Source organism: Kribbella sandramycini (genome assembly GCF_013131805.1).
Taxonomy (GTDB): Bacteria; Actinomycetota; Actinomycetes; order Propionibacteriales; family Kribbellaceae; genus Kribbella; species Kribbella sandramycini.
On sequence record NZ_JABJRC010000006.1, the window covers coordinates 1 to 230686 of the forward strand.

The window sequence follows — 230686 nt, forward strand, 5'->3', positions numbered from 1 at the left end:
TCGGCACAGCATCTCGCCGCACTGGTACGAAGGTGACGATGCTCCGCATCGACCCCTCCGCCCCAGCGCACCGAGCTACCGCACCGAGCACCTCCTCGCTACGGCGTGGAGTTCACCGACAGGCTCTCAGGGGAGGAGCCGTCATGGAACCGAAGGTGGTCTACGAGACGGAGCGGGTCCGCGTCCGGGACTGGACGCCCGCGGACGGCGACCGCGTGTTCGACATCTACCGGCGCTGGGAGGTGTCGCGCTGGCTCGGCGCGGACCCGAAGGTGATGGCCGACCGGGACGCCGCGACCCGCGTCATCACCCGCTGGAACGAGCGCAACCAGGACCCGCTGTACGGCGTCTGGGCCGTGCACGAGCGGGCGACGGACAGCGTGGCCGGGACGGTGCTCCTCGTCCCGCTGCCCGAGCCGTCCGACGGGACGGCGTCCGCCGGCGAGGTGGAGGTCGGCTGGCACTTCCACCCGGACGCGTGGGGGCGCGGCCTGGCGACCGAGGCCGCCCGGGGCGCCATCGAGCACGGCTTCAAGGCGGGGCTGGAGCGGATCTACGCCGTCGTCCGCCCCGACAACGCCGCCTCGCTGGCCGTCTGCCGGCGGCTCGGCATGCGCTCGGTGGGCCGGACCAGCCGCTGGTACGACGCCGAACTGGAGGCCTTCCTGATCTGAATTGGGGCGGAGCGGTCCTGGCCGCGTAGTCTTGACGCCCGTGGCACTCACCATCGGAATCGTCGGGCTCCCCAACGCGGGCAAGTCCACGCTCTTCAACGCGCTGACCAAGAACAACGTGCTCGCCGCGAACTACCCGTTCGCGACGATCGAGCCGAACGTCGGGGTCGTCGGCGTCCCGGATGCCCGGCTGGAGAAGCTGGCCGCGCTCTACAACTCCGCCAAGGTGATCCCGGCCACGGTGCAGTTCGTCGACATCGCGGGCATCGTCCGCGGCGCGTCGGAGGGTGAGGGCCTGGGCAACAAGTTCCTCAGCCACATCCGCGAGTCGGACGCGATCTGCCAGGTCACCCGCGTCTTCCGCGACGACGACGTCACCCACGTCGACGGCAAGGTCTCCCCGGCCGACGACATCTCCACCATCCAGACCGAGCTGATCCTCGCCGACCTGCAGACGGTCGAGAAGGCGATCCCGCGGCTGGAGAAGGAGATGCGCCTCAAGAAAGAGGCCGCGGTCACCCTCGAAGCCGTCCGCGCCGCCCAGAAGCACCTCGAGGCCGGCACCCCCATCATCGCCACCGACGTCGACCGCGACGCCATCCGCGAACTGATGCTGATGACCGCCAAGCCCTACCTGTTCGTCTTCAACTGCGACGCCGACGAACTCGCCGACGAGCCCCTGAAACAGCAGATGCGCGAGCTGGTCGCCCCCGCCGAGGCCATCTTCCTCGACGCCAAGTTCGAAGCCGAGCTCGTCGAACTCGGCGACGAGGCCGAAGCCCTCGAAATGCTCAAGGAAATGGGCATCGACGAGCCCGGCCTCGACGTCCTCGCCCGCGTCGGCTTCGACACCCTGGGCCTCCAGACCTACCTCACCGCCGGCCCCAAAGAAGCCCGCGCCTGGACCATCAAACGCGGCGCCACCGCCCCCGAAGCCGCCGGCGTCATCCACACCGACTTCCAGCGCGGCTTCATCAAGGCCGAAATCGTCTCCTACCAAGACCTCCTCGACGCCGGCTCCCTGGTCACCGCCCGCTCCGCCGGCAAAGTCCGCATGGAAGGCAAGGACTACACCATGCAAGACGGCGACGTAGTCGAATTCCGCTTCAACGTCTGACCGGCCGCCTCCGGCGCCAAAGGACACGGCCTCCGGCCGCGCAGTTCTTTCGGCGCCTCCGTCGCAGCCTCGCGACGCGAGTTGTCACCGAAGCTCGGCGAGGCGCCGACGGAAGCCTCGGCCCTGGGCTCAATCCCCTGAGTGGACACACCTTGGGCTCGTCGACGACTCAGTACGCGTCGTCGTACACCGAGCTGTGGACGAGACCGGTGATGAAGGCGGCGAAACTGGGGGCGAGCCGGGTGATCCGGTAGTCGAACTCCTGGTCGACGTGGACGACGCTTGGCTCGCCTGGGGAGCGGTAGTCGAGGGCGATCATGTCGTGGCCGGCGGACGGGCAGTCCGCGAAGTAGACGCCGATGTCGGGGTAGCCCCACTCCGTGACCCAGAAGGTGCTCCCGAAGGTGCCGCACAAGCTCTCGTCCGCCGTTCGGCCGATGGCCGCGATCGACGTGACTTCTACGTGGTCGTCGGCCCATGAGGTGCGGGACTCCGTCGGGTGTGCCGATCGCGCCAAGTGTCCGCCGTTGTGCTGTCGGGCCAGCTCGACGTACGCCGCCGGCAACCGCAGGCCCAACTCGGCCTCGACGGAGGCCACCAGCGCGTCGTCCGCCGGCGGCTCGAACGGCCGCTCGTCTCCGAAAACCTCGATCATCTGCACAGTTTCAGCCCTACTTCTTGAGGGCTGTCAGGAGTTGGGGTTCGGTTTGGCTCAGGTGTTTTTGGAGGAGTTGGTCTCGGTGGGCGGGGGTGTCGGGGCCTTTGGCTTGGTCGGTGTAGAGGGCGATGACTTTGGGGAGGCCGTGGGTTGTGGCCAGGTGTTCGATGATGAGCCAGCTGACGCCGTAGGACTCGTCGCCGTAGTCGCCGTGGAAGGTGCCGTCGATGGGGAGGACGGTGAGTTCGGGGATGACGGTTCTGCGGAGTTCGGCGCGTTTCTTGGCGGGGCGGTCGTCGCCTTCTTGTTCGGCGAGGCGCCTTTCGACGTACTCGGCCAGGCCTTCGACCATCCAGGTGGGGGCGGCGTTGCCGAGGGGCGCCATGACTACGTGGGTGAACTCGTGGGCGAGTAGGAGGCGGCCGGCGGTTTTGCGTTCGGTGGGGTTGATGACGACGCGGCTGCCGACGACTTCGAGGATCGTCTCGTCGGCCTTGCTGGGGGCGAGGTTGGGGGTGGCTACTGCGCCGGCCGGGTGGCCGCCGGTCTGCCACTCCGGGGACATGGACCGTTTGTCGGCCAGGGCGACCACGAGGATGCCGGACTGCGCTCGCCGGGTCGCCGCGCGGACGGCGGGCAGGGCGGCCGCAGCCTCGTTCGCCAGCCGCACCCCGTTGGCGCGCTCCTGCGATGGGACGACGATCAGCAGGCCAGGACGCCGGACGACCTCGATCGGGCCGAGGTCCCACGGCTCGCGGTACGTTCCCCGGTCAGCCTCCTGCGCGAGATCGTCGTCCGACACCAGCACGACCTGCCCGCCACGCTCGGCGAACGTGTAACCGAGCGGGGTAGCACGCGCGGCCGCGTCAATGCCGGTGAGCTGGATGAGCATCCGCACCCGGAACGCCTGCGCTCCCTGCCCGCTCTCCGGCTTCTCCTCCGCGACGTACTCCGTCTCCCGCTGAAAGCCCACCTGCCGGACGCCGAGCTTCTGCAGGTTCGCGAACACCTGGCGCTGGCGCGCGACCAGTTTCGCGTTCGCGGGATCGACGGTCTTCAGGAACTCGGTCTCCTGCCCACCCACGATCGCGGCCGACCGGGCTTTCAGGAGCGCATCCACCTGCGGCACCATCCGCTCCTCAGGCGGAACGGACGCCGACGCCGTCGCTGAGCTCGATGGACTCGCCGCCGGAGCCCCCGCCTGCGAACACCCCGCCAACAGGCCCGCCCCTGCGACCAGAGCCACGATCCACTTTCCTCGGTACATCTGGCACCCTTCCAACCCCCGGATGCTCCGAAGCATAAGGGCGGAGCTACGGTGCGAGGCGGCGCAGGTCGCTCAGAGCGGTCTCCGACGTGGCGCGGGCATGTGCCAGCCGGCGGACGCCGCCGCGGAGCTTGTGCCGGCTCCACCAGGCGGTGACGCCGGAGAGCGGTAGCAGGTTCAGCTCGTCGAGCGCCTCGAGCAGGGCCTGCGCGAACCGCTCCGAGGCCTCGATCATCCGGATGTCGGCCTGCACCAGGTTCAGCTCGACTTGGGACAACCGCCGCGACCGCAACAACCGATCCGCCAACGGATCCGCCTCGTCCAGCATCCTGTGGATCAACACCAGCTCACCCTCGACCACCGCCCGCGTCGAGTCCAAGAACGCCAAATGCTCCCGAACCCCCACCCAACCCCCTCAATCCGCCATGTCCTCCGAAGCTAGCCGGACAACGCGAACCTCGGAGCCCGCTGACCTGAACCGGTCACCTCCGGGCAGACGAACGGGTAGAGGTAGACCGAGGCGGCCTGTCCAGGCGGGGCAGCACCTCCCCAGGGCCCGGATGACTGGACCAATACCCGTTCGTCGGTCCGGTGTCGTCGGCCTTACGTTTGGCGGATGGTGGCGAAGTGGAGCGGCTGTCGTCAGCGGTGGTGGGCCGGGCGGCGGTGGAGCGGCTACGACGGGCTCGTGCGCCGGTTCCTGCCTGCTGCCTGGCCGTGGCAGCGATACCTGAACGAGGAACATCAGGACGAAGACGAGCCCGAGGTCTGGACCTACGTCTGGGCGTGCTCCGGTCTGACCACGGTCGAGCTGGACCGGCTCCTACTCGCGGTCGCCGATGACGAGATCGGGCCCGTGGTCGTCGTCGGGCCCGAGGCCGACTGGATCTATGCGCCGTACGACGGCGGCGCTGACGTGATCGCCGCCGATGCCGACCGGCGTGAAGCGCTGCGGGAGCGGTTCGCGGCCTGGCTGTCGCCGCACCCGATCGGGCTGTAGGACCGGTCGGTGGACGGTGGTTGTGAGCGCTGCGCCGATATACGGGTGCAACGTCGTGAGGGGATGGGTACCGTGCTGGGGCATGGCTGACGACTTGTTTGCGGTTCCGCGGCTGGCTGCGTTGTACGACGTGCTGGAGGAGGCGCGGCCGGATCTCGATCACTACGTCGCGATGGTTGCCGAGTTCGGTGCCGAACGGGTGCTGGATGTCGGCTGTGGGACAGGTGAGCTGGCTTGTCTGCTGGCCGGGCGGGGGGTCGAGGTGGTCGGTGTCGATCCCGCTGCGGCTTCGCTGGAGGTTGCTAAGGGCAAGCAGTATGCCGATCGCGTGCATTGGGTGCATGGCGATGCGACGGCGCTGCCGCCGATGGAGGTCGATCTGGCGGTGATGACCGGGAATGTCGCGCAGGTCTTCCTGACCGAGGAGGACTGGTCGGCGACGGTGAGCGGTATTCGGCAGGCGCTCAGGCCGGGTGGGCGGTTCGTGTTCGAGACGAGAGACCCGGCGCGGCGAGCCTGGGAGGACTGGGCGAACTGGTCACGCGAGACGACCTACCGGGAGCTCAACCTGCCATCCGGGGAGACGGTGGCGAACTGGGGTGAGCTGACCCAGGTCGACCTGCCGTACGTCAGCTTCCGCGGCACGTACGTGTTCAGCTCCGACGACGCCGTACTGACGTCGGACTCGACACTCTGGTTCCGGGAGCGCGACGAGGTGACGCTGGACGGTTTCACCGTCGACGAGGTGCGCGACGCGCCGGACCGGCCGGGGATGGAGTTCGTGTTCGTCGCTAGGCGGCTGTGAGCAGCGCGGTCAGCGTGCGGTGGGCAGTGCGGGACATAGTCGGGTTGGTCTCGACGTAGTACCAGAGGCAGCCGATCGCCTGGGCGAACGACCAGCCCATCCCACGGGCCCACTCCGCGTCGTCGCTGCCGACGGCGGCGCGGAACGCGGCCCGGGCTTCGGCGTCCATCAGGTTCCACGCGGGCTGCAGATCCATCGCCGGGTCGGAGACGGTGAACGTGCCGACGTCGATCACCCCGGCCAGCCGTCCGTCGGCGACGAGCAGGTTCCCAGGCATCAGGTCGCGGTGGGTCCAGACGTCGGGCTCGGTCCGCGGCGTCTCCCGCAGCTGCGCCCACAGCGCGGTGAGGGCGTCGACGTCGATCAGCTCGCGACTGCGTGCCAGGCCGTCCGCTACATACTCGTCTTGTGACGTCAGTACGCCGCCGCGCCACGGGCCGCTGAACACGCGCCCCTCGGTCGGGGCTGCCCGCAGTGCCCGGACGAACCGCGCCAGGTCCTCGCTGAACCCGGGGCCGATCTCAGCGTCGTACGCCGTACTTCCGTCCAGCCAGCTGTAGACGGCCCAGGGCAGTGGGTACCCAGCGCCCGGCTCGCCGATCAGTACGGGCTCCGGTGTCGGGTACGGCGAGATGGCGCGCAACCGCCGTGCGGCCGACGCCTCATCTTCGAGCTCTTGACGCACCTCGGCCGGATCACCCGGCCGCAGCGGGAGGCGGGCGACCAGCTCGCTCCCGATCCGGAACAGCGCGTTCACGGTCCCCGGAGAGGCCACAGCCTGCACCGGCAGCCCCGGAAACCGATCGGCCGCCAGCCGCTCGACCAGATCGACGGTCACGTCCAGCTGTCCCGCATGCATCGCCACGCGCAGCAGTATCAGCCGGCGCGCACCGGCCCGCCCACCGATTTAGTGCACGGCCAACGGCTTCGCGCGCTCGGCGGCCAACCGGACTGCGAAGACAGCCAGCGCCGTCCCGGTCAGGTAGCGGTGGACGCGCAGCCAGGCCGGTCGAGCGGTCAGGAAGCCCGCGATCGAGCCGGCGGTGATGATGAAGACCGCGTTCATCGCGACGCCGACGACCAGCTGCGTCATGCCCAGAATCAGGCTCTGGACGCCGAGGTGCCCGCGCTCCGGCGCCAGGAACTGGGGGAGCAGGGAGATGTAGAGAATCGCGATCTTCGGGTTCAGCAGGCAGGTCAGCAGGCCTATACCGAACAGTTTCCGGGAGCTGTCCGGAGCCAGCTCCTGCGTTGCGAAGACCGAGCTGCCGCCGGGCTTGAGCGCGTTCCAGGCCAGCCAGAGCAGGTAGGCGGCGCCGGCGTACTTGAGCACCGGATAGATCTCCGGCACCAGCGCGAACAGCGTCGCCAGCCCGGCACTTGCCGCGAGCAAGTAGACCAGGAACCCGACGCCGACCCCTGCCAGCGAGATCAGCCCGGCCCGGCGGCCCTGCGTGATCGACCGGGAGATCAGGTAGATCATGTTCGGCCCGGGCAGGATCACCAGCCCCAGCTCCACGAGTGCGATTCCGAGCAACGCCTCACCACTGACCGGCAACTCCGGCTCCTCTCCCTCGGCTCCGAACCTGACAATGCCGAGGACCACAGCCGTCCGGGTGTCCGGCCGGCGAATTTGAGTCGCATCAGGTGTTCACAGTCGGTTAGCGTAGGGGCGGTACGCCTGACGGTTTGAAGGAGACAGCATGAGCGAGAAGGCCAGCAAGCCGGCGGACGATCTGCAGAAGAAGTTCCGGGAAGCGCTCGAGAAGAAGAACGCCGGAAACCACTCGCACCCCGGTAGCGGTGCGCGCGGTCAGGGTGTCGGCGAAGCGCACAACGACAAGCAGAAGCGCCAGTTCCGGCGCAAGTCCGGCAGCTGAAGCACTCCGCACTGTCCACCCATCCGAATGAGCCCCCGGTTGCCGCCGGGGGCTCGAGCTTTTCCACTAGAGTCGGCGCGTGAGTGAGCCGCTGCATTTCGTGGTGAAGACCCGGTTGGTCGAGGTGATCGAGCGACTTGGGGAGGGTGGCGCGCTACCGCCGGAGCGGGTGCTCGCGAAGGACTTCGGGGTGTCGCGGTGGACGATGCGGCAGGCCATTCGGGAGCTGATCGCGGACGGGCGGCTGCGGGCCCGGCAGGGGCAGGGGACGTTCGTGGCGACGCCGAAGCTCGTGCAGCCGCTGGCGCTGGTGAGTTACACCGAGGCGCTCCGGGCGCAGGGGCACACGCCGGCGCGTGAGGTGGTCAAGTTCGAGGAGATCGCCGCGGACGACGTCCTGGCCGAACAGCTCGCGATCGCTTCCGGTGATCGGGTCTACGAGCTGGAGCGGGTGCTGTTCGCCGACGGCCAGCCGATCGGCCTGGAGACGACGTACATGTCCGTGCAGCGCTTCCCGACCCTGCGCGAGGTGCTGGATCCGACCGGCTCGCTGTACCGCTGCCTGACCGGTCAGCTCGGCGTCCGCTTCGGGGAGGGCGAGGAGCTGGTCGAGACGGTGATCGCGACCCCGCGCGAGGCCGAGCTGCTCAAGGCGACCCAGTCGCTCCCGATGCTGCTCCTGCACCGCAACACCCGCGACGCCGACGGCCACCCGATCGAGGTGGTCCGCTCTCTCTACCGCGGCGACCGCGTCGGCTTCCGCGCCACCCTCCGCCCCTAACGTTCCTCAGCGGTTCACCGGCCGGACGCCGATGACGCACGCGCCCTTCAATGGTCCGGACCAATCTGGAACCAGTCGAGACGAGGGAGACGCCGGTGCGGGTGGTTGTGGTGGGTGGCGGGGTGCTGGGCACGATGCACGCCCGGGAGGCAGTCCGGCGCGGACATGACGTCCTCCAGCTGGAGCGGGAGGACGAGGCGCGGGGAGCGAGCGTCCGGAACTTCGGGCTCGTCTGGGTCAGTGGCCGCGCGGACGGCGCGGAGATCGAGGTCGCGCAGCGTGCCCGCGACCTCTGGGCCGAGATCCCCGGCATCAGCTTCCGCCCGCACGGCTCGCTCACGGTCTGCCGGACGGACGCCGAGCTCGCGGTCGCCAAGGAGGCCGCCGCACGGCCCGACGCGGCGCGGCGCGGCTTTCAGGTCTTGGACACCGAGCAGACGCGCGCTCGTAATCCCGCGGTGCGCGGCGAGTTGCAGGGTGCGCTGTGGTGTGAGCGCGACGCGATCGTCGAGCCGCGTGAGGTCCTCCCCGCGCTCCGCCAGGAGCTCGCGAAGTCCGGGCGCTACCGGTTCCTGGGTGGGAGAGAGGTGCGGACCGTCGACAGCGGCGAGATCACCGACGACCACCAGGAGACGCACGCCGCCGACCTGGTGCTGCTCTGCACCGGCGCCTGGCGCAGCGGCCTGATCCGCGAGCTGACCGAAGACCTGCCGGTACGCCGGGTCCGGCTGCAGATGATGCAGACCGCGCCGCTCGGCGAGACCCTGACCACGGCCGTCGCCGATGCGGACAGCTTCCGCTACTACCCGGCGTACGCCGGCCCTGCCCTCGCCGGTCTGGAGCCGCAGGCAACTGTTGCCGCCGACAACGCCATGCAGCTGCTGATGGTCCAGCGCACGTGCGGCGGCCTGACCATCGGCGACACGCACGAGTACGCCGAGCCGTTCGGCTTCGACGTCCGGTCCGATCCCTACGACTACCTGACCGGGACCGTCGAGCAGATCCTCGGCCGGCCGATGCCGAAGATCGTCCGCCGCTGGGCCGGCGTCTACTCGCAGTCGACCAGCGCCGAGATCGTCATCCGCCGAAAGGTTGCGACCGGCGTCCAGCTCGTCACCGGCCCGGGCGGGCGCGGCATGACCATGTCCCCGGCGATCGCCGAGGCCACCTTCGAGGAGCTCGACGGATGATTCAGCTGGCAGTTCTCGACATGGCCGGTACGACGGTCGCGGACGACGGGCTCGTCGAGCGCGCGTTCAGCACCGCGATCGGTGCCGAGGGCATCGAATCCGGCAGCCCGGAGTACGAGCGGATGATCGCCCACGTCCGCGCGACGATGGGGGAGTCGAAGATCACCGTCTTCCGCGCCCTGCTCGGCGCGGAGGCTGCCGCGCAGCGGGCCAACCTCGCGTTCGAGACGGCGTACGGCGAGCTGGTCGACGACGGCCTGAAGCCGATCGACGGCGCCGAGGACGTGATCCGCGGTCTCCGGGAGGCCGGGTTCAAGGTCTGCCTGACCACCGGTTTCGCCGCGACCACGCAGTACCGCATCCTGTCCGCCCTCGGCTGGCGTGAGCTGGCCGACCTCACCCTGTGCCCGGCCCAGGCGGGCCGCGGCCGGCCGTATCCGGACATGGTCCTCAAGGCCGTGCTGGAGCTGCGCGCCGACGCGGTGGCCAACGTCGCCGTGGCCGGTGACACCGCCTACGACATGACGACGGGGATCGCGGCCGGCGCCGCGGTCGTCGCCGGCGTCCTCACCGGTGCCCATGGCAAGGACCAGCTCCAGGCCGCAGGTGCCACGCACGTACTCGAGTCGGTCCGGGACCTGCCCGGGCTGCTCCTCAGCTGAAGGTCGGAACCGTGAAGCTCAAGACCCTGCTCATCGCCGCACTCCTCACTGCTGTTGCCGCCGGGTGCGGTGGCACCGGCGCCGCGTCCACCGATGGCGCGAAGGCGGTCACCGTCTACACCGCCGATGGACTGGCCGATTGGTACCGGACTCGTTTCGAGGCGTTCACCCAGCAAACCGGGATCAAGGTCCAGACCGTCGAGGCCGGATCGGGTGAGGTGGTTTCCCGGCTGCAGAAGGAGAGGTCCAACCCGCAGGCCGATGTGGTCGTCACGCTGCCGCCGTTCATCCAGAAGGCGTCGAAGGACGGGCTGCTGCAGAAGTACGCAGTCCCGGGCAGCGATCGGGTGCAGAGTGTCAAGGGTGACGATTACGTTGCCGTCGTCAACAACTACCTGTGTTTCATCGCCAACAAGCAGGTAACGCCGCCGCAGAGTTTCGACGAGCTGCTCGACGGTCGGTACCAGGGCAAGCTGCAGTACTCGACGCCGGGTCAGGCCGGTGACGGCACCGCCGTCCTGCTGTTGCTGCAGCACCTGATGGGCAAGCAGGGCGCACTCGACTACCTGCGCAAGCTGGAGAGCAACAACGTCGGCCCGTCGGCGTCCACCGGCAAGCTGCAGCCGAAGGTGAGCAAGGGCGAGCTGCTGGTCGCGAACGGCGACGTCCAGATGAACCTCGCATCGATCAGTGTCGACAAATCTGCATTCGGCATCTTCTTCCCGGCCGGGCCGGACGGCGTCAGGTCGACTGTCGCGCTGCCGTACGTGATGGGGCTCGCGGCCGGGGCGCCGAATGATGCCGGGGGCAAGCAATTGATGGACTACCTGCTCTCGGTCGAGGCGCAGCAGACGGTGTCGGGTGATGCCTTCGGTCTGCCGGCGCGGGACGACGTCAAGCCGGTCGACGCGAACTTCCGGGCCGTCCAGCAGGCGATGACCGGGGTCAAGCCGTGGACGCCGGACTGGACGGCGGTGCTCGCGGATCTGGACGCCGATGTCGCGGCGTACACGAAGGCCGTGCAGGGATGACCGTCCAGCTCGACGACGTGACCGTGCACTTCGGCCGGACGTGCGCGCTGGAATCCTGCACCCTGACGGTCGCGGCGGGGGAGACGGTCGCGTTGCTGGGGCCGTCGGGGTCGGGGAAGTCGACCGCGCTGAAGGCGGTCGCCGGGTTCGTCCGGCCGTCGAGCGGGCGGATCCGGCTGGATGGGCAGGACGTCACGGAGCTCCCGCCGGCCAAGCGCGGGATCGGGGTCGTCGTCCAGCAGTACGCGTTGTTCCCGCATCTGCGGGTCGAGGACAACGTCGCCTTCGGGTTGCGGGCGGCTCGGCGTCCGAAGGGCGAGGTGACGCGGCGGGTCGCCGAGATGCTCGGGCTGGTCGGGATGACGTCGTACGCACGGCGCTTCCCGCGTGAGCTCTCGGGTGGTCAGCAACAACGCGTCGCGATCGCGCGCGCCCTGGCGATTCGGCCCAAGGTCTTGTTACTGGACGAGCCGTTGGCGGCTCTGGATGCCCAGCTGCGCGCCGACCTGCTCATCGAGTTGCAGAACCTGCGGCGCGAAGTCCCCACGCTCGCGATCATTTACGTCACCCACGACCAGTCCGAAGCCCTCGCGCTCGCAGACCGGATCGCCGTCATGCGCGATGCCCGCCTGATCGACCTCGCGCCGACGACCACCCTCTACCAGACCCCGCCCAGTGCCTTCACCGCTTCCTTCCTGGGCAACGCCAATCTGCTTCCCATCAAGTCGTCGAACAACGAGGTGACCGTCGCCGGTCATGTGATCCCCGGCGTCCAGCCGATCTCCGGGAAGGAGCTGTTGTGTATCCGTCCGCACGCGGTGCGGCTCGGTGCCGGCGGCGTACCGGGTCGGGTGACGGGCGTGCAGTGGCGAGGGGCCTCCTACCAGCTCACCTGTGAGGTGGCGGATGTACTCGTGCGGGTGGACTTGGCCGCGGATGGCGCCGTGCCCGCGGTTGGTGCGGACGTGCAGTTGGTGCTCCCATCGGAAGCCTGCAGTTTGGTGTCGCGTTGACCAGGGACAACAGGTGGTTGTGGTTGATGCCGCCGGTGCTGCTGATCGGCTTGCTGGTCATCTATCCGCTGGTGTTGGTCGCGGTGGAGTCGGTACCGGCCTGGGGTGATGTGCTGGGGTCCGCCGAGTTCCGGGATGCGTTGGTGCGAACCGTGCAGATTGCGGTCTGCTCGACGATCGGCTGTCTCGTCGTCGGCACGTTCCTCGCCGTGGTGATCAGCTTCGTGCCGTTTCCGGGCGCGCGCGTGGTGGCGAGCCTGGTCGACACGATGCTGGCGTTGCCGTCGTTCCTGGTCGCGCTGGCGTTCACGTTCATCTACGGGACGGCGGGCATCCTGCGCACCGGCGGCTTCCTGACCACGCCGTGGGCGGTCGTGCTGGCCGAGATCACCTTCTACACGCCGTTCGTGATGCGCCCGTTGCTCGCGGCAATGAGTCGGTTGCCGAGGGCCCAGCTGGACGTCGCCGCGAGTCTCGGCGCGGGCCCGTGGCGGGTACTGCGCCAGGTCGTCCTGCCCGAGGCCCGGCCCGCGCTGCTCGCCGGCGGCAGCCTGACCCTCCTGCTCACCCTCAACGAATTCGGCATCGTGCTGTTCCTCGGCGCCAAAGGCACGACCACGCTCCCGATGCTCGTCCACACCAAGGGGATCGTGATGTTCGACTACCCGGCCGCGTGTGCGATCGCCGTCGTCCAGATCGTGCTGTCGCTCGGCCTGTACGCCGTCCTGCGCAAAGCCCTGGGAGGCCGTCGTGCTCGTCTGGACTAAACCCGGCAAGGCGCTCACCTGGCTCGTGTTCGGGCTCGTCTTCGGCATCCTCGTGATCGCGCCGTTCGCGGTGGTGATCGCGGCCGCGTTTGCCGGCAGCTGGAACGGCGTCCTCCCGTCCGGCCCGACCACCGCGCACCTGCAGGAGGCCCTCTCCGGCGACCGGCTCGCCTCGCTGTCGGTCAGCCTGCAGACAGCGTTCCTCGGCGGCCTGCTGGCCGTCGTCGTCGGCACCTGGAGTGCGATCGCGGCGCACAACGCGTCGCCGGCCCGGTTCGCCGATGCGCTGCACCATCTGCCGATTGCCGTCCCCTCGGTTGTGGTCGGCCTCGGCCTGCTCGTCGCCTTCAGCCGCCAGCCGTTCCTGCTCAACGGCACCAAGTGGATCGTCGTGATCGCCCACCTGGTCCTGATGGTCGCCTTCAGCTACGGCGCCGTCGCCGCGGCGTTGCAGCGCGTCGATCCGTCGTACGCCGAGGTCGCGGCCTCGCTCGGCGCATCGCCGTCGCGGGTGTTGTGGCAGGTCCGTCTGCCGCTGCTCAGACCGGCCATCGCTTCAGCTGCCGGGCTCTCGGTCGCGCTCTCGATGGGGGAGGTCGGCGCGACGATCATGGTCTACCCGGCGTCCTGGCGCACGCTGCCGGTCAGCATCTTCGCCCTGACCGATCGCGGCCAGACCTTCACCGCGGCCGCCGAAGCCGTCGTCCTGCTCACCGCGACCGTGCTGGTAGTGACACTCCTCGACCGGTTGCGAGGCCGGCCGCAAACGTAGGCTGGCGAGGTGACGCAGCCCTTCCTCCAGTCCAAGGGAACACTCCGCCAACAGGGTTTCGCCGAGCTCGCCGCTCAGGGGCCCATCAACCGTCTGACACTGTTCACCGGCGTCCCCGTCGTCCTCGTGACGGGGTACGCCGAAGCGCGCACGCTGCTCGCGCATCCGGACGTCGTCCGCTCGCTGATGGAGGGCCCGCATCGGGACTTCCTCACCGAGGAGCAGGTGCGCTGGACCGATCGGCACATGCTGCTGGTCAACCCGCCCGACCACACCCGCCTGCGCAAACTCGTCACCGCGGCGTTCACCCGGCGCCGTATCGACGAGCTCGAGCCGCGGATCCGCGAGATCGCCACCGAGCTGCTCGACGGGATCGCGGCGGCCGGTGACGGCGCGGACCTGGTCGAGCTGTTCAGCTACCCGCTGCCGGTGACCGTCATCTGCGAGCTGGTCGGCATCCCGGTCGAGCACCGGGAATCGTTCCGGCGCTGGTCCTCGGTCGCGGTGAACGCGCCGATGCACACGCCCGAGGAGTACATCGAGGCCAGCGGGCAGATCGTCGCGCTCATTCAGGAGCTGATCGCGGTCAAGACCAAGGAGCCCGCCGACGACCTGCTGTCGGCGCTGGCCGCCGTCCGGGACGGCGGGGATCGGCTCAGCGAGGACGAGCTGACCTCGATGATCTTCCTGCTGATGTCGGCCGGTCACGAGACGACGGTCAACCTGATCACCAACGGCGTGCACGCGCTGCTCGAACACCCCGACCAGCTCGCGTTGCTGCGGGCTGAGCCCGACCGGCTCCCGGCCGCGGTGGAAGAGGTGCTCCGGTACGACGGCCCGCTCCAGGTCACCGTCCCGTACTTCGTCCAGGCGCCGATCGAGATCGCCGGCGAACGGCTCGAAGCGGGCGAGGTGCTCGTCTTCGCGCTGCTGCCGGTGAACCGGGACGGTCGCAAGGTCGAGCGGCCCGACGAGTTCGACATCACCCGGCCCGACTCCGCGCATCTCGCGTTCGGCCACGGCATCCATCACTGCCTCGGCGCGCCGCTGGCCCGGCTGGAGGGCCGCATCGCGCTGGAGCTGCTCTTCGACCGCTTCCCGAACCTTCGTCCGGCGGACACCGGCGAGGAGCCGGAGCGGCCGCCGGGCTTTCTGCTGAACGGCATCCGGACACTGCCCGTTCTGCTCTGACGACCGTCAGTGGCCGGGGTTGAACAGCATGTGAACCCCGGCCAAATGACAGCGGTGGGATTGTGAGTCACTTGACCGGACCTGGCATCCTGGGCCGGGTGACCGACATCCTCGAAGCGGCGCGGCATCTGCTGGGCTTGGCCATGGCCTCGCATTGGCTGCTGCTGATCCTCTTCCTGGCGGCCGCGATCGACGCGGTCTTCCCGGTCATCCCGAGTGAGGGCATGGTCGTCACGGCCGGGATGGCCGCGGCCGCCGGCCACCAGAACCTGCTGCTCGTGATCGTGGTCGCGATGGTCGGCTCGGTGATCGGCGAGTCCGTCTGCTACCTGATGGGTCGCGGCTCCGGCCCGCGATTGCATCGCTGGATGAAACGGCAGGAGCGCCGGCAACGCCTGTACGACGCCGTCTCGGCCGCGCTGCACAAACGCGGCGGGCTGATCCTCGTCACGGTGCGGTACATCCCCGGCGCCCGGATGGTCGCGACGCTGACCGCCGGCGCGACGCGGTACTCGTTCCGGAAGTTCGTCGTGTTCACCTTCGCCGGGGTGACGATCGCCTACACGTACGTCGCGCTGATCGGCTACATCGGTGGTGACGCGTTCGAGCACGATTCGCTGAAGGCGCTCGCGTTCAGCCTCGGGATGGCGTTCACGATCGGTCTGGTGATCGAGACCTCGCGCCGGATCGCCGCCAAGCGCCGGGCCGCGAAGATCACAGCGGTCTAACGACCCTTTTGCAGGTTGCCGGGCCGATGCGTGTCCGGCCGGTGCCCGGCACACCGGGCATGCGTGAGTAGAGCTGTGGTGAGGCCTGGGGTGCACCTCCTTGCGGCCGCGGCGGTCGTCGCGGCAGTGGTCGTCGGCTGCGCCGACGTCGAGCCGAGCGGCCAGGCGCCGCCGTCCGACACCCCGAGTACGACACCGACGCCGTCCAAGACCCCGAGTGCGACGCCGACACCGAGCGCCACGCCGACACCGGCTCCTGGTCCGACGGCGACGCCGTCCGGGCCGCAGGGCGTCGCGGCGGCCCCGATCACCCGGGCATTCCCAGCGCGGCTGCCCAACGGCAAGCCTCCGCTGTTCGTGGTCGTCTCGTTCGACGGCGCCGGCGACCTCGCGCTCTGGAGCCACTGGCGGACGATCGCCCGCAAGGTCGACGCCCGGATGACGTTCTTCCTCTCCGGCCCGTACCTGTACCCGGCCGCGCACCGCACCGACTACAAACCGCCGCTGCACAAACCCGGCGCCTCCGACATCGGCTGGAGCACCCCGGCGGACGTGTTGGCCCGGACGACGATCCTGCGCGACGCGATCGCCGAGGGGCACGAGATCGGCACCCATGTGAACGGCCACTTCTGCGGTCCCAAGGGCGTCGACGCCTGGAACACCGCCCAGTGGACCGTCGAGTTCAACGCGTTCGACCAGATGGTCCGCAACGGCCCGCGGCTGGCGGCGGGCCGGCCGATGGCGGCGCCGTTCGACCCGGCCACGGTCAAGGGGCTCCGGACGCCGTGCCTCGAAGGGAACCGAGCGGCGTACCGGAAGGCGATGGTGCAGCGCGGCATGCTGTACGACGCCTCCGCACCCGGCTACCTGCGCTGGCCGTCGAAGGTCGACGGGCTCTGGAGCTTCCCGCTGCAGGACGTCGTCCTCGCGGGGACGACCAAGAAGACGCTGACGATGGACTACAACCTCTGGTACGCGCAGACCAAGGCCAAGCGGGCGCCGATCGCGCACGTGCCGCAGCTGCGCGCCCAGGTGCTCAAGACGTACCGCCAAGCCCTCGCCCGGTCCCGCGCGAACGGGAACCCGCCGCTGTTCCTCGGCAATCACTTCAACCGCTGGAACAACAGCGTCTACTCGGATGCGCTCTCGACCTTCGTCCTGGAGACGTGCAAGCAGCCCGACGTCCGGTGCGTCAGCAACATCGAGCTCACCGGCTGGCTGGCGAAGTACGCCGGCGTCCCGAGCGGCCGTCGTCCTTAGAGCTTCGCGTAGCCGAGAGCGCTCTGCCAGGTGCCGCCCTGCTTGATCCGATTGACGACCAGGCGTTGCAGCGTCGTGTCCTGCGGTAGCTCGTCGAGGCGCTCGAGGCCGTGCGTACGGAAGGTGAAGAAGATCGCGCTGTCCTGACTGTCGGACGGCGTCCCGTACGGCGTGAAGCGGCGGCCGAAGCGGACCATGTTCGACTCGGGCGGCAGGTTGTCCAGCAGGTACGGGTCGAGCAGCCACGAGTTCAGCGTGAGCGTCTTGATCGGGTACTGCGGGAAGAACCGCGGGAAGAACTCCCGGGCTTGCGCGAAACTCGCGTCGACGAGCTCCGGTGAGAGGCGGCCCGACTCCGGGATGTGCACGCCGAGCACCCACTCACCGGTCTCCGCGCCCGGGACGGGCTTGTCCGCGGTGACCTGGTAGAGCATGAACTGCAACCGGCCGAGCGCGTAGATCTGCCCGGCCCAGTGGATCGTCAGCCACCAGTGGGTGGCCAGCCCGTACTCGCCGTGCGTCTGGCGGCTGACCCGCAACTGCAGGCCGAGATCGGCCAGCGTCGCCCAGCTGACATCGTCCGGAATCCCGAGCTCGGCGTGGTACTTCCGGATCTCCGGGAGCGTTTCCAGTAGCGCGGCGACCGTGTTGCGGGTGTCCTCCGGCATCCGGAGCTGCGGCTCCGCGCCCTGCACGCCGACCCCGGCCCGCAGTTGCTCGGCCAGATCCGCCACCACCACCGGATCCGCCGCGAACGCCTCCGCGGCCGCCTGGTCCTCGGCGCTGAATCCCAGTAACCGGTACTCGTCAGCAGTCGTCACCCGGTAACGGTATCCGATCCGCCTTAGAGCACGGTCGAAAGTCTTGTGGACCACTCGCCTGCCGCCCCATCCTTACCGAAATACTGGATATGGAGGCGAAATGTCGAAAATACCCATCTCCCGCCGTACCTTCGGAACCCTCACTGCCGGCGCCGCGGCCACCGCCGCCGGCCTCGTCGTCACCAGCAGAACCGCCGCCGCGGCGACCATCGCGCCGGACGCCCGGCTCGGTCTCGTGTGGGAAGGTGCGCAGGAAGCCGGCGCGTCGATGGGCACCGGCGCCCACTACGGCCTGCGGAACACCGGAGAGCTGATCTGGAACAGCTTCCGGATCCGCCGGGACAACGCCGTGACCGAGTGGGCGGCGCCGAAGGTCATTGCCACTGGCTGGACCACCCCGGTCCAGCTCTTCTCCAGCGGCGCCACGATCTACACGATCGACGCCTCCGGAGCACTCCGCTGGCACTCCTACTCCGCTCCGGACACCGGTGACGGCCAGTGGCACCCGGACTCCGGCACCGTCATCGGCTCCGGCTTCCAGACCATGCGGAAGGTCGCCTATGCGGGCAGCGGGATCTTCTACACGGTCGACAGCAGCGCCAACCTTCGCTGGTACCGGCACACCGACGTGCTTGGCGGTAAGGGAACGTGGGCACCCGGCTCGGGCCGGATCATCGACGACGGCTGGGGTGACTTGCACGCATTCACCGCCGTCGGCGGGAACATCTACGCGGCGGCTCCCTCAGGCGTCCTGCGGTGGTACAACTACAGCGACTCCTGGGGCGGGCAGGGCAGCTTCGACCCGCGGTCCGGCAGCATCGTCGACGACGGGGGCTGGCAGCTCGCGACGTCGATCCGGGCCATCGCGACCATGCCTTGGATCACCATCCGAACCATCGATGCCGGGTCGACGCTGCGTTGGTTCCGGCACTACTTCAACGACGAAGGCGGTGTCTGGCACCCGAACTCCGCGACCGTCGCGGGGCCCTGGCCGCGGTGAGTTGCTATTCGGCGGCGGTGTCGATGTGGTGGGCGAGGACGAGGTCGTCCTCGGTGATACCCCCGGCGTCGTGGCTGGTCACCCGGAAGGTGATCTTGGTGTAGCGGATGTCGATATCCGGGTGGTGGTTGGTCGCCTCGGCCAGTTGTGCGACCGTGGCGACCAGCCGGATACCGTCCAGGAAGGTGTCCCGCTCGATGGTGCGGACCAGCGTCTTGTCCACGGCCTTCCACAGCGGGATCAGGTCGCGGAGCGCGAGATCGATCTGGTCGTCGGTGAGCAGGTCAGCCATGCGGTCACTCTAGACCCAAGTCAACTCCGGCGAGGATGTCGACCGTGGCCTCCGGCTGGAAGATGAAGCCGGCGTGGCTGACGTCCATGGTGTGGACGGCGTACGGGTTGTCCGGGGTGAGTTCGTCGCCTTCGCGGATCAGCATGTCCTGCGCGGCGATCGGCATCGCGTAGTCCGCGGTCAGGCGAATGTAGGTGCGCGGGATGGTGCCCCAGGTGGCCGCGTCGGCCCGGGCGTCGCCCATCATCACCTGCATCGACTCGTCCGGCTGCAGGATGTTGAGGAACGCGCGGAACTGCTCGTCGGTCGCCTCGGCCAGGACGGCGGCCTTCAGAGTGTCGAGCAGCGTCTTGTCGGCGGTCCGGTAGTTGGCGCGGCCGGCGCCGACGACCGCCGGGTCGCCGACCGACAGACCGGCCAGCTGGGGGAGCAGGCTCTCGTCGAACTCGGGGCCGGTGTACTCGACCGGGTTCCGCTCCGAGACCGGCGCCCAGGCGGAGATGTAGACGAGGTGCGAGACCAGCTCGGGCGCCTGGTTGGCCAGGGTGGTGATCGTGACACCGCCCAGGCTGGCGCCGACCAGGACGACCGGGCCGTGCTCGGCCAGGCGGCGGACGGCGGGCAGCAGGCTGTCCACGTTGTCCTGCAGGGTGACCGAGGCCAGGGTGGACGGCTCGTTCGCCCAGGCGTCCAGATCCTGCGGCGAGTAGTACGCGAGCGGGTACTGCGCGTCGAGGCCGTGGCCGGGGAGGTCGGCGGCGTACGAGCGCAGCCCGCGCAGGGCGAGCTCACGCTGGATCGTCGTCCAGAAGAACGAGTTGCTGCCCGCGCCGTGGACGAGAACGTAGGTCGGAGTACTCATGACAGGTATTTTGACACGTTCGAGTTTTTAACTCACGCCGGTTTTCTCGGGAATGCGGAAGATCAGCACCAGCACGCGGAGAACCAGGACCGCGCAGATCACCAGCAGGTTGTACGCGAGCAGCTGGTAGAGGGTGATCGTGGCGGTGATCCGCGGGCCGTTCGGGATACCGAGCAGCAGCACGGCCATCAGGCCCGCGGTCGCGCCGAGGACCGCTAGCAGGACCTGGTGCAGCAGACCGGTGAGATGCCGGCGATCGCGTTCGTCGGCGAGCAGGCGGACGTTGACGCCGAGCCGGCCGCTCTCGGCCGCGGCGGCGATCCGGTCGATCCGGCGGGGGAGCCGGCGCAGCATCGGCAGGATCGCGGCCAGCTCCTCGGTCGCCGTCCGGCGCAGAGCGTCCGGGGTGAGCCGGTCGGTGACGTGCGCGGAGGCGAACTGCCGGGACGCCGAGACCAGGTCGAAGCCGGGGGTGATCCGGCTGATCGTGCCCTCGATCGTGGCCAGCGCGCGAAAGACCGCCGCGACCTCGGGCGGGACGCCGAGCTCGTGCGAGGTGATGATCTTGAACAGGTCGGTGAACATCGCCGGGCCGAGGGCGACCGCGCCGGTCAGATGCCGGGTCATGAACTGGCCGACCGCGCGCTCCAGGGCGCGCTCGTCGATCACATCCGGACGGTCGACGATCTCCAGCAGGGCGTCGGTCGCGCTGACCGGGTCGCCGTGGTCGATCGCGAGCAGGAAACGCTGCAGGGCCTCGCGAGTTGCCGGGTCGAGCCGGCCGACCGAGCCGAGGTCGAGCATGCCGATCCGGCCGTCGGTGAGGAGCAGGAAGTTGCCGGGATGCGGGTCGGCGTGGAAGACGCCGTCGATCGCGACCTGGCCGAGCAGACAGTCGAACAGCGTCCGGCCGAGCCGGGCGGCGTCCAGCCCGCGCTCGGCGATCACCTGCGCCGCGTTGCCGAGGCCGACCCCGTCCAGTCGCTGCATGGTCAGCACCCGCTGGGTGGACTCTCGCGGATACAGCTCCGGCACGACGATGTCGTTGCCCCCGGCCACGGCCTGGCCGGCCGCCACCGCGGCCATGTTGCCCGCCTCGACGGTGAAGTCGAGCTCCTCGCGCATCGCGTCCGCGAACCCGTCGGCCAGCGCCCGGACGCCCATCGACCGGCCCCAGTCGGTGTTGCGCTCCAGCAGTTTCGCGAGCCGGCGGACGATGTCGAGATCCCGGTCGACGACGGCGGCGATCCCCGGCCGCTGCACCTTGACGACGACCTGCGCGCCGGTGCGCAGGGTCGCGGCGTACACCTGCGCGACACTCGCGGCCGCCAGCGGCTCGACCCCGAACTCGGCATACACCTGCTGCGGCGGCGCTCCCAGCTCCTCGGTCAGCACCTGCTCGATCTCACCCCACGCCGCCGGCCGCACCTGATCCTGCAACCGGCTCAACTCAGTTGCCACCGACAACGGAATGATGTCGCTCCGGGTCGACAACACCTGCCCCAGCTTCACGAACGTCACGCCGGCCTCGTCCAGCGCCAGCCGCAGGCTCCGCGCCAACTCCGCCTGCCCGGCCGCGTTCTCCCGCCCCGGCCGCCGCCGCCCCCGCAGATAAGGCCCCAGCCCGTACTTGATCGCGATCCGCAAGATCTGCAGATACCGCCGGCTGCGCGCCACCCGCCCCGCAACATCCCGCCGCAGATCCCGTGCCCGCGGCAACGACCCCGTCGGCACCAGCGCCTCCGCCAGCACCAGAAAGACCAGCCCGACCAGCGTCGCGCACACAGTCGTCAACCCGAGCAACGCCAGCGCCGTCCCATTACTCCCCTCGAACGGCAACCCACCCACCAGCGCATTGGCAATCGGACTGAACGTACTCAACGTCAACCCAGCCGCCACCCCCAACCGCACCAACCCGAACCGCACCCCCAGCAACCTCTGCGCCACCGGCACAAAGACCACCATGAACACCACCAGGCTGACCAGCCCCGCCACCGCAACATCCATACCCGCACCCTAGAACCCACCCACGGCCCGCCACCGTCCCCCACACGGGTGATTCACCCCCGAAACAGCACTGCGCCCGGCCACCGTGGGGTGGTCGGGCGCAGTGGGGGTGCAGGTGTCAGGCGCGGCGGCGGATTTTGTTGCCCAGCCAGACGATGGGGTCGTACTTGCGGTCGGCTACGCGCTCTTTCATGGGGATGAGGGCGTTGTCGGTGATCTTGATGTGTTCGGGGCAGACTTCGGTGCAGCATTTGGTGATGTTGCAGAAGCCGAGGCCGTGGTCGTCCTGGGCCTGGTGCTGGCGGTCGGCGGCGTCGAGGGGGTGCATGTCGAGTTCGGCGATCCGCATCAGGAACCGGGGGCCGGAGAAGGACTCCTTGTTCTCCTCGTGGTCCCGGATGACGTGGCAGGTGTTCTGGCACAGGAAGCACTCGATGCACTTGCGGAACTCCTGCGAGCGCTCGACGTCGACCTGCTGCATCCGGTACTCACCGGGCTTGAGGTCGGCCGGCGGCGTGAACGCCTTGACCTCGCGGGCCTTGGTGTAGTTGTACGAGACGTCGGTGACGAGGTCGCGGATGACCGGGAAGGTGCGCATCGGGGTGACCGTGACGACCTCGTCCTCGTCGAACGTGTTCATCCGGCACATGCACATCAGCTTCGGCATACCGTTGATCTCGGCGCTGCACGAGCCGCACTTACCGGCCTTGCAGTTCCAGCGGACGGCCATGTCGGGCGCCTGCGTGGCCTGCAGCCGGTGGATGACGTCGAGGACGACCTCGCCCTCGTTCACCTCGACCTCGTAGTCCTGCAGGTCGCCGCCCTCGGCGTCCCCGCGCCAGACGCGGAACTTCCCTTTGTAGGTCATGCGGGCAGCTCCTCTTCGGTCAGGTACTTCTTCAGCTCGTCGACCTCGAACAGCTCGAGCAGGTCCTCGCGCATCGGGATCTGCTGCTTCTCGTCGACGTTCACACTGCCGTCGGCGTTCAGCCCGCAGACGAGCAGCTTCTTGCGCCACTCGGCGTTCATCCCCGGGAAGTCGTCGCGGGTGTGACCGCCGCGGGACTCCTGGCGCAGCAGCGCGGCCTTGGCCACGCACTCCGAGACGGTGAGCATGTTGCGCAGGTCGAGCGCCAGGTGCCAGCCCGGGTTGAACTGGCGGTGCCCCTCGACGGTCATCTTCGCGATCCGGCCGCGGAACTCGGAGAGCCGGCCGAGCGCCTGCTCCATCTCCTCTTCCTTGCGGATGATGCCGACCAGGTCGTTCATCGACTGCTGCAGCTCCTGGTGGATGGTGTACGGGTTCTCACCGCCCTCCAGCTCGAACGGCGCCAGCGCGTCCGCGGCGGCCGCGTCGATATCGGCCTCCGCGATCTTCGGGCGCTCGGCCAGCGAGTCGACGTACAGCGCGGCGCCCATCCCGGCGCGGCGGCCGAAGACCAGCAGGTCGGACAGCGAGTTGCCGCCGAGCCGGTTCGAGCCGTGCATACCGCCGGCGACCTCACCGGCCGCGAACAGGCCCGGGACGACGGACGACGCGGTGTCCGGCTCGACCTCGACGCCGCCCATCACGTAGTGACAGGTCGGACCGACCTCCATCGGCTCGGCCGTGATGTCGACATCCGCCAGCTCCTTGAACTGGTGGTGCATCGACGGCAGCCGGCGCTTGATCTCCTCGGCGGGCAGCCGCGAGGAGACGTCCAGGAAGACGCCGCCGTGCGGGGTGCCGCGACCGGCCTTGACCTCGGAGTTGATCGCGCGGGCGACCTCGTCCCGCGGCAGCAGCTCCGGTGGGCGCCGGTTGTTGTCGGCGTCCTTGTACCAGCGGTCGGCCTCTTCCTCGGTTTCGGCGTACTGCGCGCGGAACACGTCCGGCACGTACTCGAACATGAACCGCTTGCCCTCGGAGTTCTTCAGGACGCCGCCGTCACCGCGGACCGACTCGGTGACCAGGATGCCCTTCACCGACGGCGGCCAGACCATGCCGGTCGGGTGGAACTGGATGAACTCCATGTTGATCAGCGTCGCGCCGGCCCGCATCGCGAGCGCGTGCCCGTCACCGGTGTACTCCCAGGAGTTCGAGGTGACCTTGAACGACTTGCCGACGCCGCCGGTGGCCAGGATGACCGCGGGCGCGTCGAACAGGATGAACCGGCCGGACTCGCGCCAGTACCCGAAGGCGCCGGAGATCGCGTCACCGTCCTTGAGCAGCTCGGTGACCGTGCACTCGGCGTACACCTTGAGGTTGGCCTCGTAGTCGCCGGTGGCCTCGAAGTCCTCCTGCTGCAGCGAGACGATCTTCTGCTGCAGGGTGCGGATCAGCTCCAGGCCGGTGCGGTCGCCGACGTGCGCCAGCCGCGGGTAGGAGTGGCCGCCGAAGTTGCGCTGGCTGATCCGGCCGTCCGGCGTCCGGTCGAACAGCGCGCCGTAGGTCTCCAGCTCCCAGACGCGGTCGGGGGCCTCCTGCGCGTGCAGCTCGGCCATCCGCCAGTTGTTCAGGAACTTCCCGCCGCGCATCGTGTCGCGGTAGTGGACCTGCCAGTTGTCGTTGGAGTTCGCGTTGCCCATCGCGGCCGCGCAGCCGCCCTCGGCCATCACGGTGTGCGCCTTGCCGAACAGCGACTTGCACACGATCGCGGTGCGCTTGCCCTGCTCGCGGGCCTCGATCGCCGCGCGCAGACCGGCGCCGCCGGCCCCGATCACGACGACGTCGTAGGTGTGTCGTTCCAGCTCAGTCATAACTCAGAAGTCCTCAGTTGAAGAAGCGCAGGTCGGAGAACCAGCCGGCCGACAGCGCCATGATGTAGAAGTCGGTCAGGATCACGGTGAACAGCGACGCCATCGCGAACGTGCCGTGCTTCGGGTTCAGCTTGGAGACGAACGTCCAGTACCGGTACCGCAGCGGGTGCTTGGAGAAGTTCTTCAGGCGGCCGCCGACGATGTGCCGGCAGGCGTGGCAGGACAGCGTGTACAGCCACAGCATCACCAGGTTGATCCAGATGATCAGCGTGCCGAGACCGAAGCCGAAGCCGCCGTCCTTGCCGTGGAAGGCGAGGACGCCGTCGTAGACGTTGAGGATGCCGAAGACCAGCGCGCCGTAGAAGAAGTAGCGGTGCAGGTTCAGCGCGATCAGCGGGAACTTGCGCTCACCGGTGTACGACTTGTGCGGCTCCGGGACGGCGCACGCGGCCGGCGCGAAGAACAGCGACCGGTAACCCGCCTTGCGGTAGTAGTAGCAAGTGCCGCGGAAGCCGGCCAGCACGGCGAACGTGATGATGCTGTACGGGATGAAGACCGGGAACTTCGGGAACCAGGTGCCCAGGTGACTCGACCCCGGCGAGCAGCCCTCGTTGATACAGGGCGAGTACAGCGGGGTGAGGTAGTGGTAGTCGTTCACCCAGTACCACTTGTTCATGAAGATCCGGATCGTCGCGTAGACGACGAAGAAACCCAGGATCACGCCGATCCGCAGCGGCGCCAGCCACCACTTGTCGGTCCGTGCCGTTTTCAGCCCTACCTGCGCGCGCCCCGGCGAATTGATGCCTGTATCAGCCGACATCAGAGTCGTCCTCGCTTCGCTCCGGGCGCCTCTGCTGTCGATGCGACGCTGTGCTTTCTGGTTCGCTCGCTACGCTCGCTCACGGGGCACGCCTGTCGGGCGCGCCGAAGCCTTCGTGCTCCGCGTCTGTCCACATGGACGCGTCATACTCCACGTCGGGAATCTCCTCGAGGTCCTCCGGAACCGGTCCGGGTCTGTGCCGTGGGTCGGGAGGGCCGAGCTCGGCCAGGTCGTCGCTCAGCCGGGCCACGTCCGACACCAAGCGGCGGATGCCGAGGGTGTCGCCGTACTCCTGGCTGAGTTTCCCGACGGCCGCGTGTAGCGATTCGAGCGCGCGGACAACGGGCGCAACGGCGCTGTTAGCTTCACCCATGCCGACTCCAGTGATGGTGTTGTAGCTGTCAGTATGGGCACACTTTGCCGCGCTCGTGCATGCAACGGAAGACCTCTCGCTACGGCGTGTTTTTACTTAGGGTTGCCTCAGTTGCCGACTGCCGACGAGTGGAGTAATGGAGCGAATCCGGCCTTCAGTACAACGAGATTCGCCATCGGCGTGAGCACCTCGGCCTCGATCAGACCGCGCGGCCGGCGCGGCTTCTCGTACCCTGCCCAGGACCACGGCAGCACCTGCTGATCGAGCACCAGCGCCGGGCGCCCGTCGTACCGGATCATGGCGCCGTCGGGCAGTGTGACGAACTCCTGAACCGTCGTCCGCTGCCGGCGCGTCCGCGGCTCGACGCGCTGGCTGTGCAGGACGGCGTCCATCGCGGGCGCCCGGGGGCGCTCGGCCAGGCCGCGGCCGCGCGCCCAGGCCCCGGCGTACCGCAGGAAGTCGCTGCGCCGGCAGTAATGACAGGGGCGATGACCGGCCGCCAGCGCGACCGCCTCGTCGAAGAAGAACAGCGCCGTCCACCGGCCGGGCGGCATCGGATCGCGCTGAACCCCCTTCCAGTCAAGGACGCAGCAGATCCACGCCTTGGATCGCCAGCGGGCCGCGCCGAGGCCGCGATCGGGGCGGTGCAACGAGCCGCGGTTGCCCATCAGCAGGCCGCGGCCGGGCTCGGCCACGATCTCCTGCGTCGGGAGAACCCTGTTCTGCAACGGCATGCGGCCGATCCTGCCGGACTCCGCCGACAGTTTTCCCAACCCGGTCTGGCAGAGTCGTCGCGTGCAGAGTGTGGTGGGAGTCGCGATCGTCCGCGACGGGCGCGTGCTGGCGGCGTACCGGACGGCGCCCGAGCCGGGCTGGGAGTTCCCCGGCGGCAAGGTCGAGCCGGGGGAGACCGAGGCGGACGCCGCCGTCCGGGAGATCCGCGAGGAGCTCGACCTGGAGATCGCGGTCGGGGCATCGCTCGGGCCCGGCGTCGACATCTCCGACAAGTACCGGTTGTTCGTCCGCCGGGCGACGATCGTCAGCGGCGAGCCGGTCCGCCGGGAGCACGCCGAACTGAGATGGTTCACTCCGGCGGAGCTGGACGAAACGGCCTGGCTGGCCCCCGATCGCCCCTTCGTCCGGGCGCTGCGGGAAATTCTCTAGTGGCGGAAGTCACATTCGGGCCGGCCACGGTTTGCGACCTCCGGATCACGGGGAGAAAACGGTCCCGGCCGCAAACTGTATGGGTCGTTTGTATGGGTTGTACCTGGTGACCGGTCTACTCCGGCTGCGACGATCCTCAGGCAAGCTACTGGGGAGGAGTTGGAATGTCGGTGTATCAGGTCGTCCCATCCGTCCGGAGGGAAGACTTCGCCCACGAAGCCGACTGCGAGATCTACGAGCTGGGATCGCGGCGGCTGGAGCCGACAGCGGTCCGGGAGCTGACCAGTCGTCAGATCGCGATCGGCCGCATGCTGGCGACCGGTGCGAAGGACGCCGCGGTCGCTCGTGAGCTCGGTCTGTCGCTGCGGACCGTTCGGGCCGAGGTCAGCGCGCTGGTGCTCGGGCTGGGAGCCAAGTCACGGTTCCAGGCCGGCTGTCTGCTGGTGCGGCGCTTCGGATAAGAACACCTCGCGGCCGGGGCGCGACGTAGGCTCTGAGTATGGCTGAGCTACCCGCGCGCCGGCTGTTGCTGGTGCACGCGCACCCCGACGACGAGACCATCAACAATGCCGCGACCATGGCCCGGTACGTCGACGAGGGCGCCCAGGTCACGCTGATCACCTGCACCCTCGGCGAGGAGGGGGAGGTGCTCGTCCCCGATCTCGCCCACCTGGCCGCCGACCGGACCGACGCCCTCGGCCCGCACCGGATCACCGAGCTGGCGAACGCGATGTCCGAGCTCGGCGTCACCGACCACCGCTTCCTCGGCGGCCCCGGAAAGTACCGCGACACCGGGATGATCTACAACGAGGAGGGCAACGCCGACGTCCCGCCGGACACCCGGCCGGACAGCTTCTGGCAGGCCGACCTGCTGGCCGCCGCCGACGACCTGGTCCCGGTCATCCGCGAGGTCCGCCCGCAGGTGCTGATCACCTACGACGACTACGGCAACTACGGTCACCCCGACCACATCCAGGCGCACCGCGTCGCCACGTACGCCGCCGCTCTGGCCGCCGTCCCGTCGTACCGGGAGGAGCTCGGCCCGGCCTGGGACATCCCGAAGATCTACTGGAACGCGATGATCGAGTCGAAGTGGCGCTCCAGCCTGCGTAACCTGCGCGCGGCCGGCGACACCACGACCTTCGAAGGGCTCGACCCGGACGGCGACCTCGGCCGCGCCATCACCCCGGACCGGTTCGTCACCGCGATCATCGACGGCGCCCCGTACCTGGACCGGAAGATGAACGCGATGAAGGCGCACGCGACCCAGATCACCGTCGACGGCCCGTTCTTCGCCCTGTCCAACAACAACGGCAACGAGATCTGGACCGACGAGGGCTACCGCCTGGTCAAGGGCACGGCCGCCCCCGGCCCCGACGGCGTCGAGGACGATCTGTTCGCCGGTCTCCAGTGACCGGCGCTGTCCCCCCGGAGGACTTCCGGGCCGCCCTGGGGCAGTTCGCGGCCGGCATCCTGATCATGAGCACCCTGCAGGACGGCGTCGCCCATGCGATGACCGCGAACGCGTTCACCTCGGTCTCGCTGGAGCCGCCGCTGGTGCTGGTCTGCGTCGACAAGGGCGTCCGGATGCACGACGCCGTCCTGGAGTGCGGTTCCTGGGCGGTCTCGGTGCTGGCCGCCGACCAGCAGCCGCTCGCGGCCCGGTTCGCCCGCTCGGGGCGGGATCTGCACACCCAGTTCGACGGCGTCGCGACCGAGCCGGCCCCGAAGACCGGCTGCCCGGTGATCACCGGCGCGCTGTCCTGGCTGGAGTGCCGCACGTGGGCGACGTACGACGGCGGCGACCACACGATCGTGGTCGGCGAGGTGCTCGGGTTGGGCCTTCCCGGGGCACGGGGCAGGGCCGCCCTGCTCCATCACGCCAGTCACTACCGGGAGTTACCCGGCAGCTGAGTGTGTTTACGGCCTGGGAACAGGGCATCTCGGGGCAACCCAGGGCTGCCCCGAAGGTCGGGACGGCCTGCCCGGTCCCGTAGGATGACGGCTTGCGCCTTGGGTTGGGCGCCGCTTGACCACGGCTTGAGCAGGAGGACTTCGTCCGGTGGGGAGAAAGCAGCTCGCGGGGATCATCGCCGCGGCGGGGCTCGGTGTGCTGGCGGTGGGGTACGGCGCGGCCTTCGCGTTCGCCGGCGACAAGATTCCCGGTGACACCACGGTGCTCGGGATCCCGCTCGGCGGGCTGTCCGAGGCCGACGCGAAGTCGAAGCTGGAGGCCGGCCTGAAGGAGCGGCTGGCCCAGCCGATCAAGTTCACCGCCGGTGACAGCAAGACGTCGTACACGGTCGACCCGGTCGAGGCCGGTCTCAGCCTGGACGTCGAGGCCACGGTCGCCCAGGCCGGCGCGGGCCGCAGCCTGGCCCCGGCCCGGATCTGGCGCGGTCTGACCGGCGGAAAGGCTGTCGAGCCGGTCGTCCAGAGCGACGAGGCCAAGCTGAAGGCCGCCGTCGAGAAGCTCGCCAAGCAGGTCAACCGGCCGGCCACCGAAGGCAGCATCACCTTCGACGGCATCGAGCCGGTGTCCCACAAACCCGCCGAGGGCCTCGAGCTGGACAGCGCGCAGGCGGCCGCGAAGATCGTCGCGGCCTACCCCGGCGACGGCAACGCCGCCGATCTGCCGGTCCAGGTGACGAAGCCGCAGGCCGGCGCCGACGCGATCAGCAAGGCCATCAACGAGTACGCCGAGCCTGCCATGTCCGGCCCGATCAAGCTGACCGTCGGCGACAAGTCGGTCCAGCTGACGCCGCGGGAGCTCGCGCCTGCGTTGACCGTCGCGGTTCGCGACGGCAAGGTCACCCCGACGCTGAACGGAAAGCTCCTGGAGCCGTTGTTCCAGAAGCGGTTCAAGACGCTGGAGAGCCTGCCGAAGGACGCGACGTTCGAGATCGCCGCGGGGAAGCCGCGGGTCGTCCCGGCGGTCGACGGCCAGGTCGTCGACCGGAACAAGGTCGGCCCCGCGATCCTCGACCTGCTGGCCAAGCCGTCCGGTCAGCGCACGGCCTCGGTCGGTCTGACCACGACCAAGGCGAAGGTGACCACCGAGCAGGTGCAGGCGCTCGGCATCAAGGAAGTGATGGGTCAGTTCAAGACCGTCTTCCCCTACGCCACGTACCGCAACGTCAACATCGGCACGGCGGCCCGCAAGATCAACGGCACGCTGCTGAAACCGGGCGAGATGTTCAGCCTGAACAAGATCGTCGGCGAGCGGACGAAGGCCAACGGGTTCACCGAGGGCAACATCATCAGTAACGGCGTCTTCAAGCTGGACCTCGGCGGCGGCGTCTCGCAGTCGGCCACGACGACCTTCAACGCGGCCTTCTTCGCCGGTCTGAAGGATGTCGAGCACAAGGCGCACAGCGTCTACATCGACCGCTACCCGGTCGGCCGCGAGGCCACCGTGGCCTGGCCCTCGGTGGACCTGAAGTTCCTCAACGACTCCGGGAACGGCATCTACATCCAGACCATCTTCAAGGCCTCGAAACCCGGCGCGCAGGGCAGCATCGAGGTGAAGATCTGGGGCACCAAGGTCTGGGACATCACCGCCGGCGCCTCCGGCCGGACCAACCAGCGCGCCCCCGGCCTGATCTACAACACCGAGCCGGGCTGCCGCCCGCAGGCCCCGACCGGCGGTTTCGACATCACCATCTACCGGTACTTCGCGAAGAACGGCAGCCGGGTCAAGACCGAGCAGTTCACCACGAAGTACAACGCGGCCGACGACATCCGCTGCGGCCCGAAGCCCGGCACGACGCCGCCCGGCGGCCCGGAGACGCCCGGCGTCGGCGAGAGCAGCACGCCGCCGCGCTGATCAGCCGGCGTTCAGCTGGTGGAGTTCGGCGGCGACCTGATTGAACAGGTCCTCGCCGATCACCGCGCCCTCGCGACGCACCTGACCGGGTTCGATCCGCAGCACGCGGTCCAGCCGGATCTCGCTGCGCCGGTTCTCGCGGTCCCAGGGGCCGCTGCCGATATCCATCCAGACCCGGCCCCAGCGGGCCTCGTCGGCGGCGTCCCGGTCGTGGTCCTTACTGGTCAGGATCAGCGCCAGCAGGTAGGGCCCGTCGGAGCCGACCACGAGCACCGGCCGGTCCTTGCCGCGGTGGAAGTCCTCCTCGAACGGCACCCAGGTCCACACGATCTCGCCCGGGTCCGCGACGCCGTCGTCCGGATGCGGGGTGTACTCGACGTGCACTGTGCCTTCGAAATCGCCCGGGTACTCCGGGCGCTCCACCGCGTGATCCGCCATGGCAGCAGAGCCTACTGCGCGGAGCTGACCAGATACCGGTAGCGATAGGCCTCGGCGTACCCGAGCCGCCGGTACGCCGTCACTGCGGCCTCGTTGCTCTCCAGAACCTCCAGATAGGTCCTCCGGCCGCCCTGCGTGCCTGCCCAGCGCGCCAGGCCCTGTACGACGGCTGCTGCCAGCCGCCGGCCGCGATACGCGGGCAGCACCCGTACGGCGTCCACACCGAGCCAGTGCCCGGTCATGGCGCCGCGCCCGACCGCCACCAGTTGGCCGTCGACGGTGATCGAGGCAAAGACGGCCTTGGGGGCGCTTTCGAGCACGGTCGGGGCGACTGCGGGCACTGGGCCGTCGAAGGCGGCGGCGTACCAGGCGTCGTCCGGGCGGTCCTGGATGAAGATGTCGTACTCCGGGACGGCGTTCACGTGGTCGAGCGTGGTGTGCATGACCAGGACGTCGGACTCCGCGGGGCGCGCGTCGACCCAGCCGAGGGTCTGGAGTTCGGCGGCGATCGGCGTCCCGAGCCGGACCAGGGCCTGCGCGGGGAGGCCGTGCCCGGCGTAGAAGGCCTCGACCTGCGCCACTGCCTCGGCGGTCGGCAGGCCGGGATCGCCGGCCGGGAGCACCGAGTTGCCGCGGCCCGTCCAGCCGGCGGACGCGCGCAGCAACCACTCGCCCAGGTACGTCGTCGTAGCCGCCGGCCGCCCGAGGGCGGTGGTCAGGAACAGCTGCGCGACGTCGACCGCGCGTAACGGCATCTCCGGGATCGGTTTGGCCGCGGTGATCGCGGTGAGCTCGATCCGGTGCCGTTCACCGTCGGCGTGCCGGACGACGAGACCCTCCGGCTGCCGGTCCTCGAGGACGCCGATGAGGTCGGTAAGGCCATCCTTACTTCGATGGCGGACCACGACACGGTGGCCGATATCACTGGTCCCGAGGCCTGACACGATCCGGACTCCTGGCAGAGTGGGCAGAGTATTACCGTGATACTAGAGACTCTTGCACCACCGCATCGCAGCAACCCGAGTGCCCAGCGCTGCGCGTGCCTGCCATAGGAGGAGTAGCAGTGACCTACGTCATCGCGCAGCCGTGTGTTGACCTGAAGGACCTCGCATGTGTCGAGGAGTGCCCCGTCGACTGCATCTACGAGGGCAACCGGATGCTCTACATCCACCCCGACGAGTGCGTGGACTGCGGAGCCTGCGAGCCGGTCTGTCCGGTCGAGGCGATCTACTACGAGGACGACACGCCGGAGCAGTGGAAGGACTACTACACCGCGAACGTCGACTTCTTCACCGACCTGGGCTCGCCCGGCGGCGCTTCGAAGATGGGCAAGATCGACAAGGACCACGCGTTCATCGCGGCGCTGCCGCCGCAGGAGCACGACGAGTAACCAGCAGTCCTTCGATGGGGGCGCCGATCGGCGCCCCCATCGGTCAGTCCTCCAGCACGTCCACGTGGACGTGGTCGAGGTGCCGGAGAATCTTGGAGTCGCCGGAGCGCGCGGGCGGGGTGTAGTCGCGCCAGCCGGAGTCGGAGCGGCCGCCGGCGGTCCAGATCTTGTCGCTGAAGATGATCGTCCGGATCTTCAGCAGGTCGGCGCGGGCGACCAGGTACTGCGCCATCGCCCAGCCCTTGGTGGTGTTGGCCGCGGAGATCGGCCGGACGAAGACATCGACCGCGCGCCCCTCGTAATGCGCCGAGCCCTCCATGTGGCCGCTCTGGACGCCGCCCGGCGCGTAGCCCCCGGTCGGCACCTTGCCGAAGGTCGCGAGCAGATCCCGGCGGACGGCGTCCGCGCGCGGAGTCAGCCCGTTCTTGCCGACGCTCTGGACGGGCACCTCGTCCGGGTTGACCGTGCAGCTGAAGACCGCCTTCGAGTTGCCGGTCAGGGCAGAGGCCAGCACCCGGGCGTCGCCCTCGTGATCGGCGTACGCGTTCGGGAAGGCGCTGCGCTGCACGCGGTCGGCGGCGACCGTCACGGGCAGGCTTTGGTAGTTCTTGATCTTCACCAGCGCGTCGTAGAACTTGCCGGCCGCGTAGTGCGGGTCCTGCACTTGCTGCTCGGTGCCCCAGCCCTGGGACGGCCGCTGCTGGAAGAGGCCGAGCGAATCCCGGTCGCCGTGTTCGACGTTGCGCAGGCCGGACTCCTGGTACGCCGTCGCCAGCGCGATCGTCGCCGCCCGGCCGGGCAAACCCCGGCGGACGGCGATCCCGACGATGATGGCCGCCGACTCGGCCTGCTCCAGGTCGAGGACGACGGTGGACTCGTTCACCGTCGCCTCGCACTGCTCGGGCGGCGGCAGCAACGGGCCGAAGTCCTGGCCGCCGACCCAGGCCACAGCTCCGCCGATGACCAGGGCCAGCGCCCCTACGGATCCCAGTGCGACGATCAGGCCGCGCTTCATCGGCATACCGCTCTCAACGTCCGGGAGCGGCGGCCTGGTTCCTCACGGTTGGTCACGATGTGATTGACGTCCGAACTCGCCAACCGGTTGGCGTCTGTGTGTCTCAAGCGTTCGCGTGCAATGCCTCGTTGAGCGTGATGCCCTCACCCTTGCGCGGCCGGGCCTCGACGGCGCCGGTCACGGAGTTGCGGATGAAGAGCAGGCCCGGCTGACCGGACAGCTCGCGGGCCTTGACGACGGCGCCGTCCGGCAGGGTGACCTTGGTGCCCGCGGTCACGTAGAGGCCGGCCTCGACCACGCAGTCGTCGCCGAGCGAGATGCCGGTGCCGCCGTTCGCGCCGAGCAGGCAGCGCTTGCCGATCGAGACGACCTGGGTGCCGCCGCCGGACAGCGTGCCCATGATCGAGGCGCCCGCGCCGATGTCGCTGCCGTCGTCGACGACGACGCCGGCCACGATCCGGCCCTCGACCATCGAGGTGCCGAGCGTCCCGGCGTTGAAGTTCACGAAACCCTCGTGCATGACCGTGGTGCCTTCGGCCAGGTGCGCGCCGAGGCGGACCCGGTCCGCGTCGCCGATCCGGACGCCGGTCGGGACGACGTAGTCCGTCATCCGGGGGAACTTGTCGACGCTGGTCACGGTCAGGTGCTGGCCGGCGGCGCGGGCGCGGAGCCGGACCTGCTCGATCTGCTCGACCGGGACCGGGCCGGCCGATGTCCAGGCGTTGTTCGGCAGGGCGGCGAAGATGCCCTCCAGGCTCAGGCCGTGCGGGCGGACCAGGCGGTGCGAGAGCAGGTGCAGCCGCAGGTACGCGTCGGCGGTGCCCTCGGGCGCGGCGTCCAGGGCGATCTCGGCGCTCACGACCTCACGACGGACCTCGCGCAGCTCGTCGGTCCCCTCGGCGGCGATCAGCTCGGCGGGGGCCTTCGCGTCGGCGGGCTGCTCGCCCAGCGCGGGCGCCGGGTACCAGACGTCGAGGACGGTGCCGGTGGTCGTGACGGTGGCGAGGCCGAAGCCCCAGGCGTGGGTGGCGTTCGAGGTCATGCGCACAGCCTGCCAGAGGGCCGAAGCGGGCTCGGCCTTAGACCCTGATCGAAAGGCTTCCGGACGGTATCTATACGCATAGATTCTCTGTGTATGGACAGGAGGTGTTCCGGGTGGCGCGGGTAACCCAGGCTGATGTGGCGCGAGCGGCCGGCACGTCGATGGCCGTGGTCAGCTACGTCGTGAACGGCGGCCCGCGGCCGGTGGCCGAGGCGACCCGGCAGCGGGTGCTGGCGGCCATCGAGCAGACCGGCTACCGCCCGGACGGCGTCGCTCGCGCGCTGGTCGGCGGATCGACGATGACGCTGGGCCTGATCGTCCCGGATATCGCCAACGAGTTCTTCGCCGAGCTGGCCGCGGCCGTCGAACAAGCCGCCCGCGCCGCCGGCCGGACGGTCCTGCTGGCCAACTCCGAAGGCGACGCGAGTACCGAGCTCGACCTGCTCGACACCTTCCTGCAGCGCCGGATCGACGGCCTGGTGATCGTCTCCCAGGCCCCCGCGGCCGCCGACCGCCTGCTGAACCGCGCCAAGACCCGGCACGTCTTCCTGGGCGCGGCGCCCGAGAGCGCGGCATCGATCGGCGTCGACAACTTCGGCGGCGCCGTCGCCGCCACCCGCCACCTCCTCGAGCACGGCCACAGCCGGATCGCCGCCATCGCGGGCCCCGCCGGCGACCACGTCGCCGAAGCCCGCCTGGCCGGCTGGCGCCACGCCGTCGCCGCCCGCCCCACCGCAGGCCGCGTCCGATTCGTCCAACACCCCTTCACCGTCACCGGCGGCTACGACGCCGCCCTGGCCCTCCTCAACCCCTCACCTCTCGCTCCTGGTGGTCCGGCGTCCGGCGCCTCCATCTTCGGCCGCTCGGGTCCGGCCGGGGCGCGCGTTCGGCCGCAGGCGGTGTTTGCGAGTTCTGATCGGCAGGCGATCGGGTTGTTGCGGGCGGCTGCTGATCTGGGGCTTTCGGTGCCGGACGACCTGGCGGTGGTGACGTTCGACGGGTCGTCGATCTCGGCGTACGCGGTGCCCGCGCTGACGACGATCCAGCAGCCGATCGCCGAGATGGCCGAGCTGGCCGTCCGGCAGTTGATCGATCCGGACCCGCAGCCGCTGCGGGCCGTTCTCGAGGTGGGACTGGTCGTGCGCCGGTCCTGTGGTTGTCCGCCTGCTCATCTGTGACCGGAGGTCCGATGTTCCGCCGAATCGCCGCCGTGCTCGTCGTCCTGACCCTGCTCCCGCTGTCTGCCGCCCATGCCGCCGTCGGCGGGTGGTCCGCCCCGATCCGGCTGTACGCCGCGAGCGACGTCCAGGGCCGGGGGTACGCCTACGCCCCGAGCGCCGTGGCCGACAACCCGACCCGGCTCTACACGTGTCACAGCAAGGCCCGCAACACCATCCGCGACGACATCTTCCTGACCCGGGTGGGCGTCTCGTCGCGGTCGGTGCTGGCTCCGGCCGGTACGGGCTGGGACAGCTGGCACAACTGCGACCCGAGCGTCGTCCGGGTGAACGTGCCGTTCAACGGCCAGACCTACAGCTACGCGATGTTCTACCTGGGTAACGACGTCGACCGCTCCGCGCACAACGCGATCGGCGTCGCGGTCGCGCACAACCTCGACGGGCCATGGGTCAAGTTCCCGAACCCGGTCATCCCGTTCCCCGGGAACCACCCCGACCAGTGGGGCGCCGGCCAGCCGTCGGCGACCACGATCAACGCCGCCGAGGGCACGGTCGTGCTCGCCTGGACCCAAGGCCTGCCGAGCGGCAACACCGGCAAGGCCGCGCAGATCAGCTTCGGCTCGGGCACGCCCGTCGTCCAGTACGAGCGCACGCTGCCGATGGCCGGGCTGACCACCGCGACCGGCGCCCAGGACGACCTGAACAACTTCGACCTGGTCTACTCGCCGCCGCGGGACCGCTTCTTCATGGTCCGCGAGGGCCACCCGTACCCGGTGTCGAACCCGAACTACATCTCCGACCACGTGCAGATCGCGAGTATCTCGGGCGCGGATTTCTGGGCGAGCTCCGGCGGCAGCTGGCGGGTCGAGAGCACGATCACCAGCGCGCGCACCGGCAAGGCGCGCACGCACAACCCGGGCTTCCTGCGCACCGTCTACGGCACGCTCCCGAACGAGTCGGCGCTGACCGTCGTCTACACCAGCGCCGACCCCGACCCGGACTCGCTGTGGAGCTACACGCTCTGGCAGACCACCGCCGCCCTGAGCTGACCCGCGACCCCGAAGGATGCTGATGGCAACCGCATTCACCCTCGACACCGATATCGGCTCCGACGTCGACGACGCCCTCGCGCTGGCCGTGATCCTCGGCTCGCCCGAGCTCGACCTGACCGCCGTTGCCACGGTCTACGGCGACACGTTGCTCAGGGCAAGGATGGTCGCGCGGCTGATCGGCGTCGCCGGTCACGAGCCGGGCCCGATCGTCCCCGGCCGGACGACGGCGCGGTCGGGCCGGCCGGTCTGGTGGCCGGGGCACGAGGGCGCGCTGCTCCCCGATCTCGACCAGGAGAAGGTGGACGGCGGCGCCGACCCGATCGAGCTGCTCGCAAGCTCGCGGACGGTGGTCGCGATCGGCCCGCTCACCAACGTGGCCGAAGCGGTCGAACGCACCGGCCACGCCATCGGCGAGCTGATCGTGATGGGCGGCGACTTCGGCAGCGAGCGCGCCGAGCACAACATCGAATGCGATGTCGACGCGGCCGCCGCGGTCTTCGGCAGCGGCGTCCCGGCCACTGTGATCGGGCTCGACCAGACCACCCGGCTCCGCCTCGGCGCCGTAGTGGTCGAGCGGATCGACGCTTCCGGCCCGTTCGGCCGGCTGCTCGCCGCCGAGATGCGCCAGTTCTGGAAGTTCACCGCCGAGGACTCCAACGTGCCGCACGACCCGGCCGCCGTCCTCACGATCACCGATCCGGAGCTGTTCACGTTCACCACCGGCCGGATCGACGTCGACCCGGCCGGCGCCACCCGGTTCACGCCCGGCGACGGGCCGCACCGGATCGTCTCCGATCTGGACGCCGGCCTGGTCGCCCGGCGGATCGTGGATCGGATCCTCACCGCCTGTGAAGGAGCAAGGCCGTGAAACTCCCCTGGTTGACCCTGCCCGCAGTCCTCGTCCTCGCCGGCTGTCAGTCCGCCCCGGCGACCACTCCGGCCCAGCAGCCCGCGGCCGGCCCGGTCACGCTGACCTTCGCGAACGCCGACCCGGCCGCCACCTGGAAGCCGGTCATCGATCATTGCCAAAAGCAACTGCCCGGCCTGACCGTGAAACAGCTGAACATCCCCTACCCGCAGCTGACCAGCACGATCACCCAACGGCTGACTCAGGGCAACGCGGAGCTGGACGTGTTCACCGTCGTCCCCGCCTGGATCCGGGACTATGCGAACCGCGGCTTCCTGGCCGATCTGTCCGAGCTGAAACCGCAGGCGATCGCGAACGCCGTCAGCCCGGACATGGTCACCGCCAACGAGATCGACGGCAAGCTGCTCGGGATCTCGCCCTGGACGACGTCCCAGTTCCTCTACTACAACGCCGACGTACTGCGGAAGGCCGGCATCGAGCCGCCGTCGGCCGACCCGGCGCGGCGGTGGACCTGGCAGCAGCTCCGGGACGCCTCGGCTCGGCTCAAGGGGAGCGTGCAATACCCGCTGCTGTTCGACCAGTTCGACAGCTACTACCAGCTGCAGCCGCTCGGCGTCTCCGCGGGCGGCGGCAACGGGCTGACGGGTGACAAGCAGGACAAACCCGATTTCGCCAACCCTGGCTGGCAGAAGGCGCTCACCTTCTACTCCGGGCTGTTCACCGACGGCCTGTCGCCGCGCGGGATCACCAACGACAAGACCAACGCGCTCTTCGCGGGCGGCAAAGCCGGTTTCATCGTCTCCGGGCCGTGGACGGTGTCGAACGCGGTCAAGACCAAGCTGGCCTTCGGCGTCGCGGCCGCCCCGGTCTTCGAAGGCGGCAAACCGGCCACCTCGACCGACTCGTGGGCGATGGCGGTCAGCGCGAAATCGGCCAAACAGGCGATGGCGAAGAGGTTCCTCGAATGCGCCAACCTGACCGCCGCCGGGAACACGGCGTCGATCAAGATCGCGCAGATCACGCCGACCCAGAAGGACGCCTACAAGGCGTTCGCGACGCAGTTCGAGGCGTCCGGAGGCGCAGCGACCAAGGGGCTGTCGGCGCTGATGGAGACCGAGCTGCGGACGACCGCCGTCCATCGGCCGCCGGTGACCGGTTACACCGTCTTCGAGTCCGAGGCCGAGAAGCTGTTCGCCGACGTCCGCAACGGCAGCAACCCGGCCGGCCGCGCGAAGAAGGCCGACGAGACCATCGCCCGGCAGTTCGCGCGACTCGGCTGATCACGATGCCGACCATGAGCCCGCGGCGGTGGCGGGACGCGCGACTCGCCGTCCTGCTGCTGGCGCCCGCCGTCCTCGGCATGGTGGCGATGCGCGTGGTCCCGGCCGTGTCGGCGTTCGCGGAGAGCTTCAATCACCTCTCGTTGCGGACCGGCGTGAAGGAGTTCGTCGGCTTCGAGAACTACGCCTACCTGCTCGGTTCGGGCGAGTTCCACGCGGTGCTCGGGACGACGCTCTTGTTCAACCTGGTGCTCAACCCGGTGATCGTGGTGCTCTCGACCGCATTGGCCCTGCTGCTCGCGCAGCGGTTGCCGGCGGTCGGGTTGTGGCGGTCGCTGATCTTCGTGCCGGCTGCCGTCCCGGGGTCGGTGACCGCGTTGATCTGGAGTACGGCGATGCAGCCGGACGGCCTGCTCAACGCGCTGTTCGCCGCGATCGGGCTGCCGAAGCAGCCGTTCCTGACGTCGTCCGGCCAGGCGCTCGGGTCGATCGGCCTGATGCTCGCGTGGGGTGCGATCGGGTACTGGATGCTGTTCGTGGTGGCCGGTCTGAAGGACATCCCGCAGGCGGTCTACGAGGCCGCGCTGATCGACGGCGCGGGCTGGTGGCGGCGGCTGACCGCGATCACCCTGCCGCTGCTGCGCCGTCCGATGGCGTTCGTCCTGGTCGCCGGTACGGTCGGCAGCTTCCTCGCGTTCGCGCCGGTGCAGATCCTCACCAAGGGCGGGCCGGACGGCTCGACCAACCTGCTGATGTACGACGTCTACGCCAACGCCTACCAGGTCGGGGATCTCGGCGTCGCCCAGGCCGAGGTCGTGCTGCTGATGATTCTGATGGCGGTCGTGGTGGCGATCCAGTTCCGGGTCCTGCGCGAGGAGCGGTCGTGAAGGTCTCGCGGGTCGCCTCGGTATTCGCAGCTGCGCTCGCCGCGGGGCTGATCTTCCTGCCGCTGTGGTGGGTCTTCGCGTCCTCGCTCCGCCCGGGTAACTCGTTCGTGGAGAACCTCACCCCGCTGTCGTGGCGGGCGTTCCTCCCGGTCGGCGGATCGTTCGCGAACTACGAGGTCCTGCTGGACGGCGACTTCGCCCGGGCGCTGCTGAACAGCTTCCTGGTCGCGGGCGTCACCGTCGTCCTCGGGCTGGCCGTCGCGGTGCTCGCCGCGTATGCGCTGGCGGTACTCAACTTTCCGGGCCGCGGTTACGTCTTTGTCTTCGTGATCCTGGTCTCGATGGTGCCGTTCGACGCGATCGCCATCCCGTTGTCGGGGTTGTTCAGCACCTGGCGGCTGAGCGACAGCTATGCCGGGCTGATCCTGCCCGCCCTGGCCAACGGGTTCGCGATCTTCGTGCTGCGCCAGTTCTTCCTCGGCGTCCCGCAGGAGCTGCTGGACGCCGCCGAGGTCGACGGGCTGGGCCGCTTCGGCACGCTGCTGCGGATCGTGCTGCCGCTGTCGAAACCGGCGCTGATCGGCGCCGGGCTGATGCTCTTCCTGTCCCAGTGGCAGGCCTATCTCTGGCCGTTGCTGATCGGCACCTCACCGGGCAAACAGCTCGCGCCGATCGCCCTGGCGAACCTCAGCAACCTGTACTCCGTCGATCTCGGCCAGATCCTCGCCGGGTCGTTCGTGCTGAGCGCCGTCCCGATGGTGCTGCTGCTGTTCTTCCAGCGGCAGTACACCGAATCGCTGTCCACCTCCGGAATGCGAGGCTGAGATGACCGTCCCCGTCATCAGCATCACCGACCTGTACCACCCGCCCGAGGACCCGGGTGACAACGTCGACCTGATCATGGCCTACGGCCTGCCCGAGATCGACCTGCGCGCGGTGATCCTGGACGTGCTGGAGGAGAAGCGGCACCTGGTCGACGGCGGCGTCCCCGGGTACGCCGGACCGCGCGACCCCGGCGTCGTCGCGGTCACCCAGCTGAACGCGATCTTCGGCCGCGACGTCCCGTTCGCCTGGTGCCCGTTCACCCGGATGCAGAGCCCGAACGACAGGATGTACGACGTCCCGCCGTCCCAGCAGCGGGGTGTCGACCTGCTCATCAACGCGGTCGCGGACAGCCCGGAACCGGTGCACCTCCTGTCCTTCGGGTCGGCCCGGCCGCTGGCGCTCGCCTTCAACCGGGCGCCGGACGTGCTCCGCGAGAAGGTCGCCCGGATTCACCTGTCGGCCGGGACCACGACGCCGACGTACCCGGAGTGGAACGTCGTCCAGGACCCGCAGGCGATGATCCGGATCATCGACTCCGGCCTGCCGATCTCGCTCTACCGCTGCGCGGCCGACGACGGTGTCGCCGAGCACAGTTGCTACGGCTACGACAACCACAACACGTTCTGGAGGCTCCCCGATCTGAAGTGGATCGCGGACATGCACCCGTGGTTGCGGCGCTACCTCGGCTACGCGCTGGGCCGGTCGACGCGGCCCGATTTCCTGCGCGTGCTCGAGGAAGAGGCGCCGGCCGAGCAGATGGCCGCGATCTACCAGCGCAGTCATTCGGTCTGGGAGACGGCCGTCTGGATGGAGGTGTCCGGGCGGAAGCTGGTCCGGCGCGAGGACGGTTCGTATGCGATCGTCCCGGGGGCCGACGTCCGGGACGGTGACACCGTCATCCGCAACGAGCAGGTCCCGTGTACGGTCCGCTCGCACCCGAGTGGGTTGTACACGTTCGAGCTCGGCGAGGGGAGCGGCGGCCGGACGTCGGTCTTCGTCCGCGACGACCCGTTCGAGTACGAGCAGGCGCTGGTCGAGGCGATGCCCGCGCTCTATCAGTCGTTCCGGCCGTGCGGGCTGAGCTGAGCCTTCACAGGATCCCTATCTGCTGTTGATCACCGGCATACCGAGGTGTCACTAGCGTCACCACCTCCTGACCCTCGGTGAACGGAGAGACAGCAGATGAATGCGCGACATTGGCTGACCCGCGTCACGGGCCTGACCCTCGGGCTCGGTTTCGTGGCGAGCTCGCTGGTGGCAGTCCCGGCCAGCGCCGGCAGTTCGCCGGCGGCCTACTACGACCAGAAGGCGGAGTGGGCCGCCTGTGAGGCCGGGCCGCCGCCGGAGGGGTGGCCGTTCCCGCCGGAGGAGTGGGTGAAGGCCTGGGAAGGACTGGAGTGCGCGACGATCGTCGTCCCGAAGAACTACCGCAAGCCCGCCGACGGCAATCTGTCGATCGCGATCAGCCGGAGGAAGGCGACCGATCCCGCGAAGCGGCAGGGCGTCCTGCTGCTGAACCCGGGCGGCCCGGGCGGCGACGGGCTGCTGATGCCGCAGGGGTTCAAGAACGACAAGGTCGCGGGGCCGTTCGACCTGATCGGGTTCGATCCGCGCGGCACCGGGCGGTCGTCGACGTTGCACTGTGCGGAGCCGCCGATCGTTCCGTTGTACGAGACGCGGCCGACCGACAAACAGTTCGCGCAGATCGCCGCCGACGCGGAGGCGATGGAGAAGGGCTGTGAAGCCGCGGGCGGCGGGCTCCGCAAGTACATCACCACGGCCAACACCGCGCGCGACATGGACGTGATCCGCGCGGCGATCGGCGAGAAGAAGATCAACTACCTCGGCTACTCGTACGGGACGCTGCTCGGCGCGGTCTACGGCTCGCTGTTCCCGGGTGGCCTGAACCGCTCGGTGCTCGACGCCTCGATGCACCCGGACTGGCAGTACTACGAGCAGGCCAAGCAGGTCTCGGTCGCGGCGCGGGAGAACTTCGACGCCCTCGCGGCCTGGATGGCCGAACGCGACAGCCGGTACCACTTCGGCAAGACCCAGGCCGACGTCCGCACGTACCTGGACGGGATCCGCGCCAAGCTGGCCGCGCGACCGGTGGCCTGGCCGGGTGAGCCCGGGATGCCGGAGATCGACGGCACCTGGTTCGACATCATTCTCGGCGGTTCGGGGTATCGCCCGGCCTGGGCGCTGGCGGCCGAGCTGATCGGCCAGATCCGCGACGCGGCGAACAACCCGGCCCAGGCGAAGCTGAGCCCGGACGCGGGTAAGGCGCTGAAGATCCTCTACGGGAACATCAAGAAGACCTACAACGGCGTCTTCCCGGCCGTCACCTGTGAGGCGGTCTGGTCGAAGGATCCCAAGGGCTACGAGGAGCAGATGCGGCTGTTCCGGGAGAAGTACCCGTACGGTCCGGGCGCGATGCAGGCCGCACCGACGAACTGCAGTTTCGCGAAGTCCAAGCCGCAGGAGCCGCTGGTGGACCTGAAGCGCAAGGGCTACCCGGTCGGGCTCGTGGTCGGGGCGGAGTTCGACCCGGCCACGCAGTACGACGGCTCGCCGGCGATGGCGGCCGCGCTGAACAACAACCTGATCTCGGTACGCGACGAGGGCAGCCACGGGCAGTACGGCACGAACCCGTGTGTGACCAAGAAGGTCGACGACTACCTGATCAAGGGCATCCTGCCGGGCTCGCGCGTCGAGTGCGAAGGCGCGCCACGCCCCGACGTACCGGCTGACGGCCAAGCCGCGACCCGCGCGAAGCCGGCCGGCTCCCTGGCCGAGCGCGCGGCCGCGATCGCCGCGCAGGGCCACTTCGACCGGCGGCGCTGACCTCGCGGGGAGGCGCCCGGCGCGGTCCGGTGGCCGGGCGCTTCCCCTCTGCCCCTTCGGATTGAAATGTCATAACATGGCGGCCGTGATTCTTGAGACAGGTGGCGGACCGGGTGGGCCGACGAGCCCGCGGGCGGGTTTCAGCAGTGTGGACGCGGTGCGGTTCGCCGGGGCGACCGGCGGGCGGCAGTCGGCTTCGCTGAGCGTGAGCGCCGGGGTGGTCGGGGATGCTGACCGGTTGCGGTACAAGGTCTATCCCGTGCTCGACGAGGCGCTCGAGTACGACGCCACCTACGTGGCGGTGGACCTGGTGTTCACCGACGGGACGCGGCTGTCGGAGCTCGGGGCGACGGATCAGTACGGGTTCGCCTTCCATGCCGCTGGGCAGGGCGCGGCGAAGATCCTGTACGCCGACCAGTGGAACGACGTCCAGGTCGACCTTGCGGTGGCCGCGGGGAAGACGGTTGCGGACGTCGTCCTGACGGTCGAGGCGCCGTCGTCCGGGACGCCGTACGCCGGGTGGATCGACGACGTGGAGCTCGGCCCGGCGCCGCCGCGGCTGGACGGGTCGGATCTGGCGGCGTACGTCGACACCCGGCGCGGGACCAACACGAGTTTCGAGTTCTCCCGCGGGAACAACCTGCCGCTGACCGCCTGGCCGAACGGGTTCAACTTCATCACCCCGGTCACGGACGCGTCGACACATCGCTGGGCGTACGAGTACCACCGGCTGAACAATGCCGACAACCTGACCGAGCTGCAGGGGCTCACGTTCTCGCACCAGCCGAGCCCGTGGATGGGGGACCGGGACCAGCTGACGATCATGCCGGTGGCCGCCGCGGAGCCGTTGGGCGATCCGGTGGCGCGGGCCGCGGCCTTCAGCCATGACGACGAGCTCGCCCGGCCGGATTTCTACTCGGTCCGGTTCACGAGCGGTTTGCGGGCCGAGCTGGCGCCGACGGATCACGGCGCGATCTTCCGGTTCACGTTCCCGGCCGACGCCGCCGGGCGGCATCTGATCTTCGACACGATCGACGAGAACGGCGCGTTCGAGTACGCCGACGGCGCGCTCACCGGCTGGGTCGAGAACGGCTCGGAGACCGGGCGGACGCGGATGTTCTGCTACGGCGAGTTCTCCGCCGAGGCGACCTTCGGGCCGGCGTCCGGTGGGCGTTCGAACGCCCGGGCGGCGTCGTTCGCGGACTCCGAGGTGACGTTGCGGATCGCGACGTCGTTCATCAGCGTCGAGCAGGCCCGGCGGAACCTGACGCTGGAGCTGGCCGATCGGTCGTTCGAGCAGATCCAGGCCGCGGCGAACGCGATCTGGAACGAGCGGCTCGCGGTGCTCCGCCCCGAGGGCGCGACCGAGCCGCAGTTGCGCACGGTCTACGGCAACCTCTACCGGCTCAACCTCTACCCGAACTCGCAGTACGAGAACGCGGGCACGGCGGCCGAGCCGTCGTACGTCTACGCGAGCCCGGTGCTGCCGGCCGTGGACGGCGCGGCGGTGGTGAAGCCGGGCAAGATGTATGTGAACAGCGGCTTCTGGGACACCTACCGGACGGCGTGGCCGGCGTACGCGTTCCTCTATCCGGAGTTGAGCGCCGAGCTGGTCGACGGGTTCGTGCAGCAGTACCGCGACGGCGGGTGGATCGCGCGCTGGTCCTCGCCGGGGTATGCGGACTGTATGACCGGGACGTCGTCCGATGTGTCGTTCGCGGACGCTTACCTGCGCGGGGTCGCGGTGCCGGACCCGCTGGCGACGTACGACGCCGGGTTGCGGAACGCGACCGTCGTACCGGGGGAGACCGAGGTCGGGCGGAAGGGTGCGACGACCGGATTCTTCAACGGGTACGTGAGTACGGACACCGAGGAGAGCGTCTCCTGGTCGCTGGAGGCGTACCTGAACGACTTCGGGCTGGCCGCGATGGCGGCTCGGCTGGCGGACGACCCGGCGGTCGATCCGGCGCGTCGCGAGCAGCTGCGCGAGGAGTCGGCGTACCTCTATCGGCGGTCGCTGAACTACGTGCTGCTGTTCGACCCGGCGATCAACTTCTTCCAGGGCCGGCGGCCGGACGGGACGTTCGCGCAGACGCCGGCGGAGTTCGACCCGTGTGAGTGGGGCGGCGACTTCACCGAGACCGACGGGTGGAACTTCGCGTTCCACGTCGCCCACGACCCGCGGGGGCTGGCCAACCTGTACGGCGGGCCGCGCGGCCTGGAGGCCAAACTCGACGAGTTCTTCGCGACGCCGGAGCTGGGGACGAAGCAGGGCAGCTACGACATCGTGATCCACGAGATGCTGGAGGCGCGGGCGGTCCGGATGGGGCAGTTCGGGTTCAGCAACCAGCCGGCGCATCACATCGCCTGGATGTACAACTACGCCGGGGCGCCGCACAAGGCGCAGGCGGTGGTTCGGGAGGTGCTCGATCGGCTGTACGTCGGTGAGCAGATCGGGCAGGGGTATCCGGGGGACGAGGACAACGGGGAGATGTCCGCGTGGTATCTGTTCGGGGCGCTCGGGCTGTATCCGCTGCGGGTGGGAGCGCCGGAGTACGCGATCGGATCGCCGTTGTTCCCGCGGGTCACGGTCGCGCCGCTCGGCGGCTCGCCGTTCGTGATCACGGCTTCGGGGGTCGAGAACCCTTATGTCCAAGAGGTTCGGGTCGATGGGAAGCAGTTGTCGACGGCATCTATCACGGCGGCTGAGCTGGCGGCGGCCTCGTCGGTCGAGTTCGTTCTCGGGTCATCGCCGTCGGGCTGGGCCGCGCTGGAGTCGCCGCCTTCGCTGACCGCTGACGACCGGGTCGCTGAGCCGCTCGTCGATCTCATCCCGGCGTCGGCCGACCCGCTGTTCGACAACACGGCTGACACCTCGGCGGTGGTCGCCGGTGGGACGGTCGAATGGTCGCTGCCGGCTCCGGCGGTCGCGGCCTTCTACACGCTGACGTCGGGCCCGGGTGCCGACGATCCGACCGGATGGCGGCTGGAGGCGTCCAACGGTGAGGGGTGGACGGTGCTCGACGAGCGGTCGGATCAGGTGTTCGCCTGGCGGCGGCAGGTTCGTCCGTTCCGGTTGGCCGCGCCGGCGGCGTACCAGCACTACCGCTTGGTGCTGACCGGTGGGAACGAGCTGACCCAGATCGAGCTGCTGGGGTAGGGCGGACCGCCAGCGCTCACCAACTCGCTTCGGCCGACTGGCCGTACGCCTGAGCGGCGGCGTTCAGCTGCCCCGCGGGGGAGTTGGTGAGTGTCTGGGGTCCGCCTCGTGATGCATCAGGACGAGGTCGCCGTCCCGGATGACGACGTCTGCGGCGCGGGGCTTGAGTTGCGGGTCGTCGTACGGCGCCAAGGTCCACTCCGTCGGTTGGTTGACGCGGAGGAGGTAGACGTCGGTGCGTGACGAGAGGTGCGGCGCGATGGTGTCGGTTGTGCTGATCGTGGCGCCGTCCGGGACGAGCGCGACCATCCGGTCCGCGGCGGCGGTGAACTCCGAGCGGTGGCCGGGGCCGTCGGCTGCGGCGGCCTGGCTGAAGAGGACCAGGCAGGTGGTGGCCAGCGCGGCGCCGATCGTGGGGCGTGCCCAGCGGCGCCGACGTCCGACCAGGTACGGCCGGAGCAGGACAAGGCTGTGGATGAGCGCGCAGAACAGGATAGGCATCAGGACGGCGTCGTAGTGGAACGTGGGGATCCAGTACAGGATGTAGGTGCTGCCGAGGCGCCAGCCGAGGGTCGGCAGGAGTAGCGCGACGAGCGGGGAGCGGACGGCCAGGAAGAGGGTCGGGAGCAGTAACAGCAGGACGAGGTGCAGCTTTCCCGCTGACAGGAGGTCGCCGGAGAGCGCGGCCTCCGGCGCCTTGAGCCCGCCCTTGCCCAGGTAGCGATAGTTGCCGTAGGCACTGAAGGCGGGGATGATCACGAACACGCTGAGCAGCGAGGCGATCGCGCCGCCGGCGGCGGTGATCATCCCGAGCCGGCGGCTGCCGGGCCGGAGCGCGATCAGCACGCCGAGGACGGCGACGGTCAGCCCGAGATCCTCCTTCACCAGCACCAGTGGGGCCGCGAACGCGACCGCCCGTCCGGACCGGCCGGAGAGGAACTCGGTCAGCGCGAACGCGAGCAGCGGGACGGCGAATGCGATCTCGTGGAAGTCGAAACTGATCGCGTTCAGCAGTCCCCAGGACAGGCCGTACGACGCTCCGACGACCAGGCCGATGGTGCGACCGACCGTCGTACAGGCCAGGCGGGTGATCGGGAAGATCGAGAGCGCGAAGAGCAGGGCCTGGGCGACCAGCAGGGTCTCGGCCATCGGGAACATCCGGTAGAGCGGCGCCAGTACGACCAGGATCGGGTGGAAGTGGTCGCCGAGCAGGATCAGGTTCGGATCCCGGATCGTTGAGACCGGCAACCTTCCTTCGGAGTAACTGCGGACGGCCTGGTCGAAGATGCCGAGGTCGTAGCCGCCCGAGCGGTACGACCAGTGCCGCACCAGGGCGAACCAGGTGTACGCCGCGGCGAACAGCGTCGCCAGGATCGCCGCGGGCCGGCCGCCCGTCCGGTGATCGGTGACCGGGGCAACGACATGCGCGAGGACCAGAAGCATGTTCGGGAGTATGTGGAGGGGCTGCCCAAGGGAACCTGAAGCAAGCTGAAGGGTTCTTCAGGATGCTCCTCAGGACGTGCGAGCCTGGTGCGGTGCGCTTACTGGTGGTGGAGGACGAGCAGCGACTTGCCGCGGCGGTCAAATGGGGCCTGGAGTCCCACGGGTTCGTCGTCGACGTCGTCCACAGCGGGCCCGAGGCGCTCTGGGCGGCCGAGGAGCACGAGTACGGCGCGATCATCCTCGACGTGATGCTGCCCGGCCTGAACGGCTACCGGGTCTGCGAAACCCTCCGCCGCGGCGGCGACACCACCCCGATCATGATGCTGACCGCCAAGGACGGCGAGTACGACCAGGCCGAAGGCCTCGACACCGGCGCCGACGACTACCTGACCAAGCCGTTCTCGTACGTCGTCCTGGTCGCCCGCGTCCGCGCCCTGCTCCGCCGCGGCGGCGGCGCGCCCGCACCGCTGGAGATCGGCGACCTCGTTCTCGACCCGGCCGCCCGGACCTGCCGCCGCGGCGAGCAGCGGATCGAGCTGACCGCTCGCGAGTTCGCCGTCCTCGAATGCCTGGCCCGGCGGCGCGACGTCGTCGTCACCAAACGCGAGATCCTCGACCAGGTCTGGGATCCGCACTACGAAGGCGACGTGAACGTCGTCGAGGTCCACATCAGCTCGCTGCGCCGCAAGATCGACCAGCCCTTCGACCGCCGGACCCTCGAAACCGTCCGCGGTATGGGCTACCGGCTCACCGGGAGCACCCGATGAGACTGTCCACCGCCGTCCGCGTCAGCCTCGTCGCCGGCCTGCTCGCCGCGATCCTCGCCACCGGCTTCGCGTTCTGGATGCGCCACGAGATCTACGCGACCCGCTACAAGGACCTCCAGTACCGCGCCGAGCAGGCCCGCAACCTGATGATGGGGAACCTGCGGGCCGTTCCGGCGGAGCGCAGCTGGCCGTTCAGCTTCGAGCACCCGCCGACCGATCAGGTCGTCGAGATCGTCGAGGACAACGGGAACGTCCCGGAGTACTCCTCCGAGTTGAGCGCCCACGTCGATGACGACGGCCCGGCGCTCCAGCCCTTGCCCGCGAAGTGGGCGCCGAGGTCCAGCCAGGACCGCCAGTACGTGACTTTCGGCGCTCCGAACCCGGAGCGGCTGGACGCGGCCTGCGGCTCGGGTGCGACGCAGGAAGCCTCGACGTGCCAGGACATCAAGAACCTGGCCGGACGGCGGATCGAGTACTACCGCGGCGTCGTACCGCTCGCCCATCTCCCGGTGGACGGCGGCAAGTCGTTCCCCGGCGACGGCCGGTCGGTCGCCGTCGCCGTCTACGTCCTGCCGTTCGAGGCCGAGGACGCCGTCGCGGCAGCCGACCGGGTGTTGATTCCGGCCGTTCCGATCGGCGTCTTGCTGATCATGCTGGGCGCGTACGTCACCACTCGCGTCGCCCTCCGCCCGGTCGAGCGGATGCGCGCCCTGGCCGCCACGATCAGCGAGACCAACCTGCACGAACGCGTCCCCGTCCCACCGACCGGCGACGTCCTGGCCGCCCTCGCCACCACCCTCAACGAAACCCTCGCCCGCCTCGAAACCTCCGCCGACCAGCAACGCGGCTTCATCGCCGACGCCGCCCACGAACTCCGCAGCCCGATCGCCGCCCTCCGCGCCATCCTCGAAGTGGCCGCCGCCCACCCCGACCGCGCCGACTGGCCCCGCACCGTCGCCACCGCCGTCGAAGAAACCCGCCGTCTCCAGGACCTCGCCGACGACCTCCTCCTGATCGCCCGCCTGGACGCCGACCCCGCCCCCACCCCCACCAGCACCGTCGACCTCGCCGAACTAACCCGCCGCCACCTCGCCCGCCGCCTCGACGAAGGCCCCACCCTCACCCTCGAATCCCCCGACCACGTCCCCGTCACCGGCAACCCCGCCCAACTCGACCGAATCCTCCGCAACCTCCTCGACAACGCCCTCCGCCACGCCACCACCCAAGTCACCGTCACCCTCACCACCACCCCCACCGCCGTCCTCCTCCACGTCACCGACGACGGCCCCGGCATCCCCACTCCCGACCAAACCCGCATCTTCACCCGCTTCACCCGCCTCGACGACTCCCGCACCCGCCCCACCGGCGGCGCCGGCCTAGGCCTCTCCATAGCCCAAGACCTCGCCCACCGCCACCACGCCACCCTCGCCGTAACCCCCACCCCCCACCCCGGCACCCGCCTAACCCTCACCCTCCCCAACCCCACCTCACCGACGTAAAGCCGCCACACTCCCGACCAGCCCGCGCTGCTCGAGCGCAGCCAGCACGTCGTCGACCGTGCACCCCGGCGGCCGCTTCCACCGGTCGGCCATCCGTTGCACCTGCCCGTACACCCGCTGGCCGGCTACTCGCGCGGCAGTGGGTGCTCGCGAGCGGTAGCTCGGCCACGGGCGCAAGCCCGGCATGTGCGCGGCAGCGCGTGGTGGCGAGCAATAGCGAGCGAGCCGCGGCGCGAGCCCGGCATCTGCGCGTCAGCGCGTCTTCGCGAGCGGCAGCGAGCAGATCTCCGGCGACAGCCGGCTACCCGCGTGGTGGCGCGCGGGAAGCCGCCGGAGGCGCGACAAGAACAGCCGCCGCCGAAGGCGGTGTCCGTTGATCGACGTCCCCAGCTGTTCTACTGCTTGGGAGCCGAGGTCGCGCGGATGTGGAGCTCCGTGCGGAGGGTGACTGTGGACGGGGGGCGGCCGGGGGTGGCGATGCGGTCTTTGAGGAGGAGGCCGGCGGTGCGGCCGAGTTCGTAGGTGGGTTGGGCGACGGTGGTGAGGCTGGGGACGACGAGGTCGGCCCAGGGGATGTCGTCGAAGCCAACGACGGCGATGTCGTGGGGGGCGCGGAGGCCGCGTTTGGCGAGGCATTCGAGGGCGCCGACCGTCATCAGGTTGTTGGTGACGAAGAGGGCTTCGGGGGGCTCGGGGAGGTCGAGCAGGGATTCCATCGCGGCGAAGCCGCCGGCTTCGCGGAAGTCGGCGTACCGGATGAGGTCCTTGTCGGCGCGCAGGCCGGCGGATTTGAGGGCGGTGCGGTAGCCGGTCAGGCGGTCCATGGCGGTGCTGACCTTGCGCGGGCCGGTGATACAGGCGATCCGGCGGTAGCCGCCGTCGATGAGGTGTTTGACGCCTTCGTGGGCGCCGTGCTCGTTGTCGACCAGGACGGTGTCGGCCTCGACGCCGTCCACCCGGCGGTCGATCAGCACCATCGGGGTGTTCGCGGCGGCGAGCTGCTGGACGCCGTCCGCGGTCGAGGTCGGTGAGATGACGACGCCGGCCATCTGCTCGGTGAGGACGGCCGACGCGTACGCCGCCTCCTTCGCCGGGTCCTCGTCGGAGTTGCACAGGACGACGTGGTACCCAGCGGTCTGCGCGACATCTTCCAGTCCGCGCACCAGCGAGGTGAAGAACGGGTTCTCGATATCGGAGATGACGACGGCCCACAGGTTCGTCGACGACTTGCGCAGGTTCCGGGCGACGCCGTTCGGGCGGTAGCCGAGCTCGGCGACCGCGGCGCGCACCTTCTCGGACAGCTCGGGGTCGACGTTGCGGCGGCCGCTGAGCACCCGGGAGACGGTCGCCGGGGACACCCCCGATCTACGCGCGACGTCGTAGATCGTCGTCATACCCGCCCCCTGCCGGAGATCGCTTGGCCGTCTGGACCGCATGCTAACTCCGATCCAGGGCAAAGGATCTCATGACAGGCGAGATCTCAGGACCCGTCCAGCAGCGCCAGTGCCGCGGCCCGCGACGGTGCGGACGCCGCGGCGCCGTTGACCGCCGTCGACAGCGCCCCGGCCGCGTTGGCCAGCCGGACGGCGTCGATCAGCTCGGCCCCGTCCGCGAGTGACGCCGCCAGCGAACCGCAGAACGCGTCCCCGGCCCCGACCGTGTCGATCGTCGCGACCTCATGCGCCGGCACCCGCTCCTCGTAATCCCCACGCCGATCCAGTACGTACGCGCCCCGCGACCCGAGCGTGACGACGCAGCCGTGCAGGTCCCAGTCCTCGGCCAGCTTGCGCGCGATCATCGGCACCTGCGACTCGTCGTCGCAATCGAGCCCGGTCAGCGCGGCCGCCTCCACCTCGTTCGGGACCAGGATGTCGACGTACGCCGCCAGCGACGGATCCACCGGACCGGCCGGCGCGGGCGTCAGGATCGTGGTGACCCCCGCGGCCGAGGCGAGCTGGAGGGCGGCGCGGCTCGCCTCGACCGGGAGTTCGAGCTGGACGCTGAGCACCTGGCCGCCGGTGAGCGCGTCCGCGGCCGCGGTGACCTCGGCCGGAGTGATCGCGGCGTTCGCGCGCGCCACGATGATGATCGAGTTCCCGCCGTCCGGCAGGACGAGCGGCAACCCGACGCCGGTGCCGAGGGACGGATGCCGGCGGACCCACGTGGTGTCGACGCCGTCCGCGGCCAGCAGGTCGAGGAACTCGTCGCCGTACCGGTCGGCGCCGATCGTTCCGACGATCGCCGTCCGCGCGCCCATCCGCGCCGCGGCGATCGCCTGGTTGACGCCCTTGCCGCCGAGGAACTCCGCGAAACCCGTGCCGTGCAAGGTCTCGCCGGGTAACGGGCGCCGCTCCGCGCTCGCGACCAGATCCTTCATGAACGACCCGAGCACGCAGACGTCGTACCTCACGCCTCCTCCTCGAGCAGACGCTTGCCCAGGGCACCGGATGGGTGGAACCGCGCGAAGTCGTGGTGACTGAACTCCCGCAGGACGACGAGCGCGCACGCGAGCGCGTCACCCATCGCGAGTGACGCCGTCGTCGACGCGGTCGGCGCGAGGTTCAGCGGGTCGGCTTCGCGCAGCACCATCGTGTCCAGCGTGTACGTCGCCAGCCGGGCGAGCGTCGACTCCTCGGCCCCGGTCATCGCGATCAGCGGGATCCCGCGCGCCCGCAGCATCCGCGCGAACGCGCACACCTCGGCCGTCTCACCGGATGCCGACAGCGCGAGCACGATGTCCCGGCCGGTGACCGCGCCCGAGTCGCCGTGCAAGGCGTCACCGGCGTGGATGAAGGTGGCCGGCGTACCGGTACTGGCGAGGGTCGCGGCGATCTTGCGGCCGACCAGCCCGGACTTGCCGAGCCCGGTCACCACCAGATGCCCCTCGCATCCGGCGACCGCGGCCAGGACGTCGAGGAAGACCCCGTCGAGCCGATCGGCGAGCGCCGACACGGCCGCGGCCTCGGTCTCGATCGCCGTCCGCGCCGCCTGCAGCCCGAGGGCCACGAGGTCTCTGGATGGCATCCGCACCCCCGAATCGCAGAAATCGATTTCCAATTCAGACGGCAGAGTAGGCAGCCGGTCCGGAAGGTGTCAACGACTCGGAACGCCTTGTTGTCAGCGGGAATCGACGCCGGCCGCCAGATCGAGCGCGACTGCGCTCTTGACCGCCCCGGGTCCCGATCGTAGATTGCTGGAAATCGATTGCCCTCGTTCCACCTGGAGCATCTGATGGCACCTCCCCCTGCCCAGCTCAGCCGCCGCACGCTCCTCAGCGCCTTCGCCGCCGTGCCTTTGCTGTCCGCCTGCGGCAACTCGTCCGGCGGCGACGGCAAAGAGCTGTCGTTCTGGAACTTCTACGGCCCGTCCGACGACCAAGGACCGCAGAGCAAGTGGTTCGTCGCCGCCGCCGAGGAGTGGAACCGGAACAACGAGGTCAAGGTCAAGCTCCGCTACATCCCCGGCAAGGACTACCTGAACGGGACGACGCTGCAGACCGCGTTCCAGTCCGGCCAGGGCCCCGACATTTTCCTGATCAGCCCGGGTGACTTCCTCCGCTACTACAACGGCGGCGTCCTGCAGGATCTCGGCCCGGCGCTCTCGGCGGCGGCCAGGGCCGACTACCTCCCCGGTCTGCTCGAAGCGCGCAGCGTCGACGGCAAGGTCTACGGCCTGCCGATGGAGATCGAGCCGCTCGCCATGTACTACAGCGAAACCGCCTTCGAGAAGGCCGGCCTGTCCGAGGCCGACCTCCCCAAGACGTGGGACCAGACACTCGCCGTCGCCGAGAAGCTGACCGGCAAGGACCGGTACGGCGTCATGTTCGAAACCCTGCCCGGCTACTACCAGAACTTCACCTGGTACCCGTTCCTCTGGCAGGGCGACGGCGCCCCGATCAAGGACGGCAAAGTCGCCTTCGACTCACCGGCCGCCGTCCAAGCGCTGAAGTTCTGGCAGGACACCATCCAGCACAAAGTTGCCCCGCGCAAAGCTCTCGGGGATGGCGGCGGCGATGTCGTCTCCAACCTCGGCTCGGGTGCTGCAGCCATGCAGGAGAGCGGGATCTGGGCTGTCGCCGACCTGCGCGCCAAGGCCAGGAACGTCAAGTACGGTGTCATCCCGCACCCGACGCCGGACGGCGGCAAACCGGCGACCGACCTCGGCGGCTGGGCCTTCGTTGCCAACTCCAAAGGTAAGAACCCGGAGGCGGCGGCCAAGTTCATCGCCTGGGCACTCGGGTCGACCGATGCCGCCGGCATCGAACGGCAGCGGCAGTGGAACACCGTCGTGAAGACGAATGTGCCGCCGCGCAAGTCGGTGCAGGCCGCGGCCGACGCGAAGGGCGCGTTCGCCGATGGCGCGTTGCAGAAGTTCGTCAGCGAGATCGCGCCGACCGGGAAGCCGGAGCCGCGATTCCCGCCGGAGGTCTACCAGCCGATCGCGGATGCCATCCAGGCATGTCAGCTGAACGCCGCCGATCCGGCCAAGGCCGCGGCCGATGCGGCGTCCCGAATCGACACCTTCCTGCAGACCTATCAAGGCGCGCCGATCAGCTGATGGCCCGCCTGCAGGGGATGTCCAGGAAGCGGCGCGAGGCGCTGGCGGCGTACGCCTTCCTCGCGCCCGACACGCTCGGTCTGCTGATCTTCGTCGCGTTGCCGATGGCACTCGCCTTCGGCGTCGCGTTCTTCAAGGTCGATGGCTTCGGCAACTACCAGTACGTCGGACTGGCGAACTATCGGCTGATGATCGGCGACGACCAGTTGCTGGCCGCGCTGAAGGTGACCGCGATCTACGTGGTCACGTTCGTCCCGATCGCGTTCGTGGTCAGCTTCGCGCTGGCGATGCTGGTGCGCAACCAGTTCCGCGGGATCGGCTGGGTTCGGTCGGCGTTCTTCCTGCCGAATGTCGTCAGCCTGGTCGTGGTCGGCCTGATCTGGCAGTTCCTGCTGGTCGACAAACGTGGTGCGCTGTCGAAGCTGCTGGCGCCGTTCGGTCTCGGTGACGTGTCCTTCCTCGGGACGCCGTCCCTTGCCCTCGGCACCTATGTGCTGATCAGCGTCTGGTTCCTGATGGGCTATCAGATGCTCGTCTTCCTGGCGGGTCTCAAGGACGTCCCGCGGGAGTTGGAGGATGCGGCCGCGATCGACGGCGCCGGCTCCTGGCAGCGCTTCCGGTACGTGATCTGGCCGCTGCTCCGCCCGACCAGCTTCTTCGTCGTGGTGAACTCGACGATCGGCGCCGTCACCGGTCTGCAGGCCTTCGACCTGGTGTTCGTGCTGACCAAGGGCGGCCCGGCCCGCGCGACCAGCACCGTCGTCCTCTACATCTACGAGCAGGCCTTCACCTTCAACAACCTCGGGTACGCCGCCGCCCTCACGACCGTGGTCGTGGCCCTGCTCGTCCTCTGCACCGGCCTGATGTTCGGCCTCACCCGGGGAGGACGTTTCGATGAGGACTAGGTTCTGGCCGATCGTCGCGCACGTGCTGGCGATCATCGCCGTGTTACCACTGCTCTGGATTGTGATCAGTGCTCTCAAACCGGCTGCGGACGTCTTCGACTTCGGCTGGCCGACCACCTGGACCCTCGACAACCTGCAGTACGTGCTGCTGAAGATCCCGATGCCGCGCTTCCTGCTGAACTCCGCGATCGTCTCCGTCACGGTCACCGTGATCGCGCTGTTCTTCCACTCGATGGCGGCGTACGCACTGGCCCGGCTGCGGTTCCCCGGCCGCGGGATCATCTTCTCCGGCATCATGTCGACGCTGCTGGTCTCGCTACCGGTGATCCTGGTCCCGCTGTTCCTGGTCGCCAAACAGCTCGGCCTGCTGGACAGCTACGCCGGTCTGATCGTGCCGAGCATCTTCCACGCGTTCGGCATCTTCCTGCTCCGCCAGTACTACCTGAACATCCCACGCGAGCTGGAAGAGGCTGCCGACCTGGACGGCTGCGGCTACTGGCGCCGCTACTGGAGCGTCATCCTCCCGCTCAGCCGCCCAGTCCTGGCATCCCTGTCCGTCCTGTTCTTCCTGGCCAACTGGAACGCCTTCCTCTGGCCCCTCACCATCACCCGCAACCCGGACCTCCGAGTCATCCAGCTCGGCGTCTCCGGCATGCAGGGCCAGTACGCGTCCGCCTGGAACCTCATCCTCGCGGCTGCCGTCATAGCCGCCATCCCCACTGTGGTGGTCTTCGTCGCCGGCCAGCGCCGCCTGGTCGACGCCATGAAGACCACCGGCCTGAAATGACTAGGGCCAGGGGAGGAGCTCTGGGCGTCGGCCGTCGACGGGGGAGTCGGGGGTGCGGCCGGCGTACCAGGCGGTGAGGGCGTTGAGGGTGCCGGTGAGGACGTGGTCTTCGCCGGTGCCGTTCTCCCAGGTTGGGCCGTCGGTGGGGTGGAGGACGAGGTGGACGCCGTCCGGTGTGCGTGGGCGGAGGAAGTCGAGGAGGTGGGCGCAGAAGGGCGCCGGCCAGTCGGCAGGGGTGACGGCGAGGCTCAGGTCGCTGGTGTGGACGGTGAGCTCGCGCCAGGTGGCGTCGATGCCGTGGGCGAGGGTGCTGTTGCGGTGCAGGATCGGTAGTGACCAGTCGTCGGCGCCGACCCGGTCCCAAGCGGCCAGGAGTGCGGTGATCGCATCGTTGAGGTCGGCGATCAGCTCCGCGGCCGGGCGGTGGGCGCCGGCTTCGATGTCGGCGTCGCGGGCTGGGCGGCCGCCGTCGTACACCTCGACGAGCTCGCCGCGCAGGGCGTACTCGACCTGGCGGGTCATGGCGCGGGAGAAGTTCGCTATGTGGGTGATCACGTGCCCGCGCGACCAGCCGGGTAGCACCGAGTCGCCTCGGGCCGTGGCCTCGTCCAGCCCGGCCAGGAGCTCGGTCAGCCGGTTGGCAGCGGTCTTCACGTCGGTCAGGGCCACAAACGCTCCTTAGTCCAGTTCTCGGCATCCAGGCGGTACCGGAGGCGCAGATGCCGGCGGTCCGGGTCCGCCTGCCAGAACTCCACCTCATCGGCCCGCAGTGTGTACAGCGTCCAGTTCTTGGCGACCAGCCCCGGGTCAGCCAGCAGCCGCTCGGTCTGCTCGGCTACTGCGGCTCCGACGTCCGACGGGTCCGCCAGTACGTCGCTCTGCCGCGCAGCCAGCGACTCAGCCCGAGCCGGGATCGGACGGGCCAAGAAGTCGCGCGCTGACTCATCCGGCGCCGCAGCCTCGACCTGACCCAGCAACCGCACCTGTCGGCCCAGTGGGATCCAGTAGAAGGTCAGAGCGGCGTACGGCGTTGCGGCCAGCTCAACCCCGGTCGGACTGGCGGCCGACGTCGCAAACTGCCACCCCTCGGCCGTCACGTCCTTCAGGATCAGCACCCGCGCATTCGGCCGCCCGTCGGCCCGGACCGTCGACAGCGTCGCAGCCAGCGGCTCCGGCACCTGCTGATCGACCGCAGTCAGCAGCCACTCGGTGAACAGAGTCTGCGGGTCGTCGGACGCCGCCGCAGGATCGAACTGCGGGGGAGTGCCGGTCAACGTCGGTACGGCGCGCAGTCTGGTGCGCAGGTCGGTCACACCTCGACCCTAAGCGAGAAAAAGGGTCGCCGCCGTGGATAGCCTGTCGAGCATGACGGTGGCCCGCTTCAAAGACCTGTGCATCGATGCGAACGAGAATGACCCGATGGTTGCTTTCTGGCAAGCCGCGCTCGGACTGCGGGTCCCGGACGACAACCCGACCGTGCTGCACGGCGACCTACCGGAGCAGACGATCTGGATGAACGGCGTCCCGGACGCGCGGACGACGAAGAATCGGGTGCACCTCGACGTGGAGACCACTGCGATCGCGGAGCTCGAGCGGCTCGGCGCCAAGGTGCAGACCGAGCACGAGAAGTGGACTGTGCTGACCGACCCGGAAGGCGGCGAGTTCTGCGCGTTCGTCCGGGACGAGGTGTCGCCGTACCGGCTGATGGAGCTGGTGATCGATTCGGTCGACCCGAAGGCCCAGGCGGAGTGGTGGGCCGGCGTACTCGGCGCCCGGGTGTGCAACGAGCCGGAGTCGCCTTGGTGGTGGCTGGAGGACGTCGGCGGGCTGCCGTTCAAGTACTGGGTGTTCAACCCGGTTCCGGAGCCGAAGGTGGTCAAGAACCGCGTGCACTGGGATGTCAGCGCACCCGCCCTGCAACCGGTGCTCGACGCGGGTGCGACACTGCTGCGGCCCAGGGACGCCGAGATCGGGTGGCACATCTGCGCCGATCCCGAGGGCAACGAGTTCTGTGTGTTTCTGCCGCGCGAGGAGTCTGCATGAGCCTGGATCTGACCATGTCCGGACCGGACCTGACCGAGGCGTTGGTCAACGTTTCTTCGGTCAGCGGCACTGAGGAGTCGCTGGCGGACCAGGTTGAGGCTGCGCTGTCGGCGTACGGGCATTTGAAGGTGTTCCGGCATGGGAACACGGTGGTTGCGCGGACCGACCTCGGGCGGGCCGAGCGGATCGTCATCGCGGGGCATCTGGACACGGTGCCGCTGAACGCCAACCTGCCGGCGCGGCGGGCGGAAGGGCTGATCCACGGGCTGGGCGCGTGTGACATGAAGGGCGGCGTCGCGGTGGGGCTGCGGCTCGCGGCCACGCTGGCCGAGCCGAACCGGGACGTCACCTACGTGTTCTACGACTGCGAAGAGGTCGAGTCGGAGCGGAACGGGCTCTTCAAGCTGACCAAGTCGAACCCGGAGCTGCTCGAAGGCGTCTTCGCGGTGGTGATGGAGCCGTCGAACGCGGTGGTCGAGGCGGGCTGCCAGGGGACGATGCGGATCGAGGTGACCACCCGCGGCGAGCGGGCGCACTCGGCGCGGTCCTGGATGGGCGTGAACGCGATCCACGTGGCGGGGGAGATCCTCGCGCGGCTGGCGGCGTACGAGCCGCGGCGGGTGCCGATCGACGGGCTGGAGTACCGCGAGGGGCTGAACGCGGTCGGGATCACCGGCGGGGTCGCGGGCAACGTCGTCCCGGATCTGTGCACGGTGGAGGTCAACTACCGGTTCGCGCCGAGCCGGAGCGAGGCCGAGGCCGAGGCGCACCTGCGCGAGGTCTTCGCCGGGTACGACGTCGTCGTCACCGACTCGGCGCCGGGCGGGCTGCCCGGGCTGGAGCGGCCGGCCGCGGCGGCGTTCCTGCAGGTCGTCGGCGGGGAGCCGAAGCCGAAGTTCGGGTGGACGGACGTGGCCCGGTTCACGCTGCTCGGCGTACCGGCGGTGAACTACGGGCCCGGCGACCCGCTGTACGCGCACAAACAGGATGAATTCGTGCCGGAGGCCGAGATCGAGCTGTGTGAACAACGGTTGAGGAGTTGGTTGACCGACCCGGCGTGAACCGGTGCCGTGCCCGGGTTGGTCCTAACCTGGGGACATGGCAGACGAACCTTCGACCAACCCCGGCCGCCCGATCGGCCACCAGCAGCGCGGGCCGGTGGTGACGCGCCGCAGCCAGGTGCAGAACTCCACCTCCGAGCAGCGGCTGCTGGACAGCCGCGGCCCGTCCGACTGGGTGCACACCGACCCGTGGCGGGTGCTGCGGATCCAGTCGGAGTTCATCGAGGGGTTCGGCATGCTCGCCGAGCTCGGCGCGGCGATCAGCGTGTTCGGCTCGGCGCGGACCAAACCCGACGACCCGATGTACGTCGCCGCCGAGGAGCTCGCCCGGAAGCTGGTCGAGGCCGGGTACGCCGTGATCACCGGCGGCGGGCCGGGCGTGATGGAGGCGGCGAACAAGGGCGCCTCCGAGGCCGGCGGCGTGTCGGTCGGGCTCGGGATCGAGCTGCCGTTCGAGAACGGGCTGAACGAGTGGGTCGACATCGGGATGAACTTCCGCTACTTCTTCACGCGGAAGACGATGTTCGTGAAGTACGCCCAGGGGTTCGTCGTGATGCCGGGCGGGTTCGGCACGCTGGACGAGCTGTTCGAGGCGCTCACGCTGGCCCAGACGCGGAAGGTCACGTCGTTCCCGGTCGTGCTGTTCGGGACGTCGTACTGGGGCGGCCTGGCCGACTGGCTGCGGGAGACGATGCTCGCCGACGGGAAGATCTCGGCGGCCGACCTGGACATGTTCACGATCACCGATTCGGTGGACGAGGCGGTCAGCTACATCATCAAGGCCGCCGAACTGGCCGACGCCGCCGCCGAGGAAGCCGCGGCCGAGGCCGCGCGGGATGTCGCCGAGGCCGAGAACCCGGCCGCCCGCGCCCGCCGCGAGTCGCATCGGCTCGGCTCCGACGGCAGCTGAGCACACCGTTCGGCCCCCGTTCCGGAGTCGCTGGGACGGGGGTTGACGGAAACTGGCGGGTGTGGTGGGGACCCGCCGATTGTGCGGGTGACTGGATGGACATGGCACGATCGGTCCCGTGATGTGGTTCTTCGGGTTGATCGTGGTCGTCTTGATCGGGGCCGTCGCAGTGGTGGCCTCGGGTCGTTGGGGTGCCATGAGCACGGCGTACGACGATCGGCCCGATATGACGGTGCCCGCGCGGCAGGCCCTGACCTCGACCGAGATCGAGTCGGTCCGGTTCGCCGTCGGCGTCCGCGGCTACCGGATGGACGAGGTGGACACCCTCCTCGAGCGGGTCGCCCGCGAGGTCGCCGAACGCGACCGCCGGATCGCCGACCTCGAGCGCGCCGTGGCCCCCATCGTCGACGCCCCCGAAGGCGCCGGCTTCACCTCCCGCTACGGCCACACCGCCGCCGACTTCGACGACACCGGCACCCAGCAACCCATCCTCGTCGGCGGCAACTTCCCCGCCGACACCCCCCTCACCGCCGAACAACCCGCCGTCCCCACCAACACCCCAACCGCTTCGGAGCGCCCACCCGCGCAGGCCGCCCAGTCCGCGGACCAGCTGCCCGCCGAGCCCGCGGATCAACTGCCCGCTGAGCCCTCGGCACCCGCGGCCCCCGAGCCCGAGCCGGTGACCGCCGAGCAGCCCGCCGTCGTCCCACCCCTCCTCGACGACCAGCCCGCCGCCACCCCCGAACAACCCCCCGCCCCCGCCACAGCCGCCGCCACCGAATACGAACGCCTCCAAGCCGAAGCCCGAGCCCTGCTAGCCCAAACCGGCAGCCTCCCCACCCTCCAGCCCCCAACCCCCGACCAGTCCCCCAACACCCAGTCCCACCAGCCCCCCACGCAACCCCCAGCCAACGAGCAGCCCTCAGCCGCCCACCCCCGCTGGCAGCCCCCCACCGAAGACCCACAGCAGCCCGCGCAACATCCGGCAGGCGAGCAGGTGTCGCAGCAGCTCACCGACGACCAGTCGCGCCAGCAGCCCGCGCAGTACCCGGTCAACGAGCAGCCCCCGCAGCAGACGAGCGAGCAGCCCGCAGTCGGCCAGCCGCGCTGGCAGGTGCCGGCTGAGGAGCCGCAGCAGCCGGTGAGTGAGCAGTCGCCGCAGCAGTTCACCGACGACCAGTCGCGCCAGCAGTCCGCGCAGTACCCGGTCAACGAGCAGCCCCCGCAGCAGACGGGCCAGCAGGTGTCGCAGCAGCTCGCTGATGAGCCGGCGCATCAGCAGCCCGCGCAGCAGGAGGTGGGGGAGCAGGAGGCGCAGGCTTGGTTCCAGGAGGAGCCTCCGCGCGGGGCGGCTGCTGGGAGTGTGCAGCAGCCGGCGCCTACTCGGCAGAACTATGCGCCTGCGCCGCAGCCGACGCGGCCTGCGCAGCAGAGTGCGCCGGTGCGGCAGCCGACGGTTGTGCAGCCGCCGCCTTCAGCTCAGCAGCAGGCTGCGACGCAGCCGCAGGCGGCGCCGGTGCCGCATTGGGTGCAGCCGCAGGAGCAGACCGGCGAGCAGCAGTTGGGGGCGTTCGAGCAGGCTGAGGCGGGGTGGGAGTTCAAGCCCTCCGCCGAGCCGGGAGCTCAAGGACGTCACAGCGCCCCGCCGGAGCAGACGGCGTATCGCCGACCCAGCTGATGGCGGAGTGGTGGCACGCATTTTCTGTCGGTGGCTTGGGGTTCACTGACGACATGGTCATCACTGAATGGGATCCGTCGCGCGAATGGATGAACCGCCTGCTGAACGAGGTCACGGCATGACGGTGATCGGCGCCGACGGGCAGCCGCGTTGCGGCTGGGCGACGTCCGCTCCGGAGTACGTCGAGTATCACGACAACGAGTGGGGTAAGGAGATCCGCGACGACCGCGCGCTGTTCGAGCGGATGACGCTGGAGGGTTTCCAGTCCGGCCTGTCCTGGATCACGATCCTGCGCAAACGGGAGAACTTCCGCACCGCGTTCGCGCAGTTCGATCCCGAGCAGATCGCGAAGTACGGCGACGCCGACTTCGACCGGCTGATGGCGGACGCCGGTATCGTCCGCAACCGGCTCAAGATCAACGCCACGATCGCCAACGCGCGCGCCCTGCTCGAGCTGGCCGACGGCGAGTTCACCGACCTGCTGTGGAGCTTCCAGCCCGCGAAACGGAAGGCGCCGAAGACCCTCGGCGACGTCCCGGCGACCACGCCGGAGTCGGTCGCGATGTCGAAGGCGCTGAAGAAACACGGCTTCGTCTTCGTCGGCCCGACGACGGCGTACGCGCTGATGCAGGCGACCGGGATCGTCAACGATCACCTCGCCACCTGTATCGCCCGCTGACCCTCCCGAGCACCGGAAAATCAGCGGAAAACCGGCCCCGGTCGAGCACTGTTTCAGGCGCGAATCGCACGAAATCGTGCAATTCGGATTGACTGAAAGACAAACGGCTGAACGAGTTGTGTTCCAGGCACACAACGTGATGAGGTATTCGCGGACTCCCCGTCTGTCAGGTGGTTGTCCGGTCGTGACTCGCCCGACCGGAAAGCGGCCGGGGAGTCCACCAACATGTCCGGGCCCAGCTCACACCGGTCAGCGCCCGTGGAAGGTCGGCTTCTCCTTCGCGACGAACGACGCGACCGCGTTCTTGTGGTCCTCGGTGTCGCCGGTCAGCTGCATCTTGCCCGCCTCGAACTCCAGCGCCTCGGCCAGCGTGTGCGTCGCGGAGTACGTGACCGACTGCCGCACCGACCCGTACGCGACCGTCGGCCCGGCCGCCAGTTTCGCGGCCAGCTCGCCGGCCGTCGCCGCCAGCTCGGCCGCCGGTACGACGGACGTCGCGAGCCCGAGCTCGAGCGCCTCGGCCGCCGGCACCGTCCGCGGGAAGTACAGCAGCTCCAGCGCCTTCGCCTGACCGATCAACCGCGGCAGCGTCCACGAGATCCCGGTGTCGCACGACAGCCCGATCCCGGTGAAGGCCAGGTTGAACCCGGCTGTGTCCGCGACGACGCGCAGATCGCACGCGAACGCCATCGACGCGCCGGCGCCCGCCGCGACTCCGTTGACCGCGGCAATGACCGGCTTCGGCATCTCGGCCAGCGCGAGCGCGATCGGCGCGTAGTGATCCGGGACCGTGCTCCACAGCGCGTCGGTGTCGTTGGCCTGCAACAGGCCGATGTGCTCCTTCAGATCCTGTCCGACGCAGAACGCGCGGCCCGTCCCGGTCAGCACCACGACCCGGACGGCGTCGTCCGCCGCTGCGGCCTGCACGGTGTCGCGCAGCAGCACCTTCGTGGCGGTGTCGAGCGAGTTCATCGCGTCGGGCCGGTTCAGGGTGATGGTGGCGACGCCCTCGGCGACGGCGTACGTGACGGAGTCACTCATCGTGGTCAGCTCCTAGACAATCCGTGAGGAATTTCAGTGCAGTGTCAGGCAGTCGTCGACGAAACGCCCGGCCGCGGGGCCCAGCCTTTCGGCGTGGAAATCGAAGTATGCGGCGGCCTTCGTCCCGGCCCAGCCGGGCGGCAGCAACTCGGCCGGCAGGCCCGGATCGCGGAACAGGAACTTGCGCCATTCGTGCACCAGCTCGGACCGGACGGCGAAGGCCTGCTCGTCGGTCGTGTCGTCACCCGCGGCGTCCACCAGGGCCTTCGCCTCGATCAGCCAGGCGTCGTACGACGCGCCGAGGTCGTCGAGTTTCCAGACCCGCCGGGCGAACTCCGGGGCGCCCTCGTCGACCGGTGCGCGGAAGCGGTCCGCGGTGATGCTCTCGGCGGTCAGGATCTGGTCGACCTCGGCGTCGTTGCGCAGCCCGACCCAGGCGCCGTCCGACAGCGGAGCCCAACCCAGGAAGGAGAGTTGGCTGACCAGCTGCTCGCGGCGGCGGGCGTTCGGGACCTCGTGCAGGATGCCCAGATGCCAGTGCCGATCCCAGCCGGCGGCGGGGCCGGGATCGGCGCCGTCGGGGCCGGTGCGGTAGATCCGGGCGGCCGCGTCGTCGAGGCGGCGACGCGCCCGGGTGGACAATCCGTATCCCGGCTGGCCGTCGATCCGGACCGGCTCCAGCCAGCCCTGGCGGACCATCCGGGAGACCGCCGTCCGGACGGCGGGCGGGTGGACGCCGAGCGGCGCGAGCAGCCGGACCAGCGCCGCGACCGGGGCCCGCGCGCCGCGGGCGCGCAGGTGGTCGCCGTACAGGTCGAAGAGGGCTGAACGGGCGTGCACAAGACCCGAGTCTGCCGTATGGTGCGCACCTTCGCCCCGCTATCGGGAATAATGGGTTCGGATACACATTGCGATACGCGCCGACGGCGCATCACCGCGCGGCGCCGGACGGTTCCGTTCGGTGTCGTCGCTCAACACCGAACTGGGAAGGGGTGCGCGCATGGCGGCGATGAAGCCGCGGACGGGCGATGGTCCGCTCGAGGTCACCAAGGAGGGCCGCGGGATCGTGATGCGGGTTCCGCTCGAGGGCGGCGGCCGCCTGGTCGTCGAGCTCAATGCCGACGAAGCGACCGAGCTCGGCAACGCACTGAAGGCCGTCGTCGGCTGACCGATCTCCCCGGGGTGCCCTTGTCCGCACTCCTTGATCAATCCTTCGACCCCGGTGGGTGCCCTTTGCGGCACCGGCCGGGGTCGTTACGGTTGGCACCGCAAAGTTTCCTTGACACTTGACCGAACCCTGTGAGGACCCTCTAGTGGCTCGCCGCACCAGCACTTTCGCCTACCCGACGATTCCGGCCGTTGCCTGGCAGGCCGGCCTGCCGGTGCACGGCGCGCCGACCTGGGTGGTCGTCGTCGGGACCGCCGGGCTGCCGGCCGCGGCGAAGGAGGCCGGCGAGCGGCTCGGCGTCGATCTGGACCGGTTGCTCGAGGTGCAGCAGGAGTCCGGGTTCAGCCCGGCGGCCGGAGCGACGGCGGCGTACCCGCTGCTCACCGGCGAGGTGCGCGAGGTGCTGCTGGTCGGCGCCGGCGAGCAGACCGCGAAGGAGCTCCGGCAGGCCGGCGCGGCGGTCGCGCGGTTCGGCCGCGGTAAGGACGAGCTCACCACGGTGGTTGCCGAGGGCATCGACGACGCGGCGGTCCAGGCGTTCGCCGAGGGTGTCGTCCTCGGCTCGTTCACCTACACGCTGAAGACGGCCGACGTCCCCGAGCCGGTGGTCGCGCGGGTCACGCTGACCGACGGCTCCGCGGCCGAGCGGCAGCCGGTCGTCGATCGCGGCATCGTGATCGGGCGGACGGGCTGGCTGGCGCGCCAGTTCGCGATCACGCCGTCCAACGAGAAGGACCCGGCCTGGCTGGCCGCCCGCGCGACGGAGCTGGCCGCGTCGACCGGTCTCGAGCTCACCGTCTGGGACGAGAAAAAGCTGGCCGCCGACGGGTTCGGCGGCATCCTCGCGGTCGGTCAGGGCTCGGCCCGGCCGCCGCGGCTGATCCGGCTCGACTACGTCCCGGAGGGCGCGGGCGACGACACGCCGTACGTCGTCCTGGTCGGCAAGGGCATCACCTACGACACCGGCGGCCTGTCGCTGAAGCCGCGCGAGGCCATGGTGTCGATGAAACGCGACATGACCGGCGGTGGCTCGGTGATCGCGACCATGTCGGCGCTGCGCGAGCTCGGCGCGCAGGTCCGCGTCACCGGGCTGATCTGCGCGGCCGAGAACATGCCGTCCGGCTCGGCGTACCGGCCGGACGACGTGATCCGGCACTACGGCGGCCGCACGACCGAGGTCAAGAACACCGACGCCGAGGGCCGGCTGGTGATGGCCGACGGGCTCGCGTACGCCGTCCAGGAGCTGCAGCCCGACGTCCTCGTCGACATCTCCACGCTGACCGGCGCGATCAAGATCTCTCTCGGCGCGATGCTGTACGGCGGCCTGTTCGCCACCGACGACGCCCTCGCCGCCAACCTGACCGAGGCCGGCCGCGCCTCCGGCGAAGAGCTCTGGCGGATGCCGCTTCCCGCCGAGTACGAGTCGCTGATCGCCACCCCGATCGCCGACGCCGTCAACTCCTCCAAGGGCCCCGGCTCCATCACCGCCGCCCTCTTCCTCAAGGCCTTCACCGGCACCACCCCCTGGGCCCACCTCGACCTCTCCTCGATCGCCGAGTCGCCCGCCGACCACCACGAATACTCCGCCGGCTCCACCGGTGCCGGTGCCCGCCTCCTCACCACCTGGCTCACCTCGGAAGCCCCCACCGCCGGCATCGCCTGACCGGCACGAAGGACAGGACGTAGATGGCCCCGATCGCCGCCCGCCCCCGCTAGCTGAGCCGCGGTGCCGGCCGATCGGGCGACCACCTCCTGTCGTTCCTGCGCGCCGTGGCTCAGCGAGTGGCGGCGCGGACGATCTGCGGGTATGCCGTCATCGCCGTGCCGAAGTGGTCGACCGCACCCATCGAGCGGACGTCCACCCGCGCGCCGCGGGATCGCAGTCCGGTCGCGCAGACCTCGGAGTTCGCGGCGCGGACGTCGGTGTCCTTGGCGCCGCTGTAGAAGTGCAGCGGGACGCGGGGCGACCAGTCGTGGCAGATCTGGTCGGCCGCGCGCATGGCCTGCCGGAGGGGCCCGGTCGGGTTCTGCAGCTGACTCAGGTAGTCGGCCGTGAACAGCTTGGCCGGGCTGTCCGGTAGTCCTTGCATGATCTCTTCGGTCGTGTGGGTGCCGTCGAGCAACTCCTCGACCCGGTCGGCGTACGGCGCCTGGAACACCTCACTCGGGACGTCGTACAGACCGACCGTGCGGTTCCACGAGGTAATGAAGTAGGCCAGGTACAGGGTGGCGATCTGCGGCCGGACGCCGCCGTCGAACACGGCCGGGAGCTGGACCTTCAGGAGGTCGAACGGCGAAGCGACCGCGTGCAGCGAGCCGAGCCGGAACGGGCCTGCCGCGCCTGCCTGCAGTGCCCGGCCGACGCCCAGCGTCGCTCGGCCGCCTTGGGAGAAGCCGGTGACCAGGACGTCGCGCTTCAGCGCCACCCCGCGGCGAGCGCTGAAGGCGCGGGCCGCGAGCAACATGTCGGTCGAGGCGCTGGTCTCGGTGGCGGTGTCGAGGTACGGGTGACGACCCGGGCCGAGGCCGAGCCCGAGGTAGTCGGGCGCGACACCGGCCAGGCCGGCGCCGGCGAACAGTGCGGTGATCAGGCGGTCGGTCGAATCGGCGTCGACGGAGGCGGCGTACGCCTTCGTCCCCATCGTGCCGTGCAGGTACTCCGCGACCGGCAATGCGCCGCGGCGGCCGTTGGGCAGGACGACGATGCCGGACGCCGTCGTCGGCCGGCCCTTCGTGTCGATCGTGCGGTAGATGAGCCGGTGCACGGTGACGTCGTACCGGGCTTTCGGCGCGTCGACGAAGCCGCGGTCGGCCGCTGCCGCGTCTAGCTCAGCGGCGGTGAGGTTGGCGATCTCGACGGCGGAGACCAGGGCGCCGCGCGGTGCGTGCACGGTCGCCTGGGTGACGGCGGACTCGGCCAGGGAGGGCTGGCTGAGCGCGAACGCGGACATCGGCGCGGCGAGCAGCGCGCCGATGGCGAGGGTGGCGGGGAGGATCCGGAAGGCTCGTGAAGTCATGGCACCAGCCAACGCGGAACGGCCACCCGCCACCATCGGGTCACATCCCGAATCCGGGGTAGGGGTATCCCTACCTCAGCAAGGAGTTGTACAGCTCGACCGTCCGCTCGGCGACGGTGACCCAGCTGAACTGCGAAACTGCGCGCTCGCGCCCGGCCTTACCCATCGCGGCCGCCTTCGCGGGGTTGTCGACGAGCTCGTTGATGCCGTCGGCAAGCTTCCGCTCGAAGGTGTCGATGTCGTTCTCGTCGTACGGGACGAGGGTGCCGGTGACGCCGTCGTCGACCACCTCGGGGATGCCCCCGACCGCGCTCGCGACGACGGCGGTCTCACAGGCCATCGCCTCGAGGTTGACGATGCCGAGCGGCTCGTAGATCGAGGGGCAGCAGAATGCGAGGGCGTGCGTCAGCACCTGCCGGACCTCCTCGCGCGGCAGCATCTCGGACACCACGAAGACGCCGTCCCGGGCCGCCTTCAGATCGTCGATCAGCGCGTCCGTCTCGGCCTTCAGCTCGACCGTGTCGGCCGCACCGGCCAGCAGGACGAGCTGGACCGACGGGTCCAGCCGGAGGCCTGCCCGGAGCAGGTGCGGCACACCCTTCTGGCGGGTGATGCGGCCGACGAACGTGACATACGGCCGGCTGAGGTCGACGCCGAGCCGCTCCAGCACGTGGGTCGACGGGTCCGGGTGGTAGAAGTCCGCATCGATGCCGTTGGAGATGACGTGCACCTTGGCCGGGTCGATCGCCGGGTAGCAGTCCAGGACGTCGTCCCGCATGCCGCGGCTGACTGCGACCACGGCGTCCGCCGCTTCGTACGCCGTCTGCTCGGCCCAGCTCGACAACCGGTAGCCGCCGCCGAGCTGCTCGGCCTTCCACGGACGGCGGGGCTCCAGCGAATGCGCGGTCACCACGTGTGGGACGCCGTACAGCAGCTTGGCCCAGTGGCCGGCCATGTTGGCGTACCAGGTGTGCGAGTGGACGAGCTGTGCGTCGCCGACTGCCGCTGTGATGGTCAGGTCGGTGGACAGGATCCGCAGCGCCGCGTTGGCGTGCGGGATCCGCGGGTCGTCCTCGGTGTGCGCCGTCGCGCCGAGGCGCGGCTCGCCCATGCAGTGGACGTCGACGTCGAGCAGCCGGCGCAACTCGCGGACCAGGAAGTCGACATGCACCCCCGCCCCGCCGTACACGTCCGGTGGGAACTCACGCGTCAGAATGGCGACCTTCATAAGCTCCGACGATAGGTCATCACTTGAGCTTCGTGGCGACCCAGAACCGAAGCTTTCCGTGTCGCTCGTCCTCCAGCTCCCCACCCGCCGCCTCGATCACCTTCCGCGACGCGACGTTGTCCGCGTCGCACGTCACCAGCGCCGGGTCGATCCCGAGCTCAGCAGCCACCGGCAGCGCCTGCACAAGCATCTGGGTCGCATACCCGCGCCGCCGCGCCGACGGCCGCACGCCGTACCCGATATGCCCGCCCAACTCCAGCAAGTGCGGTGTCAGCTCATGCCGAATCGACAACCGCCCCAACCACTCATCGCCCTCCACGAACCACAACATCGTGTAAGGCACGATCCCCGCTGCCAACACCGCCCCCGGCTCCGCAGCCCCCACAATCCCCTCCACCAGCCGCCGGAACTCACCCGGGTCCGCAGCCTCCTCCCGACTCCACTGCTCCTCCTCACCCCCCACAAACGCCTCCGCCCCCATCCACCGCTCCGCCTCCACCCCCCACTCATCCCAAGCCGCCAAGAACGACCCCTGCACAGTCACCGTAGGTACAACCAAACGCGCCATCCCCCCAGTCTCACTCACCCCCGGTAACGGGTGAGGAGGAACGAGTGGTGAACGGCGGGCATGGATTGAGTGTTGCGACACTCGCAACTGGTTATGTGGGGTGGCTGGGCGGACTAAGGTGCGGACATGGCAAAGGCGCCCAGAATTCTCGGAATCGTGCTGGCCGGTGGTGAGGGGAAGCGGCTGATGCCGCTGACGGCGGACCGGGCCAAGCCGGCTGTGCCCTTCGGGGGCAGTTATCGGTTGATCGACTTCGTGTTGTCGAACCTGGTCAACGCGGGTATTCGCAGTCTGTGCGTGCTGACGCAGTACAAGTCGCACTCGCTGGACCGGCATGTGACGATCACCTGGCGGATGTCGACGTTCCTGGGCAACTACGTGACGTGCGTGCCGGCTCAGCAGCGCCTGGGCCCGCAGTGGTACCAGGGCAGCGCGGATGCGATCTACCAGTCGATGAACCTGATCAACGACGCCAAACCGGACATCATCGTGGTGTTCGGCGCGGACCACGTCTACCGGATGGACGCCTCGCAGATGGTGGCCGACCACATCGCGCGCGGTAACGGCGTGACGGTGGCGGGGATCCGGGTGCCGCGGGCGGAGGCGTCGGAGTTCGGCGTCATCAAGACCGCGGACGACGGGCACACGATCGCCGAGTTCCTGGAGAAGCCGGCCGACCCGCCCGGCCTGCCGGATTCGCCGGACGAGACGTTCGCGTCGATGGGCAACTACGTGTTCAGCGCCGACGTGCTGGTCGAGGCGCTCCGCAAGGACGCCGCCAACCCCGCCTCCCGGCACGACATGGGCGGCGACATCGTCCCGATGCTGGTTGCCGAGGGCAAGGCCGGGGTCTACGACTTCAAGGACAACGACGTCCCCGGGGCCCTCGACCGGGACCGCTCGTACTGGCGCGACGTCGGCTCCCTCGACTCGTACCACGAAGCGCACATGGACCTGGTCTCGATCCAGCCCGTGTTCAACCTCTACAACTCCGACTGGCCGATCTTCACCTCGCACCCGCAGCTGCCCGGCGCGAAGTTCACCGACAACGCCACGGTCAGCGAGTCGATCATCTGCCAGGGCTCCATCGTGTCCGGCGCCACCGTCGACCACTCCGTGCTCGGCTCGAACGTGAAGGTCGGCTCCGGGGCGAAGATCGAGCGCGCCGTGATCATGGACAACTGCACGATCGGCGCCGGGGCCGTGCTGAAGAACGTCATCCTCGACAAGAACGTCGTCATCCCGCCCGGCGTCGAGATCGGCATCGACCCGGACTACGACCGCCAGCGCGGCTTCACCGTCTCCAAGGGCGGTGTGACCGTCCTCGGCAAGGGCCAGGTGGTCGACCCGCCCGGTACGGCGGCGCCGGTCGCCGTGACCTCGGAGCCGGAGGCGGAGGTCGCCGAGGCATGAGCCGCGAGTCGGAGGCACTGCAGCTGGACGCCGCCGACCCGGGGCACCGGGAGCTGTTCGACATCCCTCCGGTGTTCGAGGGCCGCTACCCCGAGGTCGCGTACTTCGCCGGCAACTCACTCGGCCTGCGCCCGAAGGCCACCCGCGTCGAGCTGCTCGAGGACGTCGACTCCTGGGCCGCTCTGGGTGTCGAAGGGCACCTGGAGGGTCAGCGGCCCTGGCTGCCGTACCACGAGCTGCTGACCGGCCCTGCGGCTCGGCTGGTCGGCGCACTGCCCACTGAGACCGTCGTCATGAACTCGCTGACGGTCAACCTGCACCTGCTGATGGTGTCCTTCTACCGACCCACACCGTCGCGCTACCGGATCCTCATCGAGGACTCCGCGTTCCCCTCCGACAGCTACGCCGTCCAGTCCCAGGCACGCTTCCACGGGTACGCCGACGCAGTAGTACGGCTCAAACCGCGCCCAGGCGAGGACTGCCTACGGACGGCGGACGTCGTAGCCCAGCTCACCGACGAGGTGGCGCTGGTGCTGCTCGGCGGCGTCAACTACCTCACTGGCGAGCTCATGGACATCCCAGTGATCACAGCGGCCGGCCAGGCCGCCGGTGCGATCGTCGGGTGGGATCTGGCGCATGCGGCCGGCAACGTGCCGCTGTCCCTGCACGACTGGGGTGTGGACTTCGCTGCGTGGTGTTCGTACAAATACCTGAACTCCGGCCCCGGCTCACTCGCAGGCGCGTATGTGCACGAGCGGCACCTCGGCGGCGACAGACCGCGCTTCGAAGGCTGGTGGAGCACCGAGGCAGCCACCCGGTTCGAGATGACCCCGGAGTCCCGCCCGCCCGCGTCGGCAGAGGCCTGGCAGGTGTCGAACCCGCCCATCTTCTCGATGAGCCCGGTGCGGACGTCGCTGGAGCTTTTCGACCGGGTCGGCATCGGAGTCCTGCGAGAGCGGAGTCTGCGGCTGACGGCGTACTTGGAGCAGTTGCTGACCGACGTACCGGTGCAGGTGATCACACCGACCGACCCGACACGTCGGGGCGCGCAGCTGTCGCTGCGGATCGGCGGTGCGCTGACGGCCGGTGAGCTGTCCAAGCGGCTACGGTTCGAGTACGGCGTGATCGCGGACGCACGGGAGCCCGACGTCCTGCGGCTCGCGCCGGTGCCGCTGTATTCGACGTACCACGACTGCTGGCGCGCGGCGGCTGCGCTGGCCGAGGTGATGGCGGAATGAAGGTTGCAATCGTCGGAGCCGGGCTGACCGGCAGTCTGCTGGCCTGCTACCTGGCCCGGCGCGGTCTGACGGTGACACTGTACGAACGGCGCGCGGACCCGCGGGCCGGTACGGCGGAGCGCGGCCGGTCGATCAACCTGGCGATCTCCGAGCGCGGTCTGGACGCGCTGCGCCGCATCGGGCTCGACGAGACCGTTATGACCGACGCGCTGCCGATGAAGGGCCGGATGATCCACCCGGTCTCCGGACCGCTCGACTTCCAGCAGTACTCCGCAGGCGGCGACCGGGCGATCAACTCGATCAGCCGGGGCGCCCTGAACAATGCGCTGCTGACCGCGGCAGCTGCTGCGGACGGCGTCTCGGTCGAGTTCGAGCACCGGCTCTGCGAGCTGGACTCGGCTGCCGGGCAGATGGTCTTCCAGACTCCCTCCGGCAAGGTGACTGCCACGGCGGACGTCGTACTGGGCGCGGACGGCGCTGGCTCGGCAGTGCGCGAGCAGCTACTCGCCGAAGGCATCGTCGCCGAGGACGTCGACTTCCTGGACTACGGCTACAAGGAGCTGTCGATCCCGGCCGTGGACGGCGACTTCGCACTCGACCCGGGCGCCCTGCACATCTGGCCGCGCGGCACGTCGATGATGATCGCCCTCCCGAACCCGGACCGCTCCTTCACCTGCACGCTCTTCTGGCCGGCCGGCGCCTTCGACGCGCTCACCACGGCCGGCACCATCTCGGCGTACTTCGCGGAGAACTACCCCGACGTCCTCCCGTTGGCGCCGACTCTGGTCGACGACTACCTCAACAACCCGGTAGGCGTGCTGGGCACCGTCCACACCCTGCCCTGGCAGGCCCACGGCCGCACCGCCCTCATCGGCGACGCCGCGCACGCCATCGTCCCCTTCTACGGCCAGGGCGCCAACTGCGCCTTCGAAGACGTAGTCGAGCTGGACCGCTGCCTCGACGACACCTCCGGCTCCTGGGCCCGGGCGCTCCCGCTCTTCGAGTCCCGCCGTCGCCACAACACCGAAGCCATCGCCGCCATGGCGCTGGCCAACTTCATCGAAATGCGCGACAAAGTCGCCTCCCCTGCCTACCGCCTCACCAAACAGGTCGAACACGCTCTCGAGCGCCTCCTCCCCGGCAAGTACGTCTCCCGCTACGAACTCGTCTCCTTCACCACCACCCCGTACGCCGAAGTCCAGCGCCGAGTCCACCGCCAACACCAACTGGTCCGCCTGGCCGCCGTAGCCCTCGGAGCAGTAGTAGTCGCGTTGCTGAGGAGACGCCGATGACGCTGTGGACGCCGGAGCTACTCACCGGGCAGCCGAGAGACATCGGGGTTCTGCGCCACTATGTCGGCGGCTCGTTCGTGGAGTCGGCGGGGCGGTTCGCGAAGAGCAGTCCGGTGACTGGGGAGCAGATCTTCGAGGTGTGCGAGGCCGACGAGTCGACTGTTGATGCTGCGGTCGGCGCGGCCCGGGCGGCGTTGAAGGGGCCCTGGGCCCGGCTGGGAGAGCAGGGCCGGGCTGCAGTGCTACGGCGCGTGGCTGACGAGCTGGAGCGGCGGTTCGAGGATCTGGTGGCGGCCGAGGTGGGCGACACCGGGAAGTCGATCAGTCAGGCGCGGACGCTGGACATCCCGCGGGGCGCGGCGAACTTCCGGGCGTTCGCGGACTTCGCGGTGACGACGCCGACCGAGTCGTACACGACCACGCTCCCGGACGGGCGGCGGGCGCTGAACTACGCCGTCCGCAAACCGGTCGGTGTCGTGGCGATCGTCGTCCCCTGGAACCTCCCGTTGCTGCTGCTCACCTGGAAGGTCGCCCCAGCGCTTGCCTGCGGCAACACCGTGGTCGTGAAGCCGTCCGAGGAGACTCCGTCATCGGCGACGGTGCTCGCCGAGGTGATGGCCGCGGCCGGCGTGCCGGACGGGGTGTTCAACCTCGTGCACGGCCTCGGCCCGGCGTCCGCGGGGGAGTACCTGACCAAACATCCGGGCGTGGACGCGATCACGTTCACCGGCGAGTCGAGTACGGGCAGCGCGATCGCCAAGGTCGCCGCCGATCGGGTGAAAGCGGTCTCGTTCGAGCTCGGCGGCAAGAACGCCGGCCTGATCTTCGCCGACGCCGACCTGGACGCCGCCGTCGAGGGTTCGGTCCGCTCGGTGTTCACCAACGGCGGCCAGGTCTGCCTGTGCACCGAACGCCTGTACGTCGAGCGCCCGGTCTTCGAGGAGTTCGCGACCCGCTTGGCCCAGCGGGCGAACGAGCTGGCCTACGGCTGGCCGGCCGACGAGGCCACGATCAACATGCCGCTGATCTCCAAGCAGCACCGCGACAAGGTCCTCTCGTACTACGAGCTCGCGCGCGCCGAAGGCGCCGACGTCCTGGCCGGCGGCGGCGTGCCGGCGTTCGGCGACGCCCGCGACAACGGTTGCTATGTGCAACCGACCGTCGTGACCGGCCTGCCTGCGGATGCCCAGACCAACCGCGAGGAGGTCTTCGGCCCGATCGCCCACCTGGCGCCGTTCGACACCGAGGACGAGGCCTTCGCGCTGGCCAACGACAGCGATTACGGGCTCGCGGCAACGGTCTGGACGCGCGACGTCGGTCGCGCGCACCGCGCCGGCGCCGCGCTCGACGTCGGCCTGTGCTGGATCAACACCTGGTTCCTCCGCGACCTGCGGACGCCGTTCGGCGGGATGAAGCTGTCCGGCGTCGGCCGTGAGGGCGGCACCCATTCGCTCGACTTCTACTCCGAGCCGACCAACGTCTGTGTGGAGCTGACATGACTGTGGTGGCGGGTAAGGCGACCCCGCGCGGGCGGTTCCCGCACGTGAAGGTGTCCGGCGGCTTCGCGTTCGTCTCCGGCACGTCGAGCCGACGCCCCGACAACACGATCGCCGGCGCTTCGGTCGACGAGCTGGGAACGACGACCCTCGACATTCGTGAGCAGACGCGCGCCGTCCTGGAGAACATCCGCGACATCCTCCAGGCCGTCGGCGCCGATCTCGGCGATCTGGTCAGCGTGACCACCTATCTGGTGTCGATGAACGACTTCGGCGGCTACAACGAGGTCTACGGCGAGTTCTTCGACGAGAACGGCCCCGCCCGCACGACCGTCGCCGTACACCAGCTTCCGCATCCCCAGTTGCTGATCGAGATTCAAGCCGTGGCGGCCATCCCGCAGAAGGAGTGAACGATGAAGGCGACGAACTTTCCGGAGTGGATCGAAGAGAACAAGCACCTGCTGAAACCGCCGGTCGGCAACAAGCAGATGTTCCCCACCGGCGACGACTTCATCACGATGGTTGTCGGCGGCCCCAATCAGCGCACCGACTTCCACGTCGATCCGTACGAGGAGTTCTTCTACCAGATCAAGGGCGAGCTCCGGGTCAACGTGATGACCGATGACGGTCCGGCGACCGTCGAGGTGAACGCCGGTGAGATGTGGGTGCTGCCGCGTAACATGCCGCACTCGCCGCAGCGCGGTCCGGATTCGATCGGCCTGGTGATCGAGCGGGTCCGGGAGCAGGGCACGCTGGAGAAGTTCCGCTGGTACTGCGGGGAGTGCTCGGCGATCGTGCACGAGGTGGAGCTCCAGGTGACCGACATCGTCGCCGATCTGCCGCCGGTGTTCGCCGCCTTCTACGAGAGCGAGGACGCGCGGACCTGTCCCGAATGCGGCGCTCTGCACCCGGGTAAGGCCTGAGTGGCCGTAGACGTCCACACCCACCTCGTCCCCAAGGGCTGGCCGGATCTGGCCGCGGCCTGCGGGGGCGACGGGTGGCCGTGGCTGCGAGTGGACTCCGAGCGGGCCGCGATGATCATGATCGGCGAGACCGAGTTCCGCCCGGTCGGTCCGCAGGCCTGGGATCCCGCGGTCCGGCGCGCCGATATGGATGCCGATGGCATCGAGTTGCAGGTGGTCTCGCCGACGCCGGTCTTCTTCGGCTACGACCGGCCGGCCGCGCAGGCGGTCAAACTGGCCGAGATCTTCAACGACCTGACGCTGGAGACGTTGTCCGGTGACGATCGGTTCGTCCCGTTCTGCCAGGTCCCGCTGCAGGATCCGGACGCCGCCTGCGCCGAGCTGGACCGCAGTCGCGCCGCCGGTCACGTCGGCGTCGAGATCGGCAACCACGTCGGCGACAAGGACCTCGACGACGCCGGAATCGTTGCCTTCCTCAAGCACTGCGCCGAGACCGGTACGCCGGTGCTCGTGCACCCGTGGGACATGCCGGGCGGCCCGCGCCTGGACCGCTGGATGGCGCGCTGGCTGACCGGGATGCCGGCCGAGACCCATCTGTCCTTGCTGGCGATGATCCTGGGCGGCGCGTTCGACGCCCTTCCGCCGTCGCTGCGGATCTGTTTCGCGCACGGCGGCGGCAGTTTCGCCTTCTGGCTCGGCCGCCTGGAGAACGCGTGGCACCGGCGCGGCGACATCGTGCGTGGTTGCTCCGAGCACCCACCGTCGCACTACCTGGATCGGTTCGTCGTCGACACGGTCGTCTTCGAATCAGCGCCATTACGGCTGCTTGTCGATACCTTGGGAGAGGATCGGGTACTGGTCGGCAGCGACTACCCCTATCCACTCGGTGAGCGACCGGTGGGGGAGGTGGTCCGAAAGGCCGGTTTCCTGACCGCGGCACAGCAACAGAAGCTGCTGTCGACGAACGCGCAGCGTTACCTCGGGAGGTCCGAATGACCGAGAACGAAGCGGTGCTCTCACGGGCGGCCCGTGAGCCCGACGAGCAGCTCCGGTACGGCGACGACGCGGACCAGGTGATCGACTACTACCAGGCGAAGAACCCACGCCCCCTGGTCATCTACCTGCACGGCGGCTTCTGGCGGCCCAAGTACGACCGCACCCATGCCCGCCCGCTCTGTGCCGCCTTGGCCGACCTCGGCTGGCCCGTAGCGTCAGTCGAGTACCGCCGCGTCCCAGGCGAGCCCGACGCCACCACCTCCGACGTCCAGGCAGCGCTGGACACGCTCCCCAACCTCCTCGACCTACAAGCCGGCTACGTCCTCGTAGGCCACTCAGCCGGCGGTCAGCTCGCCCTCTGGGCTGCAGCAACCCTCAACCCGGTCCGCCTCCGCGGCGTGGTCGCCCTTGCCCCCGTAGCCGACCTCCTCCTCGCCGACCAGCTCACCCTGGGCGCAGGCGCCGTCCAAGCCTTCATCGGCTCCGGAGTCCGCAACGACCTGGACCCAGTCCACCTCCAGGCCCCCATAGCCTCCGTAACCCTCCTCCACGGCCTGACCGACACCGTAGTCCCCCTCCAACTCTCGGAGTCCTACTACACCGCCCACCCCACCGCCCGTCTGACCCCAGTCCCCGCCGCAGGCCACTACGAACTCATAGACCCCGAGTCCGACGCCTTCCACACCCTCACCGCCGAACTAACCCGCCTGACCACCTAGCTCAGGCGTTTGGTGGCGGTGAGGAGGCCGTCGGAGGTGGGGAGGAGGGCGGAGACGAGGTCGTCGTCTTCGCGGACGGCGCGGAGGAGGTCGCGCAGGGCGGTGGTGTCGGGGTCTCGGTGGGCCGGGTCGGGGACGCGGGCGCCGGCCAGGATACCGGCGAAGACGACGATGCCGCCGGGGCGGAGGAGGCGGAGGGCCTCCTGGAGGTAGGCGGTGTTCTCGCGGCGGTCGGCGTCGCAGAAGACCAGGTCGTAGTGGCCGTCGGTGAGGCGGGTGACGACGTCGAGGGCGGCGCCGGCGATCAGGCGGAAGCGGTTCGGGGCGATGCCGGCGTCGGAGAAGGTCTGGCGGGCCAGGCGCTGGTTCTCGGCGTCCAGGTCGACGGTGGTGAGAGTGCCGTCGGCGCGCATCCCGCGCAGCAGGGCCAGGCCGGAGACGCCCGTCCCGGTGCCGACCTCGACGACCGCCTTGGCGCCGACGGTCGCGGCGAGCAGGCTGAGCGCGGCGGCCGCGCCGGGGCCGATCGCGGTGACGCCGAAGTCCGCGGCAAGGGCCCGGGCACCGGTGACGACTTCGTCCGCACCGATGTAGTCCTCGGCGTACGCCCAGGACGTCGGGTCGATGCCGGTGGCGATGATGCCCTCCCGTGGGTCTGCAGGGTGTTCTGCGGCTGCGCTGCTCATCCTGCCGAGAAGCCTAGCGGCACCGGGTGCGCATTCCGCGCCTCCCGCGCGGAGATTGCGCAAACCTGCTCATTACATCGAGCCCGCAATCAGATATGATCGCCCTGAAGAGGGTAGAGCTGACCTAGGCGAAGGAGGTGCGGCGAAAGATGCGGCTACGCGCGGATGACGTCGATCCCGGCTTCCTTGAAGACGGTCAGCTGGCTCTCGTCGGCCTGGGCGTCGGTGACCAGGGTGTCGATCTCGCTCAGCTCGCAGATCCGCGCGAACGCGCGCTGCCCGAGTTTGGAGGAGTCGGCGACGACGACGACCTTGGCCGCCCGGCTGACGATCAGCTGGTTGATGTTCGCCTCGCCCTCGTGATGGGCGGTGGCGCCGGTCTCGTCGATCCCGTCGACGCCGATGAACGCGATGTCCAGCGACAGGTCGGCCAGGATCCGGTGCGACAGCGGGCCGATCATCTCGTAGGACTGCGGCCGCGCGACGCCGCCGGTGAGCACCATCTTGACGTGCGGGCGGACGATCAGCTCGTTGGCGATGTTCAGCGCGTTGGTGACGAGCGTGAACGCCGGCTCGCCGTGCTCGGCCGACAGCTCCGGGCGGGTCGCCAGCGTGCGCGCCACCTCGGAGATCGTGGTGCCGCCGTTCATGCCGATCACCATGCCGCGGCGGACCAGCGTGGCCGCGGCCTGCGCGATCCGCTGCTTCTCCGACGCGAAACGCGCAGTCTTGTAGCGCAGCGGCAGGTCGTACGACACCGCGTTGGCCACCGCGCCGCCGCGCGTCCGGGTGAGGAGCTGCTGCTTTCCCAGGTGGTCGAGGTCGCGCCGAATCGTCGCCGCGGACACGTGCAACTGCTCGGCGAGTTCGTCGACGTCGATGGCGCCCTTCTCGGCGAGCGACTCGAGCAAGGTGTTGAGGCGTTCATAACGCTTCACCCGGGGCTCCTCCTTCACAACATCGGTCAGCCGGATGGCGGCCGGTTGGCACCATTCGATCACGTTCGAGCAGTTTCGACCATCAGAAGTGCGGAGACGACATGACCCAGACGCCCGATTCGAGCACTTTCGTGACCACTGAGATCGCCACTCAGCCTGCTCTGTGGCGTCGGATCGCGACCGGTTTCGCGCAGTACGGCGACGCGCTGCCGGCCGCCGGTCAGCGGGTCGCGGCGGTCGGTTGCGGCACCTCGTGGTTCATGGCGATGGCGTACGCCGCGCTCCGCGAGGACCTCGGTCTCGGCGAGACCGACGCCTTCGCCGGCTCCGAGTTCCCGAAGGACCGCGAGTACGACGCCGTGGTCGTGATCAGCCGCTCCGGGACGACGACCGAGGTGCTCGACCTGATTCGCGAGACCAGCCTGCCGACGGTCGCGATCACCGCGACGCCCGGCTCGCCGATCGTCGAGCTGGCCGACCGGACGATCATGCTCGACTTCGCCGATGAGCAGTCCGTTGTGCAAACGCGCTTCGCGACCACCACGCTGGCGCTGCTGCGCGCATCCCTCGGCCAGGACCTCGAACAGGCCGCCAAGGACGCGCAGTCCGCGCTCGACGTCCCGGTCGACGAGCTGGCCAAGCTGGAGCAGGTCACGTACATCGGCACCCGGTGGACCGTCGGCCTGGCCCACGAGGCGGCCCTGAAGCAGCGGGAGGCGGCGTCCGCCTGGACGGAGGCCTACCCGGCGATGGACTACCGCCACGGCCCGATCGCGATCGCCCAGCCCGGCCGCGGCGTCTGGATCTTCGGCGAGCCGCCGGCGGGCCTCCTGGACGACGTCGCCGCCACCGGCGCCACGATCGTGCACCACGCCGACCTGGACCCGATGGCCTCCCTCGTCGTCGCCCAGCGCGTTGCCGTCGCCAAATCCCTCGCCCTCGGCCTGAATCCGGACCAGCCGCGCAGCCTGACCCGCTCCGTCATCCTCTCCTGACAGCGCTCGGCCCGGCCGCTGGAGCGACCGGGCCTGCTCCTCAGAACCAGATCTTGCTGGTGACGACGAGCTCGAGCTGCTTCGGGGTGAGCGGCGGTTCAGCTGCCAGGTTGGGCTCTTCCTTGCCCGCGGAGGACGTGCTCGAGGCCGAGATCTCGTAGCCGTCCGCGGTGATCAGTACGGCGCCGTTGTACTTGATGCTGCCGTCCTCAGGCGGCGCCTGGTGCTGCCCGGACATCAGAATCGAGCCATCCGGACGCTCGACGCACCGTGTGCTCGTCTTCGCCCCGTCATTCCGCTCGGCGCATCGCTGCGCGGGGGTGCCGTGGTAGGCGTCGAAACTGACGCCTGTCTCGAAGCCGTTCCACAAGAAGGAGGCGGACTGCGACTGCTTGCCGTCGTCCCGGATTCGGCCGGTACGTTCTTCGGCCTGCTGGATCCGGCCGGGGTGCAGCTGCTTGAACAGCCCGATCAGCTGGGCGGCTCGCACCGGGAAGTTCGCGGTGGCGGGTGGCGTCGGGATAGTTGTCGGCTTCGTAGCCATCGGCGCGGATGGCTTCGGGGACACCGCTGTCGGCGTTGAGGCCCCCGCAGGGCCGATGCTGTTTCCGGCGGTCGGGAGGGGAGCCAGGGTCAGGACGGCGCCCACCAGGCCGGCGACACTTACGGCTGCTGCGAGGGTCGTACCGATCGTTTGCCGGCGGTGTTTGCGGCGGCCGCGGTCGATGCTGCCGCGGACGAGGGCTGCGACGTCGACGTCCACGTCGGCGGTGGTGTCGCGGAAGAGGGTTGATACCCGGGTGTCGGAGCTGGTGTGGTCGTCGTGCATGTCAAACCTTCCTGATCCTCAGTGAGTCGTCAGCCAGCCCGCGGACCCGCTCCAGTGCCCGCATGCTGCGGTTGCGCACGGCGCCGCTCGAGATGCCCATGCGATCGGCGACCTCGTCGACGCTGAGGTCTTCGAGGTAGCGCAGCACCAGAACCACCCGGTCGGCCGCAGGTAGCTCGGCGAGGAGTGCGCGCAGTGCTAGCCGGACGTCGGTACCTGCGGCCGGGTCGTCGACCAGCAGCTCCGGTACGTCGGCATACGGCTGCTCTCCGCTGCTCCGGCGCCGGACGCCGCCGAGAAACGTTCTGGTCAACGTCGTCTGCGCGTAGGCGGATGGATTGTCGATCCGGCCGAACGGCCGCCGCCAGCGTGCGTAGACCTTGGCGAGGGTCTCCTGGACGAGGTCCTCCGCCTGGTGGTGACTACCGCACAGCAACCATGCTGAGCGGTAGAGCTGAGCAGCCCGCGCTTGCGCGAACTCTTCGAACTCCTGCTCCTGACTCGCCCCACTGCGTTTCGGCATTGCGCTCCTTGGTCGGCATCACTCCTTTCGATGCGCAACGACCCCTCAATGTCACACGCGCGCCAGGTCACCTTGGCGCAGTGCTGCGAGCCCAGCCGCCGCAGCGATCAACAGAGCGGCCGCAACGCCCAGGAGCGCGAGCGAGCTGCCGGTAGCCGCCAGGAGCAGGCCAGCGCCGACCTGGCCGACCGCACCGGCGCCGACCCGGAGGCTGGCCGCCGTGGTGCCTACCCGGCCTTGCAGTGTGAGCGGGCTGTACTGCTGACGGGCTGCAAACATGGCCGGCAGCAGCGGTCCTTCAATGGCGCCAGTAAGTAGTGCAAGCACCAGCAGCACGGTGAGCGATCCGGCGAGTGGCCAGAAACCGAGTGCGACGCCGACGGCGGCGGTCGTCGCGATCACGAGGTACTCCGGACGCCGGGCCGGTCGGAATCGGGGGAGCAGCAGCGCCGTGCAGACGCTGCCGACTTCGAGCGCAGTCCAGAGGTAGCCGGCGGCGGACTCCGGTGCGTTCAGCGATGCCATGTGGATCGGCAGAGTGATCAGCAGCATGCCCATTGCGGCTGCCAGCAGTGTCGTCGTAGTCGTGGAAGCGCGCAGTTGCGGTGTGCGCGCGAGGTGCCGCAGCACGGTCGCCACTGAGCCGAGAAGCGGTTCCGGAGTCCCGGCTGGCAGCCTGGGCAGCCGACTGATCGCCACGATGCTCACCGTCGCTGTGACGGCGATGGTGATGACCGAAGCCTCGACAGACAGCACTGCGGTCAGCGTCGCCGCCAGTGCAGGGCCGGCAATGGTCGCAGTGCTGTAGCTGGCCGCCTCCAGTGAGTTCGCCCGCGGCAGTCGGGCAGGCGCGACCAGACTGGGCAGCATGCTGGTGAAACCGCCGCTGACCATCGGCAGCGTCACTCCGGCGACTGCAGCCAGCAGCGGAGTAGTCCACGCCGGGCCATCCGCAAGGAGCGCCAGCATCACGACAACCAGCACGCCTTGGTTGACGGCGAGCGCCGTCCGCCGGTACGCCGTCCCGTCCAGCCAGGCGCCCAGGAACGGCCCGCTGAGCACCGCGGGCAGCGCGTACGCCGCTCCGGTCAGACCGGCCAGTGCGGAACTCCCAGTGCGCTCCAGCACGAGCAGAACGAGCGTGAAGGCGACCATCTCGTCGCCGAGTCGGGCCAGGGTGGCTGCGGAGAAGTAGGTAAGTGGCACGTAACGTAAGCTAACGCGTTACGCGTTACTGCCACAATCCCGTTACACTCGTTCCCGTGGAGCTTGCGCCGGAACGGATGCTGGGGATCGCCGTCGACCTGGTCAACGAGCGACCGGCCTCGGTGCCGGCTCTGCGCGCCCTGCTCGTGGCGCACGGTGAGCCGGAGCCGATCGAGCTGTCCGAGCGCGACCTGGTCGAAGTGCGAGCAGTCGCGCAGGAGCTGCGGCCTGTGTTCGGGCCCGAGCCGGCGGTCGCGATCAACGCGCTGTTACGCGAGTACGCCGTACAGCCGTATCTGACCGACCACGACGGCACTCCGTGGCATCTGCACGTCTCGGAGCCAGATGCGAGCTGGGCAGCCTGGCTGGCCGCCGGCGCCGCGCTCGCGCTCGCCGGGACCCTGGCCGGACGCGGCCCGGATGCGGTGGCCGAGTGTGCTGCGAGCGACTGTGAGCGGGTTTTCGTGAACAGCGCGGCCAAGCGGCCACGGCGGTTCTGTACGCCGACCTGCGCCGGCCGGACGCGGGTCGCGGCGCACCGCGCCCGGCGCGCTTCCGGCGGCGGGGCCTAGGATCGGATCCGAGATGAGGTTCAACCTCTGCGGGTCGCAGCGCGTCTGGTAGGTGAAGGCCGGGAACTTCCGGTCGGAGAGCCGCGTTGAGTCGTCGTAGTAACTCAGGGTCCGACCCGGGGTTTCCCGACGTGCGCAGAGGACGGTGACCAAGGCACCATGGCCTTCACGCTCATTGCCGAGAGGACCCAGGGAGGCGTTGCGGTGAAGCCGCTCGACACGTCGGTGGCCCCCGTGCGTTCGGACGTGCCCGAGACGCTCCCCTCGTGGGACGAGATCGTCCGCACGCACTCCGCCCGGGTCTACCGGCTGGCCTACCGCCTGACCGGCAACAAGCACGACGCCGAGGACCTCACCCAGGAGGTCTTCGTCCGGGTGTTCCGCTCGCTGTCGTCGTACACGCCGGGCACGTTCGAGGGCTGGCTGTACCGCATCACCACGAACCTCTTCCTCGACGGCGCCCGCCGCAAGCAGCGGATCCGTTTCGACGGCCTGCCCGAGGACGCCCACGACCGGCTGCCGGCCAAGGGCGTCGGCCCGGCCGAGAAGCTCGACTCGGATCTGTTCGACCACGACGTCCAGCACGCCCTGGATGCGCTCCCGGAGGACTTCCGGGCCGCTGTGGTGCTCTGCGACATCGAAGGCATGACGTACGACGAGATCGCCGACGTGCTGGATGTGAAGCTCGGCACGGTCCGGAGCCGGATCCACCGCGGGCGGTCGATGTTGCGTAAGCATCTGGAGCACCGGGCCCCGCGGTCCGGTCAGACCCGCGTCAGCGGCCCTCCCACGGAGGGTCTGCTCGGATGGGCCGGAGGTGAGCAGCAGTGACGCTCCAACACCCCATGGACAAGCTCAGCGCCGTCGTCGACGGCCAGCTCGACCACGACTCGCGGGACAAGGTCCTGAGTCATCTGGTCGGGTGTGACACCTGCCGTGCCGAGGTGGACGCGCAGCGCCGCCTGAAGGCCCGCATGGCCGCTCTGGAGGCTCCTGAGCCTTCAACCGACCTGATGCAGCGGCTGATGGGTGTCTCCTCGTTCTCGCCCGAGCCGCGCGAAGAGATCCGTCCGGTGCTCACACCGGCCGTTTCGCTCTTCCCACAGCGTTCCGCTTTCCCCGCTGCCCGCTCCGGCACCAGCCGGCCTGGGGCCGTCCGTACGCCGCGTTCCCGGCGCCGCACCGGCGTGCTGGGCGCAGCCGGCTCGGCCGCCGCGGTCGCCTCCCTGCTCGGTACGGCGTTCGTCGTCGGCGACCCGGCCCGGTCGGAGCAGCCGCCCGCGCTGCAGCCGCCGGTGGCGAGCTTCTCCTCCGATCACGCGAGTACGACGGGCACGACGCCGTTCGCCGACCCGGTCTCGGTGTGGAGCGCGTACCACGGCGGCGGTTACGCCGGGTTGAGCCCGACGCTGCAGCCGGTGGCCCTCACCGGGCGCTGAGCTGTGAGCCTCCCTCGGCTCGCCGTACTGGTCAGCACCGCACTGATCGGCATCGGCCTGCCCTTGCCCGCTACCGCCGTACCGGCTGACGACGCGCCACTGGCCGTCAGTTGGCTCGAGCGCGCCGCTGCCGCGCCGAACGAGGTTTCGTTCCACGGCACCCAGATCATCACCTCCTGGGGACCGCAGGGCGCCAGCTCCGCGATGCTGAACATCGTGCACGCCGCGTCCCAGGGCTCCGAGATCAGCGTGGTCGGCTCGTCCGCCTCACCGGGCGCCAAGGCGTTCGTGCAGCGCGTGACGAACACCGACGCCTCCATCGACGGCGGCCCGCTCACGCTGCTGCAGGAGACGTACAAGCTGGCGTTCAAGTGCTGTACCGACCTGATCGGGCGCGCTGCCGTGCTGATCGAGGCGCAGCGCGCCGACGCCAGCCTGGCCGCGCGGTTCTGGATCGACAAGGCCACCGGGCTGCTGCTGCAGCGGCAGCTGTTCGGCGTCGACGGCAAGACGATGGTCCGGGCGACGGTGTTCACCGAGCTCGAGATCGACGAGTCGGAGTTCATCGGGCATCTGCCGCCGATGCAGCCGAACGGCGTCGAGTCGCTCGGCCTCGGCAAAGTCGGCGATCTGCGCGCGCAGGGCTGGGTCTGCGCTCCGGAGCTGCCCGCGTCGATGAAGCTGTACGACGTCCATCAGGACACCACCAACGGCTCGCTGCAGTTCTCGTACTCCGACGGCCTGTTCAACGTCTCGCTGTTCGAGCAGCGCGGAGCGCTCGATCCGGCCGCTGTGGCCGGTTTCAGCGCCACTGCGACCCCAGGGGTCTACGTGCGATACGGAATGCCGTCGTACGTCGTTTGGTCGTCCGGAGGGATCGTCTACACGCTCATCGGGGACCTCCCGGCCGACCGGCTCGGGCAGGTCGTCGAAGCGCTCCCGCACGACGTCCCGGTCCAGCTCAGCGCGGTCCAGCGGATCGGCACCGGGCTGGCCAAAATCGCGACGTGGCTCACTCCGATGGGTGCGCTTTCACCGAAACTGGGATAATCGATTTCGAATCAAGTTTTCCCGACGACGAGTGAGGCGGCCACGTGAGCACCAACGACGCCGAGCCGACACCCTCGAGCACCCCCGCGGACCCTGGTCACCAGGCGCTCACGGGGCTGACTCCGCCTGCTCCTGGAGTGGGCAGCACGCCGCTCACGCCGCCCGGCAGTGACCAGGCGCTCCGGCAGACCTCCGGGCCCGGTACGCCGAGCAGCGGTCCGGTGCCGGCGCAGCCGCAGGGGCCGGTCCGGTCGGTCACCCAGCGCAGCTTCGGCGGTCAGGAGCCGGCGTTCCGGCCGGTGTACCAGGGGCAGGCCTGGCCGACGCGTGAGCCGGCGTTCCAGTCGTCGTACGTGCCGGCTCCGCCGGTGGACTGGCATCAGCAGCAGGCGCGGGCCTACAGGCCCGCTCCGGCGGCCAAGAACACCCAGAACCGGGTCATCGTGATCGCCGCGGTCGTGGCGCTGATCGTCGGCCTGCTGGCCGGTGGCGGCGCTGCTGCGACCGTCATCGCGTTCAACGACGTCGGTCCGATCACCAAGCAGCCCGACGTACCGGTCGGTGAGGGCGCGGATCCGAAGATCCGCAGCGGCTCGGTCTCCGCGGTCGCGACCTCCTTGCTGCCGAGCGTCGTCCAGTTGCGGGTCGAGGGCGCGGACAACTCCGACGCCACCGGCTCCGGCTTCGTGATCGACAAGGCTGGGCACATCCTGACCAACAACCACGTCGTCGCGGGCGCCGCCAAGGGCGGGTCCATCCAGATCATCACGCAGAAGGGCAAGGCCCCGCAGACCGCGCGGCTGGTCGGCCGCTCCCCGGCGTACGACCTCGCCGTCGTCCAGGTGGCCGGGATCGACGCGCCGTCGGTGCAGTTCGGCCGCTCGGACGCGATGATCGTCGGGCAGGACGTGGTCGCGATCGGCTCGCCGCTCGGCCTGGCCGGCACGGTCACCTCGGGCATCATCTCGGCCAAGAACCGGCCGGTGACGACCGGCGACGGCAAGGACGAGGCCTCATTCATCAACGCGCTGCAGACCGACGCCGCGATCAACCCGGGCAACTCCGGCGGCCCGCTGGTCGACATGAACGCGAAGGTGATCGGCGTGAACTCGGCGATCGCCACCGTGCGCGGCGCGCAGGAGGGCGCGAGCGGGAGCATCGGGCTCGGGTTCGCGATCCCGATCGACCAGGCCCGGCGGACGGCGCAGCAGCTGATCGCGAACGGCAAGGCGACCTACCCGGTGATCGGGGCGAATGTCGACCTGCAGTTCGAGGGCGGCGCCCGGGTCAGCTCGGTGACGCCCGCGTCTCCCGCCGCCCGCGCCGGGCTGCGGGTCGGCGACGTCGTCACCGAGATCAACAAGCAGCCGGTCGACACGGCCGAGGCGCTGATCGTCGCCATCCGCACCCACCAGCCCGGTGAGAGCGTCAGCCTGGTCTACGAGCGCGGCGGCCGTCCGCGCGCGGCGACCGTCACCCTGGCCCAGCAGATCGGCTGACCCGGAAGGCGGTATGACCGCCTTGCGGCTACGCTGGTCCCGCAGTTGCGCCGGGGTACGAGGAGTGAGGTGAACCCATGTTCGGCATCGGGCCGCTCGAGCTGGTCGTGATCGCGATCGTCGCCATCCTGGTCTTCGGCCCCGACCGGTTGCCGGAGTTCGCCCGCACCGCCGGCCGCCTGCTCCGCCAGGTCCGCGGCATGGTCTCCAACGCCCAGAACGACCTCCGCAACGAGCTGGGCCCCGAGTTCGCCGACCTCGAGCTCCAGGACCTCAACCCACGCAACTTCGTCCGCAAACACCTCCTCGAAGGCTCGGACGACGACTACGACGACAAACCCGTCGCCAACTTCGCCGACACCCCCCAACGCCTCCCCGCCGGCCAAAAGCCCCCCTACGACCCCGAATCCACCTGAGCGGGTCTGCGAACTGAACGATCGAGGGCCTCGGACAGTCTGTCCGAGGCCCTCAGTTCGTCTGTGGTGTTGGCTGCTAGCGGCCGGCGGGGGAGAGGCCTAGCTGGCGGCCGAGGAGGCCGCGGGGGCGGCCGCCTAGTTTGGTGGCGATGGCGGTGAGGACCTGGGCGGCGGGGGTCTCCGGGTCGGCGGTGGCCAGGGGGGTGCCGAGGTCGCCGCCGGAGCGGAGGCGCTCGTCGAGGGGGATCTCGCCGAGGAGGGGGATCGGGTAGCCGAGGCGGGCGGAGAGGGTTTCGGCGACGCGGGTGCCGCCGCCGGTGCCGAAGATTTCGATCCGGTGCTCGGGGCCGCAGTGCGGGCAGGGCAGGTATGACATGTTCTCGACGACGCCGGCCACCCGCTGGTGAACCATCTGGGCCATCGTGCCGGCCCGTTCGGCGACCTCGGCGGCCGCCTCCTGCGGGGTGGTGACGACGATGACCTCGGCGCTGGTCAGCCGCTGGCCGACGGAGATCGCGATATCGCCGGTACCGGGCGGGAGGTCGAGGAGCAGGACGTCGAGGTCGCCCCAGTAGACGTCCGCGAGCATCTGGACCAGCGCGCGGTCGAGGATCGGGCCGCGCCAGGCGACCACCTGGTCGCGCTTGGGCTTCAGCATGCCGATCGAGATCACCTTCACGCCGTGCGCGGGCACCGGCATGATCATGTCGTCGACCGCGGTCGGCCGCTCGTCGGCGACGCCGAACATGGCCGGGATCGAGTGGCCGTAGATATCGGCGTCCAGGACGCCGACCGACAGCCCCTGGCGCGCCATCGCGACCGCGAGGTTGACCGTCACCGAGGACTTGCCGACGCCGCCCTTACCGGAGGCGATCGCGAAGACCTTGGTCAGCGAGTCGGCCCGGGAGAACGGGATCTCCTTCTCGGCGACGCCGCCGCGCAGCTGCGTCTGCAACGCCGACCGCTGCTCGGCCGACATCACGCCGAGGTCGACCTCGACCCCGGTGACGCCGTCGAGTTTGCTCACCGCGGCCTTGGTGTCGCGGGTCAGCGTGTCCTTCATCGGGCAGCCCGCGACGGTCAGCAGGATCCGGACGGCGACGACGCCGTCCTCGCGGACGACGACGGACTCGACCATGCCGAGCTCGGTGATCGGTTTCTTGATCTCCGGGTCGATCACACCACCGAGAGCCGTCGTCACCTGATCAGCAGTGGGAGCCATACCCATAAGGCTACGTGCTGCGGTGAAACCCGCCGACCGCGGTCCATGTGACGTAGGTCCGGCAAGGTGACCCTTAGTTCTACAGCCCGGGCGCGCCGTAGATCGGGAACCAGCGGGACAGGTCCTGCTCGAGGCGCAGATCGGAGCCGAGCAGCGACTTGATCTGCAGCTCGGTCGCGTTGTCGCGCCGGTCTGCCCCGACGGGCGCGAACGGGTACCAGGAGCCGCGTTTGTAGAGGTAGACCAGCCCGAGGGACGACGTCCCGTTCGTGAAGGCGACCAGCGTGCACAACAGCGCCGGACCGAACCCGGCGTCCACCAGCGATGTGTTGACGCCGTGCAGGTCGGTTACGAGCCCTTCGACGTTGTCCGGCGTCGTCTCCCGCACCAGCCAGGTGAAACCGTACGAATCCGTCGTGCTGCTGAACTTGCCGTCGTCGAGCGCCAGCAGCTTGTCGACCTCGGAGCGCAGCGTCGAGAACCCACCGCCCTCGGCCGCCTTGAAACAGACCGAGCCGCTCCCGGTCGGCCGGTAGCCGGCGGCTGTCTCCAGAGTGATCGCAGCCGACGGCAGCGAGAACAGCTGGTCGAGATTCGGCGGCACAGCCTTGCTGCGGCCGAGCAGGATGTCGAAGAGTCCCATGCGCTAAGCCTGCTCGCCCAGCTCACGGGACAACACACCGAGGCGGTCCAGCCGGGCCTCCAGCGGCGGGTGGGTGGCGAACAGCGACGACAGCGAGATGCCCTTGCCCGAGATGGCCGGCGCGAAGAAGAACGCGTTGAACGCCTCCGCCTGGCGCAGGTCGCGCGACGGTATTCGAGCGATGTCGCCGCTGATCTTGGTCAGTGCGGAGGCCAGCGCCGACGGTCTGCCGGTCAGGATCGCGCCGGCCCGGTCCGCCGCCAGCTCGCGGTAGCGGGACAGCGCACGGGTCAGCAGGAACGAGATCGCGTAGACCGCGGCCGAGACGCCGATGATCGTCAGCACGATGATCGCGGTGTTCTGGTCGCGGCTCCGGCCGCCGAGCCCGCTGTACAGCCCGAACCGGGTGATCAGCCCGGCCAGAACGCCGAGGAACGACGCCATCGTCATCACCGCGACATCGCGGTGCGCGATATGCGACAGCTCGTGCGCCAGCACGCCTTCGAGCTCATCGGCGTCCAGCCGGCGCATGATCCCGGTGGTCACGCAGACGACGGCGTTGTTCGGGTTGCGGCCGGTGGCGAACGCGTTCGGCAGGTCGGCGTCGGCGATCGCGACCTGCGGTTTCGGCATGTCGGCCAGCGCGCAGAGCCGGTCGATCGCGCCGTGCAGCTGCGGCGCCTCCTCCGGCGTGACGATCCGGCCGCCCATCGCGTAGAGCGCGATCTTGGCCGAGAAGAAGTACTGGACGAACAACATCCCGCCGGCGATCACGATCGCGATCACCGCGCTCTTCGTCAACGCGATCAGCGCGGCGACGAACGCGACGTACAACAGGCCGAGCAGGAAGCTGGTCACGAGCATCCGCCGGCTCAGCCCGCGATCGGGCGCGAACCGAGATTTCATCGTGGCCTCCTTCCGAACCTGTGATCGAGATTAGCGCGTGGCCAAAGCCGCTCAGACGCGATCGTTGTCGCGGTCCCGGTCCAGCTCGGCCAGCAGCGACTTCAGCTCGGACCGCAGGAAGTCGCGGGTGGCGACCTCGCCGACGGCCATCCGCAGCGACGCCACCTCCCGAGCCAGGAACTCCATGTCCGCACGGCTCCGGGCGTCGACATCGCGGTCGCGCTCGTACTGAACCCGGTCCCGCGCTTCCTGCCGGTTCTGCGCGAGCAGGATCAGCGGAGCGGCGTACGACGCCTGCAGGCTGAGCGCCAGCGTCAGGAAGATGAACGGGTACTGATCGAAGCGGACGCTCTCCGGCGCGAAGATGTTCCAGCCGACCCAGAACAGGATCGTCGCGGTCATGTAGACCAGGAACTGCCCTGTCCCCAGGAAGCGGGCGATCCGCTCGGAGAGCCGGCCGAACGCGTCGGCGTCGTACGCAGGCCGGGCCAGGAAAGTCCGCCGCCAGTCCCGCGGTACGTCGAGGCGGGCCGTGCTGCGCGTACTGCGGTCGTCACGAGGCATGGTGGTCCTCCTCGGGCTTGTCGGGCTCACGCCAGTCTTCGGGCAGCAGGTGGTCCAGTACGTCGTCGACAGTGACCGCACCGATCAGTCGGCCTTCGTCATCGAGGACCGGCGCCGACACCAGGTTGTAGGTGGCCAGGTACTTGGCCACGGCCTGCAGGCTGTCATCCGGCCGCAGCCCGTCCAGATCGGTGTCCAGTACGGCGGACACCAGCTCGGACGGCGGCTCGCGGAGCAGCCGCTGGATGTGACCCGCGCCGATGAACCGGCCGGTCGGAGTCTCCAGCGGCGGCCGAACGACGTAGATCATCGCGGCCAGCGCCGGGCTCAGCTCAGCGTTACGGACATTGGCCAGCGCGTCGGCCACGGTCGCATCAGCTGGCAGGATGACCGGCTCCGACGTCATCAGACCGCCGGCTGTGCGTTCCTCATAGGTCAACAGCCGCCGGACGTCTTCAGCCTCATCCGGCTCCATCAGCGTCAGCAGCCGTTCAGCTGTATCCGTGGGCAGCTCAGCGATCAGGTCGGCCGCGTCGTCCGGAGACATCTCCTCCAGCACGTCTGCAGCGCGCTCTGTGTCCAGACCAGCCAGAATCTCCACCTGGTCGTCTTCTGGCAGCTCTTCGAGGACATCGGCCAGCCGTTCGTCGTTCAGCGCTGCTGCGATCTCGTTACGCCGTTTGGACGACAGATCGTGCAGTACGGCGGCCAGGTCGGCCGGGCGCATCGACTCGAACGCAGCCAGGATGTGCGTCGCGCCCTGGCCCTCCTCGACCTGAGCGAACCCACTCACCTCGGCCCAGTCCAGCACATGCGACTGACCGCGCCGCCGGAACCGTTTGGCCCCCTCCCGCACGGCCACCTTGGAGAGCACCCAGTCCCGAGTCCGCCACTGCTCCATCGCCATGTCGAAGACGACCGCGGTCGTCTCGGAATCCACGACGGTGACAGTGCGGTCGAGCATTTCGGCCAGTACGAGCACCTCGGTCGTCCGCTGCTCGAAACGCCGTACGTTCACCAGACCGGTCGTGATGACATGCCCGATATCCACTGAGGTGACTCGCGTCATCGGAACGAAGATTCGCCGCCGGGCGAACGCCTCGACCACCAGACCGAGCACTCGCGGCGGCTGCGTGCCCTGACGCAGCATCGCGACCACATCGCGCACCTTGCCGACCTGATCGCCGTTCGGCGCGTACACCGGCAGACCAGCCAGCCGCGAGACATAGACGCGCGTAGGCGAGCTCATGTCCGAAGGCTAACCCGCAGGCCGCTAACTCAACTTCGGACGCCGACGGACGCGCCGGTGCAGCGTGATCGGCTTCCTGCCCCGGGTGGTCGCAGGCGAGCCCACCGGCGGCGCGTACGGCGATCCGTCGTCCAGACCGCTGGCCGCCCCTGTCGGCTCCAGCACCAGGATGTCGGCCTCGGACCGCCACCGATCGAGCTGAGTGTCGAGCCCGGCCGCATTCAGCCGCTCGGTCCGCAGCACCAGCGCAGCCGCCGTCCACTCCTCGCTCCCCGGCTCCAGCCGCCGAACAGCCGCCGTCCACCGCGCCAGCTGGTTGTTCGCCGGTTTCGCCGGTACGACGACCTCAGCGCTCCCCGCATCAGCCAGGCCGGGCAACGGCTGCTCCGCACTGGCAGCCCGGTCCGCCAGGACGACGTACTGGCCGTCCACCGTGGCGAACCAAGCCGGGACCGCGCGCCGACCCTGCCAGGACAGCCAGACCAGGCCGGCCTTCTTCATCACCGCGGCGATCTCGGTCACATCCGTCACCGCACAAGGGTGTCACAGTGAGCGATGTCACCGGGCACGCAGCGGACGTTTCGCCGTACGCTGCCGGGGTGACCGGTCGGTAACCAAGGAGGCCCGCGAATGTCCGAGCAGGTGCTGCGCAGCAGGCGGTCGTGTCTGGCCACCCCGGGGTCGAACCCGCGGTTCCTGGCCAAGGCGAAGGGCCTGGACGCCGACCAGGTGTTCCTCGATCTGGAGGACTCGGTCGCGCCGATCGCCAAGGTCGACGCCCGGAAGAACATCGTCGCGGCGCTCAACGAGGGCGGCTGGGGCGAGAAGGTCCGCGTCGTCCGGGTGAACGACTGGACGACCGAGTGGACCTACGCCGATGTGATCGAGGTGGTCGGCGGCGCCGGCGCGAACCTGGACTGCATCATGCTGCCGAAGGTGCAGACCGCCGAACAGGTGGTCGCGCTCGACCTGCTGCTCACCCAGCTGGAGAAGGTGCACGGGTACGAGCCGGGCCGGATCGGGATCGAGGCGCAGATCGAGAACGCCCTCGGCCTGACCAACGTGAACGCGATCGCCGCCGCCTCGCCGCGGGTCGAGACGATCATCTTCGGCCCGGCCGACTTCATGGCCTCGATCAACATGAAATCGCTGGTGGTCGGCGAGCAGCCGCCCGGCTACGACGTCGGCGACGCCTATCACTACATCCTGATGCAGATCCTGATGGCGGCCCGCGCGTACGGCAAGCAGGCCATCGACGGCCCGTACCTGCAGATCAAGGACGTCGACGGCTTCCGCCGGGTGGCCGGCCGCTCGGCCGCGCTCGGTTTCGACGGCAAGTGGGTCCTGCACCCCGACCAGATCGCCGCCGCGAACGAGGTCTACTCGCCGCGCCAGGAGGACTACGACCACTCCGAGAACATCCTCGACGCCTACGACCACTACACCTCGGCCGCCGGCGGCGCCCGCGGCGCGGTGATGCTCGGCGACGAGATGATCGACGAGGCCTCCCGCAAGATGGCCCTCGTCATCTCCGCCAAGGGCCGCGCCGCCGGCATGAGCCGGACGGACGTCTGGCAGGCCCCCGCCGACTGACCGCTCCGGCGGGGACGCCGGGATCAGCGCAGCGTGAGTACCTTGAGGATGCGGATCGGACGGACCGGTGGGCCGTCCTGGTCCGGGTCGGCGATCCCGGCCTTGACCATCCGGTCGAAGGTCGGCATGCCGGCGATCACCTTGCCGAGGACGGTGTAGTTCGGGGCGATCTTGGCGAACGAGTGGACGACGAAGAACTCGCTGCCGTTGGTTCCGGGCCCCTGGTTGCCGTAGGCAACGGTTCCGCGCTCGTAGGTCTCCGCGCCGGTCACCTCGTCGGGGAACTTGTAGCCCGGGCCGCCCTCCTCCTGGCGGTAGATGTCACCGCACTGCAGGACGCCGAGGCGGGCCGAGTTGGTCAGCCGGAAGCACTGGGTGAAGTCGTAGAACCGGCTGTTCACCAGATGGACGAAGTTGTGCACGCCGCACGGCGCGTTCGCCCGGTCCATCCGGACGACGAACGAGCCGTAGTTGGTCAGGAAGTACACGTCGGCGGCGCCCTGCGCCTTCGCGGTCGGCGACGGGATCCGCACCGGCTTGGCGGCCGGGTTCTCCGGCGTCGGGGTGAACTCGCACTTGACCGTCGGCTTCGGGCGCTGAACGGGCGCGGCGGAGGCGGTGGTCGTGAACGTCGTGGCTAACAAGGTGGCCGCGATCACAGCGGCAAACGTTCGCTTCATGGGCACACGGTAGTCCTGCCGTCGCGCAGTGCAGAGGTTTGCAAGGAATCGGCTGTGGACTCGATTCGTTCACCGTTGCCGCCTAAGGTGTTGCGGTCCGCTGCGGAAGGTGTGTTTTTTGTGAACGGCGAGGTACTGGCAGGACGCTACCGGTTGCTGACCCTCCTGGGTCGGGGTGGCGCAGGTGAGGTCTGGAAAGCTGAGGACCTGGTACTGGACCGGCAGGTGGCGGTCAAACTGCTCCGCAGTCTCGACGGCGACCCGATGGACGCCGTCGCCCGGTTCCGCGCCGAGGCCCAGGCCGCAGCGCGGCTGACGCACCCGAACGTGGTCGCGACGTACGACGTCGGCGCTGCGGGCGACCATGTCTTCCTGGTGATGGAGCTGGTCTCCGGTCCGGATCTGGCGCAGCTGATGCGGACGGCGGGCCTGCCCACGGCCAAGCTGGTCGCCGATATCGCCACCCAGGGCGCACGGGCGCTGGACGCCGCGCACGCGGCCGGCATCGTGCACCGCGACGTGAAGCCGGCCAACCTGCTGCTCGCGCCGGACGGCACGCTCAAGATGACCGACTTCGGCATCGCCAAGCGCTCCGGTAACGAGACCACCATGGGCGTCCTCCTCGGGACGGCGTCCTACATCTCGCCCGAGCAGGTCACCGGCGGTTCCGCCACCTCGGCCAGCGACTGGTACGCCCTCGGCTGCGTCCTCTACGAGCTCCTGGCCGGTACGCCGCCCTTCACCGGCGCCACCGTCGAGCAGGTGATGCACCAACACCTCAGGGCCCAGCCGGCCCCCCTCCTCCGCACCGATGTACCGCCACAACTGGCTGCCCTGGTCATGCAGTTGCTGGCGAAGAACCCCGCAGACCGCCCAGCCTCGGCGCAGGAGGTCACCGCACTCCTCGCCTCCCCTGACCACCACCAGACGCAGGCGATTGCGCTGCCTGTCAGCAACAACACCCAGGTCCTGCATCTGCCGCCCCGAGTGGACGAAACGGATGAGCCGGACGAGCCGCGGGAGGAGCGGCGGCGGGGCTTTCCGTTTGTGAAGGTGATTGCGGCGATGGCTGCTGTGCTGGCGGCTGGGGTTGGGGTGGCACTGTTGAAGGAGGGGGTGGCTACTGATCCGCCGGCGCAGGCTGGTGGTTCGCCGTCGGTCCCAGCGGCGAAGGTGAGCGTTCCGGCCAAGCCGAAGAGCACGCCGACGCCGACGCCCACTCCGACCAAGAAGCCGACGAAGAAGCCGTCCAAGACGCCCAGCAAGACCCCGTCGAAGCCGCCCGAGAACCACAACCAGTACCCGGCGGTGGTCGCGCAGCTGCGGCAGCTGGCGGATGAGGTCCGCAAGAGCGGCAACCAGAACCAGTGGCCGGGCCAAGGCGACCAGCCGCGCAGCAACGCGCCGCGGCTCGCCGGGCGCGATCTGGACCAGGCTGCCGGTCAGCTGTCCCGCGGCGAGGTGAACGCCGCCCGGAAGAACTACAGCGAGGCCAAGCAGCGGCTGGTCGAGGCGCAGCGCGAGGGCAAGTGGCGTCCGACGGCGGAGGTCTACCTGCTGTTCGCCCAGCTCGACCGCTCGATGCCCGAGGGCGACGGCGACGAGGACGGCGAGGAGTGAGCTAAGCGACGCCCGTCGGGTGGCCGGTGTCACAGCGGGTGTCGGCGCTGTCCCGGGATGCTGAAAGCCGCAATACTCACGAGTAGCGATCAGTACGCACCCGAGGAGAGCCGGCGCATGACCAGACTGCAGCAGACCGAGGGACTGACCGATATTCAGGAGGAGATCCTGAAGACGGTCCGTGCGTTCGTCGAGTCCGAGATCCTGCCAGTGGCCACCGAGCTCGAGCACAACGACGAGTACCCGACCGAGATCGTCGAGGGGCTCAAGGAGCTCGGTCTGTTCGGGCTGATGATCCCTGAGGAGTACGGCGGCCTCGGGGAGTCGCTGCTGACCTACGCGCTCTGCGTCGAGGAGATCGCCCGCGGCTGGATGAGCGTGTCCGGCATCATCAACACGCATTTCATCGTCGCCTACATGCTGCTGCAGCACGGCACCGACGAGCAGAAGCAGAAGTACCTGCCGCGGATGGCCGCCGGTGACGTCCGGGGCGCGTTCTCGATGTCCGAGCCGGGCTGCGGCTCCGACGTCTCGGCGATCAAGACCAAGGCCGTCAAGGACGGCGCCGGCTACGTGATCAACGGCCAGAAGATGTGGCTGACCAACGGCGGCTCGTCGAATCTCGTCGCCGTCCTGGTGAAGACCGACGAAGGGCAGGAGTCGGTCTACAAGAACATGACCACCTTCCTGGTCGAGAAGGAGCCGGGTTTCGGCGAGGTCGACAAGGGCCTGAGCGTGCCGGGCAAGATCGAGAAGATGGGTTACAAGGGCGTCGACACCACCGAACTGGTCTTCGACGGGTACGCGATCGACGCCGGCCAGATCCTCGGCGGTGTGCCGGGCAAAGGTTTCTACCAGATGATGGACGGCGTCGAGGTCGGCCGGGTGAACGTCGCGGCGCGCGGCTGCGGGGTCGCCCGGCGGGCCTTCGAGCTCGGCATCTCCTACGCGCAGCAGCGCGAGACGTTCGGCAAGAAGATCGCCGACCACCAGGCCGTGCTGTTCCGGCTGGCCGACATGGCGGTCAAGGTCGAGGCCGCGCACGAGCTGATGGTGAAGGCCGCCCGGAAGAAGGACAGCGGCTCCCGCAACGACTTCGAGGCCGGCGTCGCCAAGTACCTGGCCAGCGAGTACTGCGCCCAGGTCGTGGAGGACTCCTTCCGCATCCACGGCGGTTACGGCTTCTCCAAGGAGTACGAGATCGAGCGCCTTTACCGCGAGGCGCCGATGCTGCTGATCGGCGAAGGCACGGCCGACATTCAGCGAATGATCATCGGCCGTCGCCTCCTCGAGGACTACAAGCTCTAGTTCAAGCGTTCCGGGTCCTGGATGAAGCCGCCGCTCAGGACGGCCTTGCCGAGCAGGGTGAGGTCGTGGCGGACGGCTTGGCCGGCGCGGCGGGTGGTGACCAGGCCGGCGTCGCGCAGGATGCCTGCCTGGCGGCTGGCGCCGGCCAGAGAGATCTGGCAGCGCTCCGCGAGCTGCGTGGTGGTGCAGCCGCCCGCGATGGACTCCAGGGCCGCTGCGCGCGTCGTACCGAGCAGCGCGGCCAGAGGCTGCGATCTGTGCTCGGCGGAGAGGCGGCGCAGCAGACCGGGTGTGTGCTGGACCGGATAGACCAGCACGGGCTGCAGCTCCGGGTCGTAGAGCTTGGTCGGTGTGTTCCAGCAGAACACCGAGGGCTGCAGCCGAACGCCTCTACCGTCCAAGTGGACGTCCTTGTCGGCGAAGCCGTCGATCTCCAGGACAGGCGAGTTCCAGCGGATCGACGGGTGCAGGTTGCCCAAAAGGGCATCGACTCCGGCGACTGACATGTTGCTGACCTGCTGCTGATGGTCCGCACGGACCAGCGAGCGGATGGAAGCCCAGTAGGGCTCGATCGCATGCTGGTGGTAGGCGTGGAGTGCGTGTCCGAGCCCTTTCATGGCCACTCCGCGGCCGGAGCCCAGCTCTCTGGTCCAGGTGGTCCGCGGACGCCATCCGGAGAGCACCTCGAGCTCGTGGCGGACGCGTGGGCGTGGTGTCGACATCACCTGCTCGAGGCCGGTGCCGAAGTCGGGCATATGGTCGTTGGGCGTCAGAAAATCAGGGCTGTAGCCATGCGTCGGGGTCAGTTCCAGCAACCGAACCGCCGACCGCGGCAACATCCGGCGGGCCCGTTCCCGCCAGGTGCCGTAGTGCGCCGGCCCCTCCCGCCCCTGCAACTGGTGCAGGCTCAGCCCTCCCTCTCAACTTCACATGCTGCCGTCCACCCCCTGTCAGCAACCTGTCACGGAGCGGACAGTTCCCACTCGGAAGTGCGGTAAATTCGCAGTCTGGGGAGTGGAGGCAGATGTCTGGTTCTGGGGTGGAGATCCGGCTGCTCGGCGGGGTGTCGGTGCGCGTCGGGGCGGAGCCGGTCGAGCTGGGCGGTGACCGGGTTCGGGCGCTGCTCGCGGTGCTGGCCCTCGCTGCGGGGGAGGCGGTCGCGACGCCGGTGCTCGCGGAGCGGATCTGGGGTGACGAGCCACCGGCGAACATCCGTCCGAGTCTGCACACGTTGATGACGCGGCTGCGGCGGGCCATCGGCGCGGAGCTGGTGGCAACCAGCCCCGCCGGCTACAGCCTGCGGCTGGTCGCCGAGCAGGTCGACGTCCATCAGTTCAGCCGCCTGTTGCGTGCAGCGGCCCAGGCGAACGATCCGGCCGCTGAGCTCGAGAGCATCCTGGCCGCGCTGGCGCTGTGGGGCGGCAGGCCTTTCGACGGCGCCCGCTCGGGCTGGTTGGAGGACTCTGAGGCCCCACGTCTGACAGAGCAGTACTTGGCAGCGGTCGAGCGCCGGGTCGACCTCGGGGTTCAGCAGCGGGAGCAGAGCGCGATCCTGGCCCAGCTGCGCGAGCTCACCATCACTTACCCGCTTCGCGAATCGCTGTGGGTTCGGCTGTTGCGCCTCCTGGCCGGAGTGGGCCGTGCGGCGGAGGCGCTGGAGCTGTACGAAGATGTACGCGTCCGCATCGCCGATGAGCTCGGCGTGGACCCAGGAGCGGAGCTGCGCGCACTACACGCCGAGCTCCTGCTCGGTACGCCGAAGGCCCCCGTTCCGGCCCGCGTCTTCGTACCGCGCCAGCTCCCGGCCGATCTGCCCGCATTCGCCGGCCGCCGCCGCGCTCTGGCCTTTCTGGACGGTGTGCACGCGGCTGGGAGGTCGGAGCAGTCTGCGGTGATCGTGGCGATCGACGGGACAGGTGGCGCAGGCAAGTCCGCGCTGGCCGTGCACTGGGCACATCGCGCCCGCGCCTCCTTCCCCGACGGTCAGCTGTACTTGAACCTGCGCGGCTACAGCGCGGGCGGTCTGGTCGAGCCAGTGGACGCGTTGCAGTCGCTGCTGCTGGGGCTCGGCGTCCCGACCGACGAGATGCCGGTCGGGATCGAGGCCAGGTCGGCGTTACTGCGGACTCTGCTGGCGGAGAAGCAACTGCTGGTCGTGCTCGACAACGCCCGCAACGCGGCACAGGTCCGCCCGCTGCTGCCAGGGGCCGGCGGTTTCGTCATCGTCACCAGCCGGAACCAGCTGCGTGGTCTGGTCGCCCGCGAGGGCGCACGGCGGCTCAGCCTCGGCCAGATGACCCCTGAGGAGTCCACGGAGCTGCTGGCCCGGGTCGTGTCCGGACGCCCGTACGACGTCGCCCAGCTGACCGCGTTCGCGGAGCTCTGCGGCCGGTTGCCGTTGGCGCTGGTAGTCGGAGCCGAACGAGCGAGCCGGAGCCCTGGCGCCAATATCACCAAACAGCTGTCCGACGCGAGCGACCGGCTGGCCGCGCTGGAGATCGGTGACGACGAGCTGACCAGCGTGCGCGCCGTCCTCTCCTGGTCCTACCAGGCGCTACCAGCGGACGCAGCGCGGCTGTTCCGGATGCTGGGCGTCTATCCGGGTGCGGTCTTCGAACCGCCCGCGGTCGCGGCGCTGACCGGCCTGGACGAGGTGGAGGTCGATCACCTCCTCGACGTTCTGGTCGAGGCGAACCTGCTCGAACAGGCGTCGACCGGCTCCTACCAGCTGCACGACCTCATCCGGCTGTACGCCGCCGGTCTGGATGAGCCGGGGGAGAGCCGGCAGGCGGTGGCCCGCCTGCTGGACTGGCTGGCGCAGACCGCGCAGGCGGCGAAGCTGGCGCGAGGCGGGCGGATGCGCTTCAACCTGCTGCGCAAACCGTTGGACGGCGTGCGGCCGTTGACGTTCGGGTCGGACGCCGAAGCGCTGGCGTGGTTCCGGAAGGAGTGGCCGACGCTGCTCGCGGCCGTCATCGAAGGCGCCGAGCACGAGCATCACTGGCTCGCCGCGGCGTTGGCGAGTGAGCTGTGGGACTTCCTGGAGCAGGAGCGGTCGCCGTCCCCCGCGGCGCTCAAGGCGCACGAGACGGCCGTGCGGTCGGCGCGGGCGATCAGCGAGCCGCTGCTGGAGGCCGTCGTCGGTAACCAGCTCGCGGTGAGCTACGGGCTGCTCGGGCGGTTCGAGGAGTCGCTGGAGGTCTTCCTGCACTCGCTGGCGCTGATGGAGTCGGTAGGGCATCGCTCCGGGCTCAGCATGGTCCACGGCAACCTCGGGATGACGTACCGGCGGCTGGGGGAGATGGACGCCGCCGTCCGGCATCTCGAGCAGGCGATGGCGTGCAGCGACGAGGACCGGGCCTACGGCGCCGCGCAGAACAATTTCGCGCACACGTTGAGCGATCTCGGTCGGCATCAGGAGGCGATCGACAACGCGCTTCAGGCGGTCGAGCGGCATCGGCGGGACGGTTACCACCGCGGCGTCGCGTACGCGCTCGACACCGCGGGGCTGGCCTACCAGCGGATGGGCGACTACGACCAGGCGATCGAGTACCTGACCGAGTCGGCCCGGTTGTGCCGCGAGCTCGAGCTGGGCGCCGCCGAGGTGCCGACGCTGATCAGCCTCGGCGAGGTCCTCCAGGCCGCCGGACGGCATCAGGAAGCCCACTACGTCTGGCAGCAGGCGCTCGTCGTCGCCGATCGGCAGGGGCTCTCGCAGAGCGAGCTCCGCGCCCAGGTGCTCCGGCACCTGGACGCGCCCAGCAAGCTGGCGTGAGCGGGTTGCTCAGGCGGTGAGGCGGGGCTGGGGGTGCGGTTGCGGGTGCGGCTGCCGGGTGTTGCCCGAGCCGTAGCCGGACAGCAGCCAGATCCCCAGCTGGGTGATCTCGTGGCGGACGGAGGCGCCCGCGCGGCGGGTGGTGATCAGGCCGGCTTCGCGCAGGACGGTCGCCTGGTGGCTGGCCGCCGCGGGGGAGATCTTGCAGCGCTTGGCGAGCTCGGTGGTCGTACAGCCGGCGACGGCCGCTTCGAGGGCGGCCGCGCGGGTCGAGCCGAGCAGCGAGCCGAGCGGGTCGGCGGCGGTGACCTGGTCACCCGACGTCTGTCGCAGGATGCCCGGCGCGTGCTGGATCGGGTAGACCAGGATCGGCTTGAGCTCCGGGTCGCGCAGTTTGGTCGGCACCTGCCAGCAGAACGCCGACGGCTGCAGCTCGATCCCGCGCCCGTCCAGGTAGAGGTCGCGGTCGTTCATGTCGAGCACCTGCAGGACGGGCGCCACCCAGCGCACCCGCGGGTGCAGCGACGAGAGCAGCCGGTCCACGCCGTGCCGCGCGAGGGCCTCGCCGCGGTGCGCGTGATCGGCCGAGATGTGCGTTCCGATCGACTTCCAGTAGGGCGCGATCGCGGCCTGGTGGTAGGTCCGCATGGCGCGGCCGAGTTTGTGCATCGCGGCCCGCTCGCCCTGGGCGAGCTCCCGCGTCCACGGTGAGGCCGGGCGGTACTTGGCGAGCAGGTCGAGCTGGCTGCGGATCTGCTGCCGCGGGGTGGCCAGCGCGATCTCCAGCGCGGTGTCGAAGTCCGGCGCGGACTCCGCCGGGGTGAGGAAGTCGGGTGAGTACCCCTTCGGCGGGGTCAGCTCCAGCAGCAGCCGCATCTGGTCCGGCGCGACCGACGTCCGGACGTGGCGGCGCCAGTCCTCGAAGATGAGCCGGCCGTCCGAGTGCTGCAACATGTGCAGGCTGAGCAGCATCTCCCACAGCGGCGCCGGTTTGGTCGCGACCGTGACGCGCGTCAGATCGCGCGGCGTGAAGTGAATTCTGAGCACGGCAACGCCCTCCCAGCGGCATGACCATCACGACATCCCCCGATGCCGTCGGTCGCAGATTGTGGCGGCCTGCTGACCGAACGCGATATGCGCAGTAAATCAAGAGCGCGTTTCACCGACAACCGTTTAATACGCCCAACGCGTTGCCAGTCCCGGCCATGGCAGAAGCCTGCCAACCCCTGCCGCCCGGAGGGGCGAACGTGGTATTGGGAAAATTTGATCAAAGCCAATGGTTCCGCTTGAACAACCGGTGCAGCCCGACGCACGCGGTGAGCATCACGGCGAGGACGACGAAGTAACCGTACCGGAGCCGGAGCTCCGGGAGATAGTCGAAGTTCATCCCGTAGATCCCGGCGATCATCGTCGGGACGGCGAGGATCGCGACCCAGGCCGAGATCCGCCGCATGTCCTCGTTCTCCGCGACCTGCACCTGGGCCAGCCCGGCCTGCAGGATCGAGCTGAGCAGCTCGTCGAACGAGATCACCTGCTCCTTCACCCGCAGCAGGTGGTCGTCGACGTCGCGGAAGTAGTTCCGCGTCTCGTCGGCGATCAGCGGGTGCCGCAGCGTCGACAGCGAGCGCATCGGGCCGGTCAGCGGGGCCACTGCGCGCTTCAGCTCGAGCACCTCACGTTTGAGCTGGTAGACGCGGTCGATGTTCCGCCAGCCGCGCGGTGTGAACATCTCGCTCTCGATCAGGTCGATATCGGCCTGTACGGCGTCCGCGACCTCCAGGTACCGGTCGACGACATGGTCGGCGATGGCGTGCAGTACTACCCCCGGGCCGACGGCCAGCCGCTCCGGCTGGGTCTCCAGCTGTTGCCGGAGGCCGGTCAGCTCACTGTGCTCGCCGTGCCGGACGGTGACCACGAAGCTGGGGCCGCAGAACACCATCACCTCGCCGGTGGCCACCACCTCGCTCGTGGCGGTCAGATCCTTGTGCGGGACGTAGCTGACTGTTTTGAGTACTGCGAACAGGGTGTCGTCGTACCGTTCGAGTTTTGGCCGCTGGTGCGCCTCGGAGGCGTCCTCCAGCGCGAGCGCGTGCAGACCGAACTCCGCGCCGATGATGGCCAGTTGGTGGTCGGTCGGCTGGAACAGCCCGATCCAGACGAACCCCTGGCCGCGACGGGCCCGGCCGAGCGCCTCGGTATAGGAGTTGACCCGCTGGTCGCGGCGTCCGTCGCGGTAGAAGGCCCAGTCGACCAGGGCGCCGTCCAGCTTGCCGCTGGCCACCGGATCGTGGTGCTGCGGCCCCTGGCCGTCGCCCAGCGCCCGGCGGGCGAACATCTGTCCCATCCGGCGTGTCGCGCCCAGGTCCCACCGTCGTCCGCCCATCACCGGCGAGGCTATCAAGGCGCGGTAACCACTCGTCGGCAATGATGGGGGTGGAAGCACGTGGAGAGGAACGACGATGAGCACGCCAGGCATGCCCTTGATCGACCCGAGGCCCAGTGGTCTGACGATCGGGACGTACGACACGTACCGGGAGGCGCAGCGCGCTGTCGACTACCTGTCGGACGAGAAGTTCCCCGTCGAGCACACGACCATCGTCGGTAACAACCTGCGGCAGGTGGAGAAGATCACCGGCCGGTTGACCTGGGCGCGTGCGCTGACCGCCGGTCTGGCCAGCGGCGCGTGGTTCGGGCTGTTCGTCGGCCTGTTGCTGGGGCTCTTCACCAACGGCAACTTCCTGGCCGCTCTGCTGACCGGTGTGGTCCTGGGCGCCTTCTTCGGGGTCGTGTTCGGCGGCCTCGGCTACGCGCAGTCGGCCGGCCGCCGCGACTTCACCTCTCGCACGGCGGTGGTGGCGACGACGTACGACGTCCTGTGCGACTTCAAGTTCGCTGAAGAGGCTCGTAACCACCTGGCCAAGCTGGCGCTCAAGGGCGAGGTGACGCCTCGCCTGCCGGACTACCAGGCCCAGCCGCCGGTGCAGCAGCCCGTCCAGCAGCAGGCGCAGCCGCCGCAGGACTAGACAGCTCGTCGCGGCGGGGTGACGTAGGTCTCCCCGCCCGATGAGAGCCAGACCACGGCCGCCGGTGGTCCGGTTGGGCAGCATGGGGTGTCCCAGACCGAAGAGGAGCCGGCATGCAGTTCGGGCGTAGCTACGAGGAGTTCGAGGTCGGCGCGGTCTACAAGCACTGGCCAGGTAAGACCGTGACCGAGTACGACGACCACCTGTTCTGCCTGCTGACGATGAACCACCATCCGCTGCACCTGGACGCCAACTACGCCGGCGAGACCACCCAGTTCGGCAAGAACGTTGTCGTTGGCAACTACATCTACTCGATCCTGCTCGGGATGTCGGTCCCGGATGTCAGCGGTAAGGCGATCGCCAACCTCGAGATCGAGTCCCTGCGGCATGTCGCGCCGACGTTCCACGGCGACACGATCTACGGCGAGACCGTCGTCCTGGACAAGTGGGAGTCGACGTCCAAGGACGATCGCGGCATCGTGCACGTCGAGACCAAGGGCTACAAACAGGACGGCACGGTGGTCTGCATCTTCCGCCGCAAGGTGATGGTCCCGAAGAACTCCTATCTGGAGGCTCGCGGCGGGGAGCAGCCCGGACGGCCGGTTCCGCACGCAGAGTGAACCTTTTCGGCGGCAACCGAAGGGTGCGCTCCGGAATTCGGTTTCCGTTTCAACGTCGATCGAACCCGTTGTTAGACCACTGAGCCCGCCCGCACATTGACCTCACCTACTAGGGGAGGTCAGATGTCCACAGATGTGGCTCGGCGCGCCTGGGCCGTAGTGCTCGGGACCGCTCTCGTCGCCGGCCTGCATCCACCAGGTGCGAACGCGGCGCCGGAGCAGGAAAAAGAGGAGCGGACCGTCAAGGGGTCCAAGGTCAAGCCGGTGCACGGCACGAACTACAAGGTCAAGCCGCGAACGCCGGACCTGGACGTCGACGTCGTCAAGACGCCGACCGTCAGCTGGCCGGCGACCGGTACGGCCGAGGTGGTCCTGCCGGTCGCGAGCTGGTCCGCGCAGTTGTCCGGCGTCCTGCCGAAGAAGGCCGCCGGTGCGCTGCCGGTTGCCGTCGGGCCGGTCAGTGCCGATGGCACTGCCCCGACCGGGGTGAAGGTGGACCTGCTCGGCCGCCGTGACGCCCGGATGCTGGTGAAGCTGACCAGCACCGACAAGGCCAAGACGAGCGGCAAGGTCCGCCTGGACCTCAACTATCAGGCCTTTCGGCACGCGTACGGCGGTGACTGGGCCAGTCGCCTCAGGCTGGTTCAGCTGCCTGCATGTGCGGAGAAGTCGCCGCTGTCGGCCACCTGCGCCGCGACGCCGCTGAAGACCCGCAACGACGGCGCCGGCACGGTCAGCGCCGACGTGCCGGCGAACGGCCTCTACGCGATGGAGGCCGCGGCCGCCGGTAACGCCGGTGATTACGGCACCACCTCGATGTCTCCGACGACCTCCTGGTCGGTCGGCGGCTCGTCAGGTGACTTCAACTGGCAGTACCCGTTCCGCTCCCCGCCGGGCACCGGTGGGCCGACGCCGACCATCAGCCTGGGCTACTCCTCGGGCAGCGTCGACGGACGGACCTCCGGGACCAACAACCAGACGTCGTGGGCCGGTGAGGGCTTCGAGTTGTCACCCGGCGGTTCCATCGAGCGTCGGTACGCCTCGTGCGGCTCGAAGAACGAGAAGACCGGTAACAACGGCAACCGCGCGGTCGGCGACCTCTGCTTCGCCACCGACAATGCGACGTTCAGCCTCAACGGCGCCGGCGGTGAGCTGGTCCGGGACGACGTCACCAAGCAGTGGCGCCCGAAGTCCGACGACGGCACCAAGGTCGAGCGGCTCTCCGGCGCTGACAACGGCGACGAGGGCAGCGCGGGCAAGCCGGAGGAGGCGGGCGAGTACTGGGTCATCACCACCAAGGACGGCACCAAGTACTACTTCGGCCTGAACAAGCTCCCCGGTGCGGCAGCTGAGCGGACCAACTCCGCGCTGAAGGTTCCGGTCGCCGGTAACCACAGTGGCGAGCAGTGCAACCAGGCTGCGTTCGCGAGCTCGTTCTGCCAGCAGGTGTACCGCTGGCAGCTGGACTACGTCGTTGACCCGCACGGCAACACGATGTCGCTGTTCTACGACGTGGAGAAGAACAACTACGCCTACAACGGCACGGAGACCACGACCAAGAGCTACGACCGCGCGAGCAACATCAAGCGGATCGACTACGGTCAGACCGACGGTCAGGTCTTCAGCGAGAAGCCGGTGGCCCGGGTGCACTTCGACACGCTCGAACGCTGCAACACCGGTGCCAACTGCGCACCCGCCGACTACTTCGACACTCCGCTGGACCAGGAGTGCGGGACGGCGACCTGTAAACAGACCGGTCCGAGCTTCTGGACCAAGAAGAAGCTCAGCAAGATCCGCACCGAGGTCTGGCGCGGTACGGCGTTCGACGCCGTCGACACCTGGACGCTGCGGCACTCCTTCCCCAACCCGGGCGACAACACCAGCCCCCGGTTGTGGCTGGAGGCAATCGTGCACACCGGCGAGGCCGGCAGTGGCGCGGTCTCCATCCCGGAGATCAACTTCGACAAGGTCCAGATGGACAACCGGGTCGCCGACGGCACCGCACGTCCGCTGCTGCAGTGGTTCCGCATCCGCGGCATCCACTACGGCACTGGCGGCGAGCTGGCCGTCACCTACTCGGCCAAGGACTGCACACTGCCCGGCAACGTGCCGGCCGTGGACCGCAACGACCGTAGGTGCCACCCGCTGAAGTGGACGCCGCCGGGTGAGACCGAAGAGCGCCAGGACTGGTTCCACAAGTACGTCGTCACCTCCGTCACGGAGTCCGACCGCGTCAGCGGCATGGTCCCCGTGCAGACGACCGTCAGCTACCCGGGCAAGCCGGCCTGGCGGCACGACGACGAGGACGGCCTGGTCGAGATCGGTCGCAAGACCTGGTCGCAGTGGCGCGGTTACGACCGGGTCATCGTGGCCAAGGGCCACCCCGACGGCCCGCAGACGATCACCGAGAGCCGCTACTTCCAGGGCATGGACGGCGACAAGCTGGCCAACGGCACCGTGAAGGACGTCAAGCTGACCGACTCCACCGGCGCCCAGGTCGAGGACGTCAACGCGCTGTCCGGACAGGTCCGGGAGACCAGCAAGCTGGTCAACGGAGCGATCGTCGAGCGGACCATCAACGACAGTTGGGTCTCCGGCGCGACGTCGACCCGGGTGCGCGACTGGGGTACCACTCAGGCGTTCAAGGTCGAGCAGGAGGCTTCCAAGCAATGGGAGGCCAAGCAGGGCGGTGGATTCCGCCAGACCGCGGCCAACAACGTCTACTCGTCGACCGGCGTGCTGCTGGCCGCGTCGAACGCGAACGACCTGGCCACGACCGCTGACGACACCTGTGTGCGCTACGAGTACGCGAGCAACCCGGCCAAGGGCATCGTCGAGCTGCCGACCCGGACGCAGACGGTGGCCAAGGCGTGCGACCAGCCGTGGACGAAGGACGACGTCCTGTCCGACACCAAGCAGACGTACGCCGGCGGCGCGGCTCCGGAGAACGCCAAACCGGTTGCCGTCCAGCGTCTCAGTGGCTTCAACAGCGCTGGGGAGCCGACGTACCAGACCGTCGCGACGACGGCGTACGACGACCACGGCCGGAAGAAGTCCGAGACCGACCCGAAGAACAGCTCCACCACCTACGGGTACTTCCCGGCCGACGGCCCGGTCACCAAGACGACCGTGTCGCTGTCGAACGGGCACACCACGACCACTGAGCTGGACCCGGCCTGGGGACAGTCGACCAAGGTCACCGATGTCGGCGGCCGGACGACGACCTCCGAGCGGGACCCACTCGGTCGCGTCGCCAAGGTGTGGCTGCCGGGCCGCGCGCTGACCGAGACCCCGAACGTCGAGCACGTATACACCGCAGGGATCGATCAGCCGGGCGTCGTCCAGTCCAAGGCTCTGCAGGCCGACGGCACGGTGTCGACCAGCTACGAGATCCTGGACGGCCTGCAGCGCAAGCGGCAGGTCCAGCGGGCGTCCGCCGATGGCATCGGCCGGGTGATCGAGGACTTCGAGTACGACTCACGTGGTCTGCAGATCATCGAGAACCGGCCGTACTACAACGACGCGCCGCCCGGGCCGCAGGTGTTCGACGCGGTCGAGGAAGAGCTGCCGGCGCGCAAGGCGACGGCGTACGACCAGCTCGAGCGTCCGATGACCGAGGCGTTCTGGTCGAAGAACGAGGAGAAGTGGGTCACCACACACAGCCACCAGCCAGGTGTGCAGACCGTGGACCCGCCGAACGGCGAGCAGGCCTCGACGCGGATCACCGACGCCCAGGGCCGTCTGACCGAGCTGCGCACCTACAACACCCCCGGTGTCAGCACGAATTTCGACAAGACGTCGTACACGTACACCAAGGCCGGGCAGATCGAGTCCATGACGGACGCGGCCGGGAACCTGTGGCGGTACGAGTACGACCTGAGAGGCCGGCGGACCAAGGCCGTCGAGCCGGACCGCGGCGCCACGACGTACACCTACACCGACCTGGACCAGGTCGCCACGATGACCGATGCGCTCGGCAAGACGCTGTTCTACAGCTACGACAACATCGGCCGGCAGACCGCCGTCCGAGACGGCGCGGTCGATGGCCCGCTGCTGGTCGAGCGGACCTACGACACGCTGGTGAAGGGCTCGCCCAGCACAGCGACGCGGTACGTCAACGGCAACGCTTACAAGACGGAGGTCACCGGCTACGACGTCAGCGGGCACGCTCTGGCGACAAAGGTGACGCTGCCGGCGGCCGAGGGTGGTCTGGCCAAGACGTACACCACTGAGAACACCTACACCCCCAGCGGTCTGCTGGCGACGCAGAAGCTTCCGAGCGTCGGTGGGCTGCCCGAGGAGACACTGACCACGACGTACGACACCAACGACCTGCCGAAGAGCCTGTCGAGTGAAGTGTCGACGTACGTCACGGACGCGCAGTTCAACTCGTTCGGTGACCTCACGTATCTGGAGGCACGGCCGACGGGTGGGAAGTATCTGCGGCACAACTACATCTACGACGAGTCGACGCGCCGGTTGACGCGGACGTTCATGCAGCGTCAGACGACCGGGCCGCAGCGGGTGCTGGACCAGAGCTACGAGTACGACCTGGCCGGCAACGTCACCAAGATCACCGACACCCCGGCCAGCGGTAGCACTGACCCGAAAGACGTGCAGTGCTTCGGATACGACGAGTCCCGGCGGCTGACGCAGGCGTGGACGCCGGCTGACGCCAACTGTGCGGTCCAGCCGACCAGCGCGAGTCAGCTGGGCGGTCCGGCGCCGTACTGGCACCAGTGGACGTTCGACCAGATCGGCAACCGCAAGACCGAGAAGCGCAACACGGTTGCCGGCAGCACGACGAGCACCTACGAGTACCCGGCCGCAGGCCAGGCTCGGCCGCACGCCGTGCAGAAGATCACCACCACTGGTACGGACGGGACCACGAAGGTCAACGAGTACGAGTACGACGCTGCCGGTAACCAGACCGCGCGGAAGCTCGCTGGTGTCGGTGAGACCTTCACCTGGGACGCCGAGGGCAAGTTGGCCAAGGTCAAGAAGGGCAACCAGGAGACCAGCTACATCTACGACGCCGACGGCAACCGGCTGCTCCGTAAGGACCACACCGGTACGACGCTGTACCTGGGCGGCACCGAGGTGCTGCTGATGCCGGACGGCTCTCAGCTGGGCACGCGGTACTACAAGTTCGGTCAGCAGACCATCGGCGTCCGGGTGGGCACCAAGCTGAGCTGGCTCGGCTCGGACCACCACGGTTCGGCCACACTGACCGTGGACGCGCAGACCCAGGCGTTCCAGCGCAAGCGGATCACGCCGTACGGCGAGACCCGCGGACCGGTGCCGACCGCGTGGCCGGGACAGCAGGACTTCGTCGGCGGCACCCGGGACGACTCCACCGGGCTGGTCCATCTGGGTGCCCGCGAGTACGACCCGGTCACCGGCAGGTTCATCTCGGTCGATCCGGTGATCGACGGCACCGATCCACAACAGCTCAACGGGTACAGCTACGCGAACAACAGCCCGGTGAGTTTCGTCGATGCCGACGGCAAGCGATACCGCACGCAGACCATCACCGAGACCAAGACGATCGTCCGCGAGCACGTGAAGCGGATCAAGGAACTCCGCAAGGAGGTCATCACGATCTACGTGAAGATCGTGATCTACACCCTCGTCGCGGCGCTGGCGGCGGCGTTCGGGCTGCACGCGTTCGCGGCGAAGATCACCGCGGAGGTCGCCAAACAGGTGACGATCTACAAAGAAGTGATCAAGACGATCAGATACCACACCAAGGAAGTCATCCGGATCGTCACCAAGAAACTCATCTACATCCCGGAGCTCAACGAAGCGCTGAACCTGGCCAAACAGACCGACAACAGCGTGTCCACCATGGAGAAACAGGTGGACAAGATGGCCGACGTCGCGGCCAAGATCGCCGAACGCGCCAAAGCCGCGCTGGACGCGCTGCAGAAGGCGGCGGCGATCGCGGAGGAGCAGAAACGCCAGGACGCCGAACAGGCCAACAAGAAGGGCTGCGGGGTCTGCGGAAAGGATCCGGACGACGATCCGATCGACAAGATCGCGTGGAACGCCGTCGGCGGCGCCGCTGTCGGAGTCGGTATCTGCGTGCTCGGCGCGATCTTCACCGCCGGTGGCTCGTGTGCGGTCGGCGCCGCGGTGGGCATGGGGATCGCCGGTGCGGCCGGCACGGCGGCGTACCAGCTCGGCTGGAACTGCTACAACGGGCCGAAGAACTCCTGTCTGAAGCGCGACCCGTACAAGCCGCCGCCCATGAGCTACAAGGAGTACTCCGACCTCTGCAAGACACCGGGCGCTCAAGAGGCGTGTAAGTACGCCAAGCCGGGGCGGTGACCAGGCTGATGCCGAAACACCGGAGTACGCGGCGATTGACCGGCACCCTGTTGGCAGGGGTGCTGGCGGTGCCGCTGGCTGCGGTAGCTGGTGCGGGTACGGCGGTCTCCGCCGTACCCGCCCCGGCGGCCCCGCAGCCCGCGAAGCCGACCCAGCGGGTGGAGCTGGAGCACCTGCGCAACGAGACCACGCAGGTCTTCCAGGAGCCCTCTGGTCTGCACACGATGGAACAGTTCGCGTACCCGGTCCGGGCCCGGAAGGGCTCGGGCTGGGTGCCCATCGACACCAAGCTCGCAGTACGGCCCGACGGCTCGGTACGGCCGGGTGTGATCGTCACCGAGCTCGCACTGTCCGGTGGCGGAGACAGCGAGCTGGTTGCCCTCGGCACGGCCGACAAGCAGGTCCGGATGGGCTGGAAGGGGAAGCTGCCGAAGCCGGTGCTGTCCGGCGACACTGCGACGTACCCGGACGTTCTGCCCGGAGTCGACCTGCAGGTGCGGGTCGAGGCCACCGGGTTCCAGCACCTGCTGGTGGTGAAGAACCGGGCGGCTGCGAGCAATCCGGCGCTGAAACAGCTCAGATTCCCGATCAGCGGTACCGGGCTGAAGCTGGCCACCAAACCGGACGGTACGACGGTCGCGACCGATGCGGCCGGAAAGTCGTTGTTCACCGCCGGCAAGGCGGTGATGTGGGACAGCCCGGCCGCCGCCAAGGACGCCGGACTGAGCACCCGGCACGCCAGTGTGCCGACAACCAGGTCGGCGAACGAGCTGGTGATCACACCGGACCAGAAGCTGCTCACTGCGGCGACGACGCGCTACCCGGTGACGATCGACCCCAGCTGGCAGATCAACAACTACCTGTGGACGCACGTCAGTCGCGAGCACCCCGACCAGTCCTACTGGGACTACGACCGCGGTGAGGGCGCCAAGGTCGGCAGGTCGTACGACAACGTCATCACCTACCGGTCGTTCTTCCAGTTCGGCACCGGGAACATCGGCGGCGCGAAAGTCATCGGCGCCCGGTTCGAGATCATGCTGGACCACAGCTCGTCCGGTAGCGCGACGCCGACCGACCTGTACTGGACGCACTCGCTGAACCGGGACCAGGCGGTCACCTGGAACAACACCGGCGGCCACTGGCGGCAGTACCTCGGGACGGCCTACGGCAACGCCCGGACCGGTGGCGGCCAGCCGGACATGCAGATGAACTGGGCCGGTGCGGCCAAGGACAACGCCGCGATCGTCAACCCGTTCCAGGACGCCGCGACCAACAACGCCGGCACCGTCACCTTCGGCCTGCGTGCGCCGAACGAGTCGGACATCTTGCAGTGGAAGAGGTTCCACGGCGGCTCCGCGCGGATCGTCGTCACCTACAACAACCGCCCGCACGCACCGGAGCGGCTGAACTTCAGCCGGGCCAGGCCGTGCGGTACGGCGAGCAACCCGACCGTGGTCAGCTGGCCGCTATCTGGGTACTCCTTCTCCGCGAAGGCGAACGACAAGGACGGCGACAACCTCATCACCCGGCTGTCGATCCACCGCGTGTCGGACCAAGCTCTGGTGCACCAGGTGGACTCGGCCACGACGACGTCGGGTTCGGCGTTCGCCTGGCCGGCCATCGACCGGACGAAGTTCGCGGACGGCCAGACGTACTCCTACACGGCCAAGAGCGACGACGGCGTCCCGGACGACAACATCGACTACGGACCGGCTACTCAGCCGTGCTACTTCAAGGTCGATGCGAAGAAGCCCGGACCGGCTGTGCTGTCGTCGACCGACTTCCCGGACGGTGAGGCGAACATCCCGGCCCGTACGGTCGGCACGGTGACGCTGAGCCCGGCTGCGGGGGACACCGACGTCGCGGAGTACCTCTACGGCTTCCAGCCGGAGCGGGTGGTCAGCCGAATCAAGGCAGACGCTGATGGGTCGGTTCAGATCCCGCTGAGCGTCTTCCAGAAGTCTCTGACCACGGAGCCCGAGCAGAAGGTGCTCTACGTGAAGGCGGTCGACGGCGCGAACAACGTTAGCGACAACTCGACCGTCTGGGCACTGAGCGCCGGTGAGCTCGAGCAACTGCCACCGGTGATCCGGAACGATGTCAACGGCGACGGCCGGGCCGATCTGTCCACAGTCCTCGACCAGGGCGACGGACGGACCTCGATCTGGAATGTCGTCACCAAACCGGACGGCTCGACCCACACCGGTCAGATGGCGTGGGACTCCGGTGCCAACGGCGGCTTCGCGATGTACCGGACCCGCCCGGTGCGTGGTGACTTCGACGGCGACGGCCGGACGGACGCCGTCCTGTTCCGGGAGGAGGCGGGCCGCCGGATCGGCATGTACCGCGGGCTCTCGGCCGGTGAGCGCTACAACTTCGAGTCGGCACCCGTCTGGTACAGCGGCTCGAACGGCTGGCCGCTCAGCACAGCGCGCATTATCTCCGGAGACGTGAACGGCGACGGCAAGTCCGACATCGTCGCTCAGCTCAACGTCTCCGGGACCAGTTGGCGCACGCTGACGTTCCTCGGCCCGGCGCTCGGCACTCCGGTCGATTGGCTGCAAACAGCCAGCCCGTGGGCCGGTAGCGCACCTCTGCTGGCTGACGTCGACGGCGACCGCAAGGCCGACCTGGTCGACATGCAGAACCTCAGCGGCTGCCGCACGGTGACGCGGTACTTCAAGTCCACCGGTACGGCGTTCAGCAGCACTCCGGTCACGCTGCACGACTCCGGTGCTGGAGCGTACTGCTGGGAGCGCAGCAAGCCGCAGGTCGCCGACGTGGACGGCGACGGCAAGGACGACATCGTCGCGCTCTACGAGAACAGCGGCACGGACGCGGCGCTGAAGGTGTTCCGGTCCACCGGAACGGCGTACACGCTGGGGGAGTGGTGGCGGGACGCCACTGCGTTCGACCCGGCCAAGACCGCGCTGTCCATCGGTGACTTCACCGGTGACGGCAAGGAGGACGTGGGGCTGTTCTACTCGACGCCAGGCGGCGGTCGAGAGACGTACACGCTTGCTTCGACCGGTACGTCGTTCGGCGCGGCAGTCGGCCGTTGGAAGGAGCCACGGGTCGGTGCGAGCACCGGACCGAGCTTCGACATCGAGGAACGCACGTACGAGCTGGTCAACCGCAACAGCAGCCAGTGCCTGGACGTCTGGAACTCCAGCCAGGCCGACTCGGAGCGGCTCGTCCAGCACGCCTGTCACGGCGGGATCAACCAGCGGTTCCGGATCAGCCGGATCGCGGGCACCGACCAGTTCGAGATCCGCACCGCGCATTTCCAGGGCAACGTGAACGATGGACGCCCGCGCTGCCTCGACGTCGAGAACATGCTGCAGGACGACGAGCGGGCCATCCTGCAGTGGCCGTGTATGGGCACCTCGAACCAGCAGCTACTGATCGAGTACCTGGAAGGGAGCAGCTACGACACCGTCGTCCGGCTCAAGTTCGCGCACAGTGCGAAATGCGCGTCCCCGGCCGGTGGTACGACGACACAGGACGCCACCATCGTGCAGCGCACCTGTACGGCGGAGGCCAGTCAGCAGTGGATCCTGCGGGCCGGCTTCAACCCGGCGCAGCTGACCGGGAAGTTCCGGGTGCGCGGCTCCAACACGGAGTTCGTACTGGACGTCGAGAACTGTTTGCCGGAGGCCCGCATGCGGATGTGGGACTGGATCGCCGGCAGCCCGTGTCAGCGGTGGCAGCTGAAGCCGCTCGGTGACGACGTGTACAAGATCGTGGAGCCGAGTACCGGCGAGGCGATCGACGTACCGGGCTGCACGGATGCGCTGGCGCAGACCGTGGCGACCATGCCGGAGAGCGAAAGCAGCTGTCAGCGCTGGCGGATCGAACCGGCGTTCAACGGCAGTTGGTCGATCACGAGAGAGTCGAACGGCCTGTCGCTCGATGTCGCGGGCTGTAGTACCGCGAGAGACGCCGGGCTGATCACCTGGCGGTACTGGAACGGTCCGTGCCAACGCTGGCGGCTCGACCAGCCATAGAAACAGGAGGGGCCGGTACGGGGTACCGGCCCCTCGTCTGTGTCAGTGCAGGAACAGCTCGATCACCGGGACCAGCACATCCGGTTTCTGGATCGGCAGCTTCAGAGTCAGTACTCCGGCGCCCGCAGCGCCCATGCTGGTGTTGTGATGCTCGGTCGCGGCGTCCGGGATGATGCGGTGGATCTCCGAGGCGTCGTTCAGGAGCTGGGCGTACTTGACCTTGCCGGCCAGCCCAGGCAGGTGGACGTGACCCATCGGCCAGGAGAACAGGTGCAGATAGAGGCGGTCGCCGCGCTGCGTGTAGCGGGTGTCTGTAGGCGCGGTGAAGTCAGTCGCCGGGCGGGCGCCGCGGAACGCGCGCTCGTGCAGGCGGGTCCACTCGCCGATCGACGCCAGTGTCGCCAGGGCACGGGGGTCGAACTCGCCGCGGGCGGTCGGGCCGACGTTCAGCAGCAGGTTGCCGTCCTTGGAGACGGAGTCGACGAGCATCTTCACCAGCAGCTCAGGTGACTTCCAGTCCAGGTTGTCGCGGTCGTAACCCCAGCTGCCGTTGAGCGTCTGGCAGGCCTCCCAGAGCACCGGCTTGCCGTCACGCTCCATCGGGCCGTCCGGCTGGTACTGCTCGGGCGTCACGAAGTCACCGGGGATGTCGAGCCGGTCGTTGATCAGGATGCCCGGCTGTAGCTCCCGGACCAGCGCCATCAGCTCCTCCGACCGCCAGTCGTCGCGGCCCTTGCCGTGCCCGTCACGGCCGTCCGGGTGGTTGCGGCCCGGGTAGGAGAAGTCGAACCACATCAGGTCGATCTGCCCGTAGTTGGTGAGCAGCTCACGTGTCTGGGCGTGCAGGTAGTCGGCGTACACCTGGACGTCGCGGCCGGCCGCCTTCGCGATCGCCTCCTCGTCGTCGCGCTGCGGGTGGTAGATGTCGATCGGGAACTCAGGGTGATGCCAGTCGATCAGCGAGTGGTAGAACCCGATGCCGAGCCCCTCCTCGCGGCAGGCCTCGACGAACTGCCGGACGAGGTCCTTCCCGGCGCCCCACGCGGTGTGCGCGACCGTGTAGTCCGAGACCGCGGAGTCCCACAGGCAGAAGCCCTCGTGGTGCTTGGTGGTCAGGACGGCGTACCGCATCCCGGCCGCGCGCGCTGCCCGGGCCCACTCGCGCGGGTCGTAGAGGTCGGGCTCGAAGTGGTCGAAGTACGGCTGGTAATCCTCGTCGGTCAGCTTCTCGCGGTTCTTCACCCACTCGTGCCGGGCAGGCAGGGCGTACAGGCCCCAGTGGACGAACAGGCCGAACCGCCAGTCGCGGAACCTCTCGATCGAGGCTGCGGGTGGACCATCGGTCATGTCAGAACTCCTCAGGGGTCGCGGTCATCCTATCTATCGTCGGGCATTTGGGGGTTTCTGACTAGACCGGGGCAAAGAATTCTCTGAGACATCCGATCTATTTGGGTGGGGTGAGCTCCAGAAGGACGGCGTACGGCATCGGGAGCGTGACCTCGACGGCCCCGTCGCGGAGCTCCAGTGGCGTGCTGATCATCCGGCTGCGCTCGGCGAGCTCGGCCAGCTGGGCGCCGGTCGGCCAGTCGGTGATCCCGAGCTCGGCCGTCGCGGCGACCAGATCACCCGCCCCGATCCCCAGCGTGGTCGCGCTGACCTGCCAGGACGGATCCACGCCGGGCAGCTGCACGTGGACCGTCCTGGTCAGTTCTGGGGCGCCATCGGCCTTGGTCTGGTCCAGAGTGAGGTTCCAGAGCAGTACGGCGATCCGGTCGCGGTCCCGGGAGGCCCAGGCTTCGATCAGGCTGCCGCCTCCGTCCCCGCTGAGCGTGACGGGCAGCTCAACCGGTCCGAGCCGACTGAGCAGGCTCAGAGCGTGGTACCGCGGCTTGGCGAGCCCACCGACTGTCTGCAGGCCGAATCCGCCATGCAGGAACCGCGGCGGCCGGCCCAGCTCCTCGAAATGGTCAGACGCGACCCAGTAGGCCAGCGCGTCCACTCTGCCTGCGGCCGAGCGCATGCCGCGCAGGAGAAAGACGCCGGCGAACACCGAGTCGTTGATCGGGTTGAAATGCCGCGGCGTGACACCCCACTCGGTCCAGAGCAGCCGGGCGTGTTCGAACCCGTGGCGCGCCAGCGACGCCCGTACGTCGAGCGGCGGCGACCCGTAGGTGTGCGTCGAGACGAAATCGACAGGTGTCCCGTTGGCCGCCGCATGGGCCAGCAGGTCATCCACCCAGCCCGCCGCGGCCGACGACGGCCCACCGACCGCCAGTCGTGGGTCCACCGATTTCACAGCGGCCGCGGTGACGTCGTACAGGTGGAGCCACTCGGCCTTGGTGCCGGACCAGAACACCTCCAGATTGGCCTCGTTCCAGACCTCGAAGTCCCAGGTCAGGACCTCCTCCAGGCCGTACCGGTCGACCAGATGCTCCACCAGCGCGCGGATCAGGTCGTGCCACCGCTCGTACGACGCGGGCGGCGAGATGATCGCGCCGTACGCGAAGACCGTCTTCGACGGGTCGCTCGCCAGCTCGCGCGGCATGAACCCCAGCTCGACCACCGGCCGCAGCCCGATCCCGAGCAGCTTGTCGTAGATCGCGTCCACCACGGAGAAGTCGTACGCCGAACCGTCGATGACGTGCGTGTCGTCGTGGAAGATCGCGTGCGCCCGGACGGTGCGGACGCCGAGCTCGTCGTGCATCCGGCGGAGCGCCTCCTCCAGACCGGCGCCGATCTCATGACCGCCGCTGGTGTCGGTGCACAGCAGCTGACTCAGTCGTTCGCTGCCGACCATCGGCACCCAGGGCCGCTGCAGCTCGATGCCTTCCGCAACGGTGTCGACGACGACGTCGACGCGGGGGACGGCGTCGCCGGCCACCAGCGGCACCGCGCCGACGGTGTGGCTCGGCAGCCCGCTGCGCGTCACCTCCGGGACGCTCGCGATCGCGTAGTGGTACGGCGTACCGGGGGTGCAGGTGGTATCGACGTACGGCGGGCCCGGGACCGACAGGATGTCGCCGCTGTGGTGATCGACCGGTTCGAGCGGGCCGTGATCGCCGGTCGAGCGCAGGATCAGATACCCGACCGCGCCCTCGACCGGTGACCAGTCCAGCGTGACCTGCCCGACGCCGCCGGCCGCGGTCACCTCCTTCGGCGGCTCGAGCTCCGGGAACGCGAACTCCCGCTCCTCGTCGCTGCGGCGGGCGATCCGCTCGTCCCAATCGGTCTTCGCGTCCTTCTGCATACAGCTCCCTTATTCGAGGCCGGCTTCGAACCGTTCGATCCCGATCACCGGGCGGATCCCGCGCTCGGCCCGGCGGTCGGCGAAACTGCGCCGGATCAGGTCGTTGCCGAAGACGTTGCCGATGGCCCCCATCACCATCGCCTGGTCGAGGGACAGGTACCGCTGGGCGATCAGGCCCGATTTCACCGCCACCGAGTCGTAGAAGCCGCCCGCGCCGTACGCGTGCAGGTCGGTCTCGATCCGGCGCAGGTTGTCGATCGCCTGCCGCGGCGCGTAGGCCATCGCGAGGAAGGCCGCATGCGGGGTGACGACGCCGTCGCCGTACGCCGGAGTCGGGTTCGTCCCTTCGCGGCAGCCCTCGAAACCGGCGTCGTGGTTGGTCGCCTCCAGGTCGGACGGGTAACCGCCCGGGTCCATCCCGATCGCCTCGACGCCGTAGACGGAGTACCCGCCCTTGGGGTTGGAGGCGGGGGAGAAGCCCCAGTAGCCGTATTTCGCCTCGTCGAGACCGTGCTCGAGCTGCGCGCGGACGGTGAGCGGGTGGTTGACACCCCAGCTGCGCGGCGCCCACGCCGCCTCGGGGACGAACAGGTCGGGCATCAGCGACTCGAACATGTCACCGCCCCAGGACGGGACGAGCCGCATCCCGCGGTACGAGTAGGTGCCTTCGAAGACGTCCAGACCGAGGTAGGTGCGGTGGACGCCCTTGGGTTTCTGCTCGACCCACGACCAGTCGCACGAATCCGGGAAGGTGCGGTAGGTGGCGAAGTACCACGACGGCGGGACCTGGCCGAGGATGAGCCCGATGTACCCGGCGATGCGGGCCTCGGTGTTCAGGGTGTCGTAGTGGAACTTGCGGTAGTAGACATCCGGGCCGCTGCCGGTGTGGTTGCCCTTCTCGGTCTCCTCATCCGGCGGCGACGTCTCGAAGAACCCGCCGCGCATCAACCCGCCGGGCCGCGCGGCCGCGTTGTAGTAGTACGCGAAGTTCATCTTGTTCAGCAGTTCGTCGGCCAGCTTTCGCGCGCGCGGCTCGGCGTTCCGCACCACCATCAACGCACACGCGAACCACCCGTTGTCGACACTCGACACGAACGGCGTGATCGGCTTCGTCCCGTCCGGATCGGTGTACCGCACCTCGCCCGTCGCCTCGTCGTACCAGTTGAAGTACATCCCACTCGGCTCGTGGTGGTCGACGCGACGCATCGTCGTCAGCGTCTGGGTGATCCGGCGCAGCGACTCCTGCGGCGAGATGATCCCCAGCTCCCGCGCCACGACCGTGCTCCACAGATACCCGCCGATATTCGTCGGCGACGTGTACTGACTACGCACCGGGTTGCTGACCGAAGCCCCGATGTTGTCCGCCGGCAACCCCGTCCGCTCATCAGTCATCGCCACCAAACTCCGCCAAGTATCCCGAGCCCACCGCCCCACCAACGCCTTGTCGGCCCGCCCCGGCCGCCACCCGCCCCGCAGGGCTGCGCCCGGCGAGCCCGCAGCCCCGCCGCCCGGCGACCCGCCATATGCGCTTCCTGCCCCCAACACTCCTACCCCGCTGGCGCAGCCGGCGGCTAACAAGGTGCGACGTCTGATGGCGGTCATCTGCAGCTCCTACTTGAGTCCGGTAATGGCAATGCCTTTGGTGACGTGGCGCTGGAAGGCCACGAAAATGACGAGTACGGGGACGACGACCACGACGGCGCCGGCCATCAGCAGGCCGAAGTTCTGCGCGTTCTGGCCGGTCGAGTAGAGCGCCAGGGCGACGGGAAGGGTGTACTTGTCCTCGGTCTGCGCGATCACGAGCGGCCAGAGGAAGTTGTTCCAGGAGCCGAGGAAGGTGAGGATGCCGAGCGTGGCCAGCGCGGGCCGGGTCAGCGGCACCATGATCCGGGCGAAGATGCCCAGCTCACCGGCGCCGTCGACGCGACCGGCGTCCATCAGGTCGTCCGGCAGGCCGAGGAAGAACTGGCGCATCAGGAACACGCCGAACGGCGACACCAGGAACGGCAGGATCAGCCCGGGATAGGTGTTGGCCAGGCCCGCGTTCGTGACGAGCACGAACAGCGGGACGAAGGTGACCATCCCGGGGACCATCAGCGTGGCCATCACCAGCACGAACAACGCGTTCCGGCCCTTGAAGCGGAGCTTGGCCAGCGCGTACCCGATCATCGAGCAGAAGACCAGGTTGCCCGCGGTGACGATCAGCGCGACCAGGGTCGAGTTCAGGAAGTACCGCGGGAAGTTGGCCTTGTTGAACAGGGCGTCGTAGTTCTCGGTGGTCGCGTCCTGCGGCAACCACGTCGGCGGGACCCGGAGCAGCTCGCCCTGGGTCTTGAAACTGCCGAGCACCATCCACAGGAACGGCGCCGCGACGGCGACCAGTCCGAGGACGCCGATCAGGTAGATCCACCAGGTGCGGCGCATCACTTCTCCCTCAGCAGCCGGAACTGGATGAACGTGACCACCGCGATCACGACGAACAGCAGGTACGCCATCGACGTCGCCAGGCCGTAGTTGCCGAAGCCGAACTGCTGGTAGGTGTACATCGACACCGAGATCGTCGAGTTCAGCGGACCGCCCTGGGTCATCACGAACGGCTCCTCGAAGAACTGCAGGTAGCCGATCCCCGTGGTCACGCTGGTGAACAGGATCGTTGGCCTGAGCAACGGGACGATCAGGTGCCGGAACCGCTGCCAGGCGGTCGCGCCGTCGAGCTGGCCGGCCTCCTCGACCGACTGCGGGATACCCTGCAGCCCGGCCAGGAAGATGATCATCGCGGAGCCGAAGTTCCGCCAGACGGCCATTGCGATCAGCGACGGCATCGCCCAGGTCTTCGAGCCGAGCCAGTTCGGCCCGTCGATCCCGACCCAGCCGAGGACCGTGTTCAGCAGCCCCGCGTCCGGCGAGAGCACGAACCTCCAGATCACCGCGATCGCCACGATCGACGTCACCACCGGCAGGTAGTACGCGACCTTGAACCACGCCTGGAACCGTTTGATCCCCCGGTCCAGCAGCACCGCCGCCGCCAGCGCCGCCACCAGCGTGAGCGGTACGCCGAGCACCACGAAGTACGCCGTGTTGAACGCCGCCTTACGGAACGTCTCGTCCTGCAGCGCCTTCACATAGTTCTCGAACCCGACCCCCTCCACCGCGAACGGCGTCCGCAGATCCCGCTGCCGCGTATCGGTGAAACTCATCCCCAACGACCCGAGCACCGGCCCCGCCGTGAACCCCAAGAACAGAACGACGAACGGCAGAGCCAGCACCCACGCCGCAACTGTTTGTCGATCCAGGGACCGATCAACGCGGAGGGGAGCTTTCGGAGCCCGCCCCCGGGGTTGGCTGGGGGGCTGGTGCCCGGCATCGGCGCTTGCTGTCCGCGTGCTCCCGTCGTTCCGGTGGGGGTCGGCGCTCATCAGCTGCCGCCGGGGCCGATGGCGGCGGCTTTGGTCTGGATTGCTTTGGCGGTGTCGGCGGGGGTTTGGTCGGCCTTGACGAGTTTTTCGACCTCGGTGTCGAAGGCGGCGGCGATCTGCTCCCAGTTGACGATGGCGGGCGGGGCCTTGGCGTCCTCCAACTGCTGACCGAAGACGGGCAGCAGCGGGTCGTTGGCGATGCTGGGGTCGGTCCACGCGCTCTTCACGGCCGGGAGGTCGGTGGAGAGTTTGTACCAGTCGGTCTGGGTCTTTGCCTCCGACAACCACTTGACCAGCTTCCAGGCGCTGTCCTTGTTCTTCGACGCCTTGAAGACGACGAAGTTCGAGCCGCCGACGAATGAGGTCGCGGTCTTGTTCCTGGGTAGCTGGAAGACGCCGATGTTCTTCTTCATCGCCTCCCCGCCGGCCTTCGCCACCGAGCCCGCCATCCACGGCCCGGAGATGAACATCGGCGCCGTCCCGTTCACGAACTGCGCCTCGGTCTGGTTCGGCGGCAGGTCGGTCCCGGCGATCTTGTCGGTGAAGAAGCTCTGGTAGTACTGCAGGCCCTCCTGCATCGCCGGACTGTCCAGCGTGAACTCCTTCTGGTCCGGCCCGGTGATCTCCGCGCCCGCGGACCACGCGAACGGCATCACCGTCTGCCACGACCCGGTCCCGCCCGGCTGCAGGTTGATGCCGTACTTCGCGCCGGCTTTCTCCTGCATCGCCTTCGCCATCGCCTTCAACCCGGGCCAGTCGGTCGGGGGAGTGCTGAAACCCGCCTTCGCGGCCAGATCCTTGCGGTAGAAGACCAGTCGCGTCTCGACGTACCAGGGGACGCCGTACTGCGTGTCGCCCACCTTCGTCGTGTCCAGCGCGCCGGGGAAGAACGCCGCGTTGTCGAAACCCTGCGGTGTCGGGTCGAGCGCGTCGAGATCGGCGAACTCGCCCATCCAGGTGCTGCCGACCATCGCGGCGTCCGGCAGGGTCTGCGCGGTGATCGCGGTGGTGAACTTGTTGTGCGCGGCGTCCCAGGGGATCGGCGTGACGTTGACCTTCACCCCCGGATTGGCCTGCTGGAACTGCTCCATCAGCTTGGGCAGGTTCTCGCCTTCGGTGCCCATCGCCCAGACCGAGAGCTCCCCGGTCGCGGGCCCGTCGCTGATCGTGGTGGTCGCCTGACCGCCCGCCGCGGGGCTGTCGCTCGACCGGCCGCACGCGCCCAGGGCCAAAGCCGCGGCCGTCGTCAGAGCGCAGCCGATCACCAGTCGGCGGCGGATGCTGTGGGTGAACATTCGTTGTCTCCTCACTCGGTTACTGCTGCATTGCCCCCGAGGTGCCACAGCTGTCCCGCAGGACCAGCTCCGTGGCGAGTACGTCGTTCCGTCCGCGAGTCCGCTCCCCGGTTACCCGCTCGTGCAACCGCTGTGCCGCCAGTCGCCCCAGCTCTGCCATCGGCTGCCGCACCGTGCTCAACCCCGGCGACACGTACCGAGCCGCCATCACGTCGTCCCACCCCGTCACGACCACGTCGTCCGGTACGCCGACGCCCAGCGAACGCAGCGTCGTCAGCACCGCCAGCCCGAGCTCGTCGTTCGCGCAGACCAACCCGTTGGGCCGTTTGCCCTTACCACGCGCGGAAATCTCCGCCGCGACCTGCCGGCCCGACTCTTCCGTCAGCGGAACCCGCAGCGGCTCATCAGCAGTCAACCCGCGCGACGCATGCGCCCGCGCGAATCCGGCGTACCGCTCGGACACGTCGTACGAGCTGGCCGGGTCACCGACGAACAGCAACCGGCGCCGTCCGCTGGCCAGCAACCGGTTGGTCAGCTGCTCGGCGCTCGTCACGCTCTCCGTGCGGACCGAGTCACAGCCCTTGACCGGCGGATGCGCGACCAGCACCAGCGGTACGCCGGCCTGCCGCAGCTCCTGGATCGCGGACAGCTCCAGAGCGTTGCCATGGACAACGATTCCGTCGACCCGGCCGGCCAGGTCCCGCACCGAGCGGCGCGGATCCGAGTTGCCGTGCGTGACCGTGAGTACGACGCTCTGGCCGTGCTCACCGGCCCAGCGTTCGTACCCCATCAGCAGGTCACCGTAGAAGGGACCGCTGAGATCCGGCAGGACCAGCCCATGCGCTTCGTGCCGCTGCACCGCGAGACTGCGCGCCGCGCGCAGCGGCACGTAGTTCAGCTGGGCAGCTGCCTGGGCAACCTGCGTCCGCGCCTTCTCCGACACCGGCCCGGTCCCTTGCAGGACCCGCGAAACCGTCGCGATCGACAGCTTCGCCAGAGCCGCGACGTCGTAGATCGTCGCGGGCCGTCCGGTTGTCATCGAACCTCCAGTGGAAGCGCTTACACAGTTCGTACCCGGCCGTCCGGCCGGTAAACGTCTAGCTGGACAGGATGCCTGTCAGCACCTGGGGATAGTTGGTGATCACGCCGTCCGCGCCCCAGTTGATCGCGCGCCGCATGCCCTGGCCGTCGTTGACGGTCCAGACGTGGGTGGTCAGGCCGAACGAGTGGATCAGGTCGATGATCTCCGGGGTGACATCTCCGAGCGCCGGGTTGGCCTGTTCGGCCCAGCCCGCGGCGTCCGCCAGCACGTCCCGCGACGGCGGGCCGCCGGCGAAGAGCAGACCGACCGGAACACCCGGCGCGACCGCGTCGAACTCGCGTAACCACTCGTGGTTGAACGACTGCATGACGGCATCGCCGCGCCGCAAGGCCGCGGTGAACTCGCGGGAGCCCAGCAGGGTATGGCGAAGCTGCTCGGCGATACCGGGGTACAGCTCGGGTGCCTTTGCCTCCAGCAACATCCCGCGGTGCGGACCGACTGCCCGCAGCCACTCGCTGAGCGTCGGCACCCGCTCGCCGGTGAACTCCGGCGCGAACCAGGAGCCGGCGTCGAGCCGCTTGATCTCGGCCAGCGTGAAGTCGCCGACCCGCCACGGGGAGCGATCCGGGAACACCTCTTCGACGTTCGTCGTCCGAGCCAGCGTCGGGTCGTGAACGATGACCAGAGCGCCGTCGGCCGTGCGCTGGACGTCGTTCTCGATCTGCTCCGCGCCCTGCCGAACGGCGGCGCGCACGGCCGCGATCGTGTTCTCCGGTGCGATTCCCGACGATCCGCGATGGGCGATCACGACGATCCCGTCGTCCGGGCGATGGTCGGCCCCGGCCTCCGGCGTGGAGGTGGGGACCGAACCGAGGACTGCGCCGGCGGTGACGGTGAGCAGACCCAGGATGGCTGTTCGACGAGTCACGATCTTCTCCAGGGCGGGGAGTGGAAGCGCTTACAGTTCCGTCACCCTGCCGTGGATCGTTCCAACGGTCAAGGGTCTGCGAAGATGAAAGCGTGACCACTGCGGAACGTAAGGACCGGCTCTACCTGGTACGCCACGGCGAGACCGAGTGGAGCAAGAACGGCCGCCACACCTCGGTGACCGACCTGCCGCTGACCGCGGAGGGTGAGCGGGTCGCCGCCACGCTGCGCGAGCGCCTGGCCGGCCGGGAGTTCGATCTGGTCCTCACCTCACCCCGGCAGCGCGCCCGCCACACCGCCGAGCTGGCCGGTTTCGCTGCGGCCGAGGTCGACGACGATCTCGCCGAGTGGAACTACGGCGACTACGAAGGCATTACCACCGCGACGATCCGCGAGACCGTCCCGGGCTGGACGGTCTGGTCGCATCCGGTGCCCAACGGCGAAACCCCCGCGGACGTCACGGCCCGCCTCGACCGCGTCATCGCCCGCATTGCCGCCACCGACGGCGACAGCCTCGTGTTCGGTCACTCCCACGCGCTCCGCGCCCTCGCCGCGCGCTGGCTGGAGCTCGATGTCACCGAGGGTCGCCACTTCGTCCTCGACACCGCCACCATCTCCACACTCGGCTGGGACCGCGGCTCACCCGCCGTCCACCACTGGAACGCCTAGCTCATACAGATCGATCTCGCAGACGGCGCGGAAGCCCAGGGACTCGTAGACCGAGCGGCCGGCGGCTGAGGAGCCGAGTACGGCGTACTGCGCTTCGGGCTCGGCTTGCCGTAGGGCGGCGGCGGTGAGGGCGGCGCCGATCCCGCGACGGCGGGCTTCGGGGACAGTCATGACGAAGTAGACGCCGGCGACGCCGGCGGCGAAGTAGATCGTGATGGTGCCGACCGGAGCACCGTCCAGGAACGCTACGTAGTGGCGCCAGGGGTCGGTGAGACCGAGGGGGCGGTAGACGGAGGCGACCCAGCGAGCCTCTTTCTCACCTTCGCCGAAGCCCTGTCCCAGGGTCTGCTGCCAGGTGGTGAGGGCGGCCTCGGTGCTGACTCGGATGAGTTCCAGGCCCGGTACGGCGTCCGGTTGGCGCAGGTCGGTGAGGCGGAGGGCCATACCGGGTTCGCTGCCGCCGTGGGTGAAACCGGCGGCGAGGAGGGCGGTATGGAGTTCGGGGGAGCGCAGGGCCGGGCCGACGTGCCAGCTGCCGGGGACGCCGTACTTGCGCAGCTCAGCGACCGACTCGGGCACGGCTGCGGGCCCGCCGGCGACGACTGCGTTGTGGTAGTCGAGTGGTGACCCACCGATGGTCCAGCGGGCCGTGGCGTCGTTGCGCTGGGAGCCGCCGCCCGCCGCGCCCATGGCCATCAGCAGCTCGGCGGCGTTGTCCTCGATCGCTCGGGTCAGCTGGTCGTCGTCCATCGACCCAGTGTCACCGCCTGGTGAGCTGAGCGCGACGGGGTTTCAGGGCAGCGCGTTCCATTGGTCGAGGGTGGAGATCAGGAGGGCGGCGGTGGGCAGGGCGAGGAGCTCCGGGCGGGTGACGAAGCGGGCGTCGGTGGCATCGTCACCGGGGGTGAGCGTGCCGGCGACGCGGGTGGCGGCGTAGTCGCGGATGACGTAGAGGCTGCCGTGGGCGCCGTCGCGCTCGACTTCGCCGACCAGCTCGCCCACCTCGACCGTGAGACCCGTCTCCTCGGCCACCTCGCGGGCGACCGCGGCCGGATCGTCCTCACCCGGCTCCACCCGGCCGCCGGGCAGCGACCAGAGGCCCCGGCCCGGCTCGTTGGCCCGCTGGATCACGAGCAGACGGTGTTGCTCGTCGTACACAAGTGCTCCCACACAGTCGACGCGCTGCGGCTCCATTGAGGAAGGGTAGGGCGTCCTGGGGACAACTGGCAGGGGTTGGGGGCGGTCACCGATACCATCGTGGCTGACCAGTGTCCATATCCAGGAGGGATCGCGACCGCTCGTGCGCATCGATCTGCACACCCATTCGAACCGATCGGACGGCACCGACCCGGTGGCCGGCCTGATCGCGCATGCGCACCAGGCCGGTCTCGACGTGATCGCGCTCACCGACCACGACACCGCCGACGGCTGGGTCGAGGGCCGGCAGGCCGCCGAGGAACTGGGCATCGGGTTCGTGCCGGGGATCGAGATCTCCTGCAAACTCAACGGCATCAGTGTCCACCTGCTCGGCTACCTGCTCGATCCGTCCGTCCCGGCGCTGGCCGAGGAGCTGCGGATCGTCCGCGACGGGCGGACCGACCGGATCCCGTCGATCGTGGCCCGGCTGAACAGCATCGGCGTCCCGGTGACGGTCGACGAGGTGCTCGCCCAGGCGACCGGTACGCCGTCCGTCGGCCGCCCGCATGTCGCCGACGCGTTGGTTGCCAACGGCACCGTCGCGAACCGGACGGAGGCCTTCGACAAGTACCTGGCCGACGGCCGCCCCGGCCATGTCACGCACTACGCGATCGAGCCGGGCCGCGCGATCGATCTGGTCCGCGAGGCCGGCGGGGTGCCGGTGATCGCGCATCCGTGGGGCCGCTCGAGTTACAAGGTGATGACCGGCGAGACGATCGCCCGGCTGGTCGCCGAGCACGGCCTGGCCGGGATCGAGGTCGAGCACCAGGACCACTCACCCGAGTCGCGCGCCGCGCTGACCAGGATCGCCGACGAGCTCGGCATCATCCGGACCGGATCGAGCGACCACCACGGCGTCGGCAAGATCGACCACGACCTCGGCGTGAACTCGACCGGCCCCGAGCAGTTCGAGCGGCTGCTCGAGGTCGCCAAGGCCAACGCGGCGGCTGCGCCCGGCGCTCGGGTTCCCGAGGCGTACCTGCCGTGAACGACATCATCAACCTCGCCCTGCTCAGCGAAGTCGTGGTCACGCTCTTCGTGATCATGGACCCGCCGGGCACGGTGCCGGTGTTCATCTCGCTGACCGCGGGCCAGTCCCGCGCCGTCCGCAAACGGGCCGCCTGGCAGGCCGTCGCCGTCGCCTTCGGCGTGATCGTGGTGTTCGCGGCCTTCGGGCAGCAGATCCTGCACCACCTCGGCATCACGCTGCCCGCGCTACAGGCCGCCGGTGGTCTGCTGCTGTTGCTGATCGCGTTGCAGCTGCTGACCGACACCGCCGAAGACCCGGTGCAGACGAAGAACGTGAACATCGCGTTCGTCCCGCTCGGGACGCCGTTGCTCGCGGGACCGGGTGCAATCGTGGCTACGATGGTGTTCGTGCAGCGCGCGGACGGCTCGTTGCCGGACGTGATCGCGATCTCGGTCGGCATCATCCTGATCCACCTGATCATGTGGCTGACGCTGCGCTTCTCCGGGGTGATCATGCGGGTGCTCGGCGAGAACGGCGTCCTCCTGGTCACGCGGATTGCGGGTCTGCTGCTGAGCGCGATCGCCGTCCAGCTGGTCGCCGACGCGGTGAGTGACTTCATCAAGGCGGGCTGACGTTGCTGCCGGGGATGCCGACGCGGCTGTTCGTGGCGACGCCGACGAAGCTGCTCACGTTCGCGGACTGCAAACGTAAGTACCGCTTCACCTACCTGGAGTCGCCGCGGCCGCCGAAAGGCCCGGCCTGGGCGCACAACACGGTCGGCGGCATCGTTCACGAGGTGCTCGCCGACTTCTTCGGCCGCTGGCCCGCCGCGCAACGCACGCCGGACGCCGTCGTCGAACGGATCCGGACCGGCTGGCGGAACGAGGGCTTCCGCGACGAGGCCCAGTCGCTGGAGTGGCGCGACCGGTCGACCGACATGGTCCTCACCTACCTGCGCGACTCCGACCCGTACTACGAGCCCCGCGGCGTCGAGCGCACCGTCGGCTTCACCACCGAGCGCGCCTCTCTCCGCGGCCGCATCGACCGCGTCGACGAACGCCCCGCCCGCGACGGCAGCGGCGGCACCGAACTCGCCATCGTCGACTACAAAACCGGCCGCCGCCCCCTCACCCCCACCGACGCCCGCACCTCCCTCGCCATGGCCCTCTACGTCCTGGGCGCCCGCCGAGTCCTCCGCCGCCCCTGCACCCGCGTAGAACTCCACCACCTCCCCACCAACACCGTCGCCGCCGCCGACCACGACGAAGCCTCCCTGGCCCGCCACCAGTCCCGCGCCGAAGCCATCGCCGACGACGCCGCCAAAGCCGAACACCACTGGAAAACCGGCCTCACCCCCACCCAAGCCGACGAAGCCTTCCCCCCAACCCCCTCCCCCCTCTGCGCCTGGTGCGACTACGCCAAACTCTGCCCCCAAGGCCGCCGCGTAGCCCCCACCAAGAACCCCTGGGCCGCCCTGGAAGACCCCGAACCCACCCTCGACGACTAACCACCGTCACGAACGACAGGTAGTAGTCCTGCCAACCGCCGCCGCCCCGCCCCGCCGCCACCTAGAACCGCGCCGTACGCATCCGACTACGTCCTGTCCTTCGCGCCACCAGGCGCCCGGGACCGGGGTGAGCGGGAGGCCAAGGTCGAGGAATGTTGCCTGCGGACAGCCACGTTCACAGCGAATGGTCGTGGGACGCCGATGACGGCGCGATGGCGGCGACCTGTGCCCGCGCGGTCGAGCTCGGCCTACCGGCTCTGACCTTCACGGACCACGCCGACTTCACCCCTGGGTTGTGGACGACGTACCGGCGGCTTGGCAGCCCTTGGTCACCGAGCAGGTGCTGACTCCGCCCCCGCTGGATATCGACTCCTACCGCGAGAGTCTCGAGACCTGCCGGTCCCGCTTTCCCGACTTGCAGATCCGGCCCGGTGTCGAGCCGAGCGACTCGCACTGGCATCGCGAGCAGACCGCCGGCCTGCTCGCGTCAGCCGACTTCAACCTGGTGATCAGCACGCTACTGGCCCGAGTCCGACCCGGCGGCGTTCGAGGACGAGTTCCGCACTGTCCTGCGGGCGCTGGCGCGGGCAGACAAGACGCTCGAGGTCAACACGAACCGGCCGATCGAGGCGGCGATCCTGCGATGGTGGTACGCCGAGGGCGGCCGGACGATCACGTTCGGAAGTGACGCGCATCGACCGGCCCACCTCGGGCGTGGGTTCCGTGCGGCCGCCGAGCTGGCCCGGTACCTCGGCTTCCGATAATCCGGTTGACGGCCGGCTGGGCGTCGGCGTACGGTCGCGTGCTTGGTTGACAACGGCGTGGGACGACTTGCGCCTGCCACAGTGGTGTTCGAACCCCCGGGTCCTGCTGGATTCGGGGCGGTTCTGCGTGCCGCTGGGCTTCGGACACCACCTCTGTGCTGTGAGAGGAGGTTGCCGTGGGCGTCTATTGGGCGATCGGGATCAGATCGTTCCGGCGCTTCTCGACGTACCGGATCGCGACGGCGTCCGGGGCGTTCACCAACACCGTGTTCGGGTTCATCCTGTGCGGCGTGTATCTGAGTCTGTGGCAGGCGCGGCCCGGGCTCGGCGGATACGACACCGCCGACGCGCTCACGTTCGTGTGGCTGCAGCAGGGGTTGCTGATGCCGATCGGGCTGTTCGGGGCGAGTACGACGGTGGAGCTGGGGGAGCGGGTGCGGAGCGGGGCGATCGCGGTCGATCTGTATCGCCCGACGCAGCTGCTGCTGTGGTGGCTGTCGATGGATCTGGGCCGCGCGATGTTCCAGTTACTGGCGCGCGGCGGCGCGCCGCTGCTGGTCGGCGCGCTCGTCTTCGACCTGAAGTTCCCGGCCGATCCGCAGCGCTGGCCGGCGATCGCGCTCGGGATCGTGCTCGGGATCCTGGTCAGCTTCGGCTTCCGGTATCTGGTCGCGTTGTCCGGCTTCTGGCTGACCGATTCCCGCGGTACGGAGTACCTCGCGCTCTGGCTGTCGCTGTTCTTCTCCGGGATGGTGATGCCGCTGGTCGTCTTCCCCGGCTGGTTCGGTGAGTTCGCGCGCGCGACGCCGTGGGCCGCGACGATGCAGGTCCCGATCGACATCTGGCTCGGCCGGAACCCGGGCGGGACAGGCGCCGCCCTGCTGTTCCAGCTTGGCTGGTGCGTGGTGCTGTTGCTGATCGGGCAGCTGCTCACGCTGCTCGCGACCCGGAAGGTGGTGATCGCCGGTGGTTGAGCGCGTCCTGCGAGCGCCGGGGCAGTACTGGATGCTCGTCCAGATGTGGATCCGCTCGACGCTGGCCTACCCGGCGTCGTTCGTGATGATGGTGATCAGCGCGATGCTGATCACCGGGACGGACTTCGTCGCGATCCTGCTGATGTTCAGCCATCTCGACGTCTTCGGCGGCTTCTCGCTCGGCGAGATGGCGTTGCTCTACGCAACTTCCTCGATGACGCTCGGCTTCGCCGACCTGTTCACCGGGTCGATCGAGCGGGTCGGACGCCGAATCCGCGAAGGCACCCTCGATGCGTACCTGATCCGCCCGGTGCCGGCCTTCGTCCAGACCGCCGCCGACGAGTTCCGCCTGGACCGGATCGGCCGCCCGCTCCAGGCGCTGCTGGTGATGATCCTGGCCTTCACCCGCCTGGACGTCGACTGGACCGTTGCCAAAGGCATCATGCTGGTCGTGTCGGTGGTCGCCGGCTCGGTGATCTTCACCGCGGTCTTCGTCCTCGGCGCAGCGTTCCAGTTCATCGCGATCGACTCCGCGGAGCTGGCGAACTCCTTCACGTACGGCGGTTCGACGCTGACGCAGTACCCGTTGACGGTCTTCGGCAAGGAGATCGTCCGGGCCGTCACCTTCGTCGTACCGCTTGCCTTCGTCAACTACTACCCGGTGCTCTTCGTCCTGGACAAACCGGCCCCGCTGGGGCTGCCGTCCTGGATCGGTCTGCTGTCACCGGCCGTCGCCGTCCTGATGGTCGCACTCGCGGCCCTCGCCTGGCGGGCCGGCCTTCGTCGCTATCGCAGTACAGGGAGCTGAACATGTCGGTCATCGAGTTGTCGGACGTGTCCCGCGCGTTCACCGTGCGGTCGCGCGAGGGTTTCCGGCGGACGAAACGCGAGGTCCGCGCGGTCGACGGACTGTCGTTCACCGTCGAGCCGGGCGAGGTCGTCGGCTACATCGGCCCGAACGGCGCCGGGAAGTCGACGACGATCAAGATGCTCACCGGCATCCTCGTCCCCAGCGGCGGGACGATCCGCGTCGCGGGCGTCGACCCGTCCCGCAACCGCGTCCAGCTGGCCAAACGCATCGGCGTCGTCTTCGGCCAGCGCACCACCTTGTGGTGGGACCTCCCGCTCAAGGACTCCTTCGCCGTCCTGCAGAAGATGTACGGCGTCCCACCCGCCCGGCACCGCGCCAACCTGGCCACCTTCGTCGAACTCCTCGACCTCGGCGACCTCCTCGACGTCCCCGTCCGCCAGCTCTCCCTCGGCCAGCGGATGCGCGGCGACATCGCCGCCGCTCTCCTGCACGACCCCGACATCGTCTACCTCGACGAACCCACCATCGGCCTCGACGTGATCAGCAAAGCCCGCCTCCGCGAGTTCCTCGCCCAGATCAACGCCGACCGCAAGACCACCGTCATCCTCACCACCCACGACCTCGACGACATCGAAGCCCTCTGCACCCGAGTCATGGTCATCGACCACGGCCGCCAGATCTTCGACGGCACCCTCCCCACCCTCCGAGCCAGCCAACAAGCCCCAAGAACCCTCGTAGTAGACCTGGCCACCTCCCTACCACCCCTACAAGTCCCCGGCGCCACCGTCACCAAAGTCACCGGCCCCCGCCAACACCTGACCTTCCCACCCACCACCAGCGCAGCCCCCCTCGTAGCCCACATAGCAGCCACCTACCCCCTCGTCGACCTGACAGTCGCCGAACCCACCATCGAATCCATCATCACCCAGCTCTACACCCCACCCGAAGCTGACTAACCCCGATACCCAGCCGCCATCGACAGCACATCGGCCGGCTCGAGAGGGTTGGGGTCGGCGCGCCACTCGCGGAGTGGTTCTTCGTCGTCGGACTCGTCGAGAGTGCCGAGGCCGTCGGCGATCAGCCGGCGGGCCTCGCTGGGGCCGATCTCCTCGTAGGAGAGGTAGCGGTCGATGTAGTAGTCGTTGCGCAGGGCATTGTGATCGTGGAACTTGCCGGTGTTGGCGACGTAGGCGTACATCGTCTCGTGGGCCAATGCAGCCACCCAGACCAGCCGGTCGTCTTCTTTCACGAGGAACAATCTCATCGCGCTACTCCGTCGTTGTTCTGGTGGGCTGCCGTCCGGGGGCCTGCTCGGTCCGGCTGTTTGGCTCGGCCGCGGGCTTCGCTGACCAGCGCCTTCTGCGAGTCACTGTAGTTCGCGACGTGGACACGGCAGCCGCCCAAGGAGGTCAGCTGATCGATCCCGGCCGGGGCCTGGAGGGTGTCGGACGCTCGCATGCACTTCTCGCGGGCAGCCGACCGTTCTGAGGCGGTTGCGGTGGCGCTGCGCTCGATCTCGTACCACGGCGTCGTCATGTCTTTCACCTTCATCGAAGCAGCCGAGTGGAACTGGACTTCGACGCGTAGCCCCTCTGGTACTTCGAGGTGGCAGTGGATGCCCTTGTACCGCGAGCCATCGGTGTACGAGTGCACTGCGCCACGCACGCGCCACCCGCGGTCCACGAGTTGCTGGACGGTGTGTGAGGTGGCTGCCACGAGTTCATCGGGAGCTTGCACCAGGACGGTGTATCGGATGACGTCGTCCACGGGGCGGGTGATGCCGGTCCGCTGCCAGTTCTGCAGCTTTCGGGCGAGCGATTCCGGGGACTTCACGCGGTGGTCGAGGTGATGCGCGGTGCCTCCGGGTGGGAGCGACGCGAGCAGGTCGGCCGTTCGCGCCGGCTCGACGGCAGCTGCGGCTTCGAGCATGCGGAGGCTTGTCTCGGTTGCCCGGCGGCCGTGCCGGGCGGCGATCTCGGCCGCCGATCGGGCCTGGCCCCAGTCGAGGGGGTGGGTGGTGGCGAAGGCGGTGTGGAGGGTGGCTGGGTCGCGTGGCATTTCGGTCCCCCTGGGTGTTGGTAGTTCGACGGTAGGGGGTTTTTGGGGGGGTGTGGGGTGGGTTTGGGGATCTGTGGATAAGTCGGGGTTGTTACGAAGGGGTGGGTGGGGGTGACTTGGGGGTGGTGGGGTCGTTGGAGACGGGGAGGGGTCAGTGGAGTTGAGTCAGGGGTAGGCGGCGGATGATGGTGCTTGGTGTGGGTCGGCGGTGGGTGCCGGCGGTGGTGGCTGGGTGCGTGGCGGTGTTGGGGGCTGGGGTTTTGGTGGTGTTGCCGGAGCCGGGTGGGGTGGTGGCGGGGGCTGCGCCGGCGCCGGCGCCGGTGGCGGTGACGGGGGTGGCGGAGTCGGTTGCTGGGGGCAAGGGGCGGGGTAATGAGGGGTTGCTGGTTCGGGACGGGGTGCGGGTTCGGGTCAGTGGGCAGGTGATTGCGGCGCCGGGGGTGGCGCCGGTGTTCTGTCCGGCGCGGCCGGTGCCGGCGATCGCGCCGGCCAAGGAGGCGGCGCCGGGGTGTCCGGCTGGGTTGCGGGTGGAGCTCAAAGGCGTCGACGTCGCGAAGCTGACCGATCTGCGAGCGGTGGACGGCGTCAAGTTCGGGCAGGCCGGGCTGGTGGGGGTGTGGCGGGCTGGGGCGATCGATGTCCGGGAGCAGACTGCGCCGGTGCCGGGGCCGGAGGTGCGGTTCCCGGCGTTGCCGTGTCCGGCGCCGAAGGGCGGGTGGACGCCGAAGCCGAGCAATCTGGACAGCCCGGCGGTGGCCGCGTTCCTGGACAAGCATCGGGACCAGGTGTTCGGGCCGGTGGTGCACTACCCGTACGGTCAGGCGCGGTCGAAGCCGGTCGTCGTGATGCTCGGTGTCGCGCACGGTGATCGGGACGCCGTTCGCCGACAGTTCGAGCAGGTGTTCAGCGGCAACCTGTGTGTCGCGCCGGCCAAACTCAGCGAGGCCGACGGTGTGCGGCTGGGGCAGCAGGTCGGCGACCTGATGAGCCGCCCCGAGCTGGGCATCTACGGCACCGGCACGGCTCCGGACGGTAGCGCGGCGAACGTCCAGCTGCTCGTGTACACCAAGGCCGTGAAGGAGGCGCTGACGCCGATCGGTCTCGACGTCCTGCGCGTCGAGCCGGCCGTCCGCCCAGTGGTCTAGGGCCCTTCGAGCAGGATCGAAGGGCCGGACGGACGTCGTCCCGCCGTGTCATCGTGGCCGCACTATCCACGACAGTGAGGCTGGTGCAGGATGTCGAGACCGCTGTCCGCGCTGGTGGTGGCCGCTTCGGTGGTGGTCTCGGCGTTCCTGCCGATCACCGGCGACGCCGCGCCCGTCCCGGCGAACCCTCAGCAACAGCAGGCCGACCCGCTCCCGGCCCGCCCGAACACCGTCCGCAACCCGATCCGCGAGAACGCCGCCGACCCCTGGATGGTCTTTGCCAACGGCAACTACCACCTGCTCTACACGCACGGTGACAAACTCGTCGGCGTCACCGCGCGCTCGGTAGCCGACCTCGCCGCCGCGCCCGAGCAGACCCTCTGGCAGCCCCAGCCCGGCGAGTCCTGCTGCAACCTCTGGGCGCCGGAGATCCACCAGCTCGACGGCAAGTGGTACCTGTACTACACCGCGGACGACGGCACCGACGCCAACCACCGGATGTTCGTCCTCGAAGCCGACGCTCCGATGGGCCCCTATGCGTTCAAGGCCAAGCTGGACACCGGCAACGAGCACTCGATCGACGGCAGCATCATGAAACTCCCCGACGGCCGCCTCTTCCACCTCTGGTCGAGCGGCCGCCCCGGCGGCCAGAACCTGTACCTCGCCCCGATGAGCAACCCGTGGACGATCAGCGGCCCGCCCGCCCTGCTCACCACCCCCGACCGGCCCTGGGAACAGAACCTCCGCCGGGTCACCGAAGGCCCGGTCTCGCTGATCCGCGACGGCAAGGTCTACATCTACTACTCGGCCAGCGCCTGCGAGTCACCCGGCTACTCCCTCGGCGTCCTCGAGCTCACCGGCTCCGACGTCCTCGACCAGGCGTCCTGGACGAAGTCCAGCGGCCCGGTCTTCAAGCGCAACGACGCCGGCTGGGCCTTCGGCACCGGTCATCACGGCTTCTTCACCTCGCCCGACGGCAAGGAGACCTGGATCGTCTACCACGGCGTGACCAGCTCGAACGGCGCGCCCGTCGGCAGCTGCAGCGCCGGCCGCACGGTCCGGATCGGCAAGGTCACGTACGACGCCGCCGGCAAGCCCCAGCTCGGCGTACCGAAGGCGTCCTGGCAGTCGGTCACCCTCCCGTCCGGTGACCCAGGCCCCGAAATCGTGGCCGCCGGCACCTACAAGCTTGCACCGCGCAACAACCCGGCCAACCTGCTCGAAGTCGCCTCCTGTTCGAACGCCGATGCCGCGAACGTCCAGGTCTGGACGGCGAACTCCGCCCCCTGTCAGCTCTGGAAGCTCAGCTACAACGGCGACGGCTCGTACAAGCTGCTCGCCAACCACAGCAGCAAGGCCCTCGACGTCGCCGGCTGCTCACCCGCGAACAACGCGGACGTGATCCAGTGGCCCTACTGGGGCGGCGACTGCCAAGAGTGGTATCTCGATGCCTTGGGCAACGGCTACTACAAGGTGACGTCGAAGGTCGGCGGCAAGACGCTGGACGTCGCCGGCTGCGCGACGGCCCCGGGTGCCGACGTCCGCGTCTGGCCGTACTGGCAGGGCGCCTGCCAGCAATGGAAGCTGGAGAAGGTCGGATGAAGCGCTGGGCAGCCCTCCTGGCCGCGGCCGGTCTCATCTTCGCCGGGCAGCAAGCGGCGCCGGCCGCGCCGCAACCACAGTTCCCGGACGTCAAGACGCGGGCGAAGGGCATCATCCCACCCGGCGGCGTCCTGAGCTCGAAGACCGGTGGCAACACCGTCGACGCCGAGCTGCGCGAGACCAGGCCACGGGCGGACGGTCGCTATCACTACGACTCGCCGAAGCTGATCCAGCGCCTCAAGGCGCTGAACGTGAACACCTACCTGTTCGGCATCTGGGAGTCGCCGACCGATTGGGACGATCTGCGCAGCGAGTTCGCGCCACTCGCCCGCGCCGCCGGGATCGACATCTGGCTCGACCTCGTCCCGCCGTCCGAATGCCAGGCCGACCGGCCGGAAGGCCCGTACCTGGAGGGCTACTGCTCCCGCCCCTTCAAACTCGACTTCGTCGCCTGGGCGCGGAACATCGCGACGCTCTCGCTGCAGTACCCGAACGTCAAGGCCTGGCAGATCGACGACTTCCTGATCGCCCAGAACAGCCGGTTGTTCACCGCCCAGTACCTCGCCCAGATCAAGGCCACCCAAGACGCTATCAACCCGAACCTGGGCTTCCTGACCACGATGTACCTCGGGGACTACACCGACGAACATCTCGACCGGATCGCGCCGTACATCGACGGCGTCCTGCTCCCTTATCTCGGCGGCGGGCAGAGCACCACCGACCCCCGCTACGTCACCGCGCAGCTGGACCAGCTGCTCGCCAAGCTCAACCCGCGCCGCCTCGACCTGATCCTGCTGCTGTACACCGATCGGTTCCTGGACGCCGCCCTGCCGCCCTCGCCGGAGTACGTCGCCGAGGCGCTCGCGCAAGCGATGCCGTACGCCGCCGACGGGCGGATCGGCGGGATCGTCGCGTACGGCGCTCCGGTCAACCACGACCGGCGTCCGACGGTTGCCTCGAACAACCTCGCGCAGACTGGTGACGGCCGGCTGAGTTTTGCCCAAGGCAACTATGTGACCGCCGCTGCAGGCGGTTTCAGCGAGGCCTACCAACAGATCACCGTCGACCCGGCCGCGCCGAGCCACAGTCTCCGCTTCGCCACCTACGACCAGGTCAGCCGGACGCCGGGGAAGTCGCAAAAACTCTTCAAGGAAGTGCTGATCGACGACCGGGTCGTCTGGCGCTCGGACATCGCCGACGAATTCGGCTTCACCTGGGCCCCGGCGTCCGTCGATCTCAGCACCGCGCTACGCGGGAAGACGACCGCGAAACTCGGCCTGCGGCTGTCGGTGCAGGGCCCGGCGAACTTCCCGTTCGATGTCGGCTTCGACAGCCTGGTCCCGACCGGGTTCACGATCGGCAACCACGGCTTCGAAGACGTCAACCCGGCGACCAGGGGCTGGCGGTTCACGCAGCAGAGCCCGACGGTCTACGGCGCGATCGAGAAGATCACGCCGCAGGTGGCCAAGGATGTGTACGACGTGATCGCGGCCGCGTTCGGCGGCCGGCCGCGGCCCGCCGTCCCGACGACGCCGTCCGGCCCGATCCCCGGCGACCTGCCGCGGACCGGTACGTCGTACCAGCCGGGCGGCCCGGGCACGATCCGGAACAGCGCGATGTACGGCAAGGGCCGGCTGAGCCTGTACGTCCCGGAGCGGACGCCGACCGTCGCCGGAACGTGCGTCTGGGCCGAGCAGCGGATGGCGGTCGACCCGAACGCGCCGCGCTATGAGATCTCCTGGTGGGACTACGACACCCTCTCCGCCGACCTCGCGGGGTACCACATGAAGCAGGTGACGATCGTGACGTCGAAGGGGAAGAAGCTGCTCAGCAACCTGGACGCCGCCGAGGCGCCGAAGCTGTGGATGAACGGCCAGGGGCTGTGGGGAGCGATCGACATCACTCAGTTCGCGCGCGGTGAGTCCTCGGTGCTGCTGCAGTTCGCGCTGTGCGAGAACCAAGGTGTCGGCGACTATCTGGTCGATGTCGGGTACGACGAGATCGAGGCCGTCGGCCTGACCGTGACGAACGGCGGATTCGAGCAGGGGGCGACCGGCTGGACCATCGTCAGCCCGCATCCGGGGATGAAGGCGCAGGTGCTGACGGCGAGCTGACCAGGTCGTCGGACCATTCGACCGACATCGTAAGGATATCGATTTCCCGGGCGGGCGGACGAGACTCTTTCGACAAGCCTCCAATCCGCCCTGAGGAGCCACACTGTGAAGCCCTTCCGCCTGCCCGGCGTGATCCTGCTGGCGCTCGCGCTCGCGGTGCCGACCGTCGCGACTGCTGATCCCGCCGCGGCCGCGGCGGTGGGGAAAGGGCCGGTCGGTTGGGAAAGCCTGCGGCAGTTGGACCGGCTGCCCTACCTGGCCTCCGGGACGAGCACCCGTCAGTACTCCGGCTTCGCGCGGGACGGGAGCAACAACGACGGGTTCGACGGCTCGTCCTCCTGCCTGCGGCAGGTCGCGGCCGGCTGTGTGATCGCCGAGGACACCGGTGCCGGACAGATCGACTCGATCTGGTTCACCCGGCTGCGTGACGGCGTGCCGGATGTGTCGGAGACCGGCACGATCACGGTCACGCTGGACGGGACGACGGTGCTCAACCGGTCGCTGAAGGACGTGACCGATGGGAAGGTCGGCGCGCCGTTCGTGCACCCGCTGGTGGCGAACGCGAGTCAGGCCGCCGGCGGGTTCCAGATCAAGGTGCCGATGCCGTACCGGCAGTCGATGCAGGTCGTCGTCCAGCGCAACCCGTTCTTCTACCACGTGAACTTCCGGCATTTCCCGGACGCCGAAGGGGTGACGACGTTCAACCCTGCCGACCAGGCTCAAGACGTGTTGACGACGCTCCGCGCGGCCGGAACGCGGGACCCGAAGCCCGCGGTGAGTGGCGCGACGACGAATGGGCAGACGCGTCCGATCGGCGCCGGTCAGGAGGTCGCCTTCGGCTCCCTGCAGGGGCCCGGTGCGATCAGCGCGCTGCGGTTGCGATTCGTCGGGGTGACGCCGTCGGACGCCGTCCTCGCGGGACTGCGGTTGCGGATGTCGTTCGACGGCCGGACGACGGTCGATTCGCCGATCGGGGAGTTCTTCGGCACCGGCCTCGGCGCGTATCCGGTGAAGTCGCTGATGTTCGCGGCCGATCCCGCGCCCGGCGGCTGGTTCACCACCTGGTGGCCGATGCCGTACCGGAGCTCGGCCGCGGTATCGCTCGTCAACGCGAGCGGGGCGCCTGTCGGGGACGTCGAAATCCAGCTCACGAGTGCACCGGACACAAAGTGGAGCACTGCTCTCGCGCCGGGCGGCCCGGCGGCGTACTTCACTGCGGAGTCGCACCGCGGCAAGACGACGTTCGGCGACGACTGGATGGTCGCGGACCAGCAGGGCCGCGGGAAGCTGGTCGGCGTCGTCCAGACGATGGAGGGCGTCAACCGCGGTTACCTCGAAGGCGACGAGCGGGTCCACCTCGACAACGCGCTGTCGCCGCAGCAGCACGGCACCGGGACGGAAGACTTCTACGAAGCCGGCTGGTACTTCGCCGGCGGCCCGTACAGCGTCGCGTTCACTGGTAACACCGCTCACGAGGTCCGCCGGGCCGGCTGCGCGCAGGAGTGCGACGCGGTCTACCGGCTGCTGGTGACGGAGGCGATCTCGTACGACGCATCGCTGCGCTTCGGTATCGAGCACGGCATGCAGAACGACTGGTTCGCCGACTACGGTTCGACCGCGTTCCTCTACACCCAGCCCACGCTCAGCACCCGCGAGACCGACGCCGTCGACCTCGGCGACCCGGCGTCGCGCTCCGCGCATCAGTACGCCGACGGTGGGGCCGAGAGTACGCTGCAGAGCGTCGCCGAAGGCGATCTCGACTCACTGCCGCTGACCGACCGGGTCCGCTCCGGCCAGGGCCCCATCAGTTTCCGGCTCACAGTCGACGCCGGGAACGCCGGTGTGCTGCTCCGGCGGATCGCCGACCAGGCCAAGCCCTATCAAGAGGCCGCAGTCGCCGTGGACGGTGTTCCGGTCGGTACCTGGCGGCAGCCGCTCGGCAACCCGAAGATGCGCTGGCTGTCCGACGAGTTCCCGCTCCCCGCGGCCTCGACGTCCGGCAAGAGCTCGATCCAGGTCACGATCACTCCGACCGCCGGTGCCCCGGCCTGGACGGCGGCGCACTACGTTGCCGCGAGCATCGTCACCCCCTACACCCCGACGGCCGCCCCAGCCGCCCCGACCGGGCTCATCGCGACCTCCCGCGACCACTCGCTGCTGTTGAACTGGACTCCGGTGCCCGGGGCAACGGCGTACCGGATCTACTCGGCGACCACCGCCGACGTGCCGCTGACGCCGGCCAACCTGGTCGGGACGTCACCGATGCAAGCCTTCCTGCACAAGGCGCTCAAAGGCGGGCAGCAGCGGTTCTACAACGTGGTCGCAGTCGATGCCGCTGGCAACGTCAGTACGGCGGGCTCGGCGACCGGGACGCCGAAGATCGCAACGGTCTCGGACGTCGATGCCGACGGCAAGGACGATGTGGTGACCTTCACCCGCGGCGACCAGGCCGACGTGTTCGTCGCGAAGTCGACCGGATCGGCCTTCGACGGGACCGAGAAGCTGTGGCACGGCTCCTTCGCCGTCGGCGCCGAGATCCCGGCGACCGGTGACTTCAACGGCGACGGCCGCGACGACATCGTCACGTTCACTCGCGGCGCCGCGCAGGACGTCTGGGTCGCGTTGTCGAACGGCGTCAACGGCTACCTGCCCGCGACCAAGTGGCACGACCACTTCGCGCTGGACGGCGAGGTCCCGATGGTCGGCGACTTCAACGGCGACGGCCGGGACGACATCGTGACGTTCAATCGCACGGCCAACGACGTCTACGTCTCGCTGTCCGACGGCAGCCGGTTCGTCGAGGACAGCTGGCAGTGGCACGCGGACTTCGGTCTGCCGGGCGAGCTGCTCGACGTCGGTGACTTCGACGGTGACGGCCGCGACGACATCGTCACGTTCACCCGCGGTACGTCGGCCAGCGTGTTCGTCGCGTTGTCGGACGGGAAGTCCTTCCTGGGGACGGCGTGGAAGTGGCACGGCCGTTTCGCGGGCGGGACCGAGACACCCGACGTCGGTGACTACAACGGCGACGGCCGCGACGATATCGCGACCTTCACCGGCGGTGACCAGGCCGAGGTCTACGTCTCGCTCTCGACCGGGACCGGCTTCACCGGGGATGGTGACGACTGGCACAACGGCTTCGCTCCGAACGCCGAGGTGCCCGGCTCGGGTGACTTCGACGGCGACGGCCGGTCCGACATCGTCACCTTCACCCGCGGTCCGGCAGCCGATGTCTTCGTGGCCCTCTCCAACGGCCGCGACTTCGTCCCGAACCCGCAGGCGCTGCGCTGGCACGACTGGTTCGCCGCCAACAGTGAGTGGCCGGCCCCCTCGACGCTCCGGCCGTGAACCGGCTCAGTCCGTGGTGAAGCGGCTGTGGTCGTGGAAGAACTCGACCAGGAACCGCGCGGTGGCGGCGGGCTGCTCGATGGCGGGGGAGTGGGCCGCGTCCGGCACCATCTGCGGTTCGATGCCGAGGCGCTCGGCCACGTCGTTCTGAACCGTGATCGGCCAGCCGTCGTCGCTCTCGCCGTACAGGACCTGCAGGCGGACGCCGGCCTTGGCCAGCCGATCGGTCTGGTCCTCGGCGTCGGTCAGCCGGCGGGTGATCTCGGCCAGGCCGGTCGGGGTGTTGCTGGTGAAGCGCTTGCGCAGGAACGCGGCGATCTCGTCCGGCGGGGCGACATACCCAGGGTTCTTGACGTCGTGCTCCAGCTTCAGGTCGTAGACCTGCTCGATCGGCAGGTTGTCCAGGCCGAACGAGAGCATCTGCAGCGACTGCAGCGTCGACTTGTTGGTGAACGCGGCCGGGCCCGAGCAGAGCAGCGTGAGCGTCGAGAACACCGACGGATCGGTCAGCACGGCCTCCCGGGCGACGAGCCCGCCGAACGAGTGGCCGACCAGCTGGCTGTAGCCGCCGAGCGCCGTACTCATGGCCACCAGGTCCGCGCCCAGCTCGGCCAGTGTGTACGCCGAAGCGTCGGCCGGGCCGGGGGTCTCGTACTGCCCGCGCTGGTCGACGGCGACCGTCCGCCAGCCGTAGCGGGCGAGGTGGTCGACCAGCGGGGTGAAGTCCTCTTTGCTGCCGGTCCAGCCCGGGACGAGCAGGACGGTGCCCAGCGGCGTACCGATGTCCGGTGTCGCCATCAGGGTCGCGAAGGACCCGCGGTCGGTCTCCAGCGTCGCTGGGTGGACCCCGTCCGGCAGCGTCAGCGTGCGTGGCGTACTCACAAGTAAAGAGAGTAGCCGTTCAGTCGGTGCGGACCAGTTTGGCTGTTGCGACGGCGAGTACGGCGAGGACCGCGATGCTCATCACGATGGCCAGCTGGACGCCGTTGGTGTAGGCGTCGCGAGCGCTGGTCAGCAGCTCTTGGGCGGCCGGTGCGGCCAGGTGATCGGCTGCGGCGATCGCTCCGCTGATGGTGTCGCGTGCGGACTCCGGCGTACCGGCTGGGACGGTGACGGCGGCCCGGTAGACCGCTGTGACCAGACTGCCGCCGATAGCGATGCCTAACGCCATACCGAGCTCGGTGCCGGTTTCACCCATGCCGGACGCGACACCGGCCCGCTCCGGCGGCGCACTGCTGACAATGACGTCGTACGTGAGCGCCAGTACGACCTGGATGCCGAGGCTGACCACTGCAAGCCCGATGACGGTCGGGAGGCGTCCGGCGGCGCCCATCAGGATCAGGCCGGGAATGGCGGTGGCCAGGCCCAGCGTCATCGCAGTGCCGGCGCGGAGGTGCCGGACGACCCAGGGTGCAGCCAGAGTCCCGACGATGCCGGTGACCATCATGGGGAGCATCCAGAGGCCCGCCTCCAGTGGGGACATGTTCAGGACGAGCTGGAAGTACTGCACGGTCAGGAACTGGAGTGCGGCCAGCACGTACAAGCCGAAGGTCTGCGCGCCGAGAGAGGCGCTGAACGCGGACCGGCGGAACAGGTGCAGGTCGACCAGCGGCTCCGGGAGGCGGAGCTGACGGCGTGCGAACACCCAGCCGAGGAACAGGCCGCCCAGAGCGATCGCGAGCGTGGTCAGGCTCGCCGCGCCCTTCGCGGTCTCCTTGATCGCGTACACGACCGCGACGATGGCGGCGATCGAGAGCCCGACACTGGGCAGGTCGATCCGGCCCGCCGCGGTGTTGCGGAACTCGGGCAGCAGCAGCGGCGCGGCGATCAGCAGCAGGACCAGCGGCGGGACGCCGAGCAGGAACACCGACCCCCACCAGAAGTGGTCGAGCAGCACGCCGCCCACCAACGGCCCAGCCATCCCGCCGATCATGAAGTTCGTCATCCAGATCGCGATCGCCAGCCGGCGCTGGTCGGGGTCCTGGAACAGGTTGCTCAACAGCGACAGCGTCGACGGCATCAGCGTCGCCCCCGCCAGCCCCAGCGCCGCCCGGGCCGCGATCAACAGCTCCGGCGACGTCGCGAACGCCGCCACCACACTCGCGACCAAGAACCCGGCCGCCCCGATCATCAGCAACCGCCGCCGCCCGATCCGGTCCCCGACGGTGCCCATCGTCACCAGCAATCCGGCCACGACGAACCCGTACACGTCGACGATCCACAACAACTGCGACGAGCTCGGCGCGAGATCCGCGCTCAACGCGGGCGCCGCCAGGTGCAGCACGGTGGCATCGAGCCCGAGCAGCATCGTCGGCAGCGCCAGCACCGCCAACCCCAACCACTCCCGCCGCCCCGCGCGGCGCGGTTGCGCAGCGGCAACCTCGGGTTCTGGGCAGTTCGGGGCGGTGGGGTCGACGCATTCGGCTGGCGAGGTCATGGAGAAGAGCCTGATAGTTCAAGGGCGCTTGAGGTCAAGGGGTGGGGGTGCGGCGCGGGGTTCCACGGTGCGGCACAATGGCCGGGTGCCCAGGACTCTTGCGGTGGCCAACCAGAAGGGCGGCGTGGCGAAGACGACCACAGTCGCGACGCTGGGCGCTGCGCTCGCGGAGCTGGGGCAGCGGGTGCTGCTGGTGGATCTGGATCCGCAGGCTTGTCTGACCTTCTCGGTGGGGATCGATCCCGAGGACCTGGACAAGTCGATCCATCACGCGCTGCTCGGCGGCGTCCGGGCGCGGGACGTGCTGGTCGAGTTCGACGACGGGCCGGATCTGCTGCCGGCCACGATCGAGCTGGCGACGGCCGAGGTGCGGCTGGCGCAGGAGAGCGGCCCGGAGCAGGTGGTGCGGACGGCGCTGCGGCCGCTGCGCTCGGCGTACGACTGGATCCTGATCGACTGCCCGCCGACGCTCGGGCTGCTCACGGTCAACGGGTTGTCGGCGGCGTCCGACGTGCTGATTCCGTTGCAGTGCGAGACGTTGGCGCACCGCGGGGTCGGCCAGCTGCTGGACACCGTGCACGACGTCCAGCGGCTGACCAACCCGGGGTTGCGGATCCTCGGCGTCCTCCCGACGCTGTACGACGGCCGGACGACGCACGCGCGGACAGTACTGGAGACGATCGCCGACACCTACTCGCTCGATGTGCTCGAGCCGGCCATCCCGAAGTCGATCCGGTTCGCCGAGGCGCCGGCGATCGGCGAGACGATCCTCGCCACCGCGCCGGCGTCCCCGGGTGCGAAGGCCTACAGAGCGCTTGCCGGCGGTTTGCTCGGCTGACGCCGCGCCCGCCAGCGCCAGAGCGGTACGCCGATCAGCGCGAGCATGACCAGGAACGGGAGCATCGCGCCCAGCGCCGTCGCCAGCGCGGCGAACGTTGCGGTGAACGCGCCCCAACCGCCCTTCAGCCCGGCGAGGAACCCGCGATCGTCCTCCTCGTCGACCGGCGCCTTGCCCTTCTCGGCCAGCGTCAGCGTGAGCGTCGCCAGTTCGGTCTGCAGTGCGAGGTTCTTCTGTTTCGCGAGCAGCGCTTCGAGGTCCGCCTCCCGGCGGGTCAGCTCGGACTCGACCGAGACGATCTCACCGACGGTGTTCGCCTTCGCGAGCAGCGCGCGCATCCGGTCCAGGCTGGCGCGCTGCGTCCGGATCCGGCTGTCCACGTCGACGACCTGCTCGGTCACGTCGGCGGAGTCCTGCTGGATGCGCAGCCGCTTACCCAGCTCGGACAGCCGCTGGATCGCGGTCTCGAATCCCGCGCCCGGCACCTTCAGCACCAGGTTCACCGTGGTGATCTGGCCAGCCGGATCGCCGTTGGTGTTCTCGGAGGCGATCTGCCCCTTCAGCTCGCCGACGATCTCGATCGCGCGTTGCCGCGCCTTCTCCACATCGTCGGCCTCGACGGTGAGCGACCCGGTCTTGATGATCGCCCGCGTCACCGACGGTTGCGCCTCCGGCTGGCTCTGGTCCTTCTCCGCCACGGGCGCCTGCGCCTCCTGTGGCTTGGCCTGCCCGCCCACCGACGTACCGCTGTCGGCCATCCCGGCGCTCTCACTACCCCCGCCGGCGCCGCACCCGACCAGCAGTACGACGCCCACAGCGACCGCCACCGCACCCCTGAACCGCCTCATCACCCAGCCCCTCTCGCGTGGTTACGCCCGAGGGACGCCCACGAGAGGCTGGGTGTTGCAGGTGCGAGGTAACGCTTTGGTCGGCTACTCCGGAGCGCTGAAGATCGGCGTCGTGGCGCTGGACTGAGCGGCCTTCTTGCGCGTCCGCTTCACCGGCTCCTCGGCCGGAGCGTCGAACACCTTCGCGGGCGGCGCCTCGGCGGCCTTGACCGGCTTGGCGGCCGCCGCCTTCCGCGGTGCGCGCTTCGGCTTCTCCTCGGCGACAGCTTCTGTCGCCTCGACCGGAGCGACGGCCTTCTTCCGGGTGCGCTTGGGCTTCTCCTCGGCCGGAGCCTCGGCGACAACCTCCGCCTTCTTCCGGGTCCGCGTCCGCTTCACCGGCTCCTCAGCAGCCGCCTCGACGGGAGCAGCAGCCTCGGCCTCAGCCGGAGCAGCAGCCTTCTTCCGTGTCCGGCTCCGCTTCGGCTTCTCCTCGACGACCTCAGCAGCCGGCGCCTCGACGACCGCCTCGACCGGGGTGTCGGCAGCTGCGCGACGCGTCCGGCTCCGCTTGGGCTTCTCCTCGACGGGAGCCTCGGCGACGACCTCGGCCTCGACGACAGCCGGAGTCTCGACTGCCTCGACCGGGGTCTCGGCGCCCGAGCGACGGTTGCGGGTGCGCTTGCGCGGCTTCCGCTCGGCCGGGGCCTCGACGGCCTCGGACGCGGGCGGCACATCGGTCTTCGCGGTGACGTCGGCGCCCTCTTCGAGCGGCTGACCGGCCCGGGTGCGCTTCCGCGTCCGGCTCCGGCTGCGGCGCTTGGCCGGGGCCTCGCCGTCCTCGCGCCGGGGCGGGCGGTCTGCCCGGGCCTCGCGCGGCTGCTCCTCGCGGGCGGCCCGGATCCGGCCCTTGGCATCGGTCGGGATGCCCAGGTCGTGGTACAGCTCGGGCGACGTGGAGTAGATCTCCTGCGGGTCCGGGTAGGGCAGGTCGAGCGCCTTGTTGATCGTCTTCCAGCGGGTGACGTCGGCCCAGTCCACGAAGGTGACGGCGATCCCGCTCGCGCCGGCGCGGCCGGTGCGGCCGATCCGGTGCACGTAGGCCTTCTCGTCCTCGGGGCAGGTGTTGTTGATGACGTGCGTGACGCCTTCGACGTCGATGCCGCGGGCGGCGACGTCGGTGCAGACCAGGACGTCGATCTTGTCACCGCGGAACCGGGTCAGCGCCCGCTCCCGGGCCTGCTGGTTCAGGTCGCCGTGGATCGCGGCGGCCTTGAAGCCGCGGTCCTGCAGGTCGTCGGTGAGCCGGGACGCCTCGCGTTTGGTCCGGCAGAAGATCATCACCCGGCCGCGGTCCTCGGCCTGCAGGATCCGGGCGACGACCTCGGGTTTGTCCAGGTCGTGCGCGCGGTAGACGAACTGCGCCGTGGCCGGCACCGTCTGGGTGTCGTCGTGCGACTCGGCCCGGATGTTCAGCGGGTGTCGCATGTGGGTGCGGGCCAGGCCGATCACGGCCGACGGCATCGTTGCCGAGAACAACATCGTCTGCCGCAGCTCGGGTGTCTTGCGCAGGATCCGCTCGACATCGGGCAGGAAGCCCAGGTCGAGCATCTCGTCGGCCTCGTCGAGGACGAGTACCTTGATGTGGCTGAGGTCGAGGACGCCGCGGTTGGCCAGGTCGAGCAGCCGCCCGGGGGTGCCGACGACGACGTCGACGCCCTTCTTCAGCGCGTCCAGCTGCGGGTCGTAGGCGACGCCGCCGTAGATGGTCAGGACGCGGACCGTGCGGACGGTCGAGGCGACCTCGAGGTCCTTGGCGACCTGGATGGTCAGCTCGCGGGTCGGGGTGACGACCAGGGCCTGCGGCTTACCCGGGGCGGCCAGCTGCTCGTAGTCGGCCTCGCCGGGGGAGATCGTGCGCTGCAGCAGCGGGATGCCGAAGCCGAGCGTCTTACCGGTCCCGGTCCGGGCCTGGCCGATCAGGTCGGTGCCCATCAGGGCGATGGGGAGCGTCATTTCCTGGATCGGGAACGGCTCCACGATGTTGACGCGCTCGAGCGCGTCGCAGATCTCAGGCAGGACGCCGAGCTCTCGGAAGGTGGTCAGGCTGATCGCCTCTCACATGCTTGTACGGACAGTGGCCGGGCGCCGGAGGCTGTGAAGCCTCGTCAGAAGAGGCGCGGGGACACTGTGCAAGCACCTCGCACCAGCGTGCCCATGTGGGCGCGTCACCGGCGAATCACTCACCAGTGTAACGGCAACGTGCGTCAACTCCGGTTCGTGTGGTTTGCGCCACTGTTGTCCACCCGCCCTCGGAGCCGGATAGGGTGCCGGTTTATGGAGCAGACGGCCTTTGACGATCCCGCCTACCGGGCCGCGGCGGTGGACCTGCTGGGAGTTCTCGCGTACGGCGAGCTGACCGCCTTCGAGCGGATGGCCGAGGACGCCAAGCTGGCCCCGACCCTGAACGACAAGGCGGAGCTCGCCGCACTGGCGACCACCGAGTTCGGACACTTCCAGCAACTGCGCGACCGCCTGGTCGCCCTCGGGGTGGACCCGATGGAGGCGATGCAGCCGTTCGTCACGCCGCTGGACGCCTTCCACGACCACACCGCGCCGTCGGACTGGCTGGAGGGTCTGGTCAAGGCGTACGTCGGCGACGGGCTGGCCAACGACTTCTACCGCGAGATCGCCTCGTTCGTGGACGCCGAGACCCGGGCCCTGGTGCTCGAGGTGTTCGCCGACTCCGGCCAGGCCGAGTTCGTGGTGGACCGGGTCCGGGCCGCCATCGAGGAGGACCCCAAACTCGGCGGCCGGCTGGCGCTGTGGGGCCGCCGACTGGTCGGTGAGGCGCTCAGCCAGGCGCAGCGGATCGCCGCCGACCGGGACTCGCTGGCCGCGCTGCTGGCCGGCAGTGTCGACCGTCCGGGGCTCGATTTGGCCGCCATTGGCCGAATGTTCACCAGACTGACCGAGGCCCACACCGCCCGGATGACTGCGCTTGGCCTTCAGGCCTGATTTCATACCGTCCGTTCTGTCCAACGGGGGTCTGACGCCGGAGCCTGCCTCATGACACACCGCCCGATCCGCTTGGGCCTGTACTCCGACACCCTGGTGCCGCGCGCCGACGGTGTCGCCGTCTCGCTGGAGGCGGCCGGAACCGCTTTGCTCGAGCTCGACGACCTCGAGCTGGAGGTGGTCGCGCCGTACAAGAGCAAGAACAACACCAGCGCGCTGCCGATCCGCTCGGTACCCGGTGTGGACCTCTGGGGTCGTGACTACCGGCTCGGGACGTGTCTGCCCGGGCACAAGCCGGACTACGACGTCATCCATGTCCACACCCTCGGTCCGGTCGGTGTGGGTGGTCTGTACGCCGCGTGGCGCCGCAAGATCCCTCTCGTGCTGACCTGGCACACCGATATCGAGGCTTACCAGCGGCACTACGCGGAGATCCGCCTGGCGATCTGGACGGCCGGTCGGGCCTGGCGGCTCGGCGTCGGCGCGCCCCGGGGCTACCAGTCGAAGTGCACCGAGGTGCAGAACCTGTTGCGCGCCGTCGACCTGGTGATCGCACCGACCGCGAAGGTCGAGCACAGCCTCAACGAGCTGGGCTGTGAGGCGCCGACCGCCGTCCTGCCGAGCCCGACGCTGCCACTGCCGGCGCCATCGGTCAGCACGGACGAGATCCGCCAGGCGCTGCGCCTCGGCGCGAGCGACCCGATCGTGCTGTCGGTCGGCCGGCTGAGCGGTGAGAAGAACGACGAGCTGCTGCTGCGCATGTTCGCGGAGCTGGTTGCCGAGCGCCCGGATGCCTGCCTGGTCCTGGTCGGCGGGTACGGCGGCCGGGTCACGCAGCTGATCGAGGATCTTGGCATCGCCGAGCGGGTCCGGATGCCCGGCGTCCTGCCGCGCTCGGAGCTGGCCGGGTACTACGCGGCCGCGAGCGCGGTCGTCATCTGCTCGGTCACCGAGACCCAGTCGCTGGTCGCGCACGAGGCCGAGGCGGCCGGCTGCCCGCTGATCGTCGTCGACCCGTGGCTCTACCGCGGCCACGAGGCGACCCGGACGTTCGCCCCGGCCGAGCCGCGCGGGCTGGCCGGCGTCGTCGCCCGGTCGTTCCGGACGCCGGACCCGGCGCGCCCGTGGGCGCCGCGCTACCGGCCCGAGCCGCGGGAGCACGCCGAGAAGCTGCTGGCCCTCTACGAACAGCTGGCCGGCCGGGTCTGAACAGCGCAACGGCCGCCTGCCCCGGAGCTCCGGGGACGGCGGCCGTCGAGGACGAGCGCTGACGTCAACTGGTCTTCGGTTTGCGTCCCGCGATGATCGCGATCACGACCGCGGCGCAGATGATCTGGATCAGGTACTGGATCCAGTCCGGGCCGTTGGTGTCCTTGATGTCGAGGAAGTAGGCGATCAGACCACCGATGAAGGCGCCGATACCGCCGCCGAGGATGGTCCAGCCGAGGCTGATGTTCTGTTTGCCGGGGAGCACCAGCCGGGCCAGCGGCCCGAAGATGACGCCTGCGAGCAGACTGACGATGATCATCCAGATCCAGTAACCCACGGTTCCTCCTTGTGAGGGGTTTCGACCTGCGCCCCGATCTGGCGCCCCGTAGCTACCAGACCACCTTGGCGCAGGTCTCACCGCACATGGTGCCCATGCAACCGGATTCCGGAACCCGGACACGCGCGAGCGTGTCCGGAACGCGATCAGATCGCGCCGAATCCGACCTTCCGGATCGAGACCTCACCGATCTCCACGTAGGCGAGCCGGTCCGCGGGCACGAGCACCCGGCGGCCCTTGTCGTCGGTCAGCTGCAGCAGGTTGCTCTTACCGCTGAACGCGTCCGCAACCAGCGCCTGCACCTCGTCCGGGCTCTGCTCGCTCTCCAGCACCAACTCGCGATTGGCGTGCTGTACGCCGATCTTGACCTCCACGAAACCCTCCGGGCACGTTCCGACCGGCGGCTCTCGCCGGTGACGGTTCGAGCCTATCCGCTACCGTCGGCGAGCTCTCACCCGTCCGCCCAGAGCAGAACGTCAGCCGTCGGACCGCGGACTGTGTCAGCTTTCGCTGCGCGGACTGTGTCAGCTGTCGCTGCGCGGGAAGCCGCGGATCCCCCGCCAGGCCAGCGAGGCGACCAGGTCGGCCGCGTGCTCCTGGGGCAGGGAGGTGCCGTCGCCGACGGCCAGCCAGTACCGGGCGCTGACCTGGGCCATCCCGACCAGGCTGACCGCCAGCACCATCGACTGCTCGTGGTTCAGCCCGGCGTCCGCGCTGATCACCTCGGAGACCGCCTCGGCGCAGGCGTGCGTGACGCGGTCGACGCGCTCGCGGACGGCGGGCTCGTTGGTCAGGTCGGACTCGAAGACCAGCCGGAAGGCGCCCTGGGCGTTGGCCACGTAGTCGTAGAACGCGTGGATGGTCGCCGCGACCCGGAGCTTGTTGTCCTCGGTCGACTTCAGCGCGTCCTGGACCGAGGCGACGATCGCGTCGCACGAGGTGTCCAGCAGCGCCAGGTAGAGGTCGAGCTTGCCGGGGAAGTGCTGGTACAGGACCGGCTTGGAGACGCCGGCCCGGTCGGCGATGTCGTCCATCGCGGCGGCGTGGTACCCGTTCGCGACGAAAACCTCCTGGGCCGCCTCCAGCAGTTGCGCGCGGCGGGCCAGCCGGGGCAGGCGGCTGCCGCGTTTCGGTGCGGTCTCCGGTGTCGTCGACACGTCGGGCTCCTTCGGTGGTGCGGGGCCGAGCAGCAGGTCCCGCCGCCCGGTCGTTCCCCGAATCCTACCCATCGGTCCTCCCGGTCAGTAGCTTCCCCGCCGATGCCGCTTACCCGGGCAGTGGCCGCGGGTCGGCGTACAGGTCGCCCAGGACGTCGCCGTACGCCTCGATCCGGGCCAGGACGTCGTGCGGGAGGAACCTGAGCTCTTCGGGCGCGGTGGCGCCGGCCACCTCGTCCCAATCGATCGGAGTCGACACCCGTGGCTCCTCCGCGCCGCGCAGCGAGTACGGCGCCAGTGTGGTCTTGGCGCTGGCGTTCTGGCTCCAGTCGATGAAGACCTTGTCCGGCCGGAGCGCCTTGGTCATGTTCGCCGTGACGCTCTCCGGCAGGGCCTCGGCCAGCTGCTCGGCGAGCTGCTTGGCGAAGGCGCTGGTACGCCGGGACGACGCGGGCTCGATCGGCACGTACAGGTGCATGCCCTTGTTCCCGGACGTCTTCGGCCAGCCTTCGAGCCCGTAGTGCGCCAGCAGCTCCCGCAGCGCCAGCGCGACGTCGCAGCACTCGACGATGGTCGCTCCGGGCCCAGGGTCGAGGTCGAACACGATGAGGTCGGCCTGTGGGTCGGCGCCGTGCTCGGATTGCCCGATGCGCCACTGCGGCACGTGCAGTTCGAGCGCAGCGAGGTTGGCGAGCCATACGACGGTCTGGATGTCGTCCGCGACCACGAAGTCCGCCTCGTCCCGGCCGGTCGAGCTGCCCGGTGTCGGCAGCGTCTCGGTACGCACCCAGGCCGGGGTGCCGCGCGGCGCGTTCTTCTCGAAGAAGTACGCCGCCGCGGTGCCGTCCGGCCAGCGCTTCCGCGTCAGTGGCCGGTCCGACAGATGTGGCAGCAGCAGCGTGGCCACCTGGTGGTAGTAGTCGATCACCTCAGCCTTGGTGAACCCGGTCTGCGGATAGAGGACCTTGCCGAGGTTGGTGAGCTTCAACGTCTGCCCGTCGACCTCGGTCGTCAGTTGCTGCGGCGCGGCCATAAGTCCCAGTCTCCACCTCGCAAGTCGTCCTAACATGGCTTTTGTGGAGAGTTACGGGGCAGTAACCGGCGCTGATGCGCCGCTGGAGACACAGGAGTGGCCGGCTCGGCAGGTGCCGGTCGCCGGGGTGGACCTGCTCGTCAGGGACGTTCCCGGCGCCGGGGCAGGCCTGCCGCCGGCGCTGTACGTGCACGGTCTGGGTGGGTCGTCGCTGAACTGGACGGCGCTCGGGCTGCTGCTCAACGACACCATTCGCGGCATCGCGCCCGACCTGCCCGGTTTCGGCCGGACGCCGGTCGCCGGGACGACGGGGATCACCGAACAGGCCGACGTCCTGATCGAGCTGCTGGAGCGCGAGTTCGACCAGCCGGCCAATGTGTTCGGCAACTCGATGGGCGGGGCCGCTGCGGTCGCGCTGGCCGCCCGGCGTCCGGATCTGGTCGCGTCGCTGACGCTCGTCTCGCCTGCGCTGCCGCATCCACGGGTGTCGGCCAGTGCGCTCTGGTTCGCCGCTCTGGCGACGCCACGGCTCGGCCCGGCCGTTCTGAGCCGGACGCGGCAGCTGCCGTTCGACCGGCGGTTCGAAGCGTCGTTGTCGATGGTGTTCGGCGACCCGCGGACACTGCTGCCCGAGGTGCGCGCGGCGTACGAGGAAGAGCTGCACCGCCGCGACAGCGACCCGTGGGGTACGCAGGTCACCACCGAGGCCGCACGCAGCATCCTGTGGTCGTCGCTGGCGCCGCCGAGCCGTTCGCTGTGGGCCGACGCCGCCTCGGTCGAGTGCCCGGTGCTGCTGGTGTACGGCGGACGCGACCGGCTCGTCGACTCGCGGATCCGGGCCAAGGCGCAGCGCACGTTCCCGAACGCGCGCCTGCTCTACCTGCCCAGATCCGGGCATGTCGCGCAGATGGAACACCCCGAACAGGTAGCTGCCGCCTTTCGCGACCTGATTGACGTGCGACTGAGACGCAGTTGAGCGGCGGATCAGGTCAACTTTCCTCTCGCCCACGAAGTCTGACGAATGGTCTGTTTCGTCGAAAATCGAGAGGACAACCGTGCGGGTTATCGACAGTTTCGCCCGAAGTCTGTCGCTGGGGATGGTCGCACTACTAGGGGTGGGGACGACACTGGCGCCGAGTGCCGCCGCCGCACCACCGGATCCGCCATCCGTTGCTGAGGGCAACAAATGGAACGTGCAACAGGTCCCCGGCGGCTACCGCGTCTCGGTGGTCCTGGATGCGCCGGTGCCGATGCGCGCGGCACTACCGCAACTGGCCGCCGACGGCGTGCCGCTGGGCCCGGCCAGGCAATCGCCGGACGGCCGCAGCCTGTGGCTGATCACCACCGACAGTAGCGTCCGCCAGGCCAAGGAGATCCGGCTGGCCGAGCCGGGGGAGCTCAACAAGAAGGGCCGTGCGCTGTCCGGCCCGGCCACCGACCCCTATTGGCTGAATCCGCGGACCGGTCCGCTGCTGCCGGACGACCCGGCGAAGCCGGGTAAGTACCAGGTCCAGACCTCGGAGTACAACCTCGGTGACGAGGCAGTCGATTTGCCGGGGCTGCGCCACAAATCAGAGGTGGTCGGCAAGGTCTACGCACCGGTCGGAGCGACCGGCAAGCGGCCGCTGGTGATCTTCCAGCACGGCCGCCACCAGGTCTGTTACGGCGCCAAGGAGGCGCCGAGCGACATCCCCTGGCCGTGCGCGAAGGGGACCAAGCCGGTTCCCAGCTACCGCGGCTATGACGGCGCTGCGAACGCGCTGGCCAGTCACGGGTATCAGGTGGTGTCGATCAGCGCCAATGCGATCAACGCCTGGGACTCCGATGCCTATGACGCCGGCGCGCAGGCGCGGGCCGAGCTGATCCTCGAGCACCTGGCGCTGTGGAAGAAGTGGTCGACAACCAGCGGCGGCCCGTTCGGCGCCAAGTTCGTCGGCAAGATCGACCTGACGAACGTCGGCCTGATGGGGCACTCGCGGGGTGGTGAGGGCGTGGCACGGGCCGCTGTCCTCAATGCCGACCGCGGTGGCCAGTACGGCATCCGTGCGGTGCTTCCGCTGGCTCCGGTCGATTTCGCGCGCTCCACGGTGCCAGGGGTCGCGATGAGCGTCCTGCTGCCGTACTGCGATGGCGACGTGGTGGACCTGCAAGGGCAGAAGTTCTACGACGACACCAGGCATTCCGTCACCGGAGACCGCGCAGCACGCTCGACGGTCACCGTGCTGGGCGCCAACCACAACTTCTTCAACACCGAGTGGACGCCGGGCCAGTCCGAGGCGCCGTCGTCGGACGACTGGTACGGCGAGCCGAACGAGAAGCCGTGCGGCGCGAACTACGAGGGCCGGTTGAAGCCCAAGGAGCAGCAGGCTGTCGGTACGGCTTACCTCGCGGGCTTCTTCCGGCTGCAGTTGGGGTACGAGAAGCAGTTCCTACCGCTGTTCGACGGCTCTGATGCTCGTGCGGCGTCCGCCGGTAAGGCGGTTGTGCGCGTGGTCGCTCAGGCCCCGCTGGCGTCGCGCAGCGATATCAACTACTTCGACAAGCCGCTGCCGGCGGAGGCGATCAGTGGCAAAGTCACTGCGACGGTCTGTGCCGGTGCCAAGCTGAAGGAACCGGCCAAGGCTGCCACGCAGCCCTGTCTGGAGACCGACGGCGGCTCTGACGCGCCGCACTGGACGACGAGCTACCTCGCCGCAAGCACCCCGACGCTGGCCGTGACGAAGCTGTCCTGGACCGACCAGACCGGGGCCGTGCGGATCAACCTGGCCGCGAAGCAGCGCGACGTGCGCAAGTACGCCGCGCTGTCGTTCCGGGCCGCTCCGGACCCAACTGGCGCGCCCAAGACGGACCTCAGCGTCCGTGTGGTCGACGGCCGCGGACAGGCCGCCGTCGTACCGGTGTCGACTGTCAGCGACGCTCTGACCCGGCTGCCGGGCAGCAACGCAGAAGGGTTGCCGAAGAACCTGCTGCGAACGGTGCGGATCCCGCTGTCCTCGCTCAAGGGCGTGAATCTGCGCGACGTCCGGGCGGTCGAGCTGCGGACCGACCGGGTTGCGCAGGGATCGGTGTACGTCAGCGACCTGACGTTCTCGTCGCCCGGCGTCGGCGTCTCGGCGCCGGCTGTGACGCTGCCCAAGGTCTCGGCCTCGAATGCCGGTGAGTTCAAGGAAGGCGACACGGGCACCCAGTCGGCCGACTTCGTGGTGACGCTGAACCGGCCGAGCGCCCGGCCGATCACGGTGTACGCCGAGAGCAACCTGCCCTGGGACACGTCGGCAGTCGGCGCGGTGGCCAAGAAGCTGGTCTTCAAGCCCGGGCAGGTCCGGCAGGAGGTGAGCGTGCCGATCATCGGCAACACCCGGGACGCTGCCGACGTCGCGCAGTTCTCGCTGGCGCTGTCGGCGCCGCAGGAGGCGCTGCTCGACCAGTCCTTCGGGCTCGGCTCCGTGATCGACGACGACGCAACGCCGACACTCACGATCGGAAACGTGACGGTTGGCGAGCAGGACGGCGACGTGGCGTTCCCGATGACCCTGTCCGCGCCGAGTGACCGAATGGTCTGGGTCAACGGCGCGCTCAAGGACGGGACCGCCGTGCTCGGGCAGGACTACAGCAGCCTCTGGCCGCCGCCGGATGCCTTGGTCGACGGCTACATCTGGCAAGGCGAAACGAGCGGCCAGGTGAGCGCCCGCGTCCTCGACGACACCGTCAAGGAACCCGCCGAGACCTTCACCGCTGTGCTCGACACCGGCGAGGGCGGAGACGTCAAGCTGCCGCTGACCGTCACTGCCACCATCACCGACAATGACTGAGAGGAAGACTGTGCGAGTTACCGGCAGATTCACGAGATACCTGTCGCTGGGGCTGGTCGCAGTCCTCGGGGCCGGGCTGATGACGGCGCCCGGCGCCGCTGCCGCACCGGCGTCCGTTGCGCAGGGCGACAAGTGGGACATCCGTCCGGTCGCCGGCGGCTACCAGGTGTCGCTCAACTTGGACGCTCCGGCGCCGATGCGTGCTTCAGCGCCGCTGCTGGTCGTCGACGGCGTCCCGGTCGGAGTCGCCAAGCAGTCGCGGGACCGGCGCAGCCTGTCGCTGGTGACCACCGACAGCGCCGTCCGGAACGCGAAGAGCGTCCAACTGGTCTGGTCGGGGGACCTGGGCAAGCTGGAGCAAAAGGCCGCGGCCCGTGCGCTGGCAGGCGGTACGACGGACGCGTACTGGAACAAGGCCCGGCAGGGTGCTCTGCTGAAGGACGACCCGGGCAAGCTCGGCATGTACCAGGTCGAGACGTCGGAGTACAACCTCGGTGACGAGGCCGTGTACCTGCCCGGGATCGGCCAGAAATCAGAGGTGGTCGGCAAGGTCTACGCACCGGTCGGTGCGACCGGCAAGCGGCCGCTGGTGGTCTTCCTGCACGGCCGGCACGAGTACTGCTACGGCGATGCAACAGAAGCGGGCGACAAGCCATGGCCGTGCCCGAAGGGCGCCAAGCCGATCCCGAGCTACCGCGGGTACGACGCTCCGGCGAAGGCGCTGGCCAGTCACGGCTATCAGGTGGTCTCGATCAGCTCGAACGCGATCAACGCGTACGACGGTGACGTGTACGACCTGGGCGCGCAGGCCCGCGGCGAGCTGGTGCTCGACCACCTGGCGCTGTGGAAGAAGTGGTCAACGGCCGGTGGTGGTCCGTTCGGCAACAAGTTCATCGGCAAGCTCGATCTGAAGAACGTCGGCCTGATGGGCCACTCCCGGGGTGGTGAGGGGGTCGCTCGCGCCGCAGTGATCAACTCGGATCGCGGTGGCGAGTTCGGCATCCGTGCGGTGCTTCCGTTGGCGCCGGTCGATTTCGCGCGGTCGACAGTGCCAGGGGTCGCGATGAGCGTCCTGCTGCCGTACTGCGATGGCGACGTGTCGGATCTGCAGGGGCAGAAGTTCTACGACGACACCAGGAACTCCGTCACCGGGGACGGCGCTGCTCGTTCGACTGTGACCGTGCTGGGCGCCAACCACAACTTCTTCAACACCGAGTGGACGCCGGGCCAGTCGGTCGCGCCGTCGGGTGACGACTGGGGTGGCGAGCCGAAGGCGACCTGCGGCGACCGGACCGTTGGCCGGCTGAAGGCCAAGGAGCAGCAGGCTGTCGGTACGGCGTACCTCGCCGGCTTCTTCCGGCTGCACCTGGGCAACGAGAAGCAGTTCCTGCCGCTGTTCGACGGCTCTGACACCCGTGCGGCCTCGGCGGGTAAGGCTGTGGTGCGAGTGGTCTCGCAGGCGCCGCTGGCATCGCGCCGTGACGTCAACGCACTCGACAAGGCGCTGCCGAAGGGTGCGGTCAGTGGAAAGGTCACTGCGACCGTTTGTGCCGGTGTGAAGCCGCTGACGGCGTCCAAGGCCGCGGCCACCCCCGCCTGTCTGCTCACCGACGGTTGGGGCGACTCGCCGCACTGGGAGCCGGCAGCCCTTGCCGGGCGGACACCGAGCCTGGCAGTCACCAAGCTGGCCTGGACCGCCAAGACCGGCGTCGTACGACTCAACCTGCCCGCGAAGCAGCGCGACGTGCGCAAGTACGCCGCTCTGTCGTTCCGGGCCGCTCCGGGCGCGCTGGGGACACTCACCACCGACCTCAGCGTTCGAGTGGTCGACGGTCGCGGCAAGGCGGCCGCCGTACCGGTGTCGAGTGTCAGCGACGCGCTGACGCGTCTGCCGGGCAACCTGCAGTTGGGACTGCCGAAGAACCTACTGCGGACCGTGCGGATCCCGCTGTCGTCGCTGAAGGGCATCGACCTGCGAGACGTCCGTACGGTCGAGCTGCGGACCGACCGGGTCGCATCGGGGACGGCGTTCGTCAGCGACCTGGCATTCTCGTCGGCCGGTCTCGGAACCTCGGCTCCGGCCACGCTGCTGCCGAAGCTGTCCGCATCGGACGTCAAGGTCAAGGAGGGAGACAAGGGCACCAAGCTGGTCGACATGTACGTCCGGCTGAGCCGCCCGAGCCCCCGCCCGGTCACCGTGTACGCCGAGACCACGCCCTCCTTCGAATCGACGGCCGTGGGCGACGTGGCCAAGACGCTGGTCTTCAAGCCCGGACAGACCAAGCTGAAGGTCAGCGTGCCGATCACGGGGAACACCCGGGACAGCGCGGACGCCAAGTTCTCGCTGGTGCTCTCCGCGCCGAAGGAAGCCCTGCTGGACCACTCCTTCGGCCAGGGGCTGGTACTCGACGACGACCCGACGCCGACGCTGACCGTGGGCAACCTGACCACGGTCGAGAAGTCCGCCGACGTCAAGATCCCGGTCAAGCTGTCCGCGCCGAGTGATCGGTACGTCACGATCAGCGGGTCCGTCCAGGACGGCACCGCCGTCCTCGGGAAGGACTTCCGCGGCCAGAACGACCCGCCGGACCGCTCGATCGAGGGGTACTTCGAACCGGGTAAGACCGCCGGTGAGCTGCTGGTCGGGATCGTCGACGACAAGGTCAAGGAGCCGACCGAGACCTTCACCGCGGTGCTCAAGGCCGTCGACGGGGCCGATATCAAGTTGCCGGCGACGGTCACGGTGACGATCACCGACAACGACTGACCCCGCTCGCCAGGTGAGACCCCGGTCCCGGGATTCGGACCCGGGCTGGGGTCTCCGCGATTCTGCGGGAACATGGAGACCGGGCCGATGGTTGAAACCCAGACCGCCCGCCTGAACCCTTCACCGAGGAGCCGACACGTGTCACTGCCACCGCTGGTCGAACCGGCCGACGAGCTGACCATCGACGAGGTCCGCAGGTACTCGCGGCACCTGATCATCCCCGAGGTCGGGATGGCCGGCCAGAAACGGCTGAAGAACGCCAAGGTGCTGGTGATCGGCGCCGGCGGCCTCGGCAGCCCGGCGCTGCTCTACCTGGCCGCGGCCGGTGTCGGCACCCTCGGCATCGTCGAGTTCGACACCGTCGACGAGTCGAACCTGCAGCGCCAGATCATCCACGGCCAGTCCGACGTCGGGAAGTCCAAGGCGCAGTCGGCCAAGGAGTCGATCCTCGAGACCAACCCGAACACGAACGTCGTCCTGCACGAGACCCGGCTGGACAACGACAACGTCTTCGAGATCTTCGAGCAGTACGACCTGATCGTCGACGGCACCGACAACTTCGCCACCCGCTACCTGGTCAACGACGCGGCCGTCCTGCTCGGCAAGCCGTACGTCTGGGGTTCGATCTTCCGCTTCGACGGCCAGGTGAGCGTGTTCTGGGCCGAGCACGGCCCGTGCTACCGCTGCCTCTACCCCGAGCCGCCGCCGCCCGGCATGGTTCCGTCCTGCGCCGAGGGTGGGGTGCTGGGCGTGCTGTGCGCGTCGGTCGGCGCGGCGCAGGTGACCGAGGCGCTCAAGCTGCTCACCGGGATCGGCGACCCGTCGCTCGGCCGGCTGAACATCTACGAGGCCCTCGATCTGAACTGGCGCACACTGAAGGTCCGCAAGGACCCGAACTGCGCGATCTGCGGCGAGAACCCGACCGTCACCGAGCTGATCGACTACGAGAGCTTCTGCGGCGCGATCACCGAGGAGGCGGCCGACGCCGCCGCCGGCTCGACGATCTCGGTCAAGCAGCTCAGCGAGTGGATCAAGCTCAAGGACAACGGCGAGAAGGACTTCCAGCTGATCGACGTCCGGGAGCCGAACGAGTACGAGATCAACCGGATCCCCGGCTCGGTGCTGATCCCGAAGGCCGATTTCCAGACCGGCGTCGCGCTGGAGAAGCTGCCGCAGGACAAGCAGCTGGTCTTCCACTGCAAGTCCGGCGTCCGCTCGGCCGAGGTGCTCGCGATCGTCAAGGGCGCGGGCTTCTCCGACGCCGTCCACGTCGGCGGCGGCGTGGTGGCCTGGGTCGACCAGATCGACCCGAGCCAGCCCGCCTACTAGAACGACCCTCGGCTAGAACGGCATCCGGCATCCGGCGACTGCCTCGGCAGCCGCCGGATCGCCGGTGACCACCGGGTCGTCGTCGCGGCCGGAGAGTGTGCGCATGTAGGCGACGGCGTCCACCTGCGCGTGGCCGACCGGCTCGCCCCTCCCCAGCCGGTAGGTCCCGCCTCCCTGGCCGGTCAGCTCCAGCTCGACCGCGGGCCGGTCACCCCAGAACGGCCCGTCGAGCACATCCCGCATCACCTGCGCGATCAGCTCCCCGGCGTACGGACCGGCGTCGAACGGCCGGTCGAGGGCCTGGCAGACGTCGTCGCGGTGCATCCACAGGTCGCGGGCCAGCAAGATGTCCTGGATGTAGCCCAGGTCGAGTGAGAACCCCGGGATCTCGTCCACCGACATGCTGATCCGGCGGAGCAGCGCCGGGTTGGTGCGGATCTTCCGGGTTGCCTTGGCCCAGCTCCGGTCGAAGGCGAGCCGCAGCTCGGCAGGCGGCGTACCGCGGTGCTCGTCGGCCTGCACCATCATGTGCGCGTCGAACTTCGGCGTGCCGGGGTAGACCCGCTTCGCCTTGCGGAGCCGGCGGGGGAACGACCACGGCAGGTTCACATCCTCCGCCTGGCCGATCAGATGCCCGGCGATGTCGGCGACGTCCCACGCGTCGCAGACCGTACGCCGATGCCAGTCGTCGCCCTCGATCGACGCGAGCAGCTCACGCCAGGCTTGCAGCTCGGCGGCGCGGTGCTCGGCGCAGCGTGGGCGGTCGGCGCGGCTGATGTCAGCCGCTGCTACTGCTTCCATGATTCCCCCTGGTCGGTGCGTAGTACTGGTAGAACATGTCGAGCGCGATCGGCATCAGCCGGACGTAGCGGCCGTCGTCGTACGACGCGTCGGGCTCGTTCGCGATCTGTTGCGCAATCACGCCGCCGGTGATGGACGTGTAGAGCGCGAGGCCCTCTTCGCCGGCCGCCTCCGGGCGCAGGATGCCCTGGTCGACGCCGGTCTGCAGGTGGCGGCGCAGGTCTTCGAGCGCCTCCTGGGCGGGTGCATAGGCCTCTGGGCTCGGCTCGAAACCGGGGACCGTTCGCCAGAACAGCAGCTGTGAGTAGACCTGGTGTTCGAGGCACCAGCGGGTGAAGGCCGCGACCGAGATCCGGTCGAGTTCGCGCGGGTCCTCGGTGTCGGCCTCGGCCTGCGCGGCGCGGCGCGCCTCGCGAATCAGCTCACCCCCGCGCTGGAACAGCGCGTCGTAGATGGCAGCCTTGGACGGGAAGTACTGGTAGAGCGACGGCGGGCGCATCCCCAACCGGCGCGCCACCGCGGACATGCTGAGCGCGGCGACGCCCTCGGTCTCCATCAGCTCGATGGCGACCGCGAGGATCTCCTCGATCGTCTCCTGCCGGCGCCGGGTCCGGCGGTCCAGCCCGGTTGTGCTCATAGGATGAGGAAAACCTAACGGCGTTAGGTAAGTCAATACCCTGTAGGGAAACCCCGGGGTTTGTCCCCGGCGGCGCGTAAGGTCGGGGCATGTGCCGAAACATCACCGTGCTCCGGGGGCTGGAGCCGGCCGCGACCTCCGAGGAGATCTATGCGGCCGCACTGCAATACGTCCGTAAGGTCACTGGCGTCGGCGCGCTGAGCGGCGCCACCCGGGAGCCGATCGAGCGCGCCGCGGCCGAGGTCGCGCGGATCACCGAGCAGCTGCTGACCGAGATGCCGGAGCGCCGGGTGCCGCCGCAGACCGTGCCGCCGCTGCGCCGTCCGGAGGTCCGCGCCCGGCTCGGGCTCGACTAGGGCTCGACCGAATCGGTAGAGGTGCTGGAGGATCCGGCGTCCCGGTTGCCCGTCGCGTCCCGTCCGACCCGACTTCGCACCAGCTTTCCGTGGCCCCCAGCACCCCGGCCTCTTGCGGTGTTCCTGACTCCAGTGTCCCGGAGGTTCGCGGTGTGCTCCGTGCTTGTCGGCGCGCCGTTGTAGGGTCGCCCGGGAAGCGTTTTCAGCAAGGGGAGGCCGGTAATGCGATTCGCCCTCAAGACCAGGCCGGAGCACACCACCTGGCAGCAGATGCGCGACGTGTGGGTCGCCGCGGACCAACACGAGATCTTCGAATCCGCCTGGCACTGGGACCACTTCTACCCGCTCAGCGGCGACCTGGCCGGCCCGAACCTGGAGGCCTGGACGACGCTCGCCGCGCTCGCCCAGGCGACGTCGCGGATCCGCGTCGGCTGTCAGGTGAGCGGGATGATCTACCGTCATCCGGCCGTCCTGGCGAATATGGCCGCGACCACCGACATCATTTCCGGCGGCCGGCTCGAGCTCGGGGTCGGCGCCGGCTGGAACGAGCTGGAGACCGCGGCGTACGGCATCGAGCTGTACCCGTTGAAGGAGCGTTTCGACCGGTTCGACGAGGGGGTGCAGGCGATCATCGCGCTGCTCACCGAGAAGTCGGCGAACTTCGACGGCAAGTACATCCAGCTGAAGGACGCGTACTGCGAGCCGAAGGCCGTCCAGACCCCACATCCGCCGATCGCGATCGGCGGCAAGGGCCCGAAGCGCACGCTGCGCGCGGTCGCCAAGTGGGCTCAGCACTGGAACGCCATCGTGCCCGGCCCCGCGGAGTGGGCGCCGCTGAAGGAGATCCTGGTCCAGCATTGCGCGGAGGTCGGCCGCGACGTCAGCGCGATCACCTGCTCGGTGAACCTGCGGATCGACCCCGATGAATCCCTCGACGTCGCGGTCGCCACGGCGGCGGCGTACGCCGAGGCCGGTGTCGACATGGTCGTGATGAACCTGCCGCTCGACGCGCCGCCGTCCGTCGTCGAGCCGCTCGCGAAAGCCCTCGCCCCGCTCGCATAAATTGGTCCTGTGGATCGGGAGGAATACGTCGAAGCGGTGCTGCGGGCGGTGGAGTCGATCCCGCCCGGCAGCGTCGCGACGTACGGCGATATCGCGGAGTACGTCGGTCAGGGCGGGCCGCGGCAGGTCGGCGCGATCATGCGCGAGTACGGCGGCGGCGTCCCGTGGTGGCGGGTGATCCGCGCGTCCGGCGTACCGGCCGAAGAGGTCGGCGACGAGCAGTTGCACAACCTGCGGTCGGACGGCGTCCGCATCACCAACGGGCGGGTCGATCTGCGTGCGGTGCGGTGGGATCCGTCGTGAGGTGACACCGGCGGCGCGCGACTCCGCCCCGAGTCTGCGCGCCGCCGGCGACCGCGACCGGTTCAGTGGTTGGGGTCACCGACCCGGTGCGTTCGTAGGTCTGATGCGGACGCCGCGGCAGAAGTTGTGCCGTCCGGATTTCGGGGCACGATCGGGCCCGGCGGGGTGCGCGATGGGGATTTGTCGGTGGGGTCTGATGGGATGGGTCGATGGTCAGCAGGCAGGGATCCCGGTATCGGTTGGTCCGGGCAGAGGGGCGCGCGGCGCAGGCGCCGGCCCTGGATGCCGATCAGCAGGCCGTGGTCGATCATCCTGGTGGTCCGTTGCTCGTGCTGGCCGGGCCGGGAACGGGGAAGACGACGACGCTCGTCGAGGCGGTCGTCGATCGGGTGCACAACCGCGGCCTGAGTCCGGACGAGGTGCTCGTGCTGACCTTCGGGCGGAAGGCGGCGACCGAGCTGCGGGACCGGATCACCGGCCGCCTCGGGAAGACGACGCGGGTGATGCCGTCGATGACGTTCCACTCGTTCTGTTATGCGTTGCTGCGGCGGTTCACCCCGGCGGATGCGTTCGACGTCCCGCTGCGGTTGCCGTCGGGGCCGGAGCAGTCGCTGCGGCTGAGCGAGGCCCTGTCGGGGAGTCGTGAGGTCGGCGCGGTGCACTGGCCGCGCAGTTTGCATCCGGCGCTGAAGACGCGCGGGTTCGTCGACGAGGTGCAGGCCGTGATCGGCAAGGCGCGGCAGCTCGGCCTCGACCCGGAGGATCTGTCCGCGATCGGCCGGTCGGCGGAGCGCGCCGAGTGGGTCGCGGTCGGTGACTTCTTCGAGGAGTATCTGCAGATCCTCGACCACGAGCAGGTGCTGGACTACTCCGAGCTGATCCATCGCGCGGTGATCCTGGCGCAGCAGCCCGCCGTCCAGGACAAGCTGCGCCGCGAGTTCAAAGCGGTCTTCGTCGACGAATACCAAGACACCGATCCCGGGCAGATCCAGCTGTTGCGCGCGATCGCGGGCGACGGGCGGGATCTGGTCGTCGTCGGTGATCCGGATCAGTCGATCTACACGTTCCGCGGCGCCGATGTGCGCGGGTTGCTGCGGTTCACCGACGAGTTCCGCGGGCTCGACGGGTCGGCGGCGGCGCAGATCGCGCTGGGAACGACGCGCCGGTTCGGGACGACGTTGCAGCGGGTCTCGCGGAACGTGGTGAACCGGCTCGGCGTCCCGGGGACACTCGATCGGGAGACGTTCGAGCGGTTCCGCAATCCGGATGCCACCGGCTGTGTGTACGGCGCGGGCAAGGTCGAGGCGAATCTGTACTCGACGAGCGGGGCCGAGCTCGAGCACATCGCGGATCTGCTCCGGCGCGCCCACGTGCAGGACGGCGTCGGCTGGCATGAGATGGCCGTGCTGGTCCGGTCGGGCAGCCGATCGATTCCGCCGTTGCGGCGGGCGCTTGCCGCCGCGGGGATTCCGGTCGATGTCGCCGGTGACGAGCTGCCGTTGTCGCGGGAGCCCGCCGTCCGGCCGATGCTGCTGGCGTTGCGGGCCGTGGCTGATCCGGCGACGCTGACGGTGGAGGTCGTCCGCGCGTTGGCCCTGTCGCCGTTGGGCGCGATGGATGCCGGGCAGCTGCGGCGGCTGGCGCGGGTGCTGCGGCGTCGCGATCGGGAGGCGGCCGACGGGCAGCGGCTTCCCCGCTCGTCGGATGAGCTGCTCCGGGAGGCGTTGCTGAACCCGTTGCTGCTCGACGAGGAGGCATCGCCGGCCGAGGCGCGGTTCGCGGCGCTCGGGGAGCGGTTGCTCAAAGCAAGGAATATCGTGAACGCCGGCGCCGCGCCGGACGAGGTGATGTGGTCGTTGTGGTCGGAGTCGCCGTGGTTGCGCCGGCTGCGCGGCCAGGCGAACTCGGGCGGCGAGCCGGCCCGCGCGGCGAACCGGGATCTCGACTCGTTGTGCGCGTTGTTCGACGCGGCGGGGCGCGCTGAGGAGCAGATCGGGTTCAAGGGCGTTTCGGCGTTCCTGAGCGAGCTGGAGTCGCTGGACATCGCGGCGGACAACCGGTTCGACGGCACCTACCGGGAGGCCGGCGTCCAGCTGATGACGGCGCACCGGTCGAAGGGGCTGCAGTGGCGGCTCGTCGTGGTGGCCTCGGTCCAGGAGGGCCAGTGGCCGGATCTGCGGCGGCGCGGTTCGCTGCTGGAGCCGGATCGGCTGGGGACGAACGGCTTGATCGAGCCGTTGTCGGCGGGTGCGTTGCTGGCTGAGGAGCGGCGGTTGTTCTACGTCGCGATCACCCGCGCGCGGGAGCGGCTGATCGTGACGGCGGTGCAGGCGCCGGAGGCGGATGGGGATCAGCCGTCGCGGTTCCTGGCCGAGCTGGACATCCCGCTGAAGCTGGTGGCCGGGCGGCCTCGGCGTCCGCTGTCGTTACCTGGCCTGGTTGCCGATCTGCGGTGCGTCCTGGCGGATCCGGCGTCGTCGCCGGCGTTGAAGCGGGTCGCGGCGGATCGGTTGGCGCAGTTGGCCGATGCTGTTGACGACCGTGAGTACGCGTTGGTGCCGACGGCTGATCCGGCGCGCTGGTGGGGTGTTCGGGAGCGGACTCGCTCGGAGCGCCCGATCGCGGATCCGGAGCTGCCGGTGCCGCTGTCCGGGAGCGCGCTGACCACGATCGTGGACTGCCCGCTGCGCTGGTTCCTGACCCGGCGGGCCGGTGGGGAGACGCCCAGTACGGCGGCGATCGGGTTCGGCCAAGTGCTGCACACGCTGGCCGACGCCGTTGCGACCGGCACGCTCCCGCCGTCAGCCGACGAGTTGAACGGCTGGCTCGACAAAGTCTGGACGCAGCTCGACTTCGAGTCCGCCTGGATCTCCGACCGTGAGCGCGCCGAGGCCGACCAGGCCCTCCGTCGCTTCGTCGCCTGGCACCAGGGCCGTCCCGACCGCACCCTGGTCGGCACCGAGGTCGAGTTCGACGTCCTCCTCCCGGACGCCGACCAGCCCGCCGTCCGCATCAAAGGCCGGATGGACCGCGTCGAGTCCGACCCCGAAGGCGCGCTCCGCGTCGTCGACCTCAAAACCGGCCGCACCGTCCCCACCAAACCCGCCGTCGCCCGCCACGTCCAGCTGGCCATCTACCAGCGAGCCATCCAATCCCGCCAACTCAAAGCCCTCGGCGAGAACCCGCTCGCCGGCGGCGCCGAACTCGTCCAGCTCCGCCACGACGAAGCCGGCTTCCCCAAAGTCCAGCCTCAGTCTCCCCTCGAACCCGACGAAGACGGCAACACCTGGCTCGACGAAGCAGTCACCGACGCCGAAACCATGATCCGCACCGAGTCCCTGACCGCCCAACGCAACGACGGCTGCACCCGCTGCGAAGCCCGCCCCCTCTGCCCCATCCAACCCGAAGGCCGAGAAATCGTATGAGTGCGGTGAAGTTGCGGACGACCTCCGAGTTGTGTGAGTTGTTGGGGGTTCCGTTCAGTGAGCAGCAGCTGGCGGCTATTACGGCGCCGTTGGCGCCGGGGGTGATTGTGGCGGGGGCCGGGTCGGGGAAGACGACGGCGATGGCGGCTCGGGTGGTTTGGCTGATCTGCACGGGGCAGGTGCAGCCGGAGGAGGTGCTGGGGCTTACTTTCACGAAGAAGGCCGCGAACGAGCTGGACGTGCGGATTCGGGAGGATCTGACGAAAGCCGGCGTGCTCGGGTCGACGCTGCCCCCGGATCAGCATCCGATCCTCGCGGCGCACCTGCGCAGCAACGTGCCGAACTGGGAGCCCGAGGAGCCGGGCGAGCCGGTGGTGTCGACGTACCACGCGTTCGCGGGCACGCTGATCACCGAGCACGGCCTGCGGCTCGGCCTCGAGCCGGATGCGCGCGTGCTCGCCGATGCGACCAGGTTCCAGCTCGCGGGCCGCGTCGTACGCCGTTCGTCCGGCCCGATCCGCTTCGCGTCGCACCACGTCCCGACGCTCGTCAACAGCCTGCTGTCCCTTGACGGCGAGCTGGCCGACCACCTGCTGAAGGCGGACGCCGTCCGCGACCACGACGACGCCGTCCGGAGCGAGGTCGCCGCGGCGCGCAAACAGACGGTCGAGGTGCGCAAGCTGGCCGAGACCGCGTTGAAACGCGGTGAGATCCTGCAGCTCGTCGAGGAGTACCAGGCCTACAAGGCCGAACGCGGCGTGGTCGACTTCGCCGACCAGATGGCCCTCGGCGCGCGCCTGGCCGAGGAGTGCCCCGAGGTCGCCGTCGCCGAACGCGCGCGGTACAAGGTCGTCCTGCTCGACGAATACCAGGACACCTCCGTCTCCCAGCGCCGGATGTTGACCGCGCTCTTCGCCGGCCCCGACGGCCGCGGCCACCCGGTCACCGCCGTCGGCGACCCGTGCCAGGCGATCTACGGCTGGCGTGGCGCCTCCGTCGCCAACCTCGACGAGTTCCCCGAACACTTCCCGAACGCCGACGGCAGCCCCGCCCGCCGCTACGTCCTGAGCGTCAACCGCCGCTGCGGCAGCCGCATCCTCGCCGCCGCCAACCAGCATGCCGCCGAGCTGTACGAACAGCATCCCGGTGTCATCCCCCTCGAAGCTCCCGCCGACGCGCCCGAAGGCGCGATCACGGTCGGCCTCTTCGAGACCCGCTCCCAAGAGATCGAGTGGGTCGCCGACGCCATCGTCGCCGCGCATCAGAACCGCGGCCGGCGCTGGAAGGACATCGGCATCCTGATGCGGACGAACGTCGACCTGAGCGCCGTCCACGAAGCGCTGATCTCCCGCAAGGTCCCGGTCGAGGTGGTCGGCCTCGGCGGTCTGCTCGCGCTGCCCGAGGTGGTCGACGTCGTCGCCACCCTGCAAGCCGTCAACGACCTGACCGCGAACGCCGCGATGCTCCGCATCCTCACCGGCCCGCGGTACCGGATCGGCCACCGCGACCTCGCCCTGCTCGCGAACCGCTCCCGCGCCCTCGCCGACACCGGCGCCCGCCCCGCCGTCGACGACCTGGTCGCCGCGCTCGACGCCGCCGTCGCCGGGATGGATTCCACCGAGGTCATCTCGCTCGCCGAAGCCGTCGACGATCCGGGCTCCGAGGCCTGGGGTTACGCACCCGAGGCGCTGAGCCGCTTCAAGGAGATCTCCACCGAGCTGCGCGAGCTCCGCGCCCACGCCGGTGAGCCGCTGCTCGATCTGGTCCGCCGAGTGATCGCAACGATCGGCCTGGATATCGAGCTGACCGCAACCCCCGACCACATCGACTCCGGCCGCCGCGACCACCTGGCCGCCTTCTTGGATGCCGTCGGCAACTTCGTCTCCACCGAGTCGGACGGTTCGCTCGACGGCCTGCTCGCCTACCTGGCCGCCGAGGAGGAGTACGCCGCCGGCCTCGACCTCGCCGTCCCGAGTGAGGCGGACTCGGTCAAACTCCTCACCACCCACCGCTCCAAAGGCCTGGAGTGGCCGATCGTCTTCGTGCCGACGCTCGTCCAGAAGGTCTTCCCCTCCGACCGCGGCCGGGACAAATGGACGACGAACGCTAAGGTGCTGCCCTGGCCGCTGCGCGGTGACGCCGACACCCTGCCCGACTTCCACGACCTGTCGAACGCCGGCCTGAAAGCCTTCGCCGACGAGTGCAAGGAGGTCAACTCGCTGGAGGAGCGCCGCCTCGGGTACGTCGCCTTCACCCGCGCCAAGGAGCTCCTGGTCGCCACCGGCCACTGGTGGGGCCCCACGCAGAAGCGCCCGCGCGGCCCCTCGTCGTACCTGGAGACCTTGAAGAAACACGCCGGCGAGCGCGTGATCGCCTGGGCCGACCAGCCCGAGCTCTCCGAGGAGAACCCGGAGCTCGCCGAGCAGACCACGGCGGCCTGGCCGGCGGCGTACGACGCCGATGCCTACCGCCGCCGGCTCGACGCGGCCGAGCTCGTCCAGCGTGCCCGCGCCGAAGGGCCGTCGGCCGCGGCCGAAGAATCGCTACTGCTCGACGAACAGGCCCTGGTCGCCCGGTGGGATTCCGAGCTCGAGCGATTGTTGTCCGAGGCAAGAGAATCCCGCAGCCGCAAGGCGTACGACGTCACCCTGCCGGCCGCCCTCTCGGCCACCCAGGTGATGCGCCTGGCCAAGGACCCGGACGGCCTCGCCTCCGAACTCGCCCGCCCGATGCCCCGTAAACCCAACCGCGCCGCCCGCTTCGGCACCCGCTTCCACGCCTGGGTCGAGTCCTACTTCGGCCAGCAACTCCTGATCGACCCCGACGACCTCCCCGGCGCGGCCGACGAGGACATCGTCGACGACACCGACCTCACCGAGCTCATGGAGGCCTTCCGCACCGGCCCCTACGGCGAAACCACCCCCTACGAGATCGAGGCCCCCTTCGCCCTCTCCCTCGACACCCGCACCATCCGCGGCCGCATCGACGCCGTCTACCAGGTCGTCCGCCCCGACGGCTCCCGCGGCTACGACGTCGTCGACTGGAAAACCAGCCGCTCCGAATCCGCCGACCCCCTCCAGTTGGCCATCTACCGCCTCGCCTGGTCCGAACTCATGAACATCCCCCTCACCCAAGTAGGCGCCGCCTTCTACTACGTCCGCACCGCGGAGATAGTCCGCCCCGAGCACCTTCCGGCGAAGCGCCAACTCATCGAGTTGCTGAACGGCTGACCCTCGCCCTACCAGCCGGCTCTTATCTCCCGGCGAGTGCCGATGCCGGAGGCAAGCGCAGGTACTTCGCCCCAGATTGCGACATCGACGGCGTCGCCCGAAGCCGGGTTGACTTCGCGCGGCACGAGATCGCCTGGGCGATTCTGCGCATGCTGTGGCGCAGCCTCGCCAGGTGGGGTGGGGCTGGAAGGTGGCGGGCTGGGTTTGAGTCGTGGTCGGCCCGGTGGGTTGGCCCACGCGGGTTGAGCGACCTGGACCGTGCCATCGGTGATCGTGATACGCCAGTGGCCGGCATGCAGGTCGCTGTGGTGCTGACGGCACAGCAGGACGAGATTGTGGATGGCTGTCACGCCGCCGTCGATCCAGGAGCGGAGGTGATGGGCATCGCACATGATCGGTGGAGCGCCGCAGACGACGCAGCCGCGGTCGCGAGCGTTCAGGGCACGGCGCATGCCGCGCGTGACCAGGCGCTCGGAGCGGCCGACGTCCAGTGGTTCGGAGTCGCTGCCCAGCACGATCGGGATGACCTTCGCATCGCATGCGATCCGGCGGACGGACGCCGCTGACAGGCCGTCGCCGTACACCGTGTCGCCGATCGCGTGTGCGGTGGCCGCCTTGAGGTCGTTGAAGTCGATGGTGATGCTGAGGGTGCCTTTGGCTCCGAAACCGGGAACCCAGGACGTCGGTTCAGTGACTGGTGACGGCGCGGTATCCGTCGTTTCGCTGGGCATCCGGCGTGGAATGCCGACGTCCATGGCTGCTTCAGCGATCGACAGCACTGTGGACAAACCGTCGGCTTGGCGCTTCTCGAGCGAGCGGGGATCCAGTTCGCCGTCCAAGGTGCGATGAGGGCGGGAGTTCGCATGGATCAAGGCGCGCAGTCGTTCGGCGTTCTCGTTGGCCAGGAACCCGCGGAACTTCACACCGTTCACCGCGCGGCCGATGACGAGGGATTCGCGAGCGGCGGCCTTGTGTTCTTCGGGCTCCGGGCCGTCGGCGTCCAGCAGGTCGCGGATACGCTGACCGCTGGACTGAAGATCCATCGGGGACAAGTGGGCGCCCAGACCGACCAGCTGCTCCTCGGCGACCTTGATCTCTTCGATCGGCACGCTGGTCGGGACGCGCTCCAGCGCGGCGACGATCGCTTGTGCCTGGCCTGGGTAGAGGACGACCTGCGGCGCGACGGTACTCGGCGTTCCGTCGGGCGGAGGAACGGGTGTTGCGGTGTCGGGTAGCGCCTCCGCGACAGCTGGGTACTTCGTCAGAGCGCTGGCGAGCTGGACGTCTCGGCGGGCTTGTCCACGGTCGAGGCGATAGCGCCGCGCCAGGAGGTCGGCGGTGTCGCGGGCGCCGATCGCTTGGGCGTACCGGCGTTGATGCAGCTCAGCGATGTCGTGCAGACGAAGCGTTTGGAGCCGGGCAATCTCGGCATCGATCGCGTCGAGGTCCGACAGCAACTCGCCGTCGGACATCGACCACGTCGGTCGCTCGCCGAGAAATCCCATGCCGGCAACCGTAGATACTCCCACCGACAATTTTTCGAACAGCCGGCCGGATCGACCGAATCCCTTGCTGATAGCAATTTTCTGAGCCGTCAGCCACAGGCGGGGAGGGGGGTTGGGGTGGGAGAGAAGGGGGCGAAGGTGGGGGTGGTGGCCAGGAGGGCGAAGGCGTCCCAGAGGGGGAGAGCCTGGGTGGGGGTGGTGGGGGCGGTGAGGAGGGCGCCCTGGGTGAGGAGGCGGTTGTCGGTGAGGAGGGTGGGGACTACGGAGGGGGCGTTGGTGAGGGTTTCGAGGGTGGTCATGGCGGTGCGGATGAGGTCGTCGCGGGTGGGGTCGTCGGCGGCGGTGAGGTAGGTGTGGGGGAGGGCGGTGGCGGCGAGGGCTTCGGTGAGGGTTGCGGGGGTGGGGGCTTGGGGTGGGCGGCCGGGGGGGAAGACGTGGGCGGTCCAGGCGAGGTAGAGGGGGACGACGGCGTCGTCGCGGCCGTCGGCCTGGAGGGCGGTGAAGACGCGGGTGACGCGGAGGGATTGGCGGCTGGTTTCGACGGCCAGGGCGGCGATGAAGTCGGGGACGCCGGTGGGTGGGCGGTCGCCGTCGCGGAGCCAGAGGCTGTAGGGGCGTAGCCGGATGCGCAGGTCGCGGGCGGGGGCCACCTGGGCCAGCCAGTGCATGGCCAGGCCGCTCCAGGGGCAGGCGGGGTCAGCGGCGATCTCGATCTCTTTCATCAGACTCTCCATCTGTTCGTCATAGTAAGACTACGATGAACAGAGTGATAGATTCTGTCCGTGGCTGTCAAGGAGGAATCGCATCGCGCGCGGCAGGCGCAGGCGACCAAGGAGCAGGTGGCGGGCGCGGCGCGGGTGCTGTTCGCCGAGCAGGGGTACGTCGTGACGACGATCGCCGCGATCTCCGAGGCGGCCCGGATCCCGGCCCAGACGATCTACTCGGCCTTCGGCAACAAACCGGCCATCCTGCGCGAGATCTCCCGGCTCTGGATCGCCGAGGCCGACACCCGCCGGCTCGCTCAGGAGTCGCTCGCGCTGACCGACCCGGTCGAGCGGATGCGCAGCGCCGCGCACTGGCACACTCGGCAGTTCGAGACCGGTATCGACGTGATCCGGATCTACCAGGAGGCCGCCCGCGCCGACCAGCGGATGGCTGCCGAGATGCAGCGCGTCTGGGGCGCCCGCGAGCACGAGCTGGCCCTGTTCCTGCAGTCCTTCGCCGGGCAACTCGCTCACGATCCGCAGCGCTCGCTCGACCTGTTCCTGGCCTGTACGACGATGGAGATCTACCAGCTCCTGGTCCTCGACCGGGGCTGGCCGATCGCGGCGTACGAGGCCTGGCTGGCCGACACGCTCGTCGCGCAGCTGCTGCCCTGAGACTTCAGAGGGATCTTCCGGATCGCTCGCGTGGGGGATGTGCGCGAACTCGCCGCGGACCTAGGTTGAGAGCATGTTGATTGCCGAGGATCTGCTGTTGCTGCTGTACGACGACGACTCCGGCAAGCCGATCGCCGGATCGCCGGGCCTGGACTACGCGCTGGCCGGCGCCGTCCTGATCGAGCTGACCGTGCTCGGCAAGCTCGACATCACCGCGGCCGGCGACGGGGTGAAACCCGGCCGGCTCAAGGTGCTCGACGCGACCCCGACCGGTGATCCGGTGCTCGACGAGCGGCTGGCGTACGTCGTGGACAAGCCCGGCAAGAAGCCGAAGGACCAGATCGGCCGCCTGTCCAAGAAGCTGCGCGATCAGCTGCTGGCCCGGCTGGCCGAGCGCGGCATCCTGCAGGCGGACGCCGGTAAGGTGCTCGGCCTCTTCCCGGTCACCCGCTGGCCGGCCAAGGACGCGCGCCACGAGGGCGAGGTGCGGACGGCGCTCGAGGCCGCGCTCCGGATCGGGACGACGCCCGATCAGCGCACCGGCGCGCTGATCGCGTTGCTGAGCGCGCTGAACGTCGTCCCGAAGGTGATCACGGACGCCGTCGACAAGCGTCAGCTCCGGCAGCGGGCGAAGTTGATCGCCGAGTCGGACTGGGCCGCCGACGCGGTCAAGAAGGCGGTCACCGAGATGCAGGCCGCCGTCACCGCGACGATCGTGGTCGCGTCGACCGCGGGTGCCGCGGGCAGCAGCTGAGCGTCAGACGGAGGTGCGAAGCCGGGCCTTGATGTCCGGCTTCAGCACCTTGCCCACCTTCGAGCGCGGCAGATCGGCCCAGACCAGCACTTCCTTGGGCGCCTTCACGCTCCCGATCCGGGCCTTCGCGAACGCGATCAGCTCCGCCGCGTCGACACTCGCCCCGGCCTGCAGTTGGACGACGGCGACGACCCGCTCGCCCCACTTCTCGTCCGGTTGCCCGATCACCGCGCAGTCCTGGACGGCGTCGTGCGCCATCAGCGCCTGCTCGACCTCGGTCGAGTACACGTTGAAACCGCCGGTGATGATCATGTCCTTCGCCCGGTCGACGATGTAGAGGTAGTTGTCGTCGTCCAGATAACCGATGTCACCGGTGTGATGCCACCCGTACGCCGAAGCGGCCGCCGTCGCCTCCGGGTCGCGGTAGTACCCGCGCATCACCAGCGAGCCCCGGACGACGATCTCCCCGCGCTCGCCGGGTGGCAACAAGGTCCCGTCCGCGGCCATCACTGCGGTACTGACCAGCGTGGACGGGCGTCCGGCCGAGGCCAGCCGATCGCGAGCAATGTTGCCGTCGGCATCGAAGTGCGCGGCCGGCGGCAGGACGGAGATCATCATCGGCGCCTCGGTCTGCCCGAACAGCTGACCCATCACCGGTCCGATCCGCTGCAGCGCCTCTTCGAGCCGGGTGACCGACATCGGCGCCGCGCCGTACCAGAAACACCGCAGGGAGGACAGGTCGATGCTGTCGAGCTCAGGTGCCGCAAGCGCCATGTAGATCAGCGTCGGCGGCAAGAACGTGTGGGTGACGCCGTGCCGCGGGATGAGCTCCAGGAACGTGTGGACATCAGGTGTGCGCATGATGACCACCTCGCCGCCGGAGGCGAGGATGGGGAAGCAGAGCACTCCGGCGGCGTGGGTCAGCGGAGCGAGTGCCAGGTAGACCGGCCGCTCGCCGATCGGATAGCCCATCAGCGTCAGTGCTGTCATCGTCTCCAGATTGGCGTTGCTGAGCATCACGCCCTTCGGCTGGCCGGTTGTCCCGCCGGTGCCGACGATCATCGCCAGTCCGTCCGGATCGGTCGCGTCAAGGGCCGGCTGGGACACGCCCCCGCAGAACGTGTCCCAGCCGACGGTCCGGCGTCCGTGGGGGTCGGCGCCGGTTTCTGAATCCAGGCACACGAAGGTGTGCACCTTCGGCAACGCATCCCGGATCCGGTCCACGAGCGGCGCGAACGCCGCTTGGTAGATGAGGACCTCACAGTCGAAGCGGTCGAGCAGCTCACGGTTCTCCGCGGCCTCGTTGCGCGGGTTGATCGGGCACCAGATCGCACCGGCCCGGCTGATCCCGAACACGCAGGTGAATGCGATCGGGTCGTTCGCCGACAGGATGGCGACCTTGCCGCCCGGTGTGACGCCGCTCGCCGCCAGACCGGCTGCGATCCGGTGCGACAGCTCCTGGACGTCGGCGTACGACAGCGTCTCGCCATCGGTGGTCAGGCAGGGCCTGTCCGGTCCGAGTGACGCGCCTTTGTCCAGGTAGTCGACCAGTCGCATGGCTGTCCCCTTAATGCTGCACGGTCAGCTGCGGCTCGGCCACCAGCCCGAAACCACGCAGTACGCCGAGCAACTCGCGGTGCCCGAAGGCCTGGCAGCCGCTGGCGAAGCCAACGCGCTTCGGCGGCGTCTGCAGCAGCGAGTACGCCGCGTAGGCCTGCAGCAGGCCGGTCTGCTGGTAGTTGCTGTTCCCGTGGATGACACAGTGCGCCCGGCCCAGCGGACCGGAGGCGTGCACGGAGTCCAGCGACTTGTTCACCCTGGGGTTCTCCCGCGGCGGCATCTGGTCCATGACCTGCCGTGCGGTCGCAGTGAGCGCCTCGTTGCGCTCATCGGGCGCCATGTCCTTGGTGGCTTCCAGTGCGGCCGCAACGATCTGCGGGACGCCGTTCATCAGCGCTGCGTTGAAGACACCGCCCTGCGCCTTGCAGTTGGCCACACGCGGGTCGCGTTTGAACCAGACCGGGTGTGACGTGCCGCCCCAGGGCAGCGACAGCGCCAGCTCGTGCTGGCCGGGCACCACTAGCGGGACCAGCCCCTGCTCGGGGAACTCGACGTACTGGTTCTGCTCGAGGAAGTGCGCCTTGGACGTCGCAGCGTTCACCAGAATCGTGCGTGTCGAGGCGATGGTCGGGCTGCCACCCCAGAACACCGCAATGTCCAGAGTGTCCAGGCCGGGCTGTTCCAAGCAGAGCTGTGCGGCGATCTCGCCAGTCGTGTACATCTGCGCGATGCCAGGGGCCAGCAGCAGCCCGGCCTCTGCGAACTGCGCGCCGTACGTCTCGTCGCAGGTGATCAGCCAGTCCTGCTCGCCGGTGGTGTCCGTGTAGTGCGCACCTGCGGCCAGCGAGGCCTCTACTGCTGCAGGGCCGAGCTCACTGAACGGTCCGACCGTGTTGAGCACGACGGACGCGCCCTTGAACAACGACGTCAGCGAATCGACGTCGTGGTCGACTGTGGCGATCTCGTAGTCCGCAGTCTCGATACCGGGTACCGCGGAGTCCATGGACGACTTGAGCTTGTCCTCGCTGCGTCCGGCCGCTACGAACGGGACGTGGTACTGCCGGAGGTACTCGCAGACCAGCCGGCCGGTGTAGCCGGAGGCGCCGTAGACGACGACGGGTTTGGCAGCCATGTCACATCCCCATTCCGCCGTCGACCGGCAGTCCGATGCCGGTGATGAACCGGGCTTCGTTCGAGGCCAGGAAGACGACCGCATCGGCCATATCGGTCACCTCGCCGAGCCGCCCGGCCGGAGTCAGCCCGATGACCGCGCCGACCGCTGCCTCAGGCGACTCGAACAACCCGAGCTCGGCGACGTCGTTCGCCAGGCCCGCGCCCATCGCCGTCGGCACCAGGCCGGGGTAGACGCAGTTCACGCGGACGCCGTACCCGAGCTTGCCGGACTCCATCGCCGCGACCCGGGTGAGCCGGTCGACCGCGGACTTCGTGGCCGAGTAGACCGCGATCCCGGGGAAGGCGATGGTGGCGGCCACCGAGGCGATGTTGATGATCGCGCCGCCCTGGCCGGCCAGGCCTTCGGGGCGCATCGTCCGCAGCCCCCACTTCAGGCCCAGCGTGGTGCCGAGGACGTTCACGTCGAGCATCTTGCGGATCTGGTCGGCCGTCACCTCGGTGAGCAGGCTGGTGATCTCCACACCCGCGTTGTTCACCAGGATGTCCAGGCCGCCGAGGATGTCGTTGGCCGCGACGACCGCGTTCTCCCAGCTGCCGTCGTCGGTGACGTCGTGCGCGACGAAGCCGTTGCCGCCGCCGTACTCGGAGTCCAGGGCGTCGGCGACCGCTTCGCCGGCGTCCTTCTGCAGGTCGCTGACGACCACTTTGGCGCCGGCCGCGGCAAGGGCTTTCGCCATTCCCTCGCCGAGCCCCTGGGCTCCGCCGGTGACGAGGGCCTTACGCCCGGAGAGATCGAGTCCGCCCATCGGGAAGCTCCTTTGCTTCGAGATCTTCGAGGAGGTGACTGCGCAGGGTGAGTGGTTCCACACTCTGGCCCTGGTTTTGACAGTCGTCAAGACTTTGTTTGACACTTGTCAAGAAATCTCCCCGCCGCGGGGCGCGCCGGGCCCGCGGCGGGTAGGCTGACTCGGACGGACCGGGGGCGGACGACAGGAGTCGCGATGAGCTCGAACGCCCTCTCGGGTGAGATTGCCGACCGGCCTGCCCGGGTGTCGGGGATCGACAAGATCGAGCGCCGCCGGATCGCGCTGGCCGAATCGGCGCTGAAGACGCTCGGCGAGCTCGGCTACGCGCGGACGAGCCTGCGCGAGATCGCGAACAACTCCGAGTTCACGCACGGCGTCGTCCACTACTACTTCCGCGACAAGATCGACCTGATCAGCTACTGCGTGCGCTACTACAAGACCAAGTGCGCCAAGCGGTATGACGAGGTCGTGGAGACCGCGGCCACCGCCGATGAGCTCGGCGCCGGGTTCCTGGCCAAGATGACCCAGACGCTCGTCGAGGAAACCCCGATGCACCGGCTCTGGTACGACCTGCGCGCCCAGAGCATGTTCGAGGAGCAGCTGCGCCCGGATGTGGTCGCGATCGACCAGCTGCTGGAGGCGATGATCTGGCGCATCCTCAGCCGGTACGCCGAGCTGGTCGGCGGCGAGCCGGCTGTGGACGCGCCGACGGCGTACGCGCTGGTCGACGGGCTGTTCGAGCAGGCCGTCGTCGGCTACGCGGCTGACCCCGAAGGCGTCACCGATCGGCTGGTCGCCCGGGTCAGCCAGGTGCTGCCCAAGCTCATCACGACCTAGTGGACCTCTAGGCTGCTCGCCGTGAAGGTGAAGCGCGTACGGTCGGAGCCGGGTGGTCTGGTCGATCTGGAGTTCACGGCGGACGGATGGACGTCGCGGCCGGTGATCGGCTCCCGATGGGACCTGTCGATCTGGTGCGTCGCTGTGATGGCTGGTGCGCTCGTGCTGGCCTACCTGTCCCGGCTGGCCGGTTTCGGCGGTCTGAAGTCCGCCTTCCTGGTGGTGGCCGGCATCAGCCTCGCCGCGGCGGTTCTGCTGGTTGCGATCGACTTCGTGGGCAATCTGCTCGGTGTGGCCTCGATGACCGGCCGGGCGCTGGGCCGTGGACGGCTGCGGGCCGAGGCCAAGGGCATCACCGACGACCTGATGGAGGTCATCCCGAACCCGGAGTTCGTCGCGGTCACACGGGTTCAGCACGCGCGCGTCGTCCGCGAGGTGCGGGGAACCGCCGTCGAGCTGATTCTCGACGACGGCTCCCGCCGACGCTATCTACGCACCCGCGCTGGGCTGGTCGAGCCCTTCCAGCGGCTGCTGGGGGAGCGGTTGCTTCACTCCGCCTGACAGCTGGTCTTGCACAGCTTGTCGGTGACGGTCAGGTTCACACCGGGTTCTTCGGTGTCCGCCTCGACCGTGTAGTCGATCAGCCAGTCGCCCGCGGTCATCTGCGCGGTCGCCTTCTGCTGGCCGAACCAGCTGCTGATCTCCTGTTGCTGGTTCACATTCACCGTTTCGAGGACCTTCGGCAGCACAGCGCCGATCGCCGCGGATGCCGTGTCCTGCTTGCCGGTGGCGTGCACCGACACGACCGGTGGCCGGGGGTGGTCGCCGAGCAGTACGGAGACCTGTGCACCGCCGGACGTGCAGACGGCGTACGCCTCGTCGGTTCCACACTTGAAACCGGCCTTGCTCAGCCCGTCGACCACCTCGGCCGCTTTGACCGGCGCTACGTCGGCGGTCACTGGAGCGGACGTCGGAGTCGACGGCGCCGGGGTGTCCGAGCCCTCGTCCGAACCCTGGTCCGATCCGCCGGACGAGCAGGCGGTCAGCAGCATCAGAGCGGCAATGGCGGTTGCAACGCTCTGCTTGCGGTTCAGACCGGCACCTCGATCGCCGCGTCCAGGGCGATCGTGATCATCTCCGAGAAGGTCGTCTGGCGCTCCTCGGCCGACGTGACCTCCTTGGTGATCAGGTGGTCGGACACGGTCATGATGCCGAGCGCGCGACGACCGAACTTGGCGGCCAGCGTGTACAGCGCGGCGGCCTCCATCTCGATGCCCAGGACGCCGTAGTCCGCCGTCCGGGACACCAGGTCCGGGCGGTCGTTGTAGAACAGGTCGCCGGAGAAGACCTGGCCGACGTGCACGTTCAGGCCGGCCGCCTCGGCGGCGTCGACGGCCGCGCGCAGCAGCTTGTAGTCGGCCGTCGGCGCGTAGTCGATGCCGTGGAAGCGCAGCCGGTTCATCTGCGAGTCGGTGCTCGCGGACATCGCGACGATCACGTCGCGGACCCGGACGGCCTCGGTCAGCGCGCCACAGGTGCCGACCCGGATCAGGGTCTGGACGTCGTACTCCTCGAACAGCTCGTTGGCGTAGATCGAGGCGGACGCCTGGCCCATCCCGGAGCCCTGCACGGAGATCCGCTCACCCTTGTAGGTGCCGGTGAACCCGAACATGTTCCGGATCTCGGTGTAGCAGGTCACGTCGGACAGGTAGGTCTCCGCGATCCACTTGGCCCGCAGTGGGTCACCGGGGAACAGCACGCGCGGCGCGATCTGCCCCTTCTCGGCGGCGATGTGAATACTCATGCCCGGATGCTCTCACGCGACCGGGATATGTTGAGTCACGTGGCCTACTCGATCGCACCTGGTTCCCTAGCCCTGTCCCGCTCGGTCCTGGACCGAGCCGCCGACCGTCGGCGCGACGACGCCTGGCTGGAGAAGGCCTGGGCCGCACCGGACACCCAGGTCACCGTGGTTGCCGGTGACCAGCTGCAGGTGATCGACGACCGGACGGCGCTGCGCCTGATCTCGCCGTCGGAAGCGCCTCCCGGCACCAGAGTCTTCCTGGGGATCGACAGGGAGTCCGGCGCCGGTCAGACAGCGGAGGGACGGGCGGTGTTCGCCGTAGTCGTCGCCGACGAGCCGGACGAGTCGTACGCGGGGCTGCGCGAGCTCGGCGCGTTGCTGAACGACCGCGAGGCCGGTATGGCGGTTCACATCGTCGGCCTGGCCAACTGGCACGCCGTCCACACCCACTGCGGTAACTGCGGTGAGCACACCGTGGTGACCGAGGCCGGCCACGTCCGCGACTGTCCTGGCTGCGGTATGCGCCATTTCCCGCGCAGCGACCCGGCGATCATCGTCCTGGTCACCGACGATCAGGACCGGGCGCTGCTCGGCCGCAACGGCGCGTGGCCCGAAGGGCGGTACTCGACCCTGGCCGGGTTCGTCGAGCCGGGTGAATCGCTGGAGGCCGCCGTCCGCCGGGAGGTCCTGGAGGAGACCGGTGTGACTGTCGGCCCGGAGGTTGCGTACGCCGGGAGTCAGCCGTGGCCGCTGCCGTCGAGCCTGATGCTCGGCTTCTACGCCAAGGCGACCAGCACCGACATCGAGGTGGACGCCGACGAGATCGCCGAGGCGAAGTGGTTCACCCGGGAGGACCTCCGTGCGCTGGTGGACGCCGGCACGATGGCCCTCCCGGGCAACATCTCGATCAGCCGCCGCCTGATCGAGGGATGGTACGGCTCGGGGTTGTCGGGGAGCTGGTAGCCGTCACCGCCGTCCGACGTTGGAGATCGCGGCGGCGAAGCGGATCATGATGCCCTCCCAGCGCTCGACCTGACCGTCGGCCTCCAGTTGCCGGAGCCTGCGGTCCACCGCGACCACATAGGCGCCGTGGCTGGGCCACTGGGCTTTGGCGTCCGGCAGTTCGTCGGTCAGTGTGCAGCCGTAGCGCAGGTGCCGGTTCTGCACCTGGCTGTTGATGTTGCCGGTCCACACCTGGGCGCGGAGGTCGGACTTCGCGCAGGGGTCGGCCGGTGGCGTGTACGACGCCAGATTGGTCGGGATGGTCCAGCCGTCCAGCCGGAGCAGCGAGTAGTACTTGCCGTCCGGTCCTTCAGCGAGCCGGTTGAGGCCGTGATCGCGGATGATCGTGGACGCGCCGCCCAGCCCGTCCACGACGAAGAGCCGGCCGCCGGAGACGCCGTACAGGTAGCCGTCGCGCCAGGAGAGCGCGCCGTCGTGTCCGGTGATGCGGCCGGGGAACACCGGGTAGGTGCGCAGGACGACGCCAGTGGTCTTGTTGGCCACGAAGACTGTGCCGTCGGCCAGGCCCCAGATGTTGCCATCCGGTCCGATGGTCAGCTCGTTGATGCTGGCCGCGCCGGGAACCGGTACGACGTTCTTGCTGACAGCCCCGGTCGCCGGGTCGACCTTGATCAGACGGGCCTCGGTGGCCCTCGGCTCGGTGCCCTGACCGCCTTCGATCGCGGACCCGGCCCAGAGGCTGCTGCCGACCGGGAGGATCGATGCGATCGACTGGTCGGTGACGAGGTGCCGATAGACCTTGTAGGTGTTGCTGGGGACGTCGTAGACGGTGATGGCGCCGCCGTACTCGCCGTAGCCGGGCGTAGTACCGACGTACACGCTGTTGCCGGACGGGACTACAGCGAACGGGCGGTTCTGGTGGTCGCTGTCGACCAGACTGAACAGCACCCTCGGGTTGGTCGTGCTCTCGGGGAGGCTCGTGTCCCACTGCTGTAGCCGGCCGTACGGGTAGATGCCGACCCACATCTTCGGGCTGGTGCCCCAGGACCAGCCCTCGACCTGGCCTTGCCGGGCCGTGACAGTGGCTCTACCGGTAGCTGGGTCGTAGACCGAGGTGGTGCCGTTGAGGTACGCGTTCACGTAGACCTTGCCGGTGACCGGGTCGACGATCGTGTGCTGCAGTGCGACAGGCACGTACTGGAACGGTGAGCTCCACTGCGCGAGTGTCTTGGCCTGTGGGTCGTAGCGGAACGTACCGCCGGAGTAGTTACCAGCCAGGCCGTACAGGACCTGTTGGCCGTTCTCAGTCACCCAGCCGTAGCCGATGGCCGCACCGCGACTCATGCGGACCGGTGGGGTGGTCGCCGTGCTGACAGTGTTGGTAGTCAGGTCGTAGCGCATCACGTTGAGCGTGGTCGCGGTCGTGAAGTACACACCACCCGGACCGGCGCCGGAAACGCCACGGGCCGCGATCGGGTAGGTCAGAACCAGTCCGCCGGTCGTAGCGTCGGTGAACTTGATCTGCTCGTAGGTGACCGCGTCAATCACGGCCAGCCGACCGGCGCCGTTTGCGAACACCCGTCCGGCCGCGTAGTCGAGGTCGTTGAACTCGGTGGCGACCAGGCCCGGTGGAGTGACGTTCTGAATCGCGCCGCTGGTCAGGTCGATCCGGATCAGCTTGGCGGCCGGTGTGGAGACGCCGACGAACAGTGCGTTCCGGTCGGGGTCGTAGACGGTGGAGCGCGCGTACTGCTGGACCGGGTCGAGTGAGCCGTAGTCCGTGACCTGGCCGGTGCTGCGGCTGTACTTGAACGCGTGGGCGTTCGGGTACGTGCCGCCGTACACGTTGCCGTTGCTGTCGGCGGTCAGGCCGTAGATGAACGACTCGCCGGCGATCGGGCGGCCCAGGCTGGTGACTGTGCCGGCCACTGGGTCGTAGCGGTACAGATGGGCGTTCGGATAGGTGCCGACGTACAGACTGCCGTCACTGGCGACGACGATGCCCCACGCGCCGGCAGCCCCGGGCAGCGGGACGGTGTGCAGCAGTTGCCGGGTGTGCAGGTCGACGACGTTCAGATTGGCGTTCTCGCCGGCCGGGACGGCGTACACGATGTCGCGACCGTCCGGCGAGCGGCCGACGGTGCCCTCCATCACGGTCAGCGAGCTGATCGGCGCGCCGAGGTTCTCGACCGGATCGGGGAGCAGCCCCGGGCGGACGCCGTCCGGCCGGGCCGGGCCGACCTCGGACGGCCAGGGATCCGGCCGTCCGGTCGGCGACGCGTGCGCGGGCTGGATCAAACAACTGATTACGGCCAGGGCCGTTAAGAACAGGACAGAGCGGAAGGAACGACGCGGAATCATGGGCGGACTCCCTACGGCGCGGTTCCCTCGAAGGTAAAACGGTCATGGCCGTAAGTCCATGGCTCGCGCCCGCCCGGGGGCAAAAGGAAGCGGCGCCCACCCCGAAGGGCAGACGCCGCGGTGCAGCCGGGTCAGGTCAGGCGACGAGCTTCTCGGCCACCTGGGCCAGCGACGGGTTGGTCAGCGCGCTGCCGTCGGCAAAGACCACGGTCGGCACGGTCTGGTTCCCGTTGTTGATCTTCTCGACCAGCTCGGCCGCGCCGGGGACCTGCTCGATGTCGATCTCGGTGAACTCGATCCCGGCCCGCTTCAGCTGGCCCTTGAGGCGATGGCAGTAGCCACACCAAGGGGTCGAGTACATCGTCAGTGCCGCCATCGGCCGTCTCCTTCTGAATCTGTCCGGCGAGCCGTCTAGGGTTGCTCTCGACCAACCCGAACCATGCCGTAGGCGGTGCTGTTCCCGAATGACGCAGTCCGTGAGTGACCTCACACGCTCCGGGTCTCCCGAGGATCTCCTGGGGGCGCTCGATCCGGAGCAGCGCGCGGTGGCGACGGCGCTGCACGGGCCGGTCGTCGTGATGGCCGGCGCCGGCACGGGCAAGACCCGCGCGATCACGCACCGGATCGCCTACGGCGTGCGGACGGGCACGTTCGACCCGGTCCGGGTGCTCGCGGTGACGTTCACCCAGCGCGCCGCGGGGGAGATGCGCGGCCGGCTGGCGGGGCTCGGCGTCGAGGGCGTCCAGGCCCGTACGTTCCACTCCGCCGCGCTCCGGCAGGCGCGCTACTTCTGGCCGAAGGTGTACGGCGGCGAGCTGCCCCAGATCGCGGACCGGAAGTTCCCGCTGCTGACCGAGGCGGCGTCGCGCTGCCGGGTCCGCGTCGACACGCCCGCGCTGCGCGACCTCGCCGGTGAGGTCGAGTGGTCGAAGGTCAGCAACGTCCGTCCCGACGACTACCCGACGCTCGCGCCGAAGGCGGGCCGGGCGCTGGCCGCCTTCGACCCGGCGACGATCGCCCGGATCTTCGCGGCGTACGAGGACGTGAAACTCGAGCGCGGCCGGATCGACCTGGAGGACGTGCTGCTCTGCGCGACCGCGCTGCTCGCCGAGGACGAGCGGGTCGCCGCAGAGATCCGCCGGCAGTACCGGACGTTCGTCGTCGACGAGTACCAGGATGTCAGCCCTCTGCAGCAGAGCCTGCTCGACCTGTGGCTCGGCGGCCGCGAGGACGTCTGCGTCGTCGGCGACCCCGCGCAGACCATCTACTCCTGGGCCGGCGCCGAGCCGGAGAATCTGGTCCGCTTCGCCTCCCGGCATCCGTCGGCCACGGTGGTCAAGCTGGTCCGCGACTATCGCTCCACGCCGCAGATCGTCGATGTCGCGAACAAGATCCTCGACGCGGCCGGACCGTCCGGGCTGCCGGGGCGGGTGACGCTGCGCTCGCAGCTCGAGCCGGGGCCGGTCCCGATCTACCGCGAGTACTCCGACGAGGTCGCCGAGGCCGATGCGGTGGCGCGCGCGGTGGCCCGCCTGCAGGACGAGGGCGTCCAGTTGCGTGACATCGCCGTCCTGTTCCGGACGAACGCGCAATCGGAGAACTTCGAGCAGGCGCTCGCCGAGCGGAAGCTCCCGGCCGTGTTGAAGGGCGCCGAGCGATTCTTCGAGCGGGCCGAGATCCGGCAGGCCGCCGTCCTGCTGCGCGGTCAGGCCAAGGCCGGCGACCTGTCCGACGAGCTGGTGACGACGGTGACCAGCGTCCTCGGCGGCGCGGGCTGGACGCCGGAGCCGCCGAGCGGCAAGGGCGCCGTCCGGGACCGGTGGGAGTCGCTGAGCGCGCTGGTGACCATGGCGGGCGACTTCGCCGCCGCGAACCCGACCGCCGGGTTGGCCGAGCTGATGGCCGAGCTGGACCGGCGAGCCTCGATTCAGCACGCGCCGCTCGCCGAAGGCGTCACGCTGGCGACGCTGCACGCGGCGAAGGGCTTGGAGTGGGAGTGCGTCTTCATCGTCGGCGCCCACGAGGGCACACTGCCGATCAGCTACGCCCAGACGCCCGCCCAGGTGGAGGAGGAGCGGCGGCTGTTCTACGTCGGGGTGACGCGGGCGAAACAGCAGCTGTTCGTGAGCTGGTCGACGTCGCGATCGCCGGGCGGCCGGGGCACCCGCGGTCCGACCCGGTTTCTGGACCCGATCGGCGTCCGGACGTCGCGGCAGCAGCAGCCGGCCTGGGAGCCGTCGACCGATCGCGCCGAGCGTGCGGCCCGGTCCGGGCGGCCGATCCCGAAGTGCCGGGTCTGCGGGCGCGGGCTGCTCGATCCGGGTGCGCGCAAACTCGGCCGCTGTGAGAGCTGCCCGTCGGCGATCGACCAGAAGCTGTACGACGCGCTGATCGCCTGGCGCACCGAGCAGGCCGAGTCGGAGCGGATGCCGGCCTTCGTCGTCCTGACCGACGCGACGCTGACCGCGATCGCCGAGACCCGCCCGACGGACGAGTCCGCCCTGCGGCAGATCCCGGGGATCGGGCACGCGAAGCTGATGAAGTACGGCGAGCAGATCCTGGTGATCTGTACGCGTTAGGCCGGCTCGCGGAGGCGGGCGTCCTGGCTGGGCGGCACGCCGTACTGGCGGCGGTACTCGCGGCTGAACTGGGAGGCGCTGTCGTAGCCGACGCGGTGCGCGACGGTCGCGATGTCGCGCGGCTGGGCGGCGAGTAGCAGGCGCGCCTCCTGGAGGCGGACCTGCTTCTGGAACTGGATCGGGCTGAGCGCGGTGACGGTCTGGAAGTGCCGGTAGAAGCCGGACGGGCTCATCCCGCTCAGCTTGGCGAGGTCCTCGACGCGGAACTGCTCGGCGTAGTTCTCGCGGATCCAGCGGGCGGCGCGGGTGATGTGGTTCAGACTGCTGTCCGCCAGGCCGAGCTGCCGGACGGCCGCGCCCTGATCGCCGGTGATCAGCCGCCAGTGGATCTCCCGCTTGAGCATCGGTGCGAGGACGGCCTGATCTCGCGGGCGCTCGAGCAGGCGGACGAGCCGGGCCAGGCTGTCGACCAGCTCGTCGGTCAGCTTGCCTACGGCGATCCCCGGGACCGGGCCGGACTGCGGGCGGGGCAGATCGCCGGGACCGGCGTGCAGCAACAGGTCGGCGATCAATGCGGGCTCCAGCACGACCGCCATGCCGAGTGCGGGCTCGCTGACCGTCGCATCGACGAAGTGCCCGGTCACTGGCAGATCGACCGAGGCGACCAGGTAGTCGCCCGGCCGGTACAGATGCACCCGCTCACCCACGGCCAGCCGCTTGGCTCCCTCGACCAGCACCGCCAGCACCACGCCTGACATCGACGGGGAGGGCGGCCCGGACTGCTCGATCCGCGCGATGTGCAGCCCGTCGATCGCCGTCCGGTCGTCCGGCCGCACGTGCTTCCGCAGCAGGGCTCGCAACTCGTCCATCTCCCGATTCCACCGCATTTTGGAGAATCGTGCAAGGACTCCGGATCTTTGCGCTACCAGAGCGGGCGATCGCGCCGATGGAATAGGAGAAACAAACCAAAGGAGAATCTCATGACCGCCGGCTACGGCTTCACTTCCACCGTCACCGCCCAGCCGGGCAAGGGCGATGATCTGGTCGCCCTCCTCCGCACTGCCCTCGATCCGGGCAACCCTGGCTCCTCCGAGTACTGCCTGCTCTTCCTCATCTCCCAGTCCGCCGCCAACCCCGACGTCGTCTTCGTCGCCGAAGGATGGACGTCGGAGGCGGACCACCACCGCATCTTCGCCACCCCCGCGGCCCAGGCCATCGTCGCCGCCACCCAGCAGTTGGCCGCCGACGCCACTCCCTACACCGACTTCGTCCCCCGCGCCGCCAAATCCACCCTCTGAAAGGTCACCTGCCATGCCCCTGCACCCAGCTCTGAACCCTGAACTCGAATCCCTCCTGGCCGACTTCCCCTTGATCCCCGAAGTCACCCCCGCCGTCCTGCCCGCCATGCGCCAGGCCTCTGCTCTCCCGCCCGGCCAACTCCTCGCCAACCAGCCACTGACCCGCACCGACCACACCACCCCAGCCCCCGACGGCCACCTCGTCCCGCTCACAGTCCTGACTCCTACGGTCGCGAGCGGTGCTTGTGTGGTGTGGCTGCATGGGGGCGGGATGATCCTGGGGGACCGGTTCTCGCAGATCGATATCCCGCTCGAGTGGCTGGCGGAGCTCGGGGTGGTCGTGGTGACGGTCGAGTATCGGCTGGCGCCGGAGTTCGGCGGGAGTACGCCGGTGCGGGACGCGTACGCCGGGCTGTGCTGGGTGGCCGAGCACGCGGCGGAGCTGGGGGTGGATCCGGAGCGGATCGTGGTGGCCGGGATCAGCGCGGGTGGCGGGCTGGCGGCTGGGGTGACGCTGCTGGCTCGTGATCTGGGCGGGCCGGCGATCGCGGCTCAGGTGCTGATCTGCCCGATGCTCGACCACCGCAACGACACCGTGTCGAGCCGTCAGTACGCCGGGGTGCCGAGCGTGTGGACGCCGGAGACCAACCGGTTCGCGTGGGGCGCAGTGCTCGGTGCGGCGCCGGACGACGTCCCGGCGTACGTCTCACCGGCGCTGGCCGACGACCTGGCCGGGCTGCCGGCGACGTACGTCGACGCCGGGAGCGCGGAGGTGTTCCGGGACGAGGACGTCGCCTACGCGAGCCGGATCTGGGCCGCCGGGGGAGAGGCTGAGCTGCACGTGTGGGCCGGCGGGTTCCACGGGTTCGACGCGATGTTCCCGGCGACGGCGCTCGGCGCGGCCGCCCGGACGACGCGGACCCGGTGGTTGGCCGGCGTTCTGGCGCGGTGATTGCACGAAGGTGCAAACGTCCGCAAACCTGTTGCCAGCCTGGGCAGACAGGGCGCATGGTTGTACTTCGTACTGCTGTCTGCTGCTGGCAGACAGGGCACTTAGGTGACAGAGGCAACGATTCCGGAGCGTGCGACAGGCGCATCGGAGCGTGGTGGGAGCCTGCGGCGGCAACCGATTTCGGATGCCGACGCGGCAACTTCCGGCCAAGTTCCCGAACCTGCCAATAAATAGTTTGCGGCCTTCGCGGACGACAGCGTACTGTTCTTTCTGCGGTCGAAGGCTGGCCGAAAACTTCAAACAACCATAGCGATCGAGCCAACAGCCCGCTTCGCCACAACGAGAGGAGGTGCCCAGTGATCACCATCAACGCCATCAAGAAGCCGTTCAGCGACGTCTTCGCGCTGCCGTGCGCGCCGATCCAGGGTGCCTCGCCGCGACCGCACGTCGCGACCGTTGTGTCCATGGCGCCCAGTGCCGTCCTGTCTCAGGGCGGAGCTGTCGCTGATGTGAAGTACGGCGGTTCGGGTTCTCGAGCATGGAGTCCACCGGTCTGACGCAAGTCAGACCCGGCACCTCCAGGCCGCGGGAACCCACCAAAGGGTCCCGCGGCCCTTTTGTTTGTCCCCCACAGTTTGGCGGCCAGCACCCGCTGACCGTTCAAAGACAGCAAGAGATCAGCACCAAGTCACTGGGAGGTGACCGGAATGAGCGTTAGCTTCCTCGATGTTTTCGCCGAGGTTGCAACGTCGCAGGACCTGCCCTGTCGGTCCTACGCGCCAGAACTCTTCTTCGCCGAATCGCCGGCGGATGTCGAGTACGCGAAGTCGCTGTGTTCCACCTGCCCCCTCCAGGCCGAGTGCCTGGCCGGCGCCCTCGAGCGCTCGGAGCCCTGGGGTGTCTGGGGCGGCCAGCTCTTCGTCCAGGGAGCGGTGGTCGCGCGCAAGCGGCCTCGTGGACGTCCCCGCAAGAACGACTCCATGACCGCAGCCTGACTCCAGATCCGAATCGAGACCACGAACCATGTCGACCCAGACTTTTCGCAGGAGAACTGAAATGCATTTACTTCACGAAGATCTCGCCCGTGCTCATCAACAGTCGTTCCTGAACGACGCGGAGCAGAACCGGCGCTTCCGTCTCGCTCACCAGATCGAGCGAGCACAGAAGCAAGCCGCCCGGGCCAGCCGCCGAGCGGAGCGAGCCAGCGCGCGTGCGCGGATCGCCCTCGCTCGCCTGGTGTGAACACCAACAACACCTTCGCCCACCCGGCCGGTCCGTCAGGAGGACCGGCCAGGTAGGCGCCACAGCCTGACCAGCTGAAACCAGGGGCGGCACCCAACCAGGCGCCGCCCCTCACCATTCCCCCGCCCCCGCCCCCGCCCCCGCCCCCGCCCGCTCCCGCGCTCCCGCTCCCGCTCCCGCGCTCTCGCGCCCGCGCTCTCGCGCCCCGCGCTCTCGCGCCCCGCGCTCCCGCGCCCTCGCTCTCGCGCTCTCGCGTCCCGCTCCCCGCTCGTCGCGTTTGCTGGGCTGACCCAGCAACTTGTGGGTGGGCAAGCCGCTGGCGATTGGCCCACCCACCTGATCGTGGGCCGGCTAGGCAAAGGGGCTGGGTCGGCTAGGGAAAGCGGGTGGGACGGGTGGTGGGTCAGCTAGGGGGATGGGGGTGGTTGAGGAGGGCCTGTTGGAGGCCGACGAGGGTGATGGCGGAGACGATCTCGCGGCGTGCGATCAGGGCTGGTACGTCGGCGAGTGGGATCCACTCGATGCGGTCGGACTCGTTGCGTTCGGTCGGGTCGCCGATCCGGGTGGCGCTTGTCGCGCGGAAGACGTGGTGGACGGCGTCCATGATTCCGGCGCCCGGCTGGGAGCGGATCAGCTCGGTCAGCGGCCCAGGCCGCCAGCCGGTCTCCTCCTCGACCTCGCGGGCGGCCGCGGCGATCGGCGCCTCGCCGGCCTCGACGATGCCCATCGGCAGCTCCCAGGCCCAGGTGTCGGTGAGGAAGCGGTGCCGCCAGAGCAGCAGCACCTGGTCGTCGGCGTTCGTCACGACCGCGGCGGCGACGTCGCTGAGCCGGACGGCGTCGTACGGGACCCGCTCGCCGTCCGGCTGCTCGACGTCCAGCCGCCGGACGCTCAGCCAGGGGCTCGACCAGAGTTCATGTTCCGCGTGGATTCGCCAGCGCACGGGGTGCAGACTACTGCCATGGCAAGAGCTACCTGTGCGCTGTGCGGCCGGCAGGCCGACACCGAGGACACCCCGCTGACCTGGGCCACCTCCGTCGAGGGCGGCCGCAAGCTGCTGTACTGCGACTCCTGCGCGCGCGAGAACGTCCGCGGTATCGAGGGCAAGCTGGACGCCGTCTACTGGTGACCCCTCAGTCGGTGAAGCCGGGGAGCAGCTCCTCCAGGACGCCGCGGAACGGCGCCTCCGCCTCGAGCTGCGAGAGCACCGCCATCCCGCCGATCCAGACCCGATGGATCAGCACGTACGACGGCGGCAGGTTGAGCTTGAACGCGAGGGTCGCGTTCGGTGAGCGGAAGTCGCTGGTCCGGTTCGCCTGGGCGCGCATCCACTCCCGGCTGAACTGGAAGCTCTCCTCCCGGGCCGGCTCCGCGAACGGCGCCAGGTAGTCCATCAGCTGCTCGGGGTCGATCTCCATCCGGGGCTTGATGAATCCCTCCTCGACCAGGCCGTCCCGGACCGAGACCGCATCGCCGCTCAGCGAGATCCGCAGCAGCCGCCCGATCGCCGGCGGCAGCCCGTCGGGGAGCCGGGCGCAGAGGCCGAAGTCGACGACGCCGAGGCGGCCGTCCGGCATCACGCGGAAGTTCCCCGGATGCGGGTCGGAGTGCAGCAGCCCGGCGTACTTCGGGCCGCTGAACAGGAACCGCGCGTACTTCAGGCCGATCGCGTTCCGCTCCTCGCGGGTGCCCTCGGCGATGTACGACGACAGCGGGCGGCCCTCGATCCACTCCGAGACGATGACCGTCGGGGAGTGCTTGATGACGCGCGGGACGACGAACTCCGGGTGGTCCTTGAAGGCGTCGGCGTACTGCTGCTGGGCCTGGGACTCGCGGTCGTAGTCGAGCTCCTCGCCGATCCGCTCCTGGAGCTCGGCGATCAGCGGCTTCATGTCCATCCCGGGGACGAGCGCGCCGAAGGAGCGGGCGAACCGGCCGAGCTGGCGCAGGTCCGCGCGCAGGGCCTCGGCGGCGCCCGGGTACTGCAGTTTGACCGCGACCTCGCGGCCGTCCTTCAGGATGCCGCGGTGCACCTGGCCGATCGACGCGGCCGCGGCCGGTTTGTCGCTGAACTCGGTGAACCGGTCCCGCCAGCGTTTGCCGAGCTCCCGGGACAGGATCGTGTCCACGGTCGCGATCGGCATCGGGGGCGCGGAGTCCTGCAGTTTGGTCAGTGTGGCCCGGTACGGCGCCGCGAGCTCCTCGGGCATCGCCGCTTCCATCAGGCTCAGCATCTGCCCGAACTTCATCGCGCCGCCCTTGAGCTCGCCCAGGACGGCGAACAGCTGCTCGGCCGTCCGGCGCTGGAACTCGGCGAGCACGGCCTCGGCGGGCGCGCCGCCGATCCGCTTGCCCAGGCCGACCGTCGCCCGGCCGGCGGCGCCCAGGGGCAGGCTGGCGAGTTTCGCGGTCCGGCTCAGCGCCTTGCGGGGGAGATCCGACACGTTCCCATTCTGTCGGGTGACCCAAGCCGGGGCTGCGCCGGGGGCCCGATTGCGGTCCGGAATACCGTCGGGGCGGTGACGGACCGTGTTCGATCCGTCACCGCCCCGCGGTGTGGTGCGTCAGGCCTTGCCGAGGATCCGGTTCAGGTTCGTACCGCACTCGGGGCACTTGGCCTTCGCCATGCGCGTGCCCTTGTCGTTGACCTTGACCTCGCCGTCGGCGGTGCGCTTGGCCTTGCACTTGACGCAGTAGAACTCGCCGCTCCAGGTCTCTGCCATGAGGGCCCTCTCCTTGCTCTGAAATCAGCCCGGGGTTGTCACCGGACCAGTCGTGGATGCTAACGGCAGACCGTCCTGCCGTAGGCCGTTCGGCCCAATCGGGATTCACCCTACGGCCTTCTGAGCCGTGCTCAAGTCCATCGACTCGCTCGGCCCCGCCTGGGAAAACCCTTACCGTCGATCGGGCCGGCACGGAACAGGCTCCCGGTGATCCGCCGCCGGAACCACTCGGCTTCCCCTCCGAGTGGCTCCGATCGCGGTCCGGGAGCCTGTTGACGTCGACGCTAGAAGGCGCCGCCGTCCGAGGCAAGGGGCGGTTGTCCACCCCTGTGGATAACTCTGTGCGCAACCTGTGGGCCGCGCCGCCCGGCGCTGTGGACCGGCGGGGGAACACGGTGTGAACAACCGTCGGCGCCGGAGTCGCGATCTGGCGTCTGACCTGCGAAAACGTCTGTGCACAGGATGTGGACCCAAGAAAGTTGTCGGATTCGGGAGGTAGTTTTTCCCTCATGGCCGATTCCCCGCCGCGCCCGATCCCGCCGTACGTCGACATCCGCCGCAGCAAGCGGCGCAAGCGGACCGTGAGCGCCTACCGGGACGGCGAGCGGGTGATCGTGCTGATGCCCGATCGGCTCTCCGCGGCCGAGGAGGCGCGCTGGGTGGAGACCATGTTGGCGCGGCTGGACAAGCAGCGCAGCAGATCCCGCGTGTCGGACGAAAAATTGTTGGCCAGAGCACACGAACTCGCGTGTCGTCACCTCCCCGAAGTGCCCGAACCTGCGTCCGTGAGGTGGGTTTCGAACCAAAACAGACGGTGGGGTTCCTGTACTCCGGCGGACCGGTCGATCCGGTTGTCGGCCCGGTTGCAGTCGATGCCGGCCTGGGTCGTGGACTACGTGCTGGTCCACGAGTTGGCCCATCTGATCGAACCGGCCCACAACGCCGCCTTCTGGGCGCTGGTGCATCGCTACCCCAAGGCCGAGCGGGCCGAGGGCTACCTCGAGGGTGTCTCGGCCGCCTCCTCGCTGGACCTCGAGGAGTTCTGACCGGACGCGGTCGTTCGATTACTCATCGTGACGATCGGGGGTTGGGGTAGGGCTACCCCCAGGGTCGCGTCGGGTGCTTCCTCCATGGTTCCGGCGGTCGCCGCGCGGGAGGCTTTTGAGCCGTAGCCAGCGCCACGCCAGGTGCGCTGGGTGGGGCGTCGAAGCGGCGCAGAGGGGCAGGGCGGGTATGTCCAAGGGACAGATCACGGTACGCGCGGCGCGCTGGAGCGCCACGCACCCGTGGCGGGCGATCGGGATGTGGGTGGTCCTCGTGGTCGCCTGTTTCGCGATCGGCGCGGCGACCGGTACGAAGAAGTCGGACAGCAACGGCGACATCGGCGAGGTGACCCGCTCCGAGCAGATCGTCAAGGACGGGCAGTTCGCCGATCCGGATGTGGAGAGCGTGCTGATCACGGCGCCGTCCGGGCAGCTCGACCAGACCAAGGCCGGCCAGGCGGCTGCGACGGTGAGCGAGCGGATGCGCGCCCTCGGTGGGGTCGCGGACGTCGCGCAGCCGATGCCGTCGCCGAACAAGGACGCGCTGATCGTCCGCGTGACGCTGAAGGAGGGCGGCGGCGAGGACAAGGAGCGGGTGCAGCCGCTGCTGGATGCGACCGCCGACGTCCAGAAGCAGTACCCGGATCTCCGCATCGAGGAGGTCGGCGGGCTGTCCATCGGGCAGGCGCTGCAGGAGACCCTCGGCGAGGACTTCAAGCGCGCGGAGATGTTCAGCCTGCCGATCACGCTGGCGATCCTGCTGATCGCGTTCGGCGCGCTGATCGCCGCGGCGGTGCCGCTGCTGCTCGCGCTGTCGGCCGTCGCCGCCGCGATCGGGCTCTCGGCCGCGGCCTCGCAGTTGGTCCCCGCGGTGGACGCCGTGAACAGCGTCATCCTGCTGATCGGGATGGCGGTCGGCGTCGACTACTCGCTGTTCTACCTGCGCCGCGAGCGTGAGGAGCGGGCCAAGGGCCGCGGCCACGTCGACGCCGTCGAGATCGCCGCGGCGACCTCGGGGCACGCGGTCGTCGTCTCCGGTACGGCGGTGATCATTTCGATGGCCGGGCTGTTCCTCGCCCGGGACACCGTGTTCTCGTCGTTCGCGGTCGGCTCGATCCTGGTCGTCGCGGTTGCCGTCATCGGCTCGCTGACCGTGCTGCCCGCCGTCCTGGCGAAGCTCGGCCGCTGGGTCGACAAGCCGCGGATCCCGCTGGTCTGGCGGCTGACCGCCGGCAAGTCGGAGCCGAAGTTCTGGCCGACCGTGCTGAAGCCCGCGCTGAAGCACCCGATCGCCACGCTGCTGGTCGCCGTCGTCGCGCTGCTCGCCGTCGCGTCGCCGGCGCTGGGAATGACGCTCAAGTTCCCCGGCACCGAGGACCTGCCGCGGACGACGCCCGTCATGCAGGCCTACGACCGGCTGACCGCGGCCTTCCCGAGCACGGGAACGAGCCACCAGATCGCCGTCAAGGCCCCGGCCGGCCAGGCGCCCGCGGTCAAGGCCGCGCTCGCCGAGCTGGTACAGCGCACCAAGAGCGACAAGCTGTTCGCCCAGGACGGTCTGCAGGAGCCGCGCGTCTCCAAGGACGGCACGGTCGCCACCCTCGAGGTCGCGACGCCGTTCGACGGCGGGAGCGACGAAGCGCGCGGCTCACTCACCAAACTGCGCACCGAGCTGATGCCGCAGACCGTCGGCAAGGTGACCGGCGTCGAGTACGCCGTCGGCGGCTTCGTCGCCGCGGACGTCGACTACGCCGCCCACACCAAGTCGAAACTGCCGCTGGTGATCGGCTTCGTCCTGCTGCTGACGATGATCGTGATGATGGTGACCTTCCGCTCGGTCGTCGTCGCCCTCACCGCCATCGGCCTCAACCTGCTCAGCGCGGGCGCGGCGTACGGCGTCGTCACCGCGGTCTTCCAGAACACCTGGGCCGAAGGCATCCTCGACTTCCGCTCGAACGGCGCCGTCGTCTCCTGGCTCCCGCTGTTCCTCTTCGTCGTCCTCTTCGGCCTCTCGATGGACTACCACGTCTTCGTCGTCAGCCGGATCCGCGAAGCGGTCCTCCGCGGCGTCCCCACCAAACAGGCCGTCGCCGAAGGCATCACCGGCTCCGCCGGCGTCGTCACCAGCGCCGCCGCCGTCATGATCGGCGTCTTTGCGGTCTTCGCCACCCTCAGCACGCTCGACATGAAACAGCTCGGCGTCGGCCTCGCCGTCGCCATCCTCATCGACGCCACCATCATCCGCGCCGTGGTCCTCCCCAGCGCGATGATCCTCCTCGGCGACGCCAACTGGTGGGCCCCGCGCTGGCTCCGCCCCCGCCCCGCCAAACACGCCGCCACCCCCACCCCGGACCCCGACCGCGAACTGACCCCAGTCGGCTGACGGAGTTGTCGCGCGGGCAGATCACTCGACCTGAGTGATCTGCCCGCGCTGGCCGGTGGCGGCCGGATCGCTGAGCTCGATGCGCAGCAGTTCGGCTTCCGGCTGGCCGAGCTGGGTGTAGAGCGCGATCGCACGCTGGTAGTGCTGATGCGCCCGAGCCGAGAGACCAAGGGCGCGGTGGGCCGCGCCAAGACCGGCCTGAGCGCGAGCTTGCTGGTAGGGATCCCCGATCGTGACAGCGATCAGATTGGCCGCGCTGTGCTGATCGATCGCCGAGGTCGTCCGGCCGGCGGCTCGCTCGGTGGCTGCGAGGCCGTTGAGGACCGACGCCTCGCCGGCCTGTTCACCGGTTTCGCAGCAAATCGCCAAGGCTTCCCGGTAGAGCTTGGCGGCCGCATCGAGTTCGCCGAGCTGGTGCGAGATTTCGCCGAGGTTGTCCAGCGTCGTCGCCTCATCGCTGCAGTCGCCGGTCTGCCGGTAGAGGACCAGAGCCCGCTGGTGATGCCCGACGGCTGCCTTGTAGCGGCCCAACCGGACGTTGGCGATGCCCAGGTTGTGCAGTGCATGTGCCTGACCGGCGCTGTTCCCGTCCCGGTAGTACAAGCGCAGCGCGTGCTGCAGATGCTCTGCCGCCGACTTGTACATACCGAGCTGTGAATGCGTCGCACCCAGGCTGGTCAGAGCCAGCGCCTGCTGGTCCAGCTCCCCGCTTTGTACGGCGGCGTCGTACGCATGGGTGTGCCCCGGCCAGCCGTGGTCAGCTGCATGCGTCGCCGCGGCCACCAGGTTGAGCCGTTCGGTGTCCAGCCAGCTGCGGGCTGCGGCGGAGTCGTGGACGGAAGGGCTCGGACCGACCGGCGGACCGATGCGGGGCCGGTTCTCCGCTTCGGCGGGATGCAGGGTGTCCATCGCCGCTGCAGCGACGGCCAGGTAGTGATCCAGCAGCCGGGCGAGCGCCGTACGCCGATCGGTAGGACGTTCTTCCTCGGTAGCGCGAATTCCCGCGTACGCGCGGACCAGGTCATGGAAGGTGTAGAGACCGGGTGCCGTCAGCTCGAGCATGTGATCGCCGTGCAGTTGGCGGACGGCGGTCTCGGTCGGTTCCAGGTCGGTGCCGCACATCGCGGCGGCCGCGCAGGCGTCGAAGTCCTCACCGGGGTGCTGGGCGAGGAGCCGCAGGAGCCGTTGCCGATCGGCGGGCAGTTGCTGGTAGGAGACATCGAGTGCGAGTTCGACACCGCTGTCGAGGCGGTCGGCGCGACAGCGTTCGTCGAGGCGTTCGGCATGGTCGGTCAGTGTCCAGCCGGAGCTGGCGCGGATCGCCCCGGCCACCAGACCGAGAGCGAGCGGAAGGAAACCGCAGCGTGCGGCGATCCGGTCTGCCGCGCGTGGATCGGTTCCGGCCGGGATGTCGCCCAGAGCCTGGATGAGGAAGGCGCGGGCCTCATCGGGCCGGAACACGTCCACGGCCAGATGGGTCGAGCCCTGCAGTCCGGCCATGCCCTCGATCGCCGTGATGACCACGGGCGATCCCGATCGTCGTCCGGACTCGACCGCGTCCCGCAGCTGCTCCCATTCGGCCGTGCGCCCGGTGAACTCCGCCAACTGCTCGGGCAGCTCACCCAACACCTGCACCTGAGCCGCGGCCTGGGTCTCGCCGGAGATGACCCGGAACACCTGGCGCCAATGGGCCACGTACGCCGGATCGTCGTGCATCGCCCCCACGATGGCCAGCGTCAGTTCGGTGTTCAGGCGCCGACGTCCGGATCGGAAACAATCGGCAACCGTCGTCCGCCGCGCCAGCTCGGACGCCGGCCGGCCCGCCGCGCGCCACGCCTGGTTGATCCGCTGCGTGATCACCTCGTACGACGGAGCGCCGGCCCAAACCTTCAACGCCCGCAACACCTCGACGAGCTCCTCGACCGTGCTGCTCCGCCCCGGATCAGGCGGCCCCGCCGACGCCGCAACAGAGCTCCTCGCCATCGCTGCCGCAACCTTTCGACGCCCCCCAGCCGAGCAGACCACTCTAGATTCCGCCACCCACCCTGACCACCCCGATTTCGACCTCCGTCAGCTCAGGTTGTAGTGCATGTCGTAGTTGGGGATGAGAACGCCGCGGATCTGGTTGGCCGGGTTCTCGCGGGTGACGGTGAAGCCGAGGGCTTCGAAGGCCGGGCGGGCGGTACGGCTGGCGTGCGTCACGAGGTGGGTGAGGCCGTGGGCGGCGGCTTCGTGCTGGATCTTCTCGACGAGGAGCCGGGCGATGCCGTGGCCGCCATGGCCGGGGTGGACGAAGAGCATGTCGAGGACGCCGTCGGCGGTGAAGTCGCTGAAGCCGGCGACCTCGTCGTTCACGCAGGCCACCCAGGTGTTGGCCGCCGCCCGGCGGGCCGCCCACTCCTCGGCGTCCACCTCGTCCGGCGCCCAGGCGCGGACTTGTTCTTCGGTGTAGTCGCGAGCTGCAGTACGCCGAACCGCCGCGTAGTAGACCTGCCAGGTCGGAACGGCGTCGGCCGGTGTGTACGGGCGCAGTGTGATCGGCATGGTTCCCGACCTTAGGCAGCGATCAGGTCGATTGGCGGGCTCGGTGGGTGGCGGCTTTGACTCGGCTTTGGCATTGGGGGGAGTGGAAGCGGCGCTGGGCGTTCTTGGAGGTGTCGACGAAGACCCGGTCGCAGGCGGGGGCGGCGCAGACGCCTAGGCGGCCGGCGAGGTTGCTGCCGACGGCGAGGGCGAGGCCGGCGGCGCAGCCGGCGGCCCAGCCGTTGACGAGGGTGTCGTCGGGGCCGTGGAAGTGCAGGCTCCAGCCGTCGGCGCGGCGGTCGAGTTGGGGGCGGGCGTTGGTGTCGAGGAGAAGGGCGTTGATCTCGGCGGCGGCGCGGTCGAGCTCACCGGCCTGGGCGGATTCGAAGACGATCCGCATCCGCGCCGCGAGGGTCGCGAGTCGCCGCGCGTCCTTCGGCTGGACGGCGGGCTGCGGGTAGCCGATCGCGGCCAGCGCGTCGGCCACGGCCTGCGCCTCGTCGGTCGGCATCGGGTAGGGCGTGCCCCCGGCGTACCCGGGGGTCAGCCGGTTCACGTACTCGACCGAGGCGGCCAGCACACTCCGTGCATGACTATCAAAAGACACTTGACCAGTCATGCGACTCCTTCGTACGCTCGAACCTGCGTGACTGATCATATCGGTTTAGCCAGTCATGGAGGTGCTGATGTCCCGGACAGTCTGGATCCTCGCCGTGGCCCGTGCGGTGAACCGGGTCGGCGCGTTCTCACTGTCGTTCCTGGCGATCGTGCTGACCGTCGAGTTCGGCGCCTCGCTGACCACCACCGGCCTGGTCGTCGCCCTCTTCGGCCTGGCGACGATCCCCTCCCGGCTGCTCGGCGGTCAGCTGGCCGACCGGCTCGGCCGCCGCCGGACGATTGTCCTCGGGCTGGTCGGCTGTGCGGTTGCCCAGCTCTGGGTCGCGCTCAGTACGACGCTCTGGTCCGCGATCGCCGCCGCCGTCCTGCTCGGGCTGACCTTCGAGATCTTCGAGCCGCCCACCCAAGCCACGGTCGCCGACGCCGTCGAGCCGGCCGCGCGCCCGGCGGCGTACGGGTTGATCGGCGCCGCGATGGCCGTCGCCGGCGTCCTTGCCGGGCTGCTGGCCGCGGCCGTCAGCCATTGGGATCTGCGCTGGCTCTTCGTCGCCGATGCGCTGTCCTGTTTGGCCTGCGCGGTCCTGATCGTCTGTGCGCTCCCACCCGACGGACGCCGAAACGCCACCCAGCCCCGCGGAGCGGCCTGGCGCGACCGCCGCCTCCTGCTGCTTCTCGCCAGCGGCACCGCCTTCGCGACGCTCTACATGCAACTGGTGATCGGCGTCCCGCTGACGTTACTCGAACACGACCTCCCGCAGTCCGGCACGGGCATCATCCTGACCGTCTCGGCTGTCACGCTGATCGCCGGCCAGCGCCTGCTCGGCATCCGGCTCGACGACTTCCGCGCGATGGCGGTCGGCTATCTCCTGCTCACGATCGGCCTGGTGGTCTGTGCCTTCGCCCAGACCCTCGCCGTCTTCCTGCTCGCGACCGTGTTGTGGAGTCTCGGCGAGATGTTCCTGCTCACCCGCTACCTGACCCAGGCCGCCGGGCTCGCCCCGGACGGCGCCCGCGCTCGCTACCTCGCGATCTTCGGCCTCAGCTGGGGTGTCGCCACCACCGTCGCGCCGCTGATCGTGACCCGGCTGCTCGCGGCCGCCGGGCCCGAAGGACTCTGGCTGCTGAACGCCGCCGTCGCCCTCGCTCTCGCCGCCGCGCAACCCTGGTTCAGGACGCGACTGGCTCCAGCCTGACCGTCAGCCCCTTCGCGACCGGGGTGTTACTGCCCTTGGCCACATCGTCGGCCGCCATCAGCACGTTCGTCTCCGGGTAGTACGCCGCGACGCAGCCGCGCGCCGTCGGGTACGAGACGAGGCGGAACCCCGACGCCCGCCGCTCGACCCCGCGGAACTCGCTGACGATGTCGACGTACGCGCCGTCCGCCAGGCCGAGCTCGCGCAGGTCGTCGGGGTGCACGAAGACGACCTCGCGGGTGCCGTGGACGCCGCGGTAGCGGTCTTCGAGCCCGTAGATCGTGGTGTTGAACTGATCGTGGCTGCGCAGTGTCTGGAGCAGCAGCTTGCCCGGCGCCGTCGGCAACCAGCTCAGCTCGTTCGCGGTGAACTGGGCCTTCGAGTCCGACGTCCGGAACTCGCGTTTGTCCCGCGCGGCGTGCGCGAGCAGGAAGCCGCCCTCGTGGGCGCGGAGGCGCTCCTCGAAGTTCTCGTAGCCGTCCGCGACGCGGCCGATCCGCTGCCGGATCAGGCTGTAGTCGTCGGCGAAATCCGCCCACGGGATCTGGCCGACCCCGGGGACGACGGCCTGCGCGATCCCGGCCACGATCGCGATCTCGGATTTCAGCTCCGGCCCCGGGGGCGTCAGGTTTCCGGTGGAGAGGTGGACGGCGCCCTGCGAGTCCTCCACGGTGACCGACTGCGGGCCGTTCGGCGTGCGGTCGAAATCCGTCCGGCCGAGGGTGGGCAGGATCAGCGCCTCGCGCCCGGTGACGGTGTGCGAGCGGTTCAGCTTGGTCGAGACGTGCACGGTCAGATCGCAGGCCCGCAGCCCGCGGTGCACGACCTCGGTGTCCGGCGTCGCGGAGGCGAAGTTGCCGCCCATCGCGAAGAAGACGCGGACGGCGCCGTCGCGCAGCCGCAGCACCGTCTCGGCGGCGTCGATCCCGTGCTCCCGCGGGGAGGTGAAGGCGAACTCGCGATCCAGCCGGTCGAGGAAGGCCGCCGGCATCTTCTCCCAGATGCCCATACTGCGATCGCCCTGGACGTTGGAGTGGCCGCGGACCGGGCACGGGCCGGCGCCGGGCTTGCCGATATTGCCCTGCAGCAGCAGCACGTTGACGATCTCGCTGATCGTGGCGACGGCCTCGCGATGCTGGGTCAGGCCCATCGCCCAGCAGATCACGGTCGCCTTGGAGTCGATGAAGCGCTGGGTCAGCTCCTCGATCTCGGCTCGCCGCAGCCCGGTGGCCAGCTCGACGGCCGCCCAGTCCAGCTCGGTGTTGTGTTTGGCGTAGAGCTCGAAACCGCTGGTGTAGGTGTCGATGAAGCTCTTGTCGAGCACCGTGCCGGGGTTGGCCTGCTCGGCCTCGACCAACAAGTGGCCGATGGCAAGGAACAGCGCCTGGTCGCCGCCGATCCGGATCTGCAGGTGCTGATCGGCCAGCGCGGTGCCCTTGCCGATCCAGCCGCCGACCTTCTGCGGGTTCTTGAAGTTCATCAGGCCGGGCTCGGGCAACGGGTTCACCGAGACGATCTGGCCGCCCTTGCGTTTGGCGATCTCCAGGTGGCTGAGCATCCGCGGCGCGTTGGTGCCCGGGTTCTGCCCGACGACGACGATCAGCTCGGCCTGCTCGAGCATCTCCAGCGTCACGGCGCCCTTACCGCTGCCGATCACCCGGTTCAGCGCGGTGCCGGAGGACTCGTGGCACATGTTCGAGCAGTCGGGCAGGTTGTTCGTCCCGTAGGCGCGAACGAACAGCTGGTAGAGGAACGCGGCCTCGTTACTCGTTCGGCCGGAGGTGTAGAAGACGGCGTCGTTCGGATCGGGCAGCGCCTGCAGGTGCCGGGCGACGACCTGGAAGGCCTCCTCCCAGCCGATCGGCTCGTAGTGCGTGCCGCCGGCGCGGAGCAGCATCGGCTCGGTGATCCGGCCGAGTTTGCCCAGGTCGAACTCGGAGATCTCGTGGATCTGCGCGACCGGGTGCTCGGCGAAGAACTCCCGCGGGACGCGTTTACGGGTCGCCTCCCAGGCGACCGCCTTGGCGCCGTTCTCGCAGAACTCGGCCGCGTGTTTGCGTTTGTGGTCGGGATCGGGCCAGGCGCACGACGGGCAGTCGAAACCGCCGTCCTGGTTCATCTTCAAGAAGACCTTGCCGGTCCGGGCCGGGCCCATCTCTCGGAAGCCGAACTTGAACGACGAGAGCACCGCGGGCACCCCGGCGGCCTTCTTCTTCGGCTGCTCGATATCGACCATGGCTCCACGATAGTTCCATCTATCAATCAACGGGCGGCTGATAGCCGAAGTTGTGGACAAGTGGCGCGGGAAACCATGATCGGCGCCCGGGCTGTGTGCTCACAACCCATAGTGCGGAACGCGCGGGCTTCCTACAGTCGTCCGCCATGGAACCCCGTCGAGCCCTCGTCACCGGCGCCGCCTCCGGTATCGGCGCCGCCTGTGTCGAGCGACTCGTCAAGGACGGCTTTCACGTGCTGGCCGTCGACCGGGAGCCGGTGCCCGAGTCAGCCGGAGTGCAACCGCTGCTGGCCGACCTGTCCGAGCTGGATGCGTTGGGGGAGCTGCCGACCGACATCGACGTCCTGGTGAACAACGCCGGGGTTCAGACCGTCGCACCGGTGGAGGAGTTCCCGCCCGAGCGCTTCAGCTATCTGGTGCGGTTGATGCTGGAGGCACCGTTCCGGCTGATCCGGCAGAGCCTGCCGCACATGTACGCCACCGGCTGGGGGCGCGTGGTGAACATCAGCTCGGTGCACGGCTTGCGGGCGAGCCCGTTCAAGGCGGCGTACGTCGCTGCGAAGCACGGGCTCGAAGGACTCAGCAAAGTCGTCGCACTGGAGGGTGCGGCGCGCGGTGTGACCAGCAACTGTGTGACCCCGGCGTACGTCCGGACGCCGCTCGTCACCGCGCAACTGGCCGATCAGGCCACGGCACACGGGCTCAGCGAGTCAGAGGTGCTCAACAACGTCATGCTCGAACCAGTCGCAGTGAAACGACTGATCGAGCCGGCGGAGGTCGCGGAGCTGGTCGCACTGCTGTGTGGTCCGGCGTCCGCCTCCATCACGGGGAGTTCGTTCGTACTCGACGGCGGCTGGACCGCCCACTAGTGCTTGGAGCCGCCATGACAGCCACAGACCCGGTTCGCACCCGGCCGTCGATCGTCCGGATCGTCGGTGCGAGCCTCGTCGGTACGACGGTCGAGTGGTACGACTTCTTCCTGTACGGCGTCGCCGCGTCGGTCGTCTTCGGCGAGCTGTTCTTTCCGAAGGGTGAAGAGCTCACTGGGACGTTGCTGAGCTTCGCCACCTTCGCAGTGGGCTTCTTTGCCCGTCCGATCGGCGGAATGGTCTTCGGGCACTTCGGCGACCGCCTCGGTCGTAAGAAGCTGCTCGTGTTGTCACTGGTGATGATGGGGGTCGCCACCTTCGCCATCGGCTTGCTACCGACGTACGCACAGGTCGGTGCGCTCGCGCCGATCCTGCTGACGGTATTGCGACTCGTGCAGGGCTTTGCGCTCGGTGGTGAGTGGGGTGGCGCCGTACTGATCGTGTCGGAACACGGCGACCCGGCTCGACGTGGTTTCTGGGCGTCCTGGCCGCAGGCGGGTGCTCCTGCCGGGCAGCTGATCGCCAATGGTGTTCTGGCTGCTCTGGCCGCGTTCCAGTCGGATGCGGCGTTCAACTCATGGGGTTGGCGCATTCCGTTCCTGCTGTCCGCAGTACTGGTTCTGATTGGGCTGTGGGTGCGGCTGCGGATCGAGGAGTCGCCTGTCTTCGAGGAGGCGCGGGCGCGGCAGGAGCCGGCCGACCGGCTGCCGTTGGTAGAGGTGCTGACGAAGTACCCGCGGGAGATCCTGACTGCGATGGGCGCCCGGATGGCGGAGAACGTCAGCTACTACATCTTCACGATCGTGATTGCGACGTACGCGAAGGAGCATCTCGGTCTGGGCAAGTCGTTCGCCCTGAACGCGGTACTGATCGCCGCAGCGATCCACTTCTGCGTCATTCCGCTCTGGGGTGCGTTGTCGGACCGCATCGGCCGCAAGCCGGTCTATCTGATCGGAGCGGTCGGAGTCGGTGTCTGGGCCTTCCTCTTCGTGGCTCTGGTGGACACGAAGAACTTTGCGCTCGCAACGCTCGCAGTGACCGTCGGCCTGGTTCTGCACGGTGCTATGTACGGTCCGCAGGCAGCGTTCTTCACCGAGCTCTTCGGGACTCGGGTGCGGTACTCCGGCGTCTCAGTGGGCTATCAGCTCGCGTCGATCATCGCCGGCGGTCTGGCGCCGTTCATCGCCATCGCGCTGCTCAAGGCGTACGACTCCGGCTATGCGATCTCCGTGTACGTCGCAGTGTGCGCAGCCATCTCAGTACTAGCCGTGACTCTGTACTCCGAAACTCGCCGACGGGACCTGACTGCGCTGTAGGTGGCATCATCGCGAGGATGAGGGAGCTTCTGCGGCTACTGGCCGAGGATGCGTCCGGAAGCGAGCTGGCCCGGGTGGCAGGTGAGGACGCCGTCGCTCGGGACCTCGCGCTGCGCATTCGGGCCGGTATCGACGCCAGCAAGAAGCGTGAGGCGGAGCTGTCCGCGCTGGTCGAGGTGGCTCGTGAGCTGGCCTCGGCGCGCGATCCGAGCGGCGTACTCGACACCATCGTGCACCGAGCCCGCACTCTGATCGGTACGGACGTCGCCTACCTGACGCTGTACGACGAGGCCCAGGACGACACGTACATGCGGGCCACGGACGGTTCGGTGTCAGCCGCGTTCCAACAGCTCAGAGTGCCGTCCGGCGACGGCCTAGGCGGCCTGGTCGCGTCGACTCGGCGTCCGTACTGGACGACCGACTACCCGTCCGACCAGCGGTTCCGGCACACCGGCCCGATCGACCATGCGGTCGGTGACGAGGGCCTGGTGGCCATCTGCGGTACGCCGCTCTTGGTCGATGAGGAATTCGTCGGCGTTCTGTTCGCGTCCAACCGGACTGCGCGGCCGTTCAGTCGCGAAGAGGTGCTACTGCTCGGCTCGCTCGCTGCTTTGGCCGCAGTGACGATTCTGCAGCTGCGCGCCGCCGCCTCGACCGCAGCAGCACTTGATCAGCTCTCGGTCGCGCATGCCGGTGTGGAGCATGCAGCTGCCGCTCACGACCGGTTTGCCGGGATCGTGTTGTCAGGTGGTGATGTGGACGCCGTGGCGGCCGCACTGGCCGAGTTGCTCGGGGTGTGGGTCGTTCTGGTCGATGCGGCCGGTCACGAGCTCGCAGTCTCTGGTCGGGTGTCGACCACGGTCGTGCCCTGGCAGGAATCGGAGTCCGGTCGGCTGACTCGTTCAGGGGACTGCTGGGTTGTCGCTGTCACCGCCAAGCGGGAGCGGCTCGGGGCGTTGGTCATCGGCGGGGTCGACGAGCTCTCCGCCGCGGATCAGCGCATCGTCGAGCGAGCTGCCGTCGTCACCGCGCTGGTGCTGTTGTTCCGTCGTCAGGCAGCCGAACAGTCGTTGCGCGCCCAGGCCGACCTGCTCACCGACGTATTGAGCGGTGCCGGTGATCTGAGTGCTTTGACTGAGCGGCTGCGGCTACTTGCCCCCGGGCGAGTTCATGACCGGTTGGTGGTCGCCGTCTGCCGTGGCGACCACACCGGCGTACTGGCGCGGTTGTCAGCCCCCCTTGCGGACAAGGTGGTCCTGTCTGGTGCGTACGGCGGCGATCTGGTGCTTCTGCTGGCCCGTACGGACGCCGTGACCGCAGCGCGCGGGTTGTCGGAGGTAGCCAAGCGCTGCGGGGTGACGGTGGCGGTCACTGGTCCTGCGAAGTGGGGCGAGCCGCTGGTTGATGCTCACCGGCAGGCGAGCCGACTGGCCGGGACGATGCTCCGGCTCGGCCGCTGCAATGAGTCCGGCACACCTGACGACCTGGGAGTGGCCGGTCTGATCGGCGCCGCCGAGGTAGACGTCGCTGCGCACGTCCAGCACCTGATCGGCGCAGTCATCGCGTACGACGCCCAGCGCGGGACCGATCTGCTCGGAACCCTGCACGCCTACTTCGCGGCCGGTCAGAGCCCGACCAGAGCCGCGAACGAACTCCACATCCACCCCAACACCGTCCAGCAACGCCTCGATCGAGTCAGCGCGCTGCTCGGCGCCGACTGGCAGACCCCGGAGCGCGGTCTGAACATCCAGGTCGCACTGCGGCTGCACCAGGCGATCAGGGCGCAGTGAGCCCTGTCGGGCATTCGGCCGACAGGTGTCGGCCGGGTGGCGAGCGGCGTCGGCCGTTCACCCGCTGTGACGCACGTCGCCGAGCGGCGAGGCTTTGTCCCGGCAGCCAGTGGCATCCGGGGGGATGTGAGCCGGGCTCAGCTGGATTTACAGGGGTCGAGCTGAGCCGGTCGCCACGCTGTCGCGCCTGGTAGACCCCGTCTCCGTCGCCTGCGGAGCATCAGTGAAGGAAGCACCATGAGCCACCGCCTTCGGGCCGTCGCATGCGCCAATCGCCCTGACCGGACCAAGAACGAGTCCGGATTCACTCTGATCGAACTGCTCGTCGTCATCGTCATCCTCGGCGTTCTGTCCGGGATCGTCGTGTTCGCCGTCTCCGGCATCCAGGACCGCGGTAACGCCGCCGCGTGCAAGACCGACAAGAAGAGCGTGGAGGTCGCCGTCGAGGCGTACTTCGCGAAGAACGGCACCTACCCGCCGGCCGGTGACCCCGGCTGGCTCGAGCTCACCTCCGGTGTCAACCAGCTGCTGCGCAGCCGGCCGACCGGCACCGGCTACACGATCGCCCTCGGTATCAACGGCAGCGTCACGGCGTCCGGCGCCTGCACCTGATCGAGTCCCGCCCCTCACCAGGCGTGGACCGGCTCTGCCGAGAGCTGGTCCACGCCTTGGGCCGACATGCCGAAGGGACCTCATGCGCATCCCCATGCCCGGTAGCCGGGTCGACCTGTTGCTCGAAGAACTCTGGAACGCCGGTGGCACCGATCTGCTGCTGACTGCCGGAATGGCGCCGCAGCTCCGCGTCCACGGCGTCCTCCGGCCGGTGTCGGACCGGACGCCGCTGACGAGGCGGGACACCGACGCCATGCTGGCCGAGATCCTCAACCCACATCGCTCGAACGTCTGGCAGACGACGTACGAGCACGACTTCTCGTTCTCGTGGCGGGACAACGCCCGCATTCGCGCGAACGCCTTCACCCAGCGTGGCGACACCGCTGTGGCGTTGCGGATCATTCCGCGCAGCATTCCGACCATGTCCGAGCTGGGCCTGCCCGCGGTGCTCGGCAGGTTCGCTCGCGCCTACCAAGGACTCGTACTGGTCACCGGGCCGACCGGCTCGGGCAAGTCGACCACTCTGGCGTCGATCATCCACCAGATCAACACGGACCGGGCCTGTCACATCATCACCATCGAGGACCCGATCGAGTACGTCCACGAGCACCGGCGGTCGGCGGTGAACCAGCGCGAGGTCGGCAGCGACACTGCGTCGTTTCCGGACGCGCTGCGGGCCGCACTGCGCGAAGACCCCGACGTATTACTGGTCGGAGAGATGCGTGACCTGGAGTCCATCCGCTTTGCGCTGACGATTGCCGAGACAGGTCACCTGGTGTTCGCGACCTTGCACACCAACGACACTGCGCAGTCGTTGGCCCGCATCATCGATGTCTTCCCGCCAGAGCAGCAGACCCAGGTTCGGGTGCAGCTGGCGGCTGCACTCAGCGGTGTGGTTCACCAACGGCTCCTGCCGCGGACCGGCGGCGGACTGGTCGCGGCCTTCGAGGTGATGGTCGCCAACGCCGGCATCCGCAATCTGATCAAGGAGGGCAAGACACATCAGCTGCGCAACGCACTCGTCACCGGCCGCCGGGAAGGGATGATCACCTTGGAGCAGTCGCTGTCCGGACTGATCCAGCGTGGTGAGATCGCACCCGAGGATGCGTATGCCCGCAGCTCACATCCCAAAGAGATCGAGCTGCAGCCACGGGTGGCCTCATGAAGCACAGCGGCCGCGCAGCGGTCCAAGAAGACGTTCCGGTCGTTCAGGTGGTGGAGCGGATCATCGCGCAGGGACTGCGGGAGCGTGCGTCCGACATCCACATCGAGCCGCACGACAACGTCGTCCGGGTCCGTCTGCGCGTCGACGGCGCGCTGCGGGAGTTGGTCGAGCTGCCAGGTGCTATCGGGCCGGCGGTGGTCAGCCGGCTCAAGGTGCTGGCCAATCTGGACATTGTCGAGCGCAGACGCTCGCAGGACGGCCAGATCCGGATGCGAGTCACCGAACGGGACATCGACATCCGCGTCTCCACTGCGGCGGTGGTCGGCGGTGAGAAGGTCGTTCTGCGGCTCCTCGACAAGGGCCGTTCGCTACTGCGGCTGGAACAGCTCGGTATGACATCTGAGCTCGTCAGCCGGTACACGGGCTTGCTGCGCACGCCGTACGGGATGGTCATCTGCGCCGGGCCGACCGGCAGCGGCAAGACGACCACGTTGTACGGGTCGCTCGGCGCGATCGACAGCCCCGAGCGCAACGTGATGACGATCGAGGACCCAGTCGAGTACAGCTACGCCTCGATCAACCAGATCCAGATCAACGAGGCCGCCGGCATCACCTTCGCCACGGGACTCCGCGCGATCCTGCGGCAGGACCCGGATGTCATTCTGGTCGGCGAGATCCGGGACGCCGAGACAGCACGGATCGCCGTCCAGTCTGCGCTGACTGGGCATCTGGTGCTCTCTTCGGTGCACGCCACCGATACCGCGACCGCACTGCATCGCCTGCTGGACATGGGGATCGAGAGCTACCTCGTAGCCTCGTCGGTGAGCGCAGTGATCGCGCAGCGGTTGATCCGCCGGATCTGCGTGAGCTGCCGGGAGTACTACGACCCACCGGCGGCCGAACAGGCGTTCCTGCGCAGCAGCGGCGTCGACGTACCGGCCGGGGGCCTACTGCGTGGCGCAGGGTGCAACTTCTGCGCGCAGACCGGCTACCACGAGCGGACCGGCGTTTATGAGCTGCTGCCGGTGTCGGACGCACTTCGGGAGCTGATCGTCGATCGGGCGCCGCTGGCCGAGATCCGCAAGGCGGCGAGTTACGAGGGCATGCGAACGCTGCAGGAAGCGGGAGCCCGGATGGTGCTGGCAGGCACCACCACAGTCGCCGAAGTTCTGCGCTCGATCTACACGGTGGGGACAAGATGACGAGATACGCGTACGTCGCGGTCGAGGCCGACGGCAGCACCAAACGCGGTACGACGCGCGCAGAGAGCCGTGAGGACGCCGAGCTGGCCCTGGCCGGCCGGGAGCTGCGCAACGTCCGTCTGACCGAGAAGCCGAGCCTGCTGCAGCTGGAGATCACCAGGCGGCGGGTGAAACGCGAAGAGGTCATGCATCTGACCCGCCAGCTCGGAGCGTTCGTCGCTGCGGGGCTACCGCTAACGGAGTCCGTCCACAGCCTGGCGAGGGAGGCTGAGAACACATCGGTGCGCCGGATGATGCTGGAGGTCGAAGACGGCCTACGCGACGGCGAACGGCTCTCCGACTGCTTCGATCGGCATCCGCGGATCTTTCCGGAGTTCTACCGGGGCATCCTCCGGTCGGCCGAGCTGAGCGGCCGGTTGGACACAGTGCTGGCCCAGCTCGCGCGGTACCTGGAGCGGGATCTGGAGGCCCGCAGACGCATCAAGCAGGCCACCATCTACCCGGCGGTGGTCGCAGCGATGTCGATGCTCACGCTGATCGTGCTGGCCGGTTTCGTGCTGCCACGCTTCCAGACGTTCTTCGACAGCCTTGGCGCGACGCTACCGCTGCCCACCCGCATCCTGCTCGGCATTACGACCTTTCTGTCCAGCTGGTGGTGGGCACTGATGATCGGCGTCGGCCTGCTGATCTTCGCGCTGGTCTACGCAACCAGCACGACGGCCGGTCGCTACCTGCGGGATCGGCTGCTGCTGGCGCTGCCGGTAGTCGGACCGACTATCCAGTTCGCGTTGGTCGAGCGGTTCTGCCGGATCCTGTCGTCGATGGTCAGTGCGGGCGTGCAGCTACCACAAGCGCTGCGGGTCGCTACCGGCTCGCTGCCGAACCGGGTGTACCGGCGGGCTCTGGGTCGGGTGATGGAGGCGATGCTGCAAGGAGAAGGGCTGGCCCGGCCGCTAGCTGCTACCGGGCTGTTCCCGGCGACCGCCGCGCAGATGCTCCGAGTTGGCGAGGACACCGGCACTCTCGACAACCAACTCGAAGTCACCGCGCAGTACTACGAGGGCGAGCTGGACCACAAGCTGAAGAAGCTGATCGGCCTCTTCGAGCCGGCTGTGATCGTGGTGATGGGCGGAGTGGTCGGCTTCGTCGCCATCGCGCTGGTTTCGGCGATGTACGGCATCTTCCGGCAGGTGCAGGGCTGATGCGCGAACACGGGGAGAGCCTGCTGGAGCTGGTGATCGCCATCGCCTTGATGGGCGTCGCCATCGTCGCTGTGATGGCTGGGCTGACTACGACCGTGCTGATGTCGGACACACAGCGCAAGGAGGCGACAGCTGTCACAACTGTGCGCAACTACGCCGAGGCCTTGCAGAACTACGTTGCCGACGGCCACTACGTCGCGTGTGCCACGTCGTACGTCGTACCGGGTTTCGCCGTGCCGGAGGGGTTCACGGCGAAGGTGGTCGGCGGTTCCGTGCAGTACTGGACCGGAGCCCTCTGGCTGCCGCTCTGTCTGCCGGACCGTGGACTGCAGCGAGTGCGGGTGTTGGTGTCCAGTACGGACGGGCGGGCGTCGGAGACGCTGGAGGTCGTACTGCGGAAACCGTGCCGGGTAGGCGATTCGCCGTGCACGTGAGGCGGAGCGAGCAGGGCTTCACGCTGATCGAGATCGTCATCACGATGGCGTTGATGGGAGTGGTGTCCCTGGCCTTGGCAGACCTGGTGACCACGGCGCTCCGGCAGATCAGTGCGACGTCGGACCGGATGGACATGGCACAGGACGCCCAGCTCAGCGCGACGTACTTCGCTCGCGACGTCGCCGCGATGGGGCTGCGGGACTACGGCACGGTGGGCCTGGACGGCAGTCAGCCGTTCAAGCAGTCGGTGCAGCTCGCTGCGCCCTTTGCGGCCGGCGGTGTGACCTGCGGGCCGCTGCCGGACGCCGCCGTCCGCCTGCTGTCGGACCACTGGGACACGTCAGTCACCCCAGCAGTGCGCCGGACGGCAGTCGTCGCCTACTACCTGAAGCCGGTGGGACCGGTCAGCGAGTTGCACCGGGCCACCTGCGTCGGCCCGAGCGTGACGCCGACGTCCGACGTCCGGGTGGCTGCGAACGTCAAGCCGGGCAGCCTGTCCGTGACCTGTTCGACTGCCTGCACCTCGGCTGCCGTACCGCGGAACGTCACTGTGCGGCTGCTGCTGACCAAGTCGGCCGCAGGCGAGCAAGAGGTTCTCCTCAGCGGCATTCGGCGGCAATCGTGAGGCGGCGGGACGAGCGCGGCTCGTCCTTGCTGCTGGTGCTCGTCGTGATCACAGTGATCGCGACTGCGCTGTCGGCACTGATGTCCAGAGCTGACACCGCGCAACGCGTCTCGAACAGCCTCCGCGCGCAGACCGTCGCGTCGTACGCGGCCGACGGTGCGATGGAGGCGGCGATCAACAACCTCCGCAACAGCACCTACAACGGCGAACCGGGTCAGCGCTGTTTCGGGCTCTCGGACTCGCTGTCGTTGGTGCTGTTCAACGGACTGGACTCGGCTGCTGTCACCTGTCGCCCGGACCCCAAGGAGGTGGTCGTTCAGTGTCGGGACGCCGGCGAGTGCAACCGGCCCGCGAACGCCGTACTAACGCTGGGCACGATCGCAGGCGAGGCTGGGCTCAGTGTCGAGCAGCCGGCCGACTCGACCGTGCAGATCCGCGGCAGTGTGGCATCGAACTCGTCGATCGACGTTGCGGCCGGCCAGCTCGGCGCAGTGGCCCTCTCTGCCCGCGGCGGCTGCTCCGGCTCGCTACTCGGCGACCCGCTCTGCAACCTGGACGTGTTGCCGGGCGGCGACAACCCCGACTATCCGTCGATCACCGTCGTCCCGCCGCACCGGTCCCTGCCGAGCTGTACGGCACCCGGCACGGTCACTTTCCTCCCGGGGTACTACGACGACGCTGCTGGGCTCACTGACCTGATGGCGAGCGACAGCCCGTGCCGGGGCAGCACCTGGTGGTTCAAACCAGGGAACTACTACTTCGACTTTCAGAACGCGACGAATCCGTTGCTGGCCGGCGAATCGCATGCCTGGACCGTCGACAGCGGCACTCTGATCGGAGGCACCCTGGTCGGCGGCTCGTGTGCCAGTCCACTGGACGGAGCGGCCGCTGGAGTGCGTTTCGTCTTCGGTGGCGACAGTCGGCTGGTGGTGAAGGGAGGCCGCGCTGAGCTCTGCGGCAGCTACTCCGCGAACCAGCCACCGATCGCCGTCCAAGGACTCACCAGCGGTACCGCGGCCGTGACCACGGACCTGCTCCGGCCAACCTCGGTCGGCCTGTTGAGCAAGTTCGGCCTGAGCGCGACACCCGGGCGACTGGCGGCAGTGGACGGTGTTGCTGCGAGTTGGAAGAGCACTGCCGCCGGGGACAGCGCTCCGCTCACGCTCAGTGGCTACAGCCAGGCCGGACTGATCCCCGCGGGCTCAGTGCTTGAGTCTGCGGCGCTGAAGATCACTCACCGGCACAGCGACGCCGCATCGGTCGACCGGCTCGACCTATCGGTCGACGTCGGATCGGGTGCGCCGATCACCGCGACGGTCATGGGTGGTCTGGGCGGTTCGGCGTACCGGACGGAGACCGTTCCGCTCGACAGCGAGCGCACCGGTGCTCTCGCGCAGGAGGTGTATGCGGGGACGTTCACCGGCGCGAGTGTGTCGGTGACGACCCGGTTGCCGGCCAAGGACGACACCGAGGACATCGACGCCGTCCAGCTAGAGCTCCGCTATACCGCGCCCGCGCTGCGCGCTGCGGACGGCTGTGTGACCACTGGCCCATATCCCAGTAATACAAGCGCTTGTGCGCTGGTTGCGGCATCGGGGCGATTCGTCGTGCATGGCACGGTGGACGCGCCTGAGGGCGTGCTCGACCTCGACGTGGCGCCGGGGACGCAGCCAGTGGTGTCAGGTGGCGTCGTGGTGCGGGCTTTACATCTGACTGCGACGGGAAGGCTGTCCGGTGTGACGATCGCTCGCCCGGACGACTCACCCGGATTCACCTTCGGGGTGCAGCTCACGGCGTACATCTGTCCTGGCGCGCTGCTGTGCCCGGCCGGTGGCAAACCCGCGCTGCAGGCCCGGATCGGCCTCGTCGACACGGACCCGGAGCACCCGGCGGCAGGTCGGCGAGCAGTGACCGTACTCGGCTGGTGGCGACCCAACTGATGACATGCCGAGTCACAACGCGAGCGCCTGCCTCTATCGCGACGGGGTCACGCTGCGTAGTTTGGTCCGCGGGGGGATCCATGAACGAGTTGGTCAAGGTCGTCGTCGTCGACGGTCACACGCTGGTCCGCTACGGGTTGATCGGTCTGGTCGGCAAGGAACCCGATCTGGAGGTCGTCGGCGCCAGCGGACGCCGTGCCGAGGTGTTCGGCCTGGTCCTCGCCGAGCGACCGGACGTCGTCGTCCTCGATGTCTCACCGCCCGACCTGGCCGGACTCCGCGCAGCGCGGGAGCTGCGCGGCCAGTACGCCGAACTCGGCATCGTCCTGCTCGCACCGGCGGATCAGGACGACGTTCTCTTCTCGGCACTGGAGTCAGGGGTCTCGGCCGTCGTCGCCAAGGACGCACCGACCGACGAGATACTCGCTGCCATCCGGCACGCAGCAGTGGCGCCTACCTCGTTCACCGCGACCGGTCTGGGGCCGGCCATGGCCAGACGGGACCACTCGCCCGCGCAGACCCTGCTGAGCCCCCGGGAGGCGCAGGTGCTGGATCTGCTCGGGCAAGGTCTCTCTGTGCGCGACATCGCGGTTGCGCTGTCGGTCAGCATCTCCACGGCCAAGACGTACGTCGCGCGGCTCTACGAGAAGCTTGAGGTATCCAACCGGGCGCAGGCGATCATGACCGCGCTCCAGCGCGGGTTGCTGGCGCCGAAGCCCTGAACACGCTCCTGGCGGATGGCTGGGGCTAGGCTTTGGCACCATGCCAGCCGGCCACACCACCGCCACGGACCGACGCGTCGTCGTACTCGTCGTGCCTGGAACCGCGACGTGGGCGCCGCCGGGTCGCACGCCGGCTGCCTGGCATCAGGCGCTGGCCGAAGACACTTATGAGCTGTTGGCTGCGCTGGATCGAGTCGACGTCGCAGTCGCGGTGGCGACGGACGCAGGTGACGCAGAGGTGGAGCCGATCAAGGCACTCACCTGGCCGGGGACGCCGGTGTTCGCGGTCTCGCCGTCGGCTCCGGTCCTTGAAGCCGTCGCCGGGGTCGGTGCGGCTGCGGCGGTGGTGGCGGTCAGCCACGACGTCCCTGATCTGCCTGGACTGCTGATCGGGAAGCTCTTCCGGGCGCTGGGCTCGGCCGACATCGCTGTGACTCCGGCAACCGACGGCTCGGTCGCCGCGATCGGCGTCAACCTTCCGGTCGCCTCCTGGGTCACCGAGGTCGCGCCGACCTTCGACACCACCCTCGCCGAACTCGAGGCCCACAAGCCGCGCCGGCACGCGGTCGCGATCGGCCCGGGCTGGCACCGGCTGCGATCGGCCGCTGACCTAGCGCAACTGGATCCCGGCCTCGAGGGCTGGGAAGCGACAAGATCTCAACTTCGTCGTCCGTGACCCGTCACCTTCGCCGAAGTTGCTCGTTCACCATGCAGCGGGGGCTTCGGGGGAGGCCGGCACCAACCGCCGATGCCGTTCAGGGGCGGTGATCGACACCTGGTGCCCACCCGCCACAGGCCCGCTCGGGGGAGCGGGCCGGCAGTCACGGCCGTCCCTGAACCGGCCGCGAAACGCAGTACACACGGGGAAGTAGGGGGACACGGGGGGACGCAGTAGCAACGGGGATCGCAGTACCAACGGGGATGCAATTTCACGGGGACACCGCAGTACACACGGGGATGTAGTGCACGGGGGAGTTTCAGAGCTGGGGGGAATCGCAACACCCACGGGGGTGTGGGGGAACGGGGGAAGCGGGGGGATGTAGTACGGGGGGAAGTGGGGCAGCAGTGAGGCACCACGATCGCTGGCTGGGGTGAGCACATCAGGTAGGTGTTCACCCCAGCTACGTGAGGGCACCCGGTGTCGGCTACGCAGCGCCGCTAGCGGTACAACTTGCGATCAGCTGCCGGACCGAGTCGTCCAGGTCCTCCGGCAGTGCGTCGGTCGCGAACCAGGCGAGATCCTCCGATTCCGAGCTCACTACGTACGACGTACTGGTCGCTCGCACCAGGAACTGCACGTCCAAATGCCAGGCCCCGGCGCATCCGCCCGCCAGGAGCTCATGCCGCGACAGCCGCATCGGCGCTGGATCGATGGCCAACCCGGTCAGCCCTGACTCCTCGGTCGCCTCGCGCAGTGCGGCTCCCGCGAGCGTGGTGTCGCCGCGCTCGCAATGCCCGCCCAGCTGCAGCCAGCGCCCGACGGTCCGATGCAGCGTCAGCAACACCCGCCCAGCGTCGTCCACCACCAGCGCGCTCGCCGTCACGTGCTCCGGCCGGCACTCCCGCCACACTCCATCGGCATGTGCTGCCAAGTGCCGCAGGTAGTGCGCCCGCAGCTCCTCCTGCTCCGCATCCGGCGCATCCCACTCCGTCAGAACCGCAACCGCATCCGCAACCAGCACGCACCCATCCTTCCAGACCCCACCTGCACAGCAGCTGGGGTGGGCGGCCGCGTGTTCGGCTACTTGGAGTCGGGGGTCTCGGGGTCGGTGCCGGGGTTGTCGAAGAAGTCGCTGATGTCGAGGTCGGAGAGCTCGCCGGCGTGCTGGGCGAAGCCGATCGGGTCGTCGAGGTCGGTGGTGCTGGGGAGGAGATCGGGGTGCGACCAGAGGTTGTCACGGCCTTCGACACCGCGGGCGTCGCGAACGGCGGCCCACAGGTTCGCGGCGTCGCGGAGGCGGCGCGGGCGCAACTGGAGGCCGACAAGCGTGGCGAAAGTCTGCTCGGCGGGGCCGCCGGCGGCCCGGCGACGGCGCACCGTTTCGGCGAGCTGGACGGCGGCCGGCATCCGGTCCTTGGTGGCTTGGCGGACGACGTCGTCCACCCAGCCCTCGACGAGCGCGAGCGCGGTCTCCAGGCGGGCCAGCGCGGCCTTCTGCTGCTCGGAGTCCTCGGGCTCGAACAGCCCGCCGGCCAGCGCCTCCTGGATGGCCTCCGGGTTCTGCGGGTCGATCTCGGTCATCGCGCGCTCGATCTTGCTCGAGTCGACCTCGATCCCGGCCGCGTAGTCCGCGACGGCGGCGAACAGGTGCTGCCGCAGCCACGGCACGCCCGCGAACAGCCGCTGGTGGGCGACCTCACGCAGCGCGAGATACAGCCGGACGTCCTCGTCGGTGAGCTCCAGCCCCTCGGCGAACTTGACGATGTTGTCGGGGAGCAGAACGGCCTGACCGGTCGGCCCGAGCGGCAGACCGATATCCGACGAGCTCACGACCTCGCCCGCCAGCTCGCCCAGCGCCTGCCCGACCTGCGCCCCGAAGATCGAACCGCCCAGCTGACGCAGCATCCCGGTCATCGGGCCCGCGAGCTGCTGAGCCTCCGCGGGCAGCGCGCCGCCCATCGCGCCGGCCACGTGCTCGGCGACCGGGTCGACGACGACCTGCCAGACCGACAGCGTGTTCTCCACCCACTCGGCCCGGCTCCAGGCTGCGGATGTGGTGGTCACCTCCGGCAGGGTGGTCGCCTCGTCGAGCCAGTGCTCGGCGAGCCGGACCGCGTCGGCGACCCGGTCGGAGTCGGTCGGCGTGATCGACCGGTCACCGGCCGCTGACACCGTCTTGCGGGCGATGTCCTTGGCCAGCTCCCAGTTCACCGGCTTGCCGTCGGCCGAACCGCTGAGCAGTTGCTGGACCTGCGCGAAGATCGCGTTCAGATCCGGGGCGCCGCCCGCGCCGGCCGCGCCCGAGAACTGCTGGAACATGGCCTCGAACGGAGTTCCCTTGAAGGGGTTGTCCGGTTCGTCGCTCATCGGGGTGGCCTTCCTGTGCGGGTGGGGCGTACTACTACCAACGTACTGGTTGCACCGGCCCGTTCCGCCCCCGGCGAACGCATTGGGACGGACAAGGGACAATGGACACACCCGATGAGTGAGAGCGAGTGACATGGGCGACGCGATCAGGCTGCTGGACATCCGCGCGGAGGCGCTCTCCAGCGACGAGGTGCTGGCCGCCGTCTCCGACCCGGCCGCGGGCGGTACTGCGTTCTTCATCGGGACCGTGCGCAACCACGATCAGAACCAGCCCGTCGACCGGCTGAGCTACGAGGCCCACCCGGACGCGCTCGACCACCTCCGGCGGGTCGCCGAGCGGGTCTGCTCCGACCCGGCGGTGACCGCTCTGGCCGCCGTCCACCGGGTCGGCGATCTGAAGATCGGCGACGCCGCCGTGATCGTCGCCGTCGCCGCGGCGCACCGCGATGTCGCGTTCGCCGCCTGCCGGCAGTTGATCGACGAGCTCAAGGCCGAGGTCCCGATTTGGAAACACCAGCACTTCACCGACGGTGCCAGCGAGTGGGTCGGCGTGCGCTGACCCGTACTCTGGGCGCATGAAGGTGGCCGGATGAAGGTTTTGGCGTGGCTGGCGTTCCCGCTGGCCGCCACCGCCCTGGCCATGTGCTGGGCCGCGTGGCGGGGGCGGAGCCGTGGCCCGCGCCGCTCCGGCGGGGCCTTCGCCGCGGTCGAGGACTTCCGCCGGTTCAGCGACGCCCTGGCCGCTCCCGGCCCGGATGCGTCCCCGCCGCGCCGCCGCTTCGGCCGCGCGCCGCGCAACGCTTCGGACACGAAGGGGACGGATGCCGCGGCCCGGTCGTTGAGATCGGCACGGGGGCAGGTCGGCAAGAAGCTCGGTTCGGCCGAGAAGCTCGGTTCCACCAAGACCGCAGGGCAGGGTTCGTGACACGTCGTACCGCAACGCTGGTCACCTCGATCGTCGTGCTCGTCATCTCGCTCGGACTGGTGACCGCCTTTCCGGTGCCGTTCGTCTCGTTCAGCCCCGGGCCGGTCAAGGACACCCTCGGCGCGGCGAAGGACAAGCCGGTCATCGAGATCACCGGCTACGAGACGTTCCCGACCACCGGGCAGCTCGACCTGACGACCGTCTCGGTGACCTCGCCGGACCGCGAGCTGACGCTCCCGCAGGCGATGCGGAACTGGCTCGACCCGCACCACGACCTGTTCCCGCGCGACATCATCTACCCGCCCGACCAGAGCGCCGACGAGGTCGAGCAGCAGAACACCGCCGAGATGACCGGCTCGCAGGACAGCGCGGTCGCCGCCGCCCTGCAGGCCGCGAAGGTCCCGTTCCACACCAAGGTCTCGACCGTCGCCAAGGACTCCCCGGCCGACGGCAAGCTGAAACCGGGCGACATCGTGCTCGCGGTGGACGGTCAGCCGATGACGCAGATCCCGCAGGTCGGCGAGGCGGTGCGCAAACACAAGGTCGGCGAGACCGTGAACTTCCTGATCCGCCGCGGCAAGGCCGAGCAGACCGTGCAGCTGAAGACCGCCGCGACGCCCGGTGAGCAGGACCGGCCGATGGTCGGTATCTCGATCGGCGTGGACTCGCAGGTGAAGGTCACGGTCAACCTCGGCCAGGACATCGGCGGCCCGAGCGCCGGGACGGCGTTCGCCCTGGCCATCTACGACAAGCTCACCCCGGGCGCGCTCCTGGACGGCAAACACGTCGCCGGCACCGGCACGATCGACGCGCTCGGCCAGGTCGGCGCGATCGGCGGCATCCAGCAGAAGATCGCCGGCGCCAAGGAGGACGGCGCGACGGTCTTCCTGGTGCCCGCGCCGAACTGCGGCGCCGCGCTGCACGCCGGCGTCGAAGGCATCCAGCTGGTCAAGATGTCCACCCTGGACGACGCGATCGCCGCGCTGCAGGCACTCAGCAGCGGGAAGGGCGACGTGCCCACATGTACTTCGTGAAACACCCGATGGAATCGTTCGGCCGAAGGAGAGATCTGGCGGTATGGAATCCGTAGGCACGCTGCCTCCTGACGCGCTCAGCCGAGCGGTGGTCGAGATCGAGAAACACGTGAGCGGCTCCGGCTGGGACCAGCCCGCGCAGCTGTTCGCGCTCGTTCTGACCGATGAGCTGTTGCGGGCCGAGCCGCAGCTGGCCGCGCAGCTCGGCGCGGAGGACGCCTCCCAGCCGCTGACGCCGATCGCCCAGGGCGAGCTGCCCGGCGGGCTCGAGGTCGAGCACCTGGCCGATGCGCTCGGCCGGATCGAGTGGCCCGACAGCGTCAGCGGCTGCGCCGTCGCGATCGAGCAGGTCGTGCTGCCGGCGTCGGTCGAGGCCGGCCTGTCGAGCGCCGAATCCGACGCTGAGCTGGCCCGGATGGCCGCCAGTGATCCGCGTCGCCACGAGGTGCGCATGGTCGCCGCCGTGCTGCGCGAGGGCGGCCGCTTCGGCGCCGTCCGGCTGCGCTCGCACGACGAGGACAGCGCCGTGCTCACCGGAACCGACCTGGTCCCCACGCTGTGCGAAGTACTGTCTTTGACATTCGAACCCTCGGTCGGCCTCCAGCCGGGTGCGGGTGCTGGGGTCGACGGCATGAGGAACGACGAGGAGAACCGACCATGAGTGACGGCGTCTACGACATGCCGGACGAGCCGCGCCGGGCGCGAACACCCGGCCGACGCCCGCGGGCGTTGCTCCCGACGATCGCGACCTTGATCGTGCTGCTGATCCTGTTCAGCGTCTTCACCGACGTCTGGACGCAGCGGCTCTGGTACCGCTCGGTGGATCTCGGATCGGTGTTCAGCACCGTCCTCGGGACGCGGGTGCTGTTGTTCGTCGTGGTCGGCCTGCTGATGGCCGCGGCCGTGGTCGCGAACATCATCGTCGCCTTCCGGACGCGGCCGCGGGTCGCGCTCGCGCCGTCGCCGAGCCCCGGCTTCGAGCGGTACGGCGACCTGCTGCAGCAGCGCGGGAAGATCGCGATCGCGGTCGTCGCCGTGCTGATGCTGGTCTTCGGCGGCTCGGCCGCCTCGGGTGAGTGGAAGGTCTTCCTCGCCTGGCGGAATCGGACGCCGTTCGGCGTCACCGACCAGCACTTCAACATGGACATCGCGTTCTTCGTCTTCGACTACCCGTGGCTGCGCGTCCTGCTCGGCTTCGGCTACTCGATCGTGCTGCTGTCGCTGGTCGCGGCGATCATCACCCACTACCTGTACGGCGGCTTCCGGCCGTCGGCCAAGGGGCAGAAGGCCTCCGGCGCCGCGCAGGTGCAGTTCTCGGTGCTGCTGGGCCTGCTCGTCCTGCTGAAGGCGTTCAGCTACTGGCTCGACCGCTACGGCCTGACGACCTCGGACAGCCGGCTCTTCACCGGTATCTCCTACACCGGTGACAACGCGGTGCTGCCCAGCAAGGAGATCCTCGCGGTGATCGCCGTGCTCTGCGCGGTGCTGTTCTTCGCGAACGTCGTCCGGCGGACGTGGCTGCTGCCCGGGGTCGGCACCGTCGTGCTGATCCTGTCGGCGATCCTCCTCGGGGCCCTCTGGCCGGCCGCGCTGCAGCAGTTGCGCGTCCGCCCGAGCGAGCCCGTCCGCGAGGCGGCGTACATCAAGAAGAACATCGACGCGACCCGGCAGGCCTACGGCCTGGAGGAGAGCAAGGTCGAGAACTACGAGGCCAAGACGACCGCGACGCCGGCGGAGCTGTCCCAGGATGCCGAGGTGCTGCCGGGTATCCGGCTGATCGACCCCAGTGTCGTCGGCCCGACCTTCGAGCAGCTGCAGCAGGTCCGCGGTTTCTACTCGTTCCCGACCGATCTCGACGTCGACCGCTACCGGATCGGCAACAAGGTCAGCGACACCGTCATCGCCGTCCGCGAGGTCGAGGTGGACCGGCTGCCGGCCGGCCAGCGGAACTGGAACAACGACCACACCGTCTACACCCACGGCTACGGCGTCGTCGCGGCGAACGGCAACCAGCGCGCCGCCGACGGCACGCCGGTCTTCTCGGAGAAGGACCTGCCGCCGACCGGCCAGCTCGGCGACTACGAGCCACGGATCTACTTCGGCGAGAAATCGCCGGACTACTCGATCGTCGGCGGCCCGAAGGGCGGCCAGCCGGTCGAGCTGGACACCCCGGAGGGCAAGGCCGGCGGTGACCCGACGCTGAACACCTACGACGGCAAGGGCGGCGTCCCGGTCGGCAGCTTCGGGAACCGGCTGCTCTACGCCACCAAGTTCCGGGACGCGAACCTGCTGCTGTCGAGCCGGGTCAACCCCGAGTCGAAGATCCTCTACGACCGCTCGCCGCGCGAGCGGGTCGAGAAGGCCGCGCCGTGGCTGACGCCGGACGGCGACCCGTATCCGGCGATCGTGGACGGCCAGGTTGTCTGGATCGTCGACGGCTACACCACCTCGGCGAACTACCCGTACGCCGAGAAGGTCGCGCTCGACGACAGCACCCGGGACACCACCACCGGGCGCGGGACGATCGCGCAGCAGCCGAGCGAGGAGATCAACTACATCCGCAACTCGGTCAAGGCCGTCGTGAACGCCTACGACGGCTCGGTCGAGCTGTACGCGTGGGACGAGGGCGACCCCGTCCTGAAGACGTGGATGAAGGCCTTCCCGGGGACGGTCAAGCCGCGCGGGGACATCTCGCCGGCGCTGATGTCGCACCTGCGCTACCCGGAGGACATCTTCAAGGTCCAGCGCGACCTGCTCGCCAAGTACCACGTGACGGATTCGACCACCTGGTACCAGAACAGCGACCTGTGGCGTGTCCCGACCGACCCGACCGCGGCCGCGCCGACCAGTGATTCGGCTTCGCAAACGAAACAGCCTCCTTTCTACCTCTCGTTGCGGATGCCCGGTCAGACCGAGCCGAAGTTCTCCCTGACGTCGGTGTACGTGCCGAACGCGGAGCGGGAGAACCTGACCGCGTTCATGGCGGTCGATGCCGAGGCCACCTCGCCGGACTACGGCAAGTTCCGGATCCTGCGATTGCCCGGAAACGTGCAGATCCCCGGCCCTGGACAGGTCTTCAACAAGTTCCAGACCGATGACGGGATCAGAACGGCGCTGCTCCCGATCAACCAGCCGACCAGTGGCGCGCGGGCGCAGTACGGCAACCTGCTCACCCTGCCGCTCGGCGGTGGTCTGCTCTACGTGCAGCCCGTCTACTCCGTCCGGACCAGTGGGCCCGGTAGCTATCCGGTACTGCGGTACGTGCTCGTCTCCTTCGGTGACCGGGTCGCCTTCGGCTCGACGCTGCAGGAGGCCTTGACCAAGGTCTTCAACACCAGCGTCGACACCGGAGAGGACCCGGGGAAGCCGCCGACGAACCAGCCCCCGGCCAACCAGACCATCAAACAAGCGCTGGCAGATGCCCAGAACGCCTACAACGCGGCGCAGACCGCGCTGAAACGCGGCGACCTGGCGGGCTACCAGAGCGAGGTCAACAAGATGAAGACGGCGATCGACCGCGCCATCGCGGCCGGAGCCGTAGTCACCCCGACCCCAACGCCAAAACCCTCGGAGACCCCGGAAACACCAACCCCCTCCGACCCGCCAACCTCCCCAACAGGCTGACCACCGCCGCACGGCGTCGTATCAGGTAGCCCTGGTACGACGCCCACGGCGAACCCCAGGGCGGTGATCACGACTACGGTCGAGGTCACCGCCCGTTTTGTTCAGCAACCGGCGATGGTTGCCGTGGGCATCGGGTTAGGGCTCGGGGTGGAAGCCGACTGCGGTCGCGATCAGCTCCTCCTCGGGGAAGCGGTCGCGGTCGATGGAGACTTCGGCGGCGAGGCCGGGCTCGATGAAGTAGAAGACTTCGTTGTCGATGGTGAGGGCGTTGTAGGGGCCGACCTTGAGTGGGGTTGGCTGCCAGGTGGCGGGGTCTCGCTCTTCGTACTCGACGAGGAAGGCTTTCAGGGCTTCCAGATCGGTGAGTTTGGCACCGCGCAGGGTTTTGACGGTGAGGTCTACTTTGAATGCGCCTTGCGGGTCTGGGCCGGTCTCCCAGACTCGGCTGTGGAAGATGACGTCCTCCCACTCGTACTCGAAGTCGCTCGGGGCCCCGATACCGCCGGGGAGATGCTCGATCACGAAGCCGTCCACGGTGGGTGTCCTTTGCTCGATCGACGGGAAGGCGGCGGGCGGCGCCGAGGGGCCGGCGGCTGCCGCGGTGGCGGTCGCCCAGACGCCCAGAGCGGCGAGCGCCACCGCACTCCGGGCCACGATACGGCGCATCCGCGGCCGGAGTGGGGAACGAACCGAAGATCGCGACATGGTTGCCTCCTGATCACCTCGGCGCCGCGACCCGGGCGGCGCCTCTTGCCCAAGAAGATGCACCGATCGCGGGCCGTTCCGGCCGGCCGATTCCGGATCTGTGGACAACTCGGCCGATCAGTGGCCGATCAATCGGTGCAAGCGGTGGAAGGTCTGTGCGAACCCGAGCGCGGGCCACGCGCGCGACGACAGCAGGTTCGTCACTCGCCAGTCGGTGACGACGGAGTCGTAGCCGGTCTCGGCCGACCAGTTCAGCACCGCTTCGCCCAAGGCCCGCCCAGCGCCCAGACCACGCGCTTCGGGCAGCACCGCGGCGAAGCCCAGGAAGCCGGCGTTGTCCGGCTGCGACAGCCCGCTGTGCGTACTGCCGCGCTCGATCGACGTGCCGGTCGCCGATCCGATCACCCGCCCGTTGCTCTCGGCCACGAACGTCGCGGAGACCGGATCGTCGAAGTCCTCCTCCCACTCGTCGATCGCCTCCTGCAAGCTCGGCAGCGTCCCGGCCGCGAAGACCGGAGACAACCCCTGATGCTGCGGCAGCGCGAGGTCCAGCTCCGCGAGCACCGGGATATCGGCGCGGACGGCGCGTCGTACGAGCACCCCTGCGCGCGGCGGAATCGGCGTCGCGGGCACCGGCTGAATCGCGTGCGCGTGCTGGGAACCGAAGGCGAGCCGGAACCACGCATCCAGCAGTTCGGCATCGTCCGGCACCAAGGTGTAGTGCGCGATGCGTCCTTCCGCAACCCACTTGACCGCCGCAGCGCCGTACAGATCTCTGATGTGCTCCGGCGTCCGCACCGCATGACCCGCCGCCTCCACCCAGACGTTCGGACCCCACACCGGCGACTGCTTCGGTGCCCCGAGCAAATACCCGGTCACCTCGCCGCCCTCGCGCAGCACGGCCCCCGATGCATCCGCAGACTCCCAGATCGCCGTCACCTCGACCAGCGCGCGCTGCGGATCCTCGTACGCAGGCGACAGCAGCGGATGGCGCTTACGATGCGCACGATGCCGCTCCGCCAGCAGCACGGCCGCAGCCGGCAGATCCGTTGTTTCGAAGGGCCGGATGTCGAGTCGGGACATACCCGGACGGTACGCCGCGCCCCTCCGCTGCGACACGGCTTTTCGGGCACGCCGGTAACTGATTTGGTTGCCCAGCCCGAATCCACTAATCTAAACCCAGCGACGCGGGGTGGAGCAGCTCGGTAGCTCGCTGGGCTCATAACCCAGAGGTCGCAGGTTCAAATCCTGCCCCCGCTACCAAAGGAAGAACCCCGGCCAGATAAGTCTCTGGCCGGGGTTCTTCGCGTTCACCCGGCCAGCTGAGCGGCGATGGCGAGCAGGTCGTGTTCGTGGCCGTGGCGCGCGACGAGTTGGAGGCCGACGGGTTCTCCTGCGGGGGTGTGACCGGCCGGGATGCTGATGGCGGGGTGGCCGGTGATGTTGAAGGCCCAGGTCAGCGCGACGCTGTAGGTGGCGCCGGGGCCTTCGTGTCCGTGCGGCGGGTTCGGCGTGGTGGGGGTCGCGAGGAGATCGTGGCGTGCGAAGTACCGGTCGAGGTCGTGGCGCAGGGCGGCGGCGCAGGCCGGGTCGGCGCCGGCCCGCAGCGCGGCCCAGCAGGTTGCGGGATCGGTGAGTCTCAGGTCGGTGTCATGGACGTCGATCTGGTCGTGCGCGGCCAGCGCGATGAGGCGATCGAATGCGGTGCTCGCGACGTGATCGTCGGTCTGGGCGAAGCCGAGCGTCCGCGACCAGCCGGTACGCATCGGTGTCGCGAGTGGCTCGGGTGCGCGGTAAGGAGCGTCGGTGAGTGTGGACAGATAGAGCGCGGCGTCGGTGGCTGTGCGGGCGAGTGGGCCGGCGATGTTGAGTCCGGCGCGGTCGCGGGCGGGTGCGGTGCCGTTGGTCGGTTTGAGGCCGATGATCGAGCACCAGGCGGCGGGGATCCGGATCGATCCGGCGCCGTCGCTTCCGGTGGCGATCGGCACCATGCCGGCCGCGACCGCGACCGCGGATCCTGCTGAGGAGCCGCCAGGGCTCCACTCCGGATTGTCCGGATTGCGGGTCGGACCGCGGTCTGAGGAACCCCAGGTCTGCCAGATCGGGCCAGGGCCGGGAGTGGTAGTGGCCCCGACCGGGACGCAGCCTGCGGCCAGGAGCCGGGTGGTCTGGAACGCCCCCAGACCCTCGGTGGCTTTGACACCGATGGGAACCCCGGCCAGCGGCAGGTGTTCGCCGGCGCGGATTTGCCGGTCCACGTCGTCGGCATGGCGGGCTGCTGCTTCGGGCCACAGCTTGGCGAAAGCGCGTAGTCGCTCGTCGTGGCGGTCGATCTCTGCCTGCGCGGCCCGCAGGGTGTCGTGGGCCGACAGGTCACCGGCGCGGACGGCCGCTGCGATCTCGACGGCGCTGAGCCGTGGGTAGTGCGGGAGGTTGCTGATCATCGCTCCCGCCCATCCTGCCCGGTTCCGGAGTCAGTGGTCGAGAACACATGACCATTCAATTTAGGTAAGGCTAAGCTCAGGGCTGCGAGTCGGCTGATCGCCGAGAAGTGGGGTTGTCGGTGGGGAGTGGACATGCGCGATCCGGAGGTTGTCGTGGTGGGCGGCGGGAACGCCGGCTATTGCGCAGCCCATGCGGCGGCTGAGCGTGGGCGGCGGGTGGTGCTGTTGGAGAAGGCGCCGCGGGCGGACGCCGGTGGGAACAGCTATTACACGCTGGGGTCGACCCGGATGGTGCATGACGGGCTCGACGATCTGATCGAGGTGCTCGAGCCGGACGAGCGGCATGCGCGGACCGAGGTTCCGCCGTACTCGGCGGCGGAGTTCCTGGACGATCTGGAGCGGGTCACCGGCGGCCGAGGGGACAAGGAGCTTGCCGAGGCTGTCGTCGAGGGCTCGCGGGATGCGGTGCGCTGGCTGCACGGATTGGGGCTGCGGTTCCAGCTGATGTACGACCGGCAGGCTCATGAGCAGCCCGACGGGACGTTCGTGTTCTGGGGCGGATCGCATCTCAGCAACGTCGACGGCGGCCCTGGGCTGATGGCGGTTCACGAGCAGATCGCGGCGCGGCTCGGCGTCGAGGTGCGCTACGACAGTGCGGTCACCGGGCTGCTGACCGAGGGGGACGCGGTCGTCGGCGTCCGGATCGGCACCGAAGAGCTTCGGGCGGAGTCGGTGGTGATCGCCAGCGGCGGTTTCCAGGCGAACGCGCAGTGGCGACAGCAGTATCTGGGCGACGGCTGGCAGCACGCGAAGGTGCGCGGGACGCCGTACAACACCGGCGACCTGATCAGCGCTGCGCTGGAGATCGGTGCGGACCGCGGTGGCGACTGGTCTACCTGCCACAGCGTTCCGTGGGACGCGTCGTACCCCGAGAACGAGAGCAACCGCGCGCTGACGAACCGCCTCAGCCGGTACGGCTATCCGCTCGGCATCGTGGTCAACCGCCGCGGGCAACGGTTCCTCGACGAAGGCGCGGACTTCCGGAACTACACGTACGCGAAGTACGGCAAGGTGATCCTCGATCAGCCGGGTTCGGTGGCCTTCCAGGTGTTCGACGCGACCTCGCGCGCGATGCTGGCCGCGTACGAGTACGAGATGCCCGGGATCAACCCGGTGGTCGCCGACAGCCTCGAAGAGCTTGCGAGAGCCATGGGGGTCGATGTCGATGGATTCGTGCGGACGGTAAGGGAATTCAACGCCTCGATCGACACCAGCCGCCCCTTCGACCCGACGATCAAGGACGGCCGCTGCGCGTCGGTCCAGCCCGTCAAGAGCAACTGGGCCGCGGCGATCGAGACCGCGCCGTACTCCGCGTACCCGGTCACCTGCGGTATCAGTTTCACCTTCGGTGGCCTCCGCGGCGACGTCGACGGCCGGGTGCTCGACCGATCGGACGTGCCCATCCCCGGTCTGCTCGCCTGCGGTGAAACCCTCGGCGGGCTCTTCAGCGGCAACTACCCGACGGGCGCCGGCCTGACGGCGGGCATGGTGATCGGCCGCCGGGCGGGCGCACTCGCGTGAGACGTCTCATGAGACCACTAAAGATAGGCTTGCCTAAGTTGTTGATGCTATCGTCACCCCTCGATGAGGGGGTGAGGCGCCATGGATGAGTTGAGTGCTGAGGTCGACATCCTCGGTATCGGTTTCGGACCGTCGAACTTGAGTCTGGCGATCGCGATCGAGGAAATGAACGATCGGCGTCCGGACGGCGGGCGCCTGACGGCGCGGTTCGTCGACACCCGGCCGCGGTTCGGGTGGCACGACGGAATGCTGTTGCCGGGCGTGACCATGCAGATCAGCTTCCTGAAGGACCTGGTCTCGATGCGGACGCCGACGAGCTCGTTCACGTTCCTGAACTACCTGCAGGAGCAGGGCCGGCTGACCGACTTCATCAACCTGAAGACGTTCTTCCCGACCAGGCGTGAGTTCCACGGCTACCTGAGCTGGGCCGCGAGCCGCATCGGCGTTCCGGTCTCCTACGGCACCAGGGCGACCCGGATCGACTGGAACGGCGAGAGGTTCGAAGTCACGCTCGAATCCGTGGACGACGCCGCCCAGGTGACGCGGATCGCGGCGCGCAATGTCGTGCTCGGCTCCGGTATCCGGCCGGTGCTGCCAGAGGGGATCGCGCCGGGCCCGCGGGTGTTCCACAACCATCAGCTGCTGAACAGGCTGGCCGAGTTGCCCTCGCGGCAGCATGGTCGCTTCCTGGTCGTCGGGTCCGGGCAGAGTGCGGCCGAGGTCGCCGCGTACCTGCACGATTCGTATCCCGATGCCGAGGTGCACGCGTCTTTCCGCCGGTTCGGCTACTCGCCGTCCGATGACACGCCGTACGCCAACCGCATCTTCGATCCGCAGGCGGTCGACGAGTTCTACACGGCGCCGCCGGAGCTCAAGCAGCGGCTGCTGGACTACCACGGCCAGACCAACTACTCCGCAGTCGACGCCGACCTCATCAAAGACCTGTACCAGCGTGAGTACGACGAAAGCACGCGCGGCGTCCGCCGGCTGATCGTGCACCGGGTCACCGAGGTCGAGCGGCTGAGCGAGGGCGCCGACGGCGTCACGGTGACGATCCGCGACCTGGGGGACCGGGGCAGTTCGACACTCGAGGTCGACGCCGCGGTCTTCGCCACCGGCTTCCGCGCCGCGGACACCCGCAGCATGCTCGGTCCGAGTATCGACGCGTCGTCCTCGTTCGAGGGTGAGCTCCCGGTCGTCGAGCGGGACTACCGGCTGCGGCTGCCCAGCGTTCCCGGGCTGATCTTCCTCAACGGCGGAGTGCAGCACAGCCACGGGTTGACGTCGTCCCTGCTGTCCAACGTCGCCGTCCGCGCCGCCGACATCCTGCGGGCGGTCACCGAGGATCACCACGCCACCCAGCAACGCCTATCCGCCGAGGAGCAGTACTGATGGCTCAGAACCCGTTCGACGACGACAACGGCGCCTTCTACGCGCTGGTCAACGGCGAGGAGCAGCACTCGTTGTGGCCGACATTCAAGCCGGTCCCGGCCGGCTGGAGCATCGCGTACGGCGAACCCGGCGGCAAACCGCGCCAGGAAGTTCTCGACTGGATCGACGAGCACTGGACGGATATCCGCCCGAAGTCGTTACGCGACCAGATTTCCCAGTAGCACCCACCCCTGCACGACCAACTGATAGAGGAGCCGGACATGCTTCGCGAAGTCCTGGGCGGGAAAATCCACCGCGCCACGGTCACCCAGGCCGACCTGCACTACGTGGGTTCGCTGACCCTCGATGTAGAGCTCGCGCAGGCCGCCGGCCTGATCGAAGGCGAGAAGGTCCAGGTCGTCGACATCACCAACGGGGCACGGCTCGAGACCTACATCATCAACGGGCCGGCCGGTAGCGGCGAGATCTGCATCAACGGCGCGGCGGCCCATCTGGTCCACCCCGGCGACCTGGTGATCATCATGTCCTTCGTGCAGGCCGAGGAGGCCGAGCTGATCGGCTACGAGCCCAAGGTCGTGCACGTCGACGCGAACAACCGCATCATTGCCTTGGGCAATGACCTTGCCGAGCCGGTGCCCGGCGCGGCGGACCAGCTCTCGTCGCGACTGGGCTGAGTCCCGCGCTCGCCCCGCTCCCAGGTCTCAATTCGTGAGACTCA

Annotated in this window: 214 protein-coding genes and 1 tRNA gene; 126 read left to right on the forward strand and 89 right to left on the reverse strand. The window is 69.1% G+C overall.

From position 1 onward, the window contains the following. Positions 1–143: 143 nt before the first annotated feature. A complete protein-coding gene (locus HPO96_RS23260) occupies positions 144–674 on the forward strand; it encodes a GNAT family N-acetyltransferase (protein WP_171675953.1) in 531 nt (176 codons plus the stop codon). Between the two features lie 40 nt (positions 675–714). Continuing rightward, complete coding sequence (gene ychF, locus HPO96_RS23265; RefSeq protein WP_171675955.1) at positions 715–1791, forward strand: redox-regulated ATPase YchF; 1077 nt, start codon at positions 715–717, stop codon at positions 1789–1791. Positions 1792–1960: 169 nt separating this feature from the next. Here ychF and HPO96_RS23270 read toward each other — a convergent pair whose 3' ends face one another. The 3 genes from HPO96_RS23270 to HPO96_RS23280 all read right to left on the reverse strand — a co-directional run bounded on the left by HPO96_RS23270 (position 1961) and on the right by HPO96_RS23280 (position 4059). After that, on the reverse strand, positions 1961–2446 hold the full coding sequence (locus HPO96_RS23270; RefSeq protein WP_171675957.1) for an SMI1/KNR4 family protein: 486 nt from the start codon (positions 2444–2446) through the stop codon (positions 1961–1963). Between the two features lie 16 nt (positions 2447–2462). Further along, on the reverse strand, positions 2463–3569 hold the full coding sequence (locus HPO96_RS23275; RefSeq protein WP_171675959.1) for a hypothetical protein: 1107 nt from the start codon (positions 3567–3569) through the stop codon (positions 2463–2465). 193 nt (positions 3570–3762) lie between these two features. After that, on the reverse strand, positions 3763–4059 hold the full coding sequence (locus HPO96_RS23280) for a hypothetical protein (protein WP_171675961.1): 297 nt from the start codon (positions 4057–4059) through the stop codon (positions 3763–3765). A gap of 273 nt (positions 4060–4332) precedes the next feature. Here HPO96_RS23280 and HPO96_RS23285 point away from each other — a divergent pair, with 273 nt between their 5' ends. Further along, entirely contained in the window at positions 4333–4716 is a 384-nt protein-coding gene (locus HPO96_RS23285) for a DUF3885 domain-containing protein (RefSeq protein WP_171675963.1), read from the forward strand. A gap of 82 nt (positions 4717–4798) precedes the next feature. Next, entirely contained in the window at positions 4799–5521 is a 723-nt protein-coding gene (locus tag HPO96_RS23290) for a class I SAM-dependent methyltransferase (protein WP_171675965.1), read from the forward strand. Here the strand turns inward: HPO96_RS23290 and HPO96_RS23295 are convergent. Both HPO96_RS23295 and HPO96_RS23300 read right to left on the reverse strand, forming a co-directional pair. Continuing rightward, complete coding sequence (locus HPO96_RS23295) at positions 5508–6380, reverse strand: aminoglycoside phosphotransferase family protein (protein WP_171676813.1); 873 nt, start codon at positions 6378–6380, stop codon at positions 5508–5510. The two genes, HPO96_RS23290 and HPO96_RS23295, sit on opposite strands and share 14 nt — an antisense overlap. Before the next feature lie 48 nt (positions 6381–6428). Further along, the gene (locus HPO96_RS23300) at positions 6429–7079 is read right to left on the reverse strand and encodes a LysE family translocator (RefSeq protein ID WP_171675967.1); all 651 of its coding nucleotides are present in this window, start codon (positions 7077–7079) and stop codon (positions 6429–6431) included. A 145-nt stretch (positions 7080–7224) separates the two neighbouring features. Here HPO96_RS23300 and HPO96_RS23305 point away from each other — a divergent pair, with 145 nt between their 5' ends. From HPO96_RS23305 to HPO96_RS23355, 11 genes are all read left to right on the forward strand, one after another. Then, a complete protein-coding gene (locus tag HPO96_RS23305) occupies positions 7225–7401 on the forward strand; it encodes a DUF5302 domain-containing protein (protein ID WP_171675969.1) in 177 nt (58 codons plus the stop codon). A gap of 79 nt (positions 7402–7480) precedes the next feature. Next, entirely contained in the window at positions 7481–8182 is a 702-nt protein-coding gene (locus tag HPO96_RS23310; RefSeq protein ID WP_171675971.1) for a UTRA domain-containing protein, read from the forward strand. A 95-nt stretch (positions 8183–8277) separates the two neighbouring features. Next, entirely contained in the window at positions 8278–9372 is a 1095-nt protein-coding gene (locus HPO96_RS23315; protein ID WP_171675973.1) for a TIGR03364 family FAD-dependent oxidoreductase, read from the forward strand. Then, positions 9369–10034: a phosphonatase-like hydrolase gene (locus HPO96_RS23320; RefSeq protein WP_171675974.1), complete on the forward strand. Its 666-nt coding sequence runs from the start codon at positions 9369–9371 to the stop codon at positions 10032–10034. Before HPO96_RS23315 ends, HPO96_RS23320 begins: the two co-directional genes overlap by 4 nt. Positions 10035–10045: 11 nt before the next feature. Next, positions 10046–11065, forward strand: a complete 1020-nt coding sequence (locus HPO96_RS23325; RefSeq protein ID WP_171675976.1) for a 2-aminoethylphosphonate ABC transporter substrate-binding protein — start codon at positions 10046–10048, stop codon at positions 11063–11065. Further along, entirely contained in the window at positions 11062–12078 is a 1017-nt protein-coding gene (locus HPO96_RS23330) for an ABC transporter ATP-binding protein (RefSeq protein ID WP_171675978.1), read from the forward strand. The genes HPO96_RS23325 and HPO96_RS23330 overlap by 4 nt, the downstream gene beginning before the upstream one ends. Beyond that, positions 12075–12845 carry a 2-aminoethylphosphonate ABC transporter permease subunit gene (locus HPO96_RS23335; RefSeq protein WP_272954673.1) on the forward strand — a complete coding sequence of 257 codons (771 nt, stop codon included), beginning with the start codon at positions 12075–12077 and terminating at the stop codon, positions 12843–12845. The genes HPO96_RS23330 and HPO96_RS23335 overlap by 4 nt, the downstream gene beginning before the upstream one ends. Further along, positions 12829–13617, forward strand: coding sequence for an ABC transporter permease subunit (locus HPO96_RS23340; protein WP_171675982.1), 789 nt, complete (start codon positions 12829–12831; stop codon positions 13615–13617). Before HPO96_RS23335 ends, HPO96_RS23340 begins: the two co-directional genes overlap by 17 nt. 9 nt (positions 13618–13626) lie before the next feature. After that, positions 13627–14808 carry a cytochrome P450 gene (locus tag HPO96_RS39700; RefSeq protein ID WP_171675984.1) on the forward strand — a complete coding sequence of 394 codons (1182 nt, stop codon included), beginning with the start codon at positions 13627–13629 and terminating at the stop codon, positions 14806–14808. A 62-nt stretch (positions 14809–14870) separates the two neighbouring features. Then, positions 14871–15536 carry a DedA family protein gene (locus HPO96_RS23350; RefSeq protein ID WP_337796773.1) on the forward strand — a complete coding sequence of 222 codons (666 nt, stop codon included), beginning with the start codon at positions 14871–14873 and terminating at the stop codon, positions 15534–15536. 78 nt (positions 15537–15614) lie between these two features. After that, a complete protein-coding gene (locus HPO96_RS23355) occupies positions 15615–16796 on the forward strand; it encodes a polysaccharide deacetylase family protein (protein ID WP_171675986.1) in 1182 nt (393 codons plus the stop codon). On the opposite strand, the gene HPO96_RS39705 is transcribed toward HPO96_RS23355, so the two are convergent. Continuing rightward, positions 16793–17617: an acyltransferase domain-containing protein gene (locus tag HPO96_RS39705; protein WP_171675988.1), complete on the reverse strand. Its 825-nt coding sequence runs from the start codon at positions 17615–17617 to the stop codon at positions 16793–16795. The genes HPO96_RS23355 and HPO96_RS39705 overlap by 4 nt on opposite strands. Positions 17618–17717: 100 nt before the next feature. Here HPO96_RS39705 and HPO96_RS23365 point away from each other — a divergent pair, with 100 nt between their 5' ends. Continuing rightward, the gene (locus HPO96_RS23365; protein WP_171675990.1) at positions 17718–18617 is read left to right on the forward strand and encodes a tachylectin-related carbohydrate-binding protein; all 900 of its coding nucleotides are present in this window, start codon (positions 17718–17720) and stop codon (positions 18615–18617) included. 4 nt (positions 18618–18621) lie between these two features. On the opposite strand, the gene HPO96_RS23370 is transcribed toward HPO96_RS23365, so the two are convergent. The 8 genes from HPO96_RS23370 to HPO96_RS23405 form a co-directional block, all read right to left on the reverse strand. Beyond that, the gene (locus tag HPO96_RS23370) at positions 18622–18909 is read right to left on the reverse strand and encodes a 4a-hydroxytetrahydrobiopterin dehydratase (protein WP_171675992.1); all 288 of its coding nucleotides are present in this window, start codon (positions 18907–18909) and stop codon (positions 18622–18624) included. Between the two features lie 4 nt (positions 18910–18913). Continuing rightward, complete coding sequence (locus tag HPO96_RS23375) at positions 18914–19771, reverse strand: alpha/beta hydrolase (protein WP_171675994.1); 858 nt, start codon at positions 19769–19771, stop codon at positions 18914–18916. 27 nt (positions 19772–19798) lie between these two features. Next, positions 19799–21778 carry an ABC1 kinase family protein gene (locus HPO96_RS23380; RefSeq protein ID WP_171675996.1) on the reverse strand — a complete coding sequence of 660 codons (1980 nt, stop codon included), beginning with the start codon at positions 21776–21778 and terminating at the stop codon, positions 19799–19801. Between the two features lie 118 nt (positions 21779–21896). Next, entirely contained in the window at positions 21897–22646 is a 750-nt protein-coding gene (locus tag HPO96_RS23385; protein ID WP_171675998.1) for a succinate dehydrogenase/fumarate reductase iron-sulfur subunit, read from the reverse strand. After that, positions 22643–24517: a fumarate reductase/succinate dehydrogenase flavoprotein subunit gene (locus tag HPO96_RS23390; protein ID WP_171676000.1), complete on the reverse strand. Its 1875-nt coding sequence runs from the start codon at positions 24515–24517 to the stop codon at positions 22643–22645. Before HPO96_RS23390 ends, HPO96_RS23385 begins: the two co-directional genes overlap by 4 nt. 13 nt (positions 24518–24530) lie before the next feature. Further along, the gene (locus HPO96_RS23395; protein WP_171676002.1) at positions 24531–25337 is read right to left on the reverse strand and encodes a hypothetical protein; all 807 of its coding nucleotides are present in this window, start codon (positions 25335–25337) and stop codon (positions 24531–24533) included. 79 nt (positions 25338–25416) lie between these two features. Continuing rightward, positions 25417–25710, reverse strand: a complete 294-nt coding sequence (locus HPO96_RS23400; RefSeq protein ID WP_171676004.1) for a hypothetical protein — start codon at positions 25708–25710, stop codon at positions 25417–25419. 107 nt (positions 25711–25817) lie between these two features. Further along, entirely contained in the window at positions 25818–26444 is a 627-nt protein-coding gene (locus HPO96_RS23405; RefSeq protein WP_171676006.1) for a hypothetical protein, read from the reverse strand. 61 nt (positions 26445–26505) lie between these two features. Between HPO96_RS23405 and HPO96_RS23410 the strand changes: the two genes are divergently transcribed. From HPO96_RS23410 to HPO96_RS23430, 5 genes are all read left to right on the forward strand, one after another. Continuing rightward, complete coding sequence (locus HPO96_RS23410; protein ID WP_337796774.1) at positions 26506–26874, forward strand: (deoxy)nucleoside triphosphate pyrophosphohydrolase; 369 nt, start codon at positions 26506–26508, stop codon at positions 26872–26874. 164 nt (positions 26875–27038) lie between these two features. Next, a complete protein-coding gene (locus HPO96_RS23415; protein ID WP_171676010.1) occupies positions 27039–27335 on the forward strand; it encodes a LuxR C-terminal-related transcriptional regulator in 297 nt (98 codons plus the stop codon). 38 nt (positions 27336–27373) lie between these two features. Next, positions 27374–28288 (forward strand): N-acetyl-1-D-myo-inositol-2-amino-2-deoxy-alpha-D-glucopyranoside deacetylase, encoded by a 915-nt coding sequence (mshB, locus tag HPO96_RS23420; protein WP_171676012.1) that lies wholly within the window; start codon positions 27374–27376, stop codon positions 28286–28288. Then, positions 28285–28788, forward strand: coding sequence for a flavin reductase family protein (locus HPO96_RS23425; protein ID WP_337796775.1), 504 nt, complete (start codon positions 28285–28287; stop codon positions 28786–28788). The genes mshB and HPO96_RS23425 overlap by 4 nt, the downstream gene beginning before the upstream one ends. Positions 28789–28936: 148 nt before the next feature. Next, positions 28937–30700: a VanW family protein gene (locus HPO96_RS23430; RefSeq protein WP_171676014.1), complete on the forward strand. Its 1764-nt coding sequence runs from the start codon at positions 28937–28939 to the stop codon at positions 30698–30700. On the opposite strand, the gene HPO96_RS23435 is transcribed toward HPO96_RS23430, so the two are convergent. After that, on the reverse strand, positions 30701–31138 hold the full coding sequence (locus HPO96_RS23435; protein ID WP_171676017.1) for a type II toxin-antitoxin system PemK/MazF family toxin: 438 nt from the start codon (positions 31136–31138) through the stop codon (positions 30701–30703). An 11-nt stretch (positions 31139–31149) separates the two neighbouring features. Further along, positions 31150–32082 (reverse strand): GNAT family N-acetyltransferase, encoded by a 933-nt coding sequence (locus tag HPO96_RS39710; protein WP_337796776.1) that lies wholly within the window; start codon positions 32080–32082, stop codon positions 31150–31152. A gap of 119 nt (positions 32083–32201) precedes the next feature. Between HPO96_RS39710 and fdxA the strand changes: the two genes are divergently transcribed. Beyond that, the gene (fdxA, locus tag HPO96_RS23445; protein WP_171676019.1) at positions 32202–32528 is read left to right on the forward strand and encodes a ferredoxin; all 327 of its coding nucleotides are present in this window, start codon (positions 32202–32204) and stop codon (positions 32526–32528) included. 43 nt (positions 32529–32571) lie between these two features. On the opposite strand, the gene HPO96_RS23450 is transcribed toward fdxA, so the two are convergent. Both HPO96_RS23450 and dapD read right to left on the reverse strand, forming a co-directional pair. After that, positions 32572–33549 (reverse strand): VldE C-terminal domain-containing protein, encoded by a 978-nt coding sequence (locus HPO96_RS23450; protein ID WP_171676021.1) that lies wholly within the window; start codon positions 33547–33549, stop codon positions 32572–32574. A gap of 97 nt (positions 33550–33646) precedes the next feature. Continuing rightward, positions 33647–34585, reverse strand: a complete 939-nt coding sequence (dapD, locus tag HPO96_RS23455; protein ID WP_171676023.1) for a 2,3,4,5-tetrahydropyridine-2,6-dicarboxylate N-succinyltransferase — start codon at positions 34583–34585, stop codon at positions 33647–33649. A 113-nt stretch (positions 34586–34698) separates the two neighbouring features. Between dapD and HPO96_RS23460 the strand changes: the two genes are divergently transcribed. The 9 genes from HPO96_RS23460 to HPO96_RS23500 all read left to right on the forward strand — a co-directional run bounded on the left by HPO96_RS23460 (position 34699) and on the right by HPO96_RS23500 (position 46679). Next, positions 34699–35763, forward strand: a complete 1065-nt coding sequence (locus tag HPO96_RS23460; protein WP_171676025.1) for a substrate-binding domain-containing protein — start codon at positions 34699–34701, stop codon at positions 35761–35763. A gap of 11 nt (positions 35764–35774) precedes the next feature. Continuing rightward, on the forward strand, positions 35775–36812 hold the full coding sequence (locus HPO96_RS23465; RefSeq protein ID WP_171676026.1) for a glycoside hydrolase family protein: 1038 nt from the start codon (positions 35775–35777) through the stop codon (positions 36810–36812). Positions 36813–36834: 22 nt separating this feature from the next. After that, positions 36835–37683, forward strand: coding sequence for a nucleoside hydrolase (locus tag HPO96_RS23470; protein WP_171676028.1), 849 nt, complete (start codon positions 36835–36837; stop codon positions 37681–37683). Next, positions 37680–38963, forward strand: coding sequence for an extracellular solute-binding protein (locus tag HPO96_RS23475; RefSeq protein ID WP_171676030.1), 1284 nt, complete (start codon positions 37680–37682; stop codon positions 38961–38963). Before HPO96_RS23470 ends, HPO96_RS23475 begins: the two co-directional genes overlap by 4 nt. A 14-nt stretch (positions 38964–38977) precedes the next feature. Continuing rightward, positions 38978–39850, forward strand: coding sequence for a carbohydrate ABC transporter permease (locus HPO96_RS23480; protein ID WP_238355449.1), 873 nt, complete (start codon positions 38978–38980; stop codon positions 39848–39850). Then, a complete protein-coding gene (locus HPO96_RS23485) occupies positions 39847–40674 on the forward strand; it encodes an ABC transporter permease subunit (RefSeq protein ID WP_171676035.1) in 828 nt (275 codons plus the stop codon). Before HPO96_RS23480 ends, HPO96_RS23485 begins: the two co-directional genes overlap by 4 nt. 1 nt (position 40675) lies before the next feature. Then, positions 40676–41761 carry a nucleoside hydrolase gene (locus tag HPO96_RS23490; RefSeq protein WP_171676037.1) on the forward strand — a complete coding sequence of 362 codons (1086 nt, stop codon included), beginning with the start codon at positions 40676–40678 and terminating at the stop codon, positions 41759–41761. A gap of 96 nt (positions 41762–41857) precedes the next feature. After that, complete coding sequence (locus HPO96_RS23495; protein WP_202886337.1) at positions 41858–43519, forward strand: alpha/beta fold hydrolase; 1662 nt, start codon at positions 41858–41860, stop codon at positions 43517–43519. Between the two features lie 85 nt (positions 43520–43604). Next, positions 43605–46679 (forward strand): GH92 family glycosyl hydrolase, encoded by a 3075-nt coding sequence (locus HPO96_RS23500; protein WP_202886338.1) that lies wholly within the window; start codon positions 43605–43607, stop codon positions 46677–46679. 63 nt (positions 46680–46742) lie between these two features. Here the strand turns inward: HPO96_RS23500 and HPO96_RS23505 are convergent, their stop codons facing one another. Continuing rightward, positions 46743–48122: a DUF2079 domain-containing protein gene (locus HPO96_RS23505; RefSeq protein WP_171676041.1), complete on the reverse strand. Its 1380-nt coding sequence runs from the start codon at positions 48120–48122 to the stop codon at positions 46743–46745. A 92-nt stretch (positions 48123–48214) separates the two neighbouring features. Here HPO96_RS23505 and HPO96_RS23510 point away from each other — a divergent pair, with 92 nt between their 5' ends. Both HPO96_RS23510 and HPO96_RS23515 read left to right on the forward strand, forming a co-directional pair. After that, positions 48215–48889, forward strand: coding sequence for a response regulator (locus tag HPO96_RS23510; RefSeq protein ID WP_171676043.1), 675 nt, complete (start codon positions 48215–48217; stop codon positions 48887–48889). Beyond that, positions 48886–50388 carry a sensor histidine kinase gene (locus tag HPO96_RS23515; protein ID WP_171676045.1) on the forward strand — a complete coding sequence of 501 codons (1503 nt, stop codon included), beginning with the start codon at positions 48886–48888 and terminating at the stop codon, positions 50386–50388. The genes HPO96_RS23510 and HPO96_RS23515 overlap by 4 nt, the downstream gene beginning before the upstream one ends. Here HPO96_RS23515 and HPO96_RS39990 read toward each other — a convergent pair. The 4 genes from HPO96_RS39990 to HPO96_RS23530 all read right to left on the reverse strand — a co-directional run bounded on the left by HPO96_RS39990 (position 50377) and on the right by HPO96_RS23530 (position 53412). Next, positions 50377–50481, reverse strand: a complete 105-nt coding sequence (locus HPO96_RS39990; RefSeq protein WP_475422015.1) for a VapC50 family PIN domain-containing toxin — start codon at positions 50479–50481, stop codon at positions 50377–50379. The genes HPO96_RS23515 and HPO96_RS39990 overlap by 12 nt on opposite strands. A gap of 302 nt (positions 50482–50783) precedes the next feature. Next, on the reverse strand, positions 50784–51824 hold the full coding sequence (locus HPO96_RS23520) for a LacI family DNA-binding transcriptional regulator (RefSeq protein ID WP_171676047.1): 1041 nt from the start codon (positions 51822–51824) through the stop codon (positions 50784–50786). Positions 51825–51868: 44 nt separating this feature from the next. Further along, on the reverse strand, positions 51869–52798 hold the full coding sequence (locus HPO96_RS23525) for a ribokinase (RefSeq protein ID WP_337796777.1): 930 nt from the start codon (positions 52796–52798) through the stop codon (positions 51869–51871). Further along, positions 52795–53412, reverse strand: coding sequence for a KpsF/GutQ family sugar-phosphate isomerase (locus HPO96_RS23530; RefSeq protein ID WP_171676049.1), 618 nt, complete (start codon positions 53410–53412; stop codon positions 52795–52797). Before HPO96_RS23530 ends, HPO96_RS23525 begins: the two co-directional genes overlap by 4 nt. Before the next feature lie 207 nt (positions 53413–53619). On the opposite strand from HPO96_RS23530, the gene HPO96_RS23535 reads away from it, so the two are divergent. From HPO96_RS23535 to HPO96_RS23545, 3 genes are read left to right on the forward strand one after another with little or no spacing between them, the layout of a single operon-like run. Then, positions 53620–54945 carry an ABC transporter substrate-binding protein gene (locus HPO96_RS23535; RefSeq protein ID WP_171676051.1) on the forward strand — a complete coding sequence of 442 codons (1326 nt, stop codon included), beginning with the start codon at positions 53620–53622 and terminating at the stop codon, positions 54943–54945. 17 nt (positions 54946–54962) lie between these two features. After that, positions 54963–55850: a carbohydrate ABC transporter permease gene (locus HPO96_RS23540; RefSeq protein ID WP_202886340.1), complete on the forward strand. Its 888-nt coding sequence runs from the start codon at positions 54963–54965 to the stop codon at positions 55848–55850. After that, positions 55840–56637, forward strand: coding sequence for a carbohydrate ABC transporter permease (locus HPO96_RS23545; protein ID WP_171676055.1), 798 nt, complete (start codon positions 55840–55842; stop codon positions 56635–56637). Before HPO96_RS23540 ends, HPO96_RS23545 begins: the two co-directional genes overlap by 11 nt. On the opposite strand, the gene HPO96_RS23550 is transcribed toward HPO96_RS23545, so the two are convergent. Both HPO96_RS23550 and HPO96_RS23555 read right to left on the reverse strand, forming a co-directional pair. Further along, on the reverse strand, positions 56638–57306 hold the full coding sequence (locus HPO96_RS23550) for a maleylpyruvate isomerase family mycothiol-dependent enzyme (protein WP_171676057.1): 669 nt from the start codon (positions 57304–57306) through the stop codon (positions 56638–56640). It abuts the gene before it with no gap. Then, positions 57297–57950 carry a pyridoxal 5'-phosphate synthase gene (locus HPO96_RS23555; protein ID WP_171676059.1) on the reverse strand — a complete coding sequence of 218 codons (654 nt, stop codon included), beginning with the start codon at positions 57948–57950 and terminating at the stop codon, positions 57297–57299. Before HPO96_RS23555 ends, HPO96_RS23550 begins: the two co-directional genes overlap by 10 nt. Positions 57951–58002: 52 nt before the next feature. On the opposite strand from HPO96_RS23555, the gene HPO96_RS23560 reads away from it, so the two are divergent. From HPO96_RS23560 to HPO96_RS23580, 5 genes are all read left to right on the forward strand, one after another. Next, entirely contained in the window at positions 58003–58680 is a 678-nt protein-coding gene (locus HPO96_RS23560; RefSeq protein ID WP_171676061.1) for a VOC family protein, read from the forward strand. After that, a complete protein-coding gene (dapE, locus tag HPO96_RS23565) occupies positions 58677–59741 on the forward strand; it encodes a succinyl-diaminopimelate desuccinylase (protein WP_171676063.1) in 1065 nt (354 codons plus the stop codon). Before HPO96_RS23560 ends, dapE begins: the two co-directional genes overlap by 4 nt. Before the next feature lie 37 nt (positions 59742–59778). Further along, positions 59779–60651 (forward strand): LOG family protein, encoded by an 873-nt coding sequence (locus tag HPO96_RS23570; RefSeq protein ID WP_171676065.1) that lies wholly within the window; start codon positions 59779–59781, stop codon positions 60649–60651. A gap of 121 nt (positions 60652–60772) precedes the next feature. After that, a complete protein-coding gene (locus tag HPO96_RS23575) occupies positions 60773–62329 on the forward strand; it encodes a DivIVA domain-containing protein (RefSeq protein WP_238355472.1) in 1557 nt (518 codons plus the stop codon). Between the two features lie 118 nt (positions 62330–62447). Beyond that, the gene (locus HPO96_RS23580; RefSeq protein ID WP_171676069.1) at positions 62448–63008 is read left to right on the forward strand and encodes a DNA-3-methyladenine glycosylase I; all 561 of its coding nucleotides are present in this window, start codon (positions 62448–62450) and stop codon (positions 63006–63008) included. A 249-nt stretch (positions 63009–63257) separates the two neighbouring features. Here HPO96_RS23580 and HPO96_RS23585 read toward each other — a convergent pair whose 3' ends face one another. Both HPO96_RS23585 and HPO96_RS23590 read right to left on the reverse strand, forming a co-directional pair. Beyond that, positions 63258–64049 (reverse strand): enoyl-CoA hydratase/isomerase family protein, encoded by a 792-nt coding sequence (locus tag HPO96_RS23585; RefSeq protein WP_171676071.1) that lies wholly within the window; start codon positions 64047–64049, stop codon positions 63258–63260. A 33-nt stretch (positions 64050–64082) separates the two neighbouring features. After that, positions 64083–64889, reverse strand: coding sequence for a PaaX family transcriptional regulator C-terminal domain-containing protein (locus tag HPO96_RS23590; RefSeq protein WP_171676073.1), 807 nt, complete (start codon positions 64887–64889; stop codon positions 64083–64085). 160 nt (positions 64890–65049) lie between these two features. Between HPO96_RS23590 and HPO96_RS23595 the strand changes: the two genes are divergently transcribed. Continuing rightward, entirely contained in the window at positions 65050–65217 is a 168-nt protein-coding gene (locus HPO96_RS23595; RefSeq protein WP_012923066.1) for a DUF3117 domain-containing protein, read from the forward strand. Positions 65218–65362: 145 nt separating this feature from the next. Then, entirely contained in the window at positions 65363–66880 is a 1518-nt protein-coding gene (locus tag HPO96_RS23600; protein WP_171676075.1) for a leucyl aminopeptidase family protein, read from the forward strand. A 112-nt stretch (positions 66881–66992) separates the two neighbouring features. On the opposite strand, the gene HPO96_RS23605 is transcribed toward HPO96_RS23600, so the two are convergent. From HPO96_RS23605 to HPO96_RS23615, 3 genes are all read right to left on the reverse strand, one after another. After that, the gene (locus HPO96_RS23605; RefSeq protein ID WP_171676077.1) at positions 66993–68234 is read right to left on the reverse strand and encodes an alpha/beta hydrolase family protein; all 1242 of its coding nucleotides are present in this window, start codon (positions 68232–68234) and stop codon (positions 66993–66995) included. Between the two features lie 70 nt (positions 68235–68304). Beyond that, complete coding sequence (gene glgA, locus HPO96_RS23610) at positions 68305–69462, reverse strand: glycogen synthase (protein WP_171676079.1); 1158 nt, start codon at positions 69460–69462, stop codon at positions 68305–68307. Between the two features lie 19 nt (positions 69463–69481). Further along, entirely contained in the window at positions 69482–69925 is a 444-nt protein-coding gene (locus HPO96_RS23615; protein WP_337796778.1) for a GNAT family N-acetyltransferase, read from the reverse strand. A 231-nt stretch (positions 69926–70156) separates the two neighbouring features. Between HPO96_RS23615 and glgC the strand changes: the two genes are divergently transcribed. From glgC to HPO96_RS23655, 8 genes are read left to right on the forward strand one after another with little or no spacing between them, the layout of a single operon-like run. Beyond that, a complete protein-coding gene (gene glgC, locus HPO96_RS23620; RefSeq protein WP_475422016.1) occupies positions 70157–71443 on the forward strand; it encodes a glucose-1-phosphate adenylyltransferase in 1287 nt (428 codons plus the stop codon). After that, on the forward strand, positions 71440–72681 hold the full coding sequence (gene kynU, locus HPO96_RS23625; protein WP_171676083.1) for a kynureninase: 1242 nt from the start codon (positions 71440–71442) through the stop codon (positions 72679–72681). Before glgC ends, kynU begins: the two co-directional genes overlap by 4 nt. After that, complete coding sequence (locus HPO96_RS23630; protein ID WP_171676085.1) at positions 72678–73973, forward strand: FAD-dependent oxidoreductase; 1296 nt, start codon at positions 72678–72680, stop codon at positions 73971–73973. The genes kynU and HPO96_RS23630 overlap by 4 nt, the downstream gene beginning before the upstream one ends. Further along, complete coding sequence (locus tag HPO96_RS23635) at positions 73970–75472, forward strand: 2-hydroxymuconic semialdehyde dehydrogenase (RefSeq protein ID WP_171676087.1); 1503 nt, start codon at positions 73970–73972, stop codon at positions 75470–75472. The genes HPO96_RS23630 and HPO96_RS23635 overlap by 4 nt, the downstream gene beginning before the upstream one ends. Then, positions 75469–75879, forward strand: a complete 411-nt coding sequence (locus HPO96_RS23640; protein ID WP_171676089.1) for a RidA family protein — start codon at positions 75469–75471, stop codon at positions 75877–75879. Before HPO96_RS23635 ends, HPO96_RS23640 begins: the two co-directional genes overlap by 4 nt. Before the next feature lie 3 nt (positions 75880–75882). Continuing rightward, positions 75883–76392 carry a 3-hydroxyanthranilate 3,4-dioxygenase gene (locus HPO96_RS23645; RefSeq protein ID WP_171676091.1) on the forward strand — a complete coding sequence of 170 codons (510 nt, stop codon included), beginning with the start codon at positions 75883–75885 and terminating at the stop codon, positions 76390–76392. Continuing rightward, a complete protein-coding gene (locus HPO96_RS23650) occupies positions 76393–77388 on the forward strand; it encodes an amidohydrolase family protein (protein ID WP_171676093.1) in 996 nt (331 codons plus the stop codon). Then, a complete protein-coding gene (locus HPO96_RS23655) occupies positions 77385–78107 on the forward strand; it encodes an alpha/beta hydrolase family protein (protein WP_171676095.1) in 723 nt (240 codons plus the stop codon). Before HPO96_RS23650 ends, HPO96_RS23655 begins: the two co-directional genes overlap by 4 nt. On the opposite strand, the gene HPO96_RS23660 is transcribed toward HPO96_RS23655, so the two are convergent. Beyond that, on the reverse strand, positions 78104–78793 hold the full coding sequence (locus HPO96_RS23660) for an O-methyltransferase (RefSeq protein ID WP_171676097.1): 690 nt from the start codon (positions 78791–78793) through the stop codon (positions 78104–78106). The genes HPO96_RS23655 and HPO96_RS23660 overlap by 4 nt on opposite strands. 155 nt (positions 78794–78948) lie before the next feature. Then, positions 78949–79731 carry a DeoR/GlpR family DNA-binding transcription regulator gene (locus tag HPO96_RS23665; protein WP_132410249.1) on the reverse strand — a complete coding sequence of 261 codons (783 nt, stop codon included), beginning with the start codon at positions 79729–79731 and terminating at the stop codon, positions 78949–78951. Positions 79732–79832: 101 nt separating this feature from the next. On the opposite strand from HPO96_RS23665, the gene HPO96_RS23670 reads away from it, so the two are divergent. Then, positions 79833–80726 (forward strand): SIS domain-containing protein, encoded by an 894-nt coding sequence (locus HPO96_RS23670; RefSeq protein WP_171676099.1) that lies wholly within the window; start codon positions 79833–79835, stop codon positions 80724–80726. Between the two features lie 40 nt (positions 80727–80766). On the opposite strand, the gene HPO96_RS23675 is transcribed toward HPO96_RS23670, so the two are convergent. Genes HPO96_RS23675 through HPO96_RS23685 form a run of 3 tightly spaced genes read right to left on the reverse strand, consistent with a single transcriptional unit; the run spans position 80767 to position 83284 of the window. Then, on the reverse strand, positions 80767–81555 hold the full coding sequence (locus HPO96_RS23675) for a hypothetical protein (RefSeq protein ID WP_171676101.1): 789 nt from the start codon (positions 81553–81555) through the stop codon (positions 80767–80769). A gap of 1 nt (position 81556) precedes the next feature. Further along, positions 81557–82078, reverse strand: coding sequence for a SigE family RNA polymerase sigma factor (locus HPO96_RS23680; protein ID WP_171676103.1), 522 nt, complete (start codon positions 82076–82078; stop codon positions 81557–81559). A 51-nt stretch (positions 82079–82129) separates the two neighbouring features. After that, positions 82130–83284 carry an MFS transporter gene (locus HPO96_RS23685; protein ID WP_171676105.1) on the reverse strand — a complete coding sequence of 385 codons (1155 nt, stop codon included), beginning with the start codon at positions 83282–83284 and terminating at the stop codon, positions 82130–82132. A gap of 56 nt (positions 83285–83340) precedes the next feature. Between HPO96_RS23685 and HPO96_RS23690 the strand changes: the two genes are divergently transcribed. The 6 genes from HPO96_RS23690 (at position 83341) to HPO96_RS23715 (ending at position 88260) form a co-directional block, all read left to right on the forward strand. Beyond that, positions 83341–83856 (forward strand): CGNR zinc finger domain-containing protein, encoded by a 516-nt coding sequence (locus tag HPO96_RS23690; RefSeq protein ID WP_337796779.1) that lies wholly within the window; start codon positions 83341–83343, stop codon positions 83854–83856. Positions 83857–84015: 159 nt separating this feature from the next. Further along, entirely contained in the window at positions 84016–84687 is a 672-nt protein-coding gene (sigE, locus tag HPO96_RS23695) for an RNA polymerase sigma factor SigE (protein ID WP_171676107.1), read from the forward strand. Continuing rightward, positions 84684–85295, forward strand: coding sequence for a zf-HC2 domain-containing protein (locus HPO96_RS23700; protein WP_171676109.1), 612 nt, complete (start codon positions 84684–84686; stop codon positions 85293–85295). The genes sigE and HPO96_RS23700 overlap by 4 nt, the downstream gene beginning before the upstream one ends. A gap of 3 nt (positions 85296–85298) precedes the next feature. Further along, entirely contained in the window at positions 85299–86345 is a 1047-nt protein-coding gene (locus HPO96_RS23705) for a transcriptional regulator (protein ID WP_171676111.1), read from the forward strand. 44 nt (positions 86346–86389) lie between these two features. After that, positions 86390–87844: a trypsin-like peptidase domain-containing protein gene (locus HPO96_RS23710; RefSeq protein ID WP_171676113.1), complete on the forward strand. Its 1455-nt coding sequence runs from the start codon at positions 86390–86392 to the stop codon at positions 87842–87844. Between the two features lie 77 nt (positions 87845–87921). Next, on the forward strand, positions 87922–88260 hold the full coding sequence (locus tag HPO96_RS23715; protein ID WP_171676115.1) for a sec-independent translocase: 339 nt from the start codon (positions 87922–87924) through the stop codon (positions 88258–88260). Between the two features lie 76 nt (positions 88261–88336). Here the strand turns inward: HPO96_RS23715 and HPO96_RS23720 are convergent, their stop codons facing one another. The 6 genes from HPO96_RS23720 to HPO96_RS23745 all read right to left on the reverse strand — a co-directional run bounded on the left by HPO96_RS23720 (position 88337) and on the right by HPO96_RS23745 (position 93375). Continuing rightward, positions 88337–89482, reverse strand: a complete 1146-nt coding sequence (locus tag HPO96_RS23720; RefSeq protein WP_171676117.1) for an Mrp/NBP35 family ATP-binding protein — start codon at positions 89480–89482, stop codon at positions 88337–88339. A 79-nt stretch (positions 89483–89561) separates the two neighbouring features. After that, on the reverse strand, positions 89562–90125 hold the full coding sequence (gene pspAB, locus HPO96_RS23725) for a PspA-associated protein PspAB (protein ID WP_171676119.1): 564 nt from the start codon (positions 90123–90125) through the stop codon (positions 89562–89564). Between the two features lie 3 nt (positions 90126–90128). Beyond that, positions 90129–91031, reverse strand: coding sequence for a zinc metalloprotease HtpX (gene htpX / locus HPO96_RS23730; protein ID WP_171676121.1), 903 nt, complete (start codon positions 91029–91031; stop codon positions 90129–90131). A 51-nt stretch (positions 91032–91082) separates the two neighbouring features. Continuing rightward, positions 91083–91595: a DUF1003 domain-containing protein gene (locus HPO96_RS23735; RefSeq protein ID WP_171676123.1), complete on the reverse strand. Its 513-nt coding sequence runs from the start codon at positions 91593–91595 to the stop codon at positions 91083–91085. Further along, positions 91585–92844 (reverse strand): magnesium transporter MgtE N-terminal domain-containing protein, encoded by a 1260-nt coding sequence (locus tag HPO96_RS23740; RefSeq protein WP_171676125.1) that lies wholly within the window; start codon positions 92842–92844, stop codon positions 91585–91587. The genes HPO96_RS23735 and HPO96_RS23740 overlap by 11 nt, the downstream gene beginning before the upstream one ends. A gap of 24 nt (positions 92845–92868) precedes the next feature. Next, positions 92869–93375, reverse strand: coding sequence for a hypothetical protein (locus HPO96_RS23745; RefSeq protein WP_337796780.1), 507 nt, complete (start codon positions 93373–93375; stop codon positions 92869–92871). A 99-nt stretch (positions 93376–93474) separates the two neighbouring features. On the opposite strand from HPO96_RS23745, the gene HPO96_RS23750 reads away from it, so the two are divergent. After that, on the forward strand, positions 93475–94437 hold the full coding sequence (locus HPO96_RS23750; RefSeq protein WP_171676127.1) for an HpcH/HpaI aldolase/citrate lyase family protein: 963 nt from the start codon (positions 93475–93477) through the stop codon (positions 94435–94437). A 23-nt stretch (positions 94438–94460) separates the two neighbouring features. Here the strand turns inward: HPO96_RS23750 and HPO96_RS23755 are convergent, their stop codons facing one another. Then, positions 94461–95117, reverse strand: coding sequence for a peptidylprolyl isomerase (locus HPO96_RS23755; protein WP_171676129.1), 657 nt, complete (start codon positions 95115–95117; stop codon positions 94461–94463). Between the two features lie 120 nt (positions 95118–95237). On the opposite strand from HPO96_RS23755, the gene HPO96_RS23760 reads away from it, so the two are divergent. Both HPO96_RS23760 and HPO96_RS23765 read left to right on the forward strand, forming a co-directional pair. Continuing rightward, positions 95238–96737 carry a protein kinase domain-containing protein gene (locus HPO96_RS23760; protein ID WP_171676131.1) on the forward strand — a complete coding sequence of 500 codons (1500 nt, stop codon included), beginning with the start codon at positions 95238–95240 and terminating at the stop codon, positions 96735–96737. Between the two features lie 117 nt (positions 96738–96854). Then, positions 96855–98045, forward strand: coding sequence for an acyl-CoA dehydrogenase family protein (locus HPO96_RS23765; protein ID WP_171676133.1), 1191 nt, complete (start codon positions 96855–96857; stop codon positions 98043–98045). On the opposite strand, the gene HPO96_RS23770 is transcribed toward HPO96_RS23765, so the two are convergent. Beyond that, positions 98042–98941: an ArsR/SmtB family transcription factor gene (locus HPO96_RS23770; RefSeq protein WP_171676135.1), complete on the reverse strand. Its 900-nt coding sequence runs from the start codon at positions 98939–98941 to the stop codon at positions 98042–98044. The two genes, HPO96_RS23765 and HPO96_RS23770, sit on opposite strands and share 4 nt — an antisense overlap. Positions 98942–99069: 128 nt before the next feature. Between HPO96_RS23770 and HPO96_RS23775 the strand changes: the two genes are divergently transcribed. Further along, positions 99070–101820, forward strand: a complete 2751-nt coding sequence (locus HPO96_RS23775; protein ID WP_171676137.1) for an AfsR/SARP family transcriptional regulator — start codon at positions 99070–99072, stop codon at positions 101818–101820. A 9-nt stretch (positions 101821–101829) separates the two neighbouring features. Here HPO96_RS23775 and HPO96_RS23780 read toward each other — a convergent pair whose 3' ends face one another. Together HPO96_RS23780 and HPO96_RS23785 are read right to left on the reverse strand one after the other, a co-directional pair. After that, complete coding sequence (locus tag HPO96_RS23780; RefSeq protein WP_171676139.1) at positions 101830–102867, reverse strand: helix-turn-helix domain-containing protein; 1038 nt, start codon at positions 102865–102867, stop codon at positions 101830–101832. Between the two features lie 220 nt (positions 102868–103087). Then, positions 103088–104203, reverse strand: coding sequence for a magnesium and cobalt transport protein CorA (locus tag HPO96_RS23785; RefSeq protein ID WP_171676141.1), 1116 nt, complete (start codon positions 104201–104203; stop codon positions 103088–103090). Positions 104204–104279: 76 nt separating this feature from the next. Here HPO96_RS23785 and HPO96_RS23790 point away from each other — a divergent pair, with 76 nt between their 5' ends. From HPO96_RS23790 to HPO96_RS23805, 4 genes are all read left to right on the forward strand, one after another. Continuing rightward, positions 104280–104843 (forward strand): YflT domain-containing protein, encoded by a 564-nt coding sequence (locus HPO96_RS23790; protein WP_171676143.1) that lies wholly within the window; start codon positions 104280–104282, stop codon positions 104841–104843. A gap of 113 nt (positions 104844–104956) precedes the next feature. Then, on the forward strand, positions 104957–105463 hold the full coding sequence (locus HPO96_RS23795; protein ID WP_171676145.1) for a MaoC family dehydratase: 507 nt from the start codon (positions 104957–104959) through the stop codon (positions 105461–105463). 123 nt (positions 105464–105586) lie between these two features. Beyond that, positions 105587–111793, forward strand: a complete 6207-nt coding sequence (locus HPO96_RS23800) for an RHS repeat domain-containing protein (protein WP_171676147.1) — start codon at positions 105587–105589, stop codon at positions 111791–111793. A gap of 8 nt (positions 111794–111801) precedes the next feature. Then, complete coding sequence (locus HPO96_RS23805; RefSeq protein ID WP_171676149.1) at positions 111802–115800, forward strand: RICIN domain-containing protein; 3999 nt, start codon at positions 111802–111804, stop codon at positions 115798–115800. Positions 115801–115842: 42 nt separating this feature from the next. On the opposite strand, the gene HPO96_RS23810 is transcribed toward HPO96_RS23805, so the two are convergent. The 8 genes from HPO96_RS23810 to HPO96_RS23845 form a co-directional block, all read right to left on the reverse strand. Then, on the reverse strand, positions 115843–117147 hold the full coding sequence (locus tag HPO96_RS23810; protein ID WP_171676151.1) for an alpha-L-fucosidase: 1305 nt from the start codon (positions 117145–117147) through the stop codon (positions 115843–115845). A gap of 97 nt (positions 117148–117244) precedes the next feature. Next, positions 117245–119047 carry a GH39 family glycosyl hydrolase gene (locus HPO96_RS23815; RefSeq protein WP_171676153.1) on the reverse strand — a complete coding sequence of 601 codons (1803 nt, stop codon included), beginning with the start codon at positions 119045–119047 and terminating at the stop codon, positions 117245–117247. Between the two features lie 9 nt (positions 119048–119056). Further along, a complete protein-coding gene (locus tag HPO96_RS23820) occupies positions 119057–120649 on the reverse strand; it encodes a glucoamylase family protein (protein ID WP_171676155.1) in 1593 nt (530 codons plus the stop codon). Between the two features lie 9 nt (positions 120650–120658). Continuing rightward, the gene (locus HPO96_RS23825; protein WP_171676157.1) at positions 120659–121471 is read right to left on the reverse strand and encodes a carbohydrate ABC transporter permease; all 813 of its coding nucleotides are present in this window, start codon (positions 121469–121471) and stop codon (positions 120659–120661) included. Next, the gene (locus tag HPO96_RS23830) at positions 121471–122313 is read right to left on the reverse strand and encodes a carbohydrate ABC transporter permease (RefSeq protein WP_337796781.1); all 843 of its coding nucleotides are present in this window, start codon (positions 122311–122313) and stop codon (positions 121471–121473) included. Before HPO96_RS23830 ends, HPO96_RS23825 begins: the two co-directional genes overlap by 1 nt. 149 nt (positions 122314–122462) lie before the next feature. Further along, positions 122463–123758, reverse strand: coding sequence for a sugar ABC transporter substrate-binding protein (locus HPO96_RS23835; RefSeq protein WP_171676160.1), 1296 nt, complete (start codon positions 123756–123758; stop codon positions 122463–122465). 19 nt (positions 123759–123777) lie between these two features. Continuing rightward, positions 123778–124797, reverse strand: a complete 1020-nt coding sequence (locus HPO96_RS23840) for a LacI family DNA-binding transcriptional regulator (RefSeq protein WP_171676162.1) — start codon at positions 124795–124797, stop codon at positions 123778–123780. Positions 124798–124855: 58 nt separating this feature from the next. After that, positions 124856–125728, reverse strand: coding sequence for a glycerophosphodiester phosphodiesterase family protein (locus HPO96_RS23845; protein ID WP_171676164.1), 873 nt, complete (start codon positions 125726–125728; stop codon positions 124856–124858). A gap of 92 nt (positions 125729–125820) precedes the next feature. On the opposite strand from HPO96_RS23845, the gene HPO96_RS23850 reads away from it, so the two are divergent. Beyond that, positions 125821–126396 carry a histidine phosphatase family protein gene (locus tag HPO96_RS23850; protein WP_171676166.1) on the forward strand — a complete coding sequence of 192 codons (576 nt, stop codon included), beginning with the start codon at positions 125821–125823 and terminating at the stop codon, positions 126394–126396. Here the strand turns inward: HPO96_RS23850 and HPO96_RS23855 are convergent. Continuing rightward, a complete protein-coding gene (locus HPO96_RS23855) occupies positions 126367–127146 on the reverse strand; it encodes a GNAT family N-acetyltransferase (RefSeq protein WP_171676168.1) in 780 nt (259 codons plus the stop codon). The genes HPO96_RS23850 and HPO96_RS23855 overlap by 30 nt on opposite strands. Positions 127147–127188: 42 nt before the next feature. Beyond that, positions 127189–127590, reverse strand: coding sequence for an NUDIX hydrolase (locus tag HPO96_RS23860; RefSeq protein ID WP_171676170.1), 402 nt, complete (start codon positions 127588–127590; stop codon positions 127189–127191). A gap of 106 nt (positions 127591–127696) precedes the next feature. Between HPO96_RS23860 and HPO96_RS23865 the strand changes: the two genes are divergently transcribed. From HPO96_RS23865 to HPO96_RS23895, 7 genes are all read left to right on the forward strand, one after another. Next, positions 127697–128581 (forward strand): PHP domain-containing protein, encoded by an 885-nt coding sequence (locus HPO96_RS23865; RefSeq protein ID WP_171676172.1) that lies wholly within the window; start codon positions 127697–127699, stop codon positions 128579–128581. Continuing rightward, the gene (locus HPO96_RS23870; protein WP_171676174.1) at positions 128578–129195 is read left to right on the forward strand and encodes a MarC family protein; all 618 of its coding nucleotides are present in this window, start codon (positions 128578–128580) and stop codon (positions 129193–129195) included. The genes HPO96_RS23865 and HPO96_RS23870 overlap by 4 nt, the downstream gene beginning before the upstream one ends. Positions 129196–129209: 14 nt before the next feature. Beyond that, positions 129210–130070 (forward strand): RecB family exonuclease, encoded by an 861-nt coding sequence (locus HPO96_RS23875; RefSeq protein ID WP_171676176.1) that lies wholly within the window; start codon positions 129210–129212, stop codon positions 130068–130070. Between the two features lie 152 nt (positions 130071–130222). Then, positions 130223–130417 (forward strand): PHP domain-containing protein, encoded by a 195-nt coding sequence (locus tag HPO96_RS37645; RefSeq protein WP_202886342.1) that lies wholly within the window; start codon positions 130223–130225, stop codon positions 130415–130417. 593 nt (positions 130418–131010) lie between these two features. After that, positions 131011–131808, forward strand: a complete 798-nt coding sequence (locus HPO96_RS23885; RefSeq protein WP_171676178.1) for an ABC-2 family transporter protein — start codon at positions 131011–131013, stop codon at positions 131806–131808. Continuing rightward, on the forward strand, positions 131801–132616 hold the full coding sequence (locus HPO96_RS23890) for an ABC transporter permease (RefSeq protein ID WP_337796782.1): 816 nt from the start codon (positions 131801–131803) through the stop codon (positions 132614–132616). The genes HPO96_RS23885 and HPO96_RS23890 overlap by 8 nt, the downstream gene beginning before the upstream one ends. 2 nt (positions 132617–132618) lie before the next feature. Further along, complete coding sequence (locus HPO96_RS23895; RefSeq protein WP_171676180.1) at positions 132619–133575, forward strand: ABC transporter ATP-binding protein; 957 nt, start codon at positions 132619–132621, stop codon at positions 133573–133575. Here the strand turns inward: HPO96_RS23895 and HPO96_RS23900 are convergent. Then, the gene (locus tag HPO96_RS23900) at positions 133572–133883 is read right to left on the reverse strand and encodes a hypothetical protein (protein ID WP_171676182.1); all 312 of its coding nucleotides are present in this window, start codon (positions 133881–133883) and stop codon (positions 133572–133574) included. The genes HPO96_RS23895 and HPO96_RS23900 overlap by 4 nt on opposite strands. Continuing rightward, on the reverse strand, positions 133880–134677 hold the full coding sequence (locus HPO96_RS23905) for a RelA/SpoT domain-containing protein (protein ID WP_171676184.1): 798 nt from the start codon (positions 134675–134677) through the stop codon (positions 133880–133882). The genes HPO96_RS23900 and HPO96_RS23905 overlap by 4 nt, the downstream gene beginning before the upstream one ends. A 197-nt stretch (positions 134678–134874) precedes the next feature. Between HPO96_RS23905 and HPO96_RS23910 the strand changes: the two genes are divergently transcribed. The 4 genes from HPO96_RS23910 (at position 134875) to HPO96_RS23925 (ending at position 142886) form a co-directional block, all read left to right on the forward strand. Continuing rightward, positions 134875–135822: a hypothetical protein gene (locus HPO96_RS23910; protein WP_171676186.1), complete on the forward strand. Its 948-nt coding sequence runs from the start codon at positions 134875–134877 to the stop codon at positions 135820–135822. A 90-nt stretch (positions 135823–135912) separates the two neighbouring features. After that, complete coding sequence (locus HPO96_RS23915; protein WP_171676188.1) at positions 135913–137424, forward strand: family 43 glycosylhydrolase; 1512 nt, start codon at positions 135913–135915, stop codon at positions 137422–137424. Further along, complete coding sequence (locus HPO96_RS23920; RefSeq protein ID WP_171676190.1) at positions 137421–139538, forward strand: hypothetical protein; 2118 nt, start codon at positions 137421–137423, stop codon at positions 139536–139538. The genes HPO96_RS23915 and HPO96_RS23920 overlap by 4 nt, the downstream gene beginning before the upstream one ends. A gap of 105 nt (positions 139539–139643) precedes the next feature. Continuing rightward, positions 139644–142886 carry a DUF2961 domain-containing protein gene (locus HPO96_RS23925; RefSeq protein ID WP_171676192.1) on the forward strand — a complete coding sequence of 1081 codons (3243 nt, stop codon included), beginning with the start codon at positions 139644–139646 and terminating at the stop codon, positions 142884–142886. A 6-nt stretch (positions 142887–142892) separates the two neighbouring features. Here HPO96_RS23925 and HPO96_RS23930 read toward each other — a convergent pair whose 3' ends face one another. After that, positions 142893–143768 carry an alpha/beta fold hydrolase gene (locus HPO96_RS23930; RefSeq protein ID WP_171676194.1) on the reverse strand — a complete coding sequence of 292 codons (876 nt, stop codon included), beginning with the start codon at positions 143766–143768 and terminating at the stop codon, positions 142893–142895. 19 nt (positions 143769–143787) lie between these two features. Further along, on the reverse strand, positions 143788–145323 hold the full coding sequence (locus HPO96_RS23935; RefSeq protein ID WP_171676196.1) for an MFS transporter: 1536 nt from the start codon (positions 145321–145323) through the stop codon (positions 143788–143790). A gap of 85 nt (positions 145324–145408) precedes the next feature. Here HPO96_RS23935 and HPO96_RS23940 point away from each other — a divergent pair, with 85 nt between their 5' ends. Then, a complete protein-coding gene (locus HPO96_RS23940; protein WP_171676198.1) occupies positions 145409–146161 on the forward strand; it encodes an AAA family ATPase in 753 nt (250 codons plus the stop codon). On the opposite strand, the gene HPO96_RS23945 is transcribed toward HPO96_RS23940, so the two are convergent. Next, positions 146128–147009 (reverse strand): DUF4349 domain-containing protein, encoded by an 882-nt coding sequence (locus tag HPO96_RS23945; protein ID WP_171676200.1) that lies wholly within the window; start codon positions 147007–147009, stop codon positions 146128–146130. The two genes, HPO96_RS23940 and HPO96_RS23945, sit on opposite strands and share 34 nt — an antisense overlap. Before the next feature lie 84 nt (positions 147010–147093). After that, the gene (locus HPO96_RS23950; RefSeq protein WP_171676202.1) at positions 147094–149004 is read right to left on the reverse strand and encodes a DEAD/DEAH box helicase; all 1911 of its coding nucleotides are present in this window, start codon (positions 149002–149004) and stop codon (positions 147094–147096) included. A 321-nt stretch (positions 149005–149325) separates the two neighbouring features. Here HPO96_RS23950 and HPO96_RS23955 point away from each other — a divergent pair, with 321 nt between their 5' ends. Continuing rightward, a complete protein-coding gene (locus HPO96_RS23955; RefSeq protein ID WP_171676204.1) occupies positions 149326–150006 on the forward strand; it encodes a ferritin-like fold-containing protein in 681 nt (226 codons plus the stop codon). Positions 150007–150057: 51 nt separating this feature from the next. Then, complete coding sequence (locus HPO96_RS23960; RefSeq protein ID WP_171676206.1) at positions 150058–151215, forward strand: glycosyltransferase; 1158 nt, start codon at positions 150058–150060, stop codon at positions 151213–151215. Positions 151216–151279: 64 nt separating this feature from the next. On the opposite strand, the gene HPO96_RS23965 is transcribed toward HPO96_RS23960, so the two are convergent. The 4 genes from HPO96_RS23965 to ligD all read right to left on the reverse strand — a co-directional run bounded on the left by HPO96_RS23965 (position 151280) and on the right by ligD (position 153742). Further along, a complete protein-coding gene (locus HPO96_RS23965; protein WP_337796783.1) occupies positions 151280–151552 on the reverse strand; it encodes a GlsB/YeaQ/YmgE family stress response membrane protein in 273 nt (90 codons plus the stop codon). Positions 151553–151698: 146 nt separating this feature from the next. Next, a complete protein-coding gene (locus tag HPO96_RS23970) occupies positions 151699–151926 on the reverse strand; it encodes a DUF3107 family protein (protein WP_171676208.1) in 228 nt (75 codons plus the stop codon). 150 nt (positions 151927–152076) lie between these two features. Then, positions 152077–152709: a TetR family transcriptional regulator gene (locus HPO96_RS23975; RefSeq protein WP_171676834.1), complete on the reverse strand. Its 633-nt coding sequence runs from the start codon at positions 152707–152709 to the stop codon at positions 152077–152079. 109 nt (positions 152710–152818) lie between these two features. Next, the gene (ligD, locus tag HPO96_RS23980; RefSeq protein ID WP_171676210.1) at positions 152819–153742 is read right to left on the reverse strand and encodes a non-homologous end-joining DNA ligase; all 924 of its coding nucleotides are present in this window, start codon (positions 153740–153742) and stop codon (positions 152819–152821) included. 43 nt (positions 153743–153785) lie between these two features. On the opposite strand from ligD, the gene HPO96_RS23985 reads away from it, so the two are divergent. The 4 genes from HPO96_RS23985 (at position 153786) to moeZ (ending at position 161650) form a co-directional block, all read left to right on the forward strand. Then, positions 153786–154718 (forward strand): alpha/beta fold hydrolase, encoded by a 933-nt coding sequence (locus HPO96_RS23985; protein WP_171676212.1) that lies wholly within the window; start codon positions 153786–153788, stop codon positions 154716–154718. Between the two features lie 79 nt (positions 154719–154797). Further along, a complete protein-coding gene (locus HPO96_RS23990) occupies positions 154798–157554 on the forward strand; it encodes a Calx-beta domain-containing protein (protein ID WP_337796784.1) in 2757 nt (918 codons plus the stop codon). Continuing rightward, entirely contained in the window at positions 157547–160321 is a 2775-nt protein-coding gene (locus HPO96_RS23995; protein WP_171676214.1) for a Calx-beta domain-containing protein, read from the forward strand. Before HPO96_RS23990 ends, HPO96_RS23995 begins: the two co-directional genes overlap by 8 nt. Before the next feature lie 138 nt (positions 160322–160459). Beyond that, entirely contained in the window at positions 160460–161650 is a 1191-nt protein-coding gene (gene moeZ, locus HPO96_RS24000) for an adenylyltransferase/sulfurtransferase MoeZ (protein WP_171676216.1), read from the forward strand. 12 nt (positions 161651–161662) lie between these two features. Here the strand turns inward: moeZ and HPO96_RS24005 are convergent, their stop codons facing one another. Further along, complete coding sequence (locus tag HPO96_RS24005; protein ID WP_171676218.1) at positions 161663–162451, reverse strand: maleylpyruvate isomerase family mycothiol-dependent enzyme; 789 nt, start codon at positions 162449–162451, stop codon at positions 161663–161665. Next, positions 162429–163088, reverse strand: a complete 660-nt coding sequence (locus HPO96_RS24010) for a TetR/AcrR family transcriptional regulator (protein ID WP_171676220.1) — start codon at positions 163086–163088, stop codon at positions 162429–162431. The genes HPO96_RS24005 and HPO96_RS24010 overlap by 23 nt, the downstream gene beginning before the upstream one ends. An 89-nt stretch (positions 163089–163177) precedes the next feature. Between HPO96_RS24010 and HPO96_RS24015 the strand changes: the two genes are divergently transcribed. From HPO96_RS24015 to HPO96_RS24035, 5 genes are all read left to right on the forward strand, one after another. Further along, positions 163178–163444 carry a DUF2277 domain-containing protein gene (locus HPO96_RS24015; RefSeq protein ID WP_171676222.1) on the forward strand — a complete coding sequence of 89 codons (267 nt, stop codon included), beginning with the start codon at positions 163178–163180 and terminating at the stop codon, positions 163442–163444. Between the two features lie 222 nt (positions 163445–163666). Beyond that, positions 163667–164506 (forward strand): TIGR03560 family F420-dependent LLM class oxidoreductase, encoded by an 840-nt coding sequence (locus tag HPO96_RS24020; protein WP_171676224.1) that lies wholly within the window; start codon positions 163667–163669, stop codon positions 164504–164506. A 9-nt stretch (positions 164507–164515) separates the two neighbouring features. Next, positions 164516–164809, forward strand: coding sequence for an MGMT family protein (locus tag HPO96_RS24025; RefSeq protein ID WP_171676226.1), 294 nt, complete (start codon positions 164516–164518; stop codon positions 164807–164809). A 209-nt stretch (positions 164810–165018) separates the two neighbouring features. Continuing rightward, a complete protein-coding gene (locus HPO96_RS24030; RefSeq protein ID WP_171676228.1) occupies positions 165019–168234 on the forward strand; it encodes an ATP-dependent helicase in 3216 nt (1071 codons plus the stop codon). Next, the gene (locus tag HPO96_RS24035; protein ID WP_171676230.1) at positions 168231–171464 is read left to right on the forward strand and encodes an ATP-dependent DNA helicase; all 3234 of its coding nucleotides are present in this window, start codon (positions 168231–168233) and stop codon (positions 171462–171464) included. The genes HPO96_RS24030 and HPO96_RS24035 overlap by 4 nt, the downstream gene beginning before the upstream one ends. 8 nt (positions 171465–171472) lie before the next feature. On the opposite strand, the gene HPO96_RS24040 is transcribed toward HPO96_RS24035, so the two are convergent. Beyond that, positions 171473–172969 carry an HNH endonuclease signature motif containing protein gene (locus HPO96_RS24040; protein ID WP_171676232.1) on the reverse strand — a complete coding sequence of 499 codons (1497 nt, stop codon included), beginning with the start codon at positions 172967–172969 and terminating at the stop codon, positions 171473–171475. An 89-nt stretch (positions 172970–173058) separates the two neighbouring features. Continuing rightward, positions 173059–173691, reverse strand: coding sequence for a mycothiol-dependent nitroreductase Rv2466c family protein (locus tag HPO96_RS24045; RefSeq protein ID WP_171676234.1), 633 nt, complete (start codon positions 173689–173691; stop codon positions 173059–173061). Positions 173692–173751: 60 nt separating this feature from the next. Between HPO96_RS24045 and HPO96_RS24050 the strand changes: the two genes are divergently transcribed. Next, positions 173752–174348: a TetR family transcriptional regulator gene (locus HPO96_RS24050; protein ID WP_171676236.1), complete on the forward strand. Its 597-nt coding sequence runs from the start codon at positions 173752–173754 to the stop codon at positions 174346–174348. 73 nt (positions 174349–174421) lie between these two features. Next, on the forward strand, positions 174422–175102 hold the full coding sequence (locus tag HPO96_RS24055) for a GOLPH3/VPS74 family protein (RefSeq protein ID WP_171676238.1): 681 nt from the start codon (positions 174422–174424) through the stop codon (positions 175100–175102). 3 nt (positions 175103–175105) lie between these two features. Here the strand turns inward: HPO96_RS24055 and HPO96_RS24060 are convergent, their stop codons facing one another. Genes HPO96_RS24060 through HPO96_RS24070 form a run of 3 tightly spaced genes read right to left on the reverse strand, consistent with a single transcriptional unit; the run spans position 175106 to position 178602 of the window. Continuing rightward, complete coding sequence (locus tag HPO96_RS24060; protein WP_171676240.1) at positions 175106–176659, reverse strand: acyl-CoA synthetase; 1554 nt, start codon at positions 176657–176659, stop codon at positions 175106–175108. Between the two features lie 10 nt (positions 176660–176669). Next, the gene (locus HPO96_RS24065) at positions 176670–177794 is read right to left on the reverse strand and encodes a DUF5938 domain-containing protein (RefSeq protein WP_171676242.1); all 1125 of its coding nucleotides are present in this window, start codon (positions 177792–177794) and stop codon (positions 176670–176672) included. A 1-nt stretch (position 177795) separates the two neighbouring features. Continuing rightward, positions 177796–178602, reverse strand: a complete 807-nt coding sequence (locus HPO96_RS24070; protein WP_171676244.1) for an SDR family NAD(P)-dependent oxidoreductase — start codon at positions 178600–178602, stop codon at positions 177796–177798. Between the two features lie 195 nt (positions 178603–178797). Here HPO96_RS24070 and HPO96_RS24075 point away from each other — a divergent pair, with 195 nt between their 5' ends. Both HPO96_RS24075 and HPO96_RS24080 read left to right on the forward strand, forming a co-directional pair. Further along, on the forward strand, positions 178798–179439 hold the full coding sequence (locus HPO96_RS24075) for a TetR/AcrR family transcriptional regulator (protein ID WP_171676245.1): 642 nt from the start codon (positions 178798–178800) through the stop codon (positions 179437–179439). Between the two features lie 21 nt (positions 179440–179460). After that, positions 179461–180000: a hypothetical protein gene (locus HPO96_RS24080; RefSeq protein WP_337796785.1), complete on the forward strand. Its 540-nt coding sequence runs from the start codon at positions 179461–179463 to the stop codon at positions 179998–180000. Here the strand turns inward: HPO96_RS24080 and HPO96_RS24085 are convergent. Together HPO96_RS24085 and deoD are read right to left on the reverse strand one after the other, a co-directional pair. Further along, the gene (locus tag HPO96_RS24085) at positions 179988–180491 is read right to left on the reverse strand and encodes a hypothetical protein (RefSeq protein WP_171676247.1); all 504 of its coding nucleotides are present in this window, start codon (positions 180489–180491) and stop codon (positions 179988–179990) included. The two genes, HPO96_RS24080 and HPO96_RS24085, sit on opposite strands and share 13 nt — an antisense overlap. Positions 180492–180529: 38 nt before the next feature. Then, on the reverse strand, positions 180530–181243 hold the full coding sequence (gene deoD, locus HPO96_RS24090) for a purine-nucleoside phosphorylase (protein WP_171676249.1): 714 nt from the start codon (positions 181241–181243) through the stop codon (positions 180530–180532). 39 nt (positions 181244–181282) lie between these two features. Between deoD and nudC the strand changes: the two genes are divergently transcribed. Next, complete coding sequence (gene nudC, locus HPO96_RS24095) at positions 181283–182206, forward strand: NAD(+) diphosphatase (protein ID WP_337796786.1); 924 nt, start codon at positions 181283–181285, stop codon at positions 182204–182206. Between the two features lie 3 nt (positions 182207–182209). Here nudC and HPO96_RS24100 read toward each other — a convergent pair whose 3' ends face one another. Together HPO96_RS24100 and HPO96_RS24105 are read right to left on the reverse strand one after the other, a co-directional pair. Beyond that, positions 182210–184504 carry a hypothetical protein gene (locus HPO96_RS24100; protein ID WP_184999651.1) on the reverse strand — a complete coding sequence of 765 codons (2295 nt, stop codon included), beginning with the start codon at positions 184502–184504 and terminating at the stop codon, positions 182210–182212. 199 nt (positions 184505–184703) lie between these two features. Beyond that, positions 184704–184943, reverse strand: coding sequence for a mycoredoxin (locus HPO96_RS24105; RefSeq protein WP_171676253.1), 240 nt, complete (start codon positions 184941–184943; stop codon positions 184704–184706). Positions 184944–185031: 88 nt separating this feature from the next. Here HPO96_RS24105 and HPO96_RS24110 point away from each other — a divergent pair, with 88 nt between their 5' ends. Continuing rightward, entirely contained in the window at positions 185032–187146 is a 2115-nt protein-coding gene (locus HPO96_RS24110) for an ATP-dependent DNA helicase UvrD2 (RefSeq protein WP_171676255.1), read from the forward strand. Here the strand turns inward: HPO96_RS24110 and HPO96_RS24115 are convergent. Continuing rightward, entirely contained in the window at positions 187143–188015 is an 873-nt protein-coding gene (locus tag HPO96_RS24115; RefSeq protein ID WP_171676256.1) for an AraC family transcriptional regulator, read from the reverse strand. The genes HPO96_RS24110 and HPO96_RS24115 overlap by 4 nt on opposite strands. Positions 188016–188126: 111 nt before the next feature. Between HPO96_RS24115 and HPO96_RS24120 the strand changes: the two genes are divergently transcribed. The 4 genes from HPO96_RS24120 to HPO96_RS24135 all read left to right on the forward strand — a co-directional run bounded on the left by HPO96_RS24120 (position 188127) and on the right by HPO96_RS24135 (position 190391). Then, a complete protein-coding gene (locus HPO96_RS24120; RefSeq protein ID WP_171676258.1) occupies positions 188127–188444 on the forward strand; it encodes a putative quinol monooxygenase in 318 nt (105 codons plus the stop codon). A gap of 13 nt (positions 188445–188457) precedes the next feature. After that, entirely contained in the window at positions 188458–189396 is a 939-nt protein-coding gene (locus tag HPO96_RS24125) for an alpha/beta hydrolase (protein ID WP_171676260.1), read from the forward strand. Positions 189397–189752: 356 nt separating this feature from the next. Continuing rightward, entirely contained in the window at positions 189753–189953 is a 201-nt protein-coding gene (locus HPO96_RS24130) for a hypothetical protein (protein WP_202886437.1), read from the forward strand. 150 nt (positions 189954–190103) lie between these two features. Beyond that, on the forward strand, positions 190104–190391 hold the full coding sequence (locus HPO96_RS24135) for a WhiB family transcriptional regulator (protein ID WP_171676262.1): 288 nt from the start codon (positions 190104–190106) through the stop codon (positions 190389–190391). A 650-nt stretch (positions 190392–191041) separates the two neighbouring features. Here HPO96_RS24135 and HPO96_RS24140 read toward each other — a convergent pair. Then, on the reverse strand, positions 191042–191581 hold the full coding sequence (locus HPO96_RS24140; RefSeq protein ID WP_171676264.1) for an NUDIX domain-containing protein: 540 nt from the start codon (positions 191579–191581) through the stop codon (positions 191042–191044). Positions 191582–191599: 18 nt separating this feature from the next. On the opposite strand from HPO96_RS24140, the gene HPO96_RS24145 reads away from it, so the two are divergent. Continuing rightward, positions 191600–191767, forward strand: coding sequence for a hypothetical protein (locus HPO96_RS24145; RefSeq protein WP_171676266.1), 168 nt, complete (start codon positions 191600–191602; stop codon positions 191765–191767). A 4-nt stretch (positions 191768–191771) separates the two neighbouring features. Here the strand turns inward: HPO96_RS24145 and HPO96_RS24150 are convergent, their stop codons facing one another. After that, positions 191772–193082 carry an AarF/UbiB family protein gene (locus HPO96_RS24150; RefSeq protein ID WP_171676268.1) on the reverse strand — a complete coding sequence of 437 codons (1311 nt, stop codon included), beginning with the start codon at positions 193080–193082 and terminating at the stop codon, positions 191772–191774. Between the two features lie 120 nt (positions 193083–193202). Then, complete coding sequence (locus HPO96_RS24155) at positions 193203–193361, reverse strand: DUF5679 domain-containing protein (RefSeq protein WP_012922897.1); 159 nt, start codon at positions 193359–193361, stop codon at positions 193203–193205. A 509-nt stretch (positions 193362–193870) separates the two neighbouring features. Here HPO96_RS24155 and HPO96_RS24160 point away from each other — a divergent pair. Next, complete coding sequence (locus HPO96_RS24160) at positions 193871–194407, forward strand: M48 family metallopeptidase (RefSeq protein ID WP_171676270.1); 537 nt, start codon at positions 193871–193873, stop codon at positions 194405–194407. 187 nt (positions 194408–194594) lie between these two features. Next, the gene (locus HPO96_RS24165) at positions 194595–196787 is read left to right on the forward strand and encodes an MMPL family transporter (RefSeq protein WP_171676271.1); all 2193 of its coding nucleotides are present in this window, start codon (positions 194595–194597) and stop codon (positions 196785–196787) included. A 21-nt stretch (positions 196788–196808) separates the two neighbouring features. Here HPO96_RS24165 and HPO96_RS24170 read toward each other — a convergent pair whose 3' ends face one another. The 3 genes from HPO96_RS24170 to HPO96_RS24180 form a co-directional block, all read right to left on the reverse strand. Next, a complete protein-coding gene (locus HPO96_RS24170; RefSeq protein ID WP_171676273.1) occupies positions 196809–198770 on the reverse strand; it encodes a tetratricopeptide repeat protein in 1962 nt (653 codons plus the stop codon). An 87-nt stretch (positions 198771–198857) separates the two neighbouring features. Then, positions 198858–199331 (reverse strand): GNAT family N-acetyltransferase, encoded by a 474-nt coding sequence (locus HPO96_RS24175; protein WP_171676275.1) that lies wholly within the window; start codon positions 199329–199331, stop codon positions 198858–198860. A gap of 22 nt (positions 199332–199353) precedes the next feature. After that, the gene (locus tag HPO96_RS24180; RefSeq protein WP_337796787.1) at positions 199354–199917 is read right to left on the reverse strand and encodes a CGNR zinc finger domain-containing protein; all 564 of its coding nucleotides are present in this window, start codon (positions 199915–199917) and stop codon (positions 199354–199356) included. 79 nt (positions 199918–199996) lie between these two features. Between HPO96_RS24180 and HPO96_RS24185 the strand changes: the two genes are divergently transcribed. Then, entirely contained in the window at positions 199997–201121 is a 1125-nt protein-coding gene (locus tag HPO96_RS24185; RefSeq protein ID WP_171676279.1) for an MFS transporter, read from the forward strand. On the opposite strand, the gene HPO96_RS24190 is transcribed toward HPO96_RS24185, so the two are convergent. Further along, complete coding sequence (locus HPO96_RS24190; RefSeq protein ID WP_171676281.1) at positions 201096–203357, reverse strand: FdhF/YdeP family oxidoreductase; 2262 nt, start codon at positions 203355–203357, stop codon at positions 201096–201098. The genes HPO96_RS24185 and HPO96_RS24190 overlap by 26 nt on opposite strands. Positions 203358–203503: 146 nt before the next feature. Between HPO96_RS24190 and HPO96_RS24195 the strand changes: the two genes are divergently transcribed. The 12 genes from HPO96_RS24195 (at position 203504) to HPO96_RS24250 (ending at position 215911) form a co-directional block, all read left to right on the forward strand. After that, a complete protein-coding gene (locus HPO96_RS24195; RefSeq protein ID WP_171676283.1) occupies positions 203504–204226 on the forward strand; it encodes an SDR family NAD(P)-dependent oxidoreductase in 723 nt (240 codons plus the stop codon). Positions 204227–204240: 14 nt separating this feature from the next. Further along, positions 204241–205542 carry an MFS transporter gene (locus HPO96_RS24200; RefSeq protein ID WP_171676285.1) on the forward strand — a complete coding sequence of 434 codons (1302 nt, stop codon included), beginning with the start codon at positions 204241–204243 and terminating at the stop codon, positions 205540–205542. Positions 205543–205559: 17 nt separating this feature from the next. Further along, on the forward strand, positions 205560–207332 hold the full coding sequence (locus tag HPO96_RS24205) for a helix-turn-helix domain-containing protein (RefSeq protein ID WP_171676287.1): 1773 nt from the start codon (positions 205560–205562) through the stop codon (positions 207330–207332). A gap of 237 nt (positions 207333–207569) precedes the next feature. Next, a complete protein-coding gene (locus tag HPO96_RS24210) occupies positions 207570–207944 on the forward strand; it encodes a type II secretion system protein (RefSeq protein WP_171676289.1) in 375 nt (124 codons plus the stop codon). An 82-nt stretch (positions 207945–208026) separates the two neighbouring features. Next, positions 208027–209109 carry a type IV pilus twitching motility protein PilT gene (locus HPO96_RS24215; protein ID WP_238355454.1) on the forward strand — a complete coding sequence of 361 codons (1083 nt, stop codon included), beginning with the start codon at positions 208027–208029 and terminating at the stop codon, positions 209107–209109. Continuing rightward, positions 209106–210311 carry a GspE/PulE family protein gene (locus tag HPO96_RS24220; protein WP_171676291.1) on the forward strand — a complete coding sequence of 402 codons (1206 nt, stop codon included), beginning with the start codon at positions 209106–209108 and terminating at the stop codon, positions 210309–210311. The genes HPO96_RS24215 and HPO96_RS24220 overlap by 4 nt, the downstream gene beginning before the upstream one ends. Beyond that, positions 210308–211513: a type II secretion system F family protein gene (locus HPO96_RS24225; RefSeq protein WP_171676294.1), complete on the forward strand. Its 1206-nt coding sequence runs from the start codon at positions 210308–210310 to the stop codon at positions 211511–211513. Before HPO96_RS24220 ends, HPO96_RS24225 begins: the two co-directional genes overlap by 4 nt. Further along, the gene (locus HPO96_RS24230; protein WP_171676296.1) at positions 211513–211947 is read left to right on the forward strand and encodes a type IV pilus modification PilV family protein; all 435 of its coding nucleotides are present in this window, start codon (positions 211513–211515) and stop codon (positions 211945–211947) included. Before HPO96_RS24225 ends, HPO96_RS24230 begins: the two co-directional genes overlap by 1 nt. Then, positions 211938–212573: a prepilin-type N-terminal cleavage/methylation domain-containing protein gene (locus tag HPO96_RS24235; RefSeq protein ID WP_337796788.1), complete on the forward strand. Its 636-nt coding sequence runs from the start codon at positions 211938–211940 to the stop codon at positions 212571–212573. Before HPO96_RS24230 ends, HPO96_RS24235 begins: the two co-directional genes overlap by 10 nt. After that, positions 212570–214513, forward strand: coding sequence for a hypothetical protein (locus HPO96_RS24240; protein WP_171676298.1), 1944 nt, complete (start codon positions 212570–212572; stop codon positions 214511–214513). The genes HPO96_RS24235 and HPO96_RS24240 overlap by 4 nt, the downstream gene beginning before the upstream one ends. 80 nt (positions 214514–214593) lie before the next feature. Then, on the forward strand, positions 214594–215235 hold the full coding sequence (locus HPO96_RS24245) for a response regulator transcription factor (RefSeq protein ID WP_171676300.1): 642 nt from the start codon (positions 214594–214596) through the stop codon (positions 215233–215235). A gap of 40 nt (positions 215236–215275) precedes the next feature. After that, positions 215276–215911, forward strand: coding sequence for a hypothetical protein (locus tag HPO96_RS24250; protein WP_171676302.1), 636 nt, complete (start codon positions 215276–215278; stop codon positions 215909–215911). A 469-nt stretch (positions 215912–216380) separates the two neighbouring features. Here the strand turns inward: HPO96_RS24250 and HPO96_RS24255 are convergent, their stop codons facing one another. Continuing rightward, positions 216381–216917 (reverse strand): NUDIX domain-containing protein, encoded by a 537-nt coding sequence (locus HPO96_RS24255; RefSeq protein ID WP_171676304.1) that lies wholly within the window; start codon positions 216915–216917, stop codon positions 216381–216383. 59 nt (positions 216918–216976) lie between these two features. Next, the gene (locus HPO96_RS24260; protein WP_171676306.1) at positions 216977–218263 is read right to left on the reverse strand and encodes a zinc-dependent metalloprotease; all 1287 of its coding nucleotides are present in this window, start codon (positions 218261–218263) and stop codon (positions 216977–216979) included. 133 nt (positions 218264–218396) lie between these two features. On the opposite strand from HPO96_RS24260, the gene HPO96_RS24265 reads away from it, so the two are divergent. The 5 genes from HPO96_RS24265 to HPO96_RS24285 are packed head-to-tail and all read left to right on the forward strand — an operon-like array spanning position 218397 to position 223846. Continuing rightward, entirely contained in the window at positions 218397–218822 is a 426-nt protein-coding gene (locus HPO96_RS24265) for a molybdenum cofactor biosynthesis protein MoaE (protein WP_171676846.1), read from the forward strand. Positions 218823–218852: 30 nt separating this feature from the next. Continuing rightward, on the forward strand, positions 218853–219188 hold the full coding sequence (locus HPO96_RS24270; protein ID WP_171675951.1) for a hypothetical protein: 336 nt from the start codon (positions 218853–218855) through the stop codon (positions 219186–219188). Then, complete coding sequence (locus HPO96_RS24275) at positions 219185–220222, forward strand: PDZ domain-containing protein (RefSeq protein WP_171676308.1); 1038 nt, start codon at positions 219185–219187, stop codon at positions 220220–220222. The genes HPO96_RS24270 and HPO96_RS24275 overlap by 4 nt, the downstream gene beginning before the upstream one ends. Before the next feature lie 43 nt (positions 220223–220265). After that, positions 220266–220883, forward strand: coding sequence for a PPA1309 family protein (locus HPO96_RS24280; RefSeq protein WP_202886348.1), 618 nt, complete (start codon positions 220266–220268; stop codon positions 220881–220883). Next, positions 220880–223846 (forward strand): UPF0182 family membrane protein, encoded by a 2967-nt coding sequence (locus HPO96_RS24285; protein ID WP_171676310.1) that lies wholly within the window; start codon positions 220880–220882, stop codon positions 223844–223846. Before HPO96_RS24280 ends, HPO96_RS24285 begins: the two co-directional genes overlap by 4 nt. 135 nt (positions 223847–223981) lie before the next feature. Here the strand turns inward: HPO96_RS24285 and HPO96_RS24290 are convergent, their stop codons facing one another. Together HPO96_RS24290 and HPO96_RS24295 are read right to left on the reverse strand one after the other, a co-directional pair. Then, entirely contained in the window at positions 223982–224512 is a 531-nt protein-coding gene (locus HPO96_RS24290) for a hypothetical protein (protein ID WP_238355455.1), read from the reverse strand. Between the two features lie 156 nt (positions 224513–224668). Continuing rightward, the gene (locus HPO96_RS24295) at positions 224669–225634 is read right to left on the reverse strand and encodes a GNAT family N-acetyltransferase (protein ID WP_171676314.1); all 966 of its coding nucleotides are present in this window, start codon (positions 225632–225634) and stop codon (positions 224669–224671) included. A 103-nt stretch (positions 225635–225737) separates the two neighbouring features. Here HPO96_RS24295 and HPO96_RS24300 point away from each other — a divergent pair. Continuing rightward, positions 225738–225814: transfer RNA gene (locus tag HPO96_RS24300), tRNA-Met, on the forward strand. A gap of 47 nt (positions 225815–225861) precedes the next feature. Here HPO96_RS24300 and HPO96_RS24305 read toward each other — a convergent pair. Then, on the reverse strand, positions 225862–226995 hold the full coding sequence (locus HPO96_RS24305) for an amidase (protein ID WP_171676316.1): 1134 nt from the start codon (positions 226993–226995) through the stop codon (positions 225862–225864). Between the two features lie 132 nt (positions 226996–227127). Here HPO96_RS24305 and tcuA point away from each other — a divergent pair, with 132 nt between their 5' ends. The 4 genes from tcuA to panD all read left to right on the forward strand — a co-directional run bounded on the left by tcuA (position 227128) and on the right by panD (position 230642). Further along, positions 227128–228576, forward strand: coding sequence for an FAD-dependent tricarballylate dehydrogenase TcuA (gene tcuA, locus HPO96_RS24310; RefSeq protein ID WP_171676318.1), 1449 nt, complete (start codon positions 227128–227130; stop codon positions 228574–228576). An 81-nt stretch (positions 228577–228657) separates the two neighbouring features. Continuing rightward, the gene (locus tag HPO96_RS24315) at positions 228658–229968 is read left to right on the forward strand and encodes a lysine N(6)-hydroxylase/L-ornithine N(5)-oxygenase family protein (protein ID WP_171676320.1); all 1311 of its coding nucleotides are present in this window, start codon (positions 228658–228660) and stop codon (positions 229966–229968) included. Then, entirely contained in the window at positions 229968–230189 is a 222-nt protein-coding gene (locus tag HPO96_RS24320; protein WP_171676322.1) for an MbtH family protein, read from the forward strand. The genes HPO96_RS24315 and HPO96_RS24320 overlap by 1 nt, the downstream gene beginning before the upstream one ends. 39 nt (positions 230190–230228) lie before the next feature. Next, entirely contained in the window at positions 230229–230642 is a 414-nt protein-coding gene (panD, locus tag HPO96_RS24325; RefSeq protein ID WP_171676323.1) for an aspartate 1-decarboxylase, read from the forward strand. Positions 230643–230686: the final 44 nt, after the last annotated feature.

Bases quoted from the DNA above. Each gene is read 5' to 3' on its own strand.
- HPO96_RS23260 (WP_171675953.1), top strand. From the start codon at position 144: ATGGAACCGAAGGTGGTCTACGAGACGGAGCGGGTCCGCGTCCGGGAC.
- HPO96_RS23270 (WP_171675957.1), bottom strand. From the start codon at position 2,446: ATGATCGAGGTTTTCGGAGACGAGCGGCCGTTCGAGCCGCCGGCGGAC.
- HPO96_RS23285 (WP_171675963.1), top strand. From the start codon at position 4,333: ATGGTGGCGAAGTGGAGCGGCTGTCGTCAGCGGTGGTGGGCCGGGCGG.
- HPO96_RS23290 (WP_171675965.1), top strand. From the start codon at position 4,799: ATGGCTGACGACTTGTTTGCGGTTCCGCGGCTGGCTGCGTTGTACGAC.
- HPO96_RS23295 (WP_171676813.1), bottom strand. From the start codon at position 6,380: ATGCATGCGGGACAGCTGGACGTGACCGTCGATCTGGTCGAGCGGCTG.
- HPO96_RS23305 (WP_171675969.1), top strand. From the start codon at position 7,225: ATGAGCGAGAAGGCCAGCAAGCCGGCGGACGATCTGCAGAAGAAGTTC.
- HPO96_RS23320 (WP_171675974.1), top strand. From the start codon at position 9,369: ATGATTCAGCTGGCAGTTCTCGACATGGCCGGTACGACGGTCGCGGAC.
- HPO96_RS23330 (WP_171675978.1), top strand. From the start codon at position 11,062: ATGACCGTCCAGCTCGACGACGTGACCGTGCACTTCGGCCGGACGTGC.
- HPO96_RS23365 (WP_171675990.1), top strand. From the start codon at position 17,718: ATGTCGAAAATACCCATCTCCCGCCGTACCTTCGGAACCCTCACTGCC.
- HPO96_RS23370 (WP_171675992.1), bottom strand. From the start codon at position 18,909: ATGGCTGACCTGCTCACCGACGACCAGATCGATCTCGCGCTCCGCGAC.
- HPO96_RS23375 (WP_171675994.1), bottom strand. From the start codon at position 19,771: ATGAGTACTCCGACCTACGTTCTCGTCCACGGCGCGGGCAGCAACTCG.
- HPO96_RS23380 (WP_171675996.1), bottom strand. From the start codon at position 21,778: ATGGATGTTGCGGTGGCGGGGCTGGTCAGCCTGGTGGTGTTCATGGTG.
- HPO96_RS23385 (WP_171675998.1), bottom strand. From the start codon at position 22,646: ATGACCTACAAAGGGAAGTTCCGCGTCTGGCGCGGGGACGCCGAGGGC.
- HPO96_RS23390 (WP_171676000.1), bottom strand. From the start codon at position 24,517: ATGACTGAGCTGGAACGACACACCTACGACGTCGTCGTGATCGGGGCC.
- HPO96_RS23395 (WP_171676002.1), bottom strand. From the start codon at position 25,337: ATGTCGGCTGATACAGGCATCAATTCGCCGGGGCGCGCGCAGGTAGGG.
- HPO96_RS23400 (WP_171676004.1), bottom strand. From the start codon at position 25,710: ATGGGTGAAGCTAACAGCGCCGTTGCGCCCGTTGTCCGCGCGCTCGAA.
- HPO96_RS23405 (WP_171676006.1), bottom strand. From the start codon at position 26,444: ATGCCGTTGCAGAACAGGGTTCTCCCGACGCAGGAGATCGTGGCCGAG.
- HPO96_RS23415 (WP_171676010.1), top strand. From the start codon at position 27,039: ATGTCGGTGTATCAGGTCGTCCCATCCGTCCGGAGGGAAGACTTCGCC.
- mshB (WP_171676012.1), top strand. From the start codon at position 27,374: ATGGCTGAGCTACCCGCGCGCCGGCTGTTGCTGGTGCACGCGCACCCC.
- HPO96_RS23435 (WP_171676017.1), bottom strand. From the start codon at position 31,138: ATGGCGGATCACGCGGTGGAGCGCCCGGAGTACCCGGGCGATTTCGAA.
- HPO96_RS23450 (WP_171676021.1), bottom strand. From the start codon at position 33,549: ATGCCGATGAAGCGCGGCCTGATCGTCGCACTGGGATCCGTAGGGGCG.
- dapD (WP_171676023.1), bottom strand. From the start codon at position 34,585: ATGACCTCGAACGCCACCCACGCCTGGGGCTTCGGCCTCGCCACCGTC.
- HPO96_RS23465 (WP_171676026.1), top strand. From the start codon at position 35,775: ATGTTCCGCCGAATCGCCGCCGTGCTCGTCGTCCTGACCCTGCTCCCG.
- HPO96_RS23470 (WP_171676028.1), top strand. From the start codon at position 36,835: ATGGCAACCGCATTCACCCTCGACACCGATATCGGCTCCGACGTCGAC.
- HPO96_RS23480 (WP_238355449.1), top strand. From the start codon at position 38,978: ATGAGCCCGCGGCGGTGGCGGGACGCGCGACTCGCCGTCCTGCTGCTG.
- HPO96_RS23490 (WP_171676037.1), top strand. From the start codon at position 40,676: ATGACCGTCCCCGTCATCAGCATCACCGACCTGTACCACCCGCCCGAG.
- HPO96_RS23495 (WP_202886337.1), top strand. From the start codon at position 41,858: ATGAATGCGCGACATTGGCTGACCCGCGTCACGGGCCTGACCCTCGGG.
- HPO96_RS23505 (WP_171676041.1), bottom strand. From the start codon at position 48,122: ATGCTTCTGGTCCTCGCGCATGTCGTTGCCCCGGTCACCGATCACCGG.
- HPO96_RS23515 (WP_171676045.1), top strand. From the start codon at position 48,886: ATGAGACTGTCCACCGCCGTCCGCGTCAGCCTCGTCGCCGGCCTGCTC.
- HPO96_RS39990 (WP_475422015.1), bottom strand. From the start codon at position 50,481: ATGGCCGACCGGTGGAAGCGGCCGCCGGGGTGCACGGTCGACGACGTG.
- HPO96_RS23520 (WP_171676047.1), bottom strand. From the start codon at position 51,824: ATGCGGTCCAGACGGCCAAGCGATCTCCGGCAGGGGGCGGGTATGACG.
- HPO96_RS23530 (WP_171676049.1), bottom strand. From the start codon at position 53,412: ATGCCATCCAGAGACCTCGTGGCCCTCGGGCTGCAGGCGGCGCGGACG.
- HPO96_RS23535 (WP_171676051.1), top strand. From the start codon at position 53,620: ATGGCACCTCCCCCTGCCCAGCTCAGCCGCCGCACGCTCCTCAGCGCC.
- HPO96_RS23540 (WP_202886340.1), top strand. From the start codon at position 54,963: ATGTCCAGGAAGCGGCGCGAGGCGCTGGCGGCGTACGCCTTCCTCGCG.
- HPO96_RS23545 (WP_171676055.1), top strand. From the start codon at position 55,840: ATGAGGACTAGGTTCTGGCCGATCGTCGCGCACGTGCTGGCGATCATC.
- HPO96_RS23560 (WP_171676061.1), top strand. From the start codon at position 58,003: ATGACGGTGGCCCGCTTCAAAGACCTGTGCATCGATGCGAACGAGAAT.
- dapE (WP_171676063.1), top strand. From the start codon at position 58,677: ATGAGCCTGGATCTGACCATGTCCGGACCGGACCTGACCGAGGCGTTG.
- HPO96_RS23570 (WP_171676065.1), top strand. From the start codon at position 59,779: ATGGCAGACGAACCTTCGACCAACCCCGGCCGCCCGATCGGCCACCAG.
- HPO96_RS23575 (WP_238355472.1), top strand. From the start codon at position 60,773: ATGTGGTTCTTCGGGTTGATCGTGGTCGTCTTGATCGGGGCCGTCGCA.
- HPO96_RS23580 (WP_171676069.1), top strand. From the start codon at position 62,448: ATGACGGTGATCGGCGCCGACGGGCAGCCGCGTTGCGGCTGGGCGACG.
- HPO96_RS23585 (WP_171676071.1), bottom strand. From the start codon at position 64,049: ATGAGTGACTCCGTCACGTACGCCGTCGCCGAGGGCGTCGCCACCATC.
- HPO96_RS23595 (WP_012923066.1), top strand. From the start codon at position 65,050: ATGGCGGCGATGAAGCCGCGGACGGGCGATGGTCCGCTCGAGGTCACC.
- HPO96_RS23605 (WP_171676077.1), bottom strand. From the start codon at position 68,234: ATGACTTCACGAGCCTTCCGGATCCTCCCCGCCACCCTCGCCATCGGC.
- glgA (WP_171676079.1), bottom strand. From the start codon at position 69,462: ATGAAGGTCGCCATTCTGACGCGTGAGTTCCCACCGGACGTGTACGGC.
- glgC (WP_475422016.1), top strand. From the start codon at position 70,157: ATGGCAAAGGCGCCCAGAATTCTCGGAATCGTGCTGGCCGGTGGTGAG.
- kynU (WP_171676083.1), top strand. From the start codon at position 71,440: ATGAGCCGCGAGTCGGAGGCACTGCAGCTGGACGCCGCCGACCCGGGG.
- HPO96_RS23630 (WP_171676085.1), top strand. From the start codon at position 72,678: ATGAAGGTTGCAATCGTCGGAGCCGGGCTGACCGGCAGTCTGCTGGCC.
- HPO96_RS23635 (WP_171676087.1), top strand. From the start codon at position 73,970: ATGACGCTGTGGACGCCGGAGCTACTCACCGGGCAGCCGAGAGACATC.
- HPO96_RS23640 (WP_171676089.1), top strand. From the start codon at position 75,469: ATGACTGTGGTGGCGGGTAAGGCGACCCCGCGCGGGCGGTTCCCGCAC.
- HPO96_RS23645 (WP_171676091.1), top strand. From the start codon at position 75,883: ATGAAGGCGACGAACTTTCCGGAGTGGATCGAAGAGAACAAGCACCTG.
- HPO96_RS23655 (WP_171676095.1), top strand. From the start codon at position 77,385: ATGACCGAGAACGAAGCGGTGCTCTCACGGGCGGCCCGTGAGCCCGAC.
- HPO96_RS23660 (WP_171676097.1), bottom strand. From the start codon at position 78,793: ATGAGCAGCGCAGCCGCAGAACACCCTGCAGACCCACGGGAGGGCATC.
- HPO96_RS23670 (WP_171676099.1), top strand. From the start codon at position 79,833: ATGACCCAGACGCCCGATTCGAGCACTTTCGTGACCACTGAGATCGCC.
- HPO96_RS23675 (WP_171676101.1), bottom strand. From the start codon at position 81,555: ATGCACGACGACCACACCAGCTCCGACACCCGGGTATCAACCCTCTTC.
- HPO96_RS23680 (WP_171676103.1), bottom strand. From the start codon at position 82,078: ATGCCGAAACGCAGTGGGGCGAGTCAGGAGCAGGAGTTCGAAGAGTTC.
- sigE (WP_171676107.1), top strand. From the start codon at position 84,016: ATGGCCTTCACGCTCATTGCCGAGAGGACCCAGGGAGGCGTTGCGGTG.
- HPO96_RS23715 (WP_171676115.1), top strand. From the start codon at position 87,922: ATGTTCGGCATCGGGCCGCTCGAGCTGGTCGTGATCGCGATCGTCGCC.
- HPO96_RS23720 (WP_171676117.1), bottom strand. From the start codon at position 89,482: ATGGCTCCCACTGCTGATCAGGTGACGACGGCTCTCGGTGGTGTGATC.
- pspAB (WP_171676119.1), bottom strand. From the start codon at position 90,125: ATGGGACTCTTCGACATCCTGCTCGGCCGCAGCAAGGCTGTGCCGCCG.
- htpX (WP_171676121.1), bottom strand. From the start codon at position 91,031: ATGAAATCTCGGTTCGCGCCCGATCGCGGGCTGAGCCGGCGGATGCTC.
- HPO96_RS23735 (WP_171676123.1), bottom strand. From the start codon at position 91,595: ATGCCTCGTGACGACCGCAGTACGCGCAGCACGGCCCGCCTCGACGTA.
- HPO96_RS23740 (WP_171676125.1), bottom strand. From the start codon at position 92,844: ATGAGCTCGCCTACGCGCGTCTATGTCTCGCGGCTGGCTGGTCTGCCG.
- HPO96_RS23750 (WP_171676127.1), top strand. From the start codon at position 93,475: ATGTCCGAGCAGGTGCTGCGCAGCAGGCGGTCGTGTCTGGCCACCCCG.
- HPO96_RS23755 (WP_171676129.1), bottom strand. From the start codon at position 95,117: ATGAAGCGAACGTTTGCCGCTGTGATCGCGGCCACCTTGTTAGCCACG.
- HPO96_RS23765 (WP_171676133.1), top strand. From the start codon at position 96,855: ATGACCAGACTGCAGCAGACCGAGGGACTGACCGATATTCAGGAGGAG.
- HPO96_RS23775 (WP_171676137.1), top strand. From the start codon at position 99,070: ATGTCTGGTTCTGGGGTGGAGATCCGGCTGCTCGGCGGGGTGTCGGTG.
- HPO96_RS23785 (WP_171676141.1), bottom strand. From the start codon at position 104,203: ATGGGCGGACGACGGTGGGACCTGGGCGCGACACGCCGGATGGGACAG.
- HPO96_RS23790 (WP_171676143.1), top strand. From the start codon at position 104,280: ATGAGCACGCCAGGCATGCCCTTGATCGACCCGAGGCCCAGTGGTCTG.
- HPO96_RS23795 (WP_171676145.1), top strand. From the start codon at position 104,957: ATGCAGTTCGGGCGTAGCTACGAGGAGTTCGAGGTCGGCGCGGTCTAC.
- HPO96_RS23800 (WP_171676147.1), top strand. From the start codon at position 105,587: ATGTCCACAGATGTGGCTCGGCGCGCCTGGGCCGTAGTGCTCGGGACC.
- HPO96_RS23805 (WP_171676149.1), top strand. From the start codon at position 111,802: ATGCCGAAACACCGGAGTACGCGGCGATTGACCGGCACCCTGTTGGCA.
- HPO96_RS23810 (WP_171676151.1), bottom strand. From the start codon at position 117,147: ATGACCGATGGTCCACCCGCAGCCTCGATCGAGAGGTTCCGCGACTGG.
- HPO96_RS23815 (WP_171676153.1), bottom strand. From the start codon at position 119,047: ATGCAGAAGGACGCGAAGACCGATTGGGACGAGCGGATCGCCCGCCGC.
- HPO96_RS23820 (WP_171676155.1), bottom strand. From the start codon at position 120,649: ATGACCGCCATCAGACGTCGCACCTTGTTAGCCGCCGGCTGCGCCAGC.
- HPO96_RS23825 (WP_171676157.1), bottom strand. From the start codon at position 121,471: ATGCGCCGCACCTGGTGGATCTACCTGATCGGCGTCCTCGGACTGGTC.
- HPO96_RS23835 (WP_171676160.1), bottom strand. From the start codon at position 123,758: ATGTTCACCCACAGCATCCGCCGCCGACTGGTGATCGGCTGCGCTCTG.
- HPO96_RS23840 (WP_171676162.1), bottom strand. From the start codon at position 124,797: ATGACAACCGGACGGCCCGCGACGATCTACGACGTCGCGGCTCTGGCG.
- HPO96_RS23855 (WP_171676168.1), bottom strand. From the start codon at position 127,146: ATGGACGACGACCAGCTGACCCGAGCGATCGAGGACAACGCCGCCGAG.
- HPO96_RS23860 (WP_171676170.1), bottom strand. From the start codon at position 127,590: ATGGAGCCGCAGCGCGTCGACTGTGTGGGAGCACTTGTGTACGACGAG.
- HPO96_RS23875 (WP_171676176.1), top strand. From the start codon at position 129,210: ATGCCGACGCGGCTGTTCGTGGCGACGCCGACGAAGCTGCTCACGTTC.
- HPO96_RS37645 (WP_202886342.1), top strand. From the start codon at position 130,223: ATGTTGCCTGCGGACAGCCACGTTCACAGCGAATGGTCGTGGGACGCC.
- HPO96_RS23895 (WP_171676180.1), top strand. From the start codon at position 132,619: ATGTCGGTCATCGAGTTGTCGGACGTGTCCCGCGCGTTCACCGTGCGG.
- HPO96_RS23900 (WP_171676182.1), bottom strand. From the start codon at position 133,883: ATGAGATTGTTCCTCGTGAAAGAAGACGACCGGCTGGTCTGGGTGGCT.
- HPO96_RS23905 (WP_171676184.1), bottom strand. From the start codon at position 134,677: ATGCCACGCGACCCAGCCACCCTCCACACCGCCTTCGCCACCACCCAC.
- HPO96_RS23915 (WP_171676188.1), top strand. From the start codon at position 135,913: ATGTCGAGACCGCTGTCCGCGCTGGTGGTGGCCGCTTCGGTGGTGGTC.
- HPO96_RS23920 (WP_171676190.1), top strand. From the start codon at position 137,421: ATGAAGCGCTGGGCAGCCCTCCTGGCCGCGGCCGGTCTCATCTTCGCC.
- HPO96_RS23935 (WP_171676196.1), bottom strand. From the start codon at position 145,323: ATGACCTCGCCAGCCGAATGCGTCGACCCCACCGCCCCGAACTGCCCA.
- HPO96_RS23945 (WP_171676200.1), bottom strand. From the start codon at position 147,009: ATGAGGCGGTTCAGGGGTGCGGTGGCGGTCGCTGTGGGCGTCGTACTG.
- HPO96_RS23950 (WP_171676202.1), bottom strand. From the start codon at position 149,004: ATGACGCTCCCCATCGCCCTGATGGGCACCGACCTGATCGGCCAGGCC.
- HPO96_RS23955 (WP_171676204.1), top strand. From the start codon at position 149,326: ATGGAGCAGACGGCCTTTGACGATCCCGCCTACCGGGCCGCGGCGGTG.
- HPO96_RS23960 (WP_171676206.1), top strand. From the start codon at position 150,058: ATGACACACCGCCCGATCCGCTTGGGCCTGTACTCCGACACCCTGGTG.
- ligD (WP_171676210.1), bottom strand. From the start codon at position 153,742: ATGGCCGCGCCGCAGCAACTGACGACCGAGGTCGACGGGCAGACGTTG.
- HPO96_RS23995 (WP_171676214.1), top strand. From the start codon at position 157,547: ATGACTGAGAGGAAGACTGTGCGAGTTACCGGCAGATTCACGAGATAC.
- HPO96_RS24005 (WP_171676218.1), bottom strand. From the start codon at position 162,451: ATGGAAGCAGTAGCAGCGGCTGACATCAGCCGCGCCGACCGCCCACGC.
- HPO96_RS24010 (WP_171676220.1), bottom strand. From the start codon at position 163,088: ATGAGCACAACCGGGCTGGACCGCCGGACCCGGCGCCGGCAGGAGACG.
- HPO96_RS24015 (WP_171676222.1), top strand. From the start codon at position 163,178: ATGTGCCGAAACATCACCGTGCTCCGGGGGCTGGAGCCGGCCGCGACC.
- HPO96_RS24020 (WP_171676224.1), top strand. From the start codon at position 163,667: ATGCGATTCGCCCTCAAGACCAGGCCGGAGCACACCACCTGGCAGCAG.
- HPO96_RS24030 (WP_171676228.1), top strand. From the start codon at position 165,019: ATGGTCAGCAGGCAGGGATCCCGGTATCGGTTGGTCCGGGCAGAGGGG.
- HPO96_RS24035 (WP_171676230.1), top strand. From the start codon at position 168,231: ATGAGTGCGGTGAAGTTGCGGACGACCTCCGAGTTGTGTGAGTTGTTG.
- HPO96_RS24040 (WP_171676232.1), bottom strand. From the start codon at position 172,969: ATGGGATTTCTCGGCGAGCGACCGACGTGGTCGATGTCCGACGGCGAG.
- HPO96_RS24045 (WP_171676234.1), bottom strand. From the start codon at position 173,691: ATGAAAGAGATCGAGATCGCCGCTGACCCCGCCTGCCCCTGGAGCGGC.
- HPO96_RS24055 (WP_171676238.1), top strand. From the start codon at position 174,422: ATGTTGATTGCCGAGGATCTGCTGTTGCTGCTGTACGACGACGACTCC.
- HPO96_RS24060 (WP_171676240.1), bottom strand. From the start codon at position 176,659: ATGCGACTGGTCGACTACCTGGACAAAGGCGCGTCACTCGGACCGGAC.
- HPO96_RS24065 (WP_171676242.1), bottom strand. From the start codon at position 177,794: ATGGCTGCCAAACCCGTCGTCGTCTACGGCGCCTCCGGCTACACCGGC.
- HPO96_RS24070 (WP_171676244.1), bottom strand. From the start codon at position 178,602: ATGGGCGGACTCGATCTCTCCGGGCGTAAGGCCCTCGTCACCGGCGGA.
- HPO96_RS24075 (WP_171676245.1), top strand. From the start codon at position 178,798: ATGAGCTCGAACGCCCTCTCGGGTGAGATTGCCGACCGGCCTGCCCGG.
- HPO96_RS24085 (WP_171676247.1), bottom strand. From the start codon at position 180,491: ATGCTGCTGACCGCCTGCTCGTCCGGCGGATCGGACCAGGGTTCGGAC.
- deoD (WP_171676249.1), bottom strand. From the start codon at position 181,243: ATGAGTATTCACATCGCCGCCGAGAAGGGGCAGATCGCGCCGCGCGTG.
- HPO96_RS24105 (WP_171676253.1), bottom strand. From the start codon at position 184,943: ATGGCGGCACTGACGATGTACTCGACCCCTTGGTGTGGCTACTGCCAT.
- HPO96_RS24110 (WP_171676255.1), top strand. From the start codon at position 185,032: ATGACGCAGTCCGTGAGTGACCTCACACGCTCCGGGTCTCCCGAGGAT.
- HPO96_RS24115 (WP_171676256.1), bottom strand. From the start codon at position 188,015: ATGGACGAGTTGCGAGCCCTGCTGCGGAAGCACGTGCGGCCGGACGAC.
- HPO96_RS24120 (WP_171676258.1), top strand. From the start codon at position 188,127: ATGACCGCCGGCTACGGCTTCACTTCCACCGTCACCGCCCAGCCGGGC.
- HPO96_RS24125 (WP_171676260.1), top strand. From the start codon at position 188,458: ATGCCCCTGCACCCAGCTCTGAACCCTGAACTCGAATCCCTCCTGGCC.
- HPO96_RS24135 (WP_171676262.1), top strand. From the start codon at position 190,104: ATGAGCGTTAGCTTCCTCGATGTTTTCGCCGAGGTTGCAACGTCGCAG.
- HPO96_RS24145 (WP_171676266.1), top strand. From the start codon at position 191,600: ATGGCAAGAGCTACCTGTGCGCTGTGCGGCCGGCAGGCCGACACCGAG.
- HPO96_RS24155 (WP_012922897.1), bottom strand. From the start codon at position 193,361: ATGGCAGAGACCTGGAGCGGCGAGTTCTACTGCGTCAAGTGCAAGGCC.
- HPO96_RS24160 (WP_171676270.1), top strand. From the start codon at position 193,871: ATGGCCGATTCCCCGCCGCGCCCGATCCCGCCGTACGTCGACATCCGC.
- HPO96_RS24165 (WP_171676271.1), top strand. From the start codon at position 194,595: ATGTCCAAGGGACAGATCACGGTACGCGCGGCGCGCTGGAGCGCCACG.
- HPO96_RS24170 (WP_171676273.1), bottom strand. From the start codon at position 198,770: ATGGCGAGGAGCTCTGTTGCGGCGTCGGCGGGGCCGCCTGATCCGGGG.
- HPO96_RS24175 (WP_171676275.1), bottom strand. From the start codon at position 199,331: ATGCCGATCACACTGCGCCCGTACACACCGGCCGACGCCGTTCCGACC.
- HPO96_RS24185 (WP_171676279.1), top strand. From the start codon at position 199,997: ATGTCCCGGACAGTCTGGATCCTCGCCGTGGCCCGTGCGGTGAACCGG.
- HPO96_RS24190 (WP_171676281.1), bottom strand. From the start codon at position 203,357: ATGGTCGATATCGAGCAGCCGAAGAAGAAGGCCGCCGGGGTGCCCGCG.
- HPO96_RS24195 (WP_171676283.1), top strand. From the start codon at position 203,504: ATGGAACCCCGTCGAGCCCTCGTCACCGGCGCCGCCTCCGGTATCGGC.
- HPO96_RS24200 (WP_171676285.1), top strand. From the start codon at position 204,241: ATGACAGCCACAGACCCGGTTCGCACCCGGCCGTCGATCGTCCGGATC.
- HPO96_RS24205 (WP_171676287.1), top strand. From the start codon at position 205,560: ATGAGGGAGCTTCTGCGGCTACTGGCCGAGGATGCGTCCGGAAGCGAG.
- HPO96_RS24210 (WP_171676289.1), top strand. From the start codon at position 207,570: ATGAGCCACCGCCTTCGGGCCGTCGCATGCGCCAATCGCCCTGACCGG.
- HPO96_RS24215 (WP_238355454.1), top strand. From the start codon at position 208,027: ATGCGCATCCCCATGCCCGGTAGCCGGGTCGACCTGTTGCTCGAAGAA.
- HPO96_RS24220 (WP_171676291.1), top strand. From the start codon at position 209,106: ATGAAGCACAGCGGCCGCGCAGCGGTCCAAGAAGACGTTCCGGTCGTT.
- HPO96_RS24225 (WP_171676294.1), top strand. From the start codon at position 210,308: ATGACGAGATACGCGTACGTCGCGGTCGAGGCCGACGGCAGCACCAAA.
- HPO96_RS24230 (WP_171676296.1), top strand. From the start codon at position 211,513: ATGCGCGAACACGGGGAGAGCCTGCTGGAGCTGGTGATCGCCATCGCC.
- HPO96_RS24245 (WP_171676300.1), top strand. From the start codon at position 214,594: ATGAACGAGTTGGTCAAGGTCGTCGTCGTCGACGGTCACACGCTGGTC.
- HPO96_RS24250 (WP_171676302.1), top strand. From the start codon at position 215,276: ATGCCAGCCGGCCACACCACCGCCACGGACCGACGCGTCGTCGTACTC.
- HPO96_RS24260 (WP_171676306.1), bottom strand. From the start codon at position 218,263: ATGAGCGACGAACCGGACAACCCCTTCAAGGGAACTCCGTTCGAGGCC.
- HPO96_RS24265 (WP_171676846.1), top strand. From the start codon at position 218,397: ATGGGCGACGCGATCAGGCTGCTGGACATCCGCGCGGAGGCGCTCTCC.
- HPO96_RS24270 (WP_171675951.1), top strand. From the start codon at position 218,853: ATGAAGGTTTTGGCGTGGCTGGCGTTCCCGCTGGCCGCCACCGCCCTG.
- HPO96_RS24280 (WP_202886348.1), top strand. From the start codon at position 220,266: ATGGAATCCGTAGGCACGCTGCCTCCTGACGCGCTCAGCCGAGCGGTG.
- HPO96_RS24285 (WP_171676310.1), top strand. From the start codon at position 220,880: ATGAGTGACGGCGTCTACGACATGCCGGACGAGCCGCGCCGGGCGCGA.
- HPO96_RS24290 (WP_238355455.1), bottom strand. From the start codon at position 224,512: ATGCGCCGTATCGTGGCCCGGAGTGCGGTGGCGCTCGCCGCTCTGGGC.
- HPO96_RS24295 (WP_171676314.1), bottom strand. From the start codon at position 225,634: ATGTCCCGACTCGACATCCGGCCCTTCGAAACAACGGATCTGCCGGCT.
- HPO96_RS24305 (WP_171676316.1), bottom strand. From the start codon at position 226,995: ATGATCAGCAACCTCCCGCACTACCCACGGCTCAGCGCCGTCGAGATC.
- tcuA (WP_171676318.1), top strand. From the start codon at position 227,128: ATGCGCGATCCGGAGGTTGTCGTGGTGGGCGGCGGGAACGCCGGCTAT.
- HPO96_RS24315 (WP_171676320.1), top strand. From the start codon at position 228,658: ATGGATGAGTTGAGTGCTGAGGTCGACATCCTCGGTATCGGTTTCGGA.
- HPO96_RS24320 (WP_171676322.1), top strand. From the start codon at position 229,968: ATGGCTCAGAACCCGTTCGACGACGACAACGGCGCCTTCTACGCGCTG.
- panD (WP_171676323.1), top strand. From the start codon at position 230,229: ATGCTTCGCGAAGTCCTGGGCGGGAAAATCCACCGCGCCACGGTCACC.